The organism is Parasphingorhabdus sp. (assembly GCF_048269865.1).
Lineage (GTDB): Bacteria > Pseudomonadota > Alphaproteobacteria > Sphingomonadales > Sphingomonadaceae > Parasphingorhabdus.
On record NZ_JBLWUA010000001.1, the window covers coordinates 166,914 to 397,599 of the forward strand.

Sequence of the window (230,686 nt, forward strand, 5' to 3'; positions counted from 1 at the left end):
ACGGCGCAGAATGAAGCCAAGCTGCTACCCAAGGCACCCTGGCACCGGGACAAGATGGACCCCGCAAAATTCGAGAAGATGGTCGATGCCATTGTCGGCTTTGAAATGGAAATACTGGCCTGGCGTCCGACCGCCAAGCTGAGCCAGAACAAGCCTGCGGCAGCGCGCGATAAGGCGGGAGCGGCGCTTGCTGCCATCGGTCGCCGCGCCATGGCCCATATGATACAGGAGTTTGGTGCACGATGACCAACAAGCTCGCCCTGTTCGATTGTGACGGGACGATGGTCGACAGCCAGGCCAATATCTGCGCGTCGATGGATCGGGCGTTTGAGCAGCACGGTCTGGTCCCGCCCGATCATCATCTAGTGCGCCGGATCGTTGGCCTAAGCCTGACCGAAGCGGTTTCGCAACTGCTTCCCACAGGAGACGCAGAAACCGTCGCGGCGGTGACCCAGTCCTACAAGGACGGCTTTTCCGCAATGCGCCAGTCTGGCGGCCTACACGAACCCCTTTACGACGGATTGCTCGAGCTGCTGGAACAACTGAAAGCCGCTGGCTGGGTCCTTGGCGTGGCCACCGGCAAGTCTGATCGCGGCCTGCAGCATGTTTTGGCAACCCACGGTCTTGGTGATCGGTTTGTCACGTTGCAGACCGCAGACCGGCATCCCTCCAAGCCGCATCCGGCGATGGTCGAGCTGGCGATGGCCGAAGCCGGTGCCTTGCCGGAGACCACCGCAATGATCGGCGATACCAGCTTTGACATGGCGATGGCGGTTAACGCCGGTGTCCGCCCGGTCGGCGTGGACTGGGGCTATCACGACGAGCATGAACTGATCGCTGCCGGTGCCGAAATTGTCGCAGCGACAATGGCTGAGCTGAATGGAATATTGAACCGATGAACGACCCGATTGACGAGCAGCCCGAATATATTCCCGACCCGGAAAAAGAAAAACAGGCGAAGGCGGTTCACATTCTGGTCAGCGTGATGCGCCTGCTTGGGGTCATATTGGTGATGTTGGGGCTTGCGATTGCGCTCGACCGTCTGCCGCCGGTTCCGGCACCGGTCGGTTATGCTCTCATTCTGCTTGGGCTCTTCCAGCTCTGGGCAGTGCCGGTCCTGATCATCCGCAGATATATTCGCGCCCGTGTAGCAGAAGAGGCGATCGCCAAAGCGGCAGCAGGCGCGGACGCCCCGTGAAACGCTTTTACAAGGACGTATCGGTCGCTCCGGCCGGCGAGGCATATGGCGTCTTGCTCGACGGGCGACCGGTAAAGACACCGCAGCGCAACCAGCTAGCCGTTCCAACCAGCCGGCTGGCGGAAGCGATTGCCGACGAATGGGCCGCGCAACAGGAGGATATTGTGCCGGCGTCGATGCCGCTGACCGGACTGGCGCAAGGGGCGCTCGATCAGGTCGCTAGCGAACGCGACCGGATTGTTGGACGCATCGCCGCCTTTGCCGACAGCGACATGCTCTACTATCGGGCGGATTCAGGGCAGCAGGCGCTGATCGATCATCAGGCAGAGCGATGGGATCCGCTGCTCGAATGGGCGCAGAGCCGCTATGATGTCAGTTTCAACCTCATCCACGGCATTCGCTATCAGGCCCAGCCGGCGGCAACGATTGAGCGGTTGACCAAGATGGTCGAGGTGCAGGATGATTTTGCGGTGGCGGCTATGCTGTCTCTGGTCGGTCTGTCCGGCTCCCTGATCGCCACGCTGGCGCTGGTCGAGCAGACGCACAGCCCCGAAACCCTCTGGCCGCTGGTCAATCTGGAGGAGCTCTGGCAGGAGCAGCAATGGGGCCGGGATGATCAGGCATTTGCTGCGCGGGAGATCAAACGCGCCGAGTTCGAGGCGGCGACCCGCTTTCTCGACCTCTCGCGCACTTAGGTTTTCCCTTTGTAACAAATTTCCGGTACAGGATTGAAACTGTAACGGAGACTACATGACAACCCAATCCACTCTATGTGCAACGCCCGCCGAAGCGGTGGCGTTGCTGGAAAAGCTATACGCCGAACAAATTGAAATCACGGCGGCCCGGTTTCGTCGCTATGCGACCGCCAAATTGGCCAAGGATGACCGCCTGCAAGGCCTTTACCCGCAGATCAGCGTCGAAATTCCCGCCGATCAGGCGACCGAAACCAGCCATCTGGCGTCGGGACATCTGGCCGATATCAACACCTATTGCACGACCATCACCGAGCCCAAGCTGTACCGCACCTATTTGCTCGATCAACTGCAACGCATTGCCACAACCTTCACCGCCAAAATCTGGGTGGAGTTGTCCGATACGCCGATTCCGCTGGCTTTTGCGCTGGAAGATGCCGGAGCCGGACTCGACCGGGCGAAGAAGGAAAAGCTGCCCAATTATTTTCACACGCCCAATCTGATGAAGACCAATGACGAGATTGTCGACGGTGGCCAGATTTTTCAGGGCGAAGAAGCCTCTGCGCTGGCTCTGTTCACCGCCGAGCGGGTCGACTATTCGCTGCACCGGATTCGCCATTATTGCGCCACCGATCCAGAGCATTTTCAGCCCTTCATCCTGTTCACCAACTATCAGCGCTATGTTGACGAATTTCTCGAAACCGGTCTGGCAGAAGTAAAGGCCGGCAAAGCCAGCATGCTGGTCGAACCGGGCAACCGGATCACCGGCAAGGATGGCAAGCCCTCCGCTCCGCCAATCGCCAAGCCGCCGCAAATGCCCGCTTATCATCTGGTGCGCGGCGACGGCCGCCCCGGCGTGACTTTGGTCAATATCGGCGTTGGCCCGAGCAATGCCAAGACGATCACGGACCATCTCGCCGTCTTGCGGCCGCATGTCTGGCTGATGATCGGTCATTGCGGTGCATTGCGCCGGACCCAGCGGCTGGGCGATTATGTCCTTGCCCATGCCTATCTGCGCGACGACAATGTGCTCGACGATGTCTTGCCGCCCAGCATCCCGCTGCCGACGATTGCCGAAGTACAGCTGGCGCTGACCCAGGCCGTGCAGGAAGAGACCGGCATCGACAAATCGAAGCTGAAGCAGCAACTGCGCACCGGCACCGTGGTCACGACCGGCGACCGCAACTGGGAATTGCGTTTCGAGCAGATCGCCCGGCGTCTCAACCAGGCCCGCGCCATCGCCATCGACATGGAAAGCGCGACGGTCGCCGCCAACGGTTATCGCTATCGCGTGCCCTATGGCACTTTGCTCTGCGCATCCGACAAGCCGCTGCACGGCGAGATCAAGCTGCCGGGCATGGCCGATGCCTTCTATCAGGAACGCGTCGGACAGCATCTGGCGATCGGACTGCGCGCGATCGATTTGCTTGCGAAGGAAGCAGATGCCGGGACCTTGCACAGCCGCAAGCTCAGAAGCTTTGGCGAGCCGTTGTTTAGGTAGAGAGTTTTGACCTGCCTGTTGATCTCTCGCTAGAGGCACGCGAAAAGCGCCGTGTAGCGTTCATAATTTTCAAGAGGCAGGATCATTGTGTTGAACCAAACCGGCTCTGAACTGGACCGCCTGATCCAGCAGAGTAGCAAATTGCGTATCTGGGCGCGTTCGCGGCTGTGGGCGCAGGTGCTGGCGGCGATGGTGCTCGGCATTGGTACCGGGACTCTGCTCGGACCCACGGTGGGCTGGGTCCGGCCGAAAACAGCCGGGATGATCGGTGACTGGCTGGCGCTTCCCGGCCAGCTTTTTCTTGGCCTGATCGCGATCGTGCTGGTGCCGCTGGTCTTTTCATCGATTGTCAGCGGCCTTGCCGGTGTGTCCTCGAATGAGGCGATGCGCAAGCTTGGGTTGCGGCTCGGCCTGTTCATTCTCTCGACCACATTTCTGGCAGCCTGGATCGGCATCTCGCTGGCGCAGCTGATCGGCCCGGGCATGGGCCTGGATTTGCCGGTTGATACCATGGTGCCAGCCGCAGCGGCCACGCAAAGCTTTGACCTGACGCGGCTACCGGACATGGTAGCCGGGGTCCTGCCGACCAATCCGGCGGCCTCCGTGATCCAGGGTGATTTGCTGGCAATCGTCATTCTTGCGGTGCTGACGGGGATTGCGGCCACGCAGATCCAAAAGGAGAAGGCGCTCCCGTTTCTCGCTCTGCTCGATTCGCTGATGTCGATTTCCATGACGATCGTGAAATGGGCAATGCTCTTGTCGCCGCTCGCCGTATTCGGATTGATGGCACAGCTGATGATCCAGATCGGACTGGACTCGCTGCTGGGTCTGCTCAGCTATATCGGCACGGTTCTGCTGGGGCTGCTATTGCTGTTCCTGATTTATGCCGTCGTCCTGAGAGTGCTCGGCGGACTGGGCTTTCGTTCCTTCCTCTCGGTCGCCGGGTCCAATCTTTTGCTGGCCTTTTCCACGTCCAGCTCCTCGGCGGTCATGCCGAGCACAATCCAGACCGCTCGCCAGTTTCATGTGCCGGATGATGTCGCGCATCTGGTGATCCCGCTCGGGGCAACCATGAACATGGCTGGTACGGCGCTGTATCAAAGCGTCGCGATTCTCTTTCTGGCGCAAATATCGGGTGTCGATCTGAGCATGAGTGAAACCCTGTTGCTGATTGGTACACTGGTCGCGTCGTCGATTGGCGCACCTGGCACTCCCGGTGTCAGCATCGCTATCTTGGCCAGTGTCGCTGCCGGATTCGGCATTCCGGCGACCGGGCTGGTGATCATCTTGGGTGTTGACCGTCTGCTGGACATGTCGCGCACGGTCGTGAACGTGACGGGCGATATTACCGCTGCGGTCATCATGAAAAAGGCGCTGGACTAAGTCAGGGGCACGCCGTCGCCATGCCAGCGTGATGGCCGCTATGTCTTGTTTTGACAGAATCAGCCGAAGCTATTGGTCCTTGACCAGATCATGGATGAATTGCAGTTTCTCAGAAATGCGGGACGACAAGACGAACGGATAATAGTCCCTGTTGCCCATCGACCGGTTCATGGCGTTCATCGCGACTGTAATCGGGACCCAGTGGTCCAAAAGCTGTTCATGGTCAGCGACATGATACGGGTCGGCGAGTTGCACCAGCGGGGGCGCCCCGTCTTCCAGAGGCTGTGGATTCAGGCCATAGGCAAATGCCGTTTCCAGCCCGCTGACCATGTGCAGATAATGGGCCCAGGTTTCGGCGAAATCTTCCCACGGATGCGCAGTTGCATAGGCGCTGACGAAAGATTGTTGCCAGTCCTCCGGCGGACCATTGTCATAATAGGTGCCCAATGCTTCGGAATAGTCGCGCCGTTCGTCGCCGAAAAGCGCCCGGAATCGTTCGATGACGCCTGGCTTGTCCACCAGCTGATCCCAGTAATAATGACCCACTTCGTGCCGGAAATGGCCTATCAGGGTCCGATAGGGCTCGCCCATCATTGTCCGGTTCTTTTCGCGAATTGCATCGTCGGCCTCGGCGATATTTATGGTGATCAGGCCATTGTCATGCCCGGTCATGACGCGTTTTTTCTCACCATTGGCAAGCAGGCGATCGCCCAGCAGTTCAAACCGGAGGGAGCCCTGAGAAACATCGGGGTCCGCCGCCAGCGGCAGGTTCAATTTGATCAGCGCATAAAATAGCCGCCGCTTGGCCCGCTCCAGCCTGTTCCACTGCTGTCGTTTTTCCAGATCGGAGATATCGGGAATCTTGGTGGTGTGGAAACAGCTCTGGCACAAGGAATCGGCGTCGATATTGTCGCACAGCCAGTTGCATCCGATCAGTTCACGGTTCGCACACAGCGAATATCCGAGGGCACCGACGGTTGCTGCCGGATCACCTGCCGGGAAAGCCAGCATTTCATCCTGCGAAGGCGAATAGGCCAGAATGGATGAGCAAGACAAGCAGGTCGCGTTGTTGAAATGGACTTGATTGCCGCAATCGGGGCATAAAAATCTGCGCAAAACATTCGGCCTTTTCGGTAAAAATAGGATATTCGAGCAATATCAGCCATCCAACGCATTGGCGCAGTGATGGTTTCACGAGACAGGCGTAACTTGTTATCCCAAGCCGTGTGCATAGCAGTGCGCTGCGGATAAAGCGTCAAGATTCCTCACGGCGAAGTATCCCCGCCGAAATCATCTTTTTCCGTGATCTCATCCCATTTTGGTGGGCAAAGACCTGCCTCGTCAGTTGACCGCTCGGCAAAAGACGTCGACATTGTGGGGCGGAATTCAGGCAGGCCAGTCCTGACTATAGCCCAAGCGCCGACGCTGCTTCCCGGATCCGTTTCGCTTCCGCGCCGTCATTCTTGAACGCCTTCAGCCCGCGATCCAGCGCCTGTTTGGCCTGCACGGTCTGGCCCAATTGCATGCGGCTGCGGATCAGCATGATCCAGCCGTTGGCGTCATTCGGATTGGCCTGCAGCCGTTTGTCGAGGCCGTCCACCATATTGGCGATCATCGCTTCCTGCTGGCCGGGCGGCAGGGCGGACGCTTCTTTCATTTGTTGGCTGCTTGGGCCGGGAATCGCGGCTGTGGCGACCGCCGGGCCGTCGGTGGAGATACCGCCGGTTGGCGCTGCCGGGGTGATCTTGGCCAGACGGGACGCGACATCAATGCCTTCCTTCTCCGCGACCTGTCCGATCACCCGGCGAATGTCTGCGGCATAAGGCGCGTCGGCGGGGGTGTCGCCGAGCAGGGCAAACCAGTCGTCAATCGCGCCCTTGTGGTCGCCGGCTATATCTTTCTGGACCGCCAGAAAGTAGCGCGCGCGGGGATCTTTGGCGTCATATTTCAGCGCATTGCGAAACGCCGCGGCGGCGTCCGGAGGGACTTGCTGGCCGTCGCTGGCCATCACCAGGGCCTCGCCCAGCATCGACCAATATTCGGGATTATCCGGATCCAGTGTGGTCGCCCGCTTCATCGCCGTAGCCGATTCGGCAAATTTCTGCGTTTCGAAATAGCTCCAGCCCAGCATCCGCCAGCTTTCCGCATCGTCCGGATTATCCTGCAGCTTCTTTTCCAGACCAGCGATAACCTCCTCAACGCTGGGTGCGGCTTCGCCCTCGGCGGTTGCCACGGATGCGGTCCCCTCGTTATCGTCATTCATGCTGCGATAAATCTGGACGCCGATCGCTGCCAGCGCCAGCAAGGCCGCGAGTATCAGGGCGATACGGCTGATATTGATCGAAGAAGCTGCTTTCGCCATGGTCAATCCCCAAGCTATTTTGTCTTTTGCTATTCCGGTGCAGAGATACGGGGCCCGTCGCTACCTGACAAGCGCCGAGATGGCTGTGATATTTTGCACTGGCAATGGAGAGGCTTTTTGATAAGATACTGCCAAAGTTCAGTCTTTTGGGTCGCGCTACTACCGGGCATATAGCTGAACCGGGCCGTTAAAACGTATGAGGGTGCGTTGGTCGGGGGATGCAAAAGGGGGGAAGCAGGCGCGTGTCGGATAAGTTTCGAGTAGTTATCATTGGCTCCGGACCAGCGGGCATGAGCGCCGCTGGGCGGGCTGCGCAGCTGAAGCTCAAGCATGTGCTGCTGGAAAAAACCGACCATCTGTCCGACACCATTTACAAATATCAGAAGGGCAAGCATGTCATGGCAACGCCGAGCCAGCTGGTGCTGCGCTCGGACATGGATTTTGACGCGGGCAAACGCGAGGCCATTCTGGAAATCTGGGATGCGCAAACCGCGGAGCATGGCGTGAACGTCATGTACAATGCCGAGCCGGTCAAGATTGAGGGCGAGGAAGGCAATTTCACGATCAGCCTGAAAAATGGTGAGACGGTACAGGCCGAAACGATCGTGATGGCGATCGGAACGCAGGGCAATCCGAACCTGATGCGCTGCCCCGGTGGCGACAATAAGATGGTCCAGTATCAGCTCGACGATCCGGGCGAATATTATGACGAGCATATCACGGTGATCGGTTCGGGCGACGCGGGCATCGAGAACGCTCTTGGGCTGGCAGCCGATGCGGCGCAGAATAATGTCGTCACCATTCTCAACCGCTCGGCGGAATTTGCCCGGGCGAAAAAGGCCAATGTGAAGCTGCTGATGGAAGCAGGCGAGCAGGGCAAGGTGATCATCCGCAACGAAACCACACCAGCCGAAGTCAGGGATGGGGAACTGGTGCTGGAAACCCGCGATGGTCAGGAAACCATCAAGTGCGACCGGATCATTGCCCGCATGGGCAGCGCCCCGCCACGTAAATTTGTCGAGGAATGCGGGATCGAATTTACCAGCGAGGATCGCGAGGCCTATCCGAAACTGTCGCCGGCCTTCGAGAGCACCAAAAAGGGCATCTATGTCATCGGTGCGCTCGCCGGCTACCCGCTGATCAAGCACTGTATGAATCAGGGCTATGACGTGATCGAGTTTATCAACGGCAATATCGACCTGAAGCCCGCCGACGAACCGATTCTCGAAGCGAAATTCGCTGATTTGCCCGGGCGCCGGTCGGTTGACGAATGGCTCGAATTTTTCCGTTCCAATGTCCTGATTCTCAACGACCTGTCCCCCTTGCAGATGCGCGAATTCATGCTCGACAGCGAACCGCGCAGCTATGACCGGGGCGAGGTGATCTTCGAGAAAAACGATCCGGGAAGCTCGCTGTTTGCCATTGCCGAGGGTTCGGTGGCGGTCGAGATCAACCCCGATGACCCGTCGATCACGGTGCCGATCGAGCAGGGTTCGATCTTCGGCGAGGTCGGCCTGATTTCGGGGCGGCGGCGCGGCGCGACGATTCGCGCGGCCGAAGACGTGATCGTCGTCGAGATTTCGCGCACGGCTGCGCTCAAGCTGCAGGCGTCGGTGCCCGCGGCAAAACGCCGAATCACGCAAATTTCCACGGAGCGGCAATTGCTGCAGATGTTCGGGTCGGGCCTGACCAAGGAGGATATTGCCGAGGTCGTGGAGACCAGCGAGATCCTCAATGTCCGTGCCGGCGAGGCGATTATCGAGGAAGGCGGCGAGGGCAACGATATCTACGTCATCCGCGTCGGATCGATGGTGGTGGAGAAGCAGATTGGCGGCAAGCCGGTCTTTCTGTCCTATCTGCCGGCCGGAACCTATGTCGGTGAGATGACGCTGATCGCGGGCGGCTATCGCACCGCGACGGTGAAGGCGGCGATCAAGTCCGAGGTCATCAAGATCAACGGCGATGCGTTCAAGAAAGTGCTTGATGCCCATCCCGACCTGATGCGGAAGGCCAAGAAGGAAATGGCCGAGCGGCAGGACATCAACGCCTTTGTCGAAGCGAAAAAAGACAGTTTCTCGGGTGTTGTCGACATGTATTCCGGCATCGCCAATTTCCTCGTCGACAATGGCATTGGCGAAGCCACCGACGTGCTGCTGATCGACGAAAATCTCTGTGTCGGTTGCGACAATTGCGAGAAAGCCTGCGCCGACAGCCATGAAGGCTTGTCGCGGCTCGACCGCGAGGCAGGGCGTACCTACGCTCATCTGCATGTCCCGACCAGCTGCCGCCACTGCGAGCATCCGCATTGCATGTCCGACTGTCCGCCCGATGCGATCCACCGCGGTCCGGACGGCGAGGTGTTTATCGATGACAGTTGCATCGGCTGCGGCAATTGCCAGCGTTACTGCCCCTATGGCGTGATCCGGATGGATAAGGTTCCGCCGAAGAAGCCGAGTCTGCTGAGCTGGCTGTTCTTCGGGGCGGGTCCGGGACCGGGCGAGCCCGATAAATTATGGACCAAAAAGCACAGCGACCCGTCTGTGGAAAAACCGAAGAAGGCCATCAAATGCGACATGTGCGCCGGGATCAGGGGCGGCCCCGCCTGCGTCCGCGCCTGCCCGACCGGAGCGGCGATCCGCGTTGCCCCGGAAGAATTCCTGACCGTCTCCAAGCTGGAAGGAGAGGATGTATGAGCCCGTCTGCTTTCCTTTATCCCGCTCGGTCTCCTCACGCCGTTCGCCCTGAGCCTGCCGAAGGACAGCTGGCAAGACGCCCAGCTTCGATCAGTTCAGCCCGCTCGGAAAGCATAAAAGCGGGAGGGCCTGTCTGATGGCAAGTAACGCGATCTCCGGCCAGCCCGGCCGCAAGAAAGTCGTCATGCACGACGGCTTTCTCAGGCACGCGGGATACCGCTGGCTGAAAATATCGTCGGCGATCATGCTGATCTGCATCATCAGCTATATTTTCATCGATGTGTCGCCGCGCCATAATGGGGGCAGCTGGTACGGCTATACGCTCGGGACGATCGGCGCGCTGATGATCCTCTGGCTGACCATGCTCGGAGTACGCAAGCGGGCCATGACTCCGGGGCAATGGTCGCTCAAGGCCTGGACATCGGCGCATATCTATCTCGGCCTCAGCCTGATCGTCATCGGTACGCTGCACACCGGTTTCCAGCTCGGCTGGAACATCCACACCGCTGCCTATGTGTTCATGATGATTGTGATCATTTCCGGCATCGTCGGTATTTATTTCTACGCCACGATCCCGAAGGCGCTGTCCGACAATCGCGATGAGATGACCGAGACCGAAATGCTGGAGAATTTGCGGTCGCTAGACCGGCAGTTGCACGACGCGGCGCAGCCATTGTCGGCCGAACATGCCACTCTGGTGCTCCAATCGCTGGAACAGGATCCGTTTGGCGGCGGTTTCTTCCAGCGCATTTCCGGCAAATATCCGGATTGCGCGACGCGGCAGGCGCAGGCGGATTTGCGCCGCGAACGCGCCTATCAGCCGAAAATGGGCGGCGATGACCCGCTCGACAAAGTTGACGCCCTGCTGGAGAAAAAGGAAGCGACGCTGGCCCGTGTCCGTCGCCATCTCAAGCTCAAGGCGATGCTGCAGGTCTGGTTGTTCATTCATGTGCCGGTGACCTTTGCGCTGATCGCTTCGCTGACCGCGCATATTATCAGCGTCTTTTTCTACTGGTAGGATGGAGAGCCCAGCATGACCTTCATTGTTCGCCAGATTGCGACCACCGCCGACGGCCGGGAAATTATCCGGTCCAACCCCTTTGATTCGGATGAAATCAGCATCGGCCGCAGCACCGACAACGCGATTCATCTTCCTGACCTTGCTGTGAATCCCGATCATGCAAAGATCCGCAAGCGCGACGACGGCCAGATCATCGTCGAAAGCACCTCGGGTCAAAATTTCACTCTGGACGGCAAGCATCGCATATCGGTCACGGTTGATCCCCTTGCTGGCGCAGAGCTGGGCTTTGGTGGTCATGTCATTGTCGTCAGCGAAGAGGGCGATGATGTTGTCCTGACGGTCAAGCGCGTTGAAGCCCTGTCCGATTCCGCGGAAGTTCGCAGCGAAACGACGCTTTATACCCTCAAGGGTCTGCTTCCGGGCAAGCGGGTCAGCGCCTGGGGGTTCGTCGCGCTCGTGCTGGCCGCGTTTCTGATATGGCCAATCTATACCTGGGCAACATGGCGCGGTGTCGAAGAACGGCCCGACCAGTTCTATGCCGATACGATGTGGTCATCCGGTGCGTTGAGCAGCGCACATCACGGGCTCGAGAAAGACTGTCAGGCCTGTCATGTCGACGCCTTTGTGACGGTGAAGGATGAAACCTGTCTGACCTGTCATCAGGACGATGCACACGAACATGCGGCGATGCCGCGCTTGCTAACCGCCAGAGGCGGACCGGAAGGATTGGAGAAAATCGGTGCCGCCTTCGCCTCCGCTTTCAACAAACCGCCGGGCAGGTGTGTCGAATGTCACAGCGAGCATGAAGGCAGCGGTGCTATGGAGCCGACAGCGCAAAAATTCTGTGCCGATTGTCATGATGGGATGGATGGACGTTTGACCGACACGAAGCTGGAAAATGCATCGGATTTTGGCATTGCCCACCCGCAATTCCATCCGGCTGTGCTGATCAAGCCGGGCGGCAAGAATCTGCCGCGCAAGCGAATTTCGCTGGACGACAAACCGACCGAGGATAATGGTCTCAAATTCCCCCATGACGTGCATCTGTCGCGAACCGGTGGCGTCGCCCAGATGGGCCAGCGGCTGTCGGCAGAATACGGATTCGGCGATTCGCTCGTCTGCAAGGATTGTCACACGCCCGATCCGCAAGGCGTGCGTTTCGAGCCGGTCGATATGAAGGAAGACTGCAGCATGTGTCACAGCCTCGCCTTTGATGAAATCGGCGGCACAGTGCGGACTTTGCGGCACGGCGAACCGGAAATGGTGCAGGCCGATCTGAGAGCCTATTATCGGTCCACAGGGCCAACCCGGCCGATCAATCTTGGCGGCATGAAGCGTCGCCGTCCGGGAGCCAGTAACGACGTCCGTGTTGCCAGCGATTATGGTCGCGCCGTCCGGTTCCGCCCGAGCCGCGCCAATCTGGCGATCCGTCAGGTCTTCTCGCGCGGCGGTGCCTGCTATGACTGCCACGGCGTTACTCCGCCAACCGCGCGGGGTCGTGTTGACTACGGGATCATGCCGGTAACACAGACCGATCGGTACATGCACAATGGCTGGTTCAGTCATGAGGCGCATAATGATGAAAAATGCACCAGCTGTCACAACGCGCCCACGTCCAAGAGTGCCGACGATCTGCTGTTGCCGGGGATCAAGACTTGCCGCGAATGTCATGGTGGCGAGTTCCAGAAAGCGTCGGATGTGCCTTCGACCTGCGCGATGTGTCATGACTATCACGCCGATGATGGCGCGCCGTGGCTGATCAAGGAAGAGCAGAAGGATAAACAGCAAATGCCGGATAAGAAGATTGCCCGCCGATAGGGTGCCCGCCGGCTCAAGGGGAGAGCGTCCATGCTAATGGCGCAGATTACCGATATTCATCTGGGGTTTGACCCGGATAATCCGGCTGAGTTCAACCGCAAGCGCCTGGATCAGGCAATCAAGAGAATTTGCGCGATGGTACCCCAGCCAGATCTGCTGCTGGCGACGGGTGATCTCGTCGATCGCGGCGATCAAGACAGCTACCGCCGTCTGGACAATGCTTTGTCGGTGGTGCCGTTCCCGGTCCACATGTGCCTGGGCAACCATGATTTGCGAGCGCCGTTTCGCAAGCAATTTCCCGACGTTCCTACAGCAGACGGTTTCGTCCAATATGAGATCGACACAGACGCACTGCGCTTGCTGTTTCTCGATACGCTGGAGGAGGGGCGGCACGGGGGTGCCTTTTGTGAGACGCGTGCGAAATGGCTGTCTGAAAAACTTTCTGAAAAGCCCGAGAAGCCGACCATCCTGATCCTGCATCATCCTCCGGTGGAAAGTGGTATTGAATGGATGACGACTCATCCCGACGAACCCTGGGTGGCCCGGCTGGCCGATGCAGTCGCTGGCCACGAACAGGTCAGGGGTATGATCACCGGCCATTTGCATCGCAATATTTCCACCTGGTGGGGCGATATCAGTCTGGCGATTTGTGCTTCGACCGCGCCGCAGGTCGCTCTCGATCTGAAGCCTATTGACCCGGACCATCCCGACGGCCGCAACATGATTGTCGCCGACCCGCCTGCGATTGCCCTTCATTACTGGAACGGCCGGCAACTGGTCAGCCATTTTGAAAATGCGGAGGAGCATGTCATGCTCGCGCGCTATGACGAAAATTTGCAGCCGCTGGTGCGGGCGCTGCTCGACGAACGCCCCGCCTGACCCCGCTTCGCGATGTTGTTCATCGCCCGGAAAGCGTCGTTCGTCTAAAAATTGATATCCACAGAAACCTTTTTTGCGTTTCCCCTCGGCTTTGTCTAGACACTGGGCAACTGCGCCTTGGGCGCTTTTTCTAGTGATCCGTGACCGCGGGTCGATTTTTGGAGAGACAATGATGCGATTCACGATTTCCACCCGCAAGTTTTTTCTGGGCGTGTCCAGCGCTGCGCTGATTGGCGTGACCGCTACTCCCGCTCTGGCCGACGATCAGGGAAAAGAAATGACAACAGAAGAATTGAACAAGATGAGTGTGATGCAATCCGAACCGGCCGATGTTGCCGACAATACGGTCCTGCAACCATGGACCGGACCTTATGACGGGGTCCCGCCTTGGGATGAAGTCAAGGTCTCGGATTTCCCGCAGGCGTTTCAGGTCATGATGGACAAGATTCAGGCCGATGTGAACACGATACGGGACAATCCTGCTCCTGCGACCTTTGAAAATTTCACCGTGCCGATGGAACTGGTTGGTGACGAAGCCAATGATCTTTTCTCAATCTGGGGCGTGTACAGCAGCAACCTGTCCAGTGACGAGGTCCGCGCGATTCAGCGCGAATGGATGCCAAAAGTTTCGGCTTTCTTCGATCAGCTGACTCTGGACCCGAAATTGCTCGCCAAAACCAAGGCAGTTTACGACAATCGTGAATCGGCTGGCCTGGATCCCATTCAGACCCGTTTGGTCGAGCGCAATTATGAACAGCTGGTACGCGATGGCGCCTTGCTCAATGATGCGGATAAAGCCCAGTTGATCGAGTATAATACCGAGCTTTCGAAGGCGTTTAACGAATTCTCCAACAAGGTCTTGGCTGACGAAGAGACCTTCATCTACCTGACGGATGAAGCAGATCTGGCAGGGTTGCCGGACAGCTTTATCGCTTCGCTCGCGGAAGCGGCCGAGGAGCAGGGCAAGACCGGATGGGCATTGAAAAACACCCGGTCGGTGATGCAGCCGTTTCTGGAAAACAGCACGCGCCGGGATCTTCGTGAAAAGGTCTATACCGCCTACATCAATCGCGGCGATAACGGCGATGAGAATGACACCAATGCGACAATCGCAAAAATCCTGAAGCTGCGGGCCGAGCGCGCCAAACTGCTGGGCTTCAAAACCCACGCGCATTACCGCATGGCCGATACGATGGCGAAAGAGCCGGAAGCGGCGATGGACCTGATGATGAAGGTCTGGCCGGCTGCGGTTGCCCGGGTTGAGGAAGAAGTCGCTGACATGCAGGCGATTGCCGATGCTGAAGGCGCCGGTATCACGATCGCACCATGGGACTATCGCTATTATGCCGAGAAGGTCCGCAAGGAGAAATACGACCTCGATTCCGCCGAGATCAAACCCTATTTCCAGCTCGACAAGATGATGGATGCGCTGTTTGACGCTGCCGGTAAATTATACGGGCTGACGTTCACCGAAACGACCGGGCAAATTCCTGTCTTCGACCCGGAAGTTCGCACCTTTGAAGTCAAGCGCGGCGACAAGGTCATCGGTGTCCAGTATTTCGACAATTATGCCCGCCAAGGCAAGCGTTCGGGTGCATGGATGACCACGTACAAGAACAAATATAAGCTGGGCGGCCAGAACAATTATTCGGCGACGTCTAACAATAATAATTTCGTCAAGGGCGGGGATGGTGAGCCGACGCTGATCAGTCTCGACGATGCGCAGACGCTGTTCCATGAATTCGGACACGCACTGCACTATCTCAACTATGACATCACCTATCCTGGTCTCGGCGGCACTCCGCGTGATTTTGTGGAATATCCGAGCCAGGTGAACGAAAATTGGCTGATGACCCCCTATATCCTGTCGAACTATGCCACCCACTATAAAACTGGTGAGCCGATTCCGAAGGAGCTGGTCGACAAGATTCAGGCCTCGAAGACGTTCAACGAGGGCTTTTCGACAGTGGAATATCTGGCTTCGGCGATCGTCGACATGAAGCTGCACAATCGCGAGGAACCGGTCACCGATCCCGACAAGTTCGAGCGCGAGACGCTTATCGAAATCGGCATGCCGGAAGAGATCGTGATGCGGCACCGTCTGCCCCAGTTCAACCATCTGTTCTCGTCGGATGCCTATTCGGCGGGCTATTACAGCTATCTCTGGTCGGAAACGATGGATGCTGACACCTGGGCGGCGTTTGAAGAAGCGGGCAGCCCGTGGGACAAGGAAACCGCCGAACGGTTCCGCACAATCCTGCTGTCGACCGGTAACGAAACCGACCGCAAGGAAGCCTATCGCAAATTCCGCGGCCGCGATCCCGAGGTAAAATATATCCTCAAGAAGCGTGGCTTCCCGGTTCCGGGTGAATGATTAAAGACGGATAAAAAGGACGCTGCGCTCCATAAGGGCGCGGCGGTCCGGATATTTTTGAAAAGGGGAGTGCGATTGCGCTCCCCTTTTTTATGAGGCGCAGGCTTTGCCAAGTCGCAACCGCAGGCCGCTATTCGTAGACGACATCGTCCGGGAATCTCGATGCCTGACGCAAGGCCGACAGGGCGGGATGCTCTGCATCATGGGTCGTTGCCGCATTCTGGCTCCAGCTCATCACCGGTTCGCGATGCATGATCTTCCAGATGTCGCCGCGCTTTTCGAACCGGTCGAGATAGCGGCCCAGATAGGTCATTTCTCTGTCCTCTCCATCCGCTCCGGCCAGATAGTGAAAGGCGATCAGATAGCTTTCGACGCGCGCCTCGGCTCCGTCAAAAGCGCAGATGATGTTGGTGACCATATGATGGGTCTGCCGAAACGCCTTGATCGCCGGCACAAGATCCACGCAAAATTGATGGGCCGGCACCGGTTCTGCCCCATAGGCGGTTGTCGCATCGGGCCAGTAACAGCTTTTCAGCGTCGCTTCATCCGCCCGGTCGACGCCGCGACAATGCAGCGCGATAATTTCCGCGATGGCGGCGCGATCGGCCAGTTCTGATGCTGAGGGAACGCGCCCTGGTTCATCCGACATGTTTACTCTCCTGCTATCGATAAGGGTAATTTACCCGATGCATACGGCGTCTACTATGCCCGAAAAGAACAGGAGAGATGCGATTAGTGCAATGGACCTAGCTGCCATCACCGGCAATCTGGCTATCCGGGATCTGGCCGCGCTGTACATGCGGGGCCTCGACCGACTGGACCGGGATCTGCTCCGCTCGCAATTCTGGGACGATGCCTTTTTGAACTATGGCATCTACGAGGGCGGTCCCGACGGCTTTGCCGATTTCTGCATCGACGCGCTGAAAACCCATCATCGCAACCACCATATGCTCGGCCAGCATCTGATCGATATGTCCGGCGATGAAGCCTTTGGCGAAGTCTATTATCAGGCCTATCACAAGCTGACCAACGAGTCCGGCGAGCAGCGCGACCTGTTCATTACCGGGCGCTATGTGGACCGGTACGAGAAACGCGGTTCGGTCTGGAAAATTGCCTATCGATCGGAACTGGTCGACTGGGTCCGCGATGATCCGTGCACCGATGATTTTCTCGACGGGACCCAGATGATCGTCGGAGCGCGCAAGCCGCTCGACCCGCTTTATGATCGCCAAGCAATGACACGGAAATCGGAGCCGAACCCATGACCTATGACCTGACCAAACCGTCCGACCCCTCGCTGGCGCCGGGCGAAGCGCGCTGCCCGGGACCGTCGATGCAGGATATCATCGATGCCGACGGCGACAATCCGCCAGCGGCGATGCGCACCGAACGATATGAATTTCTCGGCGACGAGGACATCGGATTTGAGCGCTATATCAGCAAAGATTTCTACGACCGTGAAATCGACCGGATGTGGAACCGGACATGGCAATGGGCCTGCCGGGAAGAGCATATTCCTGCGCCCGGCGATCGCCATGTCTATGATGTCGGCCCCTATTCGATCCTGGTCGTGCGCGGTGAAGACGAAAAGATACGGGCGTTTGTGAACAGCTGCCCGCACCGCGGCATGAAATTCGCAACGGAAGGAAACACCGGAAGCAGCGGGACAAAACGGCCGCATATCCGTTGCCCGTTTCACGGCATGACCTTCAATCTCGACGGATCGCTCAAGGAAATTCCGTGCCGCTGGGACTTTCCGCATGTCAACGAAGAGAATTTTGGCCTGACCGAGATCCAGTGCGACCTGTGGGGCGGCTTTGTCTTTATCAATATGGACGATGACGCGCCGCCGCTCGCCGATTATCTTGAAGTGCTGCCGGAACATTTCAAACAATGGTCGATGGACGACCGCTATGTCGCGCTGCATACGCAAAAAGTGCTGCCGGCAAACTGGAAGATGGCGATGGAGGCTTTCCTTGAGGCCTATCACGTTCTGGAAACCCATTCGCAGGCGGTGTACACGGCTGGCGACGCCAACGCGCAATATGATATTTTCGGCAAGAATGTCAGCCGCTTCATGCACGCTATCGGCGTCCCTAGCCCGCATCTGAAAAACCCGGTCAGCGAAGAGAAACTGTTCGAGAAGCTTGGCCGCAATCCCGATGATCTGCCCAAAGGCGCATCGGCGCGGGCTGTTCACGCCAATATGCTGCGCGAGGAACATGGCAGCGAGTTTGATGTCGATCTGTCCGGCGTGTCGACCAGCGAGATGGTCGACAGTCTCGAATATTTCCTGTTTCCCAACATGTTCTTCTTCCCGGGCATCAATATTCGCCTCTGCTACCGGTTCCGGCCGATCGATGTGGATCATTGCCTGCACGAGATTTTGCTGCTCCAGCCGCTCCCGGCCAGCGGCAAGCGTCCTCCGCCTGCCAAACCGATCCGGCTGGAGATTGAAGACAGCTATACCGGCGTCGACGGCTTTGCCCTCGCAGATGTGCTCGACCAGGACACGGACAATCTCGCCATGCAGCGCGATGGTGCCAAGGCCTCGAAAAAGGGCGGGCAAACGCTCGGCAATTATCAGGAGGCCCGGATCCGGCGGCTGCAGATGACGCTCGACGAATATTTGCGCTGAGCGCTGGTCTCAAGACCAGCAATTGGCCTGGTGATCATGTCGGCATCGCCGCGCCCCTGATCCGGCGCTGCCCCGGTGCCGGGATTTCCTAACAGACTTTGTCATTGGACGCCCATTCCAGCCGTAACTAGGGAAAGTGCGGTAATCGCCGGGAGCAGAATATGATGATCGCGAGACGTTTCGACCAATTTTCCGCCATGCCTTTGATGGCTTCGTTGCTGATCGCAATCGGCGCTGCAACGCCAGCCAGAGCGGCGGCCGAGTCGCCGCCGACGATTGTCTGCGAACTCACCATCTCCGCTCTCGGTGCTCAGGTACAGGCGAACCAGCCCATTTCCGATGCGGAACTGGAATGGGGGCAAAATTTTGCGCAAAGCGGCAATCTCAAGGTTTGCGAGCGGCCACCATTGTCGGCCATGGTCCGTGCGCTGGCGGCGCGATCCCAGCTCACCGATCCGATGAGCATCGAGAAAACCGAAATCTTTTCCGATTATTTGCGCCGTACCGAGCCGCTGGAAAATCATTATCAAATCGGGCTTGACCTCGCGACGGGAAAATATGGCGAAGGCGATGCCGATCTGGCAATCGACTGGATCAGCCACGCCGCGGAGATTGGCGATCCCGGTGCCCTGCTTGAAATTGCCGGTGCCTATGCCGACGGCATTCTGAACTTTCCGAAAGATCCGGCCAAGGCGCTCGCCTATGAACAAAGGGCCGCAGAGGCGGGATCGGCCGCTGCGCTCTATCAGCTCGGTATCCGCTATTTTGTCGGGCAAGGCGTGAAGAAAGACCCGAAACAGGCGGAAAAGTTGATGCAGCAATCCGCCGCACTCGGCCAGAAAGAGGCGGCGGCCGCTCTTGCCTATGCCTATAATGGGGATCCCAGCTATGGTCTGGGGGAAAATATCAAGCTCGGGCGGACCTATGCCGAAATCGCCGCCAATGCCGGTGATCCCGACATGATGGCCATGTATGCAGGCTATCTGATGTCGAGTTCGGGCAATTACAAAAAGGAAGATGAAGTCTTCTACTGGCTGAACAAGGCAGCCGACAACGGCAGCGAGAAAGCGAAGCAGTTTCTCGCCAGCAAGGACAGAGAGTTGCGCGCGCTGTTCAAACGGGCCCGCGAACGGCGTGCCGCGCAAACCGCTCCGCTTCGGCGCGAATGCGATAAGGTCCAGCGGAATATCACGTACAAGGATATCGACAATAATGTCATCGGTCGCAGCAGCTATATGATGACTGACTATTCCAGGTGCCGGATGATCGATCCCTATGATGAGTTCAAGGAGAAGAACGGGTTGAGCCGGTAGGTGGTGCCGGTCGACGGTCGGACATTGCGCCACCGCGACGGGCCAGAATGGGCAGGGAAGCCAATTGAGAGGAAAATCAGGATGACAATGCATTGTGGCGATTTCAGGGGTTTTGCATTTGCCACCGTCAGTCGCACCATATTCCTGTTCGGCGTGATGGTTCTCGCCACCTTTACAAGCTCACCAATATCTGCCCAGACGAGCGGCCCGCTGAGCGCTTATATCGCCCAGTGCAATTCCGGCGACAAGGCGGCTTGCAGCAAGGCGGGGATGATCCTGTCTGATCCCAATGACACAAATTTTGATGCTTTTCTGAGCCTGCGCTACCTGCAGGACGCCTGCAGTGCATTCGACGGTGCCGCCTGCGGACGCTTGGCACTGATCTATTTTGACGGCGCAGGCGACGTCGACAAGGATTGGGATGCGGCGAGCAATTTCTCGCAAAGAGGGTGCGCCGAGCAGGACCGCGATGGCTGTGAGGTGGCGGAAGCGATTTTCGCCGACAGCGGTTCGCCCTATTTCGATGCCGAGAAGGCGCTGCGCTATCGTAACATTAATTGCGGATATGGTCGCTGGCAGTCCTGCATGCATCATGCCCGTATTCTCTACAATGTCGGGGATTATCGGAATGCCGAACAGATTGCCGCTCATGCCTGCGGGCCGGGTGGCGAAGATCGCCAGTCGATATGTGAGCTAGCAGCTACTCTGAAATCGCGGCGGCTCAAGATGGAGCAGGCAGCAGCGGCACAGCGCGCCCAGCAACAGGCGGCGCGGCAAGCGGATTATGCCAACAAGCGGGCCATCGTCACCAGTTTTATACAAAAACGCGACTATGATGGCGCGATCTATGCCGCCATTTACAATTCCCGCACCGTGGACGACGCGCAATATGCGCTGACCGCCGCGATCAATGCCGGGGCCATGAGCAGCATCTATATCGATAATCTCCATGTGCTGGATTACTGGTTTCCGTCCGGTAGCCTTAACCGGGCCGTCAACGCGGAGATCGCCAGGCGGTCGCGCGGCAATGACTGCGGCATATTCAACTGCACCAATACGCCGGGGGCGTCGTCCAGACGATGGGCCGCACAGAACGGCAACAGCAGGAGCAGCTACCGCAGACCCTCTTCGTCCGGCTCTTCGGCACCGACCGGAGGCCTGTCCAGCGCCGCTGCCACACAGCAAGTGCGGCAAAAATATCGTTACGCCCATTGCACGATGAACAACAATGCCAATCGGAATGTCTGTTGACGACTGAATTCCAATCAATTGAGTGAGGGAAAAATTGATGCAAAATCTCTTTAAAATATGGGTCGCCGTGTCGTTGCTGTTTGCCGGTGCGAACGCCCACGCACAATCCGGTATGAACAGCTATCAACAAGCGGCGCTGGCTGGCCAGGAAGCGGCGAACAAGGGCGATCATGCCACTGCCTTTGCGAAATATAAAATCGCGTGCCTGGAAGGAAATATCGCCGTTACCTGCAACAATCTGGGCGTGATGGTCTATCAGGGTTCAAACGTTGCAAAAGATCTGCCGCTGGCCCGCCGCGCCTATGAAAAGGGCTGTGCTGGCAATATTGCAAGCTCTTGCGACGTTTATGGAAAGATGCTGAAGAACGGGGAGGGCGGGCCTCAGGATATCGCTGCCTCGCTCGGCCCATTGTCCAAGGCCTGTGACGGTGGAAGGGGAAGTGCCTGTTATAATTTGGGCTATCTCTATTATGCTGGCAAGGGCGTGGCGGCTGATCTCGGCAAGGGACGGGGTCTGTTCGGCAAAGCCTGCGAAAGGGACAATGTGGACGGATGCTACGGCCTCGGCCTGATGAGCCAGAATGGCCAGGGTGGACCCGTCGATCTGACCAGCGCTGCAAGTGCTTTTCAGAAATCCTGCACCAAGGGCAAGGCCGACGGATGTCTCAATTATGGTAACGCGCTCTATGGCGGCGAAGGTGTGCCGCAAGACCGGGCCGCTGCGCGGGCGACATTTGCGAAGGCCTGCAATGCCGGTGCGGTCGGCGGCTGCATGAACACCGGCATATTGGCTCGCACCGGTGACGGTGGCGCGGTCGATATGGCCATGGCCCGCAAATATTTCGGCTATGCCTGCAAGCTCGGTAATCAGGACGGCTGCAACGAAGCCAAGGCGATTCCGCAGCAATAGCGGCGCTTGCTTGTCGGCTCGACGGCCTTCCTTGGCATCACAAGCGCGCATTAGTAACAAAAAAGGGCGCGCCGTTCGATGAACGGCGCGCCCCTATATCTTTAAAATAAGGCTGACTTAAAAGCGGAAGCCAACGCCTGCGACCACCTGATGGCGATCAAGGTCAACGCCGATTTCATTGTTACCATTGAACAATGTGTCGTTATATTTCAGCGCGCTATAGTTTGAATAGCGGTATTCAAGCTTCACGAAGGCACCCGAACCGTTGCCGTTTCCGCCGGTTCCGATGACCTGCTCGACACCGGCACCCAAGCGGTAGCCGTCAACCTGCTGGCTGTCGTCGAAGTTGAGATCGACGCCATCCGCCGCTGCACGATCCTGAAAGCGGGATTCGACGGCGGTATTGGTGTAGCCGCCCTTGGCGTACAGCAGGGTCGTGGGGGTGACCTTTGCACCAACGCGCGCGCCGACATAGAGGTCGCGTTTCAGATTGATGCGATAGCCGAACGGTGCGTTGATGGCTTCGTCGCCGTCTTGCTCGCCAGTCGAATCCATATATTCGCCTTCGATACCGAAGACGACGGGGCCGGCATCGAAATCATAGCCAAGCGCTACGCCATAAGCGAAGCCGTCGACCGACTGGTCGAGGGTGTTATTCTCGAAAATGCCGTCATTGTCGGTGTCGACATCGACATCGCTGCCCGAACGCAGCGTATCATAGCCGCCCAGGATTTCGGCGCGCGGACCGGTGAAGGGGGAGGTGGACTGCGCGGCGGCCGGAGCGGCGAAAGCGCCGATCGCTGCACAGAGGATCAGGGGGGTATTTACAGGGGATTTCATTATTGTACTCCAACTAACTAACTAATGTGGAACAAGATTGCTCCGGTTGTGCCCGCTATCGCTGCGGACTTCCCGCCGACGTGCGCAAAACTCCGCGCACTAGATCGACGAGTGGAGGGAACGGCTCAGAAGCAAGGTCGTTCCATCGGCAGACGAATGAGGCACGATAAATCTCCGGGTGATGCGGAAATATCACAGCCGGTTGGCAGGTCTGCCCTGGCGGGGAGGCGGTCCAATGGCGGCTCTTTGACGGATCCCAATCCGCTTTCCTACAGAGGGGCATCGAGGCTATGCTACCGCGCGTGATGAGTGTCGCCTGCTTCTCTCCCCCTGCTGACCAGCGCCTTCTGGCTGCTCGTTTGAAAGGTCACACTAGCGACGGCTCTGGTGCCACCAATCTTCCGATATTCTGCGGCTTTCAGCCAAAGATCACAGAAAATAAAAACCCCCGATGCTGTAAAGCTGTCGCCGGAAATTCCCTTGCGGGCCATTTTGTGCGCCAGCCCGTCCAGGGCTTTCTTTCGTCCTTGACCCGCTCTGCGCAGCCTGACAGTTTCGACCGCAAAAGCAGAGAGGATTGCCCACCATGATCACCAGCCCGGCTATTGCCGCCGTCCGCACGCCCGAAGACCGTTTTGCCGATCTCCCGGACTTTGATTTCCCGGTCCATTATATCGACGATCTGCCGGGTTATGAGGGGCTGCGGGCCGCCTATGTCGATGCCGGGCCAGCCGACGCGGAGACAGTATTTCTCTGCCTGCATGGCGAGCCGAGCTGGTCGTTTCTCTATCGCAAGATGATCCCGCATTTCACCGCCACCGGCGCACGGGTGGTCTGCCCGGATTTCTTTGGCTTTGGCCGCTCCGACAAGCCGACCGATCTCGCCAGCTACTCGTTCGATTTTCACCGCAACCATATTCTTGCGCTGGTCGAGCGGCTGGATCTGAAGAATATTACGCTGGTGGTGCAGGACTGGGGCGGGTTGATTGGGCTGACCTTGCCGGTCGATGCGAGGTTCAAGGCGCGGTTGTCGCGGCTGATCATCATGAACACGGCGCTGGGGCTGGGCACTGGAGCGGGGGACGGCTTTAACGCGTGGAAGGACTACGCGCTGACCGTGCCGGACTTCAATGCCGGGCAGATCATCGCGCGGGGCACGCCGACCATGACCGATGCGGAGATCGCCGCCTATAATGCGCCCTATCCGGACGACAGCTATCAGGCGGGTGCCCGGACCTTCCCGGCGCTGGTACCGGTGGAGCCCGATATGGACGGCGTGGCAGTCAGTCAGCAGGCGGCAGCGTTCTGGAGCACCGAATGGTCCGGCCCCAGCTTCATGGCGATCGGAGGCTCCGATCCGGTGCTGGGCCCGCCGGTGATGGAAATGATGCACAGCCTGATCAAGGGCTGCCCCGAACCGCTGCTGATCGAGGAAGCCGGGCATTTCGTGCAGGAATGGGGCGACATCGTCGCGCCCGCCGCGCTCAAGGCGTTCGGAGATATCTGATGGCGGCGGACGAGATTTGGGATATATCCGTTAGTGGTGAGCCTGTCGAACCACGCCCCTCGGACGAGAGACGCCCTTCGACAGGCTCAAGGCTAACGGAAACAGGAACCGGTCACTTGATCGCGGCCAGCTGATAGAGGAAATCAGCATAGCCCATGGTCGCGTCGACCAGTCCGGCCACTTTCGGATTGGTTGACTCGACGACATAATATTCATCCGGCGCGTGGGCCCCGGCCCCGTGTCCCATGCCGAAATGACCGGCAGGAATGGAGACCGGCGGAGCAGTGAAGGTGGCGCCGGGCCAGGATCCGGCCAGCCGCGGATTGAGCGTCGCCTCGATACCGGCGCGCTCGTAAGTGGCCAGCTCGGTACGGATCAGGCGGCTGTTCTCATCGGTTTCGGTCGGATCATAGCCGCCGCTGACCTTGACCTCGACGTCGGGGAAGCCATGGGCGTCGAGATGGGCGCGCAACTTACGCTCGGCTTCCGCCCGGGTCTGGTTCGGCACCAGCCGCAGATCGAGCTTGGCAGTGGCCACGCCGGGCAGCACGGTCTTGCCGCCGGGTCCGGTATAGCCGGCGACCAGGCCTTCGATATTGACGGTCGGTTCCTGAGCGAGGCGCTGGAGTGCCTGTTCGAACGGCAAGTCATCGATCCAGTGATTGACGCCGAGCACGGCCTTGCGCTGTGCTTCATCGGAATTGCGGGCGGTCTCGGCAATGAGCGCCTTTTCGCGCGCGGTCAGCGGCCGGACATTCTCGAACCACCCGTCAATCGCAGGGGTGTTGCCGTCGGGCGTTACCAAGGTCTGCAGTGCCTGCACCAGTCGCCAGCTGGGGCTGTCAACCATCGCCTTGAGGCTGCTGTGAATGTCACCCTTTGGCCCGCGGCCCCATTTCTCGCCGCTGGCAACCAGTTCCAGTTCGATGACTCCCTTGGAGCCAAGATTGACGCTGACATTGCCGTTCTTGTCCTGCCAGCTTGCCGGTATGAATATGCCCTCGCACTTCTTCAGAGCGGCGAGCACATTGGGCTTGGTCGCCACTTGCTTGAAATGGGGCGAGCCGATTTCTTCTTCGCCTTCGCAAATGAGGACGATATTGACGGGCAATTTTCGGCCAGCGGCGCGAATGGCGTGCAGCGCTGCCAGGAAGGTGGCTTCCGGCCCCTTCTGGTTGACTGCACCGCGGCCCATGATCGCCTTGCCAAAGCCGGGCCGGTCGACAATCGCCGCTTCCAGTGGCGGGGACGACCACTCGGTAGGGTCGAACTGCTTGACGTCATACATGAAGTAGATGCCGAGCGTCCGTTTCGCACCGGCGTCGAGCGTTGCGAACACGCCGGGATGACCATCGGTAGGAACAATTTCGACGTGCTGGAAACCGGCGTCCCTGGCGAGCTCCGCCATATATTCTGCGCCTTCTGGCATATTGCGGTCTTCGGCAGCGATCGAGGGGAGCGCGATCCAGTCCTGAATGCGCTTGATCGATGCTTCGCGGCCGGCCTCGGCAGCCTTGCGGATGGCGGCCATGTCGGAATCTGCGGATAGGGCCATGCCTGGCGATATGAACATTGCACCTGCTCCGGCCATGGCTGCTCCACGCAGGGCCTGGCGGCGGTCAATGGACGGAAACTTACTATCTGCGGTCATCGGCTTTCCCCTTATCAAGGAGCCGATAGTGAATGTGAAAGAGATTTACCGCAAGCCTCAATCATTGCCGGTTTTGATGAGGCGATTATCGCTATTCCCTAGGCTACCATTGCCGTTTTGCTGAAATGCTCGGTGAAACGCGGTTGCATCGGCTGGCTCGCGACCATGGCGAGCGGCAGGGCGGTTTCACAATGTGCGCATTCCGCGCTGATCCGCCCGACATGCCAGTGCGATTTGCCGCAGCCGGGACAACGGTTGACGATATCGAGATGATAGAGCGGCTGATAGCCACGACCGAGATTCTGTTCGGGCAATGCTCGAGCAGGCTGATTGATGAATGATCCAGGTGACAAGTACATCGTTTCTTCCTTCGAGCTTGTTGATTGCGCCGAACTCATTTGATTTACGTCATTCTCTTTTACTTACTTCACTCTCAATGCCGAACGGTTGCTGAATCAGCGATGAACCGTTTATTTCGGTAGATGAAATGATATCTGATATGGGCGAGATCTATAGGAAATATTCGCCATTTTGCCGTGACGGGCATCACTTAAAATCATAAGGCATTGTTATTGCTGAATAATAATTCTAGCGATAGGTCAGTCAGTGGTAAATGGCAGGACCTTGACTGGATACACCTACAATTTACCTGGCGTCGCGCTATTATTGCGCCAGTTTGCGCCACGCCAGATCGGCAAATTCGCATAGCAGCGGCCGCGTCTCGCGCGGGTCGATGATGTCCTCGACGCTGAACTGTTCGGCGGTGCGGAAGGGCGAGGTGACCTTGTCCAGCTTCGCCTTGATCTCCGCCAGCCGCGCGACCGGATCCTCGGCGCTTTCGATATCACTCTTGTAGGCGACCTCGAGCCCGCCGGCGATCGGCAGCGAACCCCAGTCGCCAGACGGCCAGGCGAAGCGATACTGGAAATTTTCGGCGTTGCTCATCGCGCTGCCGGCGATGCCATAGGCGCGGCGGACGATGACGCTGGCCCAGGGCACGGTCGCTTTGTAGACCGCGTTCATCGCCTGCACGCCATAGCGGATGGTGCCGGTACGCTCGGCCTCGGCACCGATCATGAAGCCGGGATTGTCGACCAGATGGACGACCGGCAGGTGAAATTGTTCGGCCAGCTTGGCAAAGCGTTCGACCTTTTCGGAAGACTTGGCCTCCCATGAGCCACCGAGGAAGGACGGGTCATTGGCCAGCACCGCGACCGGCCAGCCGTCGAGCCGGGCGAAGGCGGTGATCGCGGCTCGGCCCCAGCGCTTGCCCATTTCGAACACCGAGCCTTCGTCGAACACCGAAGTCATGATCTTGCGCATCGAATAGACCTGCTTGTCGGCGCGGGGGACAGCAGAGAGCAGGCTTTCGTCCCTGCGGTCTACAGGATCGCTGCTCGGCGTCCGCGCAGCCAGCTGGTTCACATTGCTGGGCAGGTAGGACAGAAATTTGCGTGCGGTGACAAAAGCCTCTGCTTCGCTGGCGACTTCCTCGTCGACCACGCCGTTGGTCGCGTGAATGTCGGAACCGCCGAGCTGCTCCTTGGTCAGCGTGTCGCCGATGGCGGCGGCGACGGCGGGGCCGGCAGCGAATATCTGCGACAGGCCCTTGACCATGATCGAATAATGGCTGGCGACGGTGCGCGCGGCGCCCATGCCCGCCGTTGGTCCGAGCGCCAGTGCGACGACCGGCACCGTGTCCTGATTCTTGATGATATCTTCCCAGCCGGGCACGGCCGGGACATAGGTGAAGCCCATATCCTCGAGGCTCTTGACCGAACCGCCGCCGCCGGTGCCATCGATCATCCGGATCATCGGGATGCCCAGCGTGTGCGCCATTTTTTCGCACTGGGTGAACTTGCGATGCAGCGCGGCATCGGCAGCACCGCCGCGCACAGTGAAGTCGTCGGCGGAGGCGACCACCGGACGCCCCTCGATATTGGCGCGTCCGAAGATCAGGTTGCTCGGCGCGAAATCCTCGAACGTGCCATCTTTGGCGTAGGTGCCGCGACCGGCGATCTTGCCGATCTCGCGAAAGCTACCTTCGTCGACGACTCCCGCAATGCGCGCCCGCGCGTCCAGCTTGCCCCGGCCATGCTGGCGAGAAACTTTTTCTTCGCCGCCCATTTTTTCGGCGAGCCGCTGCCGCTCGGCCAGTTCTTCAAGTTCGGGTTGCCAGGTCATATTTTTCCCTTGCCTGCTTTACACAATAGTGTCTTTTTATTTTCTGTGAACTTTGGACGCAGACCGCAGAAAAATGCCGTTTTCGCTGCTGCCAGAAGGCGCTTAGTGTAAACTTCCGGAAGAGCAGCTTGCGGCGACCGGGAAAGAGGAGAATCCAACATGCCGGCAGCATAGCGCGGCGCGGTGATGTAGGACAGGGCCGGCTGGCGCATGGATAATGGCTGGGTCATCCGGCTGGTTTAACCGAGTGATTAAGGCAGGGGAAGCGGCAAATTGCGGATGGCTGTTTAGGGGCTTGTGCCCCGGCGAAGGCCGGGGCCCATCTCGAATCCGATGCTCTAAACACACTGTTCGGCCGGGCCCATGTCCTGGAGGCCATCTCTTCCGGTACCAACTGCGCCCCGACCACAATTCCCGAGATGGGCCCCGGCCTTCTCCGGGGAACAGGAAATATGTTGCAAACCTGTGTGTTGAATATTACTGCCTTATGTATGTAATACACTAATGGGAGCGGGATGATGTTAAAATGGGTCGCCATGGTAGGCGCGCTCTGTCTTCAGGCCGGGGCGCTACAGGCGCAGAGCACTGATTCCACGGCTGCTAAAGGCGAGCCGGTTGAGATTCTCGATATCGAGTTCAGCGATGCCGGTCTGTCCGGTGCCGGCGGTGACCGGCTGAAGGCGGAACTGGCCGACACGCAATTTATCGCGGTGGGCGAGGATCATGGCTTCGCCGGTGCGCCGCAGCTGGCGCAGGCGCTGGCCAGCGAGGCGCGGGCGTTTGGGCCGCTCTATCATGCCGTTGAAGTGGGACCGGTGACCATGCAATGGGTGCGCCGGCGGCTTGCCGCAGGCGGGGTGGAAACGCTGCAGAAAGATCTGGCCGGCAAGCCCCTGGCCTTTCCCTTTCTGAGCAACCGCGAAGATGCCGAACTAGCGGACGGTTTCGATCACGGCGACAGGGTCTGGGGCATTGACCAGGAATTTATCGGCGCGCCGACGATCCTGATGGACGAGCTTGCCGGGCTGACCCCGGATGCCCCGACACAAGCCAGTGTGGAAGCAATCCGCGACGCCGATATCGCGAATCTAGCCAAGGGCGATTTCGATGCTCTGTGGATGAACCGGGCCAGCGCCGCGGAATTTGCGGACCTGCAGGCGAGTTTCGTCGGTTCGAAACGGGCCGAAACGATCATCGATGCGCTGGCGGCGAGCGCGCGAATTTACCAGCTCAACCAGAGTGGTGCCTATCTGCAGAATAACGAGGAGCGCGAGGCGCTGAGGCGCGGCTATTTTTTGGTTCTTTATCGCGCGGCACCGGAGGCCGCCCCGCGTGTGTTGTTTAAAATGGGCGCCTATCACTTGGGGCGGGGCACAACCCCGGCGTCAATTTACGATCTGGGCTCGCTGCTGCCCGGGCTGGCGGCCGCCAATGGGCTTACGTCTGTGCATATCGTCTATCTGCCGATGGGCGGCATGGTGCGGGCGATCAGGCCCGGCAAGGCCACCGCTGTGCAGCCCTATGAAGATGAAGGCGTGGGAGCCATGCTCGCGGCGGCGAATATTGCCCCCGAGCGGATCGGCGCGACGGGCCATGTGCTGATTCCGCTCGCGCCGCTGCGCCACGCGCTGGCCGGCAAGAAGATGAGGGCGCTGCCGGCTTTGTCCAGGTTTGTGCTGCTGGGCTTCGATTATCTGGTGACCACGCGGGATGCAGAGGCGGCGACGGCTTTGGAGGCGGTGGACGAATAGGCGGGATAAAATTGAGGCGGAGATCATCGACGGATTGGTCGAGCCCGACACTATTGTTCCCGGTGCATCATATTCAAGCGGGTCTCTAACCCTACCACAGGGACGCAGCGCCAAGGCGTTCCGAGGGCTCCGGTACCATTTTGCGAGAAAAGAGTTGCGACCTAATCTTCGCCGGTGCCGGAAAGGCATGCACTGCTGTCAGATGTCCAGTCCAAATCATAGGTCGCCGGAACGCTCTTGCCTTGGCCCTCCAGAGGGTTTTTGTCATCGGGATCATAGTAAACCCACCCCTTGCTGTTGTCGAACGACGAAATGCGATCGTTGTCACGCCTCGCGCTAGCGGCGTCAATTTCTTGCTGTTCAATGCGTGAACTGCGGATCATGCGGACAGTACCGCTGCGTCGTTCGAAAACCCGGTAATAATTTCTGCCAAAGATCCGGTCGTCATATCCGTCTTCGGTCGACCATTGCCGCGCGTCGGTGCCAGCGGGCAACCGAACCGTGGTCACATAACAAGCAAATTCCGATTTGTTGAAATAGGGCAGATTCTCGTCATCGCCAGATGGCCGGATCCGTTTGGACGGAGGCCTGACACCGCCACCGGGGAGAGCGAGCGACCTAGCGCCGTCGCCATCGTCATCCCAATCTACCATACCGGTTCCGGTGATCGTCAGCACGCTCGCTTGTGCCTTCACGTCATATTTCCATTTGACATCATCTATCGCTTGCCAGGTTTCTCCCACCAATTGCTGGCGAAAGCTGTTCAGCAATTGACTGGGTGTTAGGGCGGAGAATTGCACTTGTTGCTCGAGACCTTTCATACCCCGTCTGATCGTCGTGCTGGTCTTGCGTGCAGGAACATCGAACCCTTTTCGCGCATCAATTTCGAACAGGTTGATTTCATTCGGTATTTTTGCCGGGCGCCATTGAAGATGTTCTATCGAGCTACCCTGCTTTTTGAGTGGCAATACCCACCGGTATGGGAAGATCGGGTCCGAACCCGGTTGCACAACTGGCGGCAAAGTGCCGTCCAGATAATAGGATTGACCATCGATGCGTGCGCGCACCAGAACATGATCAAACATTCCGGGGTTCGGAAGTCTCTGGTCGAGGCCATCATCACCTCCTGCATTGTTTGCGAGAACGGGCTCGGCGTCGATTCCCAGCTTAGTGAGAAGTCCCAGGAGCAAAGCGCTCTTTCCCTTGCAATCCCCATAGCGGCGCTGCCAAGTTTCTTCTGCCGAGGCTGGGTTCAGATTGCCTCCGTTCAGACCGACATATATGTAGCGAACGTTCTGCTGAACCAAATTGAGCGCAGCGCTGGCTCGATCAAACGGATCAACATGAGCAGCAGCTATAAGATCGACTTCCTGCTGCAACGGCGAAGAAACGGGAAAATCGGCAGCCACTTTGTAGAGGTCGGCGAATTGGACTGAAATATCGTTCCATGTTGGAAAGTCGCTATATTCAACAATCCGTTGCCAATTGTATCTCGGCGGAGCATCCTTCGGCGGTATCAGATTTGGCGGGTTATCGAAACGGATGTCGATGGATTGTTTGTCCTCTGTCGCACCGGCGGCCATATCTTTCGTCATTTTGATGTCAGGTTTCTGGCCGTCGACCCATTTTAGCCCCAGATGAAATCGACCGAGTGGCGCATTCGGATCGAGAAGAAGCAAGCCAGCATTTTTGTTGCCCAAAGTGGGGTCATCGCTGCGGCTCGTATATGAAAATTCCAGTTCATCGCCGACGCGCAGATCGGAAACCCGGGTTACCGCTGTCAGTGTCCCGTTGAGAACAGCTGCTTCCAGCTGACCTTCGCGACGCAATATCTCGAAGGTAGTTTTCGGCAATATGTCGAAAACCTGCTGATCACGGTATACCTTGATCGTATGAACCGTTGGCACACCGGATTCAGGATTCCAGGAAATGGCCAGATTGCCAACTTGCAATGCATTGGGATGCAGGATCTTGATCCGGTAGCCAACATATTGTTCCTGGCCTTTTGCATCAAGGTGAATCAGAATATCGCTTCGCCGAACAAATACCGAACCGCTTGCATCGGCGGGCACGGCCATGAGTTCGGTTTGTTCGACCCAGGCCGGTACGGGGCCGCGTTGAACTTGCTCCTCTTGTGCATTTGCCGCACCATGAAACAGTAGTGATGCTATTAATATTGAAAAAATATGTCGCATTTAGACCCCACGTGATTTCAGGCTTGGTGAAGACCGAAGCCGCAACGGCTTAGCACAATGACGACGAAGCCCCATGCCACTAACCTATGACGCGCCCGCTATTCCTCATCCCCATAAATCGCCACGCTCATATCTCCCTCGCTGGTCGCCCGTCCGCGGTACATGCCGGCAGTGTTGAAGCTGTAGCCGGCCTGGCCCCAGGGTGTTGCGTAGATGATGCCGCCATCGCCGCCGAGTTCGCCCAGTTCTGCGATCACATCGTCGGCGATCTGCTGGATTTCCTCGTCGGACAGCATGAATTCGCTGGCGTGAATGATGTACGTGTAATTGCCTTCTGCATCTTTCGGCACGGTCCGTTGCGCTTCTTCCAAGGCAATCGGCCAGCGCATCCGGATCCGCGCGCAGATTTCATGGGCGACGCCGAGGCGGATGAAATATTCGCCTGACCCCGTCGCGGAAATGGCGCAGCTGCGGTCGTCGGCATAGGTGCCGGCACCGATGATGGGGCTGTCGCCGATACGGCCCCAGCGCTTGCCGGTCATCCCGCCGGTCGACGTACCGGCAGCCATATGTCCGTTCTGATCCATGGCGACAGCGCCGACTGTGCCGAATTTATAGTCAATGTCTGCGGCGCTGACCTCTTTCGAGAGCAGCTTGTCGATCTGTTCCAGCCGATAGGGGGTGGCGTAATATTCCGGCGGGACCTGCTCTAGGCCCTGCTCGCGGCTGAACTGGTTGGCGCCTTCGCCCGACAGCATCACGTGCGGGCTATGGTCCTTGACCGCGCGGGCCAGCAGGATCGGATTCTTAGTGCCGTTGATGCCTGCTGCAGCGCCGGCGGACAGATCGCTGCCGTCCATGATGCTGGTGTCGAGCTCGTTGGTCCTGTCCCAGGTGAAGACCGCGCCCTTGCCGGCGTTGAAATTGGGATTGTCTTCGAGGATCATGATCGTCGCGGTGATCGCATCGATTGCGGTGCCACCGTCTGCGAGAATCCGGGAGCCAGCCGCCAGCGCCTGATTGAGCGCGGCGCGGATGTCCTTGTCCTGTTCAGGTGTGATCCTGTCCCGATCCAGTGTGCCGGCCCCGCCGTGAATGGCGATCGACCAGCGACTGTCTTGCTCATCGTCTCCGGATTGCGCTGTCGCTGCTCCCGCCCAGCAAAGCAGGGCTATCGTAGCAAGAATGGGCTTGATCATCGGCGCGCTCCTGATTTTCTACTGGCTTAGATGCCAAAGGAAAGGACCGCAAGCCGCTTCCCTACCAGGGGATTTCGCGACCGCTGTAGTCGTAGAATTTTGCACTTTGCTCATGTGTCAGGCGGTCGATGACCGAGCGCATGCCCTCTACGCTTTCCTGTGGCGTAAGGTCGGCGTTCTCGCCGCCCATATCGGTCTGCACCCAGCCGGGATGCATCATCGCGAGCGTCAGGCCTTCGTCTTTCCACTGCTGCGCCAGGCAGTTCCATGCCTGATTCACCGCCGCCTTACTGGTCCGGTAGTACATCATGCCGCCCGTTTTATTTTCTGCGATGCTGCCGACCTGACTGGAGAGCACCACCATCTTCTTGTCTGCAGATTTGGCGACATTCTCCTTCAGCGCGTTTGCCAGTCTGACGGGGCCGATCACATTGACGTTGAACAGATCAAGCCAGGCATCAGGGTCGAATTCCGAGGGACCAAAGCTGCCGGCGTTGTTGATGAACAGATCGATCGGCTGGTCGGCGATCTGTTCTGCAAAGCTTTTGACGCTGGCGTCGTCTGCGGCGTCCAGTTGCAGGACTTTGACATTGTCGATCGCCTGCAGTTCCGTGGCCTTTTCCGGTTCCCGCGCGGTACCGATCACGTGCCAGCCGTTAGCGGAATATTGCTTTGCCATTTCGAGCCCGAGGCCCCGATTTGCGCCGGTGATTATTGCTGTTGCCATGGAAATTTTCTTTCCGGTTTTCTGTCTTTTTTCGCGACGGGACCAATCGCCCCTCGCACCTGCGGCGTGAAACCGCTATATGAACCAGATGAGCAACAGCCACGCAGGTTTCAACCGATGACCGCTGAAAACCCTTCCTTGCGCCCATGGCGCGATATTGAACGGCGGAAATGCCGCCAGATCATGGTCGGCGATGTGCCGGTGGGTGGCGACGCGCCGATCACGGTGCAGACGATGACCAATACCCTGACCTCGGACGCCAAGGCGACGATCGACCAGATCCGCCGCTGCGAGGAGGCGGGCGTCGACATCATTCGCGTCTCCTGTCCCGATATCGAGAGCACGACGGCGCTGAAGCAGATCGTGCGGGCGAGCAACGTGCCGATCGTTGCCGACATTCATTTTCACTATAAGCGCGGGATTGAGGCGGCGGAAGCGGGGGCGGCCTGTCTGCGGATCAATCCGGGCAATATCGGATCGTCGGCGCGGGTGCGGGAAGTGATCGATGCGGCCAAGGCCAATGGCTGCGCGATCCGGATCGGCGTCAATGCCGGCAGTCTGGAAAAGGATCTGCTCGAGAAATATGGCGAGCCCTGCCCCGAGGCCTTGGTGGAGAGCGCGCTCGACCATATCAAGATCCTGCAGGACCATGATTTTCACGAATATAAGGTCGCGGTTAAGGCCTCCGACGTGTTTCTGGCGGTGGCGGCCTATATGCAGCTGGCCGACGCGGTGGACTGTCCGCTGCATGTCGGGATTACCGAGGCGGGCGGCCTGATCGGCGGCACGGTGAAAAGCTCGATCGGCATCGGCAATCTGCTGTGGGCCGGGGTCGGCGACACGATCCGCGTAAGCCTCTCGGCCGAGCCGGAAGAGGAAGTGCGGGTTGGCTATGAAATGCTGAAGGCACTGGGTCTCAGGACGCGCGGCGTCCGGGTGGTCAGCTGCCCGAGCTGCGCGCGGCAGGGTTTTGATGTGATCCGCACGGTGCAGAAGCTGGAAGAGCGGCTGCAGCATATCCGTACGCCGCTGTCGCTGTCTGTACTCGGCTGCGTGGTCAACGGTCCGGGCGAAGCGCGGGAAACCGATATCGGTGTAACCGGCGGCGGTAAGGGCAAGCATATGGTCTATCTCTCGGGCGTCACAGATCATCATGTCGAGGACGAGGATATGGTCGATCATATTGTGAAGCTGGTCGAGGCGAAGGCAGCGGAGATCGAGGCGGCGGATGTCGCGATGGAAGCGGCGGAGTAATGACGCGCCAGCGCAAACGCGCCAGCGACTTTCACCCCCGGATTCTAGAGATTTTCGACGGCTATGTGCATGGCGCGATATCGAAGCGTCAGTTCATTAGCCAGGCCGGGAAATTTGCTGCTGTGGGAGTGACCGGGGCTATGATCCTGGATCAGCTGCAACCCAATTATGCCTGGGCGGCGCAGGTTGAGCCGGATGATCCGGAGATTGTCAGCGAGCGGATCAGCTATATGAGCCCGGACGGCCATGGCTCGATCAAGGCGCTGATGGCGAAGCCGGCGGGAGCGACGGGCAAGTTGCCGGCGGTGCTGGTGATCCATGAAAATCGCGGGCTCAATCCCTATATCGAGGATGTCGCGCGGCGGGTGGCCAAGGCCGGTTATCTGGCGCTCGCGCCCGATGGCCTTTCCCCTCTGGGCGGCTATCCCGGCAATGACGACGACGGACGGACGATGCAGCGGACGCTGGACGGCGCCAGGCTGATGGAAGATTTTTTCGCCGCTTTTGAATTTCTGCGCGATCATGATGGCTCGACCGGCAAGGTCGGGGCGGTCGGCTTCTGCTATGGCGGCGGCGTGTGCAATGCGCTTGCGGTGGCTTATCCGGATCTCGCCGCGTCGGTGCCTTATTACGGACGCCAGCCCGATGCCGCCGAGGTGCCCGCGATCGAGGCACCGCTGATGGTGCAGCTGGCCGGGCTGGACGAGCGGATCAATGCCGGATGGCCGGCCTATGAGGCGGCTTTGACCGAGCATCAGAAGGAATATAGCGTGCACTTCTATCCCGATGTGAACCACGGTTTCCACAATGATACGACGCCGCGCTATGATGAAGAGGCGGCGACGCTGTCATGGCAGCGGACTTTGGCGTTTTTTGACCAGCATGTGCGCGATTGATCGAAAGTTAATGCGATTTTTGCTCTCGCTGCTTTTGGCTATGTCTGCCGCCGCCTTGCCGCAATATTCTTGGGCTGCGCCAAGTGTGGCAGACCATCCTGAAGCGCGGCCGTATGATGAATCCGCAGATGCGACGGCTGCGGTTGACGCAGCGCTGGCGCGGGCGGGAATTGCTGACAAAAGAGTCCTTCTCGTGATGGGCGCCAACTGGTGCCACGATAGCCGCGCCCTGGCTGGCTGGTTGGCTGAGCCGCGCTTTGCCGCGATGCTCGACGCCAAATATGAACTGGTCTATGTCGATGTCGGCTACAAGGACCGCAATATCGATATCGCGCAGCGGTTCGGGTTGGATGCGATCAAGGGAACGCCAACGGTGCTGGTCCTGTCATCCGGTGGTGCCTTGCTCAACCGCAGATCCGCTCCGAAATGGCGGAATGCGGCGAGCCGCGAGGAAGACGATATCTTTGCCTATTTCGACGAATTTTCCCCCGAACCCTGAACTGAAGGAAAGCAGGTGTCCCGCGCATTGACCTATTTACTGATCGTTCTGGCCGTAATTGCAGTAGCCTTGTTCTTCCTGCCACTGCGGCTGGCTGTAGGCATGGCGGGGCTGGAAGGATCGCGCTTCTCGGCCAAGGCAATCACGGGATCGGTCTGGAACGGGCGGATAGAAGGCGCGCAGCTCGGGCCGTTTCCGCTCGGTGATCTCGACGCCGGTGTCCGTTTGCTGCCGCTGCTGACCGGTCAGGTGCTGATGGATCTGGAGCGGCCGCCGCTGGCCGGCGATCCGGGGCTGGTCGCTACCGTCGGCAAGGCTGGAAGCAATCTGATGGTGCAGGACCTGACCACCATGTTGAGCGTCGGCAGTCAGCTGGCGCCGCTGCCTGCATCGGTAATCGACTTGCAGGCGGTTAACATCACCTTCGCGGGTGGCCGCTGCCGGTCGGCCAGCGGGCAGGTGAGGGTGTCGCTGGACGCCAATATACCGGGGCTAAACCTCAAACAGGGGTTGCTCGGTCAGGCGGAATGTCAAGATGGCGTCCTGACGCTGCCGCTGCAAAGCGGATCCGGGATGGAGCAGCTGACGCTGAAACTTCAGGGCAACGGCTTTTATACCGCGCGATTGTTCCTGTCGGGTAGCGACCGCGCCTGGACCCTGCTATTGCCGACGCTTGGCTTTCGCAAAGTGCCCAACGGCTACGCGATCAAGGTCGCCGGGCAGTTGGGACAGAGGAACGGACAATGACCAAGGCAGTAAAATTCTCGATACTGGATCTTTCGCAGGTTCCGCAGGGCAGCGATGTCAGCACCGCGCTGGACCGGTCGCTGGCGCTGGCCCGGCATGGCGAGGCGCTTGGCTATGAGCGGTTCTGGATGGCGGAACATCACGGTATGGAGGGCATCGCCAGTGCTGCCACCGCGGTAACCCTTTCCCATATTGGCCATGGCACCAAGTCGATCCGGATCGGTGCAGGCGGTATCATGCTGCCCAATCACGCGCCGATGGTGATTGCCGAGCAATTCGGCACGCTTGAGGCCCTGTTCCCCGGACGGATTGATCTTGGTCTTGGCCGCGCGCCCGGGTCTGACCAGCGAACCGCGCAGGCGCTGCGCCGCAATCTCAACAGCGATGCCAATGAATTTCCGCGCGACGTCCTCGAGCTGCAGGCCTTTCTGTCCGGCGACGAGCGGCTTGGTATTCAGGCGACGCCGGGACAGGGGACCAATATTCCGCTCTATATCCTCGGCAGCAGCCTGTTTGGTGCACAGCTCGCGGCAGCGCTGGGGCTGCCCTATGCCTTTGCGTCGCATTTTGCGCCGCAGATGCTGGACGAGGCGCTCTCGATCTACCGGCGCGATTTCAAGCCGTCAGAGCAGCTCGCTGAACCCTATGTGATGTGCGGGTTCAATATATTCGCTGCCGATACTGATGAAGAAGCGGAGTTTCTTTCCAGTTCGATGCTGCAGAGCTTTGTTGCGCTGCGCAGTGGCAATCCGGGCAAGATGCCGCCGCCGGTTGAGGGCTATCGCGAAAGTCTGCCGCCGCAGTTCCAGCCTATGCTCGGCCAGATCATGCAGGGCAGCGCAATCGGCTCACCCGACAAGGTGAAGCAGGATGTCGACCGGTTTGTCGACCGAACCGGTGCCGATGAGCTGATCATCGCCGGATCCATTTTCGATCAGGCGGCGCGCGAGAAAAGCTATGCCATTGCGGCAGATATTCGCGATCTGGTTGCCGCATAGCGCCAAATTGGCTGCATAGAGCCCTTGATTTTGCGGGCTGGTCTGCGCATGACTTGGGCAAATTGAAATTCCCAAAAAAGGCGCCCCAATGGCAGAAAATAAAGTCCAACGTTCCGGCAGCAATTCAGCGCTTCGCGATTTTCTGAAGAGCGAGGCGGCAGGCGGGATCCTGCTGATGGCCGCTGCAGCGCTGGCCATGGTGGTGGCAAACAGCCCGCTGTACGACATGTACCATCACTTTCTGCACGAGATAAAGGGACCTACCCTGTCCAGCAAGCTGGGACCGATGACGCCGCATTTGTGGATCAACGACGGGCTGATGGCGGTTTTCTTCCTGCTCGTCGGGCTGGAAATCAAGCGTGAATTCGTCGACGGGCGGCTCAATACCTGGGATCGTCGGCGTCTGCCAGTGCTGGCAGCGGCCGCAGGGATGGCTGTGCCGGCGCTGATCTATCTGTTCGTCGTCAAGGACGTGCCCATGCTGTACAATGGTTGGGCGATCCCGGCTGCGACCGATATTGCCTTCGCGATCGGTGTGCTGGCCCTGCTGGGTCCCCGCGCGCCAACCTCGCTGAAACTGTTTCTGGTTACCGTCGCGATTGTTGACGATATGGGAGCGGTCGCGATCATCGCGCTGGTCTACACGGCAGAGATCAATGGCGCTGCGCTTCTGGCCAGCGGCGCGATACTGGCGGTCATGTATACGATGAACCGCAATGGCGTGCTGAAGCTCTGGCCCTATCTGATCGGTTCGGGTCTGCTCTGGTATGCGGTACTGATGTCCGGAGTGCATGCGACGATTGCCGGCGTACTGGCGGCGATGACAATTCCGATCGTGGTCACGCCGACGTCTCCGGATTCGAAAGAGTCCCCGCTCCATCGCCTGGAGCATGCGATTTCGCCGTGGAGCGCCTTTCTGATCGTGCCGCTGTTCGGTTTCGCCAATGCCGGGGTGTCGATGGAAGGGATCGGCTGGGAACAGGTGTTCGCGCCCTTGCCGCTGGGTATTGCTGCTGGCCTGTTCTTCGGCAAGCAGATCGGTATCTTCGCCAGCGTCTGGATTGCGGTGAAGACCGGATTTGCCGGGCGGCTGGGCGGCGCGAGCTGGCTGCAGGTCTACGGCGTTGCCATGCTCTGCGGTATCGGCTTTACGATGAGCCTGTTTATCGGCGCGCTTGCCTTCCCTGGCAATGAATTGCTGATCGAAGAGGCGAAGATCGGCGTGCTCGGCGGATCGTTCCTTTCGGCAATTGTCGGCTTCTGCATCTTGCGGTTCGCGCCGCAGGACAAGCATCTGGAATCGCTCGGAAAAGAGGATGCAGACAAGTTGATGGAGGCCCTGCCAGCCGGCGAGGCCCAAAAACTGAAAGATGTTCTGTGAAATATTCGCGGCTGCTTGCCGCAGGCTTTCTGGCGCTGTCGGCCTGCTCTTCGATGGCCGAACCGATCGCGCCGCCGGTCATTAGCGACGGCGCGGAGTCAAAAGCGGCGCATGAACTGACGTCGATTGCCACCGACTATGTCAAGCTGACCCTGGAACTGGGTGAACAGGAAGCTGGCTATGTCGATGCTTATTATGGCCCGGCCGAATGGGCTGAGATGGCGAAAGCCAAAACGCGCGATATCGGACAGTTGGGGGAGGCCATAGCCGACTTGCGGCAGCGGCTGGACGCATTGCCTGAAAGCGGCGATCCGCTGGGCAACGCCCGTCAGAAATTCCTGTCAGCGCAGCTGCGGGCGGCCGCCACGCGCTTCGCCATGATGCAGGGTGAGACCTTCTCCTTTGTCACGGAAGCGCAGGGTCTGTTCGGCGTGACCCCGGAACTCAGGCCGCTGGAAGAATTTGATCCGGTGCTCGAAGAGATCGAAAATATCGCACCCGGCGAAGGACCGCTGAGCGAGCGGGTAGCGGCGTTTGAAGAGGGATATATCATTCCCAAGGACCGGCTGAAGGCGGTGTTCGACACCGCGATTGCCGAGTGCAAGGCGCGCACCAAAAAATATTTCGATCTGCCCGAGGGCGAGAATTTCAGGATGGAGTTTGTCACCGGCAAAAGCTGGAGCGGCTATAATTATTATCAGGGTGACTATCAGAGCCTGATCCAGGTCAACACCGACCTGCCGATCTTCATCGGCCGCGCCGTCGATCTGGGCTGTCATGAGGGCTATCCCGGCCATCATGTCTATAATATGCTGCTTGAGCGCAACCTGACCAAGGGGCGTGGCTGGCAGGAATTTTCGATCTATCCGCTCTATTCACCGCAGAGCCTGATCGCCGAGGGATCGGCCAATTACGGCATTGAACTGGCCTTCGGCGGCGAAGAGCGGCTGGAATATGAACGCGATGTGCTGTACCCGCTGGCGGGCCTCGATCCGGACACGGCGGCGGCATACTGGGCGCTGCAAATTGCGAAACAGGCGCTGAGCGGGGCCAGGATGACGATTGCCCAGCAATATCTGGATGGCGAGATCACTCGCGAGCAAGCGGTCGCGCTCAGCCAGAAATATCAGCTGGTCTCGCGTGAACGGGCTGAACAGATGACCGATTTCACCGAGCAATATCGCAGCTATGTGATCAACTATGGCCTGGGCATGGAGATGGTCCGCGAGTGGATAGAGGCACAGGGCGATGCCCCGGTCTGGCGCTGGAAGGCGATGGAACGGTTGTTGAGCGAGCCGATGCTGCCGGGGGAGTTGGTGGAAAACTGACTTTCGAGTAGGCAGATCAGGGCGAACCCGTCATTCTGAACTGGTTTCAGAATCCCGTTGTCAGTTGGCGAATTGGGCTCGAGGTCCTGAAACAAGTTCAGGATGACGAATTTGTTTATCGGAAGGGCGTGCTTTCGAATCCCTCTTGCGCATCGCAAAAATCGGCGTAATCCTTATTCAGTTTCTCGGCATAGGATCGCTGCATGGCCTTCAATCTGTTCGGACGTATCAAACCCCTCGACGCAATTTTGGCTACAGCAGAGAAGAAGGCGCTTACCCGCTCTCTCGGGCCTATTCAGCTAACTCTGCTGGGTGTCGGCGCTATCATCGGAACCGGGATTTTTGTGCTGACATCGGAGGCGGCGCAGAAGGCCGGGCCGGGCATGATGTGGAGTTTCGTGATCGCCGGGCTGGTCTGCGCGGTGGCTGCGCTTTGCTACTCGGAGCTGGCCTCGATGGTGCCGGTATCGGGTTCGGCGTATACCTATACCTATGCGGTGATGGGCGAGTTGCTGGCGTGGATGGTCGGCTGGGCGCTGATCCTCGAATATGCGGTCGCGGCGAGCGCGGTTTCGGTCGGCTGGTCAGGATATTTTGTCGGACTACTGGCCAATGCAGGGATCGAGTTGCCGAGGATGCTGACAATTGGCAGCTACGCGCCAGGCGGGTTCGTCAATCTGCCGGCGCTGATCATCGCGCTGCTGGTCACCTTTCTGTTGATGATCGGCACCAGCGAGAGCGCCAAGGTCAACGCGGTGCTGGTCGCGATCAAGGTGACGGCCCTGACCGTCTTCATCGCTCTCACCCTGCCGATGCTGCAGGGGCAAAATTTCGATCCGTTTCTGCCCAATGGCTGGTTTGGCGAGAGCCGTGGTTTCGGCGCGGTCGGCGCGGCGGCCTCGATCTTCTTTGCTTATGTCGGTTTTGACGCGGTGTCGACTGCTGCCGAGGAGACCAAGAATCCGCAGCGCAATGTGCCGATCGGGCTGATCGGCAGTCTGGGCATCTGTACGGTCTTCTATCTGCTGGTCGCGGCAGGCGCGATCGGCACGGTCGGCGCGCAGCCGATAGTCGATGCGACTGGCAACGTGCTGGCGCCGGGCAGCACGGAATTCGCGGCGCAATGCCAGGTGCTGCTGTCAGCCGGACACGAGCCGCTGGTGTGCAGCCACGAGGCGCTGGCTTTCGTCCTGAGAACGATTGGCCATCCTGTCTTTGGCAATATGATCGGTATTGCCGCTTTTCTGGCCTTGCCATCGGTGATCCTGATCATGCTGTTCGGTCAGACCCGGATCTTCTTCGTGATGGCGCGCGATGGCCTGCTGCCGGAAAAGCTGGCCTCTATCCATCCGAAATGGAAGACGCCGCATATCGTGACTGCGATTACCGGCGTTGCCGTGTCGGTTTTTGCTGCCTTTCTGCCGGTGGGGCAATTGGCAGATATTTCCAACTCGGGTACGTTATTTGCCTTTTTGATGGTGGCTCTGGCGGTGCTGATTCTGCGCCGTACCGATCCGGCCCGTCACCGGCCGTTCCGGACCCCGCTGGTCTGGATCGTCGCGCCGCTGGCGATCATCGGTTGTCTGGGGCTGTTCTACAATCTGCCGTTCGAAGCCAAGATGGTGCTGCCCATCTGGGGCGGGATCGGGCTGCTGCTCTATTTCGCTTATGGTTACAGAAAGAGTCATGTCGGTCGCGGCCATGTCGAGGTGCATGAGAGCGATGTCGACGCACCGCAACAGCCGGTTCCGCCGATCAGCGACCAATAGGCTGCATTTCCGGCAGTATATTTTCAGTCTATATTAACCATCTGCTAACCAATTTCGTTCACTCCTGTTTTCGAAACATGAACCGCGCTCGCTTGTAGTGCACCATGGACAGGGACCAGACCGATGAACACGCCAAGCAACGCCGCCGAAAATGTCGTAGATGTCGCCATTATCGGGGCCGGACCTGCTGGTCTGACCGCTGCCTATCTGCTTTCGAAAAAAGGCTATTCGGTCACCGTGATCGAGAAAGACCCGAAATATGTCGGCGGAATCAGCCGGACGGTGGAGCACGAAGGCTTTCGCTTTGATATTGGCGGGCATCGCTTCTTTTCCAAAAGCCAGGAAGTGGTGGATCTGTGGAACGAGATCCTGCCCGACGACTTTATCCAGCGGCCGCGGATGAGCCGGATCTATTATGAGGGCAAATTCTACAGCTATCCGTTGCGCGCCTTTGAAGCGCTGTGGAATCTGGGCATCTGGCGGTCGACCCTGTGCATGCTGAGCTATGGCAAGGCGAAGGTTTTTCCGAACAAGAATGTGAAAAGCTTTGAAGACTGGACGGTCAATCAGTTCGGCTACAAACTCTATTCGATTTTCTTCAAAACCTATACCGAGAAGGTCTGGGGTATGCCGTGCGATGAAATGTCGGCGGACTGGGCGGCGCAGCGGATCAAGGGTCTGAGCCTCTGGAACGCCGTCACTGACGGCCTGAAACGCTCGCTTGGCCTCAACAGGAAGCCCAATGATGGCAAGGAAGTCAAAACCCTGCTCGAAACCTTCCGCTATCCCCGTCTCGGGCCCGGCATGATGTGGGATGCCGCCAAGCGCCATGTCGAAGCCAAGGGCAACCGGGTGCTGATGGGTCACAAGCTGAAACAGCTGGCGCAAGACGCCAAAGGCAACTGGCGGGTCGGAGCGACCAACGCCGATGGCGAAACCGTGATCACCGCCAAACATGTGATTTCCAGCGCGCCGATGCGCGAGCTGGCCACCCGCATCCACCCGCTGCCGAAATCGATGCCGGAAGCGCAGGATCTCAACTATCGCGACTTCCTGACCGTGGCGATCATGATCAAGTCGGATGACTTGTTCCCCGATAACTGGATCTATATCCATGATGACCGCGTGCAGGTCGGCCGGGTCCAGAATTTCCGCAGCTGGTCACCGGAAATGGTGCCGGACAAGGATATCGCCTGCGTCGGCCTCGAATATTTCTGCTTCGAAAATGACGGCCTCTGGTCTTCGTCCGACGAGCAGCTGGTCGAACTGGCAAAGCAGGAAATGGCGATTCTCGGCCTGTGCAAGGCGGAAGATGTCATCAGTGGCGTGGTGGTCCGTCAGGAAAAGGCCTATCCGGTCTATGACGACAGCTATGAAGATAATGTCGCTGCCATGCGCGACGATCTGGAAAGCCGTTTCCCGACGCTGCACATGGTCGGCCGCAACGGGATGCACCGCTATAATAATCAGGATCACGCGATGATGACCGCGATGCTGACTGTGGAGAATATCGAAGCCGGTACCCGCAAATGGAATGTCTGGAACGTCAACGAGGACGCCGAATATCACGAATCCGGCGATGAAGGCGCGCAGCGGGTGATCGCAGAAGAGATCAGCGATGATCGTGTCGCCGCTCTTGAAAGTATGCGCGATGTGCCGACGCGGATCGAAGAGGTGCCGCAGGATAAATCCAGGAAAGCGGCGTAAATTTCATGAACCGCAGTGGCGCAGACAGACGATCAATCGTCAGTGGCTGGATAGCAAATTTGCCCGCCCCGATCGCTGCGCTCAATCGTTTTTCGATCACCCGATATCTGCTGGCGAGCGTGGTCAGCCTGGCCTTTGACGTGGCGCTGTTCATGGTTCTGGTTGCATTCATGGTCGATCCGGGCTGGGCATCGGCAGCCGGCTATAGTGCCGGGATCGTCGTCCACTGGTTCATTTCATCAAGCTATGTGTTCCCTGGCAAGGAACGCGGTGGTGCGGCGCTGCATTTGCAGCGGCTAGGCTTTATCGGGACGGCGATATTGGGCCTTGGGATAACCGTCAGTGTGGTTAGCGGATTGAGCAGCGCTGGCGTCCAGCCGGTTATAGCGAAGGCCGCAGCCGTCGCCGTCAGTTTCTTCGCCGTCTATCTGACTCGCAAATATGGAGTGTTCCGTTGAGCTATATGGATATGACCCTGGCAGCGCCTCCAAAAGCGCACCAATTCAGCCCTGACTTCGGGAAATTTCTCAACTGGGCGCTGGTCTGGATTGTCCTCGCCAATATTCCGTTCATGGCGATGTGGATGGTTGGGGCGCCGCCGCGCGCCATTCCGATTGCTCTGGCGGGTTTCGCGGGGCTGATTGTCAAACGCATGCCGCGGGCGGTGCAGTGGTTGACGTTTGCGAGCGTCATGATCTATTCGCTGCTTTCTTTTGTGTCCGGCCTGTTCAGCCTGACCATGGACTCCCTGCTATATTCGCTGCAGTTTTTCGCAGAAATCAAGCCGAGCGATTCGATCGAATATATTGCGGCCGGCGTGGTGGTGATCGGTATATTGATCGGCAGCTGGTTTCTGCTCAAGCGGGATACGAATTTTTCCAAACCCTTGCATATCATCCTCGGGGGGGCTTTGATCTTTGGGCTGGTTGGCGCAGATGCTGCCGTCGGCGAGAGCATGCGAGGCCATTATTTCCGGCCGGCACCGGCTGGCGCTGTCTTTGAGTCCGCGGTAACCAAGTCCGGTTTTGCGGCGCGCGCGGATGGCAAGCGCAATCTCGTGCTGATCATCGTGGAGTCTCTGGGTGTCCCCAAAAATAATAAGGCAATGTCGGACAAGCTGTTCGCCAAATACAAGAGCAGCGCGGTCAAGGCGCGCTATGACGTCAGTCAGGGCACCAGCCTCTATTACAACAGCACCACCGCCGGCGAGATGCGTGAGCTCTGCGGTCGTTGGGGCGATTATTATGAATTGCTGAAGACCGATAACCCGGCGGTTCTTAATTGCCTGCCAGCGCAGCTCGCCAAGAAAGGCTATGCCACGCAGGCAATGCACAGTTTCAAGGGCCCGTTCTTCAAGCGCGAAACCTGGTATCCGAAAATCGGTTTCCAGAAACGTGAATTCGCCGTTGATCTGGAAGAGCGCGGCGCTGAAAAATGTGGCGGCGTGTTCGCTGGCGCCTGTGATCGCCAGGTGCCGAAGATGCTCGCCGACAATCTGAAAAAGGCGACGCAACCGACGTTTCAATATTGGCTTACGCTGAACAGCCACTTGCCGGTTCCGACCGAGCTCAATCTGCATTCCGGCAATTGCGAAGACGTGTCGATCGAGCTGGCGCGCGACTATCCGATGATTTGCCGCCAGTTTGCGATTTTCGACGATATCGACAAGGCGCTGATCAAGGAAATTACGGCCAAGGATTTCCCCGAAACCGATATCCTGCTGGTCGGCGACCATATGCCGCCATTTTTCGACCGCCATCACAGGTCGCAGTTTGATCCCGAGAGGGTTCCATGGCTTTACCTGAAGGCCAAGCGCGCACAACCCGAGGGATAGGATTTTGGAACGCTTGCGCGGCAACTGGCCGATACTGCTGATCTGGCTTGCGGTCTGCGCGGTGATGATTTTCGTCACGCGGGGGCAGATTGCCAGCGGCATGGGCTGGGGTCCCGACGACCAGCTGCGCATGGTGCAGCTGCGCGACTGGCTTGGCGGCCAGAGCTGGTTTGATACCGTCCAATATCGCATCGGCGAACCGGACAGCCAGCCGATGCACTGGCCGCGCTGGATCGAATTACCGCTGGCGCTGGTGTTCCTGCTGTTCAAACCATTGCTGGGTGCGGCCACCGCCGAGACCTCAGCCATGGTCATCGTGCCGCTTGTTACATTGGGTTTCGCCATGTGGCTGGTCGTGCAGATTACCGAACCGATTTTTGACCGCAAGGTCGCGCTATTGGCGGCAGCGCTGACGGCAACGGCCGTGCCTATTGTTGCACAGATCCGGCCGATGCGGGTCGATCATCATGGTTGGCAGATTGTTCTCGCGCTGGCCGCTCTATGGACCCTGTTCTGGCCGGAAAAGCGCCAGGGTGGAATCGTGCTTGGCACCGTGCTGGCGCTCTGGCTTTCGATATCGCTGGAAGGGCTGCCGCTATCCGCGGCCTTCATAGTGCTTTTGGTGTGGCGCTGGGCGTTTGAGATCGAAAAGGGCGTGAGATTATTCTGGACGCTGCTGTCTTTCCTGATCGCCAGTTTCCTGTTTTACTTCGCCACGCAAGGCCATTTCGATATCGCAATCAACTATTGTGACGCGCTGTCGCCAGCCCATCTGCTGGCCTGTACGGCCGGAGCCGCGATCATGCTGCCGGCGATCAAATGGCTGCCTGCCAACTTGCCGCTGCGCGCGATCTGCCTTGTCGTTGCGGGCGGGGCCGGGTTGTCGGTGCTGTATGGCTTCGCTCCGCAATGTATGGGCGGGGCGTTCAACACAATGGACCCGCTTGTCCGCGAATATTGGTTGGTAAATGTCCTGGAAGGCCTGCCGATCTGGTATCAGAATGGCAAAAATATGGTAACCATAGTTGGCGGATCGATCATTGTCGGATTTGTCAGCCTGGCATTTATCCTTTGGTCGCGACCGACCGGGATAGATCACCGCAAATTGTCGGTGCTCGCCTATGCTTTTCTCTGGGCCTTGCTGCTGTCGCTTTTCGTTCAGCGTGCCATGGCGGTCGCCGCTGCCTTTGCTCTGCCATTCATGGCCTGGGCCGTGCACCTGGCGTTCGTGCGCGCCCGTGCCATCAAGCGGCCGGTGTCACGCATATTTGCCACCGTAGCGGTGGTGATGCTGGTCCTGCCCGGACCGCTGGCTGTCGCATTGTTCAATGCCGTCGATGCAAAAGAGCAGGCATCCCCAAAAAGTCCAGACGCAGCGCTTTGCGACAAGGATGCGTCGCTCGCCCGGCTGAACGCCTTGCCGCGATCCAATATCCTCGCGCCGTTTGATTTTGGCCCGCCTATTCTGTTGCTGACACCGCATTCGGTGCTGGCCACCAGCCACCATCGCAACGACCAGGCGATGGCGGACCAGATCAGGATTTTTACTTCTGCACCAGACAAGGCACGTGCTTTGCTGGAACACCACAACATCCGCTACATCGTTGCCTGTAGTGAAGAGCCGGAACTCGCTCTCTACGCGAAAAAACATCCGGAAGGGCTGTGGGCGCAACTGGCCAATGGGAATCAGCCGGAGTGGCTGCAATCTGTGCATATTCGGGACAGCGGCCTGATTCTCTGGCGCGTGTTGCCAACAGGATTGCGAAACGAGACGTAAAAGATAATAGTCGTCTCTCGGTCGTCAAAAAAATAAAACCGCGGAGATTATAATGGCAAGAGTCACCGGCCTCGGTGGCGTCTTTCACAAGGTGAAGGACCCAGCGGCAACGCGCAAATGGTACAAGGAATATCTGGAGCTGGACGGAGAATATGGTCCGATGCTCAGCTGGTCGGAAGAGACCGGCGACAACCCCTATAGTCTGATCAGCCACTTTCCGGAAGATACGGACTATCTGCAACCCAGCAAGGCCGATTTCATGATCAATCTGCGGGTGGATGATCTGGACGCCTATGTCGCGCAGCTCGAAGAAAAGGGGCTGGAGGTTTTGGGGAAGGTGGACGAGGGATATGGCAAATTTGCCTGGATCCTCGATTGCGACGGCATCAAGCTCGAATTCTGGGAGCAGATAGATGCGCCGGAGAGTTGATCGGGCGGACTAGGCGGGAATGAACCTCAAGGCGAGGCCGTTGATGCAGTGACGCTTGCCGGTGGGTTTTGGGCCATCGTTGAAAATATGCCCAAGATGCCCGCCGCAGCGCGCGCAATGGACCTCGGTGCGTGGATAGACGAGCTTGAAATCTTTCGTGGTCCCAATCCGGTCGTTGGAGATCGGTGCCCAGAAGCTGGGCCAGCCGGTCCTGCTGTTATATTTGGTTTTCGACGAGTAGACGCCGAGATTGCAACCCGCGCAGGCGAATACTCCGTTGCGCTTTTCGTCATTCAGCGAGCTCGAATAGGCGCGTTCGGTTCCTTCCAGCCGCAATATCCGATAGCGCGCTGGCCCCAGCCGCTGCTTCCATTCTTCCGGTGACCGGTTGATTTTGAAAGGGCCACCAGACCGCGCTTTGGCGTCATCAAACCCGCCCGACAGGCTGACCACGCCGAATGCACCCGCGGCTGCCAGGGTTCCGGTTATCATCGTGCGCCGATCAAGCGATTTCATCTGCCAAGCCCTTTCCATTTTTCCCAATTTTCGGATTGGGAAGCGGATTGGTTACAGTATTGCGCCTGAACAGAAACTGATCAATATTTGGAGAGTTCCACTTCCAGCTCGCGAAAGCCGTGAACGAAACAGGCATGGACGCGGCGATGATTGCCGGTCGGGTTGACCTGCATCCGCCGCTTGTGCATTTCTTCCAGCAAGATCCGGATCTGCAACTCGGCCAGACGGGCACCGACGCAGCGGTGAATGCCATAGCCGAAAGCCAGATGACGCCGGGCATTTTCCCGGTCGACCTTGATCTTGTCCGCTTCCGGGAAAATCTCTTCGTCGCGATTGGCCGAGATATACCAGAGCACGACCTTGTCGCCCTTCTTGATCTGGTTGCCGAACAGGTCATGATCTTCCAGCGCGGTGCGGCGCATGTGGGCGAGAGGTGTCTGCCAGCGGATGATTTCCTGCACCGCGTTGGGAATAAGGTCCGGGTTTTGCTGCAGCTTTTCCCGTTCCTCCGGAAATTGGCTCAGGCCAAAAGCCACGCCCGACATCGTATTGCGGGTGGTGTCATTGCCGCCGACGATCAACAGCACCAGATTACCCATGAATTCCATTGGATCCATATCGCGCATATGTTCGGAATGGATCATCATCGAGATCAGGTCGGGAGTCGGTTCGGCGTTGAGCCGCTCGTTCCACAACTTGGTGAAATAGGCGCCCATTTCATATAATATCTGTTGCCGTTGCCCGGTGAGGTCCTCTGCGACCGACAGTTCGACGTCGCCAGCCCAGTCGGACCAATAGGTGAGCATGCGCCGGTCTTCCCACGGGAAGCCGAACAATATGGCCAGCATGCCGGTGGTCAATTCGATCGAAACCTTGTCGACCCAGTCAAATTTTTCGCCCCACGGCAGGCTATCGAGCACCTCGGCGGTGCGCTGACGGATTTCCGCTTCCATGCGCTGCATCTCGGTCGGAGTGAAAGCCGGGGCCACCGTACGGCGCTGGCCGGTGTGTTTGGGCCGGTCCATCGCGATGAACATCGGCAATTGGAAATCGGAGTCATCGAAATCCGGTTCGGCGATTGTGATGCCACCTTGAGAAATATCGGACGAATATATATCGGGTAGAGCCTCGACATGCTGAATGGGCTTGTAAGTCGTGATGTTCCAGAAATTACCGTGGACACCACCTTCGACCTTGTTGATCGGTGCCGTCGCGCGCATCTCGGCAAAGGGCTTTCGCCACAGATCCTTGCTGTACAGCTCGGCTCGGCTGACATCCCATGGATTTGCGTCACCAGTCGCAACCGGCGGATTGCGCTTATACCATGCCTCAAGCGCCTCATCGGCGGTAGGCGAAGTGGTCAGATTTCCAAGATCAATTTGGGGTACGGAAGCCATAAGTCTCTCCTGCCGTTGCTTGTTCCAGCAATCGGTTGCGTTTCAAAACTCGTCCAATCTGCCGCTATTGACAGCGTTGTCAATATTTTTTCTGCAAATGGCGTGAATCGCGAGATTATTTTCCGGTGACTCTGGACAGCAGGCTTTTTTTGCGGGCCGCCTGTCCGGATTTCATCACATTGCGGCGGAACAGCATCACCGAGAAGCGGATGATGATCATCGTGAAAATGCCCTGCCAGACCAAAGCCAGTCCGTGCTGCCAGACATTGTCCATTTGGGCGGCGCGGGCGATCATCGCGAACGGGGAACTGAAAGGAAACAGGACGGCGAACCACTCCACCGGCTGGCCGAGCTTGGTAATGGAGGAATAAGCGACGAAGAAGACCAGCAGCTGGCCCATAGTCACCGGCATCGACAGGGTCTGCACCTCGCGCACGGTCGTCGCCATTGCGCCGATCCCGAGAAAGAGCGATCCGAGCAGCAGATAGGCCATGGAGAAATAGAAAATCATCAGCAGTCCGAACAGCGGCCAGCCGACCGCAGGCGAGGGCAGCGCACTCCAGTTTACGCCGATCGCCAAAGTGATCGCTAGTCCTATCGTGCTCCAGACAGCAATGCCGACCAAGGCCATACCGAGCATGGCAAAGAGTTTGCCTAGGAAGATCGCATCCATCGGGATTGCAGCGGCCAGAATTTCGATGATCTTGTTGGTTTTTTCCTCGACCAGATTGGACAGCACCATGCCCGCGAGGATCATCGTCAGCAGAATCAGCAATGCCTGACCGCCCTGCGCCGTCACTAGCTGGTTGCGCTCGCTGGAGCTGCTGGTCTGTTCGACCAGCCTTGTCTGGATAGTCACGGCAGCAGGTTGTGACAGCGCGGTTTCTGCCAACAGCGCGATTTTTCCCCGCCACCGTTCAACGTCCCTGCTGGAGCCTGTCAATACTGGCTCGGCCAATGTGCCGGAAAGGATCGCCGTGTAGGATTGGTTGCTCCGAAGCTCAGCCACAATGTCTGCTTCTTCTCCAGAAAAATCCTGCAAGACGACCAACTCTGGGAGAGCCTTCTCGCCGAGGCTGTTCGCCAATCTCTCTCGAGCGGCCAACAATCGGTCCGTCTCCTGCCGGTCGATAGCGACACCAACGATCGAATTATCAATATCCCTGGATACCTGTGACCCTAGTCCGCCAGCCGCTACGCCGATACCGAGCGGAAACAACGGGCCAAGCAGGAAGAAAAAGAAGGATTTGGAAAAGATGATTGCCGTGAAATCGCGGCGGGCAATGACAAAGGCTGCGCGGATGGTTTCGATCATGCGATTTCGTCCCCTGTGTTGCCGGCCGCGTCGGCCTCCATTTTTCGGGCAGCGGCCTCGCCAGCGATCTCGACAAAGGCGTCATGCAGGCCGGGCCGTTCGATTGACAGGGATTCGATACCGGCACCGCCTTCGACCAGCGCATGCAGCAGCGGCTCGACTCCGCTCTCCGGCAAGGTGAAATGCCAGTTATGCCCCAGCGGTTTACAGTCTGCAGGGATCGCAGTGCGCCACGGTCCATCAAGATTGCGGGTTTCGAGATGAACTTGCGGGCGCAGTCGGTCGCGTGCCGTTGAAACCTTGCCTTTGAACGGAATTTTTCCTTCGGCGATAATCGCAATCTCTTCGCACAGCCGTTCCGCATGAGCGATGACATGAGTAGAGAAAATGACGGTGACTCCCTTGTCGGCCTGGTCCCGGATGAGCCGCTCCAGCTTGCCCTGGTTGAGGGCATCCAGACCGGAAAAGGGTTCGTCGAGAATGATCAGATCGGGATCGTGCACCAGCGTGCCGAGCAGTTGGACGGTCTGCGCCATGCCTTTGGAAAGCTGCCGGATCTGTTTGTCGACGGCATGGCCCAGGCCATGATCTTCCATCATCTGGCGTCCGCGCTCTCGCCCTTTCGGCAGCGGCAAGCCGCGTAACGCGCCCATGAAGGCAATCGCATCATAGGCTTTCATCGATTGATAGAGGCCGCGCTCCTCGGGCAGGTAACCGACCTGATGCGCTTTCGAAATCGGGTCGGGAGACCCGAGAAGGAACCGTTCGCCCTCGTCCGGATCGATGATCCCGAGCAGCATGCGCAAGGTGGTTGTCTTGCCCGCTCCGTTCGGACCCAATATGCCGAAGATGCTGCCTTTTTTGATCGCCAGATCAATCCCGTCAACGGCCGCTTCGCCATCAAATCTTTTGATAATGTTGCGGGCCTCGATGGCGAATTCGGATTGGGGCGCGTGCATTTACGGCTTTCATATCTGATGCGAGTGTTTGATAGGGAATCCCTATGCCGGATGACAAGTTAAGATTGGCCAAAGCGCTCGAAATAAAGGCGAGGGAAGAGGGGTTTTCCGCCGTTGGCATTGCTCCGTCGAGCCTCGCACCAGAAACCCGGCAGCGGTTGCAGCAATGGCTCGATAAGGGACGCCAGGGCGATATGATCTGGATGGCCAACCGGGCGGACGAGCGGGCCGACCCGCCGACGCTGTGGCCCGATGTGCAGACGGTTATCATGCTGGGTATGAGCTATGCGCCCGCCACCGATCCGTTCGCGCTGGAGGATGTCGCTGATCACGGGCGGATTTCAGTCTATGCGCAGGGCAAGGACTATCATGACGTTGTCAAAGGCGCGCTCAAGCGCACCGCCGGCTGGCTGGTTGGGCAAGCAAAGTGCGAAGTGAAGGTCTTCGTCGACACTGCACCTGTGATGGAAAAGCCGCTGGCAGAAGCTGCGGGCCTGGGTTGGCAGGGCAAGCATACCAATGTGGTCAGCCGCGAGCACGGCAGCTGGTTGTTCCTTGGCGCAATTTACACCACTCTGGCGCTGGAACCATCGAGGTCCGGACGCGATCGTTGTGGTAGTTGTTCTGCCTGTCAGGATATCTGCCCGACCGGCGCGTTTCCGGCGCCTTATCAACTCGACGCAAGGGCCTGCATCTCCTATCTCACAATCGAACACAAAGGACCGATCCCGCACCAATATCGAAAAGCGATCGGCAACCATATCTATGGCTGCGATGATTGTCTGGCGGTTTGCCCATGGAACAAATTTGCGCAAGCCGGTGCGGCGAACAGGGCTTTTCTGCCGAGAGCCGAACTGGCAGCTCCGGCCCTGGCAGATCTGCTGGCGCTGGATGATGCTGGCTTCAGACAGGTGTTCTCAGGGTCGCCAATCAAGCGGAGCGGGCGGGACCGGATCGTTCGGAACGCGCTGATTGCTGCTGGCAATAGCAGCGATCCTGCCCTGATCGAGCCCGTTCAGGCGTTGCTGAATGATGCCAATGAAGCGGTTCGCGAAGCCGCCGACTGGGCGCTGGACCAGCTTGGATCAGCGTCGCCGTAGAGCGTTGACGCAACTCACCCGATCAACCTCTGCGCCATCGCTGCGACGGGTGTCGATATGGGTCACGCGTTGTTCCCCGCCGCCTTCTGGCGGATAGAGATAGGCATCCAGGATGCACGCGCCGCTGGCAAATTGCAGCTTCCTGGCCGGTGGTTCCGAGATGTCGAGCTGAGGGTCGCCAAACAGGCGGACAAGCTGCCCGCTGGTCTTGCCCATGACTATATCGAGGCCAGCCACAGAATTGAGCGGTGAATCGGAGACGGCGGGCAAAGCGGGGCCTCTGGTCGCTGTCGTCGAGGCGCAAGCCGCAAGCGCGGGCAGGCTGAGCAATACAAGAAACTTGCCTTTCATGGTCTCACTAGGTCCTTCTTCGATGCACCAGATGGGTAGCCATAGCGGCTGCCAAAACCGGCGCAAGGAAATTGACAAAGGGTATTGCCAGCAACAACGCAGCGATCAGACCGAGGATGAAGCGCGGCCCTTTCGACAAGCTCCATTCGGCCTTGAGATTCTGATAATCGCGAACATGGCGCGCTGCGACCATGTCCTGAAGATCGCGGCCGAGCAGCAGCCCATTGACCGCGAAAAAGGCGATTGGTACGCCGATGCCGGTGACCAGCAGCAGGGCGTAGAGCGGTGCTGCCAGAATATTATAGCCCAGGGCGCGGCCAGTTGAGGCCAGCCCCATTTTGATGCCGAGTGCGTAACCGGGTGGCCTTGCCGCTTCCGCCCAATCCGGATAGTATCGCCGCTCAACTGCGTCGACGATATCATCCGAGAAGATGTTGAGCACAAAAATGGCGACGATGCGAAACAGCAGCAACCCGGTCAATATAGCGATGATCGCTGCTGCGGCTGCTGCGGCAAATCCGCCGCCTTCCCAGCCAAGCTGCGCAAACAGCCAAACCAGCCCAAAATAGGCCGCGACCCCGAACAGCAGGAACAGCAATATCGTCAGCAGTACGACCTTCAGCAGGATCGCCAAAATCGACCGATCGGTTAGCTGCGCAAGCGCGCGGGTAAAGGCCTGTATCATTTGCCCTTCTTGTAGCGATTGCCGGGCGGGCGTCAATTCCGCTTGATGGCAGCGCGGCAAAGCCTTAACGCACGCGCAATCGAGCAAAAAGCCGAAAGAGGAATAATATGACCGCTGAAGCCCGTTACGATATCGTCGCGATCGGCAATGCCATTGTCGACGTAATCTCCCAAGCAAGCGACGAATTTCTGGACGAAGAGCAGCTGGTCAAGGGCAGCATGGCCCTGATCGACGCCGACCGGGCCGAAGCGCTCTATCGTGATATGGGGCCTGCGCGGGAAGTTAGCGGTGGGTCCGGAGCCAATACGCTTGCTGGTGCTTCAACGCTTGGTTGTCAGTGCGCTCTGATCGCTCAAGTCGCAGACGATCAGCTGGGCGAAGTCTTTGCCCATGACATTCGCGCGACAGGCATCGATTTTGACGTGCCCCCCTTGGGCAAACAGCCGCCGACGGCGCGGTGCCTGATCTTTGTCACGCAGGATGCGCAGCGGACCATGAACACCTTTCTGGGCGCATCGCAATTCCTGCCGCCGGCGGCAGTCGACGCAGAGCTGATTGCCAGCGGCGCGATTCTGTATCTGGAAGGTTATTTGTGGGATGCCGACGAACCCAAGGCGGCGATGGCGCTGGGCATCGATATTGCGAGAGAAAATGGCCGGAAAGTTGCCTTCACCCTGTCGGACACCTTTTGCGTGGACCGGCACCGGGCGGAGTTTCGGGAACTGATCGATGGCGGCAAGATTGATATTCTGTTCGCCAACGAAGCGGAAATCATGATGCTGGGCGAGACAGAAGATTTTGACGCAGCGGTAGCCGAGGCGTCCGCAAAGGTTGAGACGCTAGTTGTCACGCGCAGCGAAAAAGGCGCGATTGCGGTGCGCGACGGGAAGACCACTTCGGTTGCCGCGGAACCGGTCGACCAGATCGTCGATACGACGGGTGCTGGCGACCTTTTCGCAGCCGGTTTCCTGAGCGGCTATGTCGAGAAGCGCTCGATGGAAGATTGTCTGACCATGGGGGCCGTCGCGGCGGCGGAAGTGATTTCGCATTTCGGCGCGCGTCCGGAAGCAGATTTGCAGGAACTGGTAAAAAAGCGGCTCGGCTAATCAGCCTTTCATTTTGAAAAGCTTGCGGTCCTCGGGACCGAAGCCCCATTTCCAGATGACCCACGCGTAGCTGCCGAGGATGAGCGGGATTCCGACAATCAATTCCGCCCATTCCGGCAGATAGGTCGCGAGATAGCCGATCGCGCTCGCGACACCGATTGCAATCAACAATGTCCAGCGCCAGCCGTTGACGGGAGCGCCGAGCAGTTTTGACAGGAAAATTGCCTTGATGACCGAGGCATAGGCAAGGGCCACCATAAGGGCTGCCGCAACTGCGGCCGCGCGAAACAAGGGACCCCATTCCATATAGATGGAAATCTGGATGAAGGCGACGCTGAGCGCGGCCTGCAGCAGCAACATTGATAGCGAGATCAGCAGATTGCGATGGCGCGCGATGTAAACCAGCGCGGATTCGCTGACTACTGCGGTTGCGGCGACTGCTTCGGCTGCCAGCAGAAAAGCCAGAGCGCCGGTCCCGCCGACAAAATTCGGACCGACCAGCCCCATCACCGCTTCGCCTGGTATGGCCAAGGCCAGTGCGATACCGATTTGTGCCGCGATGATCCAGTAACCGACCTGGCTGACCTGACTGGCGATCGCCTTCAGGTTGCCGTCTGCCAGATTGCGGGTGATCACGGGGCCGAGGATCGGATCAAAGCTGGTCTTCAGCTTCTGCGGCAGGCTCGCCACTTGCTGGGCAATATAGTAGACGCCAACGATGGCAGGTGAGGCAAACAGTCCAAGGATCGCCAGATCGAGGCGGCGCGAACCCCATTCGGCCGCATCGGCTGCTGCCAGCGGCATATTGCGCCGGGCAATCACGGCGATATCCAGCGGATCCGGACGCCAGCCCCGGGGCAAGCCATAGCTTTTGAACAGGGGCCAAAGCGACGCACCCAGCGCTGCGATCATCGATACGACATAGGAAAGGATCAGACCGTCGCGCAGGGAATAATAGGAGAAAAGAAAGGCAGCGATGCTGATGGTCCATGGTTCGACGATCGACCGGGCGCGGACGGTTGCCGCGATATCATAGCGATAGGCGAGGGCAGCGAGCGCGATGTCCGCTCCAACGACCGTGAATATGACCAGCGGGAGAAACCGATCGAGCCCGTTGATCGTGCTGTTGGGAAACATGATGAACGGGAAAGCGATCAAGATCGCTGCTGCAATTGCGGAAGCCAGAAAGCTGACCAGCAGGCCGTCCCAGACAACATGGACATGGGGTCGGTCGGTCTTGCTCAGCTGGGCTGCCAGACCCCGCTTCAGACCCAGCGTCGCCAGTTGGGCGGCAAATTCGACCACCAATATCGCATAGGCAAAGCGGCCGAGCGCATCCGCACCGTAGATGCGTCCGGCGATGAACAGAAAAGGCAGCCGGGCCGCCAGTCGGAGCAGAAAGCCAAAAATATTGGTCCGCCCGCCTTTGGCCAGCGCGGCAATATCATCTTTGCTTTTGTCAGCAGGTTTCGGGTCATCCAGTGACGCTGCACCAGCCGTGCCTGATGATTCAGGACTGTTCAATTCGATCTCCGGCTGGTCCGCTCCAAGCGAAGCAGTCTAGAGCAGTTTAGCGGATTTGTCATCATCATGCCTTTGGCCTATCGGCGTTCGGAAACGAGAGGCCTTTTCATGAGCTGGGTGACTACAGACTGAACGTTGGCTTCACCGGCGAGCAAAGCGCAGACGGCATCGACGATCGGCATATCGACTTGCCGTGCGCGCGCATCCTGCTGCAGAACCGGTGCGGTGGAGGCGCCTTCCGCAACCGTTGTCCGGTCGGACAGGAGCGATTCCGCCGACTGGCCCTCTCCCAGGCCCCGACCGAGTGAAAAATTGCGCGAACTCGTCGAAGAGCAGGTCAGCACGAGGTCGCCGAGACCGCACAGACCAGACAAGGTCTCCGCCTTGGCGCCCCGCGCCGCGCCGTAGCGGAGCATCTCGGCAAAGCCGCGACCGATGAGAGATGCTCTTGCGTTTTGGCCGAGACCGGCACCGTCGACCACGCCGCAGCCGATCGCGAGTACATTCTTGACCGCGCCGCCTATTTCGGCGCCGATGACATCGTCTGAGAAATAGGGCCGAAAACTGGTTTTCGCGATCAGCGGATTGAGCCGCTGCCACAGGGCTTCGCTTTCGCACGCCAGGGTGAGGGCAGTGGGCAGGCCCTGGGCCACTTCGTGGGCGAAGGTCGGGCCGGACAGCACGGCGAGCGGATTGTCAGGCCGCAATTCCGCAGCGACTTCGCTCATCAGCATGCCGCTCTGCGCTTCGATGCCCTTGCAACAAAGGATCAGGGTTGCATCGGTCTCCGGCAAGGACTCAAGGGTCGCGCGCAGATATTGCGCGGGTGTGACCAATAGCAATATGTCGCAGGCAGCGATCGCATCCCAGTCTTGGGTTGCCCGGATATTGCCGGAAAGCCGATAGCCGGGAAGAAAGGACCGGTTCTCGTGGTCGGTATTGATCTGATCAACAGTTTCGGTCTCACGGGCCCACAGCAGCAGTTCATCCTGACCTTCGGTCAAAACCTGCGCGAGGGCGGTGCCCCAGGCGCCAGCGCCAATTACGCCGATTTTTGCAACAGGCACCGTCATGCTTTCACTCCCGCACCACGGGCTTTATCAGCGGTTGGGTCCAGCGGCCAGCGCGGTCTTGCGACAAAATCCAGCGGATCGCTCAGGCCGGCTGCGAAGCGCTCCGCGCCAGCCCAGGCAATCATTGCGGCATTGTCGGTGCACAGCCACTGCGGCGGCGCCGTGAACGCCATCCCGTTCTCGTCAGCAACCTGCTCGAGCATCGCGCGAATCGGACCGTTGGCAGCGACCCCGCCTGCCACCACCAGATGTGGGCAATGGGCCTGTTCCCTTATCGCTTTTGCAAGCCGGTCGCGCAGGCAATCGACGACGGCTTGCTGAAAGGATGCGGCTATATCTTCAGGTTTGTGTTCACCGCTTTGATGGGCGCGAACCACGGCACTTTTCAGTCCGGCGAAAGAAAAATGCGGTTCTGCCGACCGCAGCAACGGCCGAGGCAGGGGCACGGCGCCCGAATCGCCTTGCTTGGCAAAGGCCTCGACTCTGGGACCACCAGGATAGCCAAGACCCAGTATTTTGGCCGTTTTGTCAAAGGCCTCGCCCGCCGCATCATCGATCGTGGTCGCCAGACGCCGATACTGACCGACGCCTTCGACGCGCAAGATCTGGCAATGGCCCCCGGATACCAGCATGAGCAAATAGGGAAACTGCAGATCGGGATTGCTCAGCCGAGGGGAAAGCGCGTGGCCTTCGAGATGATTGACGGCAATCAGCGGTTTGTTGGCGGCCATTGCGAGCGCTTTGCCGGTGACCAGCCCCACCATGACACCGCCGATTAGTCCCGGACCTGCGGTTGCGGCGACTGCATCGACGTCGTCCAGCGATTTGTCTGCTTCGGCAAGTGCTGCAGCTATCAATGGAGTCAGAATCTCGGCATGGGCGCGGGCAGCAATTTCGGGAACGACGCCACCATAGGGCGCGTGTTCTGCTTCCTGGCCAGCCAGTTTGTGCGCCAAAATCTCCCGATCAGACGTGACTAGCGCGGCCGCTGTCTCATCGCAGCTGGATTCAATTCCCAAGATCAGGCTCATGACGCTTTTACTTAGGCGCTCAAGCCATTAGAACAAGCGCTATCATGAATGAAAACAGCAAAAATGAGATTCTCGCCGGAATAGACCGGCCTTTGCGTATCGGTACGCGCCAATCGCCTTTGGCCATGGCTCAGGCCAAAATGGCCGCCAATGCGCTGTTATCCACCCATGGCTGGCGAGCCGAGCAGGTAGAACTGGTGCCGATGGTCGCGAGTGGCGACAAGATTCTGGATCGGGCGCTGGCCGAGGTCGGCGGCAAGGCGCTGTGGACGAAAGAGCTCGATCACGCGCTTGGCAAAGGCGAGATCGATTGTTCGGTGCACAGCATGAAGGATGTCGAAACCATCCGGCCGGAAGGTTTCATTCTTGCCGCGATGCTGGAACGAGCGGACATCCATGACCGGCTTGTCGGCGTGGAATCGATTGACGCGCTGGCGGAAGGTGCCATCGTGGGTACGGCGTCTCCCCGCCGCAAGGCACAGCTTCTGCGGCAAAGGAGCGATCTCGATATCCGGCTGATCCGCGGCAATGTGCAGACCCGGTTGCAGAAAATTGAAGACGGCGAATATGACGCCACCTTGCTGGCCGCCGCTGGCCTCAAGCGGCTGGATATGGATGACATCGGCAGCGAAATTTCCGACGAGATCATGCTGCCGGCGCCGGCTCAGGGCGCGGTCGGGATCGAGACACGGGCCGATGACCGTCATGTCCGCCATCTGATGCGGGCGATATCGTCCTCAAAAACATTCCGTGCGGTGATTGCAGAACGGCTATTCCTGAAACAGTTGACCGCTGATTGCCATAGCCCGGTCGCGGCGCTGGCGACGATTGAGGGAGCGAAGGTGTTTCTTCGGGCCGAAATTCTGTTGCCCGATGGTTCGGAATTCGTGGCTGGCAGCTCGCATTTCGATATCGGTGATGTCTCTGCTCCGACCATATTGGCCGACAAGCTTTTGGGGCAGGCCAGCAAAGAGCTGCGAGCCATATTTGGAAAATGAGTCGGCCGCTGCTGATCCTGCGCCCGCTTGACGGCGCTCTGCAGACGGAGAAGCGGGCGAAGGAGCTAGGGTTCCGGACCGTCGTCGATCCCCTGTTCACTATCGAACCAATACAATGGTCTGCGCCGGCTGCGCAGGATTATGACGGATTGCTGTTGACCAGCGCCAATGCTGTGGTCTGCGGCGGCGCTCAGCTGGACGCCTACCGGTCGCTGCCGATTCTGGCGGTGGGACAGGCAACAGCGCAGGCGGCAGAAAAAAGCCGGTTCAATGTCGTGGAAACTGGCCAGTCCGGTGGCCAACAGCTGCTCGATGCATTGGCGGCGGACCGCTATCGCCGCCTCCTGTGGCTGGCGGGAGAACAGCATAGCAAGCTCGATGGGGGTAAACGGCGGCTGGATATCGTTCCGGTTTACCGGTCCAGAGCGAATGCTCTTGGTGAGCGGGCTGTTACTGCTCTGCAGGCGGAGACGATTGTGCTGATCCACTCGGCCCGCGCCGGGCGGCAATTGGTGTCTGAACTGGATCGCCTGAATATTGCGAAAAACAGGCATCATGCTCTGGTTTTTTCAGCAAAGGTTGCAGAAGCGGCCGGGCAGGGATGGAGAAGTCTTCATATCGCTGACCGTCCGGATGACGAGTCTTTACTGTCTCTGGCGAGCCGACTATGCCAGAGCGGATGAGAATATTTGGTTCGCCATATGGCCGGGCCGGGAAGGGAAACCGGAATGAGCCGTGATTACGAAAGGTTGTCGTCAGCTGCTGGCAAGAGCAACCTGACCCGCAATGTCCTGATTTTGATGATCGTGGCTTTCATCGGCGGGGTTATCCTGACCGGATGGATATTGTCGCGCTATAATCCGTTTGACAGTGCTTCCGATACGGAAGCCCGGGCGGTTGCTGTTCGTGATGGTGCAGGCGCGAAGCCTGACCCGGCGACAGCGCTTGCCAACCGGATTGACGCAGATGGCAGTGTGCTGCCTGCGCCCGCCCAGTCAGCCGACGCCGCGCCGGCGACCACACTGACACCTGATCTGGAGCGCGCTCTGGCGGTCCGCGTGGCCGATCTGGAAGACCGTTTGTCACGGATCAATGTACAGGCGCAGGCGGCCTCAGGGAACGCGGCCCGTGCGGAGGGGCTGTTGATCGCTTTTGCCGCGCGCCGTGCGCTGGATCGCGGATCGCCGCTCGGCTACATCGATCCGCAGCTGCGACTTCGTTTTGGCGACGCGCAGCCGAAAGCGGTCACGACAATTGTCAATGCCTCTCGCCAGCCGGTGACACTGGAAGAATTGTCGGCCGGACTGGATGATCTGGGGCCGACATTGATGACTGGTTCAAGCGGTGAGGGCTTCTGGACCGATTTCAAGCGGGAAATTAGCGAGCTATTCGTGATCCGCCGTCAAGGCACGCCCTCGCCGGCTCCGCATCAGCGCCTGATTCGCGCCAAACGCTATGTTGAAACCGGCAATGTCGACGCCGCTATTGCGGAAGTTGAGAAGCTCGCCGGCGTGGAGAAGGACGAAGACGCCTTACAATGGCTGGAAAAGGCAAGGCGTTATAATGAAGCGCGGCGGGCGCTTGACGTGATCGAAACGGCGGCGATTCTGGAACCGCAACAATTGCGCGCTGCCGATGGCGAACGAGTGGACCAGCCGTCGCCGCTGGCACCGTCCAACGCCATCCCTGCGCCTTAATCCGGCAGAAACAGCGCCGATAGAGCGGCGGGCACCCGGACCGGGCGTCCGGAGGCCCGCTCGACGATAGCCCAGTTGGTTTTCGCGACGACCTTGATCTTTCCGTCTGCGCCGGTGAAGCTTGCGTTGCGCCAGAACCGCGCCCCTTTCGGCGGGTCTGAAATCCATGTGCGGCCCGTCACGCTATCGCCAACGCCGATATTGCCGCGATAATCGATCTCGTGCCGGGTCACGACCCAGATATAGCGGTCAATCGCATCTTGCGGCGCCACCGCGTTCCAGTGGGTAGTTGCAAGATCCTGAATCCAGCTTACCCAGACCGCATTGTTGACATGACCGAGTTCGTCAATGTCATCGGGCTGGGCGGTTATCGACAGAGTGAATTCTGATGCCCCCGCTCCGTGCGGAGAAGGTGCGTCGCTCATTCGGCTATTCCCATCTGCCATAGGATGAAGGCGAATTCCTCCGCCGTTTCTTCCAGAGCATTCCACCGTCCCGACTTTCCGCCATGGCCAGCCCCCATGTTGGTCTTGAGCAGCAGGATATTGTCATCGGTCTTGGTCGCGCGCAGCTTCGCGGCCCATTTCGCAGGCTCCCAATAGGTCACGCGAGGGTCATTGAGCCCGCCCGTGATCATCATCGGCGGATAGGCTTGTGCCGTTACATTGTCATAGGGGGAATAGCTGCGGATATATTCGAAGGCGGCCTTGTCGGTGATCGGGTTGCCCCATTCGGGCCACTCGCCGGGGGTAAGCGGCAGGCTTTCATCCTGCATCGTGTTGAGCACATCGACAAAGGGGACATGCGCGACCACCGCGCCCCAGAGGTCCGGATCGCTGTTGACGATTGCGCCCATCAGCTCGCCGCCAGCAGAGCCACCCGAGGCGGTGATGCGTCCCTTGCTGGTATAGCCTTTGGTGACCAGACCCTTGGCGACATCGACAAAATCGTTGAACGTGTTGGCCCGCTTGGTCAGCTTGCCATCGAGATACCAGTTGCGACCCAGATCGTCGCCGCCGCGGATATGGGCTATGGCGTAGACAAAGCCGCGATCGACCAGACTGAGCCGCGTGGTCGAGAAACTCGGCGGCACGGCATAGCCATAGGCACCGTAGGAATAGAGATGCAGCGGCGCGCTGCCGTCGATCTTCGTATCCTTCTGATAGACCAGCGACACTGGCACCGGTGTCCCGTCCCGCGCCTCGATCATCAGCCGTTCTGTTACATATTGGCTGCCGTCATAGCCGGAGGGTATCTCCTGGACCTTGAGGGTCTCGAGCGAATGGTCGGAGAGATGATAGTCGAACACCGTGTTCGGCATCACCATCGAAGCATAGCTGAGCCGCAGCTTGTCGACATCATATTCCGGATTGTCGTCCAGTCCGGCGCTGTAGCTGGCCTCGGGGAAGGTGATCCGTTCAACCCTGGACGGATCGTCATAGGACCGGATTTCGACCTGATCGAGACCGTTGTCACGGCCCTCGGTCACGTAGAAATTCTTGAAGGTGCAGATATCGGTCAGGTAAAAGTCATCCGATCCGGCAATCAGGCTTGTCCAGTTGTCCGGGTCACTGACCGGAGCGGTGGCCAGCCGGAAATTGACATGATCATCGTTGGTCAGGATGTAGAGGGTGCCATCATGCTCCTCGACCTCATATTCCCGGCCGGCCTGGCGCGCGGACACGAGGATCGGTTCGGCCAGCGGATTGTCGGTGGGCACTAGCCGCACTTCGCTGGTTTGGTGATCGCCGGTCGCAATGATGATATATTTTTCAGAATGGGTCAGGCTGATGCTGACCCGGAAGCCGTCATCATCCTCGTGATAGAGTTCGACATCCTCGTCAATATCGGTGCCCAGCACATGCAGGCGGGCATTGTCGGTGCGCCATTGTTCGTTGGCGAGGCCGTAGAGCAGCATCTTGGAATCGGCTGACCAGACGAGGCTGGACAGGGTGCCGGGGATGACATCGGGCAGCAGTTCGCCTGTGGTCATATCCTTGATCCGCGCCTCGAACCGCTCCGACCCGTTGTCGTCATAGGAATAAGCCAGCAAACGCCCGTCGGGGGATACTGATGCCGCGCCGAGGCGGAAATATTCCTTGCCTTCGGCCAGCTCATTTTCATCGAGCATCAGCTGGTCGTCGCCGCCCGATACCGCTTTGCGCCAATGCTGGCGATATTGCATGCCCTCCTCGAACTTGCTCCAGTAGAGCCAGTCGCCGTCTTTCTGCGGGACTGAGCTGTCGTCTTCCTTGATCCGCGCCTTCATCTCCTGAAACAGTGCTTCGGTCAGCGGCTTGCGGTCTGCCATATTCTGCTCGAACCACTGGTTCTCCGCTTTCAGATAGGCGAGAATATCCTCGTCCTCTACCACCGGATAGCGTGGGTCCTTTAGCCAGTGCCACGGGTCACTGATGCGGTAGCCGTGCCGTTCATATTCGTGGGCGCGCTGCTCTGCAAATGGCGGACGGGTCAGCTTTTTGGTCATGGTCTCTGCTCTTCTCTGGCCGGAATTAGGTGGCGATGGGGGTTCGGAACTCCTATGTGTTGCACAATAGTCTTATTCAAGGAGTTTGCTCAGCGATGTTGATGTCTACCTACGAAGCCCGCCTCCACGCGCTGCGGGAGCAAATGCAAAAAGACGGCCTCGACGGCTTCGTCGTCCCGATCTGTGACGAGCATATGAGCGAATATGTTGGCGAATATGCGCAGCGCCTCGCCTGGCTGACCGGTTTCGGTGGCTCGGCCGGCTCTGCCATCGTGCTGAAGGACAAGGCGGCGATGTTCATCGATGGTCGCTATGTCGTCCAGGTTCGCGATCAGGTGGACGGCAATCTCTACGAATATGTCAATGTCGCGGATCAGAAGCCGCACGAATGGCTGGCGACCCATGCGCCCGAAGGTGCGAAGATTGGTTATGATAGCTGGCTGCACACCCGCGATTGGTCCGAAACGGCGAGCAAGGCCCTGAAAAAGACCGGCGCGGAGCTGGTTGCTGTTGATCGCAATCCGGTCGATGCGGTCTGGGGCGATCAGCCCCCTCGCTCGCCGGAAAAACTGGTGGTGCATGACCAGCAATATGCCGGCAAATCCGCAGCCGATAAACGGGCAGATGTCGCGGCGTGGCTCAAGGATAATGACTATGACGCGACCGTAATCGCTGCGCTCGACTCGGTCGCCTGGTTCTTCAACGTGCGCGGCAAGGATATTGCCAACACGCCGGTACCGCTGGCTTATGCCATCGTGCGTGCCGACGAGACAGCGACCCTGTTCGTTGCGCCGGAGAAACTGACCGATGCGGTGCGCGAGCATCTCGGCAATCATGTCGAGATTCGCGACTATGACCAGCTCGCCGAAGCGTTGTCGGACATGGGCGGCAAAACCGTTGCAGTAGACCCCGAGCGATCGGTTGCGGCTATTTTCGAGGCGCTCGACGGTGCTGGCGCCACAGTGGTCAAGGATCGGGACCCCACCATTCTGGCAAAGGCCATAAAGAATGAGGCTGAAATCGCCGGCCACAAGGCGGCTCAGAAACGGGACGGTGCGGCGCTGACCAAATTTCTGCACTGGATGGCCACGGACGCCCCCAAAGGCGGTGAGGATGAATTGTCCGCTGCGACCCGCCTGCGCCAGTTCCGCGAGGAGAATCCGGAACTGAAGGATCTGTCCTTCCGGACGATCTCTGCGGCCGGTGATCATGGTGCTCTGCCGCATTACAGTGTTAACGAGGAAACCAATCAGCCAATCGAGATGAACTCCCTCTATCTCGTCGATAGCGGCGGGCAGTATCTGGACGGCACAACCGATGTGACACGCGTTGTTGCGGTTGGCGAACCCACCGCGGAAATGTGCAAGCGCTACACCCAGGTGCTGCAGGGGCATATTGCTCTGGATCAGGCTGTGTTTACCAAGGGCACGACAGGTGGTCAGCTGGACATATTGGCCCGGCAATATCTCTGGGCCGATGGTGTGGACTATGGGCACGGCACGGGTCACGGTGTCGGCAGCTATCTGTCGGTGCACGAAGGGCCGCAGCGGATCGCTAGCTTCGGCGGATTGAACGAGGCACTGAAGCCGGGGATGATCCTTTCCAACGAACCCGGCTATTACAAGGCTGGCCATTTCGGCATTCGCATCGAGAATCTGTTCCTGGTCGAGGAGCGGGAGATTGAAGGTGGTGAACAGACCATGCTGGGCTTCGAGACGCTGACCTTTGCGCCGCTGGAGCGCAAGCTGATCGTTGTCGACATGCTCTCGCCGGGCCAGCGTCAGTGGGTCGACGACTATCATGCAAAGGTGCGTGCGGTGATTGCGCCCCAGTTGGAGGGCGATGCACTTGAATGGCTGGAGTTGCAAACCGCGCCGCTCTGATCCTGACGGCAGCCAATCCCGGTTGACAGTCCGGCGGAGCTGGGGAAAGAGCCAGCGCCATGACAGAACAGAAAAATCCCCGCGACGGCTTTCGCCTGATCACCCCGCTGCGCGTGCGCTATGCCGAATGCGATTTGCAGGGCATTGTCTTCAACGCCCATTATCTGGCCTTTGCCGATATCGGGATGACAGAATATATGCGCGCCCTGGTGGCAGCAGACAGGCCGCAGGGCGATGATGACATGCTGGGCACGTTCACCCGGCATTTTGGCGGCGACAATTGGGTGCGTCATGCCGACATCGACTATCGCGCGTCGGCAAAGGCCGATGACCTGCTTGATATCGCGGTGCGGATCACACGCTTTGGACGGACAAGTTATGCCTTGCTGGTGCATATCCTGCGCGGACAGGAACTGCTCACCGTGGTCAAGACGACCTATGTCTGGTTTGATCCGGCCACAGAAGAGGTATCGCCCGTGTCAGCGAAATTCATCAAAGCGGTCAGCGATTTTGAGTTGATCAAGCCAGAACGAGCGGTGGTGAATGTCTAAAGGGTTGTGTTAGCTAGACTGCGTCTTGGCGTCGTCATCGCCCGGCCCTAGCTGTCTGGCCTGGGCTTTGCGAAGCCGCAGATTGGCGCGCAACTGGGCGGCAAGGCGCTCGGCTTTCTCAGCTTCCTTACGCATTTTTTCAGATTTGGGCTGGGGTTTTGGCATAGCGCCTGATGGCATTATCCACCGAAAAACGCAACTCCGCTTGACAAGATGCAAACCATTTGGTCTTAGGCCCGCGGTCTGGCATTATCCGCGCCATCTAGCGGACGAGGCAGATGCATAAAATGGTCAGGCTGCTGTAGCTCAGTGGTAGAGCGCGTCATTGGTAATGACGAGGTCGAGAGTTCAATTCTCTCTAGCAGCACCACCATTTTTATCCCCATAAATCAATGGTATAGATGTGGCGTCACGCCGGGATATTGTCTCGCAATGTAGAGCGGACAGGCACCGTTGATGCAATGAGGCGGTCGCCAGAGGCGCGGCTATGCTCGGCTTTCTCGGATTTTCTCCGTGTATATAAAAGCCGCGTATGGCATTTGCAGCGAATAGGCGCTGGAGGCCTCATTTGTCGCTCAATCATCTTGGTAAGCAAGAATGGCGACCTTTCGCATAACCAAACGGATTCAAGCTTTAAGCTAGAAAATCAGCTGTTTCTGGCCCGTTTTTGAGCGCGCCATGCGGATGGAAATCTCCACCAAGTGGAGAGATTGTTTATTGAATCCCCAGTCATATCGCGTTTCGATACAACAGAGTTGGAGATGGACGCAGTCAAATTTCGAATCAAACGGGATCGCTGTGGCGGATTTTAGATGGCCCATTTTATGGGTATTTGGGGAGATATATTATGACCAAGATTACAACCCGATTTTTCACCAGTTGTGCGATAGCGCCTTTAGCATTGGTTGGTGGCCAGGCCGCCTTTGCTCAAGACGATGTCTCGGCGGCCTCCGAGCAGGTCATCGTCGTAACCGCCCGTAAAGTCGAGGAGCGGTTGCAGGATGTTCCGCTGTCGATTGCCGCTTTTAGTGCAGAGGATATGCGCGAGCGTCAGGTGCGCGATACCAGCGACATCGCGGCGCTTACGCCGGGTCTGAATTTTGAATCCTATCTTGGCGGCGCTGGTACGCCCGTCATCCGCGGTGCTTCGCAGCAGCGCATCACCGACCTTGATCAGAATGTTTCCACTTTTTTCGACGGCATTTTTCTGCCGCGCAGCTATGCTGTCAATCTCGGTGTGATCGGGCTTGAGCGCGTGGAAGTTGTAAAAGGTCCCCAGAGTGCGCTCTATGGCCGCAATGCTTTTTCGGGGGCCATCAACTATATCCCGAAGATGCCTGGCAACGAATGGCGCGGCTCGATCGAAGGAACGGCGGGGCTATATAAACGGTTTGACGGGATTGCAGAAGCGGGTGGGCCGCTGATCAAGGACAGGCTGTTTGTGCAGGTTGGCATCGGCGTGAGCAGTTTTGACGGGGATCAGGTCAATGGCCACCCCAATGCCAATGTCGACATCTCGCCCGGATCCACGGGCCGTTTGGGCGGATGGGATAATCAATCCTATCAAGCCCGCATCGTGGCGAAGCCAACCGACACGCTGAGCTTCGATTTCGGCTATTATCGTTTCGATATTTTTGCCGACACGCCAGCGGTCATTCAGCGCAAGCGATCGGCTGGCCCAGCCAATGGTGCCACCAATTGCGGTGCCATTGTTGGAGGCAATCCGGCGCTCTATTGCGGTGAATTGCCGTTTCGTTTCCAGCCGCTTCCCGGCGGTGCCGCTCCGTCGGTCGCGAACGTTGATCCACGGAACATCGGGCTTGATTCCTCGACAACAATCCTTGTCGGCAACGCCGAATGGGCGCCAAACGACGATCTGGCCTTTACCTATCAATATGGCCGGGTCAAATCAGACGCGGTATCTGGTGGCTCGAGTGATATTGATCCCGTTCTCGGAACATTCAATCCCTATAACCCCGCCGTGCTGGGTAATCAGTTCCAGATTTCACCGGTTGGCAATGTGACCTATTGGTCGCACGAATTGCGCGCGGACTTTTCACCCATGGATGGGCTGGATATTCTGATCGGCGGAATTTATTCCAAGCTCAATGACTTTGACACTTTTCCTTTGTCGTTCGGACTGCCGCTTCTCGATACCGCGCCATTTGATATTACCAGCCCAGACTTCCTGACGCTGACCCTGGCGCGATCGCTAGTGGAAACAAAGGCCATCTTTGGTCGCGTCAACTGGCAGGCCACAGATCAGCTTCGTTTTGGCTTTGAGGGGCGCTATCAGTCCGAGGACAAGTCGGTTGTCAGTGGCCCAACCGCTTTTAATCCAACTGTGTCGAACTCCGAGGGCAACTGGAAGCAGTTTACTCCCCGGTTCACGGTTGATTACAATATAACGGACGATAATTTGCTCTATGCGAGTGTGGCGAACGGCAAAAAGGCCGGGGGCTTCAACGGCAGCGCGATCATTGCTTCAGAGAAGACCTTCGATCCGGACAACAACTGGACCTATGAAATCGGCATGAAGAACACGTTCCTGAACGGAGCGCTGACCTTTAACGCGGCGTTGTTCTATATCGACTGGGGAAACAGACAGATATCTGTGACAGCGACGCCTTCGCCTAGCGCACCGCCAGCCCTGGCCGCCGGTCCCGCGATTATCGGCAACGCCGGCAAGTCGAGCGTCAAGGGATTTGAAATGGACGCGCTCTGGACCGTCACCGAGGGCCTCGATCTGCGAGCCGGCTTCTCGTTCAATGATGCCAAATATGCCGACGGGGTGATCGACAGCCGCCAACGCGACTTCGGGAATTGTGACGATATCGTCTGTGCGTCCAACGGCGATATTGGCGGAAATCAACTGGAACGCCAGTCCAAAGTTCAGGCTGCCTTCGGTCTCGATTACGCCACGTCGATTACTTCCAGTGTCGAAGGCTTTGGTGGTTTCGATGTTAGCTATAAGTCGAAGCAATATGCAGATTCGGTGAATCTGGCTTATTTGCCTGAACGGACACTGGTGGATGCCCGTGTCGGTGTTCGTGGCGATCAGTGGTCGCTGACATTGTGGGCGAAGAACCTCTTCAACAAGCAATATGCATCGTCGGCATTGGCTGTTTTCGCTGCGACAGATACGGTTTACGTCCCGATCAAAGGACCGAACCGCACCGCTGGTCTGACCGGGCGTTTCAACTTCTGAGGCTGGGTGTTTCCCAATAGAAGCGGAAAGGGGCCTTGATGCGGGAGCCGCGTCGAGGTCCCTTTTCTTTGCAGGGGGGCGTCGAGATAGCCTGTCTACTGTAACAAGGGCGGCCATCAGCCAATATTTGTCGACAATATTTCGGTATCGAGGCGGGGCTGATTTTTGCCGGAGATATTGCCCGTATTGTTTTTGGTGTTGGCAAGCGCAAAACCCGGTGAAGCCGTGTTTCACGGTGCAGTTGGGGTTGTCAAATGATCGTCCGTTTGTTCGACAGTCGATCAATAATTGAGCTTCCAATTGTTTTCAGCTGATAAAGCCTGTTACGTTTGCTCAACTTACACTGGAGATAATCCGTGCGATTGAGACTTCTAATCCTTTTTGCCCTGACGGCTTTGCTCGGCTTGCCAGTGGCGGCGCAAGATCTTCCGCCTAATGTTGAAAATCCGGACAAAGCAATAAACGACTGGCGCTATAGTGATCCGGTTTTTTTCTGGCGCCTGACCTCCCAGCCGGAAAATCCGTTCGAACCGCCTGACTGGTTTTACTGGCCTGATGCAGTGATCGAAGGCGAACCCAAGGCTTTCCTGCCGGCAGCACAGGCCGGTGTGACCACCATCCCGGCCAGCACGCTGAAGGCGATGGAAAAATGGTCCGAAGAACGGAAGAGCAACGCCCTGATCGTGGTCCACAAGGGGCGGGTGCAACTCGAGCGCTACTGGAACGGCACCAAGCCCGACGATATTCTGAATGGTCGAGCGATCACGCGCAGCGTGACGCCAATGGCGCTGGGATTTGCGGTTGAAGATGGCAAGCTTTCGCTCGACGACCCTATCGGGAAGTATATCACGGAATGGAAAACAGATCTGCGTGGTAAGATTACGGTGCGGCAGCTGGCCCAGAATGTATCGGGTCTGGAGGTAGCCGATCAACCTGCCATTGACCAAATCAAGGACAACAAGGATCTGTGCCTGGTTTATTGTGGTGATATCGTCCGCGCTGTTCTGGCATATGACTACGTTGTTGAACCGGGCACGAAATTCGAAGTGGCCCAAGAGAATATGCAACTGCTCGCCCTGGTGATCGAGCGAGCCACGGGAACTCCAATCCAGGAGATTGTCTCAAAGCGCATCTGGCAGCCGATGGGCGGAATGAATGCCACTTTTCAGTTTGATCGCCCCGGCGGCAAGGCCCGCACCATGTGTTGCATGCGCGCAACCGCAAGGGACTGGACCCGTTTGGGCCTGTTGGTTGCGAATGAGGGAAAGTGGCTTGATCGCCAGGTCATCCCAAAAAGCTGGCTCGCGACCATGGCCACACCATCTGCGAATAATCCCAATTTCGGCTTGGGGCTGTGGCTCGGTTCGCCATTTGTCGCCAAACGCACGTATTTCGAGGGAACACCGGGCGTGATTCCGCAGTCCGAACCCTATCTCGCAGACGATGTCCGGATCATGGAAGGGGGAGGATTTCGTGTTGTTTATGCCGTTCCTTCACAGGACCTGGTGATTTTTCGCCATGGTCCTGGCGTACCCGACTGGGACGGCGCGTATCTGGTGAACACGGCCATTAGAGGCATCCAGGCGAAGGTCAATCAATGAGACAGACCATCCGCTCTGTTCGTTCCTTTCTGTTCCTTGTGGCGGTGGTCTTCGCACTACCTCCAGCGAAAGCCGAGACCTTTTATGTTGATGGTCATGGCGGCGTGCCGCTTGCCGTCACTGAGGTTGGGCCTGAAACCGGGCCGGAGATCCTTTTCCTTCACGGTATCGGCATGGGGGCGGCAAGCTTCTCTGAGCAGCTCGATTCCGAACTTGCTGAAAAATTTCACATGGTGGCCTTTGACCTGCGTGGGCACGGCATGTCGGGCAAGCCCTCGACCGCAGACGCTTATGCCAACCGGGAGGTCTGGGCCGGAGATGTGCAGCGCGTGATTGCCGCGACCGGCCTCAAGCGACCGATAATCGTCGCATGGTCCTATGGCACGTTGGTGGCCGCGGACTATTTGTCGCTTAATGGGCCGGACTCTATTTCAGGACTCGTGCTGATCAGCGCGTTCGGCGGGCTCGTGCCCCCGGCCGTTCGCAGCGAACCGCCAGACGAAGCCGTGATGGCCCAGCTCAAGCGTTATCGCACCATGCGCGAGATACCCGAACTCGTCGCTCAGCAGGAAGCCACTGACATTCTCGCGCCGATGTTGTTTGAGAGGACCGCAGAAGGTCCCTCCAAACAATGGATCGCGAACACCAAGGCTTTGGGGATTCTCGTTCCGCCTTATGCCCAGCCCCATCTCCGGGCGCATCCGAACGACAATGCAGCGTTGGTAAAACGCCTTGCAGCAACACCATTGCAAATGTTTCATGGCTCGAAAGATCTTGGTCTTAGCGCCGCTGACGTCGCTGCATTCAAGCAGGCGCTGCCGCATGCTGATATTCGAACATTTGAAGGTGCCGGACACTCGTTGTTCGCGGAGCGGCCTGTTCTGTTCAATGCGGCGATCGCTGCCTTTGTAGAGGCAAACTGGAGAAAGCCCGATGATCGCTAGACGCCAATTCATCCGCTCGGTCGCCGCGATTTCCGGCAGCACGGCCATCATGCCGAATAGCCTCCTTGCCGCCGCGTCAGCGGCGCAGCCAAGTGTGAGGACACTTGATCCGCTGGAGACCATGATTCGGATGCGGGCTCGCACCGATGGTGCCCTTTCGATTGCCTGGCTCGAGGCCCAGCGCGAACTTGTCGCTGGCAGCGACATCAATCCTTTCTGCAAACTATACGCCATGGTCCTGACGAAATTTCGGAAGGAAGGTGATGCGTTCATCGGGAACACCGTTGAAATCACCTATTATTGCGATTTGGAAACCGGTGAATTGCTGGAAACAACGATCATGCCCGGCGGAACCGAGACGGTGGAGGTGCCAATTTATCGCTCGGGGCCCCAGGATGTCCGCTTCAAGAAGTCGCTCGATGAATGGGAAAAACATGATCCGAAAAACACGGGCGCGTCTTCGGGCGCCTTTGCCCCCGCAGCCTGGGTGCACCTGGTGCGCGGCGTGCATGATCCATCGCAGCTGGGCGACAAGATATATCTGAGAGCCGACGAATATGGACGGGTTTATATCGACCGCTCGAAACCGCCTTCGGTCTTCTACCGCGAATGGATTGTCTGGCAGGCTGACGCCCGGCAGTTGCTCGAGACGGACAATCCGGACGTGCCATCGAGCTTCAGCTATTCCGCCGCATCCGGGTTGCGGCCCTGGATGAAGCTGGAAGGCGTTCAGGGCCATACGATGTCAAATGGCGTTGGTGCCAAGGTCGAACGCGTTGACCAGCTTCCGCCGCAATTGATCAAGCTTCTTCAGGAGCATGATCCGCGTGCGCTGGAATCTCCGGAATCCTATTTTTCCTGAATACGAAAGGCAATTTATGGCGGGTTCAAAAAACCGGAAGCAGTCTTCAGGCCATGTTGGCCAGCCGGAGATCGGCAGACGATCGTTGATGGGAGGGATGTCAGCTCTTGTCGGTGCTGGCATGGCGGGCGGATCGCTGGGCCGCGCTTCTTCCGCCTCAGCGGCGACACATTCGTCCGGCGGGAGCAAGATCCATACGCGCTTCCTGGAGTTCGACGATCCGGTGGAAGAGTTCGAAGCACATTTCCGGATTGAGCGAGATCTGGTCGAAGATCAGGGGACCGCTTTGACCTGGTTCTACTGGCTGCTGTATCTCGTTCCCGGAGACCGGCCGCCGATCCCCCTGTTGCGATATGAAGGGATGGAATATAGCTATTTCCGCAAGGTTGCGGATCACACCTATCGCATTCACGCCCATAATATCTCGGTTCCGCTGAGCCTCGAGACCAACGATTATATGGAGTCGATGGTCAATCCGCTCACCGAAAAGCGCATTGCTACACCGACCAGTCTGATCCTGAACGATCCCGGCACAATTCAGTCGCCAAAAGGCTTTCGCAATGTGACGGGTGACGGAACCTATGTAGAGCCCTATCGTCAATTTCGCATCGAAAATGACCTGCTCAAGCTTGATTCGACACGGACAGCTCCGCCAGACTGGCCAGTCAACCACATCGAAAGCTCAATCCAGCAGGTGCCTTATGAGATGTTTCTCGACAAGAGTAACACCAGCCTGCCGGCGACCTCGACCGGATTATACGTCTTCCCATATTCCAAATGGCTCGAGATGGGCGACAGGCCCGGCCATTTGCTGGGCTATTGGGATGCCCGCAAGATTCCGTCACCGCAGGATTTCCCCGATAAATTCCTGACGAAATTGGAGAAGGACTATCCCGAACTGCTCAAGCCCCGCTGGTCGGAATTCGATCGACCCGCAGGATTTGCGTACTAATCGCCAAAGCATGGATAGCGTCCCAGAGCCAACAAGCTGAGTGATGCTATAGGTATGGTGACAGCAAACAGCATAAGTGCTGGTTGGTAGGACCCATATGTTGCCAGCGCTGCATAGGCGGTTTGCACTCCGCCACAGTCCAGCAGGTAGGTCACCAGAGCAGGCCCGCATTGTCGGTTATCTCGGCGAAAATGATTTCGCTGCTCAGTCACCCAATTTTCTTACATCGCGGCAAGAATCAGATTGACGATAATCGAGTCGTCATAAGTCATGCTGACCTCTCCGACGCGTACGATGGTCAGCTTCCGCGAGGGAATGATGTAGACTCTTTGCCCACCAAAGCCGTCGAGGAAATATACATCTGGTGCGAGATAGGCTTTGCTGTGCGGCACGCCAAAAGCGCTGGAGGGAACATATTTGCGTATCTTCTGCCATTCCGCACCACGCCAGATATGCAGCCCGTAAGCCGGGTTTTGATCACTCGGCTTCAGCATTTCGCTGATCCATTTTTCCGGGACGATTTGCCGGGTTCCAACCTTGCCTTGGTTTCGGATTAGCTCGCCCAGCCTGGCCCAGTCGCGCGTATTTGCCTGAAGCCCCGCGTAATAATGGGGAGACCCGTTATTTCGATCAAGCCAGAGAGTAGCCTGATCATTGCCGAGAGGACACCAGAGCTTTTCCAGCATGAACGCAGCGAAACCAGGCGCACCCCGACGCCGCAAGCTGTCGTCAATGGCAGCGCCGATCAATTGGCTATTGACGTTGTTGTAGAGAAAAGCCGTCCCCGGCGTGTCTGCCAGCGGATTGCGCGCGGCAACGGCATTGATATCATTTGAGTATAATAGCTTTTCGAGTTCGCCGCCGGGCGCGCCAAACGGATAGTGTTTAAGCCCACTGCTCATCGTGAGCAGCTGCCTGAATGTGATCTGTCCGCGAGGGTCGTCCCGCCATGGCAGCAAATAGTCACCGACTGGATCATCAACGGATTTGATGATGCCCTTGTCGATGGCGATACCGGTCATCAGGGCGGTCACGGTTTTCATCATCGAGAAGCTTTCGGTCCGCGTTTTTGTCGAAACATTCTCGGCGCGATTTTCATAAATGATCGAGCCATCGCGGATGATCATCAGGGCGAGGCCATGTTGTGAATCCGAATAGGCCTGTGCCTGCTTAATGGCCGATGTGAGTTCCGGGTCTCCGATCTCTTCGACAGGAAAGCCATTTTTTCGGGGACATCCTGCCAAAACGGCTGACGGTGTGTAACGATCAACGTCAAGAACCGAGGCCCCGACCATTGTTGCTGCCTTGGCCGCAATATCCCTTTCGGCGATTGGCCGCTCGTTCAGTTCAGGTGGCTGCACGCACGCGCTAAGGCAACACAGGCCCAATGAAACGATCCAGTTCCACCTACTCATGGGCGGTTCCATCGCGGGTCAGCAATTCACCGGGCACTGGCGGCTTCAGCAGGCAAGGTGGCGTTTTTCCCAAAGCCTGATCTAGAAAGGCAATGGTGGTCGCCAACGCGCGACCAAATAGCGTCCGGGAATCCTCCGATGCTGGTTTTTCGCGCCCAAACATCCCGCCAAAATAGTGATCAATGCCGTCGCCGACCCACAACCATCGTTTGCCGGCGGGAGCATGGTCGAAGCTATGCTTGTGGATTTTCCAATCGTTGATGAAGCCAGGCAAAATATCGGCTGTTCCGGTGATCGTCAGGTTAGGCACCGTCATTTCTGACCAACCCTTTTCGTCGATTAGCCCCGGGGTGATTCCGGGAGGTGAGAAGGCGACCACTGCCTGTACGGATTGCTGGCCGGACAGTGCGGACGGAGTCAGCGGTCTCGCACCACCGATTATTTGCGCGATCAGCGCGCCATAGCTGTGGCCCATGGCCGCGATATGGTCATAGTCGATCTCGATGCCGGCCTCTGCCAGTTTGCTGATTATCGCCGCGTTTTGCGCCAGCATCAGGGCCATGTCTTCTCCGCGGCTGGCCCATACGGCCGCCTGCGATGGTTTCTCCGTCCACTCCCAGTCTTCGGAGTCGAGATGCCTTGGCGCCAATATGATATAGCCCGCTGCCGCAACCGGTTTGAGCAACGCATGATAACGGTCCGGGCTGGCGAAAGCGCCGTGCGAGAAAACAACCAACGGATATTTGCCCTGCGCGGCGGGATGGAGGATTTCCAGGGGGACAGTCCGACCTTCCGCAGCCTGGACCGTGACTGTATCGACCCGTGCATCGGCGATTGCGTCATGTTCACAGGGGACAGCGGCGATCGCCGCCGGGGCAGCGATTACGGCAAGGATCGAGACCATTGCCGCGCGCCGTATGAGATCCGTTATCGTTTTAACGACGATCATGGCAATGTGCGAAAGCTGGCAGGTTTTTCGCTGCTGGGACATGTGCTGTCGCCATCGACTTCAGCGGTCATTGTGCGGGAACGACCTTGACCGCGTCGCCCATGGTTTCTTTTTTCAGGATATTGATCAGTGCTTTTCGCCGTTCCGGATCAGTGACGTTTCCGGATGAAACGACCATAGTCGTGCCCGGGGCAAACTTGTCCGGGTCGGCAATCAGCCTGTCCATCATCTCGTCATTCCAGACCTCACCCGCCTTGCCATGCGCCGCGAAATTCTTGGTATAAGTGAAATTGGGGACCTGCCCGATTGGTCTGCCGAATATGCCGTAAAGATTTGGTCCCGCCAGATGCTTGCCGCCCTTGTTCATCGTATGACAGAAACCGCACCACTTGAAATTTTCTGCTCGTACATCGCGCTCGAGGGGTGTTTCCGGTGTCACGTTGACGGTAATCAAAGGATCGCCATGAGAGGTGACACCTTCGGGGGCTTCAACCCGCTCTCCCATCTGGATGGGGCTGACCCGGAACAGGGCATATGGACCATAGAGTCCCAAAGCCATGATGAGCAGGACAAACACCGGAGCCAAAATCGCGACTTTTCGGCTACCTGCCTGATCCCGTTCCGCTGCACCCGGCCACCTCTTGAACAGCTTGGCCAATCCCCAGGCCGCCAAGCATATTGCAAGAAAAATAGCGACCGCAACTGGCCCTGGCTTTGGATCGCTGAACGTCGAAGATGCATATACCGAAGACGCCAGGCCCAGCAGCGTATAGAGGCCAAAGCCCGGTAAAAATCCGCTGAACAGACCTTTGCCATAACGAAACAGGAAATAGAGCGCCGTGAGCAACGTGACCAGTTGCAGCAGCATGGATGAAAAACCAATGCCGGAATGAAAATAGCCCGTAAACAACCACAGGGCGCGATTTTCGGCTACGAGTGCGGGAAGCGGCGGCAACGGTCCGAAATGAATGGCGTGACCATCGGCCCAGCCACTTAAAGCGCCGAGAAATGGTTCGACAACCAAGGCTGCAACGCTGACCAGCGCAAGGCTGATTGACCAGCGGTTGGCGAGGGGCGAAAGTGCCGGATCGACCGGTATCTTGCGCCGTTGCCACCATTTGAGAAACACCAGCAGGCTCAATATACCAACAATGGCGCCGATCGAATAGTGATATCCCCGCATTGTCTCACGAAAAGGGTCTGCCTTGTCCGTTCGGGGTAATATGGTTGTTGTGACGGACAGCACGAAGAAGCTGACTGCCCAGAGATAGCCGAGCCAGTTGCTGCGCTCGAGCCAGCTTGAAAATTTTGATTGGCTGGATGGCAAGATATTATCCCCGGATTATCGACAACAGCTTTAAAACGCATCAATAATGGGCTGATACCAACCGTCTAGTATAAATTGTCCGCCTGGCGGACAGTCAAAATAGCCACGCAACTCTGCCCTATGGCGTGTTTATGGTGGGATCGTCCTCCATCAAAGAAACCGAGGCGGCAAATATGCTATCCAATGTCCCACAGCCATTTGATCCAGTGGGATTAGAACATCTTGACCTGTCCCGCGGAATTTTGAAACCATGGGACCAGCAAGGCCGGCTCTCGCGGTTAAAGCAGTGCTCGTTGACGCAGGATAGATTCCTCGAAAAACCGAGCAATTTTGGGGCAAAACGACGTCATGATATCCCGAAAAACGGTTCGGAGAACTAGAGATGGAATTACGTAGATTTCTCGGCATCGCGCCTTTCGCGGCGACACTACTCGCACTGGGGGGATGTCAGCATATGCCGGATACCGCTGCCGGGACAAGCTGGCAGGATCGGCCTGCCTCGGCAGAATCCGCCTATCTAGAGCGCTTCGAATCCGTGGAGAAGGCGGGTGGTGCCTTCTCCTACGATATTCTGAAACCTGTTCCCGGGGCCAGCACACCGGCGATGATGGTGTCAGAAAACGTAAGCGCCCCGATCGCGCCATCCGCAATCAAAAAAGTCATGGATTACGCCGCTGCGACCAACAGTACGGCGCTTCTCATCTGGCACGATGGCAAACTTGTTGCCGAGCGCTATTTCAAAGACAATACGGTCGACACCCCGCTCATCTCAAAGTCTCTGGCAAAACCGCTTTCGGCCATCGCCATCGGGCGTGCGATCGCTCTTGGCAAGATCCGCGATCTGGACCAGCCCGTTGCCGACTTCATTACCGAATGGAAAGGCACCCCTAAAGCGGCCATGACCATTCGGGATGCCTTGTCCATGCAGTCCGGCCTATTGGAACAAGGGTTCGCGCCGGGACCTTACAACCATTGGGCGCGAGCCTATCTCGACCCTTATCATGAGCGGTATATCGTGGATGAATATCCATTGACCACCGAGCCCGGCAGCACATTTGCCTATAGCAATGCCACCGGAGATCTGGTCGCCATCATTATCGCGCGCGCGACCGGAGAGAAATATGAAGACTTTCTGAGCGAAAAAGTGCTGCGGCCGATCGGGGCGGCCGGCGGCACGATCTGGCTCAACCGGGTCGACGGCGTGCCCCATTCCGGCTGCTGTATCAACCTGCCGGCACAAAGCTGGTTGAAGCTGGCTATATTGTTGCTGGAAAACGGCAGGGCAGGCGATCAGCAAATATTGCCGGAAGCGTTTGTTGCCGAAATGCGCAAGCCGTCGATTGATAATCCCCACTATGGTCTGGGTGTCTGGTTGGGGCAGACCTATGCGAAGCGTCGCGGCTTCGCTGGACCGCGATCGCCGCTGCCGAAAGTTCTGCACAGCGCACCCTATCTTGCCGATGACGTGTTCCTGTTCGACGGCAACGGCAACCAGGTTGCCTATATGATCCCGTCGAAAAAGCTGGTGATCCTGAGAACGGGTTCTGCCCCGTCAAAGCCTGCCGAATGGGATAACAGCTTCATTCCTAACACATTGCTTTCCGGAATGCCCTGATTCACACGTTCATGCGGCGTCGGACTCTTGACAGCGGCCGATCAGACTTGATGGGTTAAACTCAAAATAGCCCGACCAGCGCTGCACATCAGGCATGTCATAAGGATCAGTAGTGGGCTAGTCGCTTGGCGGACATATTTCCTTCAAATCCTTGTCAAAAAGCGGACACAAGCGATGAAGGCAGGGTTGAGACTTTGAGTTATGCCCGATTATAACTCCTCCCATCCGGCAAGATTTTTGCAAAATGTGAAAGTGACCCATTTCGTGCCAAGAGAGCTGACGTGACAGAATATGACTTCATCATCATCGGTGGCGGCTCAGGAGGATCCGTGCTCGCAAACCGGCTGTCGGACAGCGGCAAGTATGAGGTTCTGTTGATCGAAGCCGGTGGGCGCAACCGGTCGCCATTCCTGTCTATACCGGCTGCCATGGCGACGGCGATTGCAATGCCGAAATATAGCTGGGCATATCCGGTCGAGCCGGATCAGAGCCGTGGGGGGCTTCCCGACAAGTGGCCGAGCGGACGAGGCCTGGGTGGGAGCAGCGCAATCAACGGCCTGTTTTACACCCGCGGTCAGCCGCAGGATTACGATGGGTGGGCAGAATTGGGGAATGAAGGATGGGCTTATGCCGACGTCGAACCCTATTTCCGTAAAATTGAAAATTCAGCGATCGGGTCGGCCGAAACGCGCGGCAAGGACGGCCTGCTGTCGATTGCCAGACTGCGGGAAGTGCATCCACTCGCCGAGACTTTTGTCGATGCGGTTGAGGAATGCGGCATCGAAAAGGTTGAGGATTATAACGGCATTCACAGCTCTGGCGTCTCACTCGTTCAGGTGACCCAAAGAAATGGTCGCCGCCAGAGTGCCGCCGATGCTTATCTTACTCCGGCCCGGAACAGAGGCAACCTGACGATTCTTACCCATGCCCAATGCACCGAGTTGGTGATGGAGGAAGGTGTATGCAAGGGCGTACGGTACACCCGCGGTGGAGGAAGCAAGACCGCCTATGCCAGGCGCGAAGTAATCCTGAGCGCCGGGGCTATTGGCTCACCCAAATTGCTGATGGCGTCGGGCATCGGCCCGGAAAAGGCGCTGAAAGACGTTGGCATCGATGTCGTTCATGGCCTTGAGGGGGTTGGTCAGAACCTGCAGGAGCATCCCAACGTCGGGCTAAGCGCTGAGGTTAACGTACCGACCTACAATATTGATGCTCGCAATCCTTTCAAAATGGCTGCGCATTTGACGCGCTGGTTGCTTTTCGGGACGGGTCCGGCGACCAGTCCTTATTCGCAAGCGGCGGCATTCTATAATTCTGGCGACCTGAAGGGCCGTCCCGATCTCGAAATTCTGTTTGCGCCCCATGATTTCAAATGGACCGACAGCGGCCCGAAACCCAGCCCTTCGCCGGGGGTTAACCTGATCGTCAGTCTCTGTCGGCCGAAAAGCAGAGGGGAGGTATCATTGCGCTCGCGTGATCCTTCGGCTCCGCCGGTCATCCGGCACGAGATGCTCGACAATGCAGAAGATATGCGCCTGATTCTGGAATGCTGCCAGATGGTTCGAAAGGTCTATGCGACAGAGGCATTCGGCCAGCATGTTGTGAAAGAAAACCTGCCGGGCGAAGCGGTCCAGTCTGATGCCGAGATGGAAGAATATGTCCGCAGCGCCGTGTTCGGGGGGAACCATCTGGTTGGAACCTGCAAAATGGGCCAGGATAATATGGCTGTGGTGGACGAGAGACTCAAAGTGAGGGGCGTCGGCAGCCTGCGGGTGATTGACGCTTCGATCATGCCGCTGCTGATCAGCGCCCATACCAATGCGGCCACGATGATGATTGCCGAGAAAGGCGCGGATATGATCTTGCAGGATCATATCTCAGAGTAGTCACAGCGGGGAGTGACCCGTCGCAGAGCGAACTCCTGCAATTCTTCTGCGTGCGCATTCACCATGCCAGGACCTGCCCGGTTCAGCAATGGCGCGAACGTTCGTGATCCGAGGCTTAAGGTCTGGCCAGTTCGAATAATTCGTCCAGCACGGTGCGGTCTTCAATTGTGGCGGGAACGCTTGGCTCTTCACCGTCCATGATCTGACGGATTGTTCGGCGCAGGGTTTTGCCCGACCGCGTCTTGGGAAGCTTGCTGACAATATAGGCGCGTTTAAATGCTGCCACCGGACCGATGGCGCTGCGCACATGCTGGACCAGCTGCTGCTCCAGTTCAGCTTGCGCAATGTTGCTGCCGAATTTCAGAACTACAAAACCAACCGGTATTTGTCCTTTCAGATCATCGTGTATCCCTACAACCGCACATTCCGCGATATCTGGATGGGCAGCCAGAACCTCTTCTATGGCTGTTGAGGAGAGCCGATGGCCGGCAACATTGATGACGTCATCAATCCGCGTCATGATGAAAACGAACCCCTCGTCATCGATATATCCCGCATCGCCGGACAGATAATAGCCGGGATACCGATCAAGATAGGTTTCCACATATCGATCAGGCGCGTTCCAAACGGTTGATGCCGCGCCGGGCGGGAGCGGTAATTTGGCGACGATCGCGCCGGTTTCATTCGCATCAACCGGTTGGCCCGCAGCGTCCAGACACTCGATTTGCCAGCCAGGCATAGGTACTCCCGTTGAGCCGGGCTTGGTAGGCAGTTGCTCGATCCCCACCGGATTGCCGCATATCGCCCAGCCCGTTTCGGTTTGCCACCAGTGATCGATCACCGGTTTACCAAGCAGGTTTTCGGTCCATGCAAGTGTGCTCGGGTCGGTCCGCTCGCCGGCCAGATATACAGCGTTCAGATGTGACAGATCGTGTTTCCTGGCGAGCCGACCCTCGGGATCTGACTGTCTGATTGCACGGATGGCGGTGGGGGCAGTGAAAAAGCTGCGCACTTTATGGTGAGCGATGATCTGCCAGAATATTCCGGCATCGGGCGTACCCACGGGCTTACCTTCATAGATCACTGTAGCATTGCGATTGAGCAACGGACCATAAACGATATAGCTGTGGCCGACCACCCAGCCGACATCGCTCGCGGCCCAGTAGGTAGTGCCCGGCGGACAATCGTAGAGGCCACTCATCGTCCAGGCGAGAGCAACCAAATAACCGCCGGAATCGCGAACGATACCTTTGGGTTTGCCGGTCGTGCCGGACGTGTAAAGGATGTAAAGCGGATCGGTTGCGGCCACCGGCACGCAGTCGATCGGCTCGGCGGAGGCCAGTTCGTCAGCCCAGTCAAACGCGCCAGCCAAGCTCAGATCTGCGGCAGCCTGCTCTCGCTGCCAATAGATGGTGGTGGCAGGCCGGCTGGAAGCTGCTTCATATGCATCCTCGAGTATCGGCTGATACGCTATGATTTTCTTGTTTTCGATTCCGCAGGATGCAGCGATCACGACCGAAGGGGCTGCGTCATCGATCCGTGCGGCCAGCTCTTTCGCCGCAAAGCCGCCGAAAACCACCGAATGGACTGCACCGATTCGCGCGCAAGCCAGCATCGCAATCACCGCCTCCGGTGAATTGGGCATATAAATCAATACGCGGTCGCCGTGCTTCACGCCGTGTGAACGCAAAGCGCCCCCTAGCTGTGCTGTCGCTTGTTGAAGTTGCGCGTACGTCAATTGTCGCGAAGTGTTGGTGACCGGACTTTCGTATATGATCGCTGCCTGATCGCCGTGCCCACTTTCGACATGCCGGTCGACACAATTGTAGCACACGTTGATCATACCGCCGCTGAACCAGTGCGCGACACCATTGCTGTCCTGGGTCAGAACTTGGTCCCACTGCCGCGACCAGGATAATGAACCTGCCAATTCGCCCCAGAATGCTGATGGATCAGCATTTGCTCGGTTACGAAGCGTGTCATAGTTATTGATGTTGGCTTTCATGAAGCTACCATGGTCTTTTTCCTCGCGCACAAACTGCAATAAATAGGAACTTATCCAATGGTCGGATACAAACCGCTTCGTCAATGGAATGAGTGCGAAGATCTGACATTAGCAAGTTAATATAGCCGGATGTCAATGAAACCAGCGATGGGTCCAATATCTCAAACATTGCCGGCGGCTGAAGTTGTGGGATGCACTTCGAGCGAGAATATGGCGATATTTATCCGACTGACGGATAAAATATTTGGTCAGGCTGCGGCGTCAGCTTTTAAGGGCATAGGGATCATATGATGACCGCAGCAAAACTTGAAGCAAGTGCACCTCCGCCGGCCCCGGCTTCGTTACTCAGGCGCTGGCTGGTCGTCGCCGCTTTGTCATTCGCATCGATCGTCAGTTATGTGGACCGGCAGGTGATAAATTTGCTGGTGGACCCGATCAAAGCTGATCTCGGCCTGAGCGATGTACAGATCAGCTTGCTGCAAGGTTTTTCCTTTGCGCTTCTTTATGCCTTTCTGGCGATACCACTGGCGTGGGTTGCGGACCGCTACAATCGCAAATGGGTTATTCTGGGGGGCGTGATTTGCTGGTCTGCCGCGACGTTCGGCAGCGGTTTGGCGATGGGGTTTGCGGTGCTGTTTTTTGCCCGCATGCTGGTTGGTATTGGTGAGGCGACCTTGGCACCGGCCGGTTTCTCGATGTTAAGCGACTATTTCACCAAGGAAAAATTGCCCGCTGCGATCAGCGTTTTTACCGGGACCGGTTTTATCGGGTCCGGACTTGCGTTGATGATTGGGGGGTATCTTTATTCGGCATTGGCAGCGGCGGGGCCGGCCGTGACCTCGTTCGGAACTTTCCAGCCTTGGCAGCTGACGTTTTTTGCCGTCGCAGGGCTCAGTATTCCGGTCTTCCTCTGCTTGCTGCTGATCCGTGAGCCTGCGCGTACGGGCGTCATGGTGCTTGCCGAAGGCGAAGAAGCGCCGCCGGCGCTCGAAATATTTGCTTTCATAAAGCGCAATGCGACCGTTTTCCTCCCGCTGTTCTTCGGCTTCTCCTGCTTTGCGGCTTCCCAGTTCGGGATCGGGGCTTGGGCGCCCAGCTACTTCATCCGGATCCATGGCTGGTCACAAATGGAGGTGGGGCAATATTTCGGACCTGCCACCATGTTTGGCGGTCTCGCCGGCGTAGTTGCTGGCGGGTTTCTGGTCGAGCGCCTGCTCGCAGGCGGCATGAAGGATGCCACCCTACGGCTGCCCATGCTGGCAGTGGCATGTGCATTTCCCTTTGCAGTGGCTTTCCCGTTGGTATCGTCTCCCTTTGTGGCCCTCGCTATGCTGACGCTGGCCCTGTTTTTTGGCACCGTACCTTTCGGCGCCGGGGTTGCTTCGTTCCCTTTGATCACACCCAACCGGATGCGGGCTCAGATCATCGCGGTATATCTGCTGGTGGCAAACCTGTTCGGCTATTCGGCCGGACCGTTGCTGGTGGCCTGGCTGACCGACAATATGTTCGGGTCGCCGTCAGATATTGACCGATCCCTCGCGATCGCACCGCCAATGACCATGGCGATAGGCCTGATCCTGGTGGCGCTCGCGATGAAACCCTATCGAAAAATGATACTCAGAATTGAAGCGGAGCAATAGGCGATGGCATTGGTTAATCTATCCCGGCAAACAGAGGGCTTCCTCGATCGCCAGCAGGGACTGCTGATCGGCAAGGACTGGCAGCAGGCAAATGGCGGTGACCCAATCGCGGTGGTGAACCCGGCCGATGGCAAGATCATCTCCACCATCGGCGAAGCTTCTGCCGACGATGTGGACCGTGCCGTTGCCGCCGCTCGCCGTGCGTTCGATGATGGTCCCTGGACCAGCATGAAACCGGCCGAGCGGGCCGGGATCATGTTCAAGATCGCTTCTTTGATGGAAGACCATGCAGAAGAGCTGGCGCAGCTCGAAACGCTGGACAATGGCAAGCCGATCAAATTTTCGCGCGGTGAAATTTTCGCTTCTGCAGGGGCTATTCGCTATTTCGCGGGCTGGGTCGACAAGATCCACGGGACCACCCACAATGTGAACATGCCGGGCGATTACCACGTCTATACGTTGAAAGAGCCTGTTGGCGTGGTGGCGCTGATCGTGCCGTGGAATTATCCGATTGTGATGGCGGTGATGAAACTGGGCCCAGCTTTGGCGGCAGGCTGTACTTGCGTGCTCAAGCCTGCTGAGGATACTTCCTTAAGTGCGATACGGCTGGGCGAAATCATGCTGGAAGCGGGGCTACCCGAAGGTGTCGTCAATATCGTGACCGGGCGTGGCCACACGGTCGGCGCGGCGCTGGCAAGCCATCGGGACGTCAACAAGATCGCTTTCACCGGTTCGACCGCGACCGGCAAGGCCATCGCGCAAATCGCGGCTGCTGGCCTCAAGAAGGTCAGTCTGGAACTGGGCGGCAAATCGCCCAACATCATGATGGCGGATACGAATCTTGAAGCCGCCATTCCGGCGTCCGCGATGGGGATTTTCTTCAACAGCGGCCAGACCTGTACGGCGCCATCGCGGCTATATGCGCACGAAAGCATCGCCGACGAGGTGATTGACGGTATTGCCGCAATCGGTGGCTCGATGAAAATCGGTCCAGGGCTTGAAGAGGACAGTGACCTCGGCCCGCTTGTCTCGCAGAAACAACTGGACCGGGTCACTGGCTATATCAGTGCCGGTCGGGACGAGGGCGGCGAAGTCATCGGCGGTGAGCGTCACGGCGATGAAGGTTTCTTTCTCCAGCCAACGATCATCAAGAAGACCAGCAACCGGATGAAGGTTGTTCGAGAGGAGATTTTTGGGCCTGTGCTGGTTGTGCAGACATTCAAGGAAGCGGACGAGGCCGTCGCGCTTGCGAACGACAGCGAATATGGCCTTGCCGCCGCGATTTGGACCGAGAATCTGGGGCAGGCGCACCAGATGGCGAAGAAGATCAAATCAGGCATAATCGGTCTTAACACGGCAATGGGCGCAGATTGGGATGTGCCGCTTGGCGGGTACAAACAGTCAGGCATTGGCCGCGAAAATGGTCGCGAAGGACTGGAAAATTATCTGCAAACCAAATCGGTGTTTACGGCAATATGACAGACCTACCTACAGAGATACGCCGCATTGAAGTTGGCGACGCGGAAATTCATGTCGAGCTAACCGGCGAAGGCCCAGACCTTTTCCTGGTTGCGGGGCTTGGCGGGCGCGGCATATTCTGGGCCAATCAGGTCCAGGCATTGGCGCGGCATTTTCGGGTTATTACCCATGATCACCGCGGCTGCGGGAATAGTTCGCCGCAGAAGCTGGTGTACGGCGCAGAGCATATGGCCGAAGACCTGCTTGCTTTGATGGATGCGATGAACATCAAGGCGGCGCATATGATCGGCCATTCTACCGGCGGCGCAATTTGTCAGCATATTGCCCTGCAATCGCCGGAGCGCGTCAAAAAACTAGTGCTCAGTTGCAGCTGGGCCGGACCAGATGAATATTTTATCCAGCTCTTCCGGACGCGCCGCGAAATTCTTATCAATTGCGGCCCCGTCGCCTATTTTACCACCGGCACTTATCTGGCGATGCCGTCGACCCATTTGCAGCCGCAGATGAAAAGCTCCCGCGCGTTTATGGAAGAGCGAATGGCGGCGTTCCCGGGCTTGGACGTCGAGCTTTCCCGTTTGGCTGCGGTCGCAAGCCACGATTTGCGCAGCCAGGTCCATAATATTGCTCATACAACCCTCTGCATTGGAGCGAAGGACGACCAGATCACACCGCCGGGATTTACCGAAGAGCTAGGCAGGTTGATCCCGGGCGCACGCACACATTTGCTGGAACGCGGTGGGCATTTCTGTCCGATCGTGTCGACGGCAGAGTATAATCAGGCAGTGTTGAGCTTTTTGAAAGGATGAGCATGGGCGACGATATCACGAAAGGAAAGTCGGTTATCGTCGGGCCGGACGAGGGGCAGTCCCTGTGGCAGCCGATGCCGTCACGCGGCTATGTGGATCTCAACCTCACTCCCGAGAATATGCCCTATGACACATGGTCCAGTGGCGTACAGGTAATGCCACCGGGCTGCATGGTCCGGGAACATGGACATAAACAAAACCACGAACTGGTGTTTGTTTATGAAGGGACCGGTGAGGTCGATATCGACGGAGAGATCAGCCAGATTGTGCCGGGCACCACAGTATTATTTGCGCGTAACTGCACCCACTGGATCAAGAATACCGGCGACACGGATATGAAGATGTTCTGGGTTTTCTTCCCGCCTGGACTCGAAGACTGGTTCAAAGCGATCGGACGTCCCCGCAATCCGGGAGATCCGATGCCCGAGCCGTTCGACCGTCCCGACAATGTCCAGGAAGTTATGGACAAGATGCGTTTCCTGCCGCCGAGAGCTGTCGATTGATGCGGATCATCACACGATCGGAAGTCGAGCGATTGCTGCCTGTGGCAGTTTGCGTTGATATCATGCGGCAGGCGATGCTTGTGACTTCACGCCGGGATGTCACTCTGCCGATCCGTCAATTCATGCCGATACCGGATGCGCCGGGCAAGCTGGCGATCATGCCCGGTTCGCTTGGTGATCCGGCCTGCTTTGGCATCAAGCTCGTATGCAAATATGACAGGCCGCATGGCGATCCGCTGGGCACGCATGTTGGCATGGTCATGTTGTTTGACAGCGCAAAGGGCGAACCTCTGGCAATGATCGAAGGATCATCTTTGACCGCAATCCGCACCTCGGCGGCGAGCGCTCTGGCAACCGATATTCTGGCGCGCAAAAATGCAACGCGGCTGGCGATCATCGGCAATGGTGAACAGGCAATGCGCCATGTTCATGCAATGATGGCGGTGCGGCCGATTGACAATGTCACAGTCTGGGGCCGCGATGCCGGTCGGTCTGCCTCCTTTGCCGAGGCCGTCGAGGCCGCGACAGGCATCCCGGCACAAAGCTGCGGATCCTCTGCCAAAGCGGTTTCCGATGCAGACATTATCTGCACGACCACTGCTGCCAAGTCCCCGGTTCTGTTCGGTAAAGATCTTAAAGCCGGCCAGCATGTTAATCTGGTTGGCGCTGCGATCCCGACTGCCGCGGAGATTGACGATGAGGCCGTTGCCAAGGGTCGCTTTTATGTCGATTATGAGGAGGCCGCTATGGCGGCGGCTGGTGAGTTGCTAGGGGCAATTGAGCGCGGTGTAGTGACCGAGCGCCATATCGTTGGCGAGATCGGCAATGTGATTGCCGGATCGGCTGCCGGGCGGGCCAATGATGACCAAATTACGATCTATAAATCTCTCGGCCTCGCTTCCCAGGATCTCGCGGCTGCACATGCTGTCTGGCATATGGCCGAAGCAGAAGATCGAGGGATGTCGATCGACTTGCTGGGCTGACTCTCGATTACTCTATTCCTGAATTTCTAAGCAGGGTGAAATTGGCTTTAACCTGCACCGCGCCAATAATTGCAACATGCAGTGTCGCTGTCAGCCGCGGCCGAGAAAATCTTGTGCGCCGATCCGGTCTGGTGCGGGCGTCATCCCCGCGATGTCAGGAGACGCCTTAAGGGTGGACAGCGCATCATCCAGCGCCCTTCCGACTGCGGAAAGGGCTATCACGGGGAATAGGGCAACACTATAGCCCATGTCCTGAGCGGTTTCGGCGTCCGTTACTTCGGCGGTCGGATGCAGAAAATTGTGTAATAGCGGCAATCGGCCGGCCATCTGTCGCGCCAGCTCTTCCATCTGTGAGCGCTGGCTGATCGACTCGACAAAGATCATGTCGGCGCCGGCGTCGGCATAGATATGGGCGCGTTCCAGCGCCGCCTCAAAGCCTTCGCTGCTCATCGCGTCGCTGCGTGCGCTGATCAATATGTCATCATTGGTCAGGCTGTCCCGCGCGGCTTTGATCTTGTCGGACATTTGCGCGGCAGTGATCAGGGGACGGGAAAGCGGATTGCTGGCTGGTTTGACTTCAAGCTGGTCTTCGATCTGGATCGCCGAGGCACCGGCTCTCTCCAGCGCCTTTACGGTGCGGGCGACGGCAAAAGGATTGCCGAAACCGTGATCTGCATCGACCAGCATCGGGACGGAAATTCGCTCGCCAATCCGAGCGACGATATCCGCCGTTTCGCTCGCGGTCAGCAAACCGATATCCGGGCGCGCCAGATGAGTGGCTGCAAGCGCAGAACCTGACACGAATACCGCTTCGAAGCCGGCCGCTTCAGCGCGCAATGCGCTGAAAGCATCATAAATGCCTGGTACGGTGACAATCTCTTTTTTGCCTAGGCGGCGGCGGAACTGAGCAGGAAGGTTCATATCGGCCTAGTTGGTCGGAGCCGTGTCTTTGCGGCTCAGCTCGCCCGCGTCTTCCTTGCTCTTCAAGGTCTTGAACGCTTTATATTCATTGACGCCGGCCATTTCCTGCTTCGGCCAGCGGGTCGCAAAGCCTTTGGGGAAGTCGGAATCATCATCGGCGCGCCCATCCTCTGACCAGAGCAATGGAAAGTGACTGCCTTCGGGTTTTTCACCCTCCAGCATCTCGTCAAAACTGACGCCAGCGAGATTGACGCAATCCGGACGAGGCGCCCAACGGATATCATCCCCGAACACCCGTTCCGAAATAGCGATACGCCAGTCATCGGTGGGATTGCCGCCTGAATAGTGCAACACCCACGGGTGAACGATCAGCATATCGCCCGGATCCATATCCCAGGTCAGGAATCGCAGGCCTGGTTCACCGCGACGACTTTCAACTTCGGGATGTGGCGCGCGGTCATCAGGCTTGATCATCTTGCGGGCGTTGGGCGAGAAAAGCCAATAGGGTACGTCGTCATGTTGTGTTTCCGCGAGGACCTCCAGGCAGTTTTCCTTGACGATCGGGGTCAACGGAATCCAGATTGACGGAACCATCGTCCCGGTGACTGGCCAGCCCATTCTGTCACAATGCCACAGCGTTTTTGCATCCGATTGAGCGGGCTTGGCGAAAAACTCATCGAAGAAGAACCGGATTTCCTTCGACTCCATGACTTTGCCGGCAACCTCGGCGATTGGCGATTCAAATATGAATTTGCGATATTCAGGGATACAGCGCGCCATATAGCGTCCGGGGATTGTCGGCAGCAGACCGACATCTTCCTTCTCGATAATCACCTTTCGGGCAATCGGTTCCAGAAGGCTGATCCAGTCTTTGTCGAGCACATTGCGCAGACATACGGCACCATCGCGTGCATAATCATCGATATCTTGCTGCGTCACATCACGCAGGGGATGTTTATTCAGTGCCATAGTCTAAAATCCTTTACTCAATTTATCGAACAATAGCGCAAAACAGGTGGGACAGGTCGAGATTCGGCTTTTCTATCCGTCGGTTGGATATTTTTCTGCGCCAAAATATGATCAATCTGAATCAGGCTAAACGTCTTTGGGGGCGTCGAAATCGTCCCAATTCTGCCAGTCGGCGGTGATAAAATGCTCGTCGATCAGTGTTCGCATGTAGCATTTGCCATCGCGAAACCATTGCCATGTCCGGGAGCGGTTTTTGTGCGCCGCGTCGACCTGGATCATCTCGTATAAATAGATGCCCGGCTCTCCCTTTCGGACCCAGTTCAGGCAGGTCGACAGATGATTGTCGTCTGGTTGCATCGCTGCGGCCCAACCCTTGATCAGGTCATTGTCCCACCAAATGCGCCCATCGTGATAATTGGCAGGAAAATCCCGGGTTTCCTGTTTTCCGTCATCCCAGTAATAATAATTTGTCTGATGATAGTCAGACGGCTTGCCGTCTTCCGGGAGTCTGCACAGGAGCCGAGATTTGTGGGCATCGATCATTTCACCAGTGACTGCATCATAATATCGGTAGATCCCCTCCCAGACGCCTTCGCCGGCCGCCAGAAGTGGCATTTTTTCCTGTATCTCTTGCTTGGTAGCCATAAAAATATTCCTTCGGTTTCGCGCTAAATCAATGGTTGTTGCCGACCTGAAAACCTTTGCTGAGCGGTGCAGAGGCAAAAATCAGTATGTCTTCAAGGCGGCCGTCCTCACCGACCTCGAAGAAGTTGCAGTTGGACATATGCGTTTCCTCGCCTTCATCATCGGTCAGCGAGATGTTGAAACGGACGGCAACCCGGTTGGCCTCGGGATCGGCTGCGGCGATAAAATCCCGGAAGTGGATGACTGGGAAGCTCTGGATGAAATCTTCAAGATGCGCGTGTAACGCTGCCTTGCCGGTATAGGTGAAATTGCTGCTGGGAATGCGCATCTCGCAGTCATCCGCGATATTTTGCATCACTCCATCCAGATCATGAGCGTTCAGCTTCTTGAAGAATCTGTCCACGCAAAAGTCCAGCAGCTGTTCTCTTGTCCACGTCATATGGGGGCCTTTCTTGGTCCAGCAACGATGTCGATCACATCGCGCATTTGAGTGTTCTCCACATTATCGAAAATGCTGGCAAATAGCGCAGCGGGTTTTGCCGCGAAGCCTGCAACCTCGAAGCAGAACCCTATTTTGTTCAGCTGATCCTCGCGCGACATCGGGAATTTGGGGGACCCGAAAGGAAAGCCGATATTTCGTTCTTCTGTCCGCCCGTCAGCGAACAGTATCTCGATGTGCTGCGGTGCGAGAGCGTTGGGATCGGGATTATCATCCAGCACAATCGCAATTTTTTTGGCGTCGGCCGCGGCGCGGTCTGAATTCAATATCTCTCTCGTAAACAAACGCGGATCAATGCGGCCTTCCCGGATCATCATCGGAGCAATAAATTCCAGACATAGCCTTGCATAGGCCGGGCTCATATCATGCATATATGGCCGCCCGACCAGCAGCATGATCAGCGAAGGCAGCGAAACTGTAATGCTTGCTATTTCGTCCATATCAAGCCGGGTCTCTTTGCCGATATCCATGATCGCCGTCAAAGTCGCCTGTGTCGCCCGGCCCGCGGGAAATGGCTTGTGTGCTACCTCGGTAATTTTCCAAGGCTTGGCCCATCGGTCAAATTGCGCGTCCAGATCATTGGCTTGCTCAATCAGCTTGAAATAACCAAATTTCCCGTCAATCACATCATGAGGCCCGGTCACGCCGTTTGCGACCAGATCAGCTGCCGTCAGCGCAGAACGCGCGGCCAGTCCGATTTGCAGGGGCAGCGCTTCGGAGCCTTCCCAGTGCGCCTGCATTGTGCCAGCCACCTGACTATAGGCCAGACCCAGAAGGTCGAGCATCTGCGGGCGTGAATATGCCCGGATCCTTCCCAGAGCCATGGCGGCTCCCATCAATCCGGCAGCAGAGGGACGGAAAAACCGCGGTTCGGTGGTCGCTGCAGCTCCAAAGAATACTGCCGTTTCCACGCCGATAATCAATGCCTCCAATATATGATGGAGACTGACATCCGAGCATTCCGCTTCCGATATCAGCGCTGCCGTTGTCGTGCATAGTGCAATCACGACAGAAGGTTCGTGCAAGGCATCCCATTCCAGGCAATGAATTTGGGAACCGTTGATCACGGCTGCCGACAAGGCTGACAAATGGACGTCGGGACGTCCCAATATTCTGCATTGGCCAGATCCACCCCAACTGGCAGCCGTTCGCAGTATCTTGTCGCTCGCCGGGTTCACGGTTCCTGCGACCCCTACAGCCAGTGTATCGGCCAGGAAGGTCTTCGCAGCAGCCAACGTCTCTTCATCAAATTCTGCCGCGTGCGCAGCGGAGATACAATCGACGAGTCTCTCGCTGGTCGGGCAGCTGCTCCGGCTGGTTGCGCCGGAGATGGAAGATATGTTTGAAGCCATCAGGTAATTAGAGACGGATAACTGGCGTCACCTATCATGGATGGCATATTTATCCGTCAGGCGGATATTATCTGATTTGCAGCAGCCCGGATATTGCCCCTCATCGGAAAATATGTCAGCTTATCCGTCTGGCGGATAATGAATGAGGGTTGGACTATGGAGCGCGGGGTTCCCATTCGGGCGATAAGCAGAGCGATCTCGGTATTGTCGGCGATCAATCGCAGTGGATCGGCAACAATGATGGAAATCTCGAAAAGTGCCAGTATTCCGTACCCTACCGCATCGCGCATTGTACAGACCCTGCTGCACGAAGGTCTGATTGAGCGGGAATTGTCACGCAAGCGGTACCGTCCCACGGCTTTGGTCAAGACGCTTTCTGTGGGGTTCCAGTCTGAAGACCAACTGGTGGTCGCCGCGCGGCCGCATATTGAAGCGTTGTGCAACGATCTGAAATGGCCGATCTCGGTGGCGACGCGGGTGGGCACCCGCATGATGGTGCGGGACTCAACCCACAAACTCACATCCCTGACCTTTTCAAACTATTATCCAGGATTTACCTTGCCGATCGCGGACTGTGCTACCGGCAAGGTCTATCTGGCCTTTTGCAACGACGCCGAACGGGAAGCGATCATCGCCGGATGGCGTGCCACAGACAATGAAACGTCCAAGCAAGGGTTGTTGATAGTCCGTGACAACAGCGTTCTCGATCGCATTCGCGGTGATCATTATGCGCTCCAGCTACGCAACCTGTATAATGCGGAGCCGGGTAAAACCTCTTCGATGGCAGTGCCGATTTTTGGAAAGGACGACGAGCTGGTTGGTTCGCTGGGCGTCATCTATTTTTTCTCTGCGCTGAAAGCCGAAGCTGCCGTGGCCCAGTTTTTGGAACCGCTGCATAAAACCGCGCTGGCCATTCAGGATCAACTCAAGAAGATTTCCTAGGGCCATAGCCGGAAACGGCGGCTCTATGTTCGCCTGACAAAGGGCGTCCACCATCCGTTTTTCGGACATCCCTTCTGCTCGACATTACCGCAGAGCGAAGACTTCCGAACAAGTGCATCCAGCGTATCGCTTTCAGACTCTATGCCAAAAACAACAAACAACAAATGGCTGGAACAATTGGATGCAGGAACTTCGAACGCAAATAGCTATTGCGGGTGCTGGCCCAGTGGGCACCGTTGCGGCCTATTTTTTGGCTTCCGAAGGGATCGATGTGATTTTGCTCGAGTCCGGAGGCGATTGTACTCAGGATTTGAGAGCATCGACCTTTCATCCGCCAACACTGGAAATGCTGGACCGATTTGGTATCACCAAACAATTGATTGCGAGGGGCCTCAAAGCCCCGATCTACCATTTCCGGGAACGCAATACCGGCGAAATTCTTGATTTTGATTTGAGCGAGATCGCTGACTCCACTCCATTCCCGTTCAGGATTCAATGCGAACAATATCACCTGTCCCGGATGCTTGCTGATAATCTGGTAGATCAGCCTGGTGCTGACGTCCGCTTTGGCCATCGTGTTGTCGGATTTGATCAGGATCAGGACGGCGTCGACGTATATGCGGAAACACCGAATGCGATCGTGAAGGTTCGGGCGCAATATCTGATAGGCACGGATGGCTCCAACAGCATCATCCGCAAATGGCTCGATGCGGATTTCGATGGCTTTACTTATCCGGAAAAATTTCTCTGCTACACAACAAAGGAGCCGCTGGAAGAGAGGCTGCCCAACCTGTGCCACGTCAACTATGTTTCCGATCCCGATGAATGGATGGTGCTTTTGAAAGTCCCTTCCCTTTGGCGTGTTCTGGTTCCAGCAAAAGAAGAGCAGAGCGACGATGAGCTTCTCGCGGACGAAAAGAAGAATCAGGTATTTGGTGGATTGCTGGGGGATGGGGTATCCGTTGATACCGGCCACCGAACCATATACCGCGTGCACCAACGGGTAGCAAAGCGCTTCATGCACGATCGAGTGGCGATAATCGGCGATGCGGCCCATCTCAACAATCCAATTGGCGGTTTCGGGATGAACAGCGGTATCCACGACGCCTTTAATCTCTGTGAGAAATTTGTCGGGATTTTCAACAAAGGCAAGGATGCTACCAAGTTGCTGGATGTCTTTGAACGGCAGCGTCGCAAGACAACGCATGATTTTATCCAGGCCCAGACCATCAAGAACATGGAATATCTCTCCAGAGGAAAAGGGATGGAGCACGAGCAGCGCAAGGCTGAGATGCAACGGATCCATGATGACCCGGTTGCGCGGCGCTCATTTCTGCTGCGCCAGTCGATGATTGAAAGTCTGGAGCAGGAAAAGGAGCTGGTTTGATGTCGCTCAGGCCGCGCCCCAATCCCGACAGCCTGGGCTCGCGCAAGCTATTCGGTGTTCTCGGCCCGTCCACCAATACGATTGTGCAGCCCGATTTTGATGATTTGCGCCCGAGGGGTGTAACCAATCATTATAGCCGGATCGTGGTCGAGGATGCGCAGGCTATTTCCGACGAAACCTTTATGGCCGGTACAATGGAGATCTCGCGCAACACGCTGGATGCAGTGCGGGGCGTATTGACCTGCAACCCGGACTATCTCGTGATGGGCATGTCGGCCGTCACCTTTTATGGCGGCGCGGAAGGGGCCCGGAAATGGCGCGAGAATATTGAGCAGGCATCCGGCCTTAGCCTGTGTACAGGTTCCCAATCGCTGATCGAGGCGTTCAATGCCTATGGCGGCATCAAGAAGATCGCTGTGCTTTCGCCTTATTATCCATCAGCCAACCAGCAGGTGGCCCAGTTTATGTCCGATCATGGCATCGAGACGGTTGCTGACACCTGTTTGCGCTGCCCGAGCTGGACGTCGATAGCCCAAGTTCCGACGGCAACGCTGAGAAAAGAGCTGCAGAAGCTGGATGGCGATAATGTGGATGCTCTGGTGCAGGTAGGCACGAATCTGTCGATGGTCCGGCTGGCAGCTGCAGCGGAATTATATCTTGGCAAACCGGTCATTGCGATTAACACAGCAACCTATTGGAATGCGCTTCGCCAGAACGGCATCACCGACCAGATCCCCGGTTTCGGGCGTTTGATGGAAGAATTTTAGAAAGACCGCCATGCTTGAATATGATTATGTCCCGCTACCCAAGCGCAACCCAATACAATGGCCCGGCGGTGAAGGCCTTGCCATTATCTTTACCTTCAACCTCGAAACCTGGGACCTGACAAAAGACACCGATCAGCCATATTATGCCGGGGGTCCCGCAATATTGCCGGACATATTGCCAGGAAATATTCCCGATTTTCCCAATTTCAGCTGGCGGGAATATGGGCAGCGGGTTGGCATCTGGCGGTTGTTCGATCTGTTCGACGAGATGGGTGTTGCGGCCAGCTGTACGACCAATGCGGTGACCTTTGAACGGCGTGGTGCGATGACCGATGCGGTATTGGATCGCGGTTGGGAATTGCTGGCGCATAATTTTGAGCAGGGTGAGCTGCTGACCAATTACGCTCAAGATGAGGCCGCAGAACGCGACGTGATCATGCGGTCCATCGAGACGTATGAAAAATATGTCGGTCGGCCTCCCGTCGGCTGGCTGTCCTCTTCGCTCCGCGGGACGCTGAACACGGCAGGAATCCTCGCCGAACAGGGGTTCAAATTCTACTGTGACATCATGAATGACGACCAGCCCTTTATGATCCGCACCCAGCATGGGCCTATCGTCGGTCTGCCCTATTCCAACGTCGTCAATGATTTCACCATGGTCACGCGGCAGTCGTTGACAACGGACCAGTTTCGAGATCAGCTCATCGAAGAATTTGATGCCCTATATGCTGACGGCAAAAAGACCGCGCGGATCATGAATATCGGCCTGCACCCGCATGTCTCTGGTCGCGCTCATCGCATCCGGGCGTTGCGTGAATTTATCGCTCATGTCCAATCGCACCAGGGCGTCTGGTGGCCGAAGCGGGAAGAAATTGCCGACTGGTACGCGCTCAATCACGAAAGCCATTTTCCTGGGCAGCTGGATTGAGGCGATCGCTCCTGCTTAAATGATGGCGCAAACTGTCTTGAGATCGAGATAATTGTCGAGTGCCACCTGTCCGCTGTCCCGGCCAAAACCCGATTGTTTCATGCCGCCAATAGGCAGCGACGCATCGTACATGGCATGGCTGTTGATCCAGGTCGTCCCGGCCTTGATCCGGCCTGCCAGGCGCATGGCGTTGGAAAGGCCCTCGGTCCAGATTCCCGCAGCCAGACCATAGGGGCTGTCATTGGCGGCACGCACCACTTCGTCGAAATCGTCAAAGGGTGTCACCACCAAAACCGGACCAAAAACTTCCTCCTGCATGATGGACGAACCGGCTTCGGCGTCTGCCACGACGGTCGGGAGGACGAAGCTATGATTGTCGCCGGCTGTCTCGCCGCCGCAGATAATCGATGCTCCGTCTTTTTTGCTGTCAGCCACATATGTGGCAACTTTCGCGGCATGCTTCGCCGAGACCAACGGACCCATTTGTGTCGCCTCGTCCAGCCCGTGGCCCAGCTTTATCTGCGTGGCGGCTTGGGCCACGCCATCTATCACGTTATCGTAGACGCTGCGGTGAGCGTAGAGGCGCGATCCGGCGATGCAAACCTGGCCGCCGTTGAAGAAAATGGCGTTCGCCGCGCCAGGTATGGCGGCGTCCAGATCGGCATCGGGCATGATGATGACTGGCGATTTTCCGCCCAATTCCAGAGTCACTCGCTTCAAATTGCCTTTTGAGGCGTCGAGTATTTTGCGTCCGGTCGCTGTTGAGCCGGTAAACGTCAGTTTATCGACATCCATATGCGCCGCAAGCGCTGCTCCTGCTTCATGACCATAGCCGGTGACGAGATTGATGACACCATCAGGCAATCCTGCGTCCTGCATGAGCTGGAGCAGGCGGATTGCGGTTAGCGATGTATCTTCAGAGGGTTTCAGAACGATCGCACAACCTGCTGCCAACGCCGGCGCAAGCTTCATTGCAGTCAGCACCAGCGGCGAATTCCACGGCACTATTGCGCCGACGACGCCAACCGGTACTTTTTGCGTATAGGCAAAAACCTCTTTGCCTTCCGGTTGATAGTTGATTGATGTCGGGATTGTGGATCCCTCGATCTTCGTCGCCATTCCCGAAAAATAGCGGAACTGGTTGATCGCCCCGGGAATTTCTGCCCATCGGCCGACGTACAGCGCCTTGCCCTGATCGAGCGTCTCGAGCTCGGCCAGCTCGTCAATATTCGCCTCCATGATATCAGCAATGCGCCACAGCAACTGGCTTCGTTCCAGTGGCGTCATGGCTGGCCATGGACCAGAATCAAGAGCGCCTCTTGCGCTTTTTACGGCTTCGGCAATGTCCGCCGCATTACCGCGCTGAATATGCCCGATCGCTCGGCCAGTTGCTGGATCAAGCGTCTCGAAAGTTTCTTCACTCGCGCTTGTCACCCACTGACCATCGATCAGCATCTTATGTGTCTTCGCCGACAGGAAGGCCTCTGCCGCTTTACCGACGGGGCCGGGCTTGCAAATAATATCTGTCATCGGGAATCCCCCATCGATTTTCCCACAATCTGACCAATGTTGTGAGTGGAAAGGCTATCCCTCAGTATTTCAATGGCTTTGCCTTTGCCACTGGAATAATCCCATCGGCCGGCAAAGGTGCTGGCTTCTGCTCACGCGCATACCATTCCAGAGACGACAGGGACGGTTCTTCCCATTTTTCGGGTGCCTCAAGATATTTGGGATAATGTTTTGCGGCATATTCCACGATTTTTGGATCGGCGAGGTCCAGCGTATCGCCTGACCCCATGAAGCACGTGTAGACACAATGGCCTTCCGAGGGTCCCATCAGCATCCAGGGCAGCCAAGGCGTGATCCGGTTCCACGTTCCGCGCGTTTCAATCGCAGTCAAATCGGGGTTCTGCATTTCGTCCCAGGAGAGCTGGTAGAGAAACATTTCGGAGACCTGATTGAACTTGCTGCCGCTTTCGCGCGGCCATTGTTCAGGCTGCAATGCGGAGGGATAGAATAAGTTGATACGGCTCGCCATGTTGAGCGAATCGTTTTTTCTGCTCCAGTCCAAGAGAAAGGGAATTTTAGGTGGCTTTTCTTTATTCAGGCCGCCGTAGCTCGGCGGCGCAATGACATAGTCGGTGATTGTGTGATTGAATGGATCGTTGGCGATCGGAACCACCCGGACCTTTTCATTGAGATAGGGGTTTTCCCATTCTTCCAGAACTTCACCGGTTTTGAGATCGGTGTAGAAGCCCACTTCGCGCAAGACCTTGCGATAACCAGTGCCTTCGCCGGCGATTGTCGGCAACAGTTTGGCGCAGGAGAATCCAGAGAAGCCGACCAGATCGCGGACTTTCTCGCCCGGCAACACGCCATGGACGACGCCGGAAAACCAGCCATATTTGGTCGAGGTCATATCGGTGTTGCCTGCCATACGGGCAAAGGCTTCGCGGTTTCCGGCGGGGGTCGTAAGGTCGAGAAAATCGCCTTTGAGATTCCGGTTGACCCCGGCTTCCGATGTTTTCTTGTGATGCTTTGCAGACGCTGATCCACCGCCCAAAGCGAGGCTGGCTGCTCCTGCCATTCCACCAACGATAAGATTTCTACGATTCATAACGGGCTCCTAGGTTTTCGGTTGATCTTAGTCCAAGTCGGCTGCGTACTTTCATGGATAGCGGGCTATATCCGCAGGTCGGATAAGCTGGATTGTTTGCACGGCAGGCGAAAAGAGTGTGCCGCCAAAGATGCCAAGCTCATCCCTTTCTGTCCGGTGCCGTTCGAACAACGTTCCAACAGCGAAGTTGGCATAACCATGCGCTTCTGAGATATTTTGCGCTGTTGTCGCGGCCACAGCCTTGGCCAGTTCGATGCAGTTTTTGGCCGGAAGACCGCCAGCAACTCTGCGCCCCGTCGATAGATATCGTGAGCATAGAGATCCAATATATCGTCATCGGTGAGTAGTTCGACTCCGGCTTTGGCGACATTCTGTATCAAGGCGTGATCGGATTCAACGGTCATGAATTGACCGCGATCGCACAATCTTCATCGATCTTTTCCTTGGGAGGCAGAATGGTTGCCAATATGCTTCGCACATTATTTCCAGGCACCGAATGCATGCCAAGCAGCGGCACGACCATGATCCTCGGTCTCTCCTTCGTCTGCTGTGGCCGGGAAAACAGAACGGTCCACAACGGCTTTGACATGCGCTTCGAACAGATTTTTCCGGTCAAATCCGGCCTCAACCATGACATCATTCAAGTCGATTGCGTGCATCGAAGACCAGAAAGGCTCATTATTGTTGAAGGCATCCCAGTCACGGATAAACTGCTCATAAAGTGGCATGGCTTCGGTGTAGGCAGGTTGTTCGAGATGGAACATCAAGCCGCCTTCGCTTAATACCCGATATCCTTCGTTGATGATTTTCGGCAGTGCAGTACCGCTGGTTTCATGCAGAAACATGGTTGTTTGAACCCAGTCAAAATGGCCATCTGACCAGCGGGAAAGATCTTCTGCATTGCTCTGGATGAAACGAATATTTTTTGCGCCGAGCGCTTGCGCACGCGCATGGCCATAGCGCAGGACAGGTGCCGCCACGTCGATTGCGATTATTTCGGTTTCCGGAAAAGCCAGCGCCAGTGGCACAATATTGTGGCCTACCGTGACACCGATATCCAGAATTCGCCTCGGAACCCAGCCAGGGCGTTCCTTGCGAATCCATTCGACCAGCGCTTGACCGCCGCCATCCGACAATGCGCCGATGCCGCCGGCTGTGGTTGCGAAAATTCCGCAATCATAATTGGCTGCTGCGGAAATATCATTCTCAACTTCTTCGCCATGATAGCTGCCCGGCATACAGTGAATATCCACGGCGGATTGGTAGCGGGGGATCTCAACACTGCTATCGAGTTCCAGAGTGTTGCTCTCGTGATTCAACGCGTCCGTTTTGGCTTTCAACTCTTCGATCTGGCGCAGCACGAGGGCCCGACCATTTTGTTGCCGCATCTCCATAGAATTACGTTTCAATGCAGACCAGAATTGGTGCCATGGGTCCTGATTCATGGCTTTGCGGATTTCGAAACGATCGCGGGGTTCACGACCATGGTCGCTAACGAACTTGGGGAGCACGCGGCTGTCAAAAGCGCGCTTGTTTCCGGGGCCAAGGGCAGTGGCCATAAACCGGTTGAAATTGGCAAGAAAATTGAAGCGGGCGACTTCGTCATGCTTGGGTTTTGGGAATACAGCATGTTGGCTGACCGCCGTGTAAGGGGGAGCAATATCTTCTTTTTTCATGCGATAGTCTCCTTGTCTTGTCCCCAGACAGGATATCGGCCCAAGGTCAGAAGCAATGCTCCGCCAAATGTAAACAGCCCCATTGCAGCCATCAGCATGTTGTCATAGCTGCCGGTTACATCGCGGGTATATCCATAGAGAATCGGTGAAATCGACGAGAAAATCCCGAATGGCGCGTAGAGAAAACCGTATATCCGGCCGTAGGCCTTCATTCCGAAATAGCGTGCTGCGAGATAGGCAATGACGTCGGATTCCGCACCCGCTGCAAAGCCAAGCATGAACGCTGATCCGTAGATCAACGGTGCCGAAGTGGCCGTTCCGAGCAAAAGCCAGCAGGCGACTACGGGTAACAGCAGAACCGGAAAGGCAATCGCCGGTGCCCAAAAGCGATCAAACAGAAGCCCGATGATCACGCGGCCTGCGAAGATACCGCTCGCCACGACCCCCATTACGCCGGCCGCTTGTCCAGCGGTGAACCCATGTAATTGGACCATTTGCGCCATATGAATATGTGCTCCACCATAAGCCAGAGCGATGGCTACGACAGAGAGGAATAATGCCCAGAAGCGATATCCCCTGAAAACTTCCCCGAGCTGCAGTCCTGCCAGCTCACCATTGCCGTCACGGATCGATGCCGGGCGTTCCTCCGGTTCCGGATCGCGAAACAGGAAAAAGGCGATGGGCAATCCGACAAAAAGGGGCAACAGCGCTATCACCGGAAACACAAAACGCCAGTTGCTCGCTTCGATCACCGCATTGGCAATTTGCGGGACAATGAGCCCGGCAATGCTGGTTCCGAGCAGGAGGATTCCAAGCGCCAGACCCCTGTGCTGGAAGAACCACATATTGATCGTGCGGCTCCAGGTCACCGGGGTCGAACCGATGCCAACTATTCCGATCAACGCCCAAGTTGCGTAGAACCACAAAATGTTGGCAGGCGTAAAATAGAGTAGAGAAAAGGCACAGCCGAACCCGAAAAGAGAGAGCATTGCGACCGGCTTGACGCCATATTTGTCCGCCAGCGCGCCAACCAGTGGGGCAAGCAATGCACCCAATATCCCATATATGGTGATGCCGATACTAATCTCTAGAAATGACCAGCCCATGGCATAATGGATCGGCCCAAGCACGATTGGCAGAACATTGAAAGGAATGGGAGAGGCGCCGGTGGCAACGCCGATCACACCCGAAAAAAGTGGTTTCCAGCCTTTTTGGAACTCTCCATTGCTCACGACACGCGGACAGTCGGCACAGAACTGCCTATCATTGGCTTATTGCAAATATTGCAGGCCGTCTTGTGCCACTCGGAAAGCGTTGTGGGCATTGATGACATCAAATGTTCCCGTCTTGTGTTTTTCGCGCCGATGCGATGCCGTTCAGGGTTGGCCTATTTTGAAGCCACTGAAAGCGATTATTGACTTGAGACTGCCTCAAGTCTCGTCGGCAGCCAGCAACCATGTCTCAACTATCCGCTTGTCGGACAAACGATACAGAATGGCGGGCCGGGCAATGTCGGACGCGATGGGATTCCGGCCCTCTGAGTTCAGTGTCCGAGCGGCAAGGCTGTCTTGTAGATGATCGGCCGCAAGGCAAAGCTGGTGGTGACCTGCGCCACGCCCTCGATCATCGTAAGCTTATTGCGGAGAAAGTCCTCGAACGCAGTCAATGATTCCACCATTACCCGCAACTGATAATCAGCGTCCCCGCTCATCAGATAACATTCCATTACTTCCGGAAACTCGGAAATGGCCATTTCGAATGTCCGCAAGTGTTGATCGTCTTGCCGATCAAGGCGGACGCGGACAAAAGCGGAAACGGAAAGGCCGATTGTTTGTGGGTCAACCAGCGCCACATAGCCTGAAATCACGCCTTCGGATTCAAGCTGGCGAACCCGGCGCAGACAGGGGCTGGGCGACAAACCTATTTGTTCCGCCAGGTCGCTATTTGTCATTCTGCCATCAGTCTGCAGGATGTCCAATATGCGTCGGTCAAATGTATCGAGTTCAGTATTTGGCATAATCTGCTTCCTAATGACATTATTTGGTTAGTTAATGCCAATTTTATAAAATAATACGCAACAGTTAGCAAGGACATGTCAGCCGGAAGCTTCTATAGCTTTACGATCCAGATCCGGAGATTCAACCATGGTGAAAGCGGCCCAGCATTCAAACGCGGATACTGTAAATCTGCTGGAAACACTGGAAGCGCGTTTGCGTTGGCTTTCGTCCTGGACGGTGCATAATGCCAATCACATCCGGCCCAAGCGTGATGGCTTGAAGGTTGGCGGTCACCAGGCGAGCTGCTCATCGATGACCGCGATCATGGCAGCGCTCTATTTTCACGCGCTACGCCCCCAGGACAAGGTTGCAGTCAAGCCCCATGCCGGACCCGTCCTGCATGCGATCCACTATATGCTCGGAAACCAGTCGCGCGACAACTTGATCAACTTTCGCGGCCTTGGCGGTGTCCAGAGCTATCCTTCGCGGACCAAAGACAGCATCCCGGTCGATTTTTCAACGGGCTCGGTTGGCCTTGGCGTTGCTGTCACAGCCTTCTCAAGTCTCGTGCAGGACTATCTCATCGCGCACGGCCAGATGGCAAATGAAGATGCAGGCAGGATGATCGCGCTAATGGGCGACGCGGAGCTCGATGAAGGCAATATCTACGAGTGCCTGATCGAAGGTTATAAGCATGATATCCGCAATTGCTGGTGGATCGTCGATTATAACCGTCAATCACTGGACAGCACCACCGCAGACCGGATGTTCCGACGGTTTGACGACATATTCGAGACCTGCGGCTGGCGCGTGATCACGCTCAAAAACGGAAAACTCCAGCAAGCGGCGTTCAAGAAGCCAGGCGGGAAAGCACTGGAAGAATGGATCGACAATTGCCCCAATGCTGATTTTGCTGTGCTGACTTACAAGGGCGGCGAGGCCTGGCGCGAACGGTTGCTGCAAGACATTGGCAGCAAGGCGAACGTAAAGAAGCTCATTGCCAGCTATGATGATGATCAGCTTGCTGCGCTGATGACCAATCTCGGCGGACATTGCATTGCCAGTTTGACGGAGGCTTTCGATGCAGCGAACGACGACGTCCCGACCATGTTCATCGCTTATACGGTCAAGGGCTTTGGCCTTCCTCTGGCCGGACACAAGGACAATCATTCCGGCATGATGAACCCGACGCAGATTCACGGTCTGCGTCACCGAATGAGCATCGACGAAGGCGATGAATGGGAGCCTTTCGCAGGGCTCGGCGATAATATGACCGCTGAGCTAAAGTCATTTATGCAAAAAAGCGCGTTCGCAAAAACTCCGTCAGAGGCTTCCGCCAAGGCTGTCCCGGTGCCGGCGCATTTTGCGGTACCCGAGGGCGATGACATGTCAACGCAAGCGGCGTTCGGCAGGATCTTGTTTGATCTTGCCAAATCCGAGGAAGAAATTGGCAACCGGATTGTCACCACTGCGCCCGACGTGACACAGACGACTAACCTCGGCGCGTTTGTGAACCAGCGCGGCCTGTTCCGCCGTCGGGAAGTGGCCGATGTCTTCCGGCAAGCGAAAATTCCTTCTGCGCAAAAATGGGTGGCCCATGCGGCGGGGCAGCATATCGAACTGGGAATAGCAGAGAATAACTTTTTTCTGATGCTGACATCTTTGGGGCTTGCGGCGCCGCATTTTGGTACGCGGCTGCTGCCTGTCGGTACGGTCTATGATCCGTTTATTGCGCGCGGTCTCGATGCGCTCAACTATGGTTGCTATCAGGATGCTCGCTTTCTGCTCGTTGGAACACCGTCTGGTTTGACATTGGCAGGCGAGGGCGGCGCCCACCAGTCGATCAACACGCCACTGATCGGCATGGGGCAAGCCAATCTCGATTATTTCGAACCGGCATGGGCGGACGAGGTTGCGCTAATGATGCGGCATGCGTTCGACCATATGCAGAAGCCCGATGGCAGCTCTGTCTATCTGCGTCTCAGCACGCGTTCGATTCCGCAAGTGGAACGCAGCGATGACGACTGGCAGGCTGATGCCTTGAAGGGCGGCTACTGGCTTCGTCAGCCCGGGCCTGACGCCGAGGCGGCCATTGTCTTTACTGGTGCGGTTGCCCCCGAGGCATTGGAGGCGTGGAAAATCCTTTCGGAAGACATCCCGGGGCTAGGCCTGCTCAATGTGACATCGCCGGACTTGTTGCATCGCGGCTGGTCTGCGTGCCGTGCCGGTCGCTGGAAGGCGGGACATACGAATATTATCCCTTCCCATGCCGAACATCTGTTGTCGGCACTGGCACCTGGTGCCGGCCTTGTCACAATATTGGACGGCTCGCCGGGCGCGCTCTCCTGGCTGGGCGGTGTAAAGGGCATGCGTGTTAGCCCGCTCGGCACCGACCGCTTTGGTCAGACCGGCGACTTGCCGGACCTGTACCGCGAATATCGGCTCGATGCAGAGGCTATCATCGATGCTGCCGCTGAATTGTTTCTGGAGAATTGAGGCAGTCATCGCACGGGTCCTATTATCAGACGCCACAACAATGTTGCGGCATTGGCATCTATCGGGCTACCGAAGCTGAAGCAGGGACCAACTAAAGTGGTGGCGTGGTCTGATTGACTGGGCTAGCATTTTTGCATGTGGGAGCAGTGCCCATTTGAGGCTAAAAGAAAAAACATGAAATATCCAAAACTACTCGAGCCACTCGACCTTGGCTTCACCACCATCAAAAATCGCGCGATAATGGGGTCCATGCACACCGGCCTTGAAGAGATCGAAGGTGGGTTCGAGCGGATGGCCGTCTATTTTGCCGAGCGGGCTGCGAACGATATCGGTATGATCATTACCGGCGGTATTGCTCCGAATGAAGAATCGTCAAGCCACGGTGCTCGCATGTCGAACGAGGAGGAAGCGGCGAAACATCGATTGGTAACGGATGCGGTTCATGCGGCCAATCCCGATGTAAAAATCTGCATGCAGATTCTCCACCCCGGCCCACTGGCCTACACACCGGATTGCGTTGCTCCCTCGCCGGTAAAATCGCGGATTGCCCGATTTGTACCGAATGAACTCGACAAAGAAGGGATCGAAAAACAAATTTCGGATCATGTCCGGTGCGCGGTCATGGCAAAAAAAGCAGGCTATGACGGTGTCGAGATTATCGGGTCGGCCGGATATCTGATTTCGACTTTTCTCGTGCAGAAAACCAATTTGCGGGAGGATGAATATGGCGGCAGCTATGAAAACCGGATCCGTTTCGCGATTGAAATTGTAGAACGGACCCGCGCTGCTGTTGGAGACGACTTCATCCTGATTTTCCGTATCGCAGCGATGGACATGCTCGAGGACGGTATGAGCTGGGACGAGATCGTCACGCTGGCCAAAGCTCTCGAAAAAGCTGGGGTCACCATCATCTCCACCCATTTTACATGGCATGAAAGCGCGGTCCCGACCATTGCCACGATGGTACCCCGCGCCGCATTTACATCGGTTACGGGACGGTTGCGCAAGGCCGTCAATGTGCCGGTCATCACCTCCAACCGGATCAATATGCCGGATGTTGCAGAAGATGTTCTCGCGCGCGGCGATGCCGATCTGGTCTCGATGGCACGGCCGATGCTCGCTGATAGTGCGTTTATGCGCAAGGCGATTGAGGGGCGTGAAGATGAAATCAATACCTGTATCGCCTGCAATCAGGCCTGCCTGGATCATACATTTTCCGGGAAACTGACCTCCTGTCTGGTCAACCCCAGAGCCTGTCACGAGACGATACTGAACTATTTGCCGACCGAAGAACCGAAGCGCATCGCGGTGATTGGCGCCGGGCCAGCCGGTCTAGCTTATGCGACGGTGGCAGCCCAACGCGGCCACGCGGTTACAGTGTTCGAAGCATCATCGGAAATCGGCGGCCAGTTCAATCTGGCCAAACGGATTCCCGGCAAAGAAGAGTTTTACGAAACCCTTCGTTATTATGGCCGGATGCTGGAAGTGCTGGGCGTTGATCTAAGGCTGAATAGCAGCGCCACCCCGGATATTCTGAAGGAGGAGCAGTTCGACCATATCATTATCGCGACCGGGATCACGCCGCGAACGCCGGATATTGAAGGGATAGACCACCCGAAGGTCGCAAAATATATTGATGTCATCACCGGCAAAAAGGCTGTTGGTGACAAGGTCGCCATTATCGGTGCCGGCGGTATCGGTTTCGATGTTTGCGAACTGGTGAGCCATGCGGGGCCCTCGGCCGCCCTGGACCGGGATCTATTTGCAAAAGAATGGGGCGTTGATTTTGAGAACCATCCGCGCGGCGGAGTTACGGGCGTTGAGCCGGTAGTCGCTAAATCGAAGCGCGAGGTCACCATGATTCAGCGCAAAGACACCAAGGTTGGGGCAGGTCTCGGCAAGACCACCGGCTGGACACACCGGATCACACTGGCGCGTCGCGGGATCAATATGATCAACGGTGCAACCTACGACAAGATCGATGACGATGGTCTGCACATCACGGTCAATAACAACCCGATGCTTATCGAAGCGGATACCGTCATCATTTGTGCGGGTCAGGATCCAAAGCGCGACCTTTACGAGATGTTGATAGCAGAAGGCCTGTCCGCCGAGCTGGTGGGCGGAGCCTTTGAAGCCAAAGAACTGGACGCCAAGGCCGCAATCAAACAGGCCTCGGAAATGGCCGCGGTGGTTTAACGGCTCACCCCCAGTTTTCCTTTGTCAGGTTGTTTTGTTCGAACGATTTCTGATCGGCTTTGGCAAATGGCTCTTAGGGGGGAGTAATCCATCCAGTTTCCAACTTCAGGTATCTCGGGGATCGAGAGGTGATCAGCTACCCCCTATTGCGCAGCTCCATCGGATCGGAGCTTGGCAATCTGATCTTCCGTGAATCCCAGGCTTTCAAGGATCGATTGCGTGTCAGCCCCTTCCTGCTTCAGGATCGCAGGCGCCGAAGGACGATTGCCGTTCATTTCGATCGGTAACGCCGGCAGCCTCGTGGTGGTACCATCCGCCAAGGTAACCTGTTCGAGTCCATCACCCGCATTGAGATGGGGATCGTCAAACATGTCCTCCGGACGCGCTATTGGGGCGAAGGGTAGTCCAGATCCATCAAGCAACGCGATCAGGTCATCGCGTTTGTAGGTTGCTATAAGCGCCCGGATTTGCGGCATGATTCGATCGCGGGCCGCCACCCGATTGTTGTTTTCGCGGATGCTCTCATCGGCCCACAGTTCATCCAGCGAGAATAATTTGCAGAATTTCTCCCACAAAGCATCAGTAACCACGCCGATAAAAATCGGATCATCCTCCGTTTGGAAAACGTCATAAATGGCCCAGGCCGAGATCCGCGCGGGCATTGGGTCAGCGGCTTTGCCCGTTACTGCTTTCTGCGCCATATGCTGGCCGATCAGATAGACGGTGGTTTCGAACAGCGAGCTTTGGACCTTCTGGCCCTTGCCGGTCCGGTGCCGCTCTTCGACAGCGGCGAGAATGGCGATAACACCGAACATACCGCCGCCCACGTCGATAACGCTGGACCCCGCGCGCAAGGGTTGCCCGGGCGGACCGGTCATATAGGCCAGGCCGCCCATCATCTGCGCGACTTCATCCAGTGCCGTTCGATTTTCGTAAGGGCCCGGAAGAAAGCCTTTTTCCGAACAATAGATCAGGCGCTCATTGTCCTTGGACAGGGCGTCATAGCCGAGGCCCAGACGATCCATCGCGCCGGGGCGGTAGTTTTCCACCAATATGTCGGCACCAGCCACGAGTTTTCTGGCAATATCCAACCCATCGGGATCCTTCAGGTTGAGCGAAACGCTCTGTTTGTGGCGATTGTACATCGGGAAATAGCCGGCGCCTGATCCGACCAGATTGCGGGTCCGGTCGCCACCGATCGGTTCGACACGAATGACTTCGGCTCCGAGTGAGGCAAGGATGGCACCGACGGCCGGCCCCATTACCATATGCGTAAACTCTATGACCTTCAGGCCGGCGAGGGGCGTTGGTTGGTTCATGCTGCTGCTTTCTCAAATCCAATGGGTAGGCCGGCGTCAGGGGTGAAACCGTATAGGGGTTCGCCGGGCAGAGCTTCGGCGATGATGTCCCGAACTTTCAGAAGCTTTTCCAGATCAATACCGGTGTCGATGCCCATCGATTCGAGCATGAACACTAGGTCTTCGGTAACGATATTTCCGGAGGCACCCGGTGCGAATGGACATCCTCCCAATCCGCCCAGCGAGCTGTCAAAGGTCGTGATACCTTCCGCCAGACCAGCCATGACGTTCGCCAGCCCTAGGCCGCGGGTGTTGTGCAAGTGCAGGGTGTTGAGCTTGTCAGGGCCGATCGCTGCTTTCACCTTGCGCACGAGCCGGGTGACCTGGGCGGGATTGGCGTAGCCCGTGGTATCAGACAGACCGACTTCGGCAACACCGGCGGACATTGCGGCTTCGGCCAAACGCACAATCTGATCGTCGGGCAACGGCCCTTCGATCGTGCAACCAAAGGCGGTCGACAGTCCAACCTCAAAATGGGGGCGCTGGCTTTCGGGCTGTGCTGCAACCAGATCGACGATGGCCTTGATCTCGGCGATCATCGCCGCATGATCCTTGCGGACGTTTTTGATCGAGTGGGTTTCAGACATTGAAAACGGGATGGACATCTTGTCGACGCCACAGGCAATCGCCCGTTCGGCTCCTTTCAGATTTGGGATCAGCGCCACGACGTCGAGCCCCGGAAGCGTTTTGGCAAAGGCAACAATCTCTGCTGTGTCTGCCATTTGCGGAAGCAGGGACGGCGGAACAAAGCTGCCGACCTCGATCTCGGTCACGCCGGCTTCTGCCTCTGCCTTGATCCATGCTTTTTTGGCTGCAGTGGCCATCACCCGGTCGACGCTTTGCAAGCCATCGCGGGGTCCGACTTCGCTGATTGTGACGGATTGAGTCATGCATTTGCTCCCAAATATATCCATGGACGAGCGGCGCGGTCCGCTTTCTGCCACGCGGCAATATCATCCGACAGTTTCAGACTGAGGTCGATCGCGTCCAAGCCCTCCAGCAGCATCGATTTTGCTTCCTCATCTATTGGAAAGGTCCAGCTTTGGCCGTCAGCGATGCAAACGGTTTGCGCCGGTAGGTCGATGGTCACCTGCGCGCGCGATCGGTCGATTGCCGAAATCGCGTCAGTGTCCAAAATGGCTGGCAGAATACCATTACGAACGCAGTTTCCGGCAAAGATCGGCGCAAAGCTTGGCGCAATAATCGCGCGAAAACCATATTCCGCCAGCGCCCAGACAGCATGCTCGCGGCTTGATCCGCAGCCAAAATTCTTGCCTCCCAGAATGATCTGGCTATCGGCAAAAACCGGATCATTCATCACAAAATCGGGGTCCGGGGTGCGCCCGCCAATTTCTGTATAACGCCAGCCGGCAAACAAACCGTCGGTCAAACCGGTTTTCCCGGTGCTTTTCATTTCGCGGGACGGAATGATTTGGTCGGTGTCAATATTATCGCGGATCAGCGGCATCGGCAGCGAGGTAAGGGTGGTGAGAGGCTCTGCCATCAGTTCGGTTCGCCTTTCAAAAGGTCCCGGGGATCCGCGATCGCCCCAGCCAAGGCGCTGGCTACCACCATCTCCGGACTGGCGATGTGGGTTTTTACATTGGGGCCCTGCCGGCTCTCAAAATTCCGGTTCGTTGTCGAGATTACCCGTGAGCCGGCGTCGAAGCTCTCTCCACCCGCATAGAAACACATGGAACAGCCGCTCTCACGCCATTCAAATCCGGCGTTGCGGAATAGCACATCAATTCCTTCCGCTTCGGCTTCCCGCTTGACTCTGGATGAACCCGGCACACAAATGGCTTTCACACCATTGGCGACTTTGCGACCTCTTAGCATGGCGGAAGCGCGGCGTAAGTCGGACAGCCGACTATTGGTGCAGCTACCGATAAAGGCCGCGTCTATCGGCACGCCCTTGATGGCCTGGCCCTTGGCAAGTCCAATGTAATTGAGAGGTGCGGCTCCTGCGTCTTGCGGGACCACAGAATCGATTCCGATAGTCTGTTCTGGACTGGTACCCCAGCTGACCATTGGCGTGATGGCGCTCGCATCGATGTCGATCTCTTGGTCAAAGGCAGCACCGAGATCGCTAGCGAGATCCCGCCAACGCTTCAAGGCCTCGCGCCATTGTGTTCCGCTGGGCGCATAACGACGGCCTTTCAGATAATCAAAAGTCTTCTGGTCAGGTGCTATAAATCCGGCCGTGGCAGAAAATTCAGTGGCCATATTGCAGAGGGTCATCCGTCCCTCCATATCGAGCGCTGCCACCGCTTCGCCGGAAAACTCGACTGCATGGCCCTTGCCACCGGCAGCACTATAGCGCGCAAGCAAGGTCAGGATCATGTCTTTGGGAGTCACGCCTTCACGCAGCCGCCCGGTAAATCTGACTCGCATCGATTTTGGCTTGGTCAGACGCAGGGTCCCCGTCGCCATCGCATGCTCCGCTTCCGACGATCCGATGCCCCATGCCAACGCCCCGAACGCGCCTTGCGTGCACGTATGGCTATCCGGTGCAATCAGGGTGCATCCGGGAAGGACAATGCCCAATTCAGGCGAGATCACATGCACAATTCCCTGATCGGGATCGTTTACATCGAACAGTCTGATTCCAGCGGCTTTCGCTGCCGTGCGGGTTTCCGTAATGAAGGCCTGACCGCCGGGCATCAGGGTTTTGTCCGTGCGCCCCGGCCGCGTATCGACAATATGATCTGTGACCGCGAAGACACGCGATGGATCTGCCACCCGTCGTCCCGCTTTAGCCAGCGAATTTAGCGCAGCCGCTCCTGTCCGCTCATGCAAAAACACCCGGTCAATAGCGAGCAACGCACTGCCGCCCGGCAGATCGGCGACAACATGGCTGTTCCATAACTTGTCAAAAAGTGATTGGGGCTGGGTCAGATGATTGTTCCCATTTCTTTGTCGATGGCGCGCCAGTCCTTGGTCACGAATGTTTCCTGGATTGCCGTTCGGGTTTCCAGCTTGCCATTGCGGATCCAGTGCCATGTGCGGCAGCGGTTTTGTCCATCGTCACTGATCTGGATCTGTTCATATAGATAGAGCGACGGATCACCGGTGCGCTGCCAGTATAGCATCACGGTGCGATTATATTCGTCCAGCGGAACTTCAGCGGCCCACCCGACAATCAGGTCGTTATCCCACCACACGCGTTTATCACGATATTCGGCAGGAAATTCACGAATCTCGGTTTTGCCGTCTGCCCATGTATAGTGGTTGGTTTGATGATAGGGAGCTTTGCTATTGTCATCGGGGAAACGGCAAAGCAATCGTGATGCGTGTTCGTCGATCTTCTCGTTCTGTGCGTTAAAATAGGTGTAGGTGCCGTCCCAAACGCCTTCGTGGCGGGCCAGCAGTGGCATGTCTTCGCGAATTCCCATCGTCTGTTCCTTGGTTTGTTGTTCTATCTCTTCAGCGCTGCAATGTGATATTCTTTTGCAGCTCTGGCGTTGAGCAGTTGCAAATGCCGTTCGGCCAACAGTTCGAGTGACAAGCTGTCGGGATCAAATGCGACGGCATTGGCGGCGTTTGTTTCATACCATGGCGCAAAAAATTGCGCTGCTCTGACAATCTGCCACGCTTTTGTCAGGTAGTTGCCAAATCGATCAGGCGATAGGTCGGGATACAGCAAATCTGGCTCACCGGCCGGTAACGTCGCGTAGTGGACGGTATCCGTGCCAAAATGCGTGGCGCAGGCCTTGATCAGTCTCGACCAGCTCTCCCAATCCGTCGGCGCATCTCCCTGCCAATCATCGGACAAGCCATGCCCGGGGAGGTCAATATATAATGCGTCATCTCCGGCATTTGCGGGCGAAGCCATGCCCGGAGCATGCAGTGCCAAGGCGGTTGCCGCCCGACTGCCACGCCAATGGATCAGACCGCTGAACTTGTCGGTTTCAATCTCGACAAATCCTTCGTCCGCAGCTTCTGGCCGCTCAGTCATCGGATCCGTTTTGGTCGTTAAAAGATGCGCCAGGCTGGCGGCTTGATGGTCTTCGGGGCTGGTGACCTTTTTTGCCGTCCATGACGGCGGCATTGCACCGAGCCTGTCGATATGTTCCAGCAGGGGGTCGCCAGTGTAAGCGCTGATCAGGCAAGGCGGCACCTGCGCATCGACCGCCGGTATATCGCGCGGCGCGCGCAGCACGGCACCATAGCCAGCCTGATAGGCATTACCGGCATCGAGCATTTCCCTAATCACGGCGTCAACGCGCTGTGGATCGGCATGGGCGCCTGAAAGACGGTGCTGATTGTCTGCTGCGAACCACGGGAAGAACCAGCTTTGTTCCAATATCCGGTTCCATAGCCACGTCAGATGTTCGCCGTAATCCGACGGATGAAACGCCGGCAGATATTTGTCGCTGAACAGCTGCATTTCTTCGGGCGTCCAAATGGCATAGCCGCCTACCGCCAGTGTCGTGAAGCGTTTCGGGTGGCGCTTTACCGCCGTCACGAGAATGATTCCGCCGCTGTGAAATCCGTAAGCAGCGGATTTTTCAATGCCAATCGCATCCAGAAAGTCGACCACTGCATCCGCATATTCATTGATCTCTGGCTTTCCGGGAAGCGAATCGGATTGACCAAAGCCGGGTGTGTCGGGAGCGATGCAGGTAAAATATTCCGCCCATTTCCGCATCAACGGCTCATATTCTTTCGAACTGCGCGGGCTTTGATGCACCATCAGCAGCGGCGGTCCATTGCCCGCCAAGCGATAATGTACGCGGCGTTTGTGGCCGCCCGATTCGACGTCGATAAAGTGGCGTGTGATCATGATTCCTAATTTGTCCGGACAAATATGTCTCGACAAGCTTTTTCTTCTGATTAATGTACTTTTATCGAGTCCGGAGTAAACAGACTATGACGCTAATTGGCACCAAGATGGTTGAAGATGGTCGTACCGCGAGAGAAATTTTCGCGGAAATCGTCGGCAACCCGGCCCGCAAGAAATTTGGATTTGGCGAGAAGCTCGCGATCGTCAATGTCGACGTGCAACAAGCCTATACGCGGACCGATTTGTTCAAAACCGCTTATGAAACCGATCCTAAGCAGATCGAATATATAAACCAGATTTCGGGTCTTGCCCGGGCAAAGGATATGCCGGTAATCTGGAGCCGGGTCGCCTATAAGAACGATGCCAGTGATGCCGGCGTATGGGGCACGCGCACCGACACCGAAGACTCTCTTCAAAATATCAAATATGACAGCGAACGGCACAAGCTCGACCCGCGCTGCGATGTTGATGCGGATGACCTGCAATATACAAAGCGCATGCCGAGCGCGTTTTTTGAAACACCGCTGGCCAGCTATCTGGTCTGGCACAAGGTCGACACGGTCGTCGTGACCGGCGGTTCGACGTCAGGTTGCGTCCGCGCGACGGCGGTGGATGCGCTCAGCCATGGCTATCGAACGATCGTCCCGATCGAAACCTGCGCCGACAAGCATGAGAGCTATCATTTCGCCAATCTGACCGATTTGCAGATCAAATATGCAGATGTCGAGCCCGTGCAGACGGTGATCGACTGGCTGGAGGCGCGCTAGTGCCCGAAGTGCAGAAATCTGACCCAGAGCTTTACGATTATTTGCCGTACCGAAACCGGCCCAAGATCGAGTGGCCGGATGGCAAAACCTGCGCGGTCTGGGTCGCTCCGAACCTCGAATATTACGAGCTTGATCCGGCGATCAATCCGCATCGCAAGAGCTGGGCCAAGCCGCATCCGGATGTTGTTGGCTATGGTCATCGCGATCACGCCAACCGGGTCTCGCATTGGCGCATGGCCGAGATGATGACCAAATATGGTTTCCCGGGATCCGTCAGTCTTTCGGTCGCGCTTTGTGATCATATTCCTGAAGTTGTCGAGGACGCGAATCAACGTGGCTGGGAGTTCTTTAGCCACGGTATTTACAACACGCGGTACAGTTATGGGATGGATGAGGCGCAGGAACGCGCGATCATTGAAGACAGTATCGCGACGGTGGAACGGACTACCGGTCAGCGGATCCGTGGATGGCTGGCGCCAGCGCTGACTCATACCCCGCGAACGCTGGACCTGCTTGCCGAATATGGTCTCGACTACACGTGCGATCTCTATCACGACGATCAGCCAACCGACATTAAAGTGAAATCCGGTCAACTTACCGCGATTCCTTATAGCCTTGAGGTCAACGATCATTACGGCTTCTTCATCTACAACATGTCGCCGCGCGAATATGCGGATACGCTGATCCGGCAATATGACCGGTTGGCGGAAGAGGGCGCACAGTCCGGAACCGTGATGTGCATACCTCTGCACAGCTATCTGATTGGCCAGCCACACCGCATTGGGCCATTTGAATCGGTACTGGAGCATATTGCTGGCGATGGCAGGGCTTGGATCACCAAGGCGGGAGACATCGTTGATCGTTTCCGGGAGCAGTCAGCATGAGCCTTGATCCCAGCTATCTCGAATATCCCAAACGCCACCGTGGCATGGACCATGATTATTATCCCTATTCGAAATTTTTCTCGCGCAAGCCGATAACATGGCCGGATGCCCGGAAACTGATGATCTGGCCGGTCGTCAGTCTGGAATATTTTCCCATGGTGCCGAATGATGACCCTTTTCGGGCGCCGGGACATATGCAGACCGCTTATCCGGACTACCGGCACTATACGGCGCGTGAATATGGCACACGGATTGGGATTTACCGGCTGCTCGGTGCGTTTGAAAAAGTTGGCGCAAGGGTCTCTGTGGCAACCAACAGCGTGATCGCCGAGCGCTATCCGCAGCTTATCCAGGATATCCTCGCAGGAGGGCATGAGATTATTGCTCATAGTACCGATATGAACGGCACGATTGCAGGCGGAATGGACGAGGCAGCAGAACGCGCCTTGATCGCTGGGTCCCTCGACAGTCTGGAGAAAGTTACAGGGGCACGTCCGCGTGGTTGGCTCTCAATCGCCCGCTCGCAAAGTTTCAACACCGCGAAACTGCTCGTTGAAGCGGGCGTCGACTATATGTGCGACTGGGTGAACGACGAATTGCCCTATGCGTTCCAGACCGAAGCGGGCGCCATTACCAACGTTCCACTCAACCATGAATTGTCGGATCGACAGATCATCAATGTCCAGCAGCAGTCAGTCGATAGCTATGCGCAGCAGATGACCGATGCGGCAGACTGGCTCCTGAGTGAAGCGGATCGATTTGGCGCGCGGATGCTGCCGATGCATCTAACGCCATATATCATGGGACTGCCCTATCGCATTGCTGCCTTCGAAAAGCTGATCGCGGCCTTTGCCGAGCGATCTGAGATTGGCTTTGCTCGTGGCGATGCCATCGTCGACAGCTGGAGCTCCCAGCAATGAAGGTTCGAAATCCTCGTACCGGTCAAGATGACTATGAAATCACGCCGGTGGACGGAGCGGGAATAGCCGCAGCAGCGAGCCGTCTGCGCGCCAATCAACGGCATTGGGCGGCCTTGCCGATCGCCGAACGCTGCAACGTCATGCTGCGTTGGGCCGACGCGATTGAAAAACATACCCCTGCGATTATCGAACAATTGACGATCGATACTGGCAGGGCAGGTATTGCGGCAATTGAAGTTGGCGGCGTACCGGGAACCATAAGACGGTGGGCGGAACAGGCGCCAAAGATTATCGACCGTAACTCCCCTTCGGATGTCCCGTCAGCCAATCCGACCGTAGTAAACAGTACCCGGCTGGTGCCGTTCTCGCTTTTTGGCGCGATTGCCCCGTGGAACTTTCCCATGACGCTCAGCACCATCGATGCGATCCCGGCGCTGTTTGCCGGCTGTGCGGCATTAATCAAGCCATCGGAGATCACCCCGCGCTTTGTCGAGCCGTTTATAGCCAGCATCGACGACGTGCCTGAACTTGCCGCGGTTCTCGAGATAGTCGTTGGTGATGCGGCTACCGGCGAAGCGCTGGTCGCCAACGTCGATTATATCTGCTTCACAGGATCAGTGGCCACTGGCCGTAAGGTGGCGATAGCCGCTGCCGAGGCGTTCATCCCCGCCAATCTTGAATTGGGTGGCAAGGATCCAATGATAATTCTCGCCAGTGCGAATCCCGTCGAGGCGGCGAAGACAGCGCTGCGTTCCAGCATATTGGCAACCGGTCAGGCCTGCCAGTCGATTGAGCGTCTCTATGTGGCACGGGCAATATATGAGCCGTTTCTGGAGGCACTGGTCGCCGAAGCGGAAAAGGTGCGGCTCAATTATCCCGATATCCATCAGGGCGAAATTGGACCCTTTATCTTCGCGCCCCAGGGCCAGAAAATTGCTGATCAGATTGCCGAGGCGAAACAGAAAGGTGCACGGGTTCTGACTGGAGGAAATCTGGAAATATTAGATGGTGGCACCTATTTGCGGCCTACGGTGATCGCCGATGTGACGGCGGATATGGCGATTGTTCGCGATGAAAGCTTTGGCCCTGTGCTGCCGGTCATATCTTTTGACAATGTTGACGAGGCGGTCAGCCAGGCGAACGACAGCGTCTATGGCTTGTCTGCGGCGGTGCTGGCCGGCTCATCCGAAGAGGCGGAAGAGATCGCTGTCAGGCTCGAGGCGGGGGCAATTTCCATCAATGACGGCTCCATGACCGCGATGGTATGGGATGCGGAAAACTCCAGTTTCAAGCTGTCCGGGATGGGCCCATCGCGCATGGGAGAAAGCGGCATGACACGCTTTTTCCGCAAACAGGCGCTGATCCGTCAGACCGGGACGCCCGCCCGGATACAGGATTTTGCCGAAGAAAATTTCGCGGAAGGATATCTGCGATGACCGGTTGGCGGGCCTTGATGGCCGAGCATATGCCAAACATGCTAGCGCATGAAGGCCATTGGGACGGGACCTATCGTCATCAGGACGAGGCCGGCAATATTCTGGACGAGCACCGGACACTGACCCACTGCGAATTTCCCGATGGTGGAGACTTCGCCTATATTCAGCATAATGATCTGATCTGGGCTGATGGCCGCAAGCAACATTTTGAATTTGGCGGCATCTATCGGGACGGCAAGCTATATTGGGAAACCGAGCGGTTCGTCGGCTATGGCTGGGAAAGCGATGGTCTCATCTTATTGCGCCTTGATCGACGGGATGCCCCAGGTGAGCGCTATACCGAGATGATTGAGCTTGCCCAGGACGGTCGATCAAGGGCGCGCACTTGGCAATGGTTCCGTGACGGTATCCCCTATCGACGGACATTATGTGACGAAAAACGAGCAACATAGGAGTATTATTTATGGGCGTTGAACTACAACATCCGATGAAACCGGAATTGAGACCTGAAGAGGCGGCGCGCGGACGCTTTGTGTCGGGTATCCGGTCTTTCATTCTCAATGATCTCGCCGGGGACTTACGCAAGGCTTACGATAACCGCGCGGCCCCTGCTTTCGCACGCGAAACCGGTCGAGCACCGGAAACCAGCAATGAAGCCCATCAGGCGATGCGCGGTGATACCGCATTCAACATCTATTCCTCCATGCGGGTGCACGCCCAAAAGATGGTCTGGAATGCGGCCGGGGCAGTGGTTGACCGCGATATCGAACGGCTTGCATCAGAGGCAGCGAAGGTGGAGGGCGAATCCGGCTCGGTCTCGCTCAATCCTGGTCTTGCCATTCCGCGTAACGTCGATGCCATTGAAGTACATCTGATGCCGGGCAGCTATACCAGAGGCGGTGAATCGCTTGAGGCTGGCGCGGTTTATGATCAGGGCCTGGCGGTTTTTTCGATGGGACTGATGGGTGCCAATCTTGACGATATCGGCTTGTCGATGGCGGCTTATATTTCCGGCAAATATCCGGATTTCAAGCCGGAACGGATCCTGGATACCGGCTGCACCATCGGGCATAATACCCTGCCTTGGAAGCAGACTTACCCGGATGCCCATGTGGAGGCCATTGATGTGGCGGCAGGTGGTCTGCTCTATGGTTCTGCGCGCGCCAAAATGCAGGGGCAGGAAGTGCATTTCAAACAGATGTCGGCGGAAGCGCTGGATTATGAAGACGAAAGTTTCGATCTCGTTTTCTCGTCCATGTTCTTGCACGAGCTGTCCAAGAAAGCCCGCGCTGCCGTGTTCAAGGAAGCCTATCGCGTACTTAAGCCCGGCGGGCTATTATTGCATATGGAGCTGCCGCCGAACGGCCAGATGAATGCTTTTGACGGATTCTATCTGGATTGGGACAGCTGGTATAATAGCGAACCCTTTTACAAGGGGTTCCGCGATGAAGACCCCAAGCAGCTGTGCGAAAACGGCGGTTTTTCAGCAGATGATTATTTTCAGTTCGTTGTCCCAAGTATCGGTGTTTACGGGCCGGATGCTGTGACCAATGCAATCGCCGATGAAGAGGCTAATGCGGTCGACAGCGAAACAACGGGGCGGCTTGCAGAAGGTATCATGTGGTTCGGATTTGGAGCGTGGAAATGACGTTGACAGAACCTGCTTTTAAACCCGATGACACGCCAAAAGAAATTTACGGACCGGACGGGAAACCTAAATTTTTTGATGACCCCGGTATGGATCGGTTCGTTGCCGTGATCATGAACATGGCCCAGGAAATGTGGGTCCAGGAAGAGCGGCTGATAAAACTGGAAGGCGGCGCACCGACGGCCGCAGATCAGGAGGCCAAGCTGAAGGAGTTTATCGATCGCATATTTGCGCCGCTGCGCGAGGGAGCATAGATAATGAAAGCTTGGGAAATTGGCGCGCGCTCTGGAATTCAGGGCCTGCGGATGTCAGAGCGTGCCGAACCGGAGATCGGGGCCGGCGAGTTGCTGGTCAAGGTCACCGCGGCGGGTTTGAATTACCGCGACCTGATGGTGTTGCGCGGCGATTATGGCAGTGATCTGCCGGAAGACCGCATTGCGCTGTCCGACGGGGTCGGTGTCGTTGAAGCGGTGGGCGAAGAAGTCTCCGGTTTTAAGGTCGGCGATCGGGTGACGGCACCGCATTTCCTCAGTTGGCTCGATGGACCCTATAATTACGGTGTATTTGGGGCCGATCTCGGGGTGACAGCCGATGGCTGGCTGGCCGAAAAGATCAAGCTTCCTGCGACCGCGGCCATCGCTGTGCCAAACGGTGTCGATGACCAAACCGCAGCGTCGCTGGCGGTGGTCGCGGCCACGGTTTGGCATGGCATGGTCGCCTTCGCCGATGTTGAGGCGGGAGAGTTGGTCCTGGCTCAAGGAACCGGCGGCGTTTCGATATTTGCGCTGCAACTGGCAAAGGCGCTCGGCGCGGATTTTGCGATCACCTCGTCAAGCGACGAAAAACTGGCTCGTGCCAAGGCCATGGGTGCGGACTTCACCGTCAATTATCGTGATCGACCGGACTGGGCAGCGGCACTCCTCGAGCAGACGAATGGTCGAGGGGCTGATGTGGTTGTCGATACGCTGGGTTTTCCGGCGCTGGAAGAGACGGTCGCAGCAACCGCAGTGAATGGACGCATTGGTACGCTCGGTGCGCTATCGGGAACGCCGCAGGCGCAAGCCAGCGCCAGTCAGGGCGCAATCATCGGCAAGAATATAACCATCAAGGGGCTGGCGTCCGGCAGCCGCGCAATGATGGTCGCGGCCCTGGACGTTGTTGCAGATCATGGCATCTGCAATCCGGTGGACAAGGAATTTACTTTTGCCGACGCGCCTGGAGCATTTCGCCACCTTGAAAGTGGTGCCCATTTTGGCAAGATTCTGATCCGTATGGACTGAATATCGGTGTTTTAGACAGGGGCAGTGACGGGATCGAAGGCCATCATATCCATATTGTTCATCGGGGCAGATGCTGGTTCAAACCGATCGGGATCGATCGCCTGGGTCACTTTGCCCTGTATGATTGAGGCCGCATGCACCTGCTCGGTGCGTGGCTTTCTCGCTGCTTCATAACGCTGCAGTGCCTGCTTCCAATCGGTGCTCAGGCCCAGAGTCTTAGCCAGAATATAGCCATCTTCGATCGCCATTGCTGCGCCCATCCCCAGAAAGGGAAGCATCGCATGGGCCGCGTCGCCCAACAAAGTTGTTCGGCCGCGCGTCCATGTTTCCAGGGGCTGGCGATCATAGAGACCCCATTTGATTATATTGGAGGCATGGCCGATCAGCCCGACTACATCCTCGTGCCACCCGGAAAACGCCTTCGCCAGTTCGCTTTCCGATGCGCCGATGGACCAGCCTTCCGGCACCGCCTCGGTTGTCTCTGCGAGACCGGCGCAATTGACAATTTCGCCATTGCACATGGTGTACCTGTTGAATGTCCGCTGAGGGCCGATGAATATCGCGCTCCGACCCAGATCCATGAACGGCCTGGCTTGAGCCATCGGTACCAGAAAACGATAGGCGACATGATCGGTAAAGCGCGGCGCATCGTCTGGCCACAATATGGCCCGGACGGCGGATCGGACGCCATCTGCGCCGACCAGTAAGTCACCGGTTGCCGTGTCGCCATTGGCAAACAGAGCGGTGACTTGATCGCCGGTATCGCGAAAATCCGAGAGCTTATGACCGGTGAAAACAGGACCACCCAGCTCCTTCAGCGCATCAATCAACACCTGCTGCAAATCCGCGCGGTAAATATGACGCACGATATTGGCTTTGCCATCGTCCGCGCGGCCGTCTCCATGATCAAAGTCGCCCATCAGCAGGCGGGCATTCTGATAGTGCAGAAAGGGCAGCTTACCGGCCGGACAGGCTTGTTGGGCCACAGTATTCTGTAGTCCGAGAGCGCGAAAAACATGCTGAGCGCCCAAGCCAAGAGTCAAGCCCGCGCCGGTTTCCTCAAGTTTACTGGCCGCCTCATGCACCTCGACATTGATGCCCTGTTGCCGCAAGGCAATAGCTGCGGTCAGGCCGCCCAATCCGGCACCGATGATCAATATTTTCATGATGGCGCTCCGGCGCTAGCGTTTGAGTTCTGCCAGTTCGTACCAGGTCATCATATAGCCGCCGACGCCGCCCTGAACAAAAATCCCGTCTTCGTCGTCAGTGATCCAGACGTCATAAGGGGGGTGCTCGCCAGCCATTCCGCCAGTGCCGGGTACGATGCTGGAATCGTCGACAAATTGCAGATGTTTGCACTGGAAGGTGCCCGCCTGCACTGTCACTTCCTCCTTTCCGAGATAGAGGGCGCCGATTTTGACCTGGGCAATCTGGGGCGGCGTGGCGCCACGATGATCGGGCGAGGGGAGGTAACAATTGAGCAAGCGTTTGTCCTCGGCATCCCAATCCTGCAACGAGAGCATGTAGCCATCAGATACGATTGGATGGGTGCCAAAACCGCTTAGGGGCAATTCTGCTGCAACACGCTGTGACAATCTTCCGATCGACGGGCCATAGCTTTCCATCTCGATATGGCTGCCATCAAATCGCATCCAACCCGAGCCCATGAAGGCGTCACCGACGGTTAGTCTGACATGGAGATCCATCGGCTGACCATTCTCGTCCATCGCATAGATGATATCCCGCATCACGGTTGGTTCGGGTTCATAAATTTCGCAATGCGCGCGCATCGTCACCTTGCCGTCCCCATGGCGGGTGAACATGAAGGTTTCAAAGCCCCGGTTCTGGCCATCCATTTCCGGTTTGCGAGACGTATATTCCAGACGCCCTTCAATGATACGATGCTGCATGATTATTTCTCCTTGTTTTTATCATGCCAGCCGATTATCCGATTGCCAAGAATAATTTGTCCGGACAAATTAAACCTGTTCGGATTGATGAACGGGGGCAGCTATGGAATTTTTAACCGCTAACGAACTCAGCATTTTGCGTTGGGTGCATATTTTGGCAATGGTCTACTGGCTTGGCGGCGAGTGGGGCGTGTTTCAGACGAGCTACAATGTCACAAACCGCAATCTTTCGCTGGATGAGCGGAAGCGCCATATGGAAACCGCCTATCGAATCGATATTTTGGCGCGCACAGGTATTGTTCTGTTGCTGCCGCTCGGTTTGCATATGGGCAAGCTCTATGGCTTTGTGCCGGTGCTGGAAGGCGCTGGAATCTGGTGGATGTGGCTGTTTTTTGCGGTCTGGCTGGCGATGACCTGGACGGCCTTCCTCAAGCGGGAAACCGATTTGGGGATAACCATCACCATGCTGGAGGAGAAATTGCGCTACCCGCTGATCCTCGCCTTGTTCGTCGTTGCCTTCCTTGCATTTCAGGATAGCGGTCCGATTGTGGCAGGCGAGGGCAGCCGCTGGTATCCTTCCAAAATGGCGCTCTATGCCTTTGCCTTGTGCATCGGCCTGTTTTTGCGGCTGGTTATGCGCCGCTGGACCGCAAGGTTCAGGGTATTGGCTCAGGGCCCGAATGCGGCTGAAGAAGCCGCTCTTGAGCGCGAAATCGGACAAGCCCGAATTGCGGCTTATATCTACTGGATTACGATTGCGAGCGTCTGTTTCCTCGGAGCGGTCAAGCCATTTTAGGCGCGCAACAGCTCAGGTTTCTTTAAGCTCGTTGCTGACGTCTTCCAACGGTGGCTCAGCCTGCCTGAGTTCTTCGACCATCTGGTGAGGACCGCGCATCACACGGTAGATATATTCCCGAATCATGGCGCCGCGTTCATAGGCGGCCTGCTTGTCCGGAACATAGCTCTCGATATCATCGCGCGAGATGGTACCTTTGCTGTCCAGCAAACGTTCCACGGTGTCCATGCGCTCCCGCAGTACCGAAACCTCACCGACTACCGCCATCAGGATTGACAGCATCCGTTCGTCTTCGGGGTCATCGAAATATTCGGGTCTCTTGCCTTTGGCCTTTTTGTTGGCCGCGGCCATCCAGTCCCATGCTCCGTCGTTCATTCCGCTGCCTCCTGCATCTGTTCAGAATTTTTCCAGGCGCCATAGGCATGCCAAAAGGCTGCCCGGCCATGGTCTTCGTCATCGCCGGTCGGTGCTTCGGGAAATATCTCGCGGTCGACAACAGCCCGGACACCAGTTTCAAAAAGTTCGCTGCGGTCAAAACCGGCGGCGATCATTTCGTCCTTCATGTCGAGCGCGTGCATCGACGACCAGAATGGCTCGTTGTTGTTGAACGCATCCCAGTCGCGCAAAAACTGCTCGAAATGCGGCATGCCTTCATGATATTCTGGCTGTTCGAGATGCAGCATCAAGCCGCCATCGCTGAGCACCCGGTACCCTTCGGACAATATTTTGGGTAATGCTTTGCCGCTGGTTTCATGGAGGAACATGGTCGTTTGGACCCAGTCAAATTCCTTGTCTCCCCAGCGTGACAGGTCTTCGGCATTGGCTTGGATAAACTTGATATTGGTCGCGCCCAACGATTGCGCGCGGGCGTGGGCATAGCGCAAGATCGGCGCTGCGGTATCGATCGCGATAAGTTCGCAATCGGGAAAAGCAAGCGCCAAGGGGACGATATTGTGCCCGATGGTGCAACCGATATCGAGCATGCGGCGCGGGTTCCAGCCGGGACGTTCTTTCTTGATCCACTCGACAAGCGCCTGTCCACCACCATCAGATAATGCGCCGAGACCACCCGCTGTCGTCGCAAATATCCCGCAATCATAATTGGCGCCGGCTGAAACATCGCCGGGATGTTCTTCGCCGTGATAGTTCCCCGGCATGCAGTGGATATCGACCGCGCTCTGGTAGCGAGGAATCTCAATCTCTGGATCGAATTCAAGCGTATCACGGCCTTCATTAAACTGCCGGGCCTTTGCATTGAGCTCGTCGATCTGGCGGAGCACCATCGCCCTACCATTTTGCTGCCGCATCTCCATTGAATTGCGTTTCAGCGCTGACCAGAATTGATGAAAGGGATCCTCATTCATCGCCTTGCGGATTTCAAACCGGTCCTTGGGTTCGCGTCCATGCTCTTTTTTGAACTTCGGGAGAACCCGGCTGTCATAGGCCAGCTTGTTGCCAGGGCTTAAAGCGCTCGACATGAATTTGTTGAAATTGGCGAGGAAATCAAAGCGGGCAATCTCGTCATGCGACGCTATCGGTGACACCCCATGACGCGCGACTGCGGTATAAGGTGGGGCTACATCCAGTTTATTGTCGTTGCTCATATCAAATCTTCCTTGATCATCCGTTCAATCACTTCTTCCTGTGTCCGCAGGAAATAGTCGCGGTCGGGAATTTGCGCCTGTCCATCCTTCATCAGACCATCTGCGGCGTGTATCCGTATATCTCCATAGGTTGCGGCAAAAAGCTCGAGTCTCTGACGTGCGAGGAAATTGGTCATGGCCGGTTTGCGGCGTGCGGCGCGTAGGGCTGAAAGATCAATATCGGCAAAGGCGGTAAAGGTTTCGCCGCTATTGGATTCAGCCAGCACTCGCCCCTTGTAGTCGACAATCATGCTGTTGCCGTCTGCCGAAGCCAGGGGCAGCGTGGTGTTCTCAATTCCGGCTGTATTGGCCGAAACCACATAGGCCATGTTTTCCTGCGCGCGGGCACGCTTTCCGATATCCTTCGGTGTGTCCAGCGGAGACCCGATTTCCGAGCTGCTGTGGACAAAAACCTCTGCCCCGCGCAGCGCGTGGGCACGAGCGATTTCGGGGTAAAGAATTTCCTCTGATGCGATTGCTGCGAGATTGCCGATCTCTGTCTTTGCGACCGGGAACACACCTTCCAGCCCATAGATGTCCAAATATTTCGACCAGACGTCATGCGGTGTCGGGGCGAACATTGAGTTGAGTCGCCGATAACGCAGCACGACATCACCGGACGGCGCAATAATGAAGCAGGTCTGGAAATAGATTCCCGGAAAATTCTGATCAACCTCGTAAGCATTGCCGGCGATGAACATCTGAAGTCGTTGGGCCATTGCGCCCATTGCTTCATATTCCGCGCCATCCACCTCGAGGGCTGCCTTGTCCGCAAAGTCCGGAATTGAAATCCGGCCGGGGTAGCTGGTCAGCAAATATTCTGGCAGCACGGCCAGCTTGACGGGGCTACCGGCATATTGCTGAATGAAAATCGTTGCAGAACGGATTTTGGTTTCAACCTCGCCGATCATTGCTATCATCTGCGACCGGGCGCTGGCCTTGTCCGGCGCCTTCTCGACCGAGCGCGCCGCCAGTTGCATAGCGACGGCGGCATAGGTTTTGGTATTGGTCATATTGTCTTCACCATCGTTGCTCCGGGTGTTCGCAAAAAGCTTTGTCGGCGCGGAAGTGCAAATCGCGGCTGCCAAAATCTGTCTACGGTCACAATCCATCGCTCTCTAGAGGCCCAGCGCACCCGGGTTCATCAGGCCTCTCGGATCGACGGATTTTTTCATATCGACCAGCAGAGCGTCTGCTGCGGGGTCAAGGCTGTCGCGATAGCGGTAGGTGCGACCGATCTGGAAATGGGCCGCGCCGTGATCAAGAAACAGGTCGACTAGTGCCTGCTTCATCCTCTGGGTAAACGCCCAGGCTGCCGGATTGGGGTCCAGCTTGGGCAATTTCGCCAGATGCGCGTCTTCGACCGTATCGCGGTGGAGTGGGTTGGACGCGTCTGGCCAATAGAGGCAGGGCTCGATTATCATGCCGGACCCGCCAACCGAAGATACCAATGTGCCGGTGAATATGCCCAGTGCGTCCATCTCGTCTTTATGTTCGTCAAACAATGCAATGATCGCACTATAGCAGTCCGTTGCGCGCGAGTGAGGCAGCAAGCCGTGAATGGGAGCCCATCGTTGGCCCTCAGGTCCCAGCATGGAGTTCAGCGGCCCGAATGGATTTGCCCGAATGATTTTGGGAATCGTGTTTTCCGTTTCGGTGGCACCATGGGCCAACGCGATTTTTCGGGCATGTGCGAGATCATCATCTGCCGCTGCCTGCAGCCTGGCCTCAGTGAGAACGTGCAACGAGAATTTGGCTTCGTCCATAAAGTCGCGGCCGGCTGCCACCACCTTCGCCCCTTCCTTGATCGCACCCCACACCGTTCCTTGTTTCCTCATCATCTTGCCGAGGGCTTTGGCATCACTGGTCAGGCTATCTCTTTTCATGCGAATGGCGTTCAAGCTCGGATCGAATCCAAAACATTCGGTCGAGACACCGGCGCGCTCGATGGCGCCAAGTGCAGCCAACGTATCTTCATGGTTTTCAAAGGTGAAGCTCGCATAGCCATGTGCCTTTGCTTCGGGAAGCAGGCGCAGGGTAATCGTCGCCTTCATACCCAAAGCACCGGTGTCGGCGAGAAAAAGACCGGTCAGATCAGGGCCGTAGGGGCGGGTGAAATTCTTGCCTGTATTCAGTATCGTGCCATCGGCGAGCACGACTTCCATCGCGATGCAGCTTTGCACCGCTGAGCCATAGCGGCCCGAGCCCCAAAAGATTCCGTTCTGGCTCATACCACCGCCGACAGTGGCCTTAAGGCCAGATAAAGTTCCCCAGAATGGCGTGCGCAGGCCCTTGGGTTGCAAAGCCTCGTGAAGAGCCGCCCAGGTGCAGCCTGCCTCGACTGTGACCGTCATATCGGTTTCGTTTATTTCGAGTATCCGATCCATCGCGGCGAGATCAAACAGCACCGAATCTGGCTGTTTTGATGTATAGCCTCCGGTATAGCTCATCCCGCCGCCGCGTGGGATTACGGCTATATTCTGCGCGGTCGTGGCAGCGACAGCCGCCGACAATTCTTTGGTGTTGCTCGGCCTTACAACCGCCAGCAAATCCGCGCCGCGCTCAAAAACATCGTGCGCGTAATAATCAAGTGTGTCCGCGTCGGTCAGCACGGCTACGCCGGTTTCGGAAATGTGATCGATTGCGCTCAGGTTCGGTTTCGTAGCCATCAGCGGGCCTCCATTGCCAGTTTGCCTTTATCGGCGGGGGGTTCAACTTCCGGTAGGCTCTCGGGGTAGCGCCCGAGCAACATCAGCAAGCCGCCTCCGATGAAAAAGGCGAATATGGCTACCGACAGGATCGGGTCATAGCTGCCGGTTGTATCCCGGACATTGGCGTAAATGATCGGTGAAAGGGCGGAGAAAAAGCCGAATGGCATATAGAGCATGCCGTAGATTTTCCCATAATGAGCCATGCCGAAATAGCGGCCAGTAAGATAGGCGATCAGATCGCTTTCGGCACCGGCGGCAAATCCCAATAGAAATCCGGCCGTAGCCGCTACCGGGAACTCGATGCTGTCGCCAAGCCACAAATAGCAAGATATCGCCGGCAGACAGAGCAAGGGGAAGGCGACAAAGCCGGCCCAGAAGCGATCGAGCAGCATTCCGGTGATAATCCGTCCTGCAAAAATACCGATTCCCAAAACTCCCATCACCGATGCAGCGGATTGCGCGTCGAGCCCGCGATCTGACAACATGGCTGGCAAGTTGATAAAGGCACCACCAAAAGCACCGGCAATAGTGGCGATAGAAAGCCAGATCAGCCAGAACCGATAGTCCTTCAGCGCTACCCCTAACGTTACGCCGGTCAAATTCCCGCTGGCGCTGTTGATGGCTTTCGGGCGCTCGTCAGGCCGCGGTTCACGAAACAGGAAGTATCCCAGCGGTAGTGCAACCGCCAGCGGCAGGAACGCAATGATCGCAAACATCGACCGCCACCCGTAATTTTCAATTCCCCACACCGCCAACTTGGGTACGACAATCGCCGCAAGACTGGTGCCCATCAACAGAATACCCAAAGCAAGCCCGCGCCGCTTGTAGAACCACAGGTTGATAGCACGGCTCCAGCTAACCGGTGTTGAGCCGATGCCGACGAGCCCGACCAGCACCCACAAGGCATAATAGATATAAAGTGTGGATGTCACCTGCGCTGTTGGCGTTAGTGAAATCAAACCGAATGACAAGCCGAAAGCCAGCGTTGAATAGAGTGCGACTTTGCGCACGCCATATTTGTCTGCCAGCGATCCGAACAAGGGTGCCAGCAGAGATGCGATGATTCCGAAGATGGTAATCGGCATCACGATCTGGGTGCGGGTCCAGCCAAATTCAGCGATCAGGGGTTCAACGGTAAAGCCAATCACATTGAATGGTATTGGCGAAGCGCCACAAGCGACGCCCAGCACACTGGCAAGCAGCACTTTCCAGCCGAGGGCAAATTCACCGCGTTGCTCTGTGGTCGCTACCATATGTCCTCACTCATGAATTTGTCCGGACAACTATACTCCCGGCATTTTAATATACCAGAACAAAAAAGGCGAACCGATACGGCTCGCCTTCTTTTTTGTCTGAACTGTCCCGTTCGATATCAGAAATCGAACCTTCCCTTGATCAGGAATGTGCGGGGCGGGTTTAGATAGCTGTAATTGGCCAGTGCGGACTCGACAGCTTCTTCATCGAAGCAGTTGGCGCATTCGGCCGACAGTGCCCAGCCGGTATCGCTGCGCAGGGTGATGTTGCCGTTGACGATCCAGCGGCTATCGCTGAACGAACCGGTAATAAAATCACCGCTAAACGGATTCGACGGAAACACGGTTCCGGTCGAACTGGTGATTGAGCCGGTAAACAGGCTGAACTCACTGGTGCCGACTTCGCTCTTGTCACGCCAACTCGCGTTGACCGACGGGATCAGAGAAAGGCCGCCGCCAAGTTCTGCTTCATAGCTGCCTCCGATTGCCAGGCTGAACTTCGGCGTCCGGACCGGTTCCGCAATACTTCCGTCCGGTGCGACGATACCAACGCCACAATTTGAAGCTTCCGTTGCGCCGCCGGATGGCACAAGATTGGCTGCCAGCTGGGCCAGGCAAGCCGCTTGCTGGCTGGCAACCGAGCTGACGCCATAAGCATCAAGCACGGGAGCATTGGCATCGATCTTATATTTGTCGTCCTGATAGCCGAAAGAGGCGAACAGGTTCAGGCCTTCCACCGGAACGGCGTTGATTTCCAGTTCGATGCCCTTGTTCTCATAGTCCGCGAAGTTACGGGTGATGAATGCGATTGAACCATCGGCCCGCGTAAATGCAGCCGGCGTTTGCAGGTCGCCGACGTCAAGCAAATAGGCGGTGAGGTTGACCCGCAAACGGTTGTCGAGCAACTCCGATTTAATGCCAGCTTCATAGCTCCATGCTGTTTCCGGTCCAAAAGGCAACAATTCGCTCGGTGCCGTGCCGCGGGCGTTCCAGCCGCCTGACTTGAAGCCGCGGGTAGCAGACACGAACAGCAACAGGTCGTCATTTGGTTGGAAATTCGCTGCAAATCGCGGCGTCCAGATTTTGGTGGTCTGGGTCCGCGGAATGGCCGCGCCGTTGGTCGCGATCAGGTTCCGATTGTCGATGCACGTCGCTTCCAGCGTGCCATCATTGCAGCTTGCCCGATTGTCAGTGATGCTGAACTTTTTGGTTTCGTCGGTATATCGAATACCGGCGGTCAGCTTGATCTGGTCGGTGACGTTAAGATCGCCCTGCAAATAGCCTGCATAGGCTTTGGTCGAGTTGCGCAAGGTGCGATCCGCCAAGATGAGCGGGAATCCAGCTGGTGCCGGTGCCCCTGGTACGGTGATCGAAAAGAGGTCGCCGAAATCGCTATAATTATCCTCTTCGAAATAATAGACGCCACCCACAAGATCCAGCAATCCGTCACCAAGCGAAGCGTTGACCTTTATTTCCTGGGTAAATTGCGAAAATTGGCCTTCGTTGGTGATCGTGAAACCACCCCGGGTATAGCCGAGAACTGGCGGGATCGGACTGCTGAGACTCGGCAATCCGCGGCCATCAGCGAAGTCGATGGCATAGTCCTGCGTGGTGTAGACATATCCGGTTATGATATTGACGGAAATATCTTCGCCGCTGCCAATTTCGAGATTGGACGACACGAAGTCCATATCGGTCTTGTTACCAAGGCCAAAACCATCCTTCTTGCCCGTGAAAAGGCCCCCGAAATTGCCGTCCTTGGTATATCCGGTGGTGACGAATCGACCATCACAGTTGGATGGATTGGCGGGATCGCAATCGAAGTTGAGGATGTTGCCGCCTTCGGAGCGGGTGTGCATGTAGGAACCGGTCCATCTGGCGGTGTCGGAGAGCTCTCCGCGGAAGCCGAGCCGGACGCCCCAGCCATCGCTTTCATTGACCTTCTCGCCGGTGGTTGTGTTCTTCGCGTAGCCGTCATCATCTTGAAAATAGCCGGAAACTTTAACCGCGAAGCTATCTGCCAAAGGCAAGTCAACCGACGCGCGCGCCATATATTTATTATAGCTGCCATATCCAGCTTCGACAAAACCGGCGAAATCATTGCCGGGTTCTTTCAAAAATATGTTTATGGCGCCGCCGGTCGTGTTGCGACCGAACAGGGTGCCCTGTGGCCCGCGCAAGACTTCGAGGCGCTGGACATCAAACAGCGAAAGATTGTTGGCGTTCTGGCGGCTGAGATAGATGTCGTCGACATAGGTGCCGATCGGCGGATCGAAGGTGGGGATTGTTTCGCTGTTGCCGACTCCGCGCAGATAATAGGAGTTCGCCGAGCCGAGTCCGGTATTGTTCAGGCCCACCAGGTTGGGGACAAATTGCGCCACTTCAAGAGCGCTGGATACGCCGCGCCGCAGCAGTTCTTCATCGTCGAAGGCGCTTATCGCAATCGGGATGCTCTGGACGCTTTCTTCGCGGCGCTGGGCGGTCACAACGATAACGCTGAGTCCTTCGTTTTCGGACATTTCATCATTGTTGGCGGACTGCGCAAACGCTGGGTAAGCAATGGTCAGGCTGGTCAAGGCCGCTGATGCAAGCAGTAGTTTTTTCACTCTATGATACTCCCGGGGCTATATTATTTGTCCGGACAAATTTACATAGAGTATACAGTTTGGCAAGAATTTGATTCGCCAGACGATCATTTGACTCGTTATCTGTGGTAAAAATGGCGCATAAGGATAGAAAATTATGGATTTCACAACGATCGGTTTTTACCAGATTCTGGTTTTTGTACACATCATGCTCTTTGTTTTGTGGCTGGGCGCCGACGTCGGCGTGTTCATGCTCGGGCAGCATTTTCGCAAACGCGACAAATATGATCTGCCGCAAAGGCTGGTGCTGTTGCAACTCCTTGTCAATCTCGACATGGTTCCGCGTTCCGCCTGGGCGCTGATGGTGCCTTTGACGCTGACTATGCTCGATGCAGGCGGTTGGTGGGATCTGCCCGGCTGGGCGCTGGTTGCGGCGTGGGCAATCGGCGGGTTCTGGCTCTGGCTGGTGTGGGATGCCCACCGTCACGATCAGACCGAGCGAGCGGTTCGCGATCGCAAAATCGAATCCTATCTTACCTACGCTTTGACCGCTTTCTACCTCGGCCTGGGATTGGTGTCCTTGATTCAGGGCGCGCCGTTGATGCCGGTCTGGCTGGCGACCAAGGCTTTGATGTTCGGGCTGATATTTGCCGCTGCGATCATGATCGACGTTGCGTTCAAACCTGTCGGTCCGCAGCTGGGCAAGCTGATTGCCGAAGGATCGTCTGACGAAACCGAAATTCCGCTGCTTCATACCATGAACCGGACTCGTATCTGGGTCTGGATTGTCTACTTGCTGCTCGTGGTGACGGCGTTCCTGGGCAACACCAAACCCTATTGATCGACATCGGATGAATATCTGAGGCAAAAGAAAGGCCGGCTTTGCGGCCGGCCTTTCATAACGGGATATTCAATGCGGATTATTTTTCCTGTGCTTTAGCGGCCCGTTCGGCGTCGACCATTTTCTTGAATACGGTCCAGGTCGTTTCATTGGGACGCGGATCATCACCGGGAGGCGGCGTCGTATATTCGGGATGGTTCAGGGCGACCTCGTCTTTGATGACCTTCGGCAGGTCTTCATATTTCTTCAGCTTGGCACCCATGGCATTGAATACGATCTGGCCCTGTCGTCCCCGCATTTTCATCCAGGGCATCCAGTCGGAAATGCGAACCCAGCTGACGGTCGGATAAGCGGTGGGGTTTTTGGTATCCAGCATTTCGTCTGCCAGCATTGCGAAATCAAAAATTTCCATCGCATGATATTTGTTGCCGACATAGTCCTGATAGTCGCCGGCCAGCACATTGTGATAGAAGAGCGGCGCTTCGAACGGCATGAAAAGCCATTGACCCTGGCGGCGCAAACTTGACATCTTGAAAGGTGCGCCATCAGCGGCATAGGGATAATTTGGCCGACTGTTGACCGGATCGTTGGCGATTTGCATGACGTTTACGGTTTCCCCGGTCCAGGGATTTTCCCAGGTTCGGAGAACCTCATTGGTTTCGGGATCAAGATAGAACATCACTTCCCGGCTAACCTGCCGATAGCCTACTCCGCGTTTCGGATCCTCGATGCGGACACACTGCCGGATATTCATCCCTTCACCATTGAAAAGATGCCGGTCCGGCTCGCCTCTTACACGCGAATAGACTTTGCCCGACCAGTGATAGACTGCGGGTACGCCGTCCGCTTCACCGCATTGCATCCGCTTCATGATTTCAAGGGCATCTTCCGGTTTGTCCGGGTCCAAAGTACGCGCCGAAATCGGTGCGGCCAATGTCGTCGCGGCAATCACGGCCAGCGTGGCGGTACGTCTAAAATATCGTTTCATAAGCTGCTCTCCAGAAGTGATTTAACAGATTTAATTTCACTTTCAGGTTGACTTTATATTTGTCCGGACAAATTGTGAAGGGACAATATCGCAATTTCACAGATTTGGAACTCATGGCCTCTCTAACAAACTTCCTTTTCGTTCCGGCAAACCGCCCAGAACGCTTTTCAAAGGCAGCCTCCAGCGGCGCAGATATGATCTGTATCGATCTTGAAGACTCCGTTCCCGCCGATCAAAAGGACATCGCGCGCGAGACAGTATTAAACGCTCTTTCCGGCCTCGACCGGCAAAAAACGGCGGTCCGAATCAACGGATTAAAAACGGCTGCGGGGCTCGCCGACCTGCTCGCACTGGGCAGCGCGGATGATCTTCCTTCGCTCGTTTTCATGCCTATGGTGGAAAGCGCGAACGAGGTGGAAATCGCCAACGCGATACTCGGCGACAAGGTCGACGGGCTGATTCCACTGATCGAAACCGTCAAGGGGCTGCGGGCAGGCGATGCTATTGCTGCAAGCGATGGCGTGACCGGGATGATGTTTGGCGGCGGGGATTTCTCCGCAGAGCTGGGCACTAAACTGGAATGGGAGCCGTTGCTTGCTGTGCGAGGAGCCTTCATCATGTGCTGCGCATCGGCAAAGATCACGGCTATCGATGTGCCCTATATCGATATGGCGAACGAGCAGGGTTTGGCCGAGGAATGCACCAGAGCCAAAGCGATGGGCTTTCATGCGAAAGCCGCGATACATCCCAAGCAACTTGCCGCCATTCAGCAGGCGATGCGGCCGAGTGAGGCAGAAGTCGCTGAGGCAAGGGACGCTTTGGAGGCGTATGAACGCGCGGGTGGCAAGGCGATTAGTCATAATGGCCGTATGCTGGAAGCGCCGGTCATGGAGCGATACCGCCGGATCGTTGAATCCGCGGAAGTATAACAAACAGAACATTTTGCAGATAAGGAGCAATACACATGCGTGATGGAGCAGTTGAAGTCAGTCCTGGTCGTTTCCGGGAGACATTCGGGCGATATTTTGAAGATTTTCAGGTCGGCCATATTTACGAACACCGTCCAGGACGGACGATTACCGATACCGACAATGTCCATTTTACGCTGTTGACCATGAACACGCATCCAGCGCATTTCGATTATGAATTTGCCAAGAAAACCGAGTTCAAGAAGCCGCTCGTTTGCTCGCCCTTGACGGTAGCGCTGATGGTCGGAATGTCGGTCTCCGATACCAGCCAAAAGGCTGTTGCCAACCTTGGCTGGGACAAGATTCGTCTCACCCATCCTCTGTTCCCGGGGGATACGCTGTATGCCGAGAGCGAAGTGCTCGACAAACGCGAATCTTCATCGCGACCCGAACAGGGTATCGTGACGGTAAAAACAATCGGCAAAAATCAGGACGGCAAGGTCGTGTGTACGTTTGAACGCACCATGCTCATCTGGAAGCGTGGTTTTGGCGGAGCCGACGACTAAAATTTGCGAACAAGGGAAATTCAAATGGCAAGTGCCGCAAATCTCGATCAAATCAGAACAATAGACCCCGACGACGAACGCGCCTTTCTGGATGCGATTGAAAAATGGGTTGAGGGCGAAGTGAAGCCTGTGGTCATGGAGCATGACCATGGCGACATCTGGCCTGAAAAGTTAGTCGCACAAATGGCTGAAATGGGTCTATTCGGCGCAACTATTGGCGAAGAATATGGCGGCCTTGGCTTGCCAGCGACCACCTATGCCAAGATCATCGCTTATGTTTCCTCATATTGGATGGCGATTACCGGAATTGTGAATTCGCATCTTATCATGGCGGCTGCGGTCGAGCGGTTCGGAACGCCCGAGCAAAAAACGAAATGGTTGCCCAAATTCGCAACTGGCGAAATTCGCGGCGGCCTTGCCCTGACAGAACCCAATGCGGGCACCGATTTGCAGGCGATCCGTACCGTAGCGAAGCGGGACGGCGATGATTATGTCATCAATGGCACCAAGACCTGGATTTCCAACGGCATCAAGGGCGAATGTTTTGCCTTGTTGGTCAAGACCGATCCGACGGCCGATCCGCGCTACAAGGGCATGAGCCTGATGATCGCACCGAAGGGTGAAGGCTTCAGTGTCGGCAAGAAGTTCGACAAGCTGGGCTACAAGTCGATTGATAGCGCCGAATTGATGTTCGACAATTATCGTATCCCGGCAGAAAATCTGATCGGTGGCGTCGAAGGCCAAGGCTTTTTCCAGGCCACGGGTGGTCTCGAGCTTGGCCGGATCAATGTTGCTGCGCGCGGTGTTGGGCTGGCCGAAGGGGCTTTGCGGCTTGCGACTGAATATGCGCAGTTGCGTGAGACGATGGGCAAGCCGATCTGTGAACATCAGGCGATCCAGTTGAAGCTGGGTGAAATGGTGACGCGTGCGCGCGCCGCTCGGCTGCTGACCATGGATGCAGCGGAAATTTATGATCGCGGCGAGCGTTGCGACATGGAAGCAGGCATGGCGAAATTTTTCGCGTCCGAAGCCGCGGTAAAAAATTCCGAAGAAGGCCTTCGGATCCATGGGGGCTATGGCTATTCGAAGGAATATGACATCGAACGCTATTATCGCGACTCTATCCTGATGTGTATCGGCGAGGGAACCAACGAGATGCAGCGGATGATCATTTCGAAACAATGGGTAAAAAGGAATCCGGCCTGATGGCATTTTGCAAGTTTTCAGGTGATTTCCGCAGTCAGCGAAACGAAATTGAATCATGAGTGTTAAACAACCCCTCAAGGGCTTTCGCGTGCTGTCGGCCGAGCAATATGGTGCCGGTCCCTATGGCACTATGTTCCTCGCTCAGCTGGGCGCCGATGTGATCAAGATTGAGCCTCCGAAAGGTGGCGATACGGCCCGTCATGTCGGACCGCACTGGCTGCGCGATCAGGAAAGCCTCTATTTTCAGAGCTTCAATCTCAACAAGCGCTCTCTCACTCTGGATCTGCGCAGCGAACAGGGCATCGAAATCCTGCACAAGCTGGCCAAAGATGCGCATGTCGTCGCCAATAATCTGCGCGGCGATGTGCCAGCGAAGATCGGGCTCGACTATGAGTCACTGAAAGCGGTCAATCCGGCGATCGTCTGCGCTCATGTTTCGGCTTATGGCCGCGACAATGAGCGGGCAAAATGGCCGGGCTATGATTATCTGATGCAGGCCGAGGCCGGTTTCTGCGCCCTGACCGGCGAGCCGGACGGGCCACCCGTCCGCTTTGGCCTGTCGATGGTTGATTTCATGTCCGGCACGCAAATGGCTGTCGGCTTGCTCGCCGCTCTGCTCGACGCGCAGCGCTCGGGCGAGGGCTGCGATGTCGATGTTGATCTGCTGTCAGCGGCGGTTCACCAGACCAGTTATCCAGCGCTCTGGTATATGAACGAAGGGGATGTCACCGAGCGTGCGCCGCGTGGCGCACATCCATCGGCGACGCCAAGTCAGATGTTCAAGGCCTCGGATGGCTGGATGTTTGTGATGGCCCAGATTCCAAAATTCTGGCCCATTTTATGCGAGCGGATCGGTCAAGCGGACCTGATTACCGATCCGCGTTTTGATAGTCCGGCCAAGCGGCTGGAGAACCGTGCGGAACTGTCGCCTTTGCTGGATGCTGTGTTTAGTACCCAGCCGGTCGCGCACTGGCTTGAGCTGCTGCAAGGATATATGCCCGTCGCTCCGGTCTATAATCTCGATCAGGCGCTGGATAATCCGTGGCTGGAGACGATCGGCATGCGCGATACGGTTAGCCATCCGGACAACGCGGCCATGGATGTCCTGTCCAGTCCGATCAAGTTGAACGGCGAGCGCCTGCCCAACAAAGCGGGGCCGCTGCTGGGTGCTGACAGCGACGCGATTCTGGCCGAGGCAGGCTATGATGAGGATGCGATCGCAAAGCTCCGGGCCAGCGGGGTCATCTGATTCAATGGGAAAATTGAGCGGCATTAAAGTTGTTGATCTGTCCCTGTTTTTGCCGGGACCGATGCTGACCGTAATGATGGCAGACCATGGCGCAGAGGTGATCAAGGTCGAGCCGCCCACCGGTGAACCGGTGCGCGAAATGGCGCCCATTGAAGCTGGTCAGTCGGTCTGGTTCCGCAATCTCAATCGCGGCAAGCAGGCGCTGGCGCTGGACCTGAAATCGGAGGAAGGCCGCGACCGGCTCTGGGCCTTGCTGGCGGATGCCGATGTGATGATCGAAGGCTTCCGGCCCGGCGTGATGAAGCGCCTCGGCTTTGACTATGAGGCTGTTGCCGCGAAGAATCCGCGCATCGTCTATTGCTCGATATCGGCCTTTGGTCAGGACGGCGAGATGGCGCATCATCCGGCGCATGATTTGGCGGTGCAGGCGCTTTCCGGTTTTCTGTCTGTGAACGACGGTCCGGATGGCATGCCGGTGGTTCCGGGCGTTCCCTCGGCAGATATGGCGGCTGGGCTAAACGGCCTGTCAGCCGTGCTGATGGCGTTGATTGGGCGGGAGCAAACCGGGCGTGGCGACTATATTGATGTTGCCATGTTTGACGCGATGCTGCCCTGGTGCGCCCATATTGCTGGCGATACCATTAAAGGCGGAGATGGTCCGGTGTCGCGAGCGCAGCGTTCGCTGGGCGGAGCCGCTTTCTACAATGTCTACAAGACGGCGGATGGGAAACATATCGTCTTGGGCGGACGTGAGATCAAATTTGCCAAGACCCTGCTAACCGCGCTCGACCGGCTCGATCTGCTGCCGCTTGCGGAGCTGGATGCCGGCGAGCCTCAGCAGCCGCTGACCGAATTTCTGCGCAGCACGTTCGCAACCAGGAGCCGTGATCAGTGGGTTGAATGGTTTGCCGACAAAGATGTGGCTTTCTCGCCGGTGCTCGATTTTCGTGAAGCGCTGGACCAGGATTTCGTGCGGGAAAAAGGCTTGCTCGTCGAAGCAGACGGAGCGCACCAGATCGCGCCAGCTTTCCGGTTCAAATCGGAGCCGGTGTGGCAGCCGTCGGAGGCGCCGGATCTGTCGAAATGAGCGGTTCAGTCAACTTCAATATGCATCGAATAGGCAAAGCGTTCGCCCGGGTGATAGCTGGCCGAAATTTCGAACAGCCGGTCATCCTCGTCGAAATAGCAGCGCAAGATCCGCAGGATCGGGTCGCCTTCTTCAAGCCCCAGATCGTCGGCGAATCTTTTCGTGGCGGCGATCGCCTGAATGTCCTGGGTCACCCGGCTGACCGTGACATTGCAATATTCCTCGATCTGGCCAAACAGCGTGGCGCCAGCGATATCAATTTTCTCAACGCCGTCGGCAAAGTCCGGGTCGATCCAGGCAACGGTCACCGCGATCGGGCGCTTGCGTTCGGGCTTCAGCCTCGTGCCGTGAAAGACAAACCATTTTTGCTTGGGGTTTATCCCGATCTGTTCCGCAATCTTGGTCGGGATTTCCTGCGGCGGCAATTTTTCATAGGTGATCGTGGTGTCGCGCGCATATTGCAGAATCTCGCCGACATTGCTCAGCGGCTGGTGCAGCGCTCCGGCGCGGGCAGTGGCCGGCTGGACAATGGTTCCCGAACCCCGCTTCCGCGCGATGAGGCCTTCGGAGGTGAGCTTGCGCAGCGCCTCACGGACCGTGAACCGACTGACGTCAAATTTTTTGCAGAGTACCGACTCGGTCGGAAAGTCGCCAGGGTCGGGATAGTCGCCGCGCAGTACTTCCTCTCGCAGCTCGTCTGCCAACTCCAAGTATCGCGGCTTCTTTTTCTTGGCCGTCTTTATTTTTTGTCCACCCATAGACTTGCCTTAAGACGGGTGACGGCATGACGCAAGAGAGCCTGACGGAGAAACTTGCTACCCATTTGATGAGGCCTGTCGATGAGGCGACGAGGCAGCGTGCGAGATTGCATTTGCTCGACTGGCTTGGATGCGTAGCGGGCGCGCGGCAGAGCGAGGTGGCGCAGCTGGCGATACGGCGACGAATGGAAAGTGATGCCATTGGTATTGCGACCTGGCTTGGCAATGTTCTGGAGATGGATGATATTCATCGCACCTCGATTCTTCATCCGGGACCTGTAATTTGGCCGTCGGTTTTGGACCATAGAGGCAGCCTGTCTGATATTCTGGATTGTGCGGTGCGTGGCTATGAAGCGACAATTGCCGTCGGCTCTACCTTTGATGCCTTCCACTATAGTCACTATCACAATACGGCGACGGCCGGCTTTTTCGGCAGTACTGCAGCGCATTGGGAATATAGCGAAGCGGGAACTCCGGAAGAAGGCGACGGCGAGGCCAAGCTAGTCTCCGCTTTTGGATTGGCCGGTTCTGTCAGCGGCGGCCTCTGGCAAATGAGAAACGAACCCGGGAATACGAAACAATGGCATATCGTTCACGCCGTTAACACGGCACTTAATGCGTCATGTTTCGCTCGTGATGGCATTGTCGGCCCCCGCTTCATTCTGGAAGGCCCGCAGGGTCTCTATGCCGCCACCTGCGACAATCCCAAACCCATGACCTTCCCCGACCAGTGGCGCATTCACGAGGTCAGCTTCAAGCCTTGGGGCGCCTGTCGTCATGCGCATCCGGCGATTGATGCGGCGTTGGAGCTCAAGGCCAGACTGGGTGCGCTGGAGGGAGATATACTTGTCGAAACCTATGATGATGCCACCACCTTTTGCGATCGGCCTGAACCGCAAACGGTTATCGATGCCAAATTCTCGATCCAGCATGCCGTTGCGATCGTCGCAAGCCAGGGCGTGCCGCAGCTGGCTGATTTTGAACCGGAAGCCATTGCCCGATTGGCGGATGCGAGGCGGCTGGTGACGGTTTCAGCAGCGCCCGATATCACCAACCGCTATCCGCAGCATTATGGCGCGCGCGTTACGTGCGGCGGCGAAACGGTTGAGCTCGTAGACACATTGGGCGATCCCGAACGACCGGTTTCCAAGGAGCGTGTCATTGAGAAAGTCCGTGCCCTGGTGGCGTGGGGCGGATTGCCGGACAAGGACGCCGACCGGGCGGTTGATCTGGTACTCAACGGCGAAGAAGCGGGCGCGATCAATGTCATGCTCTCGGAGTGGCTGTCATGAGCAGAACACAGCAAATTCTCGACTTCGCGGCGGCTGATCATGTGCTGCCCGATAGCGCAAGAGCGGCAGCGATGTATTTTCTGGGCGACACGTTGGCTGGTGGAGCCGCCGGCGCGGCGTCCGATGAAGCGCAATCGATGCTGACCGCCGTTCAGGCTTGGGGAACCGGTGATCAAGCCCGGCTGCTTGGCTCAACCTCTCGTCTTCCTGCGCCGTCTGCCGCCTGGTTCAACGCGTTCGCGATCCATTGTCTGGAATGGGATGCCGTGCATGAGCCTGCGGTGGTCCACGCCCTCTCGGTGGTCACTGGCGCCTTGCTCGCTTCCGCAGACCGGCTGGGTGGCTGCGATCCGGAAACATTTTTGACGGCGCTCGCCGTTGGTGTTGATATCGCGAGCGGCATGGGCATTGCCGCGACGGGCGCGATGCAATTTTTCCGTCCGGCCACTGCCGGCCTGATCGGCGCCGCGCTTGCTGTTGCAAGACTGGAAGGAATAGCGGAACAAAAGTTTCCCGACATATTGGGGCTCGCCTATTCACAGGCCGCAGGAACGATGCAGGCGCATGTCGAAGCATCGATTGCCTTGCCGCTACAAATCGCCAATGCCGCGCGGTCGGCGATTACGGCGGTTGATCTCGTCAGGGCCGGGATGAACGGTCCGCACGACCCGCTTGAAGGGCCATTCGGATATTTCAAATTGTTCGAGCCGGGCGATCTGGCCCGCTACACGGATGACCTCGGCAAGAGCTGGCTGATTGAAAATGTCAGCACCAAGCCTTTTCCCTCCGGCCGGGCCAGCCATGGCATTGTGGGGGCAATTGACATCATGCTGCGCGACGGTTCCCTGGATGGAGCAGATGTCGTTGCGGTCGATATTGCCGCGCCGCCGCTGATCCATCGGCTTGTCGGGCGACCTTATAAAACCGATATGACGCCCGGTTACGCGCGGCTCTGCCTGCCTTTTCTGGTGCCGTTGATGCTGCGCGACCATATTATCGATCCGCGCTGCTTCACGCCTCAGGAATTCACCAATCCGGCGTTGCAGAATCTGGGCCAGAAGGTGACGGTGCGGATCGATGACAACCCCGATCACAACGCGCTGGCACCGCAGCGTCTAAGCCTTCTGCTGGCCGACGGCAGCACCGTAAATCGAGAGATTGCGGGCAATCTCGGCAGCCCCGAATCACCGATGTCTGAAGCGCAGACCCAGTCCAAGCGCGACCTTGCGCGCGGACTGGCCAGCAGCAATGCCGACCCCAGAATTTTCGATCATCCTCTAGCCTATGCGACGGAGCCTAAATGACCTTTCCGACCTATTTTGAAGCCTTTGATGCCAAACAGATGCTCGACCAATATCCGGTCGGCGATGCCTTTGTTCGCCGATATACCGCCATGTCCCGTGACGAGTTGTTCGCCATTCAGGACAAGCAGTTCCAGAAGTTGATGCGGCGTGGCTGGGAAATTCCTTTCTACCAGCGTCTTTGGCAAGAGCAGGGTCTGGAAGCCGGTGATATCAAGGGACTCGAAGATATCACCAAGTTGCCGGTTTACGACAAGACCGACCTGATGGCGTCGGTCAACGAATATCCGCCTTATGGAGATTTTGACGGACGCGGTGACAATCCGGTCGTGTTCCATACTACCAGCGGTACGACAGGCCGGCCGCAGCCGCTGATGTTCGGCCCGAAGGGGCGGGAGGTGACCAATCTGCTGGTCGGCCGCATGTATCGATGGATGGGACTGGGACGGGATGATGTGGTGCAGTCAGTCTATGGTCACGGCATGATCAACGGCGGCCACTATATCCGCGAGGCCGTGACCCATTTTACCAATTCGCTGTTCCTAAGCGCCGGAACCGGCATTGAAACCCGGTCGATCAATCAGGTTCATCTGATGGCCGACTTTGGCGTGACCTGCATGGTTGGTTTCGTCGATTATGTTCGCAAACTGGCCGATGTCGCGGAAGCGGAAAAGCTGTTTAACCGGATCAAGCTGAAAATGATCATCGGTCATCTGGGCACGGAAGACCGGGCGTCGACCGAGGCGGCGTGGCACGGGGCAAAGGCATTTGACTGGTATGGTGTGGGCGATACCGGCACTATCGCTGGCGAAGGGCCGGAACGCGACGGCCTTTATGTCTGGGAAGACGCGCAATATCTGGAATTGCTCGACGTCGATAGCGGCAAGGCAGTCGAACCGGGGGAAACCGGGGACATGGTTGTCACATGCCTGTTCAAGGATGACATTGCGCCCTGCATCCGTTTCAACACGCACGACATTACCGAGGAACGCACCGATACCAATTCTACCGGCATGGTGTTCAAGCGCATCTCCGGCTTCAAGGGCCGCAGCGACAATATGGTCAAACTGCGGGGGATCAATATCTTCCCGCACGCGATCGGTTCGATCATTGAAAATCGTGCGGACCTGACCGGTGAATATGTCTGCTATGTGACCCGCGATGAGAAGGGCCGCGATGAAATGCGGGTGGTGCTGGAAAGCCGCGGTGGATCAGACAAATCGGGCCTTTCTGATATCTTGCGCAAGGGTCTCGGTATCGACGTGGCGATTGATCTGGTGGATGTCGGCGGTACCGCAGCAGCCACCCAAATCGATGTGCGGCAAAAGCCGATCCGGCTGATCGACGAACGGGGGCTGTGATTGGATCAATGATCCCCTGGGATGATCTCGAGACGGTCAATGCGGACCTGAACGCCTTTGTCGATTGGGACAAAGGCGCGTCCGGTGGGTCCGGACCGCTTGCCGGAATGACCGCCGGTATCAAGGCCAATATCGCGGTCGAGGGCTTGCCATGGACCGGCGGCATGGGTGCGTATCGCGGCAGGGTCGCGGACAAAGATGCCGACGCCGTGGCCAGACTGCGGTCAGCGGGTGCCACCATTCTTGGCACGGTGAATATGGAAGAGGCGGCGCTGGGTGCCAAAACCGACAACCCGTTTTTCGGTGCTACCCAGAACCCGCACCGGATCGGCTATACGCCCGGGGGGTCGTCCGGTGGCAGCGCAGCAGCGGTGGCGGCGGGGCTTTGCGATATCGCGCTGGGCACCGATACCATGGGATCGGTCCGGATACCGGCCGCCTATTGCGGGATATATGGATTGAAACCGACGCGGGGTGCGATCAGCCATGACGGTCTGGAGATTGCCGAGCCGACGCTGGACACCATTGGCCCGATGGCGCGGACGGTGGAAGAATTGGAAGCATGTTCGCGAATTTTGATCGACTGCGATGATGCGCAAGCCATTGATAATATTGCATTGTTGGAAAATCTCGGCGAAGTGGAATGCGAACCTTCGGTATTGGAGAGCTATGCCAAGGCCCGCTCGGCTTTGCAGGCTTCGGACCATTTTGCACTGCCTTACCCGCTCACCCGCATCCGCTATGCCGGTTTCATTCTGACCTCCCTAGCGCTGTCCAAATCGCTCGGCCCGCTACTGGACTCCGATCCTGAAGGCCTGTCGGGCACCCTCAAGTTTCTCATGACCTTCGGACCGAAGCGCAGCGCCTCTGATCTGGACGAAGATCGCCGTATTCTGGCCGAGGTCGGTGAAGCGGTGAATGCCGTGGTCGCCCGGCATGGTGCGATCCTGTTGCCGACCGCGCCCCAAGCCGCATTCAGTCATGCGGACAAGGCGCCGGCCAATCAGGCGGATTTCACGTGCCTGGCCAATATCGCAGGCTTGCCTGCCATCACGATTCCGGCTGGCTGGAATGATGCCGGACTGCCGCTTGGCGTCCAGATTATCGGAGCAGCAGGCAATGAGGCGGGATTGTTGCAACTGGCCCGGCAGCTCGACAACCAATTGTCGGCCTACCGTCAACCAACCCTATTTTTCGGACAATGAAGGAGAACAACATGCGCATCGTCGTCATATTCAACCTTAAAGAGGGCGTCAGCGCCGCCGACTATGAAAATTGGGCCAAGACAGCCGACATCCCCGGCGTCAACAAGCTGGGTTCGGTCGATGGCTTTACGGTCCACAAGGCGACCGGACTGTTCGGGTCGGAAGAGGCGTCTCCCTATCAATATGTCGAAATACTCGACATCAAGGACATGGATGGTTTCGTTGCTGACATCTCGACCGAAGAATTCCAGGCGATGGCGGCTCCGTTCCAGGAATTTGCCGATAACCCGCAATTCATTCTGACCGAGGATCTGTGATGTCCGGTAAATTTGCAGGAAAGACGATCGTCGTCACCGGCTCCGGCAAGGAGAAGGGACTGGGGCAGGGGATATTGCAGCGCTTTGCCGATGAAGGCGCAAATTGCGTGGTTTCCGATCTGGCCATTGGTGCGGAAGAAGAGGGCGTGGCCGAGGAACTGCGCGGACGCGGCGCAAAGGTCGCGACTGTCGCCTGCGATGTCAGCGACGCGGCGCAATGCCAGGCGCTGGTCGATCAGGCGGTCGAGGCTTTTGGAGCGGTCGACATTTTCGTCAACAACGCCGGTATCGGCTTCATGATGAAGCCCCTGCTGGAGGTCGATACGGCAAAAGAATGGGACAATGTGATCGGTGTCAATCTGTCCGGTGCCTTTTACTGTACGCAGGCGGCAGCCAAGGCGATGGTCAAGGCCGGGAATGGCGGACGGATCATCAATATTGCCTCCCAGGCCGCAAAAACCGGTTTCCCGCATCTTCCCGCCTATGTCAGTTCCAAGCATGGCATGGTCGGTTTGACCCGCGCCGCCGCGGTCGAACTGGGTGCGCATGGTATTACCGTCAACGCCGTTTGCCCTAATCACGTGACAACCGGGCTCGGCGCGCAACAGAATGCCTATTTTTCCAAACTGCTCGGCTTTGAGTCGGTCGAAGCCTATCTCGCCAATATGAGCACCAAAAACCCGATGGGCCGTCCGGGCCTGCCGAGTGACACTGCCGCGGCCTGCGCCTGGCTTGCCAGCGATGATGCTTTTTATGTCACTGGCGAAGCACTGAACGTATCCGGCGGGGAGGAAATGCACTGATGGAACAGGAACGTATGGACTGGCCGGATGGCGCGAAAATGGCGCTGAGCATTGTCGTCAACGTCGAGGAAGGCAGCGAGATGACCGTTGCGCGCGGCGATCGCGGAATGGAACCGGTGGACGAGCTGGGGATCCACATCAAGTCGGCGATCCGCAATTATGGCAATGAAAGCAACTATCTCTACGGCATCAAGGCCGGTGCGCCGAGGGTGGTGAAACTGCTGAAGGATTTTGACATCATGGCCAGCTGGACGGTGGCGGCGATGAGTCTGGAAAACCATCCGGAAATTGCACAGGCGATCGCCGATCTGGGTCACGAGCCGGTCAGCCATGGCTATCGCTGGGTCCATCAGTTCAAGATGGACGAAGAGAAAGAGCGTGAATTCATCCGCAAGGCAGTGACCTCGATCGAGAAAACGGTCGGCGTCCGTCCCTATGGCTGGCTGTCGCGCTATTTCCACACCGACAATACCAGGCGACTGTTGATCGAAGAAGGCTTCGATTATCATATGGATGACTATTCCGGAGATATTCCCTTCTGGGACAAGCAGACCGTGCCCGAAAAGCCGCTGGCGATCGTGCCGTATCAGCTCGACAGCAACGACATGAAAATGTGGACTGATCCCGCGATGACGCCGCAACAGTGGCTGGATTATGCCAAGCATAATTTCGACCAGATCTATCGCGAAGGCGAAGAGGGGCATCCGAAGATGATGTCGCTCGGGCTGCATCTGCGGATCATTGGGCGGCCGGGACGGATCTGGGCACTGGAAGAATTTTTCAAACATGTGCGGTCGAAGAAGGACGTCTGGGTGACAACGCGGCACCAGATTGCCCAACATCTGGCAAAAGTGGACCCGCTATGACCCTGCGTCTGGAAAAAAAGGGCAAGATTGCCCATCTTCTGATTGATCGCCCGAACAAGCGGAACGCCTTTACCCAGGCGATGTGGGAATTGTTTCCGGAGTTGCTGGCCGATGCTATCGCGGACGATGCGGTGCGGGTGCTGATGGTCCATGCCAGCACGGAAAATAGCGCTTTTTGCGCCGGTGCCGATATTGGCGAATTTGGCGCGGGATCAACCGATCCGGAGTGGCGCGCAAAGAACCAGGCGGCGATCGGCAAGGTGCAACATGATCTGGCACAGGCCGCGAAGCCGACGATCGCGGTAATCGACGGCGATTGCGTCGGAGGGGGATGCGGTATCGCTCTCGCCTGTGATATGCGCATAGCCGGTCCGCAAGCCCGCTTTGGCATTACGCCTGCAAAGCTCGGCCTCGTCTACCCGCTGCACGATACCAAATTGCTGGTAGATGCGGTGGGGCCATCGCAGGCAAAACGGATCTTGTTCACCGGCCAGATCCTCCCCGCTGCAGAAGCGCTGCGGATCGGACTGATCACCATTCTTGCCGACGATCCCTATGCCGAAGCGGAGGCGCTGGCGGACACGATGGCGTCGGTGTCATCGCACAGCCAGCAGATGAGCAAGCATATTGTCCGGCGCATATTGGACGGCCAGGCGGATGATGATGAAGCGTCGTCCGCGCTGTTTGATGCCGCATTTGAAAGTGATGATTTCAAGGAAGGCGTGAGCGCATTCCTGGAAAAAAGAAAACCGGAGTTTTAGAGTGACCCACCAATTGCAACATGGTTCGATACTTGGCGGCATTGCCGTCGTGCCTGATCTGGAAGCGGCGCTGCACAATTATCGCGACGTGCTGGGCATGGCGGTGGTCGAGCAGGGCAAATTGTCAGCCGATATCGCCGCGAGTTGGGGCTGTCCGAATAGCGCCGGTGCGCCGATGGCGACCTTGCAGCCGGTGAGCGGCGCGGATTGCCATATCCGGCTGGTCGAACAGCCGGATCATCCCGATTTCAAGCCGACGACCACTTATGGCTGGGCGGCCTTTGAACTGACTGTGCAGGATGTGTTCGGCTGGCCCGACCGTCTTCAGGGTAGCGGCTTTGATATTATCGGGCCACCGAAGGAGCTGGAGGGACTGCCTTTCTTTGTGCCCATGCAGGTGCTGGGCACCGGCCGGGAGATGGTCTATCTGAACGAGGTCCGGGAAGATACGCCGTCGTCTGATCTGCCCAAGGCGCAATCGCTGACCGATCATATTTTCATCGTCATTCTCGCCACGCCGGACCGCGCGGCTACCGTCAAATGGTATCTTGACCGGCTGCATCTGACCGAGGGCGATACCTATACCCTGGCCTATAGCATGATAAATGATGCCTTCGGCCGACCGGAGGACACTTTGTCCGATCTGACGATGGTGCAAAATGATCGGCTGCCGATTGTCGAAGTGGACGATTACCCCGAAGAAGCGACCGATCGCGGTCGGCATGAAGCGATGCTGCCACCGGGCAATGCGCTGGTCAGTCTGGCAGTGACCGACCTCGATGCGATTGACGTCGACTGGATCACGCCGCCGACCAGGCGCGATGCAGCGCCCTATTGCGGTCGGCGCGCGGCGACGACTCTTGGCCTGGCCGGTGAGTTGCTCGAGCTGATCGAGATCGGCTAGCCGCCGGGGCGCTCTTCCGCCGATATGTCGGGGGCCTGATTGTCGATATCGCGCCACAGCCGCCACTCGCCATCGCTGCCCTTTTTGAACACCAGAAAGGACCGTCCGTTGACCTCTACGGGCGCATCTGCGGGTGGGGTGATCGTCATCCAATATTTGGCGGTCAGATAGGCGCGGTCATCCTCGACGATGAGTTGTTCATTGGCGAAGTCGATGCGGACTTCATTGCCGGCGGCCTTGTTGCCTGCAAGAAAGGCCAATATCTTTTCTATTCCTTTTTGCGGCGGTGCGCCGTTGGTCATCAAGACGGCGTCCGGTTCATACATGGCGCGCAACTGCTCGATCTCGCCGGACTCGACGAAACGCTTCCAATCGGCGGCCCAGGCGATGATTTTCTGCTGATCACTCATCGCTGCTACGGCATTATTATCCCTGGCAAGGGCTGGTGAGGGAGGCAGCAAGGCGATCATCGCGGCGGCCATGACGATATGCTTGCTCACAGCGCTTCCCGGCGGTTTTGCGGTTGCCGGAAGCGGGACGGCAATGGCATCGCGGTTACCATATCTTGCCGCCGATCCAGTCGCCCGCCGCCGGGATAAATTCGGTGATCCGGATGTCGGCCCAAATGTCGGCGTCGAAATAGGGATCCGCTTCCAGCTGTTTGCGGGCGGCTGCAGCGTCCGAGGCCTTTACCACCAGCAGTGAGCCGACGGTGCCGCCGTTTTCATCCAGCATCGGCCCCGCGATACAGAAATTGTCGAGCGTCTTCTCGATATGGGCGAAATGCGCGTCTCGCGCATCGTTCCGCATCTTGGCGGTATCCGGTTTGTCGGTACAGTAGATTGCAAATGTTTTCATAAAATGTCCTCATCGAGAAAGGGAAGGATTTCTTGTGCGGTATGCTGAGCGCCCTGGTCAAGGACCCCCCGTTTGATATCGAGCCTTTCGATCAGTCTGGCCTGCGGCATCAACTGGGCGGCGCGCCTTGTCGGCTGCAGCAGCCCGGACTGTGTCGCCATGATCAGCGAGGGGCGGTCTACCAAGGGCAATCGTGCCTCTACGTCATAGGAAAAGCTGGCATGGAAAGCGGCGTGCATGCCGTTGCCGTGGCGCAGCTGTTCGGCGAACAGGGCGAAGCAACGGTCCAGACCGTGACTTTCCAGTCTGCCGGTCATCCCCCGATGCCATGCCGCATTGAGGCATTGGATGTCCGGTGTGATCTGAAAGGGTCTGCCCATCTTGAACAGCAGGCTCTTGCGGGTTTCTGAATCATAAGCAGGAACGTCGACAAGCGCGAGCTTGCGCACCGGGCTGTCGTTGGCGAGCGCCATTTCCACGGCAACCAGATTACCCGTATGAAATCCCATGATGTCCACCGGCGCGGCGCCTGAGAGATCCGCAGCGACCGCGCGCATGGCTGTGCTATATTCGAGGATTGACGGTTCCGTCTTGAACCGGTCAGATCCGCCATGGCCCGGGAAGTCCGGTGCAATGACGCGTCGCCGGCGAGCCAGGAAGGGCAGGATCTGGGTGAAGGCAAGGCCGCTGAAGGGGGCTGGATGCAGGCAATACAGGTCAGGTTCGGATGGTGTTTCCTCCGGCTCGACCAGACGCCAGTGAATCTGGCCAAACGGCCCGTCGGAATATCCCTTGCGGATCATTCGGTCGTGCCCTTCAACCGTTCCATCTGCGCTCGATAGAGGCGGCGCGTGAGGGGCATCATGAGGAACGGAATCACGCCGAACAGGAACGGAACGGTCGCCACCGCATAGCGAATATTATTCTCGCCAAAGACACCGCTCGACAGTTCGCCAACCATGATGGGACCGAGAGACCCGAACCAGCTGATCGACAGATAATAGATGGCGACAATCTGGCCGCGCACTTGCGCCGGCGTGATGACGAGCAAGGCCGTGACCCCGATGGCTGATACAATCCCGATACCGACGGTGTTGATACACAATATGGCAAAAGCCAGTTCTGCGGTCGGCATGAAGAGGGGCAGCGAGGCGGTCGGAACCATGATCAGAAAGCCAATATACAGCAGCCGCAAAGACGCATCCTTGACGCCCTTCTTTGTCCACCAGTCGGAAATCGATCCCATGATCAGCATATTGGCGGGGCCGATCACCAGCAGGGCAACGCCGTTGGCAAAAGCATATTTTTGTGGCGACCAGCCCCACGTTCGTTCAAACGTCGGTGCCAGAAAGCCCTGACTATAGGCGATCGCCGTCATCGTTCCGATCAGCAGCAGAAAACCGAGATAGAGCAGGCGGTTGCGCCATATATATTTCAGGGCGTCGATGAAGCCGCTGCCGCTGATGACATCCGATGCTGCGGTTGCCGGCCGTCTGGCCGGTTCTTTCATCAGCAGGAAAAACAGCGCAAAAACCAGACCCGGCAGGCCGACGATGATCAGGGTGAAGCGCCACGGCGACAAATCCCCGAACAGGGGCAGCGATTGTGTGCCTCCGGACGCGGTCCAGGCGATGATCGCGCCGCTGAGCAGAGAGGCGAGGCCGGCACCGATGGGCAGCGCAGATGAATAAAAGGCGATCGGCTTGCCGCGCTTTTCGGTGGGAAAGCTGTCGCCGATCATCGAAAAGGTTGCCGGGCTTAGAGTCGCTTCGCCGACGCCGACGCCCATGCGAGCGGCAAAGAGCTGAACGAAATTCTTGGCGGTGCCTGTGGCGATGGTAGCGACGGACCACAAGGCGACGCCGATCGATACGATCCAGATCCGCTTGCCCCGGTCGATCAGCCAGCCCATGAAAATACCGACAAAGCCGTAGATCAGGGTGAAGGCGCTGAGCAGCCAGCCAATCGATCGATCGGAAAGGTCAAATTCGGCCTTGATCGGCTCAATCAGCAAGCCAAGGATATAGCGATCCACAAAACTGAAAATATAGGCGATGGTGAGCAGCACCACCATGAACCAGCCGGCAGCGGCGCTGGGATAGGGCTTGGTCACAGGAGATGGTGGGCCATCAGCTGCCGACCAGTCACCGGTCATGCCTGTGTTTCCGGGATGCGATAGATCACGGTCAGATTGTCGTCGAAATCGACTATGCCAATCTCTCGCCCGATCCGGCCGTCATGGGTCTCGAGACGGTGTCCTTCGTAGACCTTCAGGCCCAATGCCGCGCATTCAGCCATCACCTTGTCGGGATCGGCGACATCGAGCACAATCGCGCTGCGCCGCGGATAGGGAATTGCCTTGAGCGGTACGTTCTTGATCCCTGACAGCGCCATGACGCGCGGCTGGCCCGGCAGGGAGAGGATCGCAAAATCCAGCTCTGCGCCATCCGGAATCTCAAATACCGGAATCGAATAGCTGTCGGGATTATGGCCCTTGCGATAGGTCACCTCAAAGCCGAGGATATCGCGATAAAATGTTAGTGCCCTGTCGATGTCTTCGACGACGAAATTAGCGCGCTGAAAGCGGGCGGGTTGCGTAGATGGCTGGTTGTCGGTCATGATAGTCCTCTCAATTCCATTCTGCCGGCTCGCCTCGGACGGAGCAGCATTGCACACCGACATTGCGGCCGTAATAGAGGTTGGCGAGTGCACCCGGCATGTTCTGAAAACCGTCCTCGACATCCTGCACCGGTTGCAGTCGACCGTCGTGAATCCAAGTGGCGAGATCATCCATCACACGCTCCCAATGGCTGAGATGGTTGTAGACAAAAAAGCCCTGCATCCGGGAATCGGTCGCACGAAGCCGTGTGTAGTTGGAGAGCGCAAATGGCTGTTCGCGGGCATATTCACTGATCGACCCGCAGAGAATGACGCGGCTGTGGAGCCGGAGCCGTTCGAGGCAGGCCGCGAGGGTCTCGCCGCCAACATTGTCAAAATAGAGATCAATCCCATCGGGCAGCAGTTCATCGAGACGCTGCGCGATATTTTCGGACTTATAGTCGATGGCCTGCGAACATCCGTGTTCGAGAATGAAAGCGCACTTGTTCTGGCCACCGGCAATGCCCAGAACATTACAGCCGACCACATTGGCCGCCAGCTGACTGACGATCGAGCCGACCCCGCCAGCGGCCCCGGAAAGCACCATTTGCTCACCGTTTTTCGGATCGCCGCAGGCAAAAAGTCCTGCATGGGCAGAAAGCCCGGTCATGCCGAGCACGCCGGAGCCCAGAGCAGCCGGCAGACCGTTGTACGGCATGGCAAAGAATTTTTCCTGCGCGGTCATTCGGGAGGCTTTGTAGGTTTGCCAGCCCAGCTGGCCCTGGACCATTTCGCCTTCCCGCCAGTCGGGATGGCGTGACTTGACGATTTGCGCGACGCCGCGGCCGTGGATTACATCGCCTGGCTGAAGTACGCGCTCGCCCGCCGCGCCGGTGCCTTGCATATAAAAGCGCATCACCGGTGCCAGGCCAAGATAATGAGTCTTCAACAGGACTTCGCCATCGTCGGGTTCGGGGATGTCGGTGACAGCCCATTCGAAATCATCGGGTACTACATTGCCGACCGGTCGCGCCGCCACTCGCCATTGATAATTGGCATCATCGTCAATCTGCTTGCCAGCAGCCAAGGCGGCAAATGCGCAGAGGCCGTTGTCGGACACCTAGTTGTGAACCTTCACGATCTGGTTCACTTCGTAAAAATAGCCATCAAGATCCCAGAACGAGCAACCGATCATATCCCTCTGCTTGCCATCCGCGCCGGTCACTTGCCATTCGCGCGGCTCGCAGTGGATGCGCGATCCGAGTGCGCGGGCGCGTTCCAGCGTAGCCTTGGCGTCTTCCGCCGCGACCACAAAAATCGGTGCGCCAAATGCGATTTCGGTTGGCAGCTCTGCCGGTGCATCCTGTTTGGGGTCCAGCCATTCCAGCAATCCGATCATCCCGATCAGATCATCTTCGCATTTCAGGATGATCAGCCGGGTCTCATCCCCCTTTTTTCCTGCTGCGAGCTGGGTGCCGGACAGGGTGAAGGGGGTATCCATCCATTTCGTCATGCCGAACACGGTCTCATACCAGTGCCCGGCGCGGTCGCCATCGCGGACCATCAACGTCGTGCGTTTGATAATATCAGCCATTTATTGTCGGGCTCTCGATCAGAAGAACCTGACATTCGGCGCAATCTTCGCGCAGTTTTTTTACTTCCTGATATTCCGGGCTGTTCCAGAAAGCCTTCGCCGCCGCGATATCAGGCCATTCCGATATGACCATCGAAGCGCCATCACCAAAATTGCCTTCCAGCAGTTCGGCGCCCGGACCGCGGAGCACATATTTCCCGCCAAATTTCTCTACAAGCGCCCCGGCTTTGGCACCATATCCGGCAATAAAGGCGTCTCTGTCGGTGATTTTCGCCGTGACGATCATATAGGCTGGCATAAGGGCTCTCCAAAAGTTGTCCGGACAAATTAACCGCATTGCGTCGTAATGCAATCTCTAATTGCGCGGCCCAATTTCAGGCGAACTGAAAATTACGCGGCAGGCGCCTTGCTCTTCTGAAATGCCGGAAAACCGCCAAAGAGACGTTGCAAAATTGCGACAGTCTATCAATTCTGTGAGCCGACTCAAAAATTTGTCTGGACAAATTATGCTTCCAGTGAGAATTTCATCGAGGAGGAAAAGAAAATCAGCGCAGCTGGTATCAGGGAGAACTCTAATGAAATATTCTTACAAATATCTGCTAATGGCCGCGGTTGCCGCCGTTCCGGCATCTGCTTTTGCCCAGCCTGTATCCGGCGAAAACGCCGACGACTCGAACGTGATCATCGTTACCGCGCGCAAAGTTTCGGAGAATTTGCAGGAAGTGCCTGCTTCAGTCGCCGTGGTCGGGTCCGGCACGATCGACAATCTGGCGCTGGACAGCGTGGCCGATATTTCGAAAGTGACCGCTGGCCTGACCTTTGACGACAGTTTCGGGCGTGATTCCAATCGGCCGGTCATTCGTGGCCAGGCCAATATTCTCGGCGACTCGGGCGTCGCCGTGTTCATCGACGGCATTTATTTCAGCGGCTCTGTTGGCGATTATGCGGTCGACAATATCGAGCGGATCGAGGTCGTAAAGGGACCGCAAAGCGCGCTCTATGGACGGAACACCTATTCCGGCGCGATCAACATCATTTCCAAAACCCAGGCTGATCGTCTGACCGGATCGATTTCTGCCGATATATCGGAGCACAGCCGGTTTGATATCAACGCCAACATCCGTGGGCCGGTAACCGATTCGATCACCGCCTTTGCTTCCGGGCGCTATTATGAATATGGCGGCGAATATACCAATCTCTATGATGGCAACAAAGTCGGCAAGCAGAAGTCCTACTCTTTCTCCGGCGGCTTTGCCTATGACGGTGGCGGGCCTTTGACGGCTCAGCTGCGGACCTATTACAACAAGACAGATGATGGTCAGCCAGCGCTTTTCGCGACCAGTGTTGCCGACAATAATTGTCTGTTCGACAATGGCAGTTTCTATGGCGGCGCGGGTCGTTATTTCTGCGGTACGATCAAGCCAGGACAGGTCAACACCGATTATACCCGGCAATTCGCCAATAACGGCGCCGATGTCGGGCTGGAGCGAGAAACGTTCAACGCCAGTCTGCGGATGGACTATGAAATCAATGATCAGGTCACTCTGACATCGCTGACTGGATATAATCGGGTCACGAGCCGGACCGAAACCGATGGCGATTATTTGCCGACCAGTTTTCAGCCGGCAACCTTTGCAACCTTTCCTGCCGGGCCGGGCGGCATTGGTATTGTAAACGGGCCTCCCACCGACTTTTCTTTCGCCACTGCACGCAAAACGGAAGATTTTTCGCAGGAGATCCGGCTGGCCTATGATGGCGAACGGTTCGACTTGCTGGTCGGCGGTTATTATTTTGACCAGAGTGACGATAGTCGCGACATCCGGACGCTTCCGGCCGACGCCAACGCAAGGGCGCAGGCAAATTCCGATGCGCGCGTGGCGCAACTCTGCTCACCGGCTCGCGGTTGCTTTTTCAGCTTTTTGACCGATCCGGCAGCAGCCGGGACCGTCATCGTTCCCCGCAACTCCAATAATCTCGATATTCAGAACTGGGCGATCTTTGGTTCCGCCAGCGTGGAGCTGTTCGAGAATTTTACGCTCAGTGTTGAAGGGCGCTATTCGGAGGAGACGATCGAGCAGTCCGCGATCAGCCGTAACCTTGGCGACCCACTGCCGGCTCCGGTTGTGTCCAAGGCAAAGTTCAAAAAATTCACGCCGCGGGTGCTGGTTGACTATAAACTTTCGCCTGACAATCTCCTCTACGCTTCCTTTGCGCAAGGCCAGAAGCCGGGCGGGTTCAACGACGTGCTGGCAATTCTGGCCAACCAGCCCACGTTTAATGAGGAAGAAGTCGATGCCTATGAAATCGGCATCAAAAACCAGTTTCTGGACGGCGCTTTAACCGCCAATCTGGCTTTATTTCATAACGAGATCAGCGGATATCAGTTGACCCAGACCGTCTTCCTCCCGCCCAACCGGGTCAGTTCCATCGTGAATGCCGGTGATGCTCGGGTCAATGGTCTGGAACTGGAGCTGGTCGCGCGACCCAGTCGTAATCTGACGTTTACTGCAAATTATTCGCTGGCCGATTCCAAATTCAAGAATGGCGTCGATGAAAACCAGGGTGTGCTGGATGACGTCGCCGATGATGGTCTGGTCAATTGTTCAACCGGCGACCAGTTTCCGGATGCCGACTGCCAGTCTCTGTTCGGGTCGATCAAGGGCAAGCGTATTCCGCGTGCGCCGGTGCATCAGGTCTTTGCCGACGTCGATTACCGCACCGATATTGGCGACAGCGGCTGGAAAATATTTGCCGGTGGCAATGTTACCCTGATTTCAAGCAGCTTCGCGCAGGTCCACAATCTGGCGAAAACCGGTGGATCGGTTGTGACCGATGTCCGGCTGGGCTTTGAGAATGAGAATTTCCAGATCCAGGGCTATGTGAAGAACCTGTTTGATGAAGATGCGGTCGCGCAAATCCTCCGTTATGCCGATGCCGATGCCAGCTTCCAGCGGAGCTTTGTCGCCGGTTTGCGTCCTGGCCGACGGTTTGGCGTGGTGCTGACCGCGAAATATTAAAGCCCCGAAGGTCGCAACTTGGGACAACAGAAAGCCGCTCCGTTGAGCGGCTTTCTAATATGGGAGATCGACGATGCGTTTGTTTCGAATTTTTGATCTGTTTGTCGTGATGGCCCTCGGGCTCATGCTTCCCCTGACCGGCGCGCGTGCGGAGGCGGATCTGTCCGGCAATGAGATACTCGCCCTTGCCCGAGAGGCTGCTGGCGGTGACGGCTGGGCCAATGCCCAAACGCTGAGCCTGTCCGGCCATGCCATATTCTACGGGCCAAAGGGGCCGGAGCCGCGCTCGATCGCGGATGATTACCGGATGTGGCGGATATTCGATGCGGACCGCGAAGCGGCCCACGGGGCCGACGGCAAGGTCCGGATCATCGCGAAGTCGGGTGAGAAGCTGCTGTTTGAGGTCGGCTTTGACGGTCAGACCACCTGGACCGAGCGGGGCATTACGCCGCAGGCGGAGGCCGATGCATTCTGGGCCAGCAACTTTGGTTTCGGGATTATACGGCAGGCCGACAAACCCGGCTTTACCGCCACCAGACTTGCCGATGACAGGATTGATGGCCATCCGCTTTACATGGTTCTGTTGACCGATCCCAAGGGCGGGGAAACGCTATTCGGCATCGATCAGCAAAGCCACGCTATCCGCTCCATGGGCTTTCGTACGCCGAAAGGATGGCATCATCGCACCTATGATGATTTTGTCGAGCTGAACAATCCGCGCTGGCTGCAGGCGCGGCATGTCACGCTCTATTATGACGGGCGGAAATCGAACGAGGTGTTCTGGACGACGACCCGCGTCAACGAAGAGATTGATCCCGCGCTGTTTCAGCCGCCGGCCGCTATGCTTCCCGTACCCGCGGATTGATCCCTTTGCGAGAGACGGCGGTCTCCCCGAATTCCTGCGGGAAAGCCATGCAGTTCTGAAGCCTGCGCTCGTCTGATCGCCACTCGGCCTGCCGGACCTGTCGGTCGGGATGCGCTGCGGCTTCTCAGTCTGCGATTGAAAAATCCCGAAATATAAAGCAGATAGGCAAACAGGGACCGCAATCGCCGACAGGACATCTCTTGAACAACAAGCTCTCTTTTTCAGCGACATTTCTGGGATTGGCTGGCCTGTTGCCGCAACTCTTGTGCCTCGTCGCCGTTTTCGACGAGAACACACGTTATATCGCGCTGAGCGCGGGATATTTATATGCGGCTGTGATTTTCAGTTTTCTGGGCGGCTTCTGGTGGGGGCTAGCGGTGGCCAGCCCCGGTGCGCCGCAGTGGGTGTATAGTGTTGCGGTTGTGCCCAGTCTGGTGGCGGTCGCAAGCGGCATCCCGTGGATGATCGGGAGCACGTGGCCGGGTCCGTCGCTCGCTTTGCTGGGCATCGCCCTGATCGCTGCCTTGTGGGTTGATGTGCGACTGAACCGGTTGAATCTGATGCCGGACTGGATGCTGCGGCTGCGGATTCTGCTGTCGCTCGGCCTGGGCCTGACCACGCTGGCGCTGGCCGCCTTGTAGACCAGGATCATTGCCGGACACTCGGGCACATCGGGCCTGTGAGTCCGTGCCGTTAACTCTCTCCAAGACCGAAACATTATCCAAATCGCTGAGAGGCCCAGAAGTGCTGGCTTTTCGATGCTCTACGGTTCTGATCGGCAATGCCTGACGGGTGCGTTGACCGACAATATTAACATTGTTTGTCATGTTTCTATCGGTGCTTGTAACAAGCTTATGGTCCCGCGCTCCTCTATCCGATTTTCATAGTCAATGAAATTACAGGGGGCCTTCATGCGCTTTTCCAATGCAGTCGCGATATCGACAATGGTGTTTAGCAGCTGCTTGCTGACGTTCACATCCACGCCCGCAGCGGCGCAGAGCGATCCGGATGTCAAAAATGCTATGGACCAGCTGAACGCTGGTCGGGCCGGTGCCGCCTATTCCGCGCTCAAGGGCAGCGAGGCAGATCGCGCCGGCAACCCTGATTATGACATGGCTCTCGGTCTGGCTGCCCTGGAAACCGGTCGCCATGGAGAGGCGATCATCGCGTTCCAGCGTGTTCTGGCGGTCCAGCCACGCAATGCGCGCGCACAGGCAGAACTGGCCCGGGCCTATGCGATGGCCGGCGATGTCGATACCGCTCGCGCCGAGTTTGAAACGGTCCGCGGCGACCCTTCGATCCCGGATCCTGTGCGCAACCGGATCGATGGTGTGGTTCGTCAGCTGGATACCGCGATTGCCGGCGGCGCGTCAGAGATTACCGGCTATATCGATGTCGAGGGCGGATATGACAGCAATATCAATACCGCAACCGACGCGATTTCGATTACATTGCCATTGTTCGCCTTTCTGGGCCCCGCGACCCTGAATGGGGCGGCGCGTGAACAGGATGCCGGTTTCTATCAGATCCAGGGGGGGCTCTCCGGTTCGACACCGCTCAGCCGCCAGACCCGTCTATTCGGCTCGGTGCTTGGCAACTGGCGCGACAATGTCGACAGCCGGTTTGTCGATCAGGCCTCGGCAGTCGGGACGGTTGGCGTTGCCCATAGCCTGGCCAACGGCGATGTTATCTCGCTTTCGGGGCAGGCGCAGCGCTTCTGGCTCGGTCATAATGGCTACCGCACCAGTGTCGGCGGCGATGTCCGCTATACCAAGCGGCTGTCGAATGATCGCGCGCTATCGGTCAGCGGCCAGTATTTCCGGCTTAATTACGATGGCAATCCACTGCAGGATGCCGAGCGTTTCTCCGGCAGCGTCACCTATGCCGACAAGAATATCTATGGCGGTATCGGCGGCGGCAAGGAAGAAACCCGGCGTCCTGGTGCTGACCAGCTGAGCTATCTGTTCTTCAACGCCCAGCTTGGCGGTGAATGGAGCCTTGGTGAAAAGGCGGCCGTCATCGCTGGTGCCAGCGTTGAGCATCGCAATTATGACAGCCGAGATCCGCTGTTCCTTCAGGGTCGCAACGATACGCAATATGATGCGTCGCTCGGCCTGCGTTATCGGTTCACCGATACGATCAGCATCCGGCCCCGCGTGACCTATACCCGCAACGACAGCAATATCGGGCTTTATGATTACGACCGCTGGACCGCGTCTGTTGGCGCCCGTCTGAGCTTCTAGAATTAACAGTAAACCCTTGGGAGAAAAACCATGACCCAGATCCGCCAAAGAAATACGAGCCTGCTGACCGACGTCAAACTGGCTGGTGCCAGCGCGCTTGCGACCACCTTGTTCGCGATTTTTGTTCCCGGTTCGCCGCTATGGGCGGCGGAAATGGTTTTCACTTCCGCGGGCAATGACGCTGCGTCCAGTGAAAACGGTGCCGGTGAACAACAAATCGCATCGGGCGTTGTCCAGCTGAAACTGGATGACGGCACCACGGTCAGCATCATGGGGCCGGCGCGCTATTCGCTGTCGGCAGACGGACAGCTGTCCGTGCCGAGCGGCAGTTTCACCGCATCGGCGCCAGCCAACGGATCTCCCAAGCCGATTATCGCGGGTAATGGCAGCCAGATTGTCCTGAAGCCCAGCAGCAGCGCCAACGGCAAAATTGCCGCAGACGGCAGCTTTTCCGGCTTTGCTCTGACCGGATCGATGCAGGTGGCCAGCAATGGTTCCAGCCGCAGTTTTTCGGCTGGCAAGGCTTTCAAATCCGGCAATGGATCGGGTCCGTCAGCCACGGTAACAGCAGGCGTCCAGCCCAATCGCAGCGGCGGTCAAACCGCTCTGCAACAGGTCCAGCAGGCACAGCGCAACGCTACGCAATTTCTCGCCAATGCCAGCCAGACCACACCCACTGCACTGGGCTTTGCGGGCGTATCGCAGCCGCAGGCTTTTGTCCCCGGTACATTGCAGGCCGCAACCACGCCGGCGCAGTTCCAGGCTTTGGTGCAGGCACAGACCGGTCCGCTTGATCCCGCCCAGGCCTTGCAGTTTATCACCGAGATTCTGGCGGCAGCGCAGAATGGAGGGCTGGGCACCTATAGCGGTCTGACGCCGACCCAGATCCAGGCACTGTTGTTCAATTTGCAAACCTATGGCGCGCCGTCGGGAATTTCCCAGTTCCAGCTGCAGGAATTCCTCCGCGTGCTGGGTATCGCGGGCTACACGATTTCGGGCATTACCGGTAGTGGCCCCACCTTTGGTTCGATCGCGGATCTGTTGGCGCTGGTCGCCGCTGGCGGGACAATCCCTCCCGGCGATCCGACGGTTCAGGCACTGGTTGACCTGCTGTTTGCCAATGGTTTTCCGGCGGGCCTGGATCCTGACGAACTGGCGCGGCTGTTTCGCCTTGCTGGCTATACTGTACCCCCCCAGTTTGGCGGCGGCGGCGGAACACCAACGCCGACTCCGACACCTACCCCAACTCCAACGCCCACGCCCACGCCCGTACTGGCGGCGTCCGACGGCGTACGGCCTGATGACAGCCGCAGCGACATCAGTGTGGCCTTTGCCAAAATCACTGAAACGGGCCAGGACAGCAAAGTCACGCTGATTTTTGAAGGCGATGAATTTGTCGGCTACCGGCTGCGCAGCGGCTTTGAGATCAAGTTCGCCGATCGCGACGAAGTGGAAAAGGGCGGCGACAAGGGAATTATCGGCTGGTCGCGTCTGGTCGGTGGCACCAAGATATTGGGAGCCCCGCGCGGACCGGACAGCGGCGACCATTTTGTCTATGGTGTGCCGATGATCAACCGGCCTTCAGGCGGGCTGCTGACCTATGACCTGATTGGTTATACCAGTCCGACGATCCGCGATGACAGCGTCGCGGCAGGCGGATTTGACGGTAAATTCGCGGTCAATTTCGGCACTGCGCAGGTACTGGCCGGGCTCGAAGCGACCATCGTTTTGTCTGACTCTGTCTATGAAGTAGCGTCGGAAGGTGGCGTGCTGGCACCCAGCATCTCCGTTCTGAGCGATGGCCGGTTTAACGGCACTATCGATCTGCAAGACGGTCTGGGAATCGCCTGCAGGGTCGGTGACTGCCGGTTCGTTTACAACGGCTTTCTCGCCGGTGACGGCGCCAGCCATGCCGGCTTCGCCTATACCATCCGCGATGATGCCGATACCGTGGTAAAATGGATCGACGGCAGCGCCGCCTTTGCGAAAGGCGAGGTTACCGGCGGGACTCCCAATCCGATTACCAAGACCTTCCGTGGTATCAGGGTTGATGACGGCTTTACCCAGCCGGTCGCCGGTGATTTTGCCTCTGCTCTGGATGTTTCAGCGAATTTCCTGACCCGCGGCGAGATTCAGGCAGACGAAGGTCGTGCCTTCCGGATCACCGGATATGCCGATGGCAGTCCGACCAACAAGTCAGCGTTGTCGGGCGTCCGGGTCAAGGGCGGCGTCGGCGATAGCGGCCGTTCCATCGGCACGGCCAAAAATGCCGACAATGGTGCTCTCGGTGACGTTCTGGGCTGGACCCGCTGGACCGATGGAGAATTCAGTAATCTAAAAGGCGGCAAGCGCGTTTTGGCTGGCACTGAATCCATTCACTACATCTATGGCGACGGCACCACCGGCACCTTGCCGACCGGCCGCGCGGAATATGCCGTGGCCGGCGGAACCCGGCCGACGCGGGTCGATGGACAGGGCGATCCCGGCACGTTCGAGGGCGAAATCGCGATCGACTTTGCCACGCTCAAAATGGGCTGGGACACGATTGTCGGCATGGGCAACGACCGGTTTAACTTCCTCTCTGCCGGTGGCCTCGACGATCTTTCGATCAGTGTCAAAAACGCGGGTAACGGGGTTTATAACTTCACCGGCGACGGCATCGTCATTTCCGAACTGGGCCGCTGTGAGGGATGCACCGGATCGGCAAGCGGCTTCCTGAGCGGCAAAGACGGCCGCTATGTCGGATTCTCCTACGAGATCGGTACCGCCGACTTTGGCGCCATTCATGGTGTGGCCGGCTTTGAACGCGCCGACCTGGTGGGCGTACCAGAGGAAGTCACACGAGACGAACAGGTTATCGCAGGCCTTGGCAATCGCAAGCGGACGATCGGATTTACCGACGGCAGATTGAGCGAATATCTGGGTCTTGGCGGTGTATCCGGTGTCCTCGAAACGGCCAAGATTGTTGACTTCGGCACCGCAGCTGACGGCGTCATCAACTGGTCGCGCTGGGCAGACGGTACGGCGATCATTTCCGACGCCAGCGGTCCGCGCACAAAGAGCTATCCGGAAGATGGTGGCAAGCACTTCGTTTATGGCAGCGCCGCGACCAATCTGCCGACCAGCGGAACCGTAGCCTATGATCTGGTCGGTTCCACTGCACCGACGTTCCGGGACGGGTCGCAATCGCCCGGCACATTTGCCGGGAAGATGGCGGTCGCTTTTGGCGGCACGCCAAAGGTTGGTCTGGAGTTTGACGTTGGTATTGGTGGTTCGACATATGGTATCGCAACCGACGGTGGTGTAGCTGGCACTGAAACCGGTGGTATTGATCTCTTCACCGACACAAGCACCGGGTTCACCTTTCACACCTTCACCAGCTTCAGGGTGCCGGTAACCGGTGGCGGCGCGGCTTGCCCCAATACATGTAATGCTACGATCGAAGGCTTTCTGGCCGGCGAAGGTGCAAGCCATATCGGAGTAAATTATACGTTCGGCGGTTCCGGCACCGGCCTGATCGTCGAAGGTGCGGCTGCTTTCGGCAAAGCCGGTTCCGCTCCAACGATGGCGTCTGCTACTGCTGCTACTGCTGCTGCGGCGGGGGCGGACAACTGGTCCAGCTGGACTGCGCCTACCGGCAACCTGACATCAAAAGCAGATTTTGGTCCGCTGCTGGGTGGTCGGCCGGCCAACAATCTGGGCCGAATGTCACCCGATTTGATCAGGAATTTCAGAGAGAAACTGGGACCGGATTTTTCGTTTAGATAATTCGCCGCCCCAACAGAGCTCGGCCCGTCCCTGACAATTGTCAATCAGGGACGGGCCAGCATCTTGAGAGATAAAGCTAACAAGCTTTGTCACATGTCTAACAGCAGGTGTAATTGGAAATCAGGGCAGTTTTCCGCCAGTTTTGTTTCGGTAAAGAGAACAAGGGAACGGATATCATGAACAACTTCAAGCCTATTTCAGCGTTGCTATCAGCCGCTGCTTTAATCACCGTTGCGGTACCCGCACCTTCGCAGGCCGCGAAGAAAAAAGAGGTTGCGGTCATGAAATGCGACGCATCCTACGGCACCGTTGCGATCACCGATGGCGACACGCAGGGATGGAGCAAATTCGGCTTGTCCAGTCCTCGCGGAATGCTGGGTGCGATTGTTCAGGAATCCGGCTGCTTCACCTTGCATACTGGCGCGGATGGTAAGCCAGCCAATTATCTTTTGTCCGCCATTGCCGGCTCGCAGGAAGAAGTTGACCAGACCATGAACACGGCGACCGGCCTGTTGAAAGGCGGCCTGGTTCAGTCCGGTGCTGCCGGTACCATCCTGAGCAAAGTTCCGATGGGCGGCGCATTGATGGGTATGTTTGGCGGTTTGGGCGGCAAGAAAAAGACCATTTCTGCTGGCTTGCGGCTGATGGATCCGTCCAACGGACAGACGCTGATTGCCGGCAGCGGCCTCAGCCAGAAATCGACAATCAAGGTCTTGAACAGCAGCGACTGGGTTGCGGCCAGTCAGGGACAATTCGGGCAATATAGCTCGTCGAAAGACGGCAAGATGGTGACCAGCGCCTTCATCGAAGCCTATAACAACCTCGCGTCACAGGCCGGGGCGTTGGCAACGGCACGCCAGGCAGCTGCGGCGGCACCGGCGGCAACGATCACGACCACCTACACGGTTGCTGTTCCGACGTCGATGAGAGCAAGTGCCTCAAAAACCGCTGCTGAAGTTCGCTCTCTCCGCGCGGACACCGAATTAAAGCCGACCGGAAAAAAAGAGGGGCTGTTTGTCGAGGTAACCGACAATTATGGCACCAAGGGCTGGGTTTCAGTAGAAGACCTGCGCTAATTGCGACCCCGGCGTAGGGATATCACTGATAAGGAAGGGCGTCCTCTATCCCGGAGGGCGTCCTTTCATTTTTTGCTTACTGTGGGATAGCGTCTAGTCACCGATCAAGATGAATGGTGCCCAGATTGCCGGGTGAGCGCCGCCCGGGATAGCGGCGTCATCGATCAGCTTCAGCTGCGCCTGACGAAGCGCTTCGGAACGGCGCATGCCTCCGGTTGCATTTTTCACGGTATTTATCGTCAGCATGGCTGCGGCATCATCGCGGACCTGCCAATGCGAGAGCAACAGCGATTGTGCTCCGGCCAGCCGGAATGCGCGGGCCAGACCGGAATAGGTCGGCGCGCTGTTGTTCCTGCCGCCGCCGCTATTGCAGGCAGACAGGATCACCCAGTCGGCCGGGATGGTCATCTGCGAAATCTCTGTGGCCGTGAGCAAACCGTCATTCTCCGGGACAGTGTCATCGGGCGGGGTAAAGACCAGCGCCGGTTCCAGCAGACCGTTGAGTTCGCCGCTGACCAACCCGTGGGTCGCAAAGGCGATGACCGAATAAGATCCCAAGTCCAGAGCGCGCAAAGCCTTTTCGGTCGCTTGATTGCCGGTCAATATGGTGGAAAAATCGGGACCAAAAGCGGTTTCAATCTGCCGTAATTCCGTCTGGGCCGTGGGTAGTTCGGGTAATGAGCGCAGCGAATCCACGTCTACGGCACCGCCGCGGAATATATTCACCGATGCCAGTTCGACCGAATCTTTGCCATTCAGGGCCGGTGCGCCGATGCCGGCAAATCTGTTCCGCGTCGCTTTCCGGGCCGATGGCTTCATGCGCTCGCCCAGACTGGAATAAATGGCAATCGATTTTTCCCGGACCAGCCAGGGCAGCTGACGGAGGGGGTCGTCGTCGTTGGTGGGCCGTGTCAGCATGATCTGTGGCGGCAATTTGGCGATGGCGCCGGATGCCGGGAACAGCAGTTCCGACTTGTCGGCGATCTGGCTGTAAAGACGGCCCGGAAAAATGATCTGGAACAATTCGTACGCCGTATCTGCGTCAAAGTCCGCCGTTTCGATGTCGTCAGCGAAGCGAGCATTATTGATTTGCGACAGCAGCTGGCTGGTTTTTCGGTACAGACGCATCCCGCGATTGTCGCTGGTGTCCCAGAACAGATCGCTACGCGTCACGATGATGGTCAGAAACTTGTCGTTGCCGGCAATCGGAAAGATCACCGCCTGATCGTCTGACAGGTTTTCCCGAATTTGCGAAAGGGTGAGCAATGCGGGTCGGCTGAGCGAGGTATATTCCGGAAAGTCCTTCATCAGCGAGCTTTCCAGATTTGTCAGTACCGCCTGCCGTTCCCGCAGTTTCAGGCTGATATCCTGCAAATTGTCGTCGACATCGGCTTCGGCCTTCATCAGGCTGGCCTTGAGCGTCTTTAGCTCACTGCGTGCCTGGCGAATTTTCTGCACGCGATCTTCAAAACCCTTGTCTTTGGCCGCGGCGCGCAGCGTCAGATTGGCATTGGCGGTCGATAATTCTGACAGCAATGTCAGTTGTGCCGCCTTGACCGCTGCCTCTTCGTCGCCTGCCAGCAGCGAGCTATGGGCAAAGCTCGCAAAACCGGCGGTCATGACAGGGGAATAAGAGATGAGTTCCGGCCGGGCGGTGGCATAGCTCATCAGCTTTTCCTCAAGCCGGTTGGCGATCGGCAGGCCGCGTGCATAGCCAGCCTTTGCCTGCCCTTCTTCGGCCATCATTTCGGCAATCCGCAGGTCCCAGACGATGCGATCGCGATGCCCTTCTGGCAGAGCGTCGGCTAGGTCGGCAAAGGTCCGCTTCGCCAGCGCCAGACCCTTTGCCCGATTTTCAAAGCGATAGAGATGATGGGCGTAAGCCAGTTCGGCCAGAGATATCCAGGCATCCCCGGGCTGCAGATCCGCCTTCACTTCCTCAATACCGGACAGATAATGGGGGCGGGACTGGTTGCTGCGACCGAGCTGGTCCAGCAGCACGGCCAGCTTGATAGACGAAAATCCGCGCGCAGAGGGGTCGCCGCCCTTGTCCATCTGGTGTGCGTAGGCCGTCGCATTCTGCTGGATTGCGAGAGCCTCCTCAAGCTTGCCCTGGGCTACCAGAACATCGGCGAGCATCGACAGTGGATTGTAAACACTCGGCGATTGCATGCCGCGATTGCGGAGTTCGATCTCGACCTGCTGTTGCAGGATGATTTCCGTCTCGGCATAGCGACCCAGAAGATTGAGCACACCGCCAGAACCGTTCAGTGCCAGCCCCACTACCGGGTGCTGCGGCGGCAGGTTTTCATAGGCAATGGAGGCCGCATATTCCATGGTTTCTGCTGTGTTCGGGTCGTCGTTGAAATACATGGTCACGCCGCAGGAGACGTAGTTATTGGCCACCATGGGGTCTGTAAGCGGCAAGTGGGCGGCAGCAAGTTTTGCCGCGCTGCACATATCTTGCTGGGCCTGCTTGGTATTGCCGGCCTTGTAAGCCAGATATCCCTTGGCGTTATAGGCAAGGGCTGCGGCTGCGCTTTCCTGACCGAAATTTTCTGTCGCTTCCGCCATCGCAAGCTCAGCATATGTGCTGGCCCGGTCGATTTCCGTCAAATCCGTGGAGATCAGACTGCCATAAGCCAATAATTCATAGCGGAAGTCACGCGACGCTTCCGGCTGCATCGTCTCGAGCAGCGCTTCTGCCTGCCGGACCTCAGCCCAACCTTTGTCATATTCGTTGGTGTAAAAATAGGAAATCGCCATATGCGTATGGGTTAGCGCTTTCAGACGGCTGTCAGCGGAATCCTCCAAACGGACCTTTTTCCGAAAGCTGAGCCAGGCGTCCCGCTCAACGTCGGGCTTCTCAAAGCGATCCCGCAGAAGCATCTGGTCCAGTTCGTCTTGCAACGGGCCAGTCTCCGACAGAGGTCTCTTATCGTCGGCGCTCGTTTCCTGCGTGGCGGTCCAGCCAGTGGTGGGTAAAACGGCCGCCGACAAAATGACCGACAAAATCCAGCAACGCATCACTATCCAATCCCTGAATTTGAAAACCCAGTTGCACCCAGGGAAGATGGTAAACCGCTCGGTAACATATGCAAGGCGGCAGTAGGAATTACGAAAAATGTGGGAATGCCGCCGATACTAACAGCATTTGTAACTATCTTTTCCGGGTAGACAAACTCTAGAACATGTCTCAATTGTCGCGATCAGTATTGGATATAGTCTCAAAATGAACAACTTGCGCATTTTGCATGTAGAGGACGATTTGCAAGCGGCGAAGATGGTGGCTGACACGCTGTCGCGGGTTGGCGACGACGTGGTCAATGCGGCAAATGGCAAGGACGGACTTCGGCTGGCGTCGGAAGAGGAATTTGATCTGGTCATTCTTGACCGGATGCTGCCGGATATGAGCGGTATCGACATCATCACCAAATTGCGGGATGCGGGCGTTGCTCTTCCGGTTTTGATGCTTTCTGCCCTGGGCCGGACGGAAAAACGGATCGAAGGCTTGGATGCCGGGGTCGATGATTATCTCGCCAAGCCGTTTGAACAGGAAGAGCTGATTGCCCGAGTCCGGGCCTTGCATCGCCGGGCGAGTGGACAATCCCATAGCGCGGTGATAATTTTCGGCGATCTGGAATGTCATATCAAGGCGCGTACAGCGCACCGGCAAGGGCGACATATTCCATTGAGCCCAAAGGAATTCGAGCTGTTCAAATATTTCATGCAAAATGCCGGTGAGACCGTTACCCGCGAGATGTTGTTGCGGGATGTTTGGAATTTGAACTTCGATCCCCAGACCAACGTCATTGATGTCAATGTCGGGCGGCTCCGGCGCAAGCTCGAAGAAGGCTTTGACGGCCCGATCCTCGAGACTATCTGGGGGGCCGGGTACCGTTTGCTGGCCCGCTGATCGTGGTGTTGTCCAATCCTTTCAAATCTCTCTTCGGTCGTTTCTCGATCTGGATCGCGCTGGTCACCGCGCTGGTCGTGCTCCTGCTGTTCCTGCTCGCCAACGGCATCGTCAAGGCGGAGACCGAGCAGCAGATCCGCAGCGCAGTGGATACAGATATCGCCGGTCTAGCCGACATTTATGTCTCCGGTGGACAAGACGAACTGGCCGAGCGGGTGCGCGATCGTATTGCCATGACCAGAACCGGCGGCGCGAGCGACTATTATCTGCTGGCCGATAGCGCAGGAACGCCGATTGAGGGCAATCTGGCAAAATGGCCGGCCCTGTCATCGGAAAATTCCGAAGCCGGCATTCTGTCGGTCGCTGGCAAGGGCCAGATGTTCGCGCGGGCCACGCAATTGGCTCCGGATCTGAAACTGGTGGTGGGCTGGAACCTCGATAGCCGGGATGCATTGCTGGTGAAGCTCCGGATTGCTTTTCTTGTTGCCGGGCTCGCCATTGTTGTGCTGGTGGTTGGTCTCGGTTTCTGGTCAACGCGGCGGCTCCGCGTCCGGTTGGCGTCGATCAATGCCGCATTTCGCAGAGTTGGCCAGGGCCAGTTCGACACTCCGGTTGATATCGACGATCGCGGCGATGAACTGGATGAGCTGTCTCGTCACACCAATGAAATGGTGTCGCGTGTTATCAATCTGGTCAACGCTCACAAGGACATATCCGACCATACAGCGCACGAGTTGCGGACGCCCTTGATGCATCTCGACAATCGGCTTGTCACAGCGATGAACGATATTGTCGAACCCGATCAGAAAATCGGTTTGATAAATGCGCGCACGGACATCAAAAACATCATCGCGTTGCTCGATTCCTTGCTCGATATCGCGTCAAGCCGGGCGCAAAAGGGCGACCGGACGGGATTGTCGGAGTGCGACGTTTCGGACATTGCCGAGGGTATTGCCGAGCTGTTTTCGGAAAGTGCCGGCGATCTGGGTATCGATTTCAGCACCGATATTACGCCAGGGGTCCGCATGATGGCCAATCCGGCTCATCTTCAGCGTATTTTTTCCAACCTGCTCGACAATGCGTTCAAATATACGCCTGAAGGCGGAACTGTGAAGATGATGGTTCGGCCCGGCCCAACAATAACGGTAAGTGACAATGGTCCAGGCATTGCTGATGATATGCGAACCAAGGTGTTTGAGCGCTTTGTCCGCATCGATGCGGGCGGCGCAAAGGGCCATGGTCTCGGGCTTGCCTTGTCCCAGGCGCTGGCCGAGCGGAACGGATTGATCATTCGTTGTCACGATGCAAAACCGGGGGCCACATTTGAGATTAGTCCGGAGAGGGGTGATTGAATTGACTGACCGAAACGCATCTCTGCTCGCTCTCCTCGGATCCGTTTTGCTTCTGCCCGGCTGTGCTGCCGGAGCCGGGGGCGCAGCATCGTCTGCGGCAGCCGGCATTGATACCCCAAAGCCTGCTTTAGACGACGGACCGGTAGCGCGTGCTGCCTATGCCATTTCGTTAGGACAGCAAGGTGAGACGAACGCCGATGCAAAGTCCCTCCGGACTGCAGCACAATTGCTTGCCAGTCTGGGGGCCAAGCCTGACAATGGTGAAGAGGACGATCTTTCATCGCGATGGAGCGAACAGGCAAGCCTGCTTGATCCGTCGATAACTTCGCCGGTTTATCGTGGCCGCGCGCTCGGCCCATCCTACAAAAAGGGCACCGTCTCGGCGACGCTGGCGGTCAAGACCGACCAGATTTTTCTGGCTGGCAAGAAGGCTGCCGTGGCTTTGGTGCCGGTTTCGGCCAAGCCGATGTCGATCAAGATCAGCGATGGCCGGGGAGAGAATGTCTGCAAAACCGGCGTCTCTTCCAAACCGATGAACTGTGAATGGCTGCCGCTATTCACCGGCAGATACCGGATCAGGATCGAGACCAGCGCCAGAGAGCCGGCCGCTTATTATCTGGTGTCGAACTAGACGGACCCAGGCGGATTATGTCCGGCTTTTCGCGGTTTCCATCCATCGATCGGCCCTGTGTGGCTGGCTGCTGGCGGTGCAACATTATCATTCGCTGATCATGCAAGCGCCTCTCGCGCCACTGCGGTTGTTACCGCGCCGCGAATATTGTAGCCCGAGCTGAGAATCGCCCCCAAATTTTCGTTTTTTGATCGGACCCGCCGTGCACCAAGTAAACCAGATCCTTCCTTTCAAGAATTTCGCACCCGCCATTTCACCTGTGACGCCTTTGCGCAGTGCCATTACGTCTGCCTATCGCCGCCCCGAGGCCGACTGCGTCCTGCCGCTGCTCGAACAAGCCCGGGTCTCGGACGCCGAGGGGAAAGCGATTGCGCAGACCGCCCATGATCTGGTTGAAAGCATGCGCAAGAAGGGCCGCGGCGGCGGTATTGAAGGACTGGTGAAGGAATATTCGCTGTCCAGCCAGGAGGGTATCGCGCTGATGTGCCTGGCCGAGGCCTTGCTAAGGATCCCCGATAACGCGACCCGCGATGCCCTGATCAGCGACAAGATCGCAACCGGTGACTGGCGCTCGCATCTGGGCGACGGGCGCTCGGTGTTCGTCAATGCTGCGACCTGGGGCCTGGTTGTGTCCGGCAAGTTCGTTTCGCCGATCAATGAACGCGGTCTTGGCTCGTCGCTGTCGGCGCTGCTGAAACGGTCCGGTGAGCCGGTCATTCGCAGCGGCGTCAACATGGCGATGCAGATGATGGGCGAACAGTTCGTGACCGGCGAATCGATCAAGGAAGCGCTCCAGCGAGCCGGCAAGAAGGAAGCTCTGGGCTTTACCTACAGCTATGACATGCTTGGCGAAGCGGCGATGACAATGGCCGACGCCGACCGCTATTATGATGACTATGAGCGCGCGCTCCACGCCATCGGCGAAGCTGCCAATGGACGCGGTGTCTATACTGGTCCCGGCATTTCCATAAAATTGTCGGCGCTGCATCCGCGCTATGTCCGGGCGCAAGCGGGCCGCGTGATGGAAGAGCTGCTGCCGCGGGTTCGCGCGCTGGCCCTGCTCGCCAAGAAGTATGACATCGGCCTGAACATTGATGCCGAAGAGGCCGACCGGCTGGAACTTTCGCTCGATATTGTCGAAGCGCTGGCGCTGGATGACGCGCTGGACGGCTGGCACGGGCTTGGTTTCGTCGTTCAGGCTTATGGCAAGCGTTGCCCCTATGTGCTCGACTGGATCATTGATCTGGCCAAGCGCTCGGATCACCGGATCATGGTTCGGCTGGTCAAGGGGGCCTATTGGGACAGCGAGATCAAACGGACGCAGGTAGACGGGCTGGCAGGGTTTCCCGTGTTCACCCGCAAGGTGCATACGGATGTCAGCTATATCGCCTGCGCACGCAAGTTGCTGGCCGCGCGCGATGTTGTCTTCCCGCAATTTGCCACGCACAACGCGCAAACCCTGTCGACCATTTACCATTTGGCCGGCGATGACTTCAGCACCGGCGACTACGAGTTCCAATGCCTTCACGGCATGGGCGAAGAGCTCTATAATGAAGTCGTCAGCGCGAAAAAACTCAATCGGCCATGCCGCATCTATGCGCCGGTCGGAACCCACGAGACGCTGCTCGCCTATCTTGTCCGCCGGCTGCTGGAAAACGGCGCCAATTCGTCTTTCGTCAACCGGATCTGGGACGAGAATGTCCCGGTCAGCGATCTGCTCGTCGATCCGGTGAAAGAAGTTGAAGAGATTGATCCGATAGGCTCCCAGCATCCGCTGATCGCGCTGCCGGAGAATCTCTATCCTGACCGGCGAAACTCGCGCGGGCTGGATCTCAGCGACGAAACGGTTCTGGCCCGGATCTCAGAAAATCTCCGCGATAGCGTATCGGTCGATTGGCGGGTGGAACCGATGATTGCCGGACTGACGATCACCCGCGATGCGGAGGACGTCGTCAATCCCGGTGATGAACGCGATGTGGTCGGACAGGTCGTCTGGGCGACACCGGAGGAAGCATCGCAGGCCGCGCGGGTTGCCGCCGAGGCCTTTCCGGACTGGTCGCTATCTCATGTCGAAGAGCGCGCCTGTGCGCTGGAGAAGGCTGCGGACTTGCTGGACGAACGGATGGAACCGCTGCTCGGCCTGATCATGCGCGAAGCCGGAAAGTCGCTACCCAATGCGATCGCGGAAGTTCGCGAGGCGGTCGATTTTCTGCGCTATTATGCGGAGCAGGCCCGCGCGACATTTGATGACAATGTCGAGCCACTTGGACCGGTGGTTTGCATCAGTCCGTGGAACTTCCCGCTGGCGATTTTTACCGGCGAAGTGGCCGCCGCTCTGGTCGCGGGCAATACCGTGCTGGCCAAACCTGCGGAAGAAACACCCCTGGTGGCCGCTCAGCTCGTTTCCATCTTGTACGAAGCCGGCATCCCCGAAGCGGTGGTGCAGCTGGTGCCCGGCGACGGTTCGATCGGCGCCGCCCTTTGCGGTGCTGAAGAGGTCTGCGGTGTCATATTCACCGGCTCGACCGAAGTCGCCAAGCTGATTCAGGCGCAGCTGGCCGAACGCACATTGCCGGATGGATCGCCGCTGCGGCTCATTGCCGAAACCGGCGGGCAGAACGCAATGGTGGTCGATTCCTCGGCTCTGCCGGAACAGGTCGTTCGCGATGTGATCGCTTCTGCCTTTGACAGCGCCGGGCAACGCTGTTCGGCTCTGCGGATCCTGTGTGTGCAGGAAGATATTGCCGATGAATTGCTGTTGATGCTCAAGGGCGCGCTGGCCGAGCTCAAGATCGGGCCAACCGACGAACTGTGCGTTGATGTCGGCCCGGTGATCACCGCAAATGCCTGTGAGACGATCACCACCCATATTGAAAAAATGCGCGAGGCTGGACGGAAAATCCAGCAGCCGACGCTCGATGAAACCACGCAGCACGGCACGTTTGTGGCGCCGACAATCATCGAAATCGACCATATCGGCCAGTTGGGGCGGGAAGTGTTTGGACCGGTGCTGCATGTGATGCGCTATGCCCGCAAACAGGTTGGCGAGGTGATGGAGCAGATCAATTCGACCGGCTATGGCCTGACGTTCGGCCTGCACAGCCGGATCGACAAGACTATTGCTGATATCACCGCGCAGGCGCAGGTCGGCAATATCTACATCAACCGCAATGTTATTGGCGCGATTGTCGGGGTTCAGCCTTTTGGCGGTCGCGATCTGTCCGGCACCGGACCCAAGGCAGGTGGACCGCTGTACATTGGCCGTCTGGTCAAAAACGCGCCGCGCAGCACGACGATCGAGCGCGGCCCGGTTCTCGACCCCGATTATGAGGAGCTGGCCCGGTTTGTAAGGGTGACTGAGGATGCGCCAGCGCCCTACGGCCACAAGGCACCGCGTCTCGACAGCTTCGTCGAGCTTCCCGGTCCGGTCGGCGAAAAGAACCTCTATGGCGTCCACCCCCGTGGCCGGGTTCTGTTGGTGCCGGAAACCGCCGAAGGGCTCCGGGATCAGCTGCTCGCGATTTTTGCGACGGGCAATCTGCCGTTCGTGCCGGACAGCGAAGCGACCCGCGCCCTTGCCGCGGACCTGCCGCCGACGGTTGGTCAGCGCCTGCAATGGACGGAAAACTGGGAAGCGGAGCCACGCTTTGCGCAAATTCTGATCGAGGATACCGGCAAGGACATCCGGCCCTGGCTGAAAGCTGTGGCCGCTCAGCAAAACTCCGTTCCGATTGTTCAACTGGGCATTGGCAAGGGCGGCTACCGGACCGACTGGCTGCTCGAGGAAATCGCCATTTCCATCGATACCACCGCTGCAGGCGGAAATGCCAGCCTGATGGCGGTCGCATAGAACGCTTGGAGTGGAGTTCTGGCGGGAGCCGTTTTTGACCAACGGCCCCGCCGCTCCGAATGGCCATTGGCACTGCGGGGCCATATGGCGGTTGGTTTGACAATGATATCCCGGTCAATGCAATTTTGGCCTGATTTCCGCCAATAAACCGACCCAGCGGATCATGCGGTCGAACGCGGCCAGAACCAATCCTTAACTATATGGTGCTAGGCAAGCTCGATATATTAGTAAGGTTTGCAGTATGGCAGAAATTCTCATCGCTGATGATGACGAGATTATCATCGATCTTATCAAGTTTCGTCTGGAAAGCGAAGGCCATAATGTGGTTGCGGCTGTCGATGGCGAAGCTGTGCTTGCGCTATTGCAAAACTATAGACCCGACCTGATCGTGCTGGACTCGATGATGCCGATGATCTCCGGTATGGAGGTATTAACGATGATCAAGCGGGCGCCGGCCGATAAAAATATCCCGGTCATCATGCTGACCGCCCGCAAGGGAGAAGCAGATATCGTCGCCGCTCTGGAAGCTGGCGCCAGTGATTATCTGACCAAGCCATTCATGCCGCAAGAGCTTATCACGCGGGTCAATCTCCAATTACAACAAAAGGCAAATAATGCCGCGTCGGCTCACTAGTGCCCTGTTTGCATGCCTCTGTTTGGCTCTTCTGGTCGAGAAGCAAGCGCAGGCCGAGACCGTTTTGGCAGCGGCGAGTGCTTCTGCCGATCCAGCACAAAACGTCGAAAGCCTGCGACAGCAGGTGGCAGACCGGCCCGATGATGCTGATCTGTGGCGAAGGCTAGCTGCGGCGGAAGCGGCCGCCGGTGATCTGGACAAGGCTTATGCAGCGATCACGTGCGCGATTGCGCTCGCTCCTGAGGATCGCGATATTCAGCTCGCTCGGGCCAATATCCTCCTCTGGCAGGATCGGTTGCCGCTTGCGCGCGATCAAGCCGAAACGGTGCGGGCGGTGGATCCCGACTATCCGGGTCTGGCGCAATTTGATCGCGCCTTTGCCCGCCGCCATCTGGAAGTCTCGGGCTTCGAGCCACTGTCCATCAGCGCTGTGCTGGGCACATCCGACATCGTATTTGATAGCGGTCTGCGGCAGAAATGGCAAAATGCGGTCGTTGCGATCGCGTTCGGCAATGTCCAGCGCACGGTTTTTTCTCTGGACGCAGACGCCGAGCGGAGAACCGTAACCGATGTCAGACTGTCGGCGCGCGCTTCCACACGGATCCGCAATGGCAGTTATTACTTCGGTGCAGGCATTACCCCCAACGCAGATTTTCGCGATCAATGGCGCCTGGTAGCCGGGGGGCAAATTCTTGTTGCGCCCGGCTTGCGAGGAACAGCCGATCTGCGTCTGGCCAAATATCGCAGCGGAATTTCCGCCAGTATCGAACCCGGAATTGCACTTTCTGCGGGACGAGGCGTGACGCTTTCGGCGCGTATGATAAATTTGCTTGATGGCGATGGCGATTATCGGATCGGCGGCTCGGTGCGCGCCGATTATGAAATGGCCGATGGCCATATTCTTTTTGCTAGCGCGGCCCGCTACCCGGATCGCGAAGCCGATATCACCAGACAGCTGCGCTCCTTTGCTCTCGGCGCGACGTTGAATATTGCACCAAAATGGCGCTTGCGGCTGGCGGCTGCGGACGAAAAACGGGAAGACTCCTATCACAGGCAAGCGCTCAACATCGGTCTCACCTATCAATTTTTCCAGCCATGAATATCTATGAAAGCCTGATCCGGTTCTGCCTGTGGACAACCGTCTTTTTGACCGTCGGGTTCGTTTTGCTCGTCCTGCGCCGGTGGTACACTGAACTCAGAGCTCCCGTTTACCTGGCGCGACAAAAAGCGATCACGCACAGCTATATCCAGCGCGTAGGCGGGTTTGACGTCGAACATTCCGATGCGAAATGGACGGTCAAGGAACGCCTGCAGGCATTGAGCCATTTGCTGATGTTGTTAAGAGGAGAAGAGCGCAGGAAGCTCATCCAGCTGGCGGAAATCGACGGTCTGCTTCAAACCCCGCTGCGCAAATGCACGGCGTGGCGAGCGGCTCGCCGGATTGATGCGGTGCGGACCTTGCAACGATATGGCGGCGAAGCGGTCATTGCCAAGCTGCACGAGATGTTGCGGTATGACCGCCACCGCATTGTGCGGTTGAACGCAGCCTTTGCGTTGGCCAGCTTTCAGCGACTTCCACCGCCGCGCGAAACAATAGCGCTGATCGGTGTGCCGGATCGCGCACCCAACCGGCTTGACGTTGCCATGCTTCGCGCGCTCGCGCCTGCTTACCCGGCGGAGCTCGTCCACATTCTTTCCGATGTGATGTCCCATGTTCGCCGTGCCGCGATAATTGACGCGTTGGGATGGTCGAATGATCCTGCTGTTCTACCGACACTGGAGCGGGCTGCATCGTTCGACAATGTCGAAATTCGATGTGCCGCCTTGCGATCCGCCGGCAAGCTGGGCCATCCATCGGTTGCGAAATGGGTGGTGAGGGCGCTCGAAGATGAAAGCCCGGTGGTACGGATACAGGCGGTCAATAGCTCAGCTGCGTTGCGTCTTACCCAGGCCTTGCCCTTGTTGCATGTGCTTGCGAATGACGCTGAGCTTTGGGTCAGATTGCGCGCGGAAGAGGCCATACCAAAGCTGGAAGCGCTGGTATCGGAACGGCGGCCCAAGTCTGCAAACGGAGCGGTCGCATGAATGTCGCACTGATCACCGAAATGGCCACGCAATTGGTGATGTATCTCGCCTACATATGTCTGCTGGTCGTGCTGTTTCGCAACTTCATCAGTCTGATGCAGCTTCTTATTGCATCCTATGTTTTTGCCACGCGCGTAAAACCATCTGCGATTTCGATGGACCTGTGGCAACGCTATGGAGACCTCGCGTTGCCGGTCTCGGTGATCGTGCCTGCCTTCAATGAAGAGTTGTCGATCGTCCAGAGCGTCCGGTCGATTCTCGCGCTCGAATATCCCGAACATGAAGTGATCGTAGTCAACGACGGATCCGATGATCGAACGATCCAGGAATTGATTGACGGCTTCGATTGCGTGCCAAGTGATCGGGAACAGATCGCGGTCTTGCAGCATACCAAAATCCTGGGCGTCTACCAGTCGCGCAAACATCCCAATCTGGTCGTCATAGACAAAGAAAACGGCCGCAAGGCTGATGCATCCAACGCCGGGATTGGCTTCGCCCGGACGCCGCTCGTTTGCGTGATTGATGCCGATTCGATCATCGAGACCGACGGACTGCTGAGGGCTACTGAACCGTTCATGTATGATACGGGCAAAGTGGTCGCTGTCGGAGGGGCTATCCGAATTGCGAACGGATGCGAGATCAGAGGGGGTTCGCTCCGTAAAATCGGTATTTCAAAAGATTGGCTGCCGCGTTTCCAGATCGTAGAATATCTGCGTGCTTTTCTGACCGCCAGAGTAGCGAATGCCGAGGCAAACTCGCTGATGCTCATCTCCGGTGCCTTTGGCATTTTCCGGCGCTCCGTCCTGCTCGAAATCGGCGGCTATGAGCATGATACGGTGGCAGAGGATCTCGAACTGATTGTCCGCATCCATCGTCATATGCGAGAGCAGAAACGCGAATATAAAATCGGCTTTGTGCCCGAAATTGTTTGCTGGACAGAGGCACCGACGACCTGGGCTGGCTTGCGCAACCAGCGCGCGCGTTGGCAACAGGGCGCGTTGGAAACGCTGATCCGGCATCGTAGAATGATCCTGAATCCGCGCTACGGACGGATCGGTATGTTTTCGATGTTTCAGGTCGTTGTCGAAGATGTCATCGGCCCGCCGGCCGAATTGATCGGATATCTGGTTATTCCAGCGGCGCTCTGGCTCGGGGTGATGGATCCGACCATGGCAATCCTCTTCCTGTGCGTGACAGTCTTGTTCGGTACCGGTTTGAGTATTGGAACGCTTGCGCTCGAAGAATTGCAGCTGAAACGGACGCCATCGGCGCTTGATCTGGTTCGCGTAGGGCTTGCGGCATTTGTCGAGAATTTCGGATATCGGCAGGCAAATCTCGCATTTCGCCTGTCGGGCATAGGGCGCCACTTTCGCAAGGATACCAGCTGGGCGGCGGTGCCACGGGAAGGCTTCAATGCCGACAACTGAGGCTTTCCTGCTCTAGCTGTGTAAAGTGCGATCAGGCATCTTCATAGACCAGGGATCTTCAGGAAACTCCCGGCCAACATGAGCGCTGCGATACTTGATCCGTCGGATCCAAATGCTGATCGTCCGGACCGAAAGCCGGGAAGCGCTTCTTTCGCTCGATCACGCTCAGGAAGCGGGGTGTTTACCGACGGCAAATCGAATTTTGTCGCGCCCCGGCTTCCCCGCTTCGCTCCTATTTCTTCGCCTACCTCAGCTCGACGGCCCGCTTATAGGCGGCGTCGAGAGTATCACGGATCAGTGCAGAGAAATCCTCTTCACCGTTCAGCGCCTTCAGGCCAGCTGCGGTGGTGCCGCCTTTGCTGGTGACATTGTTCCGCAACTGCTCCAGCGACAGGTCGGACTGCAGCGCCATTTCCAGCGTGCCCTGAACGGTCCCCAAAACCAGCGTTTTCGCGTCTTCCTCATTGAAGCCCATAGCCATTGCCGCTTCGACATAGCTACGCAAGATCTCGAACACATAGCCGGGTCCGCTACCCGCAACCGCTGTCAGGCGATCGAGCATGTCTTCATTGTCCACCCAGACGACTTTTCCCGAGCATAAGGCGAGTTCTTCTATATCGCGCGACGCGGTTTCTGTGACACTGCCATGAGCATAGAGGCCGCTGACGCCCTTGGCGATCATCGCCGGAAGATTGGGCATGATACGGATTACGGAACGGCCCGGCGCTTGCTCGGTCAGCCGACCAGCGGAATATCCGGCCGCAATCGAGCTGATCACGCCGTCGTCGGCAAGATATGGCAAGTAGTCGGGCAGGACGGTATCGATCAGTTGCGGTTTCAGCGCGACGATGAGATAATCGAACATATCCCCGTCCAACTCGTCGGCGGAGCTGACCTGTGCGACATTTTTTGGCAGTGCGGGCTTGGCGGGATCCGCCACGGTGAAGGAATGATCGGTGTTTTTGGCCCATGCTTTCAGCAATGCGCCACCCATGTTTCCGCATCCTAGCAGTAATATTTTTTTCAATTTAATCTCATATTTTCTGGAGTAAAAGGTTTCTCAATATCCTTAGGATACAAAACAGACATGTCAACAAATGCTATTTTTTGAAACGATCGGGTTTATTGATATAGTTTGATCACTAAATTATTGCACTCGAACGCTTCCCCCCCTAACCCCCGAAGCTTGTTAAGAAGGGCGCACGATACAATGGTACAAGGCAAAACAATAGTGGTGAAAGTCGGCTCCAGCTTGCTCGCCAATGCAGAACGGTTAACGCCGCGCTGGGCGTTCATGCACAATTTGCTGGAGGACATCGCGCGGTTGCGAGAGGGCGGTGCGAAAGTCATCCTGTGTTCGTCCGGCTCTGTTGCGCTGGGTTTGAACATGATCGGCGAGCGTCCCGAAACCGCCGGTCTGCGCGACAAGCAAGCCGCCGCCGCTTGCGGCATGCCGCTGCTGCTGAACGGCTACAAGCAGGTGGCTCACGAATATAGCTTTGAAATAGCACAGGTGCTCGTAACCCTGCGCGATCTGGAAGATCGCAAACGGTTTCTGAATACAAAGAATACGGTCGATCGCCTGCTGGCCGCGAATATCATGCCGATCATCAACGAAAATGACACGATCACCACCGAGGAAATCCGGGTTGGTGACAATGACCGGCTATCTGCCAAGATCGCGCAGATGGTGCAGGCGGACCTGTTGGTGATTTTGACCCAGGTCGATGGCCTGTACGATAAAGATCCGGCTGAACCGGGAGCGAAGCTGGTGGAAGAACTGCGCGATGTTTCTCCCTATCTTGCCGTAACGGAAGGCGTGAGCGACCTCGGCAGCGGTGGCATGTTGACCAAGATTCAGGCCGCCCACATGGCGCAAAATGCGGGGTGCGATACTCTGATCGCGCACGGCGAATACGAACAGCCGGTCACCTCGCTACTCAACGGCGGACGACGCCACACGAAAATATTGGCCAATGAACGCCCCGAATCTGCTTGGGCGAACTGGTTGTCGGATCGCTTGCAGATGGCGGGCAGCATCGTCGTCAATGAAGAGACGGCGGCTGCGTTCAAATCCGGTCCTCGTCATATTGGACGGGAGGACGTGCTTTCGATTCAGGGGCCATATGTGAAAGGCGATGTCATTCACATCTACGGCGAATCCGGAACCGAGCTGGCCCGCGGCCTGACCAATTTTTCCTCCGACGAAACCATGGCTCTCGCCCGCAATCCCAACATGAGCGCGATGCAGTTATTGGGATATAAAACCGGCGGCACCCTGATTACCGACAAGAATATCGTGGTGCTTGATGACCGGCATCTTCAGTGGGAACTGCCAGCGGACGATGTCATGACCGAAGTCCTGCCGCAGAGCTAAATCTCGCCGATATCGAGAATTGGCGCTGTTTCGATCTGGTTCGCATCCATCATCCCTGCGATGCGCTGCACCGATGAAATCAGGAGATTCTGTTCCCAGGGTTCCAGTTGGGACAGCGAAACCAGAAAATCCTCCTGAAGCAACTCGGGGGCATTCTCGATGCATTCCCGACCTTTTTCGGTCAGAACGATTTCGACGGACCGGCGATCGTCCTCGCTTTTTTCCCGTGTCACCATCCCGGACTTTTCCAGCCTGTCCACGATGGAGGTAACGGTCGCATGGGACAGATGCACCGATTTCGCGACAACCGACGGCTTTGCTCGTCCATGCTTTGCCAGTTCTTTCAGAAGCAAAAGTTGCGGTGTCGTCTGACCGGTCTCTTTCTCGAGTTTTTTGGAGTGCAAGTCGATCGCCCGGTTAATCTGCCGCAGAGCCACCAAAAGTGCGTTTGAATTTGACATAGCCATACTGATACAGGTTTTTGGCCTCAATAAACCAGCTTAATGCGATTTTTTTGGCGGCAAGCTTTCGTCTGGCTGGTCTATTCCCGAACCGCGCTCAACGCCGCGCCTGCGGCAAAGGGCGTGATCGCGACCAGCAGCAGTGAAATCGCTGCGAGAAACAGCAAGGCGCCGCTGCCCGGTGCCGACAAGCTGCCCGCACCGAAAATCAGCAGCGGGATGGCCAGCGGAACCAGCAGCAATCCGCCAAGCGCGCCTGCGCCTTTGAGGCCAGCGGTCAGGGCCGCAATCATCACCGCCAGACCGGCCAGGGCAGGGGTTGCGATGGCCAGACTGGCGAGCAGGGTGCCAAGCGGCGGGCCTTCCAGTCCCATCAGCCCACTGGCCAGAAAAGCGGCGAACAGCAGCGGCGGGCCGAACGCCAGCCAATGCGAAACAAGCCGCGCGGCCGCTATCATTTCATCGGAAAAGCCGCGCACAATCAGCTGGTCATATACACCATTTTCCAAATCGGGTTGAATCAGGCGATCGAGAGGCAGCAGGGTCGCCAGCAGCGCCGCGATCCACAAGATGCCGCCGCCGGTCCTGAGCAGCAGCTCGCGGTCTGGTCCGACAGCGAAGGGGAATAGCGTCGCTGCGGACAGATAGAAGATCACCGGCAGCCAGGTTCCGCCACTGGCGTAGCTTTGCCGCACATCGCGCCAGATAATGGTGGCAATGGCCTTCATCACGAATAGGCTCCCAATTCTTCCAGCGGCTGGAGCTGCAGATGGACATCGAAACTGACTGGCAAGGGGATATGGCTGGCCGCAAGGATGATGCCGCCGCCATCGAGGTGACTTTGCAGCACGGCACCGAGCTGAGCGACAGAACCGGTATCGAGGCCGTTGGCCGGCTCGTCGAGCAGCCATAATTTGGCACCGGTCAGATAGGTTCGCGCCAGCCGCGCTCTTTGTCTCTGGCCGGTCGAAAAATAGCGCACCGGAACTTCGGCGAGATGCGCCATTTCTGCTCGCGTCATGGCGCTCGTCACATCCGCGCTCTCTTTGCCGTCAAGCCTTGCCCAAAAGCGCAGCGCCTGTTCGAACGGAAGATGTTCGTCCAGCGCCAGGCGATCATCGCACAGCGCGACAGTGTCCGGCACCTGGACTGATCCTGCGGTCGGCTGGAGCAGGCCGGCCAGCAGTCGCTGCAGACTGGATTTGCCGACCCCATTGGGCCCGGTGAGCAGGGCTGCCTGTCCGGGCTCCAGCGCGAATGTCAGGCCGCGAAACAATATCCGCTCGCCGCGTACGCAGCATAATCCTTCGGTCAGGAGCCGATCGCTGCTTCCGGTTGACTGTCCTTCGTTCATCGCACAGACTTAAGGCACGAATTGAAGCGAAAGCCAAGCAAGGAGCAATAATTATGGTGGCGCAATTGACCGACGACCAACGCAAGGCAGCGCTCGGCAAGCTCTCTGACTGGAAATATGATGACGAGCGCGACGCGATCAGCCGCTCCTTCAAATTTGACGATTTTACCGAAGCCTTTGCTTTTATGACCCGTGTCGCACTGCATGCCGAAAAGGCCGACCATCATCCCGAATGGTTCAATGTCTACAATAAGGTCGATATCACTCTCACCACCCATGACGCTGGCGAAAATGGCGGCCTGTCGCAGCGGGATGTGGATCTTGCCAATGTGATCGAAAGCTGCCTGTAAGCGCTATTTGTCGTCAGACCCGGCCAGCACATCGCCCATATTGCCGGCGAGACTGACCGATTGTTTGCGGACGCGGCCGGGTAGCCAGCGCGCGGCAAAGGCCAGTTGCTTGGCCATCTTGTTGACCGGCGTGTGCACCTTGTCGCCGTGTACCGCAGACCAGGCTGCGGGCCCGATGATCGAAACCGGGCTGACCATGACACCGGCTTGTTCCAGCCGCTCCTTGCCGCTCTGGTTGGTGCCTTCGACGACTTCGGAAATGATATTGGTGTCGATAAACCCGGGCATCAGCGAGCGCGACTTGATGCCATATTTGCGGAACTCGATATCATGCGATTCGGCGAGGCCGCGCACTGCGAATTTGGTCGCGCTATAGACGCTGAGGTCGGCGACTCCATAAATGCCCGCTGCCGAGGCAGTATAGAGAACGCAACTGTCCGGCGTGTTCCTGAGCATCTCGAAGCAGGCGCGGGTGCCGCTTATCACGCCGGTCAGATTGATTGCGATCATCCGGTCAATCGCTGCATCTTCCATTTCCTGAATCGGACCGCCTTCACCAATGCCGGCGTTGTTGAACAGGACCGTCATCTGGTTGCCTGTGATCGCGCCAAATTCGGCAACAGCCTGTTTCCATTGCGCGCGATCGGTTACGTCCAGCCGGTGGAGCGAGCTCTGGCCATCGGGCAGCAGCGCCGCGCTTTCCGCCATGCCTTTTTCATTGATATCGGCAATGCCGACAAACCATCCCTTGTCGGCGAAATAGCGGCCGACCTCACGGCCCAGACCGGACGCACCGCCGGTGATAAATATTGTCTTCTGCCCGCTTTGATAGCCCATCATCCGGCTCCCGTCTCGTTATTAACATTGATGTTCACTCGAGCCGTTTTTCGAGTTCGCGTCAAGTGGGGTTGGACATGGGCGGCAAAGCGCGTCAATATATGATCCGATGCCTGTTTCCGGTCCTTCCCTCAGTCTGCAGCATTTGAGCCGCCATTACGGTTCGGTTCAGGCCGTTGACTCCGTCTCTCTGGAAATCCCGGCCGGGGCCCTGGTCGCTCTGGTCGGTCTGTCGGGATCGGGAAAATCGACGCTGCTCAAGATGATCAACCGGCTCGTCGAACCAACCAGCGGCACCGTGAAAATTGACGGCGAGCCTGTTGATTCAGTGGATCCGCACATTTTGCGCCGCCGGATCGGCTATGTGTTCCAGAATATCGGCCTTTTTCCGCACATGACGGTGGGGCGCAATATTGCGATCGGTCTCGAGCTGGCTGGAGATATGGCGGAAGGTGAAGCGCGCGTATCGGAACTGCTCGATCTCGTAGAATTGCCACAGGACATGGCGACCCGGATGCCTGACCAGCTGAGCGGCGGTCAGCAGCAGCGCGTCGGCGTGGCACGGGCGCTGGCGACCCGGCCTGGCCTGATGTTGATGGACGAGCCTTTTGGCGCGCTTGATCCGGTCACCCGCGACAATCTGACCGAGCAGTATAAGGCGCTGCATCAGCGACTGGGCCTGACCACGATCATCGTCACCCACGATATGGCGGAAGCCCTCTATCTTGCGGATCGTATCCTGGTGATGGAGGCGGGGCAGATCAAGGCGGATGCGACACCAGCAGAGTTGCTGTCCGGGAATGTCGGTGCCGAAGCGGAGGCGCTGGTCGCAATTCCCCGCGCGCAGGCAGCGCAGCTGATTGCGCTGAGCGAGAAAAGATGAGCGAAGCTTGGCAACAAGCGCTGGCCCGGGTGCCGGACCTGTTGGCTGCACATGTGCAACTCAGTTTCTCGGCCCTGCTGCTGGCGATGTTGATCTGTCTGCCACTCGCGATCTGGGCGGCGCGGTCTCCCAAGGTTGCCGGCATTGCTCTCACCATCGCAAGCCTCATTCAGACCATTCCAGGGCTGGCCCTGCTGGCACTATTCTATCCATTATTGCTCGGCATATCGGCGCTGATTGGCGGCGGCATATCCGCCTTTGGCTTCCTGCCCGCGCTGCTCGCGCTGACTCTCTATGCGCTGCTGCCGATCCTGCGCAATGCGGTGACAGGTCTAACCGGAGTGGATCCTGCAGTCCGACAGGCCGCAGATGGTCTCGGCATGACGGCGAGGCAGAAATTGCGGCTGGTCGAAGCGCCGCTGGCCGCGCCGACGATCATGGCCGGAATCCGCACCGCTGCGGTCTGGACGATCGGGGCGGCAACGCTCTCGACTACAGTAGGCCAAGCCAGTCTGGGGGATCTGATTTTTGCTGGCTTGCAGACGCAAAACTGGACCTTGGTGCTGGCCGGTTGCCTGTTTTCTGCCGCGCTTGCGATATCGGTCGATCTGCTGCTCGGATTGATCGAGCGCGGCATCCGCGAACGCCGCCGGCTGTTGGCGGGAGCAGGAGTGGCAATCATTGCGGCAGGCCTGCTGGTGGCCACGCTGCCGTTGCTGATCGCCAGGGACAATATTGTCGTCATCGGGGCGAAGAGTTTCTCCGAGCAGTTCATTCTCGCCCGGCTGATCGGGTTGCGGCTGGAGAAGGCCGGATACCGGGTGCGTTATCGCGACGGACTTGGCTCTGCGGTAGTATATCAGGCGCTCGCCGAGGGTGATGTGGACGTCTATGTCGACTATTCCGGCACGATCTGGACCAACCAGATGCAGCGCACCGACAGCCAGCCAAAAGCGGAAATGCTGGATGCGATCGGGCGCTGGACCATGACCAATGATGGCGTGAAAATGCTCGGTGCCCTGGGCTTTGAGAATACCTATGCCTTTGCCGTGCGACCGGATGATGCCAGGCAAAAGTCGCTGCAAACGCTGGATGATCTGGCCCGGGTGTCGAGCGACTTTAATTTCGGCACCGATGTCGAGTTTCTCGAACGGCCCGAGTGGCGGATGGTGCAGGATGCCTATCCGATTCGCTTCAAGGACGCGCGGTCGTTCAGTCCTACCTTCATGTATCCGGCGCTGGCCAGTGGCGAAGTGGATGTGATTTCCGCCTTTTCCTCTGACGGCCGGATCGCAGCAAATAATTTCGTTATATTGGAGGACAACAAGGGAGCGGTGCCATCCTATGAGGCGATCCTGCTGCTTTCTCCCAAACGCGCCGATGAGGATCGGTTTGTTTCGGCCTTAAAACCGCTGATCGGTGCAATCACAGTGGAAAATATGCGCGAGGCCAATTATACGGTCGATCGCGAAGGTGAAAAGAAAACGCCGCGGGAAGCCGCACTTTGGCTCAACGACAAATTAAGGGAATGAACGTGAAATCAGGTTTTGCATATCTTTTGAGAATGGCCGGTCTGGTCGCGTTGCTGTTGATGGCCTCTTTCTCGGTTGCCGCGCGGGCGGAAGTGGCGGTCACATTCTATTCGCATGATTTCGGCAAGAATTTTCCGCATGCTTTCTTTGTTGCCAAGGGTGAAATGGCGGATGGCAAGAAGGTTGATAGCGCCTTTGGTTTTACCGCCGTCAACGTGTCGCCGGGTATATTGTTCGGTTCGGTCAAAGGCCATGTGCATGGACCTTCAGCCGACTATATTGCGAACAGCAACCCGCATTTCACCATGAAGATCAACGACAAGAAATATCGTGAGCTGCTGGCAGTGGTTCAAAAATGGCAGAATATTCCGCAGAAAAGCTACAGCCTCAACAAGCGCAATTGCGTGCATTTCATCAATGATGCGATCAAGACGCTGGACCTCAAGACCAATATGAAAACCGCGAACTGGAAGAAGCCGCGATCTTTCATGGAGGAAGTGATGCGGCTCAATCCGTCCCTCAAATAATCAACAGGATGGATCTGATATGACCGAAGTTTGCATGATAATCGGCGCCGGTGCCGGTATCGGTGGGCATGTCGGCAAACGCTTTGCGCAGGATGGATATCATGTTGCCCTGTGTCGCCGCAGCGATCAGGACGGCCTCGACCGGATGGTCGGCGAGATCGAAGCGGCAGGCGGCTCTGCCTCCGGGCATATTGTGAATGCTGTCGAGGATGGCGCGATCGAGAGCTTGATCGATACACTGGAAGCAGAATTCGGACCGATCAAGGTCGCCGTCTATAATCTTGGCGCTCAAATCGGCAACCGGGCGCTGGCCGATACCTCGCTCAAGACCTTTGAGCTCGGCTGGCGAATCGGCAATCTCGGCGTATTCCGGGTAGCGCAAAAGCTGTTCCCGAAAATGGTCGAACGGGGCGGTGGAACTTTGCTCGTGACCTCCGCTACCTCCGCCATGCGCGGTAATGCCGGTCAGCACAGCCACGCTGCTGCGATGGGCGGGCGGCGCATGCTGTGCCAGACCCTCAACGCGGAGTTCGCGCCCCAGAATATCCATGTCGCCCATATCCTGATCGACAGTGCCGTCAACGCACCGGACACGCTTGGCAAGCTGCTCGGACCGGAGCGTTTTGCAAAATTGCTGGAAAGCAAGGCGCAAGGGAAAGACGAAATCATGGAGCCATCCGCGATCGCCGATACCTATTTTCATATCGCCCATCAGCATCGCTCGGCCTGGACGTTCGAACTGGATATGCGCGCCTTCACCGACACAGCCTGGTGGAACCACCCGCTGGATATCTAGCGATTACATCACCATCACGTGATAATGGTGCCAGGTGAAGATCGCGACCGCGCCGCGATGTGGCGACCAGGCTTCCGCTATGTCGCGCAATTCCTTTTCGGAAGGCCTCTCCGGAAGGTCCAGAAAATTGCCAACACCAATCTGGATCGCCAGGTCACCCGCCGGCCAGATATCAGCGCGGCCCTCGGCAAACAGCAGGTAGATTTCCGCAGACCACCGGCCAATGCCCTTGATAGTCGTCAGCAGCGCGATTGCTTCTTCATCATCCTGCTCCGGCAGGTTGGCCAGATCGAGTCCGCCTGACAGGATCAGCTCTGCCAGGCTTCTGGCATAGCCCTGTTTCTGGCGCGACAGTCCGCAGGTCCGCAATTCGTCAAATTCGGTCTCGATCAGGCGTTCAGGCGGGCAACCTTGTCCCAGCCGGGCCTCCAGCTTGTTCCAGACCGCCGCTGCCGAAGCGACGCTGACCTGCTGCCCGACAATGGTGCGGAGCAAAGTTTCATAGCCTTCTGGACGAATGCGCGGCTCCGGATAGCCGGATTGGGCGACCGCAGCGGCAAGCCTTGGCTCTACGGCGCCGACATGGTCCAGCCCCGCTTTGATCATTTCTTTTGATAGGCCCATCGAATTACCGTTCCCGTTTCGGCCCTTGATTCTTTTTGACGGTCCAGACATAGCGTGCAGGATTTTAAAAAACAGCCACTAAGGGGTAGCTATGCCAACGATTCACGTAACCGGCCGCGATGGCGAAGAAAAAGCGGTCTCCGTCGATAGCGGAATCAGCGTCATGGAGGCGATTCGTGATAATGGTTTTGACGAACTGCTGGCGTTATGTGGTGGTTGCTGCTCTTGCGCGACTTGCCATGTCCATGTTGACGCCGACTGGAAGAGCAAACTTCCGGAAATGAGTGAAGACGAAGATGACCTGCTCGAAAGCAGCGATCACCGCGACGAATTTTCCCGGCTCAGCTGCCAGATCGAGGTTTCCGACGAACTGGACGGCCTGAAAGTCCGGATCGCCGAAGAAGACTGAAGCTTCTCAACAAAAAAGGGAGCGTTGTTTGGACGCTCCCTTTTTTTGTCTGATCAAATCGCGTGAACGTCTTCGCTACCGGTCCAATTTGATGATCGCGCGCGGGCTGCCGTCCGGGCCGCTCATGCCATCAACCTTCCAGCGCACGGTCTTGGTCGATCCGTCGAGGGTAAGACCGTCCTCGCTATTGTTGCCCAGCACTTCCCCGTCCGTGACAATGGTGAAGGTGCCATCGATCGGCTGCATTTTCGGTTGCTTGGACGCGCTGCCCATTGGCATCGACCCCATCGCGCCAGCCAGACCACCCGGTCCTGCCATTGCCGGAGTCAGGACTTCCAGTTCACCGCCGATGCGGCGGATGATCTGAACGAACGGAAATTGCATGGTGGCGCCGGGAACGGTCGGAAAGGCGAACATCTGGTCGAAACGGCCGCTGATGGCATATTCGACCTCGAACACATTATCGCCCATATATTCTACCCGGTTCCAGCCGTCATATTTGGTGAGCTGGGCAGCGAATTCCTTCATGCTTTCATCATTGCCCGGCACCGCTCGGCCGAACATCGCACTGAGGGGATTATTCGCCTGTGCCTTGTTGGCGGCATCCTCGCTGTCGGGCTTGTCTCCAGCCATGGCGGATTGCGAAAACATCGACTGGTCATCGTCTTCGGGCATTTGCATCTCGCCATTATAGGTAAAGCTGTAGGTTCCGTCGTTCATCAGTCGCAACTGCGATTCGAATTTTCCCGGAATCAGCAGGCAGCCTGCCAGCAGCAAGGGCGCGATCAGGGCCAGCGCCCACCTGTAATATGTCCCCACGACTATTCTCCCCGTTTTCTGGTATACTCCGCATATAGGGCAATGGCAGCGGCATTGGAAACGTTCAGGCTTTCCATCCGCGGACTCATCGGCAACCGCGCCAGGGCATCGCAATGAGCCGCGACATTATGTCGCAGGCCTTCGCCTTCCGCCCCCATGACCAGCGCCAGCTTGCCGGTGCCCATCGCGCTTTCCAGTTCATCACCGTTATCGCCATCGAGCCCGATCCGCCAATAGCCCGCCTCGGCTATTTCGTCGAGCGCACGCGACAGGTTAACGACCCGGATCCAGGGCACGATTTCCAGCGCTCCCGACGCCGATTTCGCCACAACGCCCGATTCGGGCGGCGCATGCCGGTCCTGGGTGATGATCGCGGCAGCATCAAAGGCAGCGGCAGACCGCAAGATTGCACCGACATTGTGAGGGTCAGTGACCTGATCGAGCAGCAGCAGCGGTCGATCGCTTTGTTTGTCCAGCACTTCGCCGAGCCAGATATCGGGCAGGGGGTCGACATCGGCGACCATCCCCTGATGCGGGGCGTCGCGCGGAATGACCCGGCCGAGATCGGCGACGTCGCAGATTACGACGGCGATATCCGAAGGAATTTCGATCGTCGCCAGCGCTTCGCGCGTGATCGAGATTTTCTTGATCACGCGGTTAGGATTGGCCAGCGCGGCCTCAACCGCATGGCGTCCCCAGAATTTGAGACCACCGCCGGTTTTTTTGATAGATCTGTTCTTGCGTGCCATTTTTACCCTCTAGACGCTAAGCAGCCTGCGGACAGCCCTTTTTTTCTGCAAATTTGCAAGGGCAGGCATTGACAGTTTGCCATCGCTTCGTCATTGAGCCGCTCTTGTCGCCGATGGCGGCCTTGGGTACCAAATGGACAGGTGGCCGAGTGGTTAAAGGCAGCAGACTGTAAATCTGCCCGTGTAAGCGTACATAGGTTCGAATCCTATCCTGTCCACCACCCCCTCGCTAAAGCATTAGTCCTTCGGCATATTTCATCGCTTGCTACCGTTAAGGGAACCAAATACCCGTGTGGGGGTATAGCTAGCGAAGCTGAGGCTTTTGAACATCTGCGCTGAGGGCTGGTCGAATGCACATACAAAGTACATCACCACTGAATGCATGCGAGTAGATCCTGTACCAGAATGAGTAACACACCAATTTTTCGAACTGTCGCGGCAGTTTTTTCGCTGGGCAGCATCGGCCTGACGCCTGCACTTGCACAAGATACGGATGCCGCACAGGCTGTTCAGGATCCGCGCGAACCCATTATCGACGATTCGGAATTTGATGCGACCATTCCGGCGATTGACGACAGTCCCGATGCAGCAATGGGCAGCGTTGCCGATTGGGAAGCCGAGCAGGAAAAGCTTGAGCAAGAAGCGCGGCAGGAAGATGCCGAAGATGGCGTCGCCCCATTGCCAGCCTTGCAGGATGGCGACCCGGACGAGTTGATTGCAGATCCGCCGGTCAACGACCCCGAAATCGATGACCCATTGACGCCTCTTGGCAGTTTCGATGTCGAGCCATTTGACGAAAGCCAATATACCGAAGCCGATGACAGCGACCAGGCGGCGTCGTTGCGCTATGACTATCGGATCGATGGCCTCGAAGCTTTGGATGAGAGCGGCAAGACCCAGGTCCGACCGGTCAGCGCGGACGACATTCGTTCGCGATTTTCCGACCTCTCGGCACTGGAAGATGGCGATGGCAAGGCCGCCAATGGAGCGATGGTCTCTGCGCGGATGACCGAAGACCAGCAATTGCTGTTGGATATCATGTCCGGTCAGGGATTTTTTGATGCGACCGTCAATGGTACGGTCGAACTCCCCGACACGGAAGGCGAAAAGCTGGTCGTCGTGCTACAGGTTACACCTGGCACGCGGTACGATTTTGCCACGATCATGTTCGATGCCGGGCCGGTGGTGCCGGACGATTTGATCGAAAAGAACTTCGTTCCGGCAATCGGTGAGCCAATCGTCGCGGAGAGAGTGCTTGCAGCCGAGGCAAATATTGCGGTCGTTCTGCCACAGGAGGGCTATCCCTTCGCCAAAACCGGACAGCGCGATATTCTGCTCGATCCGGAAACTGGCACCGGCGATTATACCTTGCCGGTCGATACCGGGCCGCGCAGCAGCTATGGCGATGTCGTAACCACGGGCACGACCGCTTTTGATGCCGATCATATCAAAGTGCTGACCCGCTTTGAAAAAGGCGAGCTATATGACAGCCGCATGGTCGACGATCTGCGCAAGGCGCTGGTCGCAACCGGCCTGTTCTCGATTGTCTCGGTCAAACCGTCGCCGAGCGGTGAACAGGCGCCCGATGGCACCGAATATGCGACGATCAACGTCGATCAGGAGGCTGGTCCGCCGCGCACTCTGGCAGGCAGCGCGGGTTATGGTACCGGACAGGGTTTTCGCGTGGAAGGCAGCTGGACGCACCGCAATCTGTTCCCGCCGGAGGGCGCGCTGATCGGCAGTGCCGTCGCCGGCACTCAAGAGCAGGGCGCGGGGCTGACTTTTCGCCGCAGCAATGCCGGTCGGCGCGATCGGACGGTTGAGTTAGGAATATCCGCGCTGCACAGCGATTTCGAAGCCTATGAAGCCTTTACCGGAAGGCTGTCGGGACGGATTTCCTATGACAGCACGCCGATCTGGCAAAAGCGGCTGACCTACAGCTATGGTTTCGAAATTCTCGGAACCAATGAGCAGGATTTCAATTTCGCCACGGGAATGCGGGATCGGCGTACCTATTATGTCGCGGCGCTGCCCGGACAAGTAACTTTCGACACCTCCGACAGTCTGCTCAATCCAACCGAAGGGTTTCGTTTGTCCGCCAAGCTGTCTCCGGAAGCGTCGCTGGGGAGTGGCCAGCAAATTTATGGGCGTGGTTTGATCGAAGGGACGGCCTATTTTCAGGTCGATGACGGTATCGTCCTCGCTGGACGGGCGCGGGTCGGTTCCATCGTCGGTGCGAAACGGGAACTGATTGCGCCTTCGCGGCGCTATTATGCCGGTGGCGGCGGATCGGTGCGCGGCTTTGGCTATCAGGAGCTTGGCCCGAAAGACCCCGATGATCGGCCGATCGGCGGTCGCAGTCTGGTCGAGGCAGCGGCCGAAGTCCGCTATCGCTTCGGCGATTATGGCGTGGTTGGCTTTGTCGATGTCGGTCAGGTTTATACCAGCTCGACACCGGGCTTTGACAATTTGCGCTATGGCGTCGGCATCGGCGGTCGCTTCTACACCAATTTTGGCCCGCTTCGGCTTGATGTGGCGACGCCCATCAACCGCCAGCCCGGGGAATCGCGGGTATCGATCTATATCTCGATCGGTCAGGCTTTCTGATGACGGAATCCGAAACCATGCCCGAATCCACCACCCAGAGTTTCTGGGAAAATAAATTTGTTATCGGACTGGGGGCGTTCATCGCGTTCCTGCTGGTTGCCGGGACCGCTGTCTATCTCTGGCTGGACAGCAGCAGTGGGCACCGTTTTGTCGAGAAGCAGATCGAAGCCTTTTCGCTTGAAAATGGCATGCAGTTCGAAGTCGGCAGCATCGAGGGCTCAATCTACGGCCAGATGGAAATTGTCGATCTGAAGATTCGCGATCCGAAAGGCGTTTTCGCGACGGCGCAGACGGTGGAGATGGACTGGCGGCCGTTTGCCTTTATCGGCAGTCATGTTGATATCCGTTCGCTGATCGTGCCGAAGGCGAAGCTGTTGCGCTTGCCCGAACTTCTGGAAACGACTTCCGAAGGGCCGTTGCTGCCAGATCTCGATATCGATGTGGGCAAACTGGAAATTGGCGAGCTCGACATTGCCAAGGCGGTAACCGGTGAACGGCATCTGGTCAGCGTTATGGCGGATGTCAATATCGCCGACGCGCGTGCCAAGGCGAATGGCAAAATTCGGGCGCTGGTCGCGCCGGGGGTCGCGGGCGGCGACAAATTTGCCTTCAGGCTTAACGCTGTGCCGGAACAGAATGCGCTCGATATCGCGCTTGATCTGGACGCTCCGGCGAATGGCCTTGTTGCTGGACTGACCGGTACCGAACAGCCAGTCAGCCTTTCTCTCAATGGCAAGGGGGACTGGACCAAATGGGACGGGGCGCTCACCGGGAAAAGCGGCCAGGATATGCTGTCCGATGTGGCCATCATGGCGCGCGACGGCACCTTCAAGATACGCGGCGATGCACGGCCGGGCCTGCTTGTCTCCGGACCCGCCCGCAACATGCTGGAACCAGTCACGAATATCGACTTCACTGCGGCTGGCAAGAAGCGCACATTTGACATCAGCGGCGAAATCGGAAGCGACAATTTTGTATTGGCGACCGATGGTTTTGTCGATCTCGCCAATAACCGCATGCGCGACCTCAAAGTGGATTTCCGTGTGCTCAAGCCGTCCATGATAGCCACGAATCTCAGTGGTGCCGGCATCGCCGCCAATGTGGTTCTGAACGGCGATTTTGCCTCACCGACGATAGAATATGCTCTGAATGCCGCGCGCATTGGCTTTGACGAAACCACGGTCATCGGTCTGCGGGCGAGTGGCAGCGCGACAATGGACGAAGAGCAATGGCGGATCCCGCTGCAGGCCCGGGCGCAGCGTATCGCTGGCCTCAATGAAGGAGTTGGCGCCTTATTGCGCAACGTCCGGCTCGGCGGTGATTTCGCCTTCGCCAATGGCCGGTTGCTCTCCGATAATCTCAAGATCAGATCCGACCGGATTGACGCGACCGCCGTGGTGGTCGCTGATCTGAATGAGGGCACCTACACCGGCGGATTTAATGGCCGGATCAACGGCTATCGGGTGGAAAGCGTCGGTATCTTCAATGTCGACAGCAATATCGATCTGGTGTCGGGCAGCAACGGCGCGTTCGCGCTGACCGGGACGATCCGCGCGCGCTCCAGCCAGATTTTCAACGATGGCGCGCGTGAATTTCTGGGCGGCAATAGTCTGATCGTCGCCGACATATCGTACGGCAGCGACGGCGTCGGGCGGATCAAGAGCCTTAATGTAGCCGCGCCGTCCTTCCGGCTTACCCAGGGTAGCGGCCGCTATACACCATCGGGCAGCATCAATTTTACGGCCAAGGGCATGTCCGACCAATATGGGCCGCTCGGCGTCAAGGTCAGCGGTACAGTGGCGCGCCCGGTTGCAAGAGTCGCGGCAGCCCGTCCCGGATTGGGTGTTGGCATGACCAATGTCGTTGCCACGATCAGGGGCAATGCAAAAGGCTATGCAATGGTTGCCGATGGCGATAGCGATTACGGTCCCTTCGATGCCAATGTCGATATTCTGGCTGGCAGCGGACCGATAACCGTCGATCTCAAATCCGGAACCCAGTTTGCTGGCGTCGGACTGACCGGCCGCATCCGGCAGACCGGAGCAGGGCCCTTTGCGGGGCAGCTGACCGCAAATGGGTCCGGAGTGAACGGCGACGTCATGCTCAGTGCCTTCGAGGGCAAGCAGCGCGCCGTGATTGATGCAACGGCGGTTGATACGGTGCTGCCGGGCCCTGCTAGTCTGGCGATCCAGCGCGCGATCATCGATGCCGATATCATTCTCTATGATCGGCCGCAGGTCGTTGCGGACGTCCAGATACAGGGTCTTCAAATGCAGGAGCTGCAGATCGCAGCCGCGCGGGCGAAGATCGATTATCGCGGTGGTCAGGGCAATGCCAAAGTGATGGCAGAGGGCCGCAACCAGGTGCCGTTCCGGTTTGCCGCCAATGCCATATTGGACCCGAAGTTGTGGCGTGTCGCGCTTGACGGCCGCGCCAATGGTGTCGAATTCAAAACCCGTAAAGCCGCCCGGATCATACCCGATCGTAACAAATATACATTGCTTCCGACGACGATTGATCTGTCCAAAGGCAGCGTGCAGCTGGCCGGAGATTACGGTCGCGGACTCAATATCCAAAGCCGATTGAAGGATGTGAATCTGGCAATTTTCAATCCGATGGTGCCAGGGCTCGGTCTGGGCGGAACCGCGACCGGCAGTCTCGATTTTGCCCAAAGTTCGCCCAATGCTTTCCCCGAAGCGGACGCACGCTTGCGGGTCGACAATTTTACCCGCACCAGCCTGGCATCGGTCTCCCAGCCGGTCGATCTCCACTTTGTCGGACGATTGCTGCCTGACGGGGGTAATGCCCGCGCCATTGTTCGGCGCAGAGGCGCGGCTATCGGCCGGATGCAGATCAATTTGACGCCGCTGCCGCCCGGTGCTGGCTCCTGGACGACAAGACTGTTCGCTGCGCCTTTGTCGGGTGGGATCCGTTACAATGGCCCTGCGGGGACCTTATTTTCGCTTGCTGCTTTGCCGGATCAGGATTTGCAGGGCGCGATCGGCGTCGCTGCGGATTTCTCGGGCCGGGTCCAGAAGCCGGTGCTGACCGGTGTCGTGCGGGCAAACAATCTGATCTATGAAAATAATACCTATGGCACGCGCCTGACGAATATGAAGATCCGCGGTGACTTTACCAATGATCGGCTGGAAGTGACGGAATTGACGGCAAACGCCGGAAACGGAACGATCCGTGGTGACGGTTTCATCTCGCTCAGTTCCGACAAGGGCTACCCGTTGCAACTGGCCCTCAATCTGGACAACGCGACTCTGGCGAAGGGGAACGACCTCTCTGCGGCGGCGACGGGCGATATCGAGGTCGTCAACAGCGCAACAACGCCGGCGACCATTCGCGGTCGGATTAGCCTGCCGGAAACGCGCTATAAAATAGTCTATGAAGGCTCGACAAAAGTTGCGACATTGACCGGCGTCCGGCGCAAACCCGCCCTGGGCCGCAAGAAAATAACCGGTGAAGCGGATCCGGTCAGCGGCGTGCCAAGCAACTGGAAGCTGGATATTGATCTGATTGCCGACAATCAAATCTATGTCAGCGGGATGGGGCTCGATTCCGAATGGTCTGCCAATATCAAGATACGCGGAACCACGGGCGCGCCCATTTTGACGGGCGGTATTGATCTGATCCGTGGAACGCTCGGCTTCGCGGGTCGTTCCTTCGATCTGGAAACCGGTCGCTTGCGCTTCAACGGCAGCGCCATGACGAACCCGACGTTGCGGCTCGTGGCCAGCGGCGAAGTGGATGACGTGAACATCAATGTCAATATCACCGGCAGTGCGGAGGATCCCGAAATAGCGTTCAGCTCCACCCCAGGCCTGCCTCAGGACGAGATTATGGCGCGGATCCTGTTCGGCAATTCGATCGGCGAACTGACCCCGATCCAGGCGGTACAGCTGGCATCATCGCTGAACGGGCTGCGTGGCGGCGGTGGAGGGCTCAATCCGCTTGGCGTGTTGCAGTCGTCGGTCGGCATCGACCGCTTGCGGATATTGGGTGCGGATAAAGATACGGGTCGCGGCACATCGATCGCCGCCGGACAATATATTTCCAATGATGTCTACGTGGAAATTGTGACCGATGCCCGGGGATATACAGCGACCCAGCTGGAAATCAGTCTGACACCGGCCTTGTCTGTGCTCAGTTCGGTCGGTAGCTTTGGTGGTTCGAACGTGAATGTGCGCTACCGGAAAGATTATTGATGCGCCTGAGGGCATTTGTTTTGGCAGTCTTGATCCTCTCGCTCAGTGGATGCGAGAAGGATTTTGATGAAAAATATCAGGATAATCTTGAGAAATTGAATGAAGCGGCCAGCGAGATTGAAGCGAGCGTCGATCAGCAATTGGCCGAGGGGCGCGAGGCCGATACCATCACCGAGTCCGCGAAAGAGGAAGAGCGCTTGGCCGATACCGAAGCTGAAACGAACAAATGACCGCTGATTCAACGAACGATTCCCCTGCACCGAACGCTGTCGCTGAAGATCTGGAACTGGAAGATATCGAGGCGCGCACGCCGGGAGCGAGCGCCCATTCGCCGTTCCATTTCCCCTTCAAGGCATGGTGGGCGGTCCTGAAACGCCTCTATGTGATGAATGACTTCCACAATCTTCCGTTGCTGGCCGCCGGGGTCGCGTTTTTTGCCTTTCTCGCCTTTGTCCCGTTAATCGCAGTGATCGCGCTGCTTTATGGTCTGATTGGTGATCCCAATACCGTTGCCGCCAGTATTGAACAGGTTTCCGGCATTTTGCCCGACGCGGTGCTGACGATCTTGCGCGAACAACTGATGTCGATTGTCAGCACCAGCAAGACTGCCAAGGGGTTGGGTTTGGCCGTCGCTCTGCTGGTCTCAACTTACGGCGCAATGCGCGCCGCGAACGCGATGATGAAAGCGCTCAACATCATTTATGAAGAACATGAATCGCGCAATATATTGATGACCACCTGGGTGGGCTTACAAATTACGATCGGCATGGCCGTAGTCGCGATTATCGGTCTGTCGGCCATCTCTGTATTCACCTATATCAGCAATTTTTTGCAGGGATATCTGGGCGACAATGTACTGATATTCCTGAAAATCATAACGTGGATCACGGCAGGGTTTCTGGTCAGCCTGACCTTTGGCCTGTTTTTCCGCTATGCGCCGGACCGCCGACCGGCGAAATGGCGCTGGCTTTCGATTGGATCGGTCGTGGCGACGTTGCTGTGGCTGGGGATCACGATAGGGTTCGGCTATTATGCCGCCAATGTCAGCGATTATAACGCGACGTACGGATCGCTGGCCGCGGTTGTCATCTTTCTGATGTGGCTGTTCCTGTCGGCTTATTCTGTGCTGATCGGAGCGGAGATAAATGCCGAAACCGAACGGCAGACGTTTCAGGATTCAACGACCGGCATGGATCGGCCGCTCGGCGAGCGCGGCGCAGTGATGGCCGATACAGTTTTGCTCGATCAGGCCAGCCGACAAATACTCGAGAAAAAGCAGCGCAGACGCGCTGACCGGATCGCGCGAAAATCATCCAGAGCAAAATAGCCAAAGACCGATAGTGATTGCGGCATAACTCAGGAATGATGTTCTGAATGCGCCTGACTGAGCCCGAAAGCGGCAATATTCATGCGGGCGATGACAAAGCAAACCGTCCGCCAACATTGTCTGCATTCTTTCTCTCGATGCTTGCCCAACGACCTCTTTTTATCGGTCTGGAGAGGGTTAGGGATAATAATGTCTGCTGGCGTTTGCCTACTGTGTGCTCCTGCAACATTTACAGTGCCGAGAAGCAACCACGAACTCCCGACGCTTCATCTTCTGTTTACTTGGATAGGCTACTGTCAAATGAATTGGTTGTGAGTACGGAAGGTAGTTATTTTTGTTACGTTTTCAAAACATCATTCTTGAGATGATTGCTACCGGCGTGGCCCTGGACGTAACGGCGAAACGATTATGTTACGAAATCGAGTCCCTGTTGCCAGGCGTTGCCTGCTCGGTTCTCCGGGTAGATAAAAACGGGATATTGCATCCGCTCGCTGCACCTAGCTTGCCGGAGGAATTCTCCGACCTTGTCAAAGGGACGATCATCGGCCCCAATGTCGGTTCCTGCGGCAGCGCCGCGTTTCTGCGCGAACCGGTGGCCGTGACAGATGTCAACACGGATCCGCGCTGGAGCGAATTCAAACCGCTCATTGTGGAATGCGGATTCAAGGCCTGCTGGTCGGTTCCAATCTACAATGCGGAAGGCGCCGTGTTCGGAACCTTTGCCTTATATTTCAAGGAAGAGCGGGTTCCCACCGCGCATGAACGCGATCTGGTGAGCGCCAGCATTCATCTCTCGGCGATTGCCCTGGAACGGCATGACCGCGTTCTCGAGCGGGAGCGGCGGGGTTACATCGATGCTCTCACCGACTTGCCAAACCGGGCAAGCTATGACGCCGCTCTCGAGCAGTTGTCGGACGAAGAGCCGGGCACCTGGGCGCTGATGATTCTCGATGTCGATAACCTTAAGACTATCAACGATACATTCGGGCATCCGGCCGGCGATGAGTTGCTAAGCACCGTAGGCCAAAGGATCGCCGCGAAGGTACTTCCCGACCATGTATTCAGGCTCGGCGGCGACGAATTTGCGATCATCTTAAAAGAGGCGGACGCGGTTGCCGACCTGAGCGGTACGGCGGAGCGTATTCTTGAAGCGGTCAGCGCGGTTGCAAGTTGTGACGGGCATATGCTTCAACCACGGGCGACGATCGGCGGCGCAGCATCGTCTCCTCGCGACAATGATCACGCGACCGTGCACAAGCACGCCGATTTTGCACTCTATCATGCGAAAGAGACTGGTCGCGGCGGCTTTGTTCGATACTGGCCCGGCATCGGCACCACGATCAAGCAACGGATGGAAGTGATTCAAGACGTTGGTAGCGCGCTGGATGATGGGCGGATTGAGGCTTATTACCAGCCGGTCGTCCGGCTAGACACGCGTGAGATCGTTGGCATGGAGGCACTTTGCCGTCTCCGGAGGCCGGAAGGCAATATTGTTTCGGCAGGGGCTTTTCATCAGGCAACAACCGATGTCGAAGTATCCGCCAGACTCACCGAGGGAATGCTCGCGCTGACCGCTGCAGACATCAGATCGTGGCTGGAGGCGGGCATTCCGTTTCAGGATATCGGCATCAACATCTCGTCGGCTGACTTTCACAGCGGCACATTGTTTGACCGGATCGAGGCGGCCTTTGGCCGTGAAAATGTGCCTCTCAAGCATGTGATCCTGGAAGTGACTGAATCGGTATATCTCGGTCAGAATGACCCGGTTGTGGCCGGAGAGATCAAGTCTCTGCGGGCAAAAGGTCTGCGTATCGCGCTGGATGACTTCGGAACGGGATTTGCCTCGCTCAGACATCTTCTGACGGTTCCGGTCGACATCATCAAAATTGACCGATCCTTTGTCAGCGAATTGCAGGCTAATCATCGCAGCATGGCGATCATCGGAGGATTGCTCGAGATCGCTCGCAAGCTCGACATGCGGGTTGTCGCGGAAGGCATCGAGACGGAAGATCAGGCGAACTTGCTGGCCGAGATCGGGTGCAATCTTGGGCAGGGCTATTTGTTCTCTGCCGCCGTGCCCCACAAATCAGCCAGGCAGTTGCTGATCGATCACGCACAGGGCAGGGCGACCGAGAAAGCTGAACCGAAATCTGGTCTTACCGACCGGTTCGTCGCCAGTCGCGCGATGCGGGAGCGCACCCAGCGTGCGAAACATGCGCCCAAGTCGGAGATCCGCGATTCTGCCGACGTTGGTCCTGTATCACAGGCAAATTGATCAACCTATTCTGGTAGCGCTGAAGCGTCCCATTTCTCTTTTTTCCGGTACAGAGTGGACGGGCTGACGCCTAGTTTATGGGCCGCCTTTGTCAGACTGCCATTGCAGTTTTTTACTGCCCTCTCAATGACCACTTGCTCAATTTGATCCAGTGTCATCCCGTCAAACTGGCTCAGCGTTTCTATGTGGCCGAAAGCTGAATTCGCTGGTTGCTGGTTCATTATCTGCGAGGACACCGGCGGTGTCTCGCCGGATTCTTTGCGTTGAACAGCCGGATCGGAAAATTCCGGAAGAATAGTTTTATCGAGCTGTGGACCGTCAAACATCACCGCAGCGCGGCGCATCAGATTTTGTAGCTCCCGGACGTTGCCTGGCCAGCTATGGTTTTCAAAACTGGTGGCCAGATCGGCGCTCAGTGGTGAGAAATCTTTGCCCTCTTCTGTCGCGAAGTTTTTCAGGAATGTATTGGCAAGCAAGGTGATATCACTGCCGCGGTCGCGCAATGGCGGCAGGTTGATCGGGACGACGGCAAGCCGGTAGTACAGATCTTCACGAAAGCGCCCCTGTTCAACTTCCAGCGCCGGATTGCGATTGGTTGCGCATATGATGCGAACATCGACATCTTCGGTCTTGGTCGCACCAACCCTTTGGACGGTTCCCGTCTGCAGGAAACGCAGCAGCTTGACCTGCAACTTCAGCTGCATCTCGCAGATTTCGTCGAGAAACAAGGTTCCGCCGTTGGCGGCCTGTACGGCACCAACCCGGTCTGAAATGGCACCGGTAAACGAGCCCTTCAGGTGACCAAACAGCTCCGATTCCAGAAGGTCTTCGGGAATGGCACCGCAATTTATCGCGACAAACGGCTTTTTCGCCCGAGGACCGGATTTGTGGATGGCGTCAGCGCAAACTTCCTTGCCAGTCCCGCTTTCGCCGGTGATGAAAACGGTCGCTTTGGAATTGGCGACATTTTTTATCTGGCGATAGACATCCTGCATCGGCTCGCTCGCGCCGATAAATCCTTCCAGACCATCAGTTTCCGGTCCGCTCTTATCGACGGCCTTTACGTCCGCGCGCACGGATTTTATCACTTCAACTGCCCCTCTCATCGCCGTTACCAGGCGTGATGGGGACAGTGGTTTGACCATGAAATCATAAGCGCCGAGGCGCATTGCGTCGATCGCGCGATTGATTGAACCATCTGCGGTCGCGACGATGACTGCAAGCTCCGATAAAATTCCCGCGTTTTTCTTCAGCCAATCCAATCCGTTGCCATCCGGCAATTGAAGATCAAGCAAGATCGCGGAAAAACCACTATCGCCCTGTTCCAACTCGACGCTTGCATCCGCCAGACTGTCGACGATGACACATTCAAATCCGGCAGTTTCCAGATGTCCGGCATACGCAATAGACAGAGATGCGATGTCTTCAATGATCAGGATTTTCTGGCCGGACATGATTTTATCCCTTTATTGTAAATAGAGCGGATTTTCCGTCATCACCGCATTCCCAATCCAACGACCGCGGATCGTTGTAATGAGCCATACATCCCTGGACGAGGCCATGGGCAATTGCAGCCATGGGGCGATGGGATTGATAACGGATCAGCGTTTGGCCGTCTTGCACGTCGGCGGTGATCTGGGGCGGCCGCGCATCCGGGTACAGAATACAGACTTCGGTGTGAATATGGCTGCCAACATGTGTCAGCAGCGATTCAGCCGTCCTGTAGGATTCCATGATGTGCGGATATATAATGTGAAAACGATCGTAGAGATATTTTCCGAACAAGCGACATAGTTCGGTGGCTTCAATCCCCGATTGCCTGGAGGCTTCTCCGACCATCGCAAGAGCATATTCCGATGGATAGTTGCCAATTGACGTAAATGCGCCCTCATTGGGCAAGGCAGCACCGGAAATTACTTGGTCAGCAAATTCCGGGGATTGGGCTTTCTCCATAAATCGGACCAATTCCGTAAAAATAATACCTTTCATCGCGCTTCATTCCTTTTCTGATCAGACATCCCAAGGCTTGAAGCACTTTCTATGCCAAAATAAGAATGGCGTAATTCCAGGACAAATGAGCATTATATTGCATTTCGCAACAACAACTGTTCGCAATATGCAACAGAAAGGTTTGCAAAATGCAAACATCAATGAAGATTTATTGCGTTCTCGGAATATTAACCTTGCTAACCCACGATAAACCAAAGTTGGCACAACCATTGCGAGGTTTAGTCTGAATGTAAACTTCAGGTGAAATATGAAATATAAGACCGTCCCTCTTTTAACTATCGCATCGCTCTTGGCAGGGTGTGCCACAATGGAGCGCCCCGAGAACGCCATTGGCAGCCAATATGCGCCCCAGCAGTTCGCGGAGGAGAACGACAGGTTGGGCCAGTGCAGAGCATCATGGACGCCGACCGGGCTTTTGCCGAATGCGCAAACGCCGGTTTCCGTGCTTGCTGCCAGGCCGGATATGCTGTCCTCCGGTGACCGTGTGCGTCTGAACATTGCCGGCGATACCGACAGCCTATCTCGTGTCTATGTTATTGCCGCCAACGGATCGATTGCCCTTGATGGCCGATATGCAGTCGATCTCGCCGGTAAGTCCATCAACGAGGCCGAGCGGATCATTCACCAAAAGCTCGTCGCAGAACGGCTTATCAGAGGATTGCGCAACAGCGTCCGGCTACAACTCCTTGAGCTGGGCGGTGTCAGCGTCGCAGTGCGCGGTGCGGTGTTCGAGCCAGGCATGATCCGCGTTGGCGAGCGTACGGCAGAAACGCGGGGCGTAAATCTCAACAACGGCGATTCCGGTGACCGGAATGTCAGTCGCTCGCTTACCGCCGCCTTGCGGGCCGCCGGCGGTATCCGCCCGGATGCTGACCTGTCTGCTGTCTATCTTATTCGCGATGGCCAATGGTCACGAATTGACTTGAGCGGAGCGATATATGGCGACGCAATTGACGATGTCGCATTGACCTCCAATGATCAGATCATTGTCGGTTCGGCGGAATGCTTCAATGGTGATCTGGTCAAGCCATCGCAGATCACCGCCCCCGGCATTCGTGTTTATATGTCCAATCTGTCGCGCCCAGCGAGCAATAACGCGTCGTCTGCCATTGGCCGCGATGCGACCAGCCTGCCCTATGGGACGCGCCTTTCGCAAGCGATGGTTGCCGCGAACTGCGTTGGTGGCTCCGCAATGAATGCAGCGAGAAAAGTTGTCCTGATGTCGCGCAATCCGATGAATGGCAAATCCGTGGTGATTCAGCGATCGGTTGAAAAGCTGGTTCGCCAGCAGGATCGCGACGACCGCGATCCCTATCTGATGCCGGGCGACAGCCTGGCGTGCTACGACAGCACAGCCATGAATATCCGCGACGTCGTCAGTGTGATCGGCGAAACCGCATCTCCCTATTTTCTGTTCAAGAATATTGACTGACCATGAAACACGAAGTCATCGAAAGCCCAGGGCTGCACATGCGACTTTGGGAAGCCATGAAAAACCGGCGACCTATGCGGATGCGTCACAAACGCTATCTCAAGACGGCGGGGGCCTGGATCTTGGTGATATGGGTTCTCACCGCGCTTTTCCTGGCATTGGCGCCCGATCAATATCGGAGCAAGTTTACCCTGATTTTACCCGGTTCCGGCGCTGGTGGGTCGCTGAATCTCGAGAATATTGGCCAGGCGCAGTCATCAGTGTCTTCAGCTTTCTCCAGCGCAACCTTGAGTCCGACCGAAAATTACAAGCGTCTGTTGATGACCGATAAAACATTACGGCAGAGTGCCGAAAAAACCGGTGACAAGATGAATGAATTTCCGGTTCCCGATGTGAAACTGGTCGATCAGACAAATCTGATTCAAGTCGAAGTGGTGGGCCCCAGCGGCGAGCTGGCCAACCAGCGTGCGATCGCTCTGAAAGATACATTTCTTGAACAGTTGGAGGAATTGCGCAACGACGAAGCGAAAATGCGGGAAAGTTCCGACGTTAAAAACCTGGTCACTCTGGAAAAGAAAGTGCGGTCAACGCAAAAGGCATTGCTCGATTTTCAAGCCGAAACAGGCCTGGTTTCGCTGGATCAGTTCAATACCCGGATTGCCAACATGGACGCCTTGCGCCAACAGGAACGGGAAGCGCGAATAACGCTGCGGCAAAAATCTGCTGAATCCGGCCGCTTTTCCTCGATCCTCGGCAAAAATGTTGGCAGTGCCAATACTGCGTTGCGGCTCCGTTCGGACCCGGTTTTTCAGCAACTGGCAGACCGTTATGCAAAACTGGAAGTTGCGGCGAAGGAAAAAGAAGCCACCCTGGGCGACAATCACGGCGATATGGTTCAGGCCAGCACAGAGCGCGATGAGCTGAAAAGCGCGCTGGTTAGCCGTGGGCAGGCCCTGACGGGCCTCGGTTCCGCTGCCATATTGCGGAATATCGACATTGCGGTCGCCGACGGCCGGTCCACTTTAATGCAGGGCATGATCATTGCCAATTCCCAGAGCGCCGGTGCCCGGGCTGGCTTGGCGGAAATTCGCAACGATATTTCCAACCAGGCGGTGAACAGCGGCAAGCTCGTAAAACAGGCTTCGCAGCTGGCTGATCTGGTGCGCGATCATCGGGTTGCAGAAGCCGTATTCTCCTCGGCTCTGGCGCGGATCGACACCAATAAACAGGATCCGTTCGCGTCATACCCATTGGTGCAGACGCTGGAGCAACCGTCGCTGCCAGATTCGCCGTCGAGTCCGTCCGTTGTACTGGCGCTGCTGGGTGCCACCGGTGCGACGATCATCATCCTCATAGGATTGGCATTGCTTTGGTTCAGACAGCCGATCATCCACAAAATAGCCCTGAAACTATAGTCTATTATACCATAGTCACGACGTGGCTATTATGGTTGGTAGGCGGGCTCTATATTGCTGGACCAGTGCTGGGTTGCGTGTTGTCGTTACTGGCCCTGTATTTATACTATATCGCGCCATCTTTGCCGGTAGCGAAGCGCATTGCAGCGCCGCACTGGTCAGTGTCGCTCTGGCTGATCGCAATGTTGGCGATGCTGGTAATATTGGTGGCGGGCCATTTGAATTTCAGCCTTGGCACGGGCGCCATCATCAAATCGACGATTGGCTGGGCCAAGGGTTGGTTGCTTATCGCGCTGTTCATATTCGCCGGAGCAGTGCTCCCGATCCGGGCCGAGATCATCTACCGGGCAATCTGCCGAACCGGGAAATATACGATAATCCTGCTACCGCTATTTCTGGTCGCGCCTTTTGTCGGCCTGCCGGAAATTCTCTGGGTATCCCCACTGAAGATATTCGGCGGATCCGGCCCCGAGTATTTTGCCACAATCCTGTATACGCTGGAACCGGGGTCCGGAACGCCGCGCTGGCAATTTTTTGCGCCATGGTCGCCGGCAGCCGGGATGATCGGGCTGATCTATCTGGTCTGTGCGTTTCAGGAAAAGGACCGTGGCTGGCGATACTGGGGCATCGCTGCCGCGCTTGTCATGATCATATTGTCGCAATCGCGTCTGGCTCTGGTCGGGTTGGTGATGATCGCGCCGATTCCTCTCCTGTTTGGCCAGATTACGAGACCCTTGATGTGGTTTGCCATCTTGCCAGTTGTTTTGCTGGCCGGGTGGTTTGCGGTCGATATCATCGAGGCGCTCAATCTTGCGAAATCGGAATTTTCCGGAGCCAGGGCCGATTCCACGCGAGTACGCGAGACGTTGGGACGCATCGCCGTCGAGCGCTGGCAAGGAGAAGCGTTCTGGTTTGGCCATGGTGTCGTTGAACGCGGCCCGCATCTCGTTGAATATATGCCAATCGGCAGCCACCACAGCTGGTACGGCTTGCTATTCGTCAAAGGAATATTGGGCCTGTTTGCTCTGGCTATACCTATGATAGTCAGCCTCGGTCTGCTTTTGCGGTCTGCCTTGACATCCGACATCGGTAGGATTGGTTTGGCCATGACCATGCTATTGCTCATGTACAGTTTTGGCGAGAACCTGGAATCGCTAGCCTATCTTTACTGGCCCGCGCTGTTGCTGATCGGCATGGCGTTGCAATATCGCGGTCCCGCAAAGAGCATTTGAACAGTTTTTGGCTCGCGCTACCGATACGCTAGCCGCAAATTTACGGCGACTTTATCCGGGCAGCTGTCCTCGCTGGGTCAATCCTGCGTTGCCGCTGCCGAAGGTGCCGTTCGGCGCAGGTTGCGAGCGGAGTTACATGCCGTGCCGCGGGATCACAATGCTGCGAACAACGAAGGTTGTTATACTATGGGCCATCCGGTCTCCCCGAAGCCACTGACCAAAAAATGGCCCCCACAATCGGGAGGGCCATTCTCTGGTGATTTCCGGGGAGGGAACGATGATATCACGCGGCCTTTAAATGCGCCGGGCTCAGGCTAAGCTCCCCCAGCATTTGCAACCAGGCCTCGATGCGCTTTTCGGTCACGTGCAGACAATCATCCCGACCCGCCACGGACATGTTGACCAGCGGCAAATGACGAAGATTCTTCAACATGTTGACGATCGCTGTTTCGTCGTCGAAGTCGACGATCAAGCCGGCATCGCCGACCTGCTCCGACAGGCCGCCAGCACCCGACACCAATATCGGCCGGGCGGCCAGCCGTGCCTCGGTCGCCACCAGGCCATAAGCTTCAAATCTCGACGGAACTGCGATGATATCGCACTGGCTGAGGAAATGGTTGATGTCGTTCACCCGTCCATAGAAGGAAATATTGGGATTGCCTGCGGCCAGTTGTATGAGCTTTTCCTCGTCGGGGCCAAAGCCGCCAAGCAGCAGTTTGATTTCGGTCCCATCGCTCAAGGCATTCATTGCATGAATCAGCCGCTCAAAGCCCTTCTCCTGTACAAACCGGCCATAGGCACCGACGGTAATTGGCGCTTTGAGTGAAAAGGCAGGCCGTGCGAGCTGCGCCAGTCCCTGCATATCGCTCCACGGGTAAATGACCCGGCGCTTTGGCGGGTGCAAATCTGCCACTTCCGCCAGCCACATGGCCTGCGCTTCTGAAACGCACACCACCCGGTCAAAAACCTTGTGGGCCAGTTTCAGCATCGACCGGAAACGTGCAGGCTCGGCAACGCACAGAGCCTCCCATTCGCGCGAATAGCTATGCTCCATCAACACAAGACTGGCTTGCGAATTGCGCGCGGCCAAAGAATAGAGAAATGGTAGCGTTTTCCAGCTTACCGAAAAATGCACGACGATCACCGCCGCGTCGATTTTTGGTGCGAAGTTCCACTCCGGATGAACCTCTTCCATGCTGAAATCATACTGCCGTTGGAGGGCCGGGTGCTGAAACAATTCCAGGCTGCGCGTCACACCGCCAAGTGAAAGGTCATCGAGCAGGTGAACGATTTTTGGCAGGTTGGTCATGCGAACGCCCTCCCGCCGGTCCAGCCGGTCGCAAGACGGCCGACAAGATCTGTGGGCAGATATCGTGCAGCGGCGGCGGCGAGCAAGGTTACGGCCGACTTGACCGGCTCCTTGACAAGCGGCCTCGAGGAGACTGAAACAGCGTCCTTGAACAGAGCGAGTGCGAAGGCGCCATCGCCCATCTGCACGGCCCGCCGCGCAAGGTAGCGCAGCTGATAGGCGCGCGCTTCGTCGCCGACCTCAGCAAAAAACTCCGGCGCATTGTTTTCCACTTTTTTCATCATGCGGTTCCAGCTGTCATATTGGGCAGCAATGTTGGCCGAGAGACCGCCGGACACGACCCGGTAATTGGTGAGCAAGCCTCCGATCCCTTCGAAGCGGAAGCCGCCGGTCAGTGCCATCCGGATCCACAGTTCAATATCCTCGGACTGACGGAAGGTTTCGTCAAAGAAGCAGATTCGCCGGGGCTCGTCGCGGTGCAAAAATGCGATGCTCTCTAGCGCAGTCTTGCGAATGACAGGAGCCGATCCGTTGCCGATCGGATTGCGCGTCAGAATGTCTTTCGCGCTTATATTGTTCAGTTTCGGCCGCTGCGCCTGACGAAGCGGCGTTCCGTCCGCATCGATGAACCGGGACCCACTGTAGCTGACGCCTACCTGTGGATTGTTGTCCAGATGGATTTTGTGCAGCGCCAGCTTATCCCGGTCCCAGCTGTCGTCGGAATCGAGTAAAGCGATATACTCGCCACGCGCCTCCAAGATCCCGGTATTGCGGGCACCGGCGAGGCCGCGATTGGCCTGAGAGATAATGCGAATGCGCGGATCATCATAGGATGCGCAAATTTCGACACTCATATCGGTGCCACCATCGTCAACGATGATCAGCTCGAAGTCGGTGAATGTTTGCGCCAGAACGGAGTCGACGGCGGCAGGTACATATTGCTCGACATTATAGACGGGCATGATGACGGAGATAGACGGGTTATTCATAATATATTCCTTTTCTAGATCGGGAAATTCAGGAGAAGATCTGGATTCGGGCGCACCGCGGCATCAGCAAGGCCGCGAAGGCGGACCCCAGCGTCAGCCAGCCCCGTTTCGCATCTGCCAGAAAGGCATTCCGGTCCGACCGGAAACCTTGAAAGGCATAAGACAAGGCAACCTTGGCGGGCGCGCCTGACCGCAAAGCGCGGCGAGCAAGATAGCGACAGTAGACCGCTTCGGAGGAGGAGACAGTGCACTGGTCTGCATACTGACTGGCCAGCAAACGCCAGCCAGCGTACATCGCTGGCAAGTCGACCGACAAGCCGTTCGGGCTCATGCGATAATTCACCAGATGCCGGTCGAAACCGCAGATCATGTGACCTGCGGAAACAATCCGAGCGATCCATTCCTGGTCTTCGGCATAAGACATATCGGTCAGAAAACCGCCGACCTTTTCAATCGCGTGTTTCGCGATAACCAGGTTTGACATCGTGCAGACCGGATTTTCAGAGATGATTTGCTCAATGGAAAGCGCTTTCGACCTCACTGTCGAAAAGGTTTTGGCTTTGCTGGCGTCCAGGGCTTTATGATCGATGAACGCAATCTTGGCATAGCTGGCAGCAAGCTTCGGCCGCTGGCTATGAAACAAACGGTGCATTTTCAGCTTGTCGGCGTCCCAAAGATCATCGGCATCCATGAAGGCAATGAGCGATCCCCGGGCTTCAGAGATGCCGAGATTGCGCGCGGCGGACACACCTTTATTGGGCTGGGAAACCAGTTTGATGCGGTCATCTTCGCCGGCCATCGACAACATCACGGCCAGGCTGTCGTCAGTGGATCCATCGTCGACCAGGATCAGTTCAAGGTCACGCTCGGTCTGGCTCAGCACGGATTGTACCGTCGGATAAAGATGCGCTGCCGCATTGTAGACAGGCAGAATGACGGAAAAATGGGGATTGTTCATATTGAAAATTCCTCTTCGGCTTCGAATGAGTGGGTTGTTAAAATTAGCGAATAACTGATGATCACAACGAACGTGCCGATCACCCAGCCGGCGGCGGCCTGCGCCAGTCCGGTCTGCGCGCCGAGGAACATCGCGGAGAGCGCCACGACACAGGTGATCAGGCCGAGCAAGGCATCGAGCGTCGCTTTGCCGCGTGCTCGCAGATAGGCGGAGGCGATGGCGCCCAGCAAAAGCGGAACACCCGCGAGCGACAGAATTTGGATAAGCGGGATCGCCTGCAGCCATTGCTCACCAAAGATCATAGGCACGTAGATTGGTGCCAGGAAAAACTGCGCGGCTGAAAGGGCGGTGAAGATGAGCAAACCAGCGCCAATGATGAATTTTAGGGAGCTGTTGGCTTCCTCTGTGGAATCCTGGTTGCACAAATAGGGGTAAATGACGGTGCCAAACGCGGCGGCCAGTGTGCCAATGATGCCGATGCCGGCGTTGAAGGCGAAATAATAGCTGCCGAGAGCGGTTACGCCAAGCATCGCGCTGATGATCAGCTTGTCCAGATTGTTACGCAATGCCAGCAATATGTCGGTCGCCAAAATCGCAGTGCCAAAGCTCAGCATATCGGCCCGGTTGGCATAACCGTTTTCGGCAGTGACTGACCACGGTTCGGCGCGCCGCATCATGATCAGCCACAAGGGTGCGGTCATCAGCTTCGGCAAGATGATGGCCCAGGGGTTCGCCCAGGCCAGGATCAATACAGCGGTGATCAGATGGTCTGCAATGGTTTGCGCTGCGCCGATTTTTGCGACGGTCGCCAGTTTTTTGGCACGCATCAAACGGAAGCACTGAACCAGTCCGCCCGGCATGAAGAAATATACGCCGCACAATACGACCAGCATTTGCGCCGCGAGGGTCTGCCCAAAAACCGTGAACAGTACGGCAGCGACACAGAACTGAATGGCAGCAACTATTGAGCACCAGAACCAGAATATGCCATGGGCCGAGTTACACACCGCATCCAGCTTGTCGTCGGCCGCCGAAATGATTTTCTGGCCGACGCCGATATTCGCAATCACACGCGTCAGTTCAAAAAGGCTGAGGGTCAGCGCAGCAACGCCGACCAGCTCCGGAACCAGCTGTCGGGCAATAACGACAACAACCAATATCCGAACCACTCGATTGACCAGCTCAGCCGATCCATAGGCCAGCAGTCCATGAACAATGGAGCGCTTGCTACTGTTCTGATTATGTAACGTGCCGGCGGTCATAATGTTATTCCCAAATTGCTTCGGGACATTCGTTTCAATTGCCGTGCCAGATTTGAAGAAGCCCGCTTTTCCGAGGGGGACAATGCTTACCGCAAATTTAATCACCAGCAGGCTGTTGCAAAGTGAGATGATTGCTTTGCATTTTGCGAAGATTATCGCGTTTTGAACGAGCTCACCGGACGGTCAATAGCTCATTAACGATCTAACTATCTGATAATTATCTACTTCCAATTTTTGGCACGCGAAATGCGACGCTCTGGCCAAATCAATTGGAGTAACGACATGAGCATATATCAATCCGCCGCCAGCCTTCGCAAAAACGATAGCCGGCGCATCTCACATCTTATTATCGGTCGGAACAATATCACTGAGTTGGCTATTTCATTATATAATGAAAAGGCGGTCTCTCTCTTCGGACTGGGCTTGGCAAATGGCTCCCTGGCCGATGTCGCCTCGAAAATTGTCGACGCGGCAGCGGACCGGGAGCGGAACATCATTCAGTTTATCAACGCACATTGTGTCAATGTTGCGCAGCAGGATGCAGACTATCTGGCAAGCGTGCGGTCTGCAGATATACTGCTTCCGGATGGTTCCGGTCTCCGGCAAGCCGCAAAACTGGCTGGTATTGGCCCGGTCGACAATCTAAACGGAACCGACCTCTTTCCCCATATTTGTGAAAAGGCATCGCAGGCTAATCAGAGCATTTTCCTGCTGGGCGGCAAGCCGGGCGTAGCTGCCGCAGCGGCGAAAAATATGCGCAACCGCTATCCGGGCCTGCATTTCGCGGGCACACGGAATGGCTATTTTTCAGAAGGCGAACACCAGCAAGTCATTGATCAGATCAACCGTTCGGGTGCATCAATCCTGATGGTTGGAATGGGCGTCCCGATCCAGGAAAAATGGATCGCGAAATATCGCGACCAGATCAAAATTCCGGTGGTGATGGGAGTCGGCGGTTTGTTTGACTATTATTCCGGCAATATCGCCCGTGCCCCTTCGCTGCTGCGTGAGATGGGCCTGGAATGGTGCTGGCGTCTGGCGCTGGAACCTCGCCGTCTGGCCGGTCGCTATCTGGCGGGCAATTTCAAGTTCATGGCACATGCAATGGCCCATGGCTTCGTCGTCCGGGGGCACGCAGAACGCTATGCTGCGGCTACAAAACGCACGCTCGATCTTTCGATTGCCTTGGTTGCACTGCTTCTTCTTGGGCCACTGGCAGCTGCGATATGCCTGTTTATTACGCTGGAAGATAGAGGCTCGCCGTTCTTCCGGCAGACCCGGATCGGCGCCGATGGCAAGCCGTTTAAAATCTGGAAGTTCCGGTCGATGTACAAAGATGCCGAGGCGCGGAAAGCCCAGCTGGCAAGCCAGAATGAACGCGATTCGATATGTTTCAAGATGAAGAGCGATCCGCGCATCACGCGCGTCGGAAAATGGATCCGTCGCACATCCCTGGACGAATTGCCTCAGATTCTGAATATTCTGACCGGTGAGATGTCGGTGGTCGGACCGCGACCTGCGCTCCCCAGTGAAGTGCTGTCTTACAAGGCCAAGGAACGTGGCCGACTGACGGGTAAACCGGGCCTTACCTGCACCTGGCAGGTATCCGGACGCGCAGACATCCCCTTTGCCAAACAGGTTGAGATGGACTTAGAATATCTGGCATCGAAGTCACTGCTGCGGGATCTGGTGCTGATTACCAAGACGGTTCCCGCGGTTATCACCGGCAGAGGTGCCTATTAGGCGCTGCCTAGGTCTAAGCCTCTTCGCTGGTCGGCCGCCTGGTCCGATCGGCGAAGGGCGGTCAAGGTGTAGTCGAGCACATCCTGAAGCGACAGAAGTTCAGCCTCAGCGCCCAATTGACCATGTTGCCGCATGGAATCAATTTTCTCCAGCAGCGAATAGGCACCAAAGCCCGTGCATATACCCCGCAACGCATGATGAGCGGCCTGGATGCCATCCTGATCCTTGGCTTTCCAGGCGTTGGCGAACCGTTCGCACCATTTTTCGATATCGTTGCTGACCGCTTCGACCAGCGCCGTCCGGCGCGCTTCCGGAACAGCATCGAGTTGCTCTTCGAACTTGGCCTGGTTGAGGAACTTGACCTCAACAAAATCCGGAACGCTTTTTTCAGTGTCTGACTGGTCCACCGCAGGTTGGACATCTCGCCCGCAAATCTGACCGACCACGTAGTGCAGGCCTGCCAGGTTGATGGGTTTCGAGATGACCCCGTCCATGCCAGAGCTCAAAACCGCGGTCCGTTCGCTGTCTGCCGCGAATGCAGTTACGCCAAAAATCGGAATTTTGCCATGTTTATAGCTCGCTCTGACCTGGCGGGTCGCCTCCATGCCGTTCATTGGCATCCAGACGTCCATCAATATGCCGTCGAACTCTTCGCGATCCAGAGCCGCCATGACTTTGGAGCCATCGTCGACGATCACCGTTTCGCAACCCATATTTTCCAGCATGGCACCAATCACAATCTGGTTGGCCTCGACATCTTCGGCAATGAGCAATTTGGGTTGGCGGCCATTGATCAAGAACTTTTGTGGAACCACAGCCTGTGCATCCTTCGCCGCCAGAGAGGCACCGTCACTGATGGTGAAGGGTATGGTAAACCAGAACATACTGCCTTCGCCGACTTCGCTTTCGACACCGATTTGACCGTCCATAGCTTTGACAATCCGCTTGCAAATAGACAGGCCCAGACCAGTTCCCTCAATTTCGCTATTGTGGGCATTGCCTCTGTCGAAGTCTTCAAAAAGGCTTTTTTGTACATTTTGAGGAATGCCATCTCCGGAATCCGACACGGAAACTTTTAGAAACAGATTGTCGGCTTCGCTGATGATTTCCGCGCGCAGGTCGATCTGGCCGTCGCTGGTATATTTGATCGCGTTGCTGATGAAGTTGTCAATCATCTGGCGTGACCGCGTCGGATCGGTCAGAATATGCTCCGGACAATCGCTCGCCAGATAGGTGCGAATTTCCAGTTTCTTTTTCCGGGCCAGCGGACGCCAGGTGTCCGCAGCCTTTTCAACCAGTTCCGGCAGGTTTAGCTCGCGAATGTCGATGTTCATCTGCCAGCCATCGGCGCGCGCATATTCGATGATGTCAGCGAGCAGGAACAAGAGCTGATCGCCGCTATGGCGTGCAAGTTCGACCTGTTTGAGCTGTTCTGGCTTCAAGTCGGTAATGCTGAGCAATTCCAGGGTTGCCAGAACGGCGTTCATTGGCGTGCGTATGTCATGGCTCATCATCGCCAAAAATCTTGATTTTGATCTGTCAGCCGATACCGCCGTCGCGCGTGCTTCTTCCAGCGCAGCGCCCATTTTCTCCATTTCAGCGACCCGTTGTGCCAACTGCTCGCTTTTGGCTTTTTCCTCTTCTCTGGCTTCGCTCAGTTTGTCGGTGAGATTCTGCAATTGTCGCGCCCGGCGTTCGCTCAGCTTCCGTTGGACACGGTTTTGCCGTTCCGCCTGCCGTTCACTGGTGATGTTACGAACCGCGCCATATCCAAAAAATCTGACGCCGTCCGCCGATCGTCGCTGGGTAACCGACCAACGCAGCCATCGCAATTGGCCATAGTCATCGTAAAAGCGAAGATCCCGTTCGACATTCTTGTTGATCAACAGTCCCTTTGAGGCAGCAACCAGTATTTCCATTGCTTCAGCATGGTCATGCGAATGCACCATCCCGGCAAATTCTTCCAGGCTCGTCACCAGTCTCTTTGTCCCGATAACATCGCCGAAATTATCCGAACCTGTGAATTTCCGATCCTCGTCCCGATAGAATGTGGCGACATTGGCGAGATTCTGAGCGCTGACCAGGGAAAGAGCCTGACGGTTGAGATGTTCGAGCAACTGCTCTTCTTTTTGGCGCAACAAATCCTGCGCGATCGCCAGCGACCGGCTTTTCGTTTCCAGAAGTTGTTCCGCCTCTGTACGTGCCGCTTCACTGCGCGCCAGTCGACGCTGCAGCAATTCCACAAGGGCCGAAAGGTCTTTTGGAGCCAAATTTTCGGTCGGCTTCGTCATGGCTTCTCATACCAATAATTGATTTATTGTTAGTGAATTGATCAGAATAGAAAAACCACACCGGCAATTGGTACCGTTCCCGCCATTTTTCTTTTGGCAGCATCCGAACAATGCTCGGTGGTGGGCTGTTATAATAGTCCTGGTTCGCCTATTCACTCCGCTGCCGTCTTAGCCATCTTGACGCGCCACAAGGTCTGAGCCATGCGCTGGCTATGCGATTTTTCTCCGACAACGCTGCGTCTGTGCACCCCAAACTGCTGGAAGCGCTGGCCGCTGCGAATGCGCCCGATAGCGCTTATGATGGCGATGCCCACAGTGCCAAGCTGAACGCCGTTTTTTCGGAGCTGTTCGAGACCGAGGTTGAGGCGATGTGGGTCTCAACCGGTACCGCCGCCAACTCGCTTGCCCTTGCCGCTATGTGTCCGCCGCATCAGGGCGTAATCTGTCACAAGGAAGCGCATATTGAACAGGACGAGGCTGGCGCGCCGACATTTTTTACCGGTGGTGCGAAGCTGATGCTGCTTGAAGGGGAGGGGGCAAAGATCTCGCCGGAGGCTTTGGAAAGCCATTGCGCTGCGATCCGTGATGATGTGCATCAGGTCCAGCCGGCGGCTGTGTCGATCACCAACGCCAGCGAATATGGCATGGTTTACCATCCCCATGAAGTCGAGGGTCTGGCCGGAAAATGCAAGGCCCGAGGGCTAGGGCTGCACATGGACGGCGCGCGTTTCGCCAATGCCGTGGCGACGCTTGGCTGCTCGCCCGCTGACATCACCTGGAAGGTCGGGGTTGATGCGCTGAGTTTCGGATTTGTCAAAAATGGCGGAATGAGCGCCGAGGCCCTGATTTTCTTCGACCGAAAGCTCGCTGCAGAGACGCACTATCGCCGCAAGCGCGCCGGTCATTTGCAGTCCAAGGGGCGCTTTCTGGCGGCTCAGATTCTGGCGATGCTGGAGGACGATCTGTGGCTTGAAAATGCCCGCGCAGCCAATGATGGCGCCCAGATCATAGCAGCTGCTGCCGCTGACCGGTTGATTTACCCGGTAGAGGCAAACGAGATTTTCATCAGCTTGACCGCCGACGAAGCAGCGCAACTGCGAGGTATCGGTTTTGACTTTTACGACTGGGGAGAAGGACAGGCGCGACTGGTGACGAGCTGGAACCAGACGGCGGAAGAGATCCGGCCGCTGGCCGATGCGATTGCCGCTCTATGAGCGGCGACGAGAGCGCTGAAGTCAGCCTGCTCACTCCCCGTATCCTGATCCCGTTTCTGCTGGTCTCGCTGATCTGGGGATCAACCTGGCTGGTAATCAAGGACCAGATTTCCGAAGTGCCGCCGAGCTGGTCGGTTAGCTACCGCTTCCTGATCGCCGCCGCAGCGATGTTCGTGCTGGCGGCGTTCAAACGCCTGTCCTTCCAGCTTGACCGGATCGGCTATCTGTTGGCGCTGATCCTGGGATTCTTCCAGTTCACCTTCAATTTCAACTTTGTCTATAATGCCGAACTGTTCATCACCTCGGGACTGGTGGCGGTTCTGTTTGCCCTGTTGATGGTACCCAACGCAATATTGGGCCGGATCTTTCTGGGACACAAGGTCACCGCACCGTTTCTCGGTGGTTCGGCGATTGCCGCAGTCGGCATCGCGATGCTATTCTGGCATGAATATCGTTCCTCCCCGGCCAGCCTGGAACAGGTGTTGCTCGGCGCGGCGCTGACCTTCGGCGGCATCATGTCGGCTTCGGTCGCCAATGTCATGCAGGCGGGGCGACGGCTCAAATCCTATCCGATCATCACCGTTCTCGCCTGGGCGATGCTGTTCGGGGCGCTGATCAACATAGCGGTCTCCTGGATCACAGTCGGCCCGCCGGTCTATGAGTCCCGCGCCGCATATTGGGCCGGCATCGTCTATCTCGGGGTGATCGGATCGGTCGTGACCTTCCCGCTCTATTTTTCCATGATCCGCGAGATCGGCCCGGGCAAAGCGGCCTACACGAGCGTGCTGGTACCGGTGGTGGCGATGATCCTCTCGACGATCTTCGAAGGCTATGTCTGGACCGCCTTGTCGGCGGGCGGTGCGGTTCTCGCGATGATTGGCCTGCTGGTGGCGTTGCGCGCGCGCAAACCGAAGACACCCCGTATCACGGGCTGAGTTTCAGTCGAGCAGCGTCTGCAGCCCCGCCTTGTAATCCGGATATTGTGGTTCCCATCCGAGCAGTCTTTTGGCTTTCCCATTGGCAACCCGGCGGTTCTCTTCGTAAAAACCCAGCGCAGCCTTTGACAGATTGGCTTCTTCCAGGGATTGCAGCGGCGGTACAGCGATATTGAGCAGCCGGGCCGAATGAGCGACAATCTTATGTTGCGGTGCGGGCAGGTCATCGGAGATATTATAGGCACCCGGCGGCCCATCGAACGAGGCAATCACTGCGCTCACTATATCATCGGCATGAATGCGGCTAAACACTTGTCCAGGCAAGTCGATGCGGCTGGATTTGCCTTCGCGAACCCGGTCGAGCGGACTGCGGCCCGGCCCGTAGATCCCGGGCAGACGAAACACGCGCATGTCGCTGCGCAAATCCTGCCAATTCTGGTCGGCTTTGCTGCGCGCTTTGCGCCGACCGGATCCGATCGGTGCACTCTCGTCGACCCACGCGCCATCAGCGTCGCCATAGACTCCGGTCGACGACAGATATCCACTCCACTTTAGCGCCGCTGAACCAATATCCGTGCCATAACCGTCGAGCACGGGCTCGGTGCCGTCGCGCGACGGCGGCACAGAGGACAGGACATGGGTGGCGGACTCCAAAGCCGCCAGTACAGAGCTGCGGTCACCGAAAGCCAGCGCGCCATTTTTGGCCTCGCGCCGTGTGCCAATCACTTCCCAGCCGTTGGCGCGCAGCCGGTGCGCCAGTCGCGAGGCCGTATAGCCTATTCCAAAAATCAGCATGCGGCCCACTGGCTGCTATTCCTTTTCCAGCTTGCCCGGCTTCACCATCACCGGATTTTTGACGTGGTCGGCTTTCCACTGTATCGCCATGCGGACGCGGGTCGCGCCCGAGGGATGATCGAAAAACAGCATTTCTTCCAGCGGGCCGGGTTCAATCTTGCGATATTCCGATAACCGCATCGCCACTTTAGCGAAACCATCTGGCTCCTGGGCGGTTGCGAGGCCAAAACGGTCGGCCTCGCTTTCATTGATCCGGATCAGGCTGTTGATTGCAGGGGTTGCGGCAAAGAAATAGACCGTAAGGATCAAGCTGAGCAGGGGGATGGCGGCCGGATCGGCCATGCTCCGGACGCCCCATTTTTCACCATGGCGCGCAATCAGCCGCGGTGCCAGACGGGCAACAATGAACAGGCCCACCGCCACGATCAGTGCCAGAATCAGAACTGTCCGCCAGGTGTGGCCCAGCACATAATGGCCCATCTCGTGTCCCATGACCGCCGCGACCTCTTCCGGATCGGTGCGCTCGAGCAGATTGTCGTTGAGCGAGACCCGGATCGTCGGTCCGAAGCCGGAAACATTGGCTGAGATACGCTTGTGCTGTTTGGACTGGTCGAAAACATAAATATTTTCGGCTGGAATATCATATTCCGCCGCCATCGCGACAATCCGGTCGCGCAGTGGCCCGTCCGCCATTTCCGTATAGTTGTTGAACAGCGGTGAAATGAATACCGGCCCCAGCAACAGTCCGATGAACAGGAAGACCGAGATCACCCCGGTTCCCCAAATCCACCACAATTTGGGCGCGCGCCGGATGACGGCAAATATCGCCATGATCAGCAGGGGAAAGGTGATCAGCGAGATCAGCAGCCCGATAAGCTGCTCGCCAAACCAGCCGCCAAAACTCTGGCTCATCAGGCCATATTGCTGCTCCCGGAAAAAACCGGTGTAGATCGTCCAGGGCAGGGTGATCAGGAAGCCAGCGATGATATAGGGCAGTCCGTACAGGGCCGGCTGCAGCCATGTTCTGCTGGTCACCCGTTCTGCCCAGTCCCGGAATCGAGCGGACAGCCGTGACTGCAGGATCAGCAGGTCGACCAGAACTCCGATCAACGCGCCCCACAGGATCAGCCAGTAGCCGCCCTCGAAATAAGCGTTGGATTTTTCAAGCTGCGCGCCCTGCAGGGTATCAATATAGGCCCTGCTCGCCTGTTCTACATCGAAGCCGGATGAGGCATTCTGGGCTAAAGCCATGTCTGTTGGCAGCCCGGCAATCAACAGAAGCGCGCAAATGAAAAACAATATTTTGGACATGACCCGTTCCCTTTTCCCAATCCATAAACGCAATTGCGCGGGGTGCAAATGGCTCTTATGGCAAGACCATGTTAGATATTCAAAAAGCTCCGAATGACGAAATGGCCGATGCCGCGCCAGCCCCGCAGGACCCGGCAACGATCCGCCGAGAGGATTATCGCCCGCCTGCCTGGTTCATTCCGGAAATGGAACTCGACTTCGATCTCGATCTAACCCGGACTATAGTACGCTCCAAGCTTGATGTCCGGCGCTCGAAAAGCGCAAAGCCGGACGAGCCCCTGGTGCTGCAAGGCGACGATATCACGCCGGCTTCGGTGAAGGTGGACGGCGAAACCCGGACCGACTGGAAATTGGTTGATGGTGCGCTGGTCCTGCCGTTGAGCGGCGCATCGCATGTGGTTGAGATCGAGGTCGAGCTGGATCCCTCGACCAATACGCAGCTGATGGGCCTCTATGCCTCCAATGACATGCTCTGCACCCAGTGCGAGGCCGAAGGCTTTCGCCGGATCACCTTCGCCCCCGACCGGCCCGACGTACTGAGCCGCTATCAGGTCCGTATGGAAGCGAACAAGGCGAAATTCCCGGTGCTGCTGTGCAACGGCGACAAGATCGCCGAAGGCGAAGGCGAAAACGGCCGTCACTGGGTCCAGTGGAATGATCCGTGGCTAAAGCCAAGTTATCTGTTCGCGCTGGTCGCCGGTGATCTGGTCGCCAATAATGACAGCTTCACCACCCGTTCCGGCAAGCCGGTCGAGCTCAATATCTGGGTGCGCGACGGCGATCTTGACCGGACTGGCCATGCGATGAAAGCGCTCAAGGACTCGATGCGCTGGGACGAAGAGACGTATGGCCGCGAATATGATCTCGGCCTGTTCAACATCGTGGCGGTCAGCGACTTCAACATGGGAGCGATGGAGAACAAGGGGCTGAATATTTTCAATTCCCGCTATATTCTCGCTGATCCGGAAGTCGCAACCGATGCCGATTTCGACGGGATTGAAGGCGTCGTCGCGCACGAATATTTTCACAATTGGTCTGGCAACCGTGTGACGTGCCGCGACTGGTTCCAGCTCAGTCTGAAAGAAGGCTTCACCGTTTACCGCGACCAGAGCTTTTCCGCCGACATGGGCTCTGCCGCGCTCAAGCGGATCGAGGATGTGCGCATATTGCGCGCCGCGCAATTCCCCGAAGATGCCGGGCCGTTGGCCCATCCGATCCGTCCGGAAAGCTATCAGGAAATCTCCAACTTTTACACGGCCACCGTCTACAACAAGGGCGCGGAAGTGATCCGGATGATGAATACGCTGATGGGCCCGGACAATTTCCGCAAGGGCACCGACCTTTATTTCGACCGGCATGACGGTGAAGCCGCGACCTGCGAGGATTTCGTCACCGCGATGGAAGACGGTGGCTCGATCGATCTGACCCAGTTCCGCAAATGGTATGAAACGCCCGGCACGCCAAGAGTTTCGGCGAAGCTCTCGCATGACCCGCAAACCGGCACCGCGACGCTGCACCTGACGCAGAAAATCGCCCAGAATGGCGAGATGCCAAAAGCATCGGAGCTGCTCATTCCGTTGCGCACGGCGTTGCTCGATCCGGCAACCGGCGATCATGAGGGCGAGCAGTTGCTGCTGCTCGACCAGCCGGAAAAAAGCTTCACCTTTGACGGCCACACGGACCATCCGGTGCTGTCGATCAACCGCGGCTTCTCCGCACCGATCATCCTGCAAAGCAACCAGAGCGCCGATCAACTGGCGTTCCTGTCCGCGCATGACGACGATCCCTTCGCCCGGTTCGAGGCGATGCAGCAGCTGATGACCAACTATTTGACCGCAAAGGTCTCGGGCACGCCGGTTGACCGCGATATCATCCTGCTGGCAATCGCCAAGATATTGGCCGATCCGGCGCTGGATCCCGCATTTCTGGCCGAGCTCATTCTGCTGCCAAGCGAAGCATTTTTGGGCGATCAAATGGCCGAAGTCGATCCGCAGGCGATCCACGATGAGCGCGAAAAGCTGCGCGGCAAAATCGGCGTCCAGTTCGAAAAGCAATTTCGCAAGCTCTACAAGTCCTGCGCGCCGGGCGAATTTTCGCTCGACGCCGAAGCGCGGGCAAAGCGCAAATTGCGCAACGTGACTTTGGGCTATCTGGCTGCCTCTTTCACCGAGACTGCCGCCGAGACCGCCTTTGACCAATATCGTGAAGCCGACAATATGACCGCGATGCAGGGCGCGCTCGGCGTCTTGTCCCATCTCGAGGCCGAAGAGCGGACGGCCGCCTTTGAAGATTTCTACAGGCGGTTCAAGGGCAATCCGCTGGTACTGGATAAATGGTTCAGCTTGCAGGCGATGTCGCTGCGCGGTGATACGCTAAAACGCGTCGACAGCCTGTCGCGTCATCCCGACTTTACCATGTCGAACCCCAATCGCGTACGCGCGCTCTATGGTGCCTTCACCGGCAATCAGGTCCGCTTCCACGACCCGTCGGGCAAGGGTTATCAGATCATCGCCGACATGGTGATCAGGCTGGATAAACAGAACCCGCAAACCGCAGCGCGTTTCATCCCCGCGCTTGGCCGCTGGCGGCGCTATGAACGCGGGCGGTCGGAACTGATGCGGCTGGCACTGGAGAAAATCGCGGCGCAACCAGATCTGTCCAAGGATGTTGCGGAACAGGTCCATAAAAGCCTTGCTTGATATCACGACCTCTGCCTTGCTCGATGGAGCAGCGCACGGTTTTCTGGGCCGGGCAGGGGGCGTGTCGGAGGGTATATATGCCGGACTGAATGTCGGTCTGGGCAGCGATGATGATCGGGATACCATCATCGAAAACCGCCGGCGAGCGAAAGAGGGTGTGCTGCCCGGCAGCGAACTTGTCACCGTCTATCAGATCCACAGCGCCGAGGTGGTCACGGTCACCGGCCCGCAGTCGCCGGGTGATCGCCCGCAGGCCGATGCAATGGTGACCGATCAGCCGAATCTGTTACTCGGGATATTAACCGCTGATTGTGTGCCGGTGCTGTTCCACGATCCGGTCGCGCATGTCATCGGTGCCGCCCATGCCGGCTGGAAGGGTGCAATTGCAGGGGTGACCGACAATGTGGTCACGTCGATGGAAACCCTTGGTGCCCATCGAGAGCATATCGCATGCGCCATCGGTCCCTGTATTGCGCAACCCAGCTATGAAGTGGACGCAGGCTTTCGCCGTCAATTCCTCCAAGCGGACGCGGCTAATGACCGCTTCTTTGCGGCTGGAAAACCCGGCCATTTTCAGTTTGATATCGAAGCCTATGTCGCGGCACGGCTGGCGGCGGCTGGCGTGAGCAAAATCGAAAAGCTCGGTCTCGACACTTATGCGCTCGAAGACCGCTATTTCAGTTATCGCCGGTCCTGCCATCGCGATGAACCGGGCTATGGTCGGCAGATTTCGCTCATCGGCCTTGCGGAATAACGTTGATTTCTACAGGCACGCCAGCGAAGGCTGGGTGCCGAACCAATCTGGCTTCACAGAACGGCCGGCCGGTTTGACAGAGGGGCAGGAGAGGGCATGAACGCACAGCGCATCGGACTATGGGCGGGGCTCGCCATATTCATCACAATGCTTTTGCTGCCTACGCCGCAAGCGATGAGTCCCGAAGCCTGGAAGGTTGCGGCACTGACAATCCTGATGGCGATATGGTGGATGACTCAGGCGATTCCGCTCACTGCGACCGCCCTGCTGCCCTTTCTGGCCTTGCCGACGATGAATGTGATGACTGCGGCCGAAACCGCCAGCGAATATTATTCACCGATCCTGTTCCTGATCCTCGGCGGCGCCTTTCTGGCGCTGGCAATTGAGCGGGTCGGGTTGCACAAGCGGCTGGCGCTGGCGATCATCGGTCTGGCCGGCAAAAGCGCCTGGGGCATATTGTTCGCCTTCATGATCGCGACGGCCTTGCTCAGCATGCTGATCTCCAACACCTCTTCTACCCTGATCATGGTGCCGATCGCGGTGGCTGTGCTGGTCGCTGGCGGCGTACAGGAAAAGGAAACCGAAGGCTTTGCCGGGGCGCTGATTATGGGCGTTGCCTTTGCGGCATCGATTGGCGGCCTGGGCACGCTGGTCGGCAGCCCGACCAACGCGATTGCCGTTGGCCTGATCAACAAGACTCTTGGCATGCAGATTGATTTTCTCGACTGGCTCAAATTCGGTCTGCCGATCGTGATCGTCGGGATTCCGGTCCTGGCCGGGATATTGATCGTGGTGCAAAAGGTCGGAAAGCACAGCTTTGACGGGGTCAAGGCCCGGGATGTGATCGGATCCCCGGGACCCTGGAGCATACCGGAAAAGCGACTGGTTCCGGTTGTAGCGATCGTTGTGCTCGGCTGGCTGCTGCTGCCGGAGATCAAGGGCTATTTCCCCGACGGCGCGCTGCACGACGGCAGCGTCGCGATTTTCGGCGGCTTGCTGTTGTTCATGCTGCCCGATGGTACCGGGCGGAAGCTGCTGAACTGGGACGAGGCGGATCGCGCGCCATGGGGTGTGATCATGATGTTTGGTGGTGGTCTCGCGCTGGCTGCCGGGATCATCGAATCCGGTCTGGCCGACTGGCTCGGGTTGATGCTGGAACCGCTCAAAACCGTGCCGGTGCTTATCATCGCCATCGCGCTCGTTGCGCTGGTTATCCTGATCACGGAATTCGCGTCCAATGTCGCGACCGCCAGCGGTGTGATGCCGGTGGTTGCCAGCCTGATCCTGGCGACTGGCGTGGACCCGGTGCTGCTCGCCGTGCCCGCCGCCATGGCCGCCAGCTGGGGGTTCATGCTGCCGAGCGGAACCGGACCGAATGCGATTGCCTGGTCGACCGGTCATATCGAGCTACCCAAAATGCTGAAGTCGGGTTTCCTGCTCGATCTGGCGGGTATTCCGATAATTATCGGCTGTATCTGGATGGTTGCGGTTGTAACCACATAGCTTTTGGTTCATTGTTTTACCGAGATTTGAAAGAGCAGAGAGAAGATTATGTCCGAACGTGATGAAGACGTCGCAGGAATTCCAGTCACCCGCCGGATGCCGAAGACGCCGATCGAGAAAATTGGCGGTCGCAAGCTGAAGCCGGCGACGTTGATGATGGGCCACGGCTATGATCCCGAGCTTTCGGAAGGATCGCTCAAGCCGCCCATTTTTCTCACCTCGACCTTCGCTTTTGAAAATGCCGCTGCCGGCAAACGCTTTTTCGAAGGTATCACCGGCAAACGGCCGGGCGGCTCCGACGGACTGGTCTATTCGCGCTTCAACGGTCCCAATCAGGAAATTCTCGAAGACCGGCTGAGCGTCTGGGACGAGGCGGAAGACGCGCTTGTTTTCTCCAGCGGCATGTCGGCGATCACCACGGTATTGCTCGCCAATGTCAATCAGGGCGACGTGGTCGTGCACAGCGGCCCACTCTATGCTGCGACCGAAACGCTGATCAACAAGATACTGGGCCGCTTCGGCGTGACCTTCATGGATTTTCCTGCTGGTGCTGCTCCGTCTGAAGTTGCGGTGATGCTGGAACAGGCCAAGGCGCAGGCTGCAGCCAATGGCGGCAAGGTGGCGATCATCTATCTGGAAAGCCCGGCGAACCCGACCAACGCGCTGGTCGATATCGAAGGCGTCGCCGACGCCCGTAAACAGGTTTTTGGTGATGAAGGCGCGCCGCCAATCGCCATCGACAACACGTTTCTCGGGCCGCTCTGGCAGCAACCGCTCAAACATGGTGCGGATATCGTTATCTACAGCCTGACCAAATATGTCGGCGGCCACAGCGATCTGGTTGCCGGCGGTGTACTCGGCAGCAAGGCCCATATGGATCCGATCCGTGCGATCCGGAACACCATTGGTACGATTTGCGATCCCAACACCGCCTGGATGCTGATGCGCAGCCTCGAGACACTGGAACTGCGCATGACCCGGGCTGGTGAAAATGCCGAAAAAGTCTGCGCGTTTCTGCGCGACCATCCGAAGGTCGACGGGCTGGGCTATCTCGGCTTCATCGAGGATGACCGGCAGAAGGACATATACCGCCGGCATTGCAGCGGCGCCGGTTCGACCTTCTCGGTCTTTATCAAGGGCGGCGAGGCAGAGGCCTTCCGCTTCCTCGACACGATGAAGATCGCCAAGCTCGCGGTCAGTCTTGGCGGTACCGAAACCCTGGCGAGCCTGCCCGCCGCGATGACTCATCTCTCGGTTCCCGACGAACGCAGGGCGGCCCTTGGCATCACCGACAATCTGGTGCGCATATCGATCGGCGTGGAAGATCCGGACGATCTGATCGCCGATTTCGATCAGGCGCTGGCCGCGGTTTGAGCGGAGCGAGCGCAGGGAAAGACGCGAAATACCACGGGGTTAGAAAGCGGGCCGGAGGAGGCGATCTGGCCTAGTTAGCCGGGTTCTCGCGCTTCTTCCGCTCGGCAATAGCGCAGTCGAGCAGTTTGTTGGCGGCGAAGCCGCTCGGTCCCAAATTCACTTCGGCAATAGTTTTGTTGTCGAAGGAAACTGTAGCCGAGCTCGCTTCCATCAACCGTTCCAGACCGCGCTGCGACTGCGCCGGATCGCTGTCCTTGCCGTGCCACATAGCCCACACGCCCTGATAAAAACCGTTTTTATACCCGCCAAACTCCGATGAAGTCGTCTGACCGTTCTGAAAAGTCAGGGTCAGGGGTATGTCTGTGATATTGGTATCCTTGTCATCCACAATATCCCACCTGTTTCGCAGCACCTCGACGCTGAATATCGAGTCCATGATGCCGAGACCAAAATCGACCATGGTCTCATCATCCCTGGACCGAAATGCGATCTTGCAGTCGCCCCGCTTGACGCCTTCACTATAGGAAAAATCGGGTATCGTGGTGCGGTTCTGCGCTACCGCAGGACCCGCCAGACCAACCAATAATGCGGCTGCGATCATCGCCTTGCCTGGATTTTCCATAATATTGTCCATTCCTATACTGTCTTTCTAACTCCGGAACCGAGCCGGTTGGTGTCGGCGCGATATGTACGAGCGAGGAGCTCATTGGCCCCTATTTTTGATCCCATTTGAAGCGGGCTATTCCATTGGTCATGCAATAGTTCTGCACCTGTGCCAGCTCGGATTTGCGGTTATCATCCATAATAAGTGTGTTTGCGTCTTCCTGCTTCGCAATGAAGTCCTTCTCGAGATCGTCATTCGGATCTCTCAGCAGCGCGGCAAGTTTCAACCAGTCGGACGCAAAGCCTTTATATTGCAGCGTCTGGTCGGCTCCCGGGTTTTTCCGGGCCATGTAGCTGTGCAATGTCGTATAATATCCGGAGCAGGCTATCGCTTGCTTATACTTAGGCATGGCCGCCTCTTCGGCCTGAGCGGCGACCGGAATTGCTACCAAGGCGAGACCGAGCATCGCGCCCGCTGCCGATCGCGTGACCTTTGCCTTTTCATTCTGGCCGATATTGCGGACCATCCGTTTCATTTTATTGGTCATTACTCGTACTCCTCCTAACAATAGCTGTTGCCGATCGGGCAGGATCGCCCTTGGGCACGGGAAACATTCGCTGCATAATAGTCGTTGTTGGACCGGATTCTGGCGAGAGAGTCGGACAGGCTGGACGAAGAGGAGCCGGAATAGCTGCTCGACGACCGGCTGGAATAGGATGATCCGGAAGAGGAACTGGTATAGGCGCTCGCTCGGGCATATTGCCGCGCCTGTATCTTGGCGAGCCGTTCCATCAACGCGGCAAACTCTGCCTGCCGCCGCGCATAAGCTTTCCTTGCACCTTCTGCATCCATACTCCGCCACACGGCTTCGGCTTCGCGGTCGCCGCGCACCGCAAGATAGGCCATATAGTTTTTCGCTTTTTGCCGATCCTGCGGAACCGCGACGCCGTCCCAATAGGCATAAGCCAGCCACTTCATCGCATCAGGCTGGCCGACCGAAGCGGCATTCTCGATTGCTATCAGGCCGCTAGCCTTGTTGGCGTCCACCAGACCCGGAACCCCATAATACAGCCAGCTTCCAACCAGCCATTCGGCGTCATCATTGCCTTCGTACATCAGATCGCGAAGCGTGAACCATGCGGTCCTGGCATCGCCCTGTTTTTTCTTGGCGAGGGCCTGAGCGATTTGCACCTTCGCCGGCAGCGCAGGATCGATCGGCGGAACGGTGGCGCGAAATGCATTTTCATCACCAAGCGCGCGCCACGCTTTGCACGTCTCCTGACGGCCAAGTTTGCAAGCCTTCTCCCACAGCGCAAAGGTGATGCCGGGATGCCCGTCCAGGTTCCCCTTGCCGTCAAGATGGGCTTGGCCAAGCCCATCGCATGCGACTGCATAATCCATATCGCAGGCCATGCGCAGAAAATGTAGACCTTCCGTCATGTTGGTATTTTGCCCTGAGCGCGGATTAAACACTGCAGACTGGCCCAGCCTGTTGCAGGCATAGGCGTTGCCGCCCTGGCATCCGGTGAACAGGAATTTGACACCCTTCGCAACATTGTCCGCCTGCCTGCTGTCGAACAAGGCATCGCCATATTGAATGCAGGCGAGATGCGTATCACCCTTGCCCTCAACACAGGCTTTCTGCGCCATGGTGAAAGATTTCGCATCATCCTTGCCGACGCCCCGACCTTGTTCATAGGCGAAGGAAAGCCCGGCGCAGCCCCAGGCGAGCTGCTGGTCGCAGGCGGTCTGAAACAGGGCGACTGCCTGTTGGCCGGTTGCCGCATCCTTATATTCGTTGAACAGCGAATAGGCCTTGAATTCGCATCCCAGGTCAGCTCCCGACTGACACGCGCGATCCCAGCGGGCAAAAGCGCCGGCTTCGTTTTGGGCAACGCCAAGTCCGCGTTTTTGCGCGTATCCCAGGATCGCGCAATTGCGTTGGTCGTTCAGGCTTTCGCAGCCATATTGCGCGTTCTTCGCCGCCAGCTTGTCGTTGCGGTGGCCGACATCACCGTCAAAGAGCATCGACGCGGACGTGCTGCAGCCGCTTGCCGATCCTTTCTCGCATGCCATCAGATAATAGCCGAGCGCGGCCCGGTTGTCCCGGGCGAGCGCTCCCAGCCCCTCTTCGAAGGCTTCGGCAAGCCGAATACACTGGGCTGCACTTCCCTTGCGGCATTGCGCGTCCCAGTCGCGCGAAACCCCGTACAGCTCGATAGGATAGTTTTGTTTGCCATCGGACAGCGCGGAATTCGCATAGCCCTCTTCCGCGCGCGGGACGTTGTGATCCTTCGCAAGCACAGGATTGGCGGCTACGAAAAGCCAAGTCGAACATATGATAAAAGTGAGGAGAAATCTGAAGGACAATATTTCAAGGCCAGTCCGTGGATTGGCGTACCTCAAATCACCATACTGCGGTTTCTTGTAATATAGTGTCATGGTCGCTCTAACACTCGCTTATGAATAGTCTGATCAACTTTGTTAGGATTCTGTCGATACTTATGCGCTGGCTTTTCACCCGTGGATTGAATAAAGTCGCCATCCTGACGGATTATTTCGAGGATGATAATCCCGGTGCAATTTGAGTATTTTCGGCCGCAATCAGACATCAGCAAGCTGGTAAGCAGCTATTATAATCTCACGGTTGATGAGCATGTTTCCGATATCATGCGGGCTGAAATCGCCAACTTGCGCTTCGTCATCCGGGGCCGGGTCTCAACCAACCTCAATGGCGTTGACGAACAATATGGCGCTGGTGATACCTTGTTGTGCGGTCCTACCTATCAATGGAGCAATGTCGGATTTGAACCGGGGACACAGGTCTTTGGCGCGGCGATCACACCCTTGGGCTGGGCACGGTTATTTGACGTCGACGCCGACCAGCTGGCAAACAGGCTTGTACCGCTGGCCCCCTATATCGCGCCATCGGTCCTGCCGCTTGTGACCGACATATTTGACGCGACCGAGGAAATGCAGCGAGCCAAGGCAGCGGACCGGTTATTTGCTGCCATGGTTGATCCCGAAAAACGCGTGGACGAAGCTTTCCTGGACCAGGTCACTTCCTGGATTACGTCGCCCGACCCAAATGAGCTGGCCGTCCTGCTGTCGGAAATGAGCCGGTCCCCCCGCCAGATCGAGCGATTGTGCAAAAAATATTTTGGCAGCGCGCCAAAGCTTCTGCATCGAAAATTTCGCGCTCTGCATTCGGCCAACCGGCTCACCTGGCAGGATTTGACCGACTGGCAGGACATCGCGACAACGGCCTATTCCGACCAGTCCCATTTCATCCGCGAGTTCAAGCAGTTTAACGGCAGGACCCCGAGCGAATTCATTAAGGGCGCGCATATATTGGTCCGCCTGACGTTGCAGCAACGCCTGCAAATCGACCATGAATCACCGTTCAGCTTGATAGGCTAGCCAAAACCGCCGATCCTTGGCCGATGCAAAATGCGCCAGG

200 protein-coding genes and 2 tRNA genes (1 of these 202 running past the window's edge) are annotated in these 230,686 nt (G+C 57.2%); 119 read left to right on the forward strand and 83 right to left on the reverse strand.

Features of this window, described 5'->3' with window-relative positions:
• From ACN0WW_RS00865 to ACN0WW_RS00890, 6 genes are all read left to right on the forward strand, one after another.
• Positions 1-246, forward strand: the end of a protein-coding gene (locus tag ACN0WW_RS00865) for an FMN-binding negative transcriptional regulator (protein WP_417608413.1). Its footprint begins 390 nt before the window's first position; the window shows 246 of its 636 coding nt (coding positions 391-636); its start codon lies off the left edge, out of view; it ends in the stop codon at positions 244-246.
• Positions 243-899: an HAD-IA family hydrolase gene (locus ACN0WW_RS00870; RefSeq protein ID WP_417608415.1), complete on the forward strand. Its 657-nt coding sequence runs from the start codon at positions 243-245 to the stop codon at positions 897-899. Before ACN0WW_RS00865 ends, ACN0WW_RS00870 begins: the two co-directional genes overlap by 4 nt.
• The gene (locus ACN0WW_RS00875) at positions 896-1,198 is read left to right on the forward strand and encodes a hypothetical protein (protein WP_417608417.1); all 303 of its coding nucleotides are present in this window, start codon (positions 896-898) and stop codon (positions 1,196-1,198) included. The genes ACN0WW_RS00870 and ACN0WW_RS00875 overlap by 4 nt, the downstream gene beginning before the upstream one ends.
• Positions 1,195-1,893, forward strand: coding sequence for an ATP12 family chaperone protein (locus ACN0WW_RS00880; protein WP_417608419.1), 699 nt, complete (start codon positions 1,195-1,197; stop codon positions 1,891-1,893). The genes ACN0WW_RS00875 and ACN0WW_RS00880 overlap by 4 nt, the downstream gene beginning before the upstream one ends.
• Before the next feature lie 55 nt (positions 1,894-1,948).
• Positions 1,949-3,391, forward strand: a complete 1,443-nt coding sequence (locus ACN0WW_RS00885; protein ID WP_417608421.1) for an AMP nucleosidase — start codon at positions 1,949-1,951, stop codon at positions 3,389-3,391.
• 87 nt (positions 3,392-3,478) lie between these two features.
• Positions 3,479-4,774: a dicarboxylate/amino acid:cation symporter gene (locus ACN0WW_RS00890; RefSeq protein ID WP_417608423.1), complete on the forward strand. Its 1,296-nt coding sequence runs from the start codon at positions 3,479-3,481 to the stop codon at positions 4,772-4,774.
• Positions 4,775-4,843: 69 nt separating this feature from the next.
• Here the strand turns inward: ACN0WW_RS00890 and ACN0WW_RS00895 are convergent, their stop codons facing one another.
• Together ACN0WW_RS00895 and ACN0WW_RS00900 are read right to left on the reverse strand one after the other, a co-directional pair.
• The gene (locus tag ACN0WW_RS00895; RefSeq protein WP_417608425.1) at positions 4,844-5,890 is read right to left on the reverse strand and encodes a zinc-binding metallopeptidase family protein; all 1,047 of its coding nucleotides are present in this window, start codon (positions 5,888-5,890) and stop codon (positions 4,844-4,846) included.
• Positions 5,891-6,179: 289 nt separating this feature from the next.
• Complete coding sequence (locus ACN0WW_RS00900; RefSeq protein WP_417608427.1) at positions 6,180-7,136, reverse strand: tetratricopeptide repeat protein; 957 nt, start codon at positions 7,134-7,136, stop codon at positions 6,180-6,182.
• A 290-nt stretch (positions 7,137-7,426) separates the two neighbouring features.
• Between ACN0WW_RS00900 and ACN0WW_RS00905 the strand changes: the two genes are divergently transcribed.
• The 5 genes from ACN0WW_RS00905 to ACN0WW_RS00925 all read left to right on the forward strand — a co-directional run bounded on the left by ACN0WW_RS00905 (position 7,427) and on the right by ACN0WW_RS00925 (position 15,921).
• The gene (locus ACN0WW_RS00905; RefSeq protein WP_417608429.1) at positions 7,427-9,829 is read left to right on the forward strand and encodes a cyclic nucleotide-binding domain-containing protein; all 2,403 of its coding nucleotides are present in this window, start codon (positions 7,427-7,429) and stop codon (positions 9,827-9,829) included.
• Between the two features lie 136 nt (positions 9,830-9,965).
• Entirely contained in the window at positions 9,966-10,847 is an 882-nt protein-coding gene (locus ACN0WW_RS00910) for a hypothetical protein (RefSeq protein WP_417608431.1), read from the forward strand.
• Between the two features lie 15 nt (positions 10,848-10,862).
• Entirely contained in the window at positions 10,863-12,668 is a 1,806-nt protein-coding gene (locus ACN0WW_RS00915) for a cytochrome c3 family protein (protein ID WP_417608433.1), read from the forward strand.
• 30 nt (positions 12,669-12,698) lie between these two features.
• Positions 12,699-13,547: a phosphodiesterase gene (locus ACN0WW_RS00920; protein ID WP_417608435.1), complete on the forward strand. Its 849-nt coding sequence runs from the start codon at positions 12,699-12,701 to the stop codon at positions 13,545-13,547.
• 169 nt (positions 13,548-13,716) lie between these two features.
• Positions 13,717-15,921: a M3 family metallopeptidase gene (locus tag ACN0WW_RS00925; RefSeq protein WP_417608437.1), complete on the forward strand. Its 2,205-nt coding sequence runs from the start codon at positions 13,717-13,719 to the stop codon at positions 15,919-15,921.
• A 130-nt stretch (positions 15,922-16,051) separates the two neighbouring features.
• Here the strand turns inward: ACN0WW_RS00925 and ACN0WW_RS00930 are convergent, their stop codons facing one another.
• The gene (locus ACN0WW_RS00930) at positions 16,052-16,570 is read right to left on the reverse strand and encodes a nuclear transport factor 2 family protein (protein WP_417608439.1); all 519 of its coding nucleotides are present in this window, start codon (positions 16,568-16,570) and stop codon (positions 16,052-16,054) included.
• 55 nt (positions 16,571-16,625) lie between these two features.
• Between ACN0WW_RS00930 and ACN0WW_RS00935 the strand changes: the two genes are divergently transcribed.
• The 5 genes from ACN0WW_RS00935 (at position 16,626) to ACN0WW_RS00955 (ending at position 22,033) form a co-directional block, all read left to right on the forward strand.
• Complete coding sequence (locus ACN0WW_RS00935) at positions 16,626-17,186, forward strand: nuclear transport factor 2 family protein (RefSeq protein ID WP_417608441.1); 561 nt, start codon at positions 16,626-16,628, stop codon at positions 17,184-17,186.
• A complete protein-coding gene (locus tag ACN0WW_RS00940) occupies positions 17,183-18,559 on the forward strand; it encodes an aromatic ring-hydroxylating dioxygenase subunit alpha (RefSeq protein WP_417608443.1) in 1,377 nt (458 codons plus the stop codon). Before ACN0WW_RS00935 ends, ACN0WW_RS00940 begins: the two co-directional genes overlap by 4 nt.
• 161 nt (positions 18,560-18,720) lie before the next feature.
• A complete protein-coding gene (locus ACN0WW_RS00945; RefSeq protein ID WP_417608445.1) occupies positions 18,721-19,872 on the forward strand; it encodes a tetratricopeptide repeat protein in 1,152 nt (383 codons plus the stop codon).
• Between the two features lie 81 nt (positions 19,873-19,953).
• A complete protein-coding gene (locus tag ACN0WW_RS00950; protein WP_417608447.1) occupies positions 19,954-21,123 on the forward strand; it encodes a sel1 repeat family protein in 1,170 nt (389 codons plus the stop codon).
• 37 nt (positions 21,124-21,160) lie between these two features.
• Positions 21,161-22,033: a tetratricopeptide repeat protein gene (locus ACN0WW_RS00955; protein ID WP_417608449.1), complete on the forward strand. Its 873-nt coding sequence runs from the start codon at positions 21,161-21,163 to the stop codon at positions 22,031-22,033.
• A 117-nt stretch (positions 22,034-22,150) separates the two neighbouring features.
• On the opposite strand, the gene ACN0WW_RS00960 is transcribed toward ACN0WW_RS00955, so the two are convergent.
• Complete coding sequence (locus tag ACN0WW_RS00960) at positions 22,151-22,873, reverse strand: outer membrane protein (RefSeq protein WP_417608451.1); 723 nt, start codon at positions 22,871-22,873, stop codon at positions 22,151-22,153.
• Positions 22,874-23,459: 586 nt separating this feature from the next.
• Here ACN0WW_RS00960 and ACN0WW_RS00965 point away from each other — a divergent pair.
• A complete protein-coding gene (locus ACN0WW_RS00965) occupies positions 23,460-24,380 on the forward strand; it encodes a haloalkane dehalogenase (RefSeq protein ID WP_417608453.1) in 921 nt (306 codons plus the stop codon).
• A 112-nt stretch (positions 24,381-24,492) separates the two neighbouring features.
• Here ACN0WW_RS00965 and ACN0WW_RS00970 read toward each other — a convergent pair whose 3' ends face one another.
• From ACN0WW_RS00970 to ACN0WW_RS00985, 4 genes are all read right to left on the reverse strand, one after another.
• A complete protein-coding gene (locus ACN0WW_RS00970) occupies positions 24,493-26,031 on the reverse strand; it encodes a M20/M25/M40 family metallo-hydrolase (RefSeq protein ID WP_417608455.1) in 1,539 nt (512 codons plus the stop codon).
• A gap of 98 nt (positions 26,032-26,129) precedes the next feature.
• Complete coding sequence (locus tag ACN0WW_RS00975; RefSeq protein WP_417608457.1) at positions 26,130-26,390, reverse strand: hypothetical protein; 261 nt, start codon at positions 26,388-26,390, stop codon at positions 26,130-26,132.
• A 304-nt stretch (positions 26,391-26,694) separates the two neighbouring features.
• Positions 26,695-28,215, reverse strand: coding sequence for an acyl-CoA carboxylase subunit beta (locus ACN0WW_RS00980; protein WP_417608459.1), 1,521 nt, complete (start codon positions 28,213-28,215; stop codon positions 26,695-26,697).
• On the reverse strand, positions 28,212-28,445 hold the full coding sequence (locus ACN0WW_RS00985; protein ID WP_417608461.1) for a hypothetical protein: 234 nt from the start codon (positions 28,443-28,445) through the stop codon (positions 28,212-28,214). Before ACN0WW_RS00985 ends, ACN0WW_RS00980 begins: the two co-directional genes overlap by 4 nt.
• 285 nt (positions 28,446-28,730) lie before the next feature.
• On the opposite strand from ACN0WW_RS00985, the gene ACN0WW_RS00990 reads away from it, so the two are divergent.
• Positions 28,731-29,966 (forward strand): hypothetical protein, encoded by a 1,236-nt coding sequence (locus ACN0WW_RS00990; protein WP_417608463.1) that lies wholly within the window; start codon positions 28,731-28,733, stop codon positions 29,964-29,966.
• A gap of 161 nt (positions 29,967-30,127) precedes the next feature.
• On the opposite strand, the gene ACN0WW_RS00995 is transcribed toward ACN0WW_RS00990, so the two are convergent.
• From ACN0WW_RS00995 to ACN0WW_RS01005, 3 genes are all read right to left on the reverse strand, one after another.
• The gene (locus tag ACN0WW_RS00995; RefSeq protein ID WP_417608465.1) at positions 30,128-32,161 is read right to left on the reverse strand and encodes a DUF3857 domain-containing protein; all 2,034 of its coding nucleotides are present in this window, start codon (positions 32,159-32,161) and stop codon (positions 30,128-30,130) included.
• A 98-nt stretch (positions 32,162-32,259) separates the two neighbouring features.
• Positions 32,260-33,360, reverse strand: coding sequence for an isoaspartyl peptidase/L-asparaginase family protein (locus tag ACN0WW_RS01000; RefSeq protein ID WP_417608467.1), 1,101 nt, complete (start codon positions 33,358-33,360; stop codon positions 32,260-32,262).
• 61 nt (positions 33,361-33,421) lie between these two features.
• On the reverse strand, positions 33,422-34,087 hold the full coding sequence (locus ACN0WW_RS01005; RefSeq protein ID WP_417608469.1) for an SDR family oxidoreductase: 666 nt from the start codon (positions 34,085-34,087) through the stop codon (positions 33,422-33,424).
• Positions 34,088-34,204: 117 nt separating this feature from the next.
• Between ACN0WW_RS01005 and ispG the strand changes: the two genes are divergently transcribed.
• The 13 genes from ispG to ACN0WW_RS01070 all read left to right on the forward strand — a co-directional run bounded on the left by ispG (position 34,205) and on the right by ACN0WW_RS01070 (position 48,707).
• The gene (gene ispG, locus ACN0WW_RS01010; protein ID WP_417608471.1) at positions 34,205-35,341 is read left to right on the forward strand and encodes a flavodoxin-dependent (E)-4-hydroxy-3-methylbut-2-enyl-diphosphate synthase; all 1,137 of its coding nucleotides are present in this window, start codon (positions 34,205-34,207) and stop codon (positions 35,339-35,341) included.
• Positions 35,341-36,237, forward strand: coding sequence for a YghX family hydrolase (gene yghX / locus ACN0WW_RS01015; protein WP_417608473.1), 897 nt, complete (start codon positions 35,341-35,343; stop codon positions 36,235-36,237). Before ispG ends, yghX begins: the two co-directional genes overlap by 1 nt.
• A gap of 85 nt (positions 36,238-36,322) precedes the next feature.
• Complete coding sequence (locus tag ACN0WW_RS01020) at positions 36,323-36,736, forward strand: thioredoxin family protein (protein WP_417608475.1); 414 nt, start codon at positions 36,323-36,325, stop codon at positions 36,734-36,736.
• 15 nt (positions 36,737-36,751) lie between these two features.
• Positions 36,752-37,483, forward strand: a complete 732-nt coding sequence (gspN, locus tag ACN0WW_RS01025; protein WP_417608477.1) for a type II secretion system protein N — start codon at positions 36,752-36,754, stop codon at positions 37,481-37,483.
• Positions 37,480-38,481 (forward strand): LLM class flavin-dependent oxidoreductase, encoded by a 1,002-nt coding sequence (locus tag ACN0WW_RS01030; RefSeq protein ID WP_417608479.1) that lies wholly within the window; start codon positions 37,480-37,482, stop codon positions 38,479-38,481. Before gspN ends, ACN0WW_RS01030 begins: the two co-directional genes overlap by 4 nt.
• Before the next feature lie 88 nt (positions 38,482-38,569).
• Positions 38,570-39,862 carry a Na+/H+ antiporter NhaA gene (gene nhaA / locus ACN0WW_RS01035; protein WP_417608481.1) on the forward strand — a complete coding sequence of 431 codons (1,293 nt, stop codon included), beginning with the start codon at positions 38,570-38,572 and terminating at the stop codon, positions 39,860-39,862.
• The gene (locus ACN0WW_RS01040; protein ID WP_417608483.1) at positions 39,859-41,190 is read left to right on the forward strand and encodes a hypothetical protein; all 1,332 of its coding nucleotides are present in this window, start codon (positions 39,859-39,861) and stop codon (positions 41,188-41,190) included. Before nhaA ends, ACN0WW_RS01040 begins: the two co-directional genes overlap by 4 nt.
• 203 nt (positions 41,191-41,393) lie before the next feature.
• Positions 41,394-42,959 carry an amino acid permease gene (locus tag ACN0WW_RS01045; protein ID WP_417608485.1) on the forward strand — a complete coding sequence of 522 codons (1,566 nt, stop codon included), beginning with the start codon at positions 41,394-41,396 and terminating at the stop codon, positions 42,957-42,959.
• Positions 42,960-43,082: 123 nt separating this feature from the next.
• Positions 43,083-44,666, forward strand: a complete 1,584-nt coding sequence (locus ACN0WW_RS01050; RefSeq protein ID WP_417608487.1) for an NAD(P)/FAD-dependent oxidoreductase — start codon at positions 43,083-43,085, stop codon at positions 44,664-44,666.
• A gap of 5 nt (positions 44,667-44,671) precedes the next feature.
• The gene (locus ACN0WW_RS01055; protein ID WP_417608489.1) at positions 44,672-45,124 is read left to right on the forward strand and encodes a GtrA family protein; all 453 of its coding nucleotides are present in this window, start codon (positions 44,672-44,674) and stop codon (positions 45,122-45,124) included.
• A 5-nt stretch (positions 45,125-45,129) separates the two neighbouring features.
• Positions 45,130-46,500, forward strand: a complete 1,371-nt coding sequence (locus ACN0WW_RS01060) for a sulfatase-like hydrolase/transferase (RefSeq protein WP_417608963.1) — start codon at positions 45,130-45,132, stop codon at positions 46,498-46,500.
• A gap of 4 nt (positions 46,501-46,504) precedes the next feature.
• Positions 46,505-48,277 carry a hypothetical protein gene (locus tag ACN0WW_RS01065; RefSeq protein ID WP_417608491.1) on the forward strand — a complete coding sequence of 591 codons (1,773 nt, stop codon included), beginning with the start codon at positions 46,505-46,507 and terminating at the stop codon, positions 48,275-48,277.
• A 52-nt stretch (positions 48,278-48,329) separates the two neighbouring features.
• A complete protein-coding gene (locus ACN0WW_RS01070) occupies positions 48,330-48,707 on the forward strand; it encodes a VOC family protein (RefSeq protein WP_417608493.1) in 378 nt (125 codons plus the stop codon).
• Between the two features lie 9 nt (positions 48,708-48,716).
• Here the strand turns inward: ACN0WW_RS01070 and msrB are convergent, their stop codons facing one another.
• From msrB to ACN0WW_RS01090, 4 genes are all read right to left on the reverse strand, one after another.
• Complete coding sequence (msrB, locus tag ACN0WW_RS01075) at positions 48,717-49,223, reverse strand: peptide-methionine (R)-S-oxide reductase MsrB (protein WP_417608495.1); 507 nt, start codon at positions 49,221-49,223, stop codon at positions 48,717-48,719.
• Between the two features lie 80 nt (positions 49,224-49,303).
• Positions 49,304-50,620: a cytochrome P450 gene (locus tag ACN0WW_RS01080; RefSeq protein ID WP_417608497.1), complete on the reverse strand. Its 1,317-nt coding sequence runs from the start codon at positions 50,618-50,620 to the stop codon at positions 49,304-49,306.
• 115 nt (positions 50,621-50,735) lie between these two features.
• Entirely contained in the window at positions 50,736-51,935 is a 1,200-nt protein-coding gene (locus tag ACN0WW_RS01085) for an ABC transporter permease (RefSeq protein ID WP_417608499.1), read from the reverse strand.
• Complete coding sequence (locus tag ACN0WW_RS01090) at positions 51,932-52,894, reverse strand: ABC transporter ATP-binding protein (protein WP_417608501.1); 963 nt, start codon at positions 52,892-52,894, stop codon at positions 51,932-51,934. The genes ACN0WW_RS01085 and ACN0WW_RS01090 overlap by 4 nt, the downstream gene beginning before the upstream one ends.
• 44 nt (positions 52,895-52,938) lie before the next feature.
• Here ACN0WW_RS01090 and queG point away from each other — a divergent pair, with 44 nt between their 5' ends.
• Positions 52,939-53,994: a tRNA epoxyqueuosine(34) reductase QueG gene (queG, locus tag ACN0WW_RS01095; RefSeq protein ID WP_417608503.1), complete on the forward strand. Its 1,056-nt coding sequence runs from the start codon at positions 52,939-52,941 to the stop codon at positions 53,992-53,994.
• On the opposite strand, the gene ACN0WW_RS01100 is transcribed toward queG, so the two are convergent.
• Together ACN0WW_RS01100 and ACN0WW_RS01105 are read right to left on the reverse strand one after the other, a co-directional pair.
• The gene (locus ACN0WW_RS01100) at positions 53,980-54,345 is read right to left on the reverse strand and encodes a hypothetical protein (protein WP_417608505.1); all 366 of its coding nucleotides are present in this window, start codon (positions 54,343-54,345) and stop codon (positions 53,980-53,982) included. The two genes, queG and ACN0WW_RS01100, sit on opposite strands and share 15 nt — an antisense overlap.
• Positions 54,346-54,352: 7 nt before the next feature.
• Complete coding sequence (locus ACN0WW_RS01105) at positions 54,353-55,030, reverse strand: EI24 domain-containing protein (protein ID WP_417608507.1); 678 nt, start codon at positions 55,028-55,030, stop codon at positions 54,353-54,355.
• A 107-nt stretch (positions 55,031-55,137) separates the two neighbouring features.
• On the opposite strand from ACN0WW_RS01105, the gene ACN0WW_RS01110 reads away from it, so the two are divergent.
• Positions 55,138-56,136: an adenosine kinase gene (locus ACN0WW_RS01110; protein ID WP_417608509.1), complete on the forward strand. Its 999-nt coding sequence runs from the start codon at positions 55,138-55,140 to the stop codon at positions 56,134-56,136.
• Here ACN0WW_RS01110 and ACN0WW_RS01115 read toward each other — a convergent pair whose 3' ends face one another.
• The 3 genes from ACN0WW_RS01115 to tsaD form a co-directional block, all read right to left on the reverse strand.
• Positions 56,137-57,618, reverse strand: a complete 1,482-nt coding sequence (locus ACN0WW_RS01115) for a lipopolysaccharide biosynthesis protein (RefSeq protein ID WP_417608965.1) — start codon at positions 57,616-57,618, stop codon at positions 56,137-56,139.
• Between the two features lie 119 nt (positions 57,619-57,737).
• Complete coding sequence (locus ACN0WW_RS01120) at positions 57,738-58,733, reverse strand: NAD(P)H-dependent glycerol-3-phosphate dehydrogenase (protein ID WP_417608511.1); 996 nt, start codon at positions 58,731-58,733, stop codon at positions 57,738-57,740.
• Positions 58,730-59,764, reverse strand: a complete 1,035-nt coding sequence (tsaD, locus tag ACN0WW_RS01125; protein ID WP_417608513.1) for a tRNA (adenosine(37)-N6)-threonylcarbamoyltransferase complex transferase subunit TsaD — start codon at positions 59,762-59,764, stop codon at positions 58,730-58,732. The genes ACN0WW_RS01120 and tsaD overlap by 4 nt, the downstream gene beginning before the upstream one ends.
• A 44-nt stretch (positions 59,765-59,808) precedes the next feature.
• On the opposite strand from tsaD, the gene hemC reads away from it, so the two are divergent.
• From hemC to ACN0WW_RS01140, 3 genes are read left to right on the forward strand one after another with little or no spacing between them, the layout of a single operon-like run.
• Entirely contained in the window at positions 59,809-60,762 is a 954-nt protein-coding gene (gene hemC, locus ACN0WW_RS01130; protein ID WP_417608515.1) for a hydroxymethylbilane synthase, read from the forward strand.
• A complete protein-coding gene (locus ACN0WW_RS01135) occupies positions 60,759-61,445 on the forward strand; it encodes a uroporphyrinogen-III synthase (RefSeq protein ID WP_417608517.1) in 687 nt (228 codons plus the stop codon). The genes hemC and ACN0WW_RS01135 overlap by 4 nt, the downstream gene beginning before the upstream one ends.
• A gap of 45 nt (positions 61,446-61,490) precedes the next feature.
• The gene (locus tag ACN0WW_RS01140; protein ID WP_417608519.1) at positions 61,491-62,459 is read left to right on the forward strand and encodes a mitofilin family membrane protein; all 969 of its coding nucleotides are present in this window, start codon (positions 61,491-61,493) and stop codon (positions 62,457-62,459) included.
• Here the strand turns inward: ACN0WW_RS01140 and ACN0WW_RS01145 are convergent.
• Both ACN0WW_RS01145 and ACN0WW_RS01150 read right to left on the reverse strand, forming a co-directional pair.
• Positions 62,456-62,884, reverse strand: coding sequence for an acyl-CoA thioesterase (locus ACN0WW_RS01145; RefSeq protein WP_417608521.1), 429 nt, complete (start codon positions 62,882-62,884; stop codon positions 62,456-62,458). The genes ACN0WW_RS01140 and ACN0WW_RS01145 overlap by 4 nt on opposite strands.
• The gene (locus ACN0WW_RS01150; RefSeq protein ID WP_417608523.1) at positions 62,881-64,947 is read right to left on the reverse strand and encodes a S9 family peptidase; all 2,067 of its coding nucleotides are present in this window, start codon (positions 64,945-64,947) and stop codon (positions 62,881-62,883) included. The genes ACN0WW_RS01145 and ACN0WW_RS01150 overlap by 4 nt, the downstream gene beginning before the upstream one ends.
• A gap of 101 nt (positions 64,948-65,048) precedes the next feature.
• On the opposite strand from ACN0WW_RS01150, the gene ACN0WW_RS01155 reads away from it, so the two are divergent.
• Both ACN0WW_RS01155 and ACN0WW_RS01160 read left to right on the forward strand, forming a co-directional pair.
• Positions 65,049-66,830: an aminopeptidase P family protein gene (locus tag ACN0WW_RS01155; RefSeq protein ID WP_417608967.1), complete on the forward strand. Its 1,782-nt coding sequence runs from the start codon at positions 65,049-65,051 to the stop codon at positions 66,828-66,830.
• Between the two features lie 59 nt (positions 66,831-66,889).
• On the forward strand, positions 66,890-67,381 hold the full coding sequence (locus ACN0WW_RS01160) for an acyl-CoA thioesterase (RefSeq protein WP_417608525.1): 492 nt from the start codon (positions 66,890-66,892) through the stop codon (positions 67,379-67,381).
• Between the two features lie 9 nt (positions 67,382-67,390).
• On the opposite strand, the gene ACN0WW_RS01165 is transcribed toward ACN0WW_RS01160, so the two are convergent.
• Entirely contained in the window at positions 67,391-67,516 is a 126-nt protein-coding gene (locus tag ACN0WW_RS01165; protein ID WP_417608526.1) for a hypothetical protein, read from the reverse strand.
• Between the two features lie 160 nt (positions 67,517-67,676).
• Between ACN0WW_RS01165 and ACN0WW_RS01170 the strand changes: the two genes are divergently transcribed.
• The 6 genes from ACN0WW_RS01170 (at position 67,677) to ACN0WW_RS01195 (ending at position 74,948) form a co-directional block, all read left to right on the forward strand.
• A tRNA-Thr gene (locus ACN0WW_RS01170) sits at positions 67,677-67,751 on the forward strand.
• A gap of 477 nt (positions 67,752-68,228) precedes the next feature.
• Positions 68,229-70,589 carry a TonB-dependent receptor gene (locus ACN0WW_RS01175; RefSeq protein WP_417608527.1) on the forward strand — a complete coding sequence of 787 codons (2,361 nt, stop codon included), beginning with the start codon at positions 68,229-68,231 and terminating at the stop codon, positions 70,587-70,589.
• 356 nt (positions 70,590-70,945) lie between these two features.
• Positions 70,946-72,190, forward strand: coding sequence for a serine hydrolase domain-containing protein (locus tag ACN0WW_RS01180; protein ID WP_417608529.1), 1,245 nt, complete (start codon positions 70,946-70,948; stop codon positions 72,188-72,190).
• Positions 72,187-73,134, forward strand: coding sequence for an alpha/beta fold hydrolase (locus ACN0WW_RS01185; protein WP_417608531.1), 948 nt, complete (start codon positions 72,187-72,189; stop codon positions 73,132-73,134). The genes ACN0WW_RS01180 and ACN0WW_RS01185 overlap by 4 nt, the downstream gene beginning before the upstream one ends.
• Positions 73,124-73,996, forward strand: coding sequence for a DUF1838 family protein (locus tag ACN0WW_RS01190; RefSeq protein WP_417608533.1), 873 nt, complete (start codon positions 73,124-73,126; stop codon positions 73,994-73,996). The genes ACN0WW_RS01185 and ACN0WW_RS01190 overlap by 11 nt, the downstream gene beginning before the upstream one ends.
• Before the next feature lie 16 nt (positions 73,997-74,012).
• Positions 74,013-74,948, forward strand: coding sequence for a hypothetical protein (locus ACN0WW_RS01195; protein WP_417608535.1), 936 nt, complete (start codon positions 74,013-74,015; stop codon positions 74,946-74,948).
• A gap of 221 nt (positions 74,949-75,169) precedes the next feature.
• On the opposite strand, the gene ACN0WW_RS01200 is transcribed toward ACN0WW_RS01195, so the two are convergent.
• The 3 genes from ACN0WW_RS01200 to ACN0WW_RS01210 are packed head-to-tail and all read right to left on the reverse strand — an operon-like array spanning position 75,170 to position 78,639.
• Positions 75,170-76,363: a serine hydrolase domain-containing protein gene (locus tag ACN0WW_RS01200; RefSeq protein WP_417608537.1), complete on the reverse strand. Its 1,194-nt coding sequence runs from the start codon at positions 76,361-76,363 to the stop codon at positions 75,170-75,172.
• Complete coding sequence (locus ACN0WW_RS01205) at positions 76,356-77,354, reverse strand: alpha/beta hydrolase family protein (protein WP_417608539.1); 999 nt, start codon at positions 77,352-77,354, stop codon at positions 76,356-76,358. The genes ACN0WW_RS01200 and ACN0WW_RS01205 overlap by 8 nt, the downstream gene beginning before the upstream one ends.
• 25 nt (positions 77,355-77,379) lie before the next feature.
• Positions 77,380-78,639 (reverse strand): hypothetical protein, encoded by a 1,260-nt coding sequence (locus ACN0WW_RS01210; protein WP_417608541.1) that lies wholly within the window; start codon positions 78,637-78,639, stop codon positions 77,380-77,382.
• 382 nt (positions 78,640-79,021) lie between these two features.
• Between ACN0WW_RS01210 and ACN0WW_RS01215 the strand changes: the two genes are divergently transcribed.
• Both ACN0WW_RS01215 and ACN0WW_RS01220 read left to right on the forward strand, forming a co-directional pair.
• Positions 79,022-80,254 carry a serine hydrolase domain-containing protein gene (locus ACN0WW_RS01215; RefSeq protein ID WP_417608543.1) on the forward strand — a complete coding sequence of 411 codons (1,233 nt, stop codon included), beginning with the start codon at positions 79,022-79,024 and terminating at the stop codon, positions 80,252-80,254.
• Positions 80,255-80,535: 281 nt separating this feature from the next.
• Positions 80,536-82,140, forward strand: coding sequence for a GMC family oxidoreductase (locus tag ACN0WW_RS01220; protein ID WP_417608545.1), 1,605 nt, complete (start codon positions 80,536-80,538; stop codon positions 82,138-82,140).
• A gap of 115 nt (positions 82,141-82,255) precedes the next feature.
• Here the strand turns inward: ACN0WW_RS01220 and ACN0WW_RS01225 are convergent, their stop codons facing one another.
• A complete protein-coding gene (locus ACN0WW_RS01225) occupies positions 82,256-84,145 on the reverse strand; it encodes an AMP-binding protein (RefSeq protein ID WP_417608547.1) in 1,890 nt (629 codons plus the stop codon).
• 287 nt (positions 84,146-84,432) lie between these two features.
• On the opposite strand from ACN0WW_RS01225, the gene ACN0WW_RS01230 reads away from it, so the two are divergent.
• Genes ACN0WW_RS01230 through ACN0WW_RS01250 form a run of 5 tightly spaced genes read left to right on the forward strand, consistent with a single transcriptional unit; the run spans position 84,433 to position 89,556 of the window.
• Positions 84,433-85,785 (forward strand): MFS transporter, encoded by a 1,353-nt coding sequence (locus tag ACN0WW_RS01230; RefSeq protein WP_417608549.1) that lies wholly within the window; start codon positions 84,433-84,435, stop codon positions 85,783-85,785.
• 3 nt (positions 85,786-85,788) lie between these two features.
• On the forward strand, positions 85,789-87,264 hold the full coding sequence (locus tag ACN0WW_RS01235; RefSeq protein WP_417608551.1) for an aldehyde dehydrogenase family protein: 1,476 nt from the start codon (positions 85,789-85,791) through the stop codon (positions 87,262-87,264).
• A complete protein-coding gene (locus tag ACN0WW_RS01240) occupies positions 87,261-88,070 on the forward strand; it encodes an alpha/beta fold hydrolase (RefSeq protein ID WP_417608553.1) in 810 nt (269 codons plus the stop codon). The genes ACN0WW_RS01235 and ACN0WW_RS01240 overlap by 4 nt, the downstream gene beginning before the upstream one ends.
• A 2-nt stretch (positions 88,071-88,072) precedes the next feature.
• Positions 88,073-88,573 carry a cupin domain-containing protein gene (locus ACN0WW_RS01245; RefSeq protein WP_417608555.1) on the forward strand — a complete coding sequence of 167 codons (501 nt, stop codon included), beginning with the start codon at positions 88,073-88,075 and terminating at the stop codon, positions 88,571-88,573.
• Positions 88,573-89,556: an ornithine cyclodeaminase family protein gene (locus ACN0WW_RS01250; RefSeq protein WP_417608969.1), complete on the forward strand. Its 984-nt coding sequence runs from the start codon at positions 88,573-88,575 to the stop codon at positions 89,554-89,556. The genes ACN0WW_RS01245 and ACN0WW_RS01250 overlap by 1 nt, the downstream gene beginning before the upstream one ends.
• A 90-nt stretch (positions 89,557-89,646) precedes the next feature.
• Here ACN0WW_RS01250 and ACN0WW_RS01255 read toward each other — a convergent pair whose 3' ends face one another.
• The 5 genes from ACN0WW_RS01255 to ACN0WW_RS01275 form a co-directional block, all read right to left on the reverse strand.
• Positions 89,647-90,477 carry an isocitrate lyase/PEP mutase family protein gene (locus ACN0WW_RS01255; RefSeq protein WP_417608557.1) on the reverse strand — a complete coding sequence of 277 codons (831 nt, stop codon included), beginning with the start codon at positions 90,475-90,477 and terminating at the stop codon, positions 89,647-89,649.
• Positions 90,478-90,483: 6 nt separating this feature from the next.
• A complete protein-coding gene (locus ACN0WW_RS01260) occupies positions 90,484-91,446 on the reverse strand; it encodes a phytanoyl-CoA dioxygenase family protein (protein ID WP_417608559.1) in 963 nt (320 codons plus the stop codon).
• Between the two features lie 126 nt (positions 91,447-91,572).
• On the reverse strand, positions 91,573-92,091 hold the full coding sequence (locus ACN0WW_RS01265) for a DUF3598 domain-containing protein (RefSeq protein ID WP_417608561.1): 519 nt from the start codon (positions 92,089-92,091) through the stop codon (positions 91,573-91,575).
• Between the two features lie 28 nt (positions 92,092-92,119).
• Positions 92,120-92,530: a nuclear transport factor 2 family protein gene (locus ACN0WW_RS01270; protein WP_417608563.1), complete on the reverse strand. Its 411-nt coding sequence runs from the start codon at positions 92,528-92,530 to the stop codon at positions 92,120-92,122.
• Complete coding sequence (locus ACN0WW_RS01275) at positions 92,527-93,942, reverse strand: MmgE/PrpD family protein (protein WP_417608565.1); 1,416 nt, start codon at positions 93,940-93,942, stop codon at positions 92,527-92,529. Before ACN0WW_RS01275 ends, ACN0WW_RS01270 begins: the two co-directional genes overlap by 4 nt.
• A 138-nt stretch (positions 93,943-94,080) precedes the next feature.
• On the opposite strand from ACN0WW_RS01275, the gene ACN0WW_RS01280 reads away from it, so the two are divergent.
• The 4 genes from ACN0WW_RS01280 to ACN0WW_RS01295 all read left to right on the forward strand — a co-directional run bounded on the left by ACN0WW_RS01280 (position 94,081) and on the right by ACN0WW_RS01295 (position 97,966).
• The gene (locus ACN0WW_RS01280; RefSeq protein ID WP_417608567.1) at positions 94,081-94,884 is read left to right on the forward strand and encodes a helix-turn-helix domain-containing protein; all 804 of its coding nucleotides are present in this window, start codon (positions 94,081-94,083) and stop codon (positions 94,882-94,884) included.
• Between the two features lie 181 nt (positions 94,885-95,065).
• A complete protein-coding gene (locus ACN0WW_RS01285; protein WP_417608569.1) occupies positions 95,066-96,271 on the forward strand; it encodes an FAD-dependent oxidoreductase in 1,206 nt (401 codons plus the stop codon).
• Positions 96,271-97,038, forward strand: a complete 768-nt coding sequence (locus tag ACN0WW_RS01290; RefSeq protein ID WP_417608571.1) for an arylmalonate decarboxylase — start codon at positions 96,271-96,273, stop codon at positions 97,036-97,038. Before ACN0WW_RS01285 ends, ACN0WW_RS01290 begins: the two co-directional genes overlap by 1 nt.
• A 10-nt stretch (positions 97,039-97,048) precedes the next feature.
• Positions 97,049-97,966 (forward strand): polysaccharide deacetylase, encoded by a 918-nt coding sequence (locus tag ACN0WW_RS01295; protein ID WP_417608573.1) that lies wholly within the window; start codon positions 97,049-97,051, stop codon positions 97,964-97,966.
• A 15-nt stretch (positions 97,967-97,981) separates the two neighbouring features.
• Here ACN0WW_RS01295 and ACN0WW_RS01300 read toward each other — a convergent pair whose 3' ends face one another.
• The 6 genes from ACN0WW_RS01300 to ACN0WW_RS01325 form a co-directional block, all read right to left on the reverse strand.
• A complete protein-coding gene (locus tag ACN0WW_RS01300) occupies positions 97,982-99,496 on the reverse strand; it encodes an aldehyde dehydrogenase family protein (RefSeq protein WP_417608575.1) in 1,515 nt (504 codons plus the stop codon).
• A 61-nt stretch (positions 99,497-99,557) separates the two neighbouring features.
• Positions 99,558-100,583 (reverse strand): DUF1838 family protein, encoded by a 1,026-nt coding sequence (locus ACN0WW_RS01305; protein ID WP_417608577.1) that lies wholly within the window; start codon positions 100,581-100,583, stop codon positions 99,558-99,560.
• Between the two features lie 65 nt (positions 100,584-100,648).
• Positions 100,649-100,987, reverse strand: a complete 339-nt coding sequence (locus ACN0WW_RS01310; protein WP_417608579.1) for a hypothetical protein — start codon at positions 100,985-100,987, stop codon at positions 100,649-100,651.
• 75 nt (positions 100,988-101,062) lie between these two features.
• Positions 101,063-102,259, reverse strand: a complete 1,197-nt coding sequence (locus tag ACN0WW_RS01315; protein WP_417608581.1) for a class I SAM-dependent methyltransferase — start codon at positions 102,257-102,259, stop codon at positions 101,063-101,065.
• A complete protein-coding gene (locus ACN0WW_RS01320) occupies positions 102,256-103,491 on the reverse strand; it encodes an MFS transporter (protein WP_417608583.1) in 1,236 nt (411 codons plus the stop codon). The genes ACN0WW_RS01315 and ACN0WW_RS01320 overlap by 4 nt, the downstream gene beginning before the upstream one ends.
• A gap of 311 nt (positions 103,492-103,802) precedes the next feature.
• Positions 103,803-104,276 (reverse strand): Lrp/AsnC family transcriptional regulator, encoded by a 474-nt coding sequence (locus ACN0WW_RS01325; protein WP_417608585.1) that lies wholly within the window; start codon positions 104,274-104,276, stop codon positions 103,803-103,805.
• A 127-nt stretch (positions 104,277-104,403) separates the two neighbouring features.
• On the opposite strand from ACN0WW_RS01325, the gene ACN0WW_RS01330 reads away from it, so the two are divergent.
• Both ACN0WW_RS01330 and ACN0WW_RS01335 read left to right on the forward strand, forming a co-directional pair.
• Positions 104,404-106,752: a transketolase gene (locus ACN0WW_RS01330; protein ID WP_417608587.1), complete on the forward strand. Its 2,349-nt coding sequence runs from the start codon at positions 104,404-104,406 to the stop codon at positions 106,750-106,752.
• Positions 106,753-106,926: 174 nt separating this feature from the next.
• The gene (locus tag ACN0WW_RS01335; protein ID WP_417608589.1) at positions 106,927-108,951 is read left to right on the forward strand and encodes an FAD-dependent oxidoreductase; all 2,025 of its coding nucleotides are present in this window, start codon (positions 106,927-106,929) and stop codon (positions 108,949-108,951) included.
• A 143-nt stretch (positions 108,952-109,094) separates the two neighbouring features.
• Here the strand turns inward: ACN0WW_RS01335 and ACN0WW_RS01340 are convergent, their stop codons facing one another.
• The 6 genes from ACN0WW_RS01340 to ACN0WW_RS01365 are packed head-to-tail and all read right to left on the reverse strand — an operon-like array spanning position 109,095 to position 115,095.
• Complete coding sequence (locus ACN0WW_RS01340; protein WP_417608591.1) at positions 109,095-110,270, reverse strand: CaiB/BaiF CoA transferase family protein; 1,176 nt, start codon at positions 110,268-110,270, stop codon at positions 109,095-109,097.
• A complete protein-coding gene (locus ACN0WW_RS01345) occupies positions 110,267-111,199 on the reverse strand; it encodes a hydroxymethylglutaryl-CoA lyase (RefSeq protein WP_417608593.1) in 933 nt (310 codons plus the stop codon). Before ACN0WW_RS01345 ends, ACN0WW_RS01340 begins: the two co-directional genes overlap by 4 nt.
• Complete coding sequence (leuD, locus tag ACN0WW_RS01350) at positions 111,196-111,813, reverse strand: 3-isopropylmalate dehydratase small subunit (RefSeq protein WP_417608595.1); 618 nt, start codon at positions 111,811-111,813, stop codon at positions 111,196-111,198. The genes ACN0WW_RS01345 and leuD overlap by 4 nt, the downstream gene beginning before the upstream one ends.
• Positions 111,813-113,207: a 3-isopropylmalate dehydratase large subunit gene (locus ACN0WW_RS01355; RefSeq protein ID WP_417608971.1), complete on the reverse strand. Its 1,395-nt coding sequence runs from the start codon at positions 113,205-113,207 to the stop codon at positions 111,813-111,815. Before ACN0WW_RS01355 ends, leuD begins: the two co-directional genes overlap by 1 nt.
• The gene (locus ACN0WW_RS01360; protein WP_417608597.1) at positions 113,204-113,704 is read right to left on the reverse strand and encodes a DUF3598 domain-containing protein; all 501 of its coding nucleotides are present in this window, start codon (positions 113,702-113,704) and stop codon (positions 113,204-113,206) included. The genes ACN0WW_RS01355 and ACN0WW_RS01360 overlap by 4 nt, the downstream gene beginning before the upstream one ends.
• A 23-nt stretch (positions 113,705-113,727) precedes the next feature.
• Positions 113,728-115,095 (reverse strand): alpha/beta fold hydrolase, encoded by a 1,368-nt coding sequence (locus ACN0WW_RS01365; RefSeq protein ID WP_417608599.1) that lies wholly within the window; start codon positions 115,093-115,095, stop codon positions 113,728-113,730.
• A gap of 86 nt (positions 115,096-115,181) precedes the next feature.
• Here ACN0WW_RS01365 and ACN0WW_RS01370 point away from each other — a divergent pair, with 86 nt between their 5' ends.
• Genes ACN0WW_RS01370 through ACN0WW_RS01405 form a run of 8 tightly spaced genes read left to right on the forward strand, consistent with a single transcriptional unit; the run spans position 115,182 to position 122,030 of the window.
• The gene (locus ACN0WW_RS01370) at positions 115,182-115,862 is read left to right on the forward strand and encodes an isochorismatase family protein (protein WP_417608601.1); all 681 of its coding nucleotides are present in this window, start codon (positions 115,182-115,184) and stop codon (positions 115,860-115,862) included.
• A complete protein-coding gene (locus ACN0WW_RS01375) occupies positions 115,862-116,746 on the forward strand; it encodes a polysaccharide deacetylase family protein (RefSeq protein ID WP_417608603.1) in 885 nt (294 codons plus the stop codon). Before ACN0WW_RS01370 ends, ACN0WW_RS01375 begins: the two co-directional genes overlap by 1 nt.
• A complete protein-coding gene (locus tag ACN0WW_RS01380) occupies positions 116,743-117,666 on the forward strand; it encodes a polysaccharide deacetylase family protein (RefSeq protein WP_417608605.1) in 924 nt (307 codons plus the stop codon). Before ACN0WW_RS01375 ends, ACN0WW_RS01380 begins: the two co-directional genes overlap by 4 nt.
• Entirely contained in the window at positions 117,663-119,102 is a 1,440-nt protein-coding gene (locus tag ACN0WW_RS01385) for an aldehyde dehydrogenase family protein (protein WP_417608607.1), read from the forward strand. Before ACN0WW_RS01380 ends, ACN0WW_RS01385 begins: the two co-directional genes overlap by 4 nt.
• Entirely contained in the window at positions 119,099-119,554 is a 456-nt protein-coding gene (locus ACN0WW_RS01390) for a hypothetical protein (RefSeq protein WP_417608609.1), read from the forward strand. Before ACN0WW_RS01385 ends, ACN0WW_RS01390 begins: the two co-directional genes overlap by 4 nt.
• Before the next feature lie 11 nt (positions 119,555-119,565).
• Positions 119,566-120,750, forward strand: coding sequence for a methyltransferase domain-containing protein (locus tag ACN0WW_RS01395; RefSeq protein ID WP_417608611.1), 1,185 nt, complete (start codon positions 119,566-119,568; stop codon positions 120,748-120,750).
• Entirely contained in the window at positions 120,747-121,004 is a 258-nt protein-coding gene (locus ACN0WW_RS01400) for a hypothetical protein (RefSeq protein ID WP_417608613.1), read from the forward strand. Before ACN0WW_RS01395 ends, ACN0WW_RS01400 begins: the two co-directional genes overlap by 4 nt.
• A 3-nt stretch (positions 121,005-121,007) precedes the next feature.
• Entirely contained in the window at positions 121,008-122,030 is a 1,023-nt protein-coding gene (locus ACN0WW_RS01405) for a zinc-dependent alcohol dehydrogenase family protein (protein ID WP_417608615.1), read from the forward strand.
• An 11-nt stretch (positions 122,031-122,041) separates the two neighbouring features.
• On the opposite strand, the gene ACN0WW_RS01410 is transcribed toward ACN0WW_RS01405, so the two are convergent.
• On the reverse strand, positions 122,042-123,196 hold the full coding sequence (locus ACN0WW_RS01410) for an FAD-dependent monooxygenase (RefSeq protein WP_417608617.1): 1,155 nt from the start codon (positions 123,194-123,196) through the stop codon (positions 122,042-122,044).
• 15 nt (positions 123,197-123,211) lie between these two features.
• A complete protein-coding gene (locus tag ACN0WW_RS01415; protein ID WP_417608619.1) occupies positions 123,212-123,940 on the reverse strand; it encodes a hypothetical protein in 729 nt (242 codons plus the stop codon).
• Between the two features lie 103 nt (positions 123,941-124,043).
• Here ACN0WW_RS01415 and ACN0WW_RS01420 point away from each other — a divergent pair, with 103 nt between their 5' ends.
• A complete protein-coding gene (locus ACN0WW_RS01420; protein WP_417608621.1) occupies positions 124,044-124,736 on the forward strand; it encodes a hypothetical protein in 693 nt (230 codons plus the stop codon).
• Positions 124,737-124,748: 12 nt separating this feature from the next.
• Here the strand turns inward: ACN0WW_RS01420 and ACN0WW_RS01425 are convergent, their stop codons facing one another.
• From ACN0WW_RS01425 to ACN0WW_RS01450, 6 genes are all read right to left on the reverse strand, one after another.
• Positions 124,749-125,111 carry a hypothetical protein gene (locus ACN0WW_RS01425; protein WP_417608623.1) on the reverse strand — a complete coding sequence of 121 codons (363 nt, stop codon included), beginning with the start codon at positions 125,109-125,111 and terminating at the stop codon, positions 124,749-124,751.
• Positions 125,108-126,340, reverse strand: a complete 1,233-nt coding sequence (locus ACN0WW_RS01430) for a class I SAM-dependent methyltransferase (RefSeq protein WP_417608625.1) — start codon at positions 126,338-126,340, stop codon at positions 125,108-125,110. The genes ACN0WW_RS01425 and ACN0WW_RS01430 overlap by 4 nt, the downstream gene beginning before the upstream one ends.
• A complete protein-coding gene (locus ACN0WW_RS01435) occupies positions 126,337-127,392 on the reverse strand; it encodes a nitrilase-related carbon-nitrogen hydrolase (RefSeq protein ID WP_417608627.1) in 1,056 nt (351 codons plus the stop codon). The genes ACN0WW_RS01430 and ACN0WW_RS01435 overlap by 4 nt, the downstream gene beginning before the upstream one ends.
• 105 nt (positions 127,393-127,497) lie before the next feature.
• Complete coding sequence (locus ACN0WW_RS01440; protein ID WP_417608629.1) at positions 127,498-129,048, reverse strand: FAD-binding oxidoreductase; 1,551 nt, start codon at positions 129,046-129,048, stop codon at positions 127,498-127,500.
• On the reverse strand, positions 129,048-130,343 hold the full coding sequence (locus ACN0WW_RS01445; protein WP_417608631.1) for an MFS transporter: 1,296 nt from the start codon (positions 130,341-130,343) through the stop codon (positions 129,048-129,050). Before ACN0WW_RS01445 ends, ACN0WW_RS01440 begins: the two co-directional genes overlap by 1 nt.
• A gap of 119 nt (positions 130,344-130,462) precedes the next feature.
• Positions 130,463-132,949, reverse strand: coding sequence for a TonB-dependent receptor (locus ACN0WW_RS01450; RefSeq protein ID WP_417608634.1), 2,487 nt, complete (start codon positions 132,947-132,949; stop codon positions 130,463-130,465).
• Between the two features lie 136 nt (positions 132,950-133,085).
• Here ACN0WW_RS01450 and ACN0WW_RS01455 point away from each other — a divergent pair, with 136 nt between their 5' ends.
• Entirely contained in the window at positions 133,086-133,769 is a 684-nt protein-coding gene (locus ACN0WW_RS01455; protein WP_417608636.1) for a hypothetical protein, read from the forward strand.
• 79 nt (positions 133,770-133,848) lie between these two features.
• Here the strand turns inward: ACN0WW_RS01455 and ACN0WW_RS01460 are convergent, their stop codons facing one another.
• Positions 133,849-134,757 carry a DUF1838 family protein gene (locus ACN0WW_RS01460; protein ID WP_417608638.1) on the reverse strand — a complete coding sequence of 303 codons (909 nt, stop codon included), beginning with the start codon at positions 134,755-134,757 and terminating at the stop codon, positions 133,849-133,851.
• A 194-nt stretch (positions 134,758-134,951) separates the two neighbouring features.
• Between ACN0WW_RS01460 and ACN0WW_RS01465 the strand changes: the two genes are divergently transcribed.
• From ACN0WW_RS01465 to ACN0WW_RS01485, 5 genes are read left to right on the forward strand one after another with little or no spacing between them, the layout of a single operon-like run.
• Positions 134,952-135,686: an HpcH/HpaI aldolase/citrate lyase family protein gene (locus ACN0WW_RS01465; RefSeq protein WP_417608640.1), complete on the forward strand. Its 735-nt coding sequence runs from the start codon at positions 134,952-134,954 to the stop codon at positions 135,684-135,686.
• A gap of 35 nt (positions 135,687-135,721) precedes the next feature.
• Entirely contained in the window at positions 135,722-136,231 is a 510-nt protein-coding gene (locus tag ACN0WW_RS01470; RefSeq protein ID WP_417608642.1) for a MaoC family dehydratase, read from the forward strand.
• 24 nt (positions 136,232-136,255) lie between these two features.
• Complete coding sequence (locus ACN0WW_RS01475) at positions 136,256-137,437, forward strand: acyl-CoA dehydrogenase family protein (RefSeq protein ID WP_417608644.1); 1,182 nt, start codon at positions 136,256-136,258, stop codon at positions 137,435-137,437.
• A gap of 55 nt (positions 137,438-137,492) precedes the next feature.
• Positions 137,493-138,686, forward strand: a complete 1,194-nt coding sequence (locus tag ACN0WW_RS01480; RefSeq protein ID WP_417608646.1) for a CaiB/BaiF CoA transferase family protein — start codon at positions 137,493-137,495, stop codon at positions 138,684-138,686.
• Positions 138,687-138,690: 4 nt separating this feature from the next.
• Positions 138,691-139,773, forward strand: coding sequence for a CaiB/BaiF CoA transferase family protein (locus tag ACN0WW_RS01485; protein WP_417608648.1), 1,083 nt, complete (start codon positions 138,691-138,693; stop codon positions 139,771-139,773).
• Positions 139,774-139,778: 5 nt separating this feature from the next.
• Here ACN0WW_RS01485 and ACN0WW_RS01490 read toward each other — a convergent pair whose 3' ends face one another.
• Positions 139,779-140,531 carry a GntR family transcriptional regulator gene (locus tag ACN0WW_RS01490; RefSeq protein WP_417608650.1) on the reverse strand — a complete coding sequence of 251 codons (753 nt, stop codon included), beginning with the start codon at positions 140,529-140,531 and terminating at the stop codon, positions 139,779-139,781.
• Between the two features lie 26 nt (positions 140,532-140,557).
• Between ACN0WW_RS01490 and ACN0WW_RS01495 the strand changes: the two genes are divergently transcribed.
• Genes ACN0WW_RS01495 through ACN0WW_RS01535 form a run of 9 tightly spaced genes read left to right on the forward strand, consistent with a single transcriptional unit; the run spans position 140,558 to position 149,341 of the window.
• Positions 140,558-141,823, forward strand: a complete 1,266-nt coding sequence (locus ACN0WW_RS01495; RefSeq protein WP_417608652.1) for an MmgE/PrpD family protein — start codon at positions 140,558-140,560, stop codon at positions 141,821-141,823.
• Positions 141,820-143,127: an MmgE/PrpD family protein gene (locus tag ACN0WW_RS01500; protein ID WP_417608654.1), complete on the forward strand. Its 1,308-nt coding sequence runs from the start codon at positions 141,820-141,822 to the stop codon at positions 143,125-143,127. Before ACN0WW_RS01495 ends, ACN0WW_RS01500 begins: the two co-directional genes overlap by 4 nt.
• The gene (locus ACN0WW_RS01505; protein ID WP_417608656.1) at positions 143,124-144,485 is read left to right on the forward strand and encodes a phenylacetate--CoA ligase family protein; all 1,362 of its coding nucleotides are present in this window, start codon (positions 143,124-143,126) and stop codon (positions 144,483-144,485) included. Before ACN0WW_RS01500 ends, ACN0WW_RS01505 begins: the two co-directional genes overlap by 4 nt.
• Positions 144,482-145,690, forward strand: coding sequence for an amidase (locus ACN0WW_RS01510; protein ID WP_417608658.1), 1,209 nt, complete (start codon positions 144,482-144,484; stop codon positions 145,688-145,690). Before ACN0WW_RS01505 ends, ACN0WW_RS01510 begins: the two co-directional genes overlap by 4 nt.
• Before the next feature lie 11 nt (positions 145,691-145,701).
• Complete coding sequence (locus tag ACN0WW_RS01515; RefSeq protein ID WP_417608660.1) at positions 145,702-146,007, forward strand: REDY-like protein HapK; 306 nt, start codon at positions 145,702-145,704, stop codon at positions 146,005-146,007.
• On the forward strand, positions 146,007-146,810 hold the full coding sequence (locus ACN0WW_RS01520) for an SDR family NAD(P)-dependent oxidoreductase (RefSeq protein ID WP_417608662.1): 804 nt from the start codon (positions 146,007-146,009) through the stop codon (positions 146,808-146,810). The genes ACN0WW_RS01515 and ACN0WW_RS01520 overlap by 1 nt, the downstream gene beginning before the upstream one ends.
• The gene (locus tag ACN0WW_RS01525) at positions 146,810-147,676 is read left to right on the forward strand and encodes a polysaccharide deacetylase family protein (protein ID WP_417608664.1); all 867 of its coding nucleotides are present in this window, start codon (positions 146,810-146,812) and stop codon (positions 147,674-147,676) included. Before ACN0WW_RS01520 ends, ACN0WW_RS01525 begins: the two co-directional genes overlap by 1 nt.
• Positions 147,673-148,437 carry an enoyl-CoA hydratase/isomerase family protein gene (locus ACN0WW_RS01530; RefSeq protein ID WP_417608666.1) on the forward strand — a complete coding sequence of 255 codons (765 nt, stop codon included), beginning with the start codon at positions 147,673-147,675 and terminating at the stop codon, positions 148,435-148,437. Before ACN0WW_RS01525 ends, ACN0WW_RS01530 begins: the two co-directional genes overlap by 4 nt.
• A gap of 1 nt (position 148,438) precedes the next feature.
• Positions 148,439-149,341 carry a VOC family protein gene (locus tag ACN0WW_RS01535; protein WP_417608668.1) on the forward strand — a complete coding sequence of 301 codons (903 nt, stop codon included), beginning with the start codon at positions 148,439-148,441 and terminating at the stop codon, positions 149,339-149,341.
• Here the strand turns inward: ACN0WW_RS01535 and ACN0WW_RS01540 are convergent.
• From ACN0WW_RS01540 to ACN0WW_RS01575, 8 genes are read right to left on the reverse strand one after another with little or no spacing between them, the layout of a single operon-like run.
• Complete coding sequence (locus tag ACN0WW_RS01540) at positions 149,338-149,841, reverse strand: YybH family protein (protein WP_417608670.1); 504 nt, start codon at positions 149,839-149,841, stop codon at positions 149,338-149,340. The genes ACN0WW_RS01535 and ACN0WW_RS01540 overlap by 4 nt on opposite strands.
• A 55-nt stretch (positions 149,842-149,896) precedes the next feature.
• Positions 149,897-150,199 (reverse strand): YciI family protein, encoded by a 303-nt coding sequence (locus tag ACN0WW_RS01545; protein WP_417608672.1) that lies wholly within the window; start codon positions 150,197-150,199, stop codon positions 149,897-149,899.
• Positions 150,196-151,002 carry an alpha/beta fold hydrolase gene (locus ACN0WW_RS01550; RefSeq protein WP_417608674.1) on the reverse strand — a complete coding sequence of 269 codons (807 nt, stop codon included), beginning with the start codon at positions 151,000-151,002 and terminating at the stop codon, positions 150,196-150,198. Before ACN0WW_RS01550 ends, ACN0WW_RS01545 begins: the two co-directional genes overlap by 4 nt.
• Entirely contained in the window at positions 150,999-152,354 is a 1,356-nt protein-coding gene (locus ACN0WW_RS01555; RefSeq protein ID WP_417608676.1) for an MFS transporter, read from the reverse strand. Before ACN0WW_RS01555 ends, ACN0WW_RS01550 begins: the two co-directional genes overlap by 4 nt.
• Positions 152,351-152,818: a VOC family protein gene (locus ACN0WW_RS01560; protein ID WP_417608678.1), complete on the reverse strand. Its 468-nt coding sequence runs from the start codon at positions 152,816-152,818 to the stop codon at positions 152,351-152,353. The genes ACN0WW_RS01555 and ACN0WW_RS01560 overlap by 4 nt, the downstream gene beginning before the upstream one ends.
• Before the next feature lie 10 nt (positions 152,819-152,828).
• Positions 152,829-153,917 carry a zinc-binding dehydrogenase gene (locus ACN0WW_RS01565; protein ID WP_417608680.1) on the reverse strand — a complete coding sequence of 363 codons (1,089 nt, stop codon included), beginning with the start codon at positions 153,915-153,917 and terminating at the stop codon, positions 152,829-152,831.
• Positions 153,918-154,391, reverse strand: a complete 474-nt coding sequence (locus tag ACN0WW_RS01570) for a VOC family protein (protein WP_417608682.1) — start codon at positions 154,389-154,391, stop codon at positions 153,918-153,920.
• Positions 154,384-154,689, reverse strand: coding sequence for a DUF1330 domain-containing protein (locus ACN0WW_RS01575; RefSeq protein WP_417608684.1), 306 nt, complete (start codon positions 154,687-154,689; stop codon positions 154,384-154,386). The genes ACN0WW_RS01570 and ACN0WW_RS01575 overlap by 8 nt, the downstream gene beginning before the upstream one ends.
• 277 nt (positions 154,690-154,966) lie before the next feature.
• On the opposite strand from ACN0WW_RS01575, the gene ACN0WW_RS01580 reads away from it, so the two are divergent.
• The 6 genes from ACN0WW_RS01580 (at position 154,967) to ACN0WW_RS01605 (ending at position 165,360) form a co-directional block, all read left to right on the forward strand.
• Positions 154,967-157,408, forward strand: a complete 2,442-nt coding sequence (locus tag ACN0WW_RS01580; RefSeq protein WP_417608686.1) for a TonB-dependent receptor — start codon at positions 154,967-154,969, stop codon at positions 157,406-157,408.
• 73 nt (positions 157,409-157,481) lie between these two features.
• Positions 157,482-158,273 (forward strand): hypothetical protein, encoded by a 792-nt coding sequence (locus ACN0WW_RS01585; RefSeq protein ID WP_417608688.1) that lies wholly within the window; start codon positions 157,482-157,484, stop codon positions 158,271-158,273.
• Between the two features lie 200 nt (positions 158,274-158,473).
• Positions 158,474-158,914 (forward strand): DUF3429 domain-containing protein, encoded by a 441-nt coding sequence (locus ACN0WW_RS01590; protein ID WP_417608690.1) that lies wholly within the window; start codon positions 158,474-158,476, stop codon positions 158,912-158,914.
• 270 nt (positions 158,915-159,184) lie between these two features.
• A complete protein-coding gene (locus tag ACN0WW_RS01595) occupies positions 159,185-160,516 on the forward strand; it encodes a surface lipoprotein assembly modifier (protein WP_417608692.1) in 1,332 nt (443 codons plus the stop codon).
• 30 nt (positions 160,517-160,546) lie between these two features.
• Positions 160,547-164,284, forward strand: coding sequence for a hypothetical protein (locus ACN0WW_RS01600; RefSeq protein ID WP_417608694.1), 3,738 nt, complete (start codon positions 160,547-160,549; stop codon positions 164,282-164,284).
• A gap of 176 nt (positions 164,285-164,460) precedes the next feature.
• Positions 164,461-165,360, forward strand: coding sequence for an SH3 domain-containing protein (locus ACN0WW_RS01605; RefSeq protein ID WP_417608696.1), 900 nt, complete (start codon positions 164,461-164,463; stop codon positions 165,358-165,360).
• Positions 165,361-165,453: 93 nt separating this feature from the next.
• Here the strand turns inward: ACN0WW_RS01605 and ACN0WW_RS01610 are convergent, their stop codons facing one another.
• Complete coding sequence (locus tag ACN0WW_RS01610) at positions 165,454-168,387, reverse strand: CHAT domain-containing protein (RefSeq protein WP_417608698.1); 2,934 nt, start codon at positions 168,385-168,387, stop codon at positions 165,454-165,456.
• A 205-nt stretch (positions 168,388-168,592) separates the two neighbouring features.
• On the opposite strand from ACN0WW_RS01610, the gene ACN0WW_RS01615 reads away from it, so the two are divergent.
• The 8 genes from ACN0WW_RS01615 (at position 168,593) to ACN0WW_RS01650 (ending at position 179,255) form a co-directional block, all read left to right on the forward strand.
• Entirely contained in the window at positions 168,593-169,276 is a 684-nt protein-coding gene (locus tag ACN0WW_RS01615; RefSeq protein WP_417608700.1) for a response regulator transcription factor, read from the forward strand.
• An 8-nt stretch (positions 169,277-169,284) separates the two neighbouring features.
• Positions 169,285-170,628, forward strand: a complete 1,344-nt coding sequence (locus ACN0WW_RS01620; protein WP_417608702.1) for a sensor histidine kinase — start codon at positions 169,285-169,287, stop codon at positions 170,626-170,628.
• A 1-nt stretch (position 170,629) separates the two neighbouring features.
• Positions 170,630-171,259, forward strand: coding sequence for a hypothetical protein (locus ACN0WW_RS01625; RefSeq protein WP_417608704.1), 630 nt, complete (start codon positions 170,630-170,632; stop codon positions 171,257-171,259).
• Between the two features lie 202 nt (positions 171,260-171,461).
• A complete protein-coding gene (putA, locus tag ACN0WW_RS01630; RefSeq protein ID WP_417608706.1) occupies positions 171,462-175,109 on the forward strand; it encodes a trifunctional transcriptional regulator/proline dehydrogenase/L-glutamate gamma-semialdehyde dehydrogenase in 3,648 nt (1,215 codons plus the stop codon).
• A 241-nt stretch (positions 175,110-175,350) separates the two neighbouring features.
• On the forward strand, positions 175,351-175,743 hold the full coding sequence (locus ACN0WW_RS01635) for a response regulator transcription factor (protein WP_417608708.1): 393 nt from the start codon (positions 175,351-175,353) through the stop codon (positions 175,741-175,743).
• The gene (locus ACN0WW_RS01640; RefSeq protein ID WP_417608710.1) at positions 175,724-176,842 is read left to right on the forward strand and encodes a YaiO family outer membrane beta-barrel protein; all 1,119 of its coding nucleotides are present in this window, start codon (positions 175,724-175,726) and stop codon (positions 176,840-176,842) included. Before ACN0WW_RS01635 ends, ACN0WW_RS01640 begins: the two co-directional genes overlap by 20 nt.
• Positions 176,839-177,828 carry a HEAT repeat domain-containing protein gene (locus tag ACN0WW_RS01645; RefSeq protein ID WP_417608712.1) on the forward strand — a complete coding sequence of 330 codons (990 nt, stop codon included), beginning with the start codon at positions 176,839-176,841 and terminating at the stop codon, positions 177,826-177,828. The genes ACN0WW_RS01640 and ACN0WW_RS01645 overlap by 4 nt, the downstream gene beginning before the upstream one ends.
• Positions 177,825-179,255, forward strand: a complete 1,431-nt coding sequence (locus ACN0WW_RS01650) for a glycosyltransferase family 2 protein (RefSeq protein ID WP_417608714.1) — start codon at positions 177,825-177,827, stop codon at positions 179,253-179,255. Before ACN0WW_RS01645 ends, ACN0WW_RS01650 begins: the two co-directional genes overlap by 4 nt.
• Before the next feature lie 244 nt (positions 179,256-179,499).
• Here ACN0WW_RS01650 and ACN0WW_RS01655 read toward each other — a convergent pair whose 3' ends face one another.
• Entirely contained in the window at positions 179,500-180,282 is a 783-nt protein-coding gene (locus tag ACN0WW_RS01655) for a pyrroline-5-carboxylate reductase family protein (RefSeq protein ID WP_417608716.1), read from the reverse strand.
• Between the two features lie 183 nt (positions 180,283-180,465).
• On the opposite strand from ACN0WW_RS01655, the gene proB reads away from it, so the two are divergent.
• Positions 180,466-181,632, forward strand: coding sequence for a glutamate 5-kinase (gene proB / locus ACN0WW_RS01660; RefSeq protein WP_417608718.1), 1,167 nt, complete (start codon positions 180,466-180,468; stop codon positions 181,630-181,632).
• Here the strand turns inward: proB and ACN0WW_RS01665 are convergent.
• The 3 genes from ACN0WW_RS01665 to ccmA all read right to left on the reverse strand — a co-directional run bounded on the left by ACN0WW_RS01665 (position 181,629) and on the right by ccmA (position 183,447).
• Positions 181,629-182,093 carry a MarR family winged helix-turn-helix transcriptional regulator gene (locus ACN0WW_RS01665; protein WP_417608720.1) on the reverse strand — a complete coding sequence of 155 codons (465 nt, stop codon included), beginning with the start codon at positions 182,091-182,093 and terminating at the stop codon, positions 181,629-181,631. The two genes, proB and ACN0WW_RS01665, sit on opposite strands and share 4 nt — an antisense overlap.
• Before the next feature lie 80 nt (positions 182,094-182,173).
• Positions 182,174-182,821: a heme exporter protein CcmB gene (locus tag ACN0WW_RS01670; protein ID WP_417608973.1), complete on the reverse strand. Its 648-nt coding sequence runs from the start codon at positions 182,819-182,821 to the stop codon at positions 182,174-182,176.
• Positions 182,821-183,447, reverse strand: a complete 627-nt coding sequence (ccmA, locus tag ACN0WW_RS01675; RefSeq protein ID WP_417608722.1) for a heme ABC exporter ATP-binding protein CcmA — start codon at positions 183,445-183,447, stop codon at positions 182,821-182,823. The genes ACN0WW_RS01670 and ccmA overlap by 1 nt, the downstream gene beginning before the upstream one ends.
• On the opposite strand from ccmA, the gene ACN0WW_RS01680 reads away from it, so the two are divergent.
• Entirely contained in the window at positions 183,351-183,797 is a 447-nt protein-coding gene (locus ACN0WW_RS01680; RefSeq protein WP_417608724.1) for a 4a-hydroxytetrahydrobiopterin dehydratase, read from the forward strand. The two genes, ccmA and ACN0WW_RS01680, sit on opposite strands and share 97 nt — an antisense overlap.
• 3 nt (positions 183,798-183,800) lie before the next feature.
• Here the strand turns inward: ACN0WW_RS01680 and ACN0WW_RS01685 are convergent, their stop codons facing one another.
• Positions 183,801-184,637, reverse strand: a complete 837-nt coding sequence (locus ACN0WW_RS01685; RefSeq protein WP_417608726.1) for an SDR family oxidoreductase — start codon at positions 184,635-184,637, stop codon at positions 183,801-183,803.
• 106 nt (positions 184,638-184,743) lie between these two features.
• On the opposite strand from ACN0WW_RS01685, the gene ACN0WW_RS01690 reads away from it, so the two are divergent.
• Genes ACN0WW_RS01690 through ACN0WW_RS01705 form a run of 4 tightly spaced genes read left to right on the forward strand, consistent with a single transcriptional unit; the run spans position 184,744 to position 188,372 of the window.
• Entirely contained in the window at positions 184,744-185,517 is a 774-nt protein-coding gene (locus ACN0WW_RS01690; protein WP_417608728.1) for an ATP-binding cassette domain-containing protein, read from the forward strand.
• Positions 185,514-187,049: an ABC transporter permease/substrate-binding protein gene (locus tag ACN0WW_RS01695; RefSeq protein WP_417608730.1), complete on the forward strand. Its 1,536-nt coding sequence runs from the start codon at positions 185,514-185,516 to the stop codon at positions 187,047-187,049. Before ACN0WW_RS01690 ends, ACN0WW_RS01695 begins: the two co-directional genes overlap by 4 nt.
• 2 nt (positions 187,050-187,051) lie before the next feature.
• Positions 187,052-187,576 carry a hypothetical protein gene (locus tag ACN0WW_RS01700; protein ID WP_417608732.1) on the forward strand — a complete coding sequence of 175 codons (525 nt, stop codon included), beginning with the start codon at positions 187,052-187,054 and terminating at the stop codon, positions 187,574-187,576.
• 19 nt (positions 187,577-187,595) lie between these two features.
• A complete protein-coding gene (locus tag ACN0WW_RS01705; RefSeq protein WP_417608734.1) occupies positions 187,596-188,372 on the forward strand; it encodes an SDR family NAD(P)-dependent oxidoreductase in 777 nt (258 codons plus the stop codon).
• A 3-nt stretch (positions 188,373-188,375) separates the two neighbouring features.
• Here ACN0WW_RS01705 and ACN0WW_RS01710 read toward each other — a convergent pair whose 3' ends face one another.
• The gene (locus ACN0WW_RS01710) at positions 188,376-188,996 is read right to left on the reverse strand and encodes a DNA-3-methyladenine glycosylase family protein (RefSeq protein ID WP_417608736.1); all 621 of its coding nucleotides are present in this window, start codon (positions 188,994-188,996) and stop codon (positions 188,376-188,378) included.
• A 91-nt stretch (positions 188,997-189,087) separates the two neighbouring features.
• Here ACN0WW_RS01710 and ACN0WW_RS01715 point away from each other — a divergent pair, with 91 nt between their 5' ends.
• Positions 189,088-189,405 carry a 2Fe-2S iron-sulfur cluster-binding protein gene (locus ACN0WW_RS01715; protein WP_417608738.1) on the forward strand — a complete coding sequence of 106 codons (318 nt, stop codon included), beginning with the start codon at positions 189,088-189,090 and terminating at the stop codon, positions 189,403-189,405.
• 75 nt (positions 189,406-189,480) lie between these two features.
• Here the strand turns inward: ACN0WW_RS01715 and ACN0WW_RS01720 are convergent, their stop codons facing one another.
• Both ACN0WW_RS01720 and rlmB read right to left on the reverse strand, forming a co-directional pair.
• Positions 189,481-190,224 carry a hypothetical protein gene (locus ACN0WW_RS01720; protein WP_417608740.1) on the reverse strand — a complete coding sequence of 248 codons (744 nt, stop codon included), beginning with the start codon at positions 190,222-190,224 and terminating at the stop codon, positions 189,481-189,483.
• Positions 190,225-190,226: 2 nt separating this feature from the next.
• The gene (gene rlmB / locus ACN0WW_RS01725; RefSeq protein WP_417608742.1) at positions 190,227-190,973 is read right to left on the reverse strand and encodes a 23S rRNA (guanosine(2251)-2'-O)-methyltransferase RlmB; all 747 of its coding nucleotides are present in this window, start codon (positions 190,971-190,973) and stop codon (positions 190,227-190,229) included.
• A 135-nt stretch (positions 190,974-191,108) separates the two neighbouring features.
• On the opposite strand from rlmB, the gene ACN0WW_RS01730 reads away from it, so the two are divergent.
• The 6 genes from ACN0WW_RS01730 to ACN0WW_RS01755 all read left to right on the forward strand — a co-directional run bounded on the left by ACN0WW_RS01730 (position 191,109) and on the right by ACN0WW_RS01755 (position 201,396).
• A tRNA-Tyr gene (locus ACN0WW_RS01730) sits at positions 191,109-191,194 on the forward strand.
• Between the two features lie 184 nt (positions 191,195-191,378).
• Positions 191,379-193,580: an autotransporter assembly complex protein TamA gene (locus tag ACN0WW_RS01735; protein WP_417608744.1), complete on the forward strand. Its 2,202-nt coding sequence runs from the start codon at positions 191,379-191,381 to the stop codon at positions 193,578-193,580.
• The gene (locus ACN0WW_RS01740) at positions 193,580-197,794 is read left to right on the forward strand and encodes a translocation/assembly module TamB domain-containing protein (RefSeq protein WP_417608746.1); all 4,215 of its coding nucleotides are present in this window, start codon (positions 193,580-193,582) and stop codon (positions 197,792-197,794) included. The genes ACN0WW_RS01735 and ACN0WW_RS01740 overlap by 1 nt, the downstream gene beginning before the upstream one ends.
• 20 nt (positions 197,795-197,814) lie before the next feature.
• Positions 197,815-198,024, forward strand: a complete 210-nt coding sequence (locus tag ACN0WW_RS01745) for a hypothetical protein (RefSeq protein WP_417608748.1) — start codon at positions 197,815-197,817, stop codon at positions 198,022-198,024.
• Positions 198,021-199,121, forward strand: a complete 1,101-nt coding sequence (locus ACN0WW_RS01750; RefSeq protein WP_417608750.1) for a YihY/virulence factor BrkB family protein — start codon at positions 198,021-198,023, stop codon at positions 199,119-199,121. Before ACN0WW_RS01745 ends, ACN0WW_RS01750 begins: the two co-directional genes overlap by 4 nt.
• A gap of 334 nt (positions 199,122-199,455) precedes the next feature.
• Positions 199,456-201,396, forward strand: a complete 1,941-nt coding sequence (locus tag ACN0WW_RS01755; protein ID WP_417608752.1) for an EAL domain-containing protein — start codon at positions 199,456-199,458, stop codon at positions 201,394-201,396.
• A gap of 5 nt (positions 201,397-201,401) precedes the next feature.
• On the opposite strand, the gene ACN0WW_RS01760 is transcribed toward ACN0WW_RS01755, so the two are convergent.
• Positions 201,402-202,850, reverse strand: a complete 1,449-nt coding sequence (locus ACN0WW_RS01760; RefSeq protein ID WP_417608754.1) for a sigma-54-dependent transcriptional regulator — start codon at positions 202,848-202,850, stop codon at positions 201,402-201,404.
• A 4-nt stretch (positions 202,851-202,854) separates the two neighbouring features.
• Positions 202,855-203,385 (reverse strand): heme NO-binding domain-containing protein, encoded by a 531-nt coding sequence (locus ACN0WW_RS01765; protein WP_417608756.1) that lies wholly within the window; start codon positions 203,383-203,385, stop codon positions 202,855-202,857.
• A gap of 328 nt (positions 203,386-203,713) precedes the next feature.
• Here ACN0WW_RS01765 and ACN0WW_RS01770 point away from each other — a divergent pair, with 328 nt between their 5' ends.
• The 3 genes from ACN0WW_RS01770 (at position 203,714) to ACN0WW_RS01780 (ending at position 207,485) form a co-directional block, all read left to right on the forward strand.
• Positions 203,714-204,838: a polysaccharide biosynthesis/export family protein gene (locus tag ACN0WW_RS01770; RefSeq protein WP_417608758.1), complete on the forward strand. Its 1,125-nt coding sequence runs from the start codon at positions 203,714-203,716 to the stop codon at positions 204,836-204,838.
• A gap of 2 nt (positions 204,839-204,840) precedes the next feature.
• Positions 204,841-206,253 carry a hypothetical protein gene (locus ACN0WW_RS01775; protein ID WP_417608760.1) on the forward strand — a complete coding sequence of 471 codons (1,413 nt, stop codon included), beginning with the start codon at positions 204,841-204,843 and terminating at the stop codon, positions 206,251-206,253.
• A gap of 77 nt (positions 206,254-206,330) precedes the next feature.
• Positions 206,331-207,485: an O-antigen ligase domain-containing protein gene (locus ACN0WW_RS01780; RefSeq protein ID WP_417608762.1), complete on the forward strand. Its 1,155-nt coding sequence runs from the start codon at positions 206,331-206,333 to the stop codon at positions 207,483-207,485.
• 283 nt (positions 207,486-207,768) lie between these two features.
• On the opposite strand, the gene ACN0WW_RS01785 is transcribed toward ACN0WW_RS01780, so the two are convergent.
• The 4 genes from ACN0WW_RS01785 to ACN0WW_RS01800 are packed head-to-tail and all read right to left on the reverse strand — an operon-like array spanning position 207,769 to position 212,003.
• Positions 207,769-208,794: a glycosyltransferase family 4 protein gene (locus tag ACN0WW_RS01785; protein ID WP_417608764.1), complete on the reverse strand. Its 1,026-nt coding sequence runs from the start codon at positions 208,792-208,794 to the stop codon at positions 207,769-207,771.
• Positions 208,791-209,783, reverse strand: coding sequence for a glycosyltransferase family 2 protein (locus tag ACN0WW_RS01790; RefSeq protein WP_417608766.1), 993 nt, complete (start codon positions 209,781-209,783; stop codon positions 208,791-208,793). The genes ACN0WW_RS01785 and ACN0WW_RS01790 overlap by 4 nt, the downstream gene beginning before the upstream one ends.
• A gap of 28 nt (positions 209,784-209,811) precedes the next feature.
• Positions 209,812-210,741: a glycosyltransferase family 2 protein gene (locus ACN0WW_RS01795; RefSeq protein ID WP_417608768.1), complete on the reverse strand. Its 930-nt coding sequence runs from the start codon at positions 210,739-210,741 to the stop codon at positions 209,812-209,814.
• Positions 210,738-212,003, reverse strand: a complete 1,266-nt coding sequence (locus ACN0WW_RS01800; protein ID WP_417608770.1) for an oligosaccharide flippase family protein — start codon at positions 212,001-212,003, stop codon at positions 210,738-210,740. The genes ACN0WW_RS01795 and ACN0WW_RS01800 overlap by 4 nt, the downstream gene beginning before the upstream one ends.
• Before the next feature lie 282 nt (positions 212,004-212,285).
• Between ACN0WW_RS01800 and ACN0WW_RS01805 the strand changes: the two genes are divergently transcribed.
• A complete protein-coding gene (locus ACN0WW_RS01805; RefSeq protein ID WP_417608772.1) occupies positions 212,286-213,746 on the forward strand; it encodes a WecB/TagA/CpsF family glycosyltransferase in 1,461 nt (486 codons plus the stop codon).
• Here the strand turns inward: ACN0WW_RS01805 and ACN0WW_RS01810 are convergent.
• A complete protein-coding gene (locus ACN0WW_RS01810) occupies positions 213,743-216,037 on the reverse strand; it encodes an ATP-binding protein (protein WP_417608774.1) in 2,295 nt (764 codons plus the stop codon). The two genes, ACN0WW_RS01805 and ACN0WW_RS01810, sit on opposite strands and share 4 nt — an antisense overlap.
• A gap of 212 nt (positions 216,038-216,249) precedes the next feature.
• Here ACN0WW_RS01810 and ACN0WW_RS01815 point away from each other — a divergent pair, with 212 nt between their 5' ends.
• Both ACN0WW_RS01815 and ACN0WW_RS01820 read left to right on the forward strand, forming a co-directional pair.
• Positions 216,250-217,251 (forward strand): threonine aldolase family protein, encoded by a 1,002-nt coding sequence (locus tag ACN0WW_RS01815; RefSeq protein WP_417608776.1) that lies wholly within the window; start codon positions 216,250-216,252, stop codon positions 217,249-217,251.
• Positions 217,248-218,186, forward strand: a complete 939-nt coding sequence (locus ACN0WW_RS01820; RefSeq protein WP_417608778.1) for a DMT family transporter — start codon at positions 217,248-217,250, stop codon at positions 218,184-218,186. Before ACN0WW_RS01815 ends, ACN0WW_RS01820 begins: the two co-directional genes overlap by 4 nt.
• Before the next feature lie 3 nt (positions 218,187-218,189).
• On the opposite strand, the gene ACN0WW_RS01825 is transcribed toward ACN0WW_RS01820, so the two are convergent.
• Together ACN0WW_RS01825 and ACN0WW_RS01830 are read right to left on the reverse strand one after the other, a co-directional pair.
• Complete coding sequence (locus ACN0WW_RS01825; RefSeq protein ID WP_417608780.1) at positions 218,190-218,990, reverse strand: SDR family NAD(P)-dependent oxidoreductase; 801 nt, start codon at positions 218,988-218,990, stop codon at positions 218,190-218,192.
• Positions 218,991-218,996: 6 nt separating this feature from the next.
• Positions 218,997-220,292, reverse strand: a complete 1,296-nt coding sequence (locus tag ACN0WW_RS01830; protein ID WP_417608782.1) for a M48 family metallopeptidase — start codon at positions 220,290-220,292, stop codon at positions 218,997-218,999.
• A gap of 101 nt (positions 220,293-220,393) precedes the next feature.
• Here ACN0WW_RS01830 and pepN point away from each other — a divergent pair, with 101 nt between their 5' ends.
• The 4 genes from pepN (at position 220,394) to ACN0WW_RS01850 (ending at position 226,622) form a co-directional block, all read left to right on the forward strand.
• A complete protein-coding gene (pepN, locus tag ACN0WW_RS01835; RefSeq protein ID WP_417608975.1) occupies positions 220,394-222,991 on the forward strand; it encodes an aminopeptidase N in 2,598 nt (865 codons plus the stop codon).
• Positions 222,984-223,745, forward strand: a complete 762-nt coding sequence (gene pgeF, locus ACN0WW_RS01840; protein ID WP_417608784.1) for a peptidoglycan editing factor PgeF — start codon at positions 222,984-222,986, stop codon at positions 223,743-223,745. Before pepN ends, pgeF begins: the two co-directional genes overlap by 8 nt.
• Positions 223,746-223,841: 96 nt before the next feature.
• The gene (locus ACN0WW_RS01845) at positions 223,842-225,248 is read left to right on the forward strand and encodes an SLC13 family permease (protein ID WP_417608786.1); all 1,407 of its coding nucleotides are present in this window, start codon (positions 223,842-223,844) and stop codon (positions 225,246-225,248) included.
• A gap of 96 nt (positions 225,249-225,344) precedes the next feature.
• Positions 225,345-226,622: a cystathionine gamma-synthase family protein gene (locus ACN0WW_RS01850; RefSeq protein ID WP_417608977.1), complete on the forward strand. Its 1,278-nt coding sequence runs from the start codon at positions 225,345-225,347 to the stop codon at positions 226,620-226,622.
• 70 nt (positions 226,623-226,692) lie between these two features.
• Here the strand turns inward: ACN0WW_RS01850 and ACN0WW_RS01855 are convergent, their stop codons facing one another.
• From ACN0WW_RS01855 to ACN0WW_RS01865, 3 genes are all read right to left on the reverse strand, one after another.
• On the reverse strand, positions 226,693-227,256 hold the full coding sequence (locus ACN0WW_RS01855) for a hypothetical protein (protein WP_417608788.1): 564 nt from the start codon (positions 227,254-227,256) through the stop codon (positions 226,693-226,695).
• 79 nt (positions 227,257-227,335) lie between these two features.
• Positions 227,336-227,773, reverse strand: a complete 438-nt coding sequence (locus tag ACN0WW_RS01860) for a hypothetical protein (protein ID WP_417608790.1) — start codon at positions 227,771-227,773, stop codon at positions 227,336-227,338.
• A 14-nt stretch (positions 227,774-227,787) separates the two neighbouring features.
• The gene (locus ACN0WW_RS01865; protein WP_417608792.1) at positions 227,788-229,530 is read right to left on the reverse strand and encodes a hypothetical protein; all 1,743 of its coding nucleotides are present in this window, start codon (positions 229,528-229,530) and stop codon (positions 227,788-227,790) included.
• Between the two features lie 273 nt (positions 229,531-229,803).
• On the opposite strand from ACN0WW_RS01865, the gene ACN0WW_RS01870 reads away from it, so the two are divergent.
• Positions 229,804-230,646 (forward strand): helix-turn-helix domain-containing protein, encoded by an 843-nt coding sequence (locus ACN0WW_RS01870; RefSeq protein WP_417608794.1) that lies wholly within the window; start codon positions 229,804-229,806, stop codon positions 230,644-230,646.
• Positions 230,647-230,686: the final 40 nt, after the last annotated feature.

Excerpts from the sequence above, each read along its gene's own strand:
- ACN0WW_RS00870 (WP_417608415.1), top strand. The coding sequence starts at position 243 with ATGACCAACAAGCTCGCCCTGTTCGATTGTGACGGGACGATGGTCGAC.
- ACN0WW_RS00875 (WP_417608417.1), top strand. The coding sequence starts at position 896 with ATGAACGACCCGATTGACGAGCAGCCCGAATATATTCCCGACCCGGAA.
- ACN0WW_RS00885 (WP_417608421.1), top strand. The coding sequence starts at position 1,949 with ATGACAACCCAATCCACTCTATGTGCAACGCCCGCCGAAGCGGTGGCG.
- ACN0WW_RS00900 (WP_417608427.1), bottom strand. The coding sequence starts at position 7,136 with ATGGCGAAAGCAGCTTCTTCGATCAATATCAGCCGTATCGCCCTGATA.
- ACN0WW_RS00905 (WP_417608429.1), top strand. The coding sequence starts at position 7,427 with ATGAGCGCCGCTGGGCGGGCTGCGCAGCTGAAGCTCAAGCATGTGCTG.
- ACN0WW_RS00910 (WP_417608431.1), top strand. The coding sequence starts at position 9,966 with ATGGCAAGTAACGCGATCTCCGGCCAGCCCGGCCGCAAGAAAGTCGTC.
- ACN0WW_RS00915 (WP_417608433.1), top strand. The coding sequence starts at position 10,863 with ATGACCTTCATTGTTCGCCAGATTGCGACCACCGCCGACGGCCGGGAA.
- ACN0WW_RS00920 (WP_417608435.1), top strand. The coding sequence starts at position 12,699 with ATGCTAATGGCGCAGATTACCGATATTCATCTGGGGTTTGACCCGGAT.
- ACN0WW_RS00925 (WP_417608437.1), top strand. The coding sequence starts at position 13,717 with ATGATGCGATTCACGATTTCCACCCGCAAGTTTTTTCTGGGCGTGTCC.
- ACN0WW_RS00930 (WP_417608439.1), bottom strand. The coding sequence starts at position 16,570 with ATGTCGGATGAACCAGGGCGCGTTCCCTCAGCATCAGAACTGGCCGAT.
- ACN0WW_RS00935 (WP_417608441.1), top strand. The coding sequence starts at position 16,626 with ATGCCCGAAAAGAACAGGAGAGATGCGATTAGTGCAATGGACCTAGCT.
- ACN0WW_RS00940 (WP_417608443.1), top strand. The coding sequence starts at position 17,183 with ATGACCTATGACCTGACCAAACCGTCCGACCCCTCGCTGGCGCCGGGC.
- ACN0WW_RS00945 (WP_417608445.1), top strand. The coding sequence starts at position 18,721 with ATGATGATCGCGAGACGTTTCGACCAATTTTCCGCCATGCCTTTGATG.
- ACN0WW_RS00950 (WP_417608447.1), top strand. The coding sequence starts at position 19,954 with ATGACAATGCATTGTGGCGATTTCAGGGGTTTTGCATTTGCCACCGTC.
- ACN0WW_RS00955 (WP_417608449.1), top strand. The coding sequence starts at position 21,161 with ATGCAAAATCTCTTTAAAATATGGGTCGCCGTGTCGTTGCTGTTTGCC.
- ACN0WW_RS00960 (WP_417608451.1), bottom strand. The coding sequence starts at position 22,873 with ATGAAATCCCCTGTAAATACCCCCCTGATCCTCTGTGCAGCGATCGGC.
- ACN0WW_RS00965 (WP_417608453.1), top strand. The coding sequence starts at position 23,460 with ATGATCACCAGCCCGGCTATTGCCGCCGTCCGCACGCCCGAAGACCGT.
- ACN0WW_RS00970 (WP_417608455.1), bottom strand. The coding sequence starts at position 26,031 with ATGACCGCAGATAGTAAGTTTCCGTCCATTGACCGCCGCCAGGCCCTG.
- ACN0WW_RS00975 (WP_417608457.1), bottom strand. The coding sequence starts at position 26,390 with ATGTACTTGTCACCTGGATCATTCATCAATCAGCCTGCTCGAGCATTG.
- ACN0WW_RS00980 (WP_417608459.1), bottom strand. The coding sequence starts at position 28,215 with ATGACCTGGCAACCCGAACTTGAAGAACTGGCCGAGCGGCAGCGGCTC.
- ACN0WW_RS00985 (WP_417608461.1), bottom strand. The coding sequence starts at position 28,445 with ATGACCCAGCCATTATCCATGCGCCAGCCGGCCCTGTCCTACATCACC.
- ACN0WW_RS00990 (WP_417608463.1), top strand. The coding sequence starts at position 28,731 with ATGATGTTAAAATGGGTCGCCATGGTAGGCGCGCTCTGTCTTCAGGCC.
- ACN0WW_RS00995 (WP_417608465.1), bottom strand. The coding sequence starts at position 32,161 with ATGCGACATATTTTTTCAATATTAATAGCATCACTACTGTTTCATGGT.
- ACN0WW_RS01000 (WP_417608467.1), bottom strand. The coding sequence starts at position 33,360 with ATGATCAAGCCCATTCTTGCTACGATAGCCCTGCTTTGCTGGGCGGGA.
- ACN0WW_RS01005 (WP_417608469.1), bottom strand. The coding sequence starts at position 34,087 with ATGGCAACAGCAATAATCACCGGCGCAAATCGGGGCCTCGGGCTCGAA.
- ispG (WP_417608471.1), top strand. The coding sequence starts at position 34,205 with ATGACCGCTGAAAACCCTTCCTTGCGCCCATGGCGCGATATTGAACGG.
- yghX (WP_417608473.1), top strand. The coding sequence starts at position 35,341 with ATGACGCGCCAGCGCAAACGCGCCAGCGACTTTCACCCCCGGATTCTA.
- ACN0WW_RS01030 (WP_417608479.1), top strand. The coding sequence starts at position 37,480 with ATGACCAAGGCAGTAAAATTCTCGATACTGGATCTTTCGCAGGTTCCG.
- nhaA (WP_417608481.1), top strand. The coding sequence starts at position 38,570 with ATGGCAGAAAATAAAGTCCAACGTTCCGGCAGCAATTCAGCGCTTCGC.
- ACN0WW_RS01045 (WP_417608485.1), top strand. The coding sequence starts at position 41,394 with ATGGCCTTCAATCTGTTCGGACGTATCAAACCCCTCGACGCAATTTTG.
- ACN0WW_RS01050 (WP_417608487.1), top strand. The coding sequence starts at position 43,083 with ATGAACACGCCAAGCAACGCCGCCGAAAATGTCGTAGATGTCGCCATT.
- ACN0WW_RS01055 (WP_417608489.1), top strand. The coding sequence starts at position 44,672 with ATGAACCGCAGTGGCGCAGACAGACGATCAATCGTCAGTGGCTGGATA.
- ACN0WW_RS01060 (WP_417608963.1), top strand. The coding sequence starts at position 45,130 with ATGGATATGACCCTGGCAGCGCCTCCAAAAGCGCACCAATTCAGCCCT.
- ACN0WW_RS01070 (WP_417608493.1), top strand. The coding sequence starts at position 48,330 with ATGGCAAGAGTCACCGGCCTCGGTGGCGTCTTTCACAAGGTGAAGGAC.
- msrB (WP_417608495.1), bottom strand. The coding sequence starts at position 49,223 with ATGAAATCGCTTGATCGGCGCACGATGATAACCGGAACCCTGGCAGCC.
- ACN0WW_RS01080 (WP_417608497.1), bottom strand. The coding sequence starts at position 50,620 with ATGGCTTCCGTACCCCAAATTGATCTTGGAAATCTGACCACTTCGCCT.
- ACN0WW_RS01085 (WP_417608499.1), bottom strand. The coding sequence starts at position 51,935 with ATGATCGAAACCATCCGCGCAGCCTTTGTCATTGCCCGCCGCGATTTC.
- ACN0WW_RS01090 (WP_417608501.1), bottom strand. The coding sequence starts at position 52,894 with ATGCACGCGCCCCAATCCGAATTCGCCATCGAGGCCCGCAACATTATC.
- queG (WP_417608503.1), top strand. The coding sequence starts at position 52,939 with ATGCCGGATGACAAGTTAAGATTGGCCAAAGCGCTCGAAATAAAGGCG.
- ACN0WW_RS01100 (WP_417608505.1), bottom strand. The coding sequence starts at position 54,345 with ATGAAAGGCAAGTTTCTTGTATTGCTCAGCCTGCCCGCGCTTGCGGCT.
- ACN0WW_RS01105 (WP_417608507.1), bottom strand. The coding sequence starts at position 55,030 with ATGATACAGGCCTTTACCCGCGCGCTTGCGCAGCTAACCGATCGGTCG.
- ACN0WW_RS01110 (WP_417608509.1), top strand. The coding sequence starts at position 55,138 with ATGACCGCTGAAGCCCGTTACGATATCGTCGCGATCGGCAATGCCATT.
- ACN0WW_RS01120 (WP_417608511.1), bottom strand. The coding sequence starts at position 58,733 with ATGACGGTGCCTGTTGCAAAAATCGGCGTAATTGGCGCTGGCGCCTGG.
- tsaD (WP_417608513.1), bottom strand. The coding sequence starts at position 59,764 with ATGAGCCTGATCTTGGGAATTGAATCCAGCTGCGATGAGACAGCGGCC.
- hemC (WP_417608515.1), top strand. The coding sequence starts at position 59,809 with ATGAATGAAAACAGCAAAAATGAGATTCTCGCCGGAATAGACCGGCCT.
- ACN0WW_RS01135 (WP_417608517.1), top strand. The coding sequence starts at position 60,759 with ATGAGTCGGCCGCTGCTGATCCTGCGCCCGCTTGACGGCGCTCTGCAG.
- ACN0WW_RS01140 (WP_417608519.1), top strand. The coding sequence starts at position 61,491 with ATGAGCCGTGATTACGAAAGGTTGTCGTCAGCTGCTGGCAAGAGCAAC.
- ACN0WW_RS01145 (WP_417608521.1), bottom strand. The coding sequence starts at position 62,884 with ATGAGCGACGCACCTTCTCCGCACGGAGCGGGGGCATCAGAATTCACT.
- ACN0WW_RS01150 (WP_417608523.1), bottom strand. The coding sequence starts at position 64,947 with ATGACCAAAAAGCTGACCCGTCCGCCATTTGCAGAGCAGCGCGCCCAC.
- ACN0WW_RS01155 (WP_417608967.1), top strand. The coding sequence starts at position 65,049 with ATGTCTACCTACGAAGCCCGCCTCCACGCGCTGCGGGAGCAAATGCAA.
- ACN0WW_RS01160 (WP_417608525.1), top strand. The coding sequence starts at position 66,890 with ATGACAGAACAGAAAAATCCCCGCGACGGCTTTCGCCTGATCACCCCG.
- ACN0WW_RS01165 (WP_417608526.1), bottom strand. The coding sequence starts at position 67,516 with ATGCGTAAGGAAGCTGAGAAAGCCGAGCGCCTTGCCGCCCAGTTGCGC.
- ACN0WW_RS01175 (WP_417608527.1), top strand. The coding sequence starts at position 68,229 with ATGACCAAGATTACAACCCGATTTTTCACCAGTTGTGCGATAGCGCCT.
- ACN0WW_RS01185 (WP_417608531.1), top strand. The coding sequence starts at position 72,187 with ATGAGACAGACCATCCGCTCTGTTCGTTCCTTTCTGTTCCTTGTGGCG.
- ACN0WW_RS01190 (WP_417608533.1), top strand. The coding sequence starts at position 73,124 with ATGATCGCTAGACGCCAATTCATCCGCTCGGTCGCCGCGATTTCCGGC.
- ACN0WW_RS01195 (WP_417608535.1), top strand. The coding sequence starts at position 74,013 with ATGGCGGGTTCAAAAAACCGGAAGCAGTCTTCAGGCCATGTTGGCCAG.
- ACN0WW_RS01200 (WP_417608537.1), bottom strand. The coding sequence starts at position 76,363 with ATGAGTAGGTGGAACTGGATCGTTTCATTGGGCCTGTGTTGCCTTAGC.
- ACN0WW_RS01205 (WP_417608539.1), bottom strand. The coding sequence starts at position 77,354 with ATGTCCCAGCAGCGAAAAACCTGCCAGCTTTCGCACATTGCCATGATC.
- ACN0WW_RS01215 (WP_417608543.1), top strand. The coding sequence starts at position 79,022 with ATGGAATTACGTAGATTTCTCGGCATCGCGCCTTTCGCGGCGACACTA.
- ACN0WW_RS01225 (WP_417608547.1), bottom strand. The coding sequence starts at position 84,145 with ATGAAAGCCAACATCAATAACTATGACACGCTTCGTAACCGAGCAAAT.
- ACN0WW_RS01230 (WP_417608549.1), top strand. The coding sequence starts at position 84,433 with ATGATGACCGCAGCAAAACTTGAAGCAAGTGCACCTCCGCCGGCCCCG.
- ACN0WW_RS01235 (WP_417608551.1), top strand. The coding sequence starts at position 85,789 with ATGGCATTGGTTAATCTATCCCGGCAAACAGAGGGCTTCCTCGATCGC.
- ACN0WW_RS01240 (WP_417608553.1), top strand. The coding sequence starts at position 87,261 with ATGACAGACCTACCTACAGAGATACGCCGCATTGAAGTTGGCGACGCG.
- ACN0WW_RS01245 (WP_417608555.1), top strand. The coding sequence starts at position 88,073 with ATGGGCGACGATATCACGAAAGGAAAGTCGGTTATCGTCGGGCCGGAC.
- ACN0WW_RS01250 (WP_417608969.1), top strand. The coding sequence starts at position 88,573 with ATGCGGATCATCACACGATCGGAAGTCGAGCGATTGCTGCCTGTGGCA.
- ACN0WW_RS01255 (WP_417608557.1), bottom strand. The coding sequence starts at position 90,477 with ATGAACCTTCCTGCTCAGTTCCGCCGCCGCCTAGGCAAAAAAGAGATT.
- ACN0WW_RS01260 (WP_417608559.1), bottom strand. The coding sequence starts at position 91,446 with ATGGCACTGAATAAACATCCCCTGCGTGATGTGACGCAGCAAGATATC.
- ACN0WW_RS01265 (WP_417608561.1), bottom strand. The coding sequence starts at position 92,091 with ATGGCTACCAAGCAAGAGATACAGGAAAAAATGCCACTTCTGGCGGCC.
- ACN0WW_RS01270 (WP_417608563.1), bottom strand. The coding sequence starts at position 92,530 with ATGACGTGGACAAGAGAACAGCTGCTGGACTTTTGCGTGGACAGATTC.
- ACN0WW_RS01275 (WP_417608565.1), bottom strand. The coding sequence starts at position 93,942 with ATGGCTTCAAACATATCTTCCATCTCCGGCGCAACCAGCCGGAGCAGC.
- ACN0WW_RS01280 (WP_417608567.1), top strand. The coding sequence starts at position 94,081 with ATGAATGAGGGTTGGACTATGGAGCGCGGGGTTCCCATTCGGGCGATA.
- ACN0WW_RS01285 (WP_417608569.1), top strand. The coding sequence starts at position 95,066 with ATGCAGGAACTTCGAACGCAAATAGCTATTGCGGGTGCTGGCCCAGTG.
- ACN0WW_RS01290 (WP_417608571.1), top strand. The coding sequence starts at position 96,271 with ATGTCGCTCAGGCCGCGCCCCAATCCCGACAGCCTGGGCTCGCGCAAG.
- ACN0WW_RS01295 (WP_417608573.1), top strand. The coding sequence starts at position 97,049 with ATGCTTGAATATGATTATGTCCCGCTACCCAAGCGCAACCCAATACAA.
- ACN0WW_RS01300 (WP_417608575.1), bottom strand. The coding sequence starts at position 99,496 with ATGACAGATATTATTTGCAAGCCCGGCCCCGTCGGTAAAGCGGCAGAG.
- ACN0WW_RS01305 (WP_417608577.1), bottom strand. The coding sequence starts at position 100,583 with ATGAATCGTAGAAATCTTATCGTTGGTGGAATGGCAGGAGCAGCCAGC.
- ACN0WW_RS01310 (WP_417608579.1), bottom strand. The coding sequence starts at position 100,987 with ATGACCGTTGAATCCGATCACGCCTTGATACAGAATGTCGCCAAAGCC.
- ACN0WW_RS01315 (WP_417608581.1), bottom strand. The coding sequence starts at position 102,259 with ATGAAAAAAGAAGATATTGCTCCCCCTTACACGGCGGTCAGCCAACAT.
- ACN0WW_RS01325 (WP_417608585.1), bottom strand. The coding sequence starts at position 104,276 with ATGCCAAATACTGAACTCGATACATTTGACCGACGCATATTGGACATC.
- ACN0WW_RS01330 (WP_417608587.1), top strand. The coding sequence starts at position 104,404 with ATGGTGAAAGCGGCCCAGCATTCAAACGCGGATACTGTAAATCTGCTG.
- ACN0WW_RS01335 (WP_417608589.1), top strand. The coding sequence starts at position 106,927 with ATGAAATATCCAAAACTACTCGAGCCACTCGACCTTGGCTTCACCACC.
- ACN0WW_RS01340 (WP_417608591.1), bottom strand. The coding sequence starts at position 110,270 with ATGAACCAACCAACGCCCCTCGCCGGCCTGAAGGTCATAGAGTTTACG.
- ACN0WW_RS01345 (WP_417608593.1), bottom strand. The coding sequence starts at position 111,199 with ATGACTCAATCCGTCACAATCAGCGAAGTCGGACCCCGCGATGGCTTG.
- leuD (WP_417608595.1), bottom strand. The coding sequence starts at position 111,813 with ATGGCAGAGCCTCTCACCACCCTTACCTCGCTGCCGATGCCGCTGATC.
- ACN0WW_RS01360 (WP_417608597.1), bottom strand. The coding sequence starts at position 113,704 with ATGGGAATTCGCGAAGACATGCCACTGCTGGCCCGCCACGAAGGCGTT.
- ACN0WW_RS01365 (WP_417608599.1), bottom strand. The coding sequence starts at position 115,095 with ATGATCACACGCCACTTTATCGACGTCGAATCGGGCGGCCACAAACGC.
- ACN0WW_RS01370 (WP_417608601.1), top strand. The coding sequence starts at position 115,182 with ATGACGCTAATTGGCACCAAGATGGTTGAAGATGGTCGTACCGCGAGA.
- ACN0WW_RS01380 (WP_417608605.1), top strand. The coding sequence starts at position 116,743 with ATGAGCCTTGATCCCAGCTATCTCGAATATCCCAAACGCCACCGTGGC.
- ACN0WW_RS01385 (WP_417608607.1), top strand. The coding sequence starts at position 117,663 with ATGAAGGTTCGAAATCCTCGTACCGGTCAAGATGACTATGAAATCACG.
- ACN0WW_RS01390 (WP_417608609.1), top strand. The coding sequence starts at position 119,099 with ATGACCGGTTGGCGGGCCTTGATGGCCGAGCATATGCCAAACATGCTA.
- ACN0WW_RS01395 (WP_417608611.1), top strand. The coding sequence starts at position 119,566 with ATGGGCGTTGAACTACAACATCCGATGAAACCGGAATTGAGACCTGAA.
- ACN0WW_RS01400 (WP_417608613.1), top strand. The coding sequence starts at position 120,747 with ATGACGTTGACAGAACCTGCTTTTAAACCCGATGACACGCCAAAAGAA.
- ACN0WW_RS01405 (WP_417608615.1), top strand. The coding sequence starts at position 121,008 with ATGAAAGCTTGGGAAATTGGCGCGCGCTCTGGAATTCAGGGCCTGCGG.
- ACN0WW_RS01410 (WP_417608617.1), bottom strand. The coding sequence starts at position 123,196 with ATGAAAATATTGATCATCGGTGCCGGATTGGGCGGCCTGACCGCAGCT.
- ACN0WW_RS01415 (WP_417608619.1), bottom strand. The coding sequence starts at position 123,940 with ATGCAGCATCGTATCATTGAAGGGCGTCTGGAATATACGTCTCGCAAA.
- ACN0WW_RS01420 (WP_417608621.1), top strand. The coding sequence starts at position 124,044 with ATGGAATTTTTAACCGCTAACGAACTCAGCATTTTGCGTTGGGTGCAT.
- ACN0WW_RS01425 (WP_417608623.1), bottom strand. The coding sequence starts at position 125,111 with ATGAACGACGGAGCATGGGACTGGATGGCCGCGGCCAACAAAAAGGCC.
- ACN0WW_RS01430 (WP_417608625.1), bottom strand. The coding sequence starts at position 126,340 with ATGAGCAACGACAATAAACTGGATGTAGCCCCACCTTATACCGCAGTC.
- ACN0WW_RS01435 (WP_417608627.1), bottom strand. The coding sequence starts at position 127,392 with ATGACCAATACCAAAACCTATGCCGCCGTCGCTATGCAACTGGCGGCG.
- ACN0WW_RS01440 (WP_417608629.1), bottom strand. The coding sequence starts at position 129,048 with ATGGCTACGAAACCGAACCTGAGCGCAATCGATCACATTTCCGAAACC.
- ACN0WW_RS01445 (WP_417608631.1), bottom strand. The coding sequence starts at position 130,343 with ATGGTAGCGACCACAGAGCAACGCGGTGAATTTGCCCTCGGCTGGAAA.
- ACN0WW_RS01455 (WP_417608636.1), top strand. The coding sequence starts at position 133,086 with ATGGATTTCACAACGATCGGTTTTTACCAGATTCTGGTTTTTGTACAC.
- ACN0WW_RS01460 (WP_417608638.1), bottom strand. The coding sequence starts at position 134,757 with ATGAAACGATATTTTAGACGTACCGCCACGCTGGCCGTGATTGCCGCG.
- ACN0WW_RS01465 (WP_417608640.1), top strand. The coding sequence starts at position 134,952 with ATGATCTGTATCGATCTTGAAGACTCCGTTCCCGCCGATCAAAAGGAC.
- ACN0WW_RS01470 (WP_417608642.1), top strand. The coding sequence starts at position 135,722 with ATGCGTGATGGAGCAGTTGAAGTCAGTCCTGGTCGTTTCCGGGAGACA.
- ACN0WW_RS01475 (WP_417608644.1), top strand. The coding sequence starts at position 136,256 with ATGGCAAGTGCCGCAAATCTCGATCAAATCAGAACAATAGACCCCGAC.
- ACN0WW_RS01480 (WP_417608646.1), top strand. The coding sequence starts at position 137,493 with ATGAGTGTTAAACAACCCCTCAAGGGCTTTCGCGTGCTGTCGGCCGAG.
- ACN0WW_RS01485 (WP_417608648.1), top strand. The coding sequence starts at position 138,691 with ATGGGAAAATTGAGCGGCATTAAAGTTGTTGATCTGTCCCTGTTTTTG.
- ACN0WW_RS01490 (WP_417608650.1), bottom strand. The coding sequence starts at position 140,531 with ATGGGTGGACAAAAAATAAAGACGGCCAAGAAAAAGAAGCCGCGATAC.
- ACN0WW_RS01495 (WP_417608652.1), top strand. The coding sequence starts at position 140,558 with ATGACGCAAGAGAGCCTGACGGAGAAACTTGCTACCCATTTGATGAGG.
- ACN0WW_RS01500 (WP_417608654.1), top strand. The coding sequence starts at position 141,820 with ATGAGCAGAACACAGCAAATTCTCGACTTCGCGGCGGCTGATCATGTG.
- ACN0WW_RS01505 (WP_417608656.1), top strand. The coding sequence starts at position 143,124 with ATGACCTTTCCGACCTATTTTGAAGCCTTTGATGCCAAACAGATGCTC.
- ACN0WW_RS01515 (WP_417608660.1), top strand. The coding sequence starts at position 145,702 with ATGCGCATCGTCGTCATATTCAACCTTAAAGAGGGCGTCAGCGCCGCC.
- ACN0WW_RS01520 (WP_417608662.1), top strand. The coding sequence starts at position 146,007 with ATGTCCGGTAAATTTGCAGGAAAGACGATCGTCGTCACCGGCTCCGGC.
- ACN0WW_RS01525 (WP_417608664.1), top strand. The coding sequence starts at position 146,810 with ATGGAACAGGAACGTATGGACTGGCCGGATGGCGCGAAAATGGCGCTG.
- ACN0WW_RS01530 (WP_417608666.1), top strand. The coding sequence starts at position 147,673 with ATGACCCTGCGTCTGGAAAAAAAGGGCAAGATTGCCCATCTTCTGATT.
- ACN0WW_RS01545 (WP_417608672.1), bottom strand. The coding sequence starts at position 150,199 with ATGAAAACATTTGCAATCTACTGTACCGACAAACCGGATACCGCCAAG.
- ACN0WW_RS01550 (WP_417608674.1), bottom strand. The coding sequence starts at position 151,002 with ATGATCCGCAAGGGATATTCCGACGGGCCGTTTGGCCAGATTCACTGG.
- ACN0WW_RS01555 (WP_417608676.1), bottom strand. The coding sequence starts at position 152,354 with ATGACCGGTGACTGGTCGGCAGCTGATGGCCCACCATCTCCTGTGACC.
- ACN0WW_RS01560 (WP_417608678.1), bottom strand. The coding sequence starts at position 152,818 with ATGACCGACAACCAGCCATCTACGCAACCCGCCCGCTTTCAGCGCGCT.
- ACN0WW_RS01570 (WP_417608682.1), bottom strand. The coding sequence starts at position 154,391 with ATGGCTGATATTATCAAACGCACGACGTTGATGGTCCGCGATGGCGAC.
- ACN0WW_RS01575 (WP_417608684.1), bottom strand. The coding sequence starts at position 154,689 with ATGCCAGCCTATATGATCGTCACGGCGAAAATCACCGACAGAGACGCC.
- ACN0WW_RS01580 (WP_417608686.1), top strand. The coding sequence starts at position 154,967 with ATGAAATATTCTTACAAATATCTGCTAATGGCCGCGGTTGCCGCCGTT.
- ACN0WW_RS01585 (WP_417608688.1), top strand. The coding sequence starts at position 157,482 with ATGCGTTTGTTTCGAATTTTTGATCTGTTTGTCGTGATGGCCCTCGGG.
- ACN0WW_RS01595 (WP_417608692.1), top strand. The coding sequence starts at position 159,185 with ATGCGCTTTTCCAATGCAGTCGCGATATCGACAATGGTGTTTAGCAGC.
- ACN0WW_RS01600 (WP_417608694.1), top strand. The coding sequence starts at position 160,547 with ATGACCCAGATCCGCCAAAGAAATACGAGCCTGCTGACCGACGTCAAA.
- ACN0WW_RS01605 (WP_417608696.1), top strand. The coding sequence starts at position 164,461 with ATGAACAACTTCAAGCCTATTTCAGCGTTGCTATCAGCCGCTGCTTTA.
- ACN0WW_RS01610 (WP_417608698.1), bottom strand. The coding sequence starts at position 168,387 with ATGCGTTGCTGGATTTTGTCGGTCATTTTGTCGGCGGCCGTTTTACCC.
- ACN0WW_RS01615 (WP_417608700.1), top strand. The coding sequence starts at position 168,593 with ATGAACAACTTGCGCATTTTGCATGTAGAGGACGATTTGCAAGCGGCG.
- ACN0WW_RS01635 (WP_417608708.1), top strand. The coding sequence starts at position 175,351 with ATGGCAGAAATTCTCATCGCTGATGATGACGAGATTATCATCGATCTT.
- ACN0WW_RS01640 (WP_417608710.1), top strand. The coding sequence starts at position 175,724 with ATGCCGCGTCGGCTCACTAGTGCCCTGTTTGCATGCCTCTGTTTGGCT.
- ACN0WW_RS01645 (WP_417608712.1), top strand. The coding sequence starts at position 176,839 with ATGAATATCTATGAAAGCCTGATCCGGTTCTGCCTGTGGACAACCGTC.
- ACN0WW_RS01650 (WP_417608714.1), top strand. The coding sequence starts at position 177,825 with ATGAATGTCGCACTGATCACCGAAATGGCCACGCAATTGGTGATGTAT.
- proB (WP_417608718.1), top strand. The coding sequence starts at position 180,466 with ATGGTACAAGGCAAAACAATAGTGGTGAAAGTCGGCTCCAGCTTGCTC.
- ACN0WW_RS01665 (WP_417608720.1), bottom strand. The coding sequence starts at position 182,093 with ATGTCAAATTCAAACGCACTTTTGGTGGCTCTGCGGCAGATTAACCGG.
- ACN0WW_RS01670 (WP_417608973.1), bottom strand. The coding sequence starts at position 182,821 with ATGAAGGCCATTGCCACCATTATCTGGCGCGATGTGCGGCAAAGCTAC.
- ACN0WW_RS01680 (WP_417608724.1), top strand. The coding sequence starts at position 183,351 with ATGTCAGGCCGCGAAACAATATCCGCTCGCCGCGTACGCAGCATAATC.
- ccmA (WP_417608722.1), bottom strand. The coding sequence starts at position 183,447 with ATGAACGAAGGACAGTCAACCGGAAGCAGCGATCGGCTCCTGACCGAA.
- ACN0WW_RS01685 (WP_417608726.1), bottom strand. The coding sequence starts at position 184,637 with ATGATGGGCTATCAAAGCGGGCAGAAGACAATATTTATCACCGGCGGT.
- ACN0WW_RS01690 (WP_417608728.1), top strand. The coding sequence starts at position 184,744 with ATGCCTGTTTCCGGTCCTTCCCTCAGTCTGCAGCATTTGAGCCGCCAT.
- ACN0WW_RS01695 (WP_417608730.1), top strand. The coding sequence starts at position 185,514 with ATGAGCGAAGCTTGGCAACAAGCGCTGGCCCGGGTGCCGGACCTGTTG.
- ACN0WW_RS01705 (WP_417608734.1), top strand. The coding sequence starts at position 187,596 with ATGACCGAAGTTTGCATGATAATCGGCGCCGGTGCCGGTATCGGTGGG.
- ACN0WW_RS01710 (WP_417608736.1), bottom strand. The coding sequence starts at position 188,996 with ATGGGCCTATCAAAAGAAATGATCAAAGCGGGGCTGGACCATGTCGGC.
- ACN0WW_RS01715 (WP_417608738.1), top strand. The coding sequence starts at position 189,088 with ATGCCAACGATTCACGTAACCGGCCGCGATGGCGAAGAAAAAGCGGTC.
- rlmB (WP_417608742.1), bottom strand. The coding sequence starts at position 190,973 with ATGGCACGCAAGAACAGATCTATCAAAAAAACCGGCGGTGGTCTCAAA.
- ACN0WW_RS01735 (WP_417608744.1), top strand. The coding sequence starts at position 191,379 with ATGAGTAACACACCAATTTTTCGAACTGTCGCGGCAGTTTTTTCGCTG.
- ACN0WW_RS01740 (WP_417608746.1), top strand. The coding sequence starts at position 193,580 with ATGACGGAATCCGAAACCATGCCCGAATCCACCACCCAGAGTTTCTGG.
- ACN0WW_RS01750 (WP_417608750.1), top strand. The coding sequence starts at position 198,021 with ATGACCGCTGATTCAACGAACGATTCCCCTGCACCGAACGCTGTCGCT.
- ACN0WW_RS01760 (WP_417608754.1), bottom strand. The coding sequence starts at position 202,850 with ATGTCCGGCCAGAAAATCCTGATCATTGAAGACATCGCATCTCTGTCT.
- ACN0WW_RS01765 (WP_417608756.1), bottom strand. The coding sequence starts at position 203,385 with ATGAAAGGTATTATTTTTACGGAATTGGTCCGATTTATGGAGAAAGCC.
- ACN0WW_RS01770 (WP_417608758.1), top strand. The coding sequence starts at position 203,714 with ATGGAGCGCCCCGAGAACGCCATTGGCAGCCAATATGCGCCCCAGCAG.
- ACN0WW_RS01775 (WP_417608760.1), top strand. The coding sequence starts at position 204,841 with ATGAAACACGAAGTCATCGAAAGCCCAGGGCTGCACATGCGACTTTGG.
- ACN0WW_RS01785 (WP_417608764.1), bottom strand. The coding sequence starts at position 208,794 with ATGACCAACCTGCCAAAAATCGTTCACCTGCTCGATGACCTTTCACTT.
- ACN0WW_RS01790 (WP_417608766.1), bottom strand. The coding sequence starts at position 209,783 with ATGAATAACCCGTCTATCTCCGTCATCATGCCCGTCTATAATGTCGAG.
- ACN0WW_RS01795 (WP_417608768.1), bottom strand. The coding sequence starts at position 210,741 with ATGAACAATCCCCATTTTTCCGTCATTCTGCCTGTCTACAATGCGGCA.
- ACN0WW_RS01800 (WP_417608770.1), bottom strand. The coding sequence starts at position 212,003 with ATGACCGCCGGCACGTTACATAATCAGAACAGTAGCAAGCGCTCCATT.
- ACN0WW_RS01805 (WP_417608772.1), top strand. The coding sequence starts at position 212,286 with ATGAGCATATATCAATCCGCCGCCAGCCTTCGCAAAAACGATAGCCGG.
- ACN0WW_RS01810 (WP_417608774.1), bottom strand. The coding sequence starts at position 216,037 with ATGACGAAGCCGACCGAAAATTTGGCTCCAAAAGACCTTTCGGCCCTT.
- ACN0WW_RS01815 (WP_417608776.1), top strand. The coding sequence starts at position 216,250 with ATGCGATTTTTCTCCGACAACGCTGCGTCTGTGCACCCCAAACTGCTG.
- ACN0WW_RS01820 (WP_417608778.1), top strand. The coding sequence starts at position 217,248 with ATGAGCGGCGACGAGAGCGCTGAAGTCAGCCTGCTCACTCCCCGTATC.
- ACN0WW_RS01830 (WP_417608782.1), bottom strand. The coding sequence starts at position 220,292 with ATGTCCAAAATATTGTTTTTCATTTGCGCGCTTCTGTTGATTGCCGGG.
- pepN (WP_417608975.1), top strand. The coding sequence starts at position 220,394 with ATGGCCGATGCCGCGCCAGCCCCGCAGGACCCGGCAACGATCCGCCGA.
- ACN0WW_RS01845 (WP_417608786.1), top strand. The coding sequence starts at position 223,842 with ATGAACGCACAGCGCATCGGACTATGGGCGGGGCTCGCCATATTCATC.
- ACN0WW_RS01850 (WP_417608977.1), top strand. The coding sequence starts at position 225,345 with ATGCCGAAGACGCCGATCGAGAAAATTGGCGGTCGCAAGCTGAAGCCG.
- ACN0WW_RS01855 (WP_417608788.1), bottom strand. The coding sequence starts at position 227,256 with ATGGACAATATTATGGAAAATCCAGGCAAGGCGATGATCGCAGCCGCA.
- ACN0WW_RS01860 (WP_417608790.1), bottom strand. The coding sequence starts at position 227,773 with ATGACCAATAAAATGAAACGGATGGTCCGCAATATCGGCCAGAATGAA.